The sequence below is a fragment of the Duganella rhizosphaerae genome, from assembly GCF_040364205.1.
In the GTDB taxonomy this organism is placed as follows: Bacteria; Pseudomonadota; Gammaproteobacteria; order Burkholderiales; family Burkholderiaceae_D; genus Rugamonas; species Rugamonas rhizosphaerae.
Genome location: NZ_BPWK01000005.1, coordinates 1 through 226,241, shown reverse-complemented (window position 1 = coordinate 226,241; position 226,241 = coordinate 1). Strand labels below are relative to the sequence as shown.

At 64.0% G+C, this 226,241-nt stretch carries 204 protein-coding genes, 5 tRNA genes and 1 pseudogene (1 of these 210 running past the window's edge); 128 read left to right on the top strand and 82 right to left on the bottom strand.

Annotated elements, in window-relative coordinates; translation table 11 throughout:
• A protein-coding gene (locus tag RUGAMON1_RS13370) for an enoyl-CoA hydratase-related protein (RefSeq protein ID WP_445230967.1) crosses the window boundary here: on the bottom strand, positions 1–688 show its 5' portion. It extends 605 nt beyond the left edge of the window; the window shows 688 of its 1,293 coding nt (coding positions 1–688); it begins with the start codon at positions 686–688; its stop codon lies off the left edge, out of view.
• 10 nt (positions 689–698) lie between these two features.
• Complete coding sequence (locus tag RUGAMON1_RS13365) at positions 699–1,901, bottom strand: acetyl-CoA C-acetyltransferase (protein WP_445230966.1); 1,203 nt, start codon at positions 1,899–1,901, stop codon at positions 699–701.
• Between the two features lie 109 nt (positions 1,902–2,010).
• Here RUGAMON1_RS13365 and RUGAMON1_RS13360 point away from each other — a divergent pair, with 109 nt between their 5' ends.
• The 6 genes from RUGAMON1_RS13360 to RUGAMON1_RS13335 all read left to right on the top strand — a co-directional run bounded on the left by RUGAMON1_RS13360 (position 2,011) and on the right by RUGAMON1_RS13335 (position 6,993).
• Complete coding sequence (locus tag RUGAMON1_RS13360) at positions 2,011–3,171, top strand: acyl-CoA dehydrogenase family protein (protein ID WP_445230965.1); 1,161 nt, start codon at positions 2,011–2,013, stop codon at positions 3,169–3,171.
• Positions 3,168–4,844 carry an isovaleryl-CoA dehydrogenase gene (locus RUGAMON1_RS13355; protein ID WP_445230964.1) on the top strand — a complete coding sequence of 559 codons (1,677 nt, stop codon included), beginning with the start codon at positions 3,168–3,170 and terminating at the stop codon, positions 4,842–4,844. Before RUGAMON1_RS13360 ends, RUGAMON1_RS13355 begins: the two co-directional genes overlap by 4 nt.
• A 28-nt stretch (positions 4,845–4,872) precedes the next feature.
• On the top strand, positions 4,873–5,454 hold the full coding sequence (locus tag RUGAMON1_RS13350) for a TetR/AcrR family transcriptional regulator (protein WP_116990832.1): 582 nt from the start codon (positions 4,873–4,875) through the stop codon (positions 5,452–5,454).
• Between the two features lie 38 nt (positions 5,455–5,492).
• Positions 5,493–6,143, top strand: a complete 651-nt coding sequence (gene upp / locus RUGAMON1_RS13345; RefSeq protein ID WP_445230963.1) for a uracil phosphoribosyltransferase — start codon at positions 5,493–5,495, stop codon at positions 6,141–6,143.
• A gap of 5 nt (positions 6,144–6,148) precedes the next feature.
• On the top strand, positions 6,149–6,505 hold the full coding sequence (locus RUGAMON1_RS13340; RefSeq protein ID WP_445230962.1) for an Hpt domain-containing protein: 357 nt from the start codon (positions 6,149–6,151) through the stop codon (positions 6,503–6,505).
• A 284-nt stretch (positions 6,506–6,789) separates the two neighbouring features.
• Complete coding sequence (locus RUGAMON1_RS13335; protein WP_020703630.1) at positions 6,790–6,993, top strand: cold-shock protein; 204 nt, start codon at positions 6,790–6,792, stop codon at positions 6,991–6,993.
• 98 nt (positions 6,994–7,091) lie between these two features.
• Here RUGAMON1_RS13335 and RUGAMON1_RS13330 read toward each other — a convergent pair whose 3' ends face one another.
• On the bottom strand, positions 7,092–8,003 hold the full coding sequence (locus RUGAMON1_RS13330; RefSeq protein ID WP_445230961.1) for a LysR family transcriptional regulator: 912 nt from the start codon (positions 8,001–8,003) through the stop codon (positions 7,092–7,094).
• A 200-nt stretch (positions 8,004–8,203) separates the two neighbouring features.
• Between RUGAMON1_RS13330 and aceB the strand changes: the two genes are divergently transcribed.
• Entirely contained in the window at positions 8,204–9,802 is a 1,599-nt protein-coding gene (aceB, locus tag RUGAMON1_RS13325; protein WP_445230960.1) for a malate synthase A, read from the top strand.
• A 46-nt stretch (positions 9,803–9,848) separates the two neighbouring features.
• On the opposite strand, the gene gloB is transcribed toward aceB, so the two are convergent.
• The gene (gene gloB, locus RUGAMON1_RS13320) at positions 9,849–10,655 is read right to left on the bottom strand and encodes a hydroxyacylglutathione hydrolase (protein WP_445230959.1); all 807 of its coding nucleotides are present in this window, start codon (positions 10,653–10,655) and stop codon (positions 9,849–9,851) included.
• Between the two features lie 21 nt (positions 10,656–10,676).
• On the opposite strand from gloB, the gene RUGAMON1_RS13315 reads away from it, so the two are divergent.
• The 4 genes from RUGAMON1_RS13315 to RUGAMON1_RS13300 all read left to right on the top strand — a co-directional run bounded on the left by RUGAMON1_RS13315 (position 10,677) and on the right by RUGAMON1_RS13300 (position 12,804).
• Positions 10,677–11,456 (top strand): class I SAM-dependent methyltransferase, encoded by a 780-nt coding sequence (locus tag RUGAMON1_RS13315; RefSeq protein WP_445230958.1) that lies wholly within the window; start codon positions 10,677–10,679, stop codon positions 11,454–11,456.
• Positions 11,449–11,889, top strand: coding sequence for a ribonuclease HI (rnhA, locus tag RUGAMON1_RS13310; protein ID WP_217944627.1), 441 nt, complete (start codon positions 11,449–11,451; stop codon positions 11,887–11,889). Before RUGAMON1_RS13315 ends, rnhA begins: the two co-directional genes overlap by 8 nt.
• Before the next feature lie 53 nt (positions 11,890–11,942).
• On the top strand, positions 11,943–12,659 hold the full coding sequence (dnaQ, locus tag RUGAMON1_RS13305) for a DNA polymerase III subunit epsilon (RefSeq protein ID WP_445230957.1): 717 nt from the start codon (positions 11,943–11,945) through the stop codon (positions 12,657–12,659).
• A gap of 70 nt (positions 12,660–12,729) precedes the next feature.
• Positions 12,730–12,804, top strand: a tRNA-Val gene (locus RUGAMON1_RS13300).
• 487 nt (positions 12,805–13,291) lie between these two features.
• Here RUGAMON1_RS13300 and RUGAMON1_RS13295 read toward each other — a convergent pair.
• Complete coding sequence (locus tag RUGAMON1_RS13295; protein WP_445230956.1) at positions 13,292–13,579, bottom strand: YciI family protein; 288 nt, start codon at positions 13,577–13,579, stop codon at positions 13,292–13,294.
• Positions 13,580–13,783: 204 nt separating this feature from the next.
• Between RUGAMON1_RS13295 and RUGAMON1_RS13290 the strand changes: the two genes are divergently transcribed.
• Positions 13,784–14,491 carry a hypothetical protein gene (locus tag RUGAMON1_RS13290; RefSeq protein WP_445230955.1) on the top strand — a complete coding sequence of 236 codons (708 nt, stop codon included), beginning with the start codon at positions 13,784–13,786 and terminating at the stop codon, positions 14,489–14,491.
• A gap of 74 nt (positions 14,492–14,565) precedes the next feature.
• On the opposite strand, the gene nhaD is transcribed toward RUGAMON1_RS13290, so the two are convergent.
• Together nhaD and RUGAMON1_RS13280 are read right to left on the bottom strand one after the other, a co-directional pair.
• A complete protein-coding gene (gene nhaD, locus RUGAMON1_RS13285) occupies positions 14,566–15,840 on the bottom strand; it encodes a sodium:proton antiporter NhaD (protein ID WP_445230954.1) in 1,275 nt (424 codons plus the stop codon).
• 314 nt (positions 15,841–16,154) lie between these two features.
• Positions 16,155–17,516, bottom strand: coding sequence for a chloride channel protein (locus RUGAMON1_RS13280; RefSeq protein ID WP_445230953.1), 1,362 nt, complete (start codon positions 17,514–17,516; stop codon positions 16,155–16,157).
• 128 nt (positions 17,517–17,644) lie between these two features.
• Between RUGAMON1_RS13280 and RUGAMON1_RS13275 the strand changes: the two genes are divergently transcribed.
• The 7 genes from RUGAMON1_RS13275 to RUGAMON1_RS13245 are packed head-to-tail and all read left to right on the top strand — an operon-like array spanning position 17,645 to position 22,620.
• Complete coding sequence (locus tag RUGAMON1_RS13275; protein ID WP_445230952.1) at positions 17,645–18,715, top strand: hypothetical protein; 1,071 nt, start codon at positions 17,645–17,647, stop codon at positions 18,713–18,715.
• A complete protein-coding gene (locus RUGAMON1_RS13270; RefSeq protein ID WP_445230951.1) occupies positions 18,705–19,919 on the top strand; it encodes a cation:proton antiporter domain-containing protein in 1,215 nt (404 codons plus the stop codon). Before RUGAMON1_RS13275 ends, RUGAMON1_RS13270 begins: the two co-directional genes overlap by 11 nt.
• Complete coding sequence (locus RUGAMON1_RS13265; RefSeq protein ID WP_445230950.1) at positions 19,912–21,123, top strand: YbdK family carboxylate-amine ligase; 1,212 nt, start codon at positions 19,912–19,914, stop codon at positions 21,121–21,123. The genes RUGAMON1_RS13270 and RUGAMON1_RS13265 overlap by 8 nt, the downstream gene beginning before the upstream one ends.
• The gene (locus RUGAMON1_RS13260) at positions 21,120–21,512 is read left to right on the top strand and encodes a hypothetical protein (RefSeq protein ID WP_445230949.1); all 393 of its coding nucleotides are present in this window, start codon (positions 21,120–21,122) and stop codon (positions 21,510–21,512) included. The genes RUGAMON1_RS13265 and RUGAMON1_RS13260 overlap by 4 nt, the downstream gene beginning before the upstream one ends.
• A gap of 1 nt (position 21,513) precedes the next feature.
• A complete protein-coding gene (locus RUGAMON1_RS13255) occupies positions 21,514–21,771 on the top strand; it encodes a DUF5985 family protein (protein WP_445230948.1) in 258 nt (85 codons plus the stop codon).
• Between the two features lie 7 nt (positions 21,772–21,778).
• Positions 21,779–22,048, top strand: a complete 270-nt coding sequence (locus tag RUGAMON1_RS13250; protein ID WP_445230947.1) for a DUF5985 family protein — start codon at positions 21,779–21,781, stop codon at positions 22,046–22,048.
• Positions 22,045–22,620 carry a MarR family winged helix-turn-helix transcriptional regulator gene (locus RUGAMON1_RS13245; RefSeq protein WP_445230946.1) on the top strand — a complete coding sequence of 192 codons (576 nt, stop codon included), beginning with the start codon at positions 22,045–22,047 and terminating at the stop codon, positions 22,618–22,620. Before RUGAMON1_RS13250 ends, RUGAMON1_RS13245 begins: the two co-directional genes overlap by 4 nt.
• A gap of 271 nt (positions 22,621–22,891) precedes the next feature.
• Here RUGAMON1_RS13245 and RUGAMON1_RS13240 read toward each other — a convergent pair whose 3' ends face one another.
• Positions 22,892–23,404, bottom strand: a complete 513-nt coding sequence (locus RUGAMON1_RS13240) for a DsbC family protein (protein WP_445230945.1) — start codon at positions 23,402–23,404, stop codon at positions 22,892–22,894.
• Between the two features lie 177 nt (positions 23,405–23,581).
• Between RUGAMON1_RS13240 and RUGAMON1_RS13235 the strand changes: the two genes are divergently transcribed.
• The gene (locus RUGAMON1_RS13235; RefSeq protein ID WP_445230944.1) at positions 23,582–24,481 is read left to right on the top strand and encodes a LysR family transcriptional regulator; all 900 of its coding nucleotides are present in this window, start codon (positions 23,582–23,584) and stop codon (positions 24,479–24,481) included.
• A gap of 42 nt (positions 24,482–24,523) precedes the next feature.
• Here RUGAMON1_RS13235 and RUGAMON1_RS13230 read toward each other — a convergent pair whose 3' ends face one another.
• Both RUGAMON1_RS13230 and RUGAMON1_RS13225 read right to left on the bottom strand, forming a co-directional pair.
• Entirely contained in the window at positions 24,524–24,985 is a 462-nt protein-coding gene (locus tag RUGAMON1_RS13230; RefSeq protein ID WP_445230943.1) for a YHS domain-containing (seleno)protein, read from the bottom strand.
• A 279-nt stretch (positions 24,986–25,264) separates the two neighbouring features.
• Positions 25,265–26,164, bottom strand: coding sequence for a LysR substrate-binding domain-containing protein (locus RUGAMON1_RS13225; protein ID WP_445230942.1), 900 nt, complete (start codon positions 26,162–26,164; stop codon positions 25,265–25,267).
• Between the two features lie 106 nt (positions 26,165–26,270).
• Between RUGAMON1_RS13225 and RUGAMON1_RS13220 the strand changes: the two genes are divergently transcribed.
• Positions 26,271–27,125, top strand: a complete 855-nt coding sequence (locus tag RUGAMON1_RS13220; protein ID WP_445230941.1) for an aldo/keto reductase family oxidoreductase — start codon at positions 26,271–26,273, stop codon at positions 27,123–27,125.
• Between the two features lie 84 nt (positions 27,126–27,209).
• Positions 27,210–27,596, top strand: coding sequence for a VOC family protein (locus RUGAMON1_RS13215; RefSeq protein ID WP_445230940.1), 387 nt, complete (start codon positions 27,210–27,212; stop codon positions 27,594–27,596).
• A gap of 3 nt (positions 27,597–27,599) precedes the next feature.
• Here RUGAMON1_RS13215 and RUGAMON1_RS13210 read toward each other — a convergent pair whose 3' ends face one another.
• Both RUGAMON1_RS13210 and RUGAMON1_RS13205 read right to left on the bottom strand, forming a co-directional pair.
• Complete coding sequence (locus RUGAMON1_RS13210; protein WP_445230939.1) at positions 27,600–28,427, bottom strand: helix-turn-helix transcriptional regulator; 828 nt, start codon at positions 28,425–28,427, stop codon at positions 27,600–27,602.
• Positions 28,428–28,429: 2 nt separating this feature from the next.
• Positions 28,430–29,056 carry a YbhB/YbcL family Raf kinase inhibitor-like protein gene (locus RUGAMON1_RS13205; RefSeq protein WP_445230938.1) on the bottom strand — a complete coding sequence of 209 codons (627 nt, stop codon included), beginning with the start codon at positions 29,054–29,056 and terminating at the stop codon, positions 28,430–28,432.
• Between the two features lie 252 nt (positions 29,057–29,308).
• Between RUGAMON1_RS13205 and RUGAMON1_RS13200 the strand changes: the two genes are divergently transcribed.
• Both RUGAMON1_RS13200 and RUGAMON1_RS13195 read left to right on the top strand, forming a co-directional pair.
• Complete coding sequence (locus tag RUGAMON1_RS13200; protein ID WP_445230937.1) at positions 29,309–31,528, top strand: putative bifunctional diguanylate cyclase/phosphodiesterase; 2,220 nt, start codon at positions 29,309–29,311, stop codon at positions 31,526–31,528.
• A gap of 87 nt (positions 31,529–31,615) precedes the next feature.
• A complete protein-coding gene (locus RUGAMON1_RS13195) occupies positions 31,616–32,020 on the top strand; it encodes a bacteriohemerythrin (RefSeq protein ID WP_445230936.1) in 405 nt (134 codons plus the stop codon).
• 8 nt (positions 32,021–32,028) lie between these two features.
• Here RUGAMON1_RS13195 and RUGAMON1_RS13190 read toward each other — a convergent pair whose 3' ends face one another.
• From RUGAMON1_RS13190 to RUGAMON1_RS13170, 5 genes are read right to left on the bottom strand one after another with little or no spacing between them, the layout of a single operon-like run.
• Entirely contained in the window at positions 32,029–32,493 is a 465-nt protein-coding gene (locus tag RUGAMON1_RS13190; RefSeq protein ID WP_445230935.1) for a DUF4405 domain-containing protein, read from the bottom strand.
• Positions 32,494–32,496: 3 nt separating this feature from the next.
• Entirely contained in the window at positions 32,497–33,321 is an 825-nt protein-coding gene (locus tag RUGAMON1_RS13185) for an FAD:protein FMN transferase (RefSeq protein ID WP_445230934.1), read from the bottom strand.
• Positions 33,318–33,854: an FMN-binding protein gene (locus tag RUGAMON1_RS13180; protein ID WP_445230933.1), complete on the bottom strand. Its 537-nt coding sequence runs from the start codon at positions 33,852–33,854 to the stop codon at positions 33,318–33,320. The genes RUGAMON1_RS13185 and RUGAMON1_RS13180 overlap by 4 nt, the downstream gene beginning before the upstream one ends.
• Position 33,855: 1 nt before the next feature.
• Complete coding sequence (locus RUGAMON1_RS13175; RefSeq protein ID WP_445230932.1) at positions 33,856–35,172, bottom strand: putative porin; 1,317 nt, start codon at positions 35,170–35,172, stop codon at positions 33,856–33,858.
• 16 nt (positions 35,173–35,188) lie between these two features.
• Positions 35,189–36,415 (bottom strand): cytochrome-c peroxidase, encoded by a 1,227-nt coding sequence (locus RUGAMON1_RS13170; protein ID WP_445230931.1) that lies wholly within the window; start codon positions 36,413–36,415, stop codon positions 35,189–35,191.
• A gap of 290 nt (positions 36,416–36,705) precedes the next feature.
• Here RUGAMON1_RS13170 and RUGAMON1_RS13165 point away from each other — a divergent pair, with 290 nt between their 5' ends.
• From RUGAMON1_RS13165 to RUGAMON1_RS13155, 3 genes are all read left to right on the top strand, one after another.
• A complete protein-coding gene (locus RUGAMON1_RS13165) occupies positions 36,706–38,922 on the top strand; it encodes a TonB-dependent receptor (protein ID WP_445230930.1) in 2,217 nt (738 codons plus the stop codon).
• A gap of 10 nt (positions 38,923–38,932) precedes the next feature.
• Entirely contained in the window at positions 38,933–40,015 is a 1,083-nt protein-coding gene (locus RUGAMON1_RS13160; RefSeq protein WP_445230929.1) for a metallophosphoesterase family protein, read from the top strand.
• 101 nt (positions 40,016–40,116) lie between these two features.
• Positions 40,117–40,857, top strand: a complete 741-nt coding sequence (locus RUGAMON1_RS13155) for a substrate-binding periplasmic protein (RefSeq protein ID WP_445230928.1) — start codon at positions 40,117–40,119, stop codon at positions 40,855–40,857.
• Here the strand turns inward: RUGAMON1_RS13155 and RUGAMON1_RS13150 are convergent.
• Positions 40,854–43,073, bottom strand: a complete 2,220-nt coding sequence (locus RUGAMON1_RS13150; RefSeq protein ID WP_445230927.1) for an ATP-binding protein — start codon at positions 43,071–43,073, stop codon at positions 40,854–40,856. The genes RUGAMON1_RS13155 and RUGAMON1_RS13150 overlap by 4 nt on opposite strands.
• A gap of 9 nt (positions 43,074–43,082) precedes the next feature.
• The gene (locus tag RUGAMON1_RS13145) at positions 43,083–44,234 is read right to left on the bottom strand and encodes a pyridoxal phosphate-dependent aminotransferase (RefSeq protein ID WP_445230926.1); all 1,152 of its coding nucleotides are present in this window, start codon (positions 44,232–44,234) and stop codon (positions 43,083–43,085) included.
• A gap of 134 nt (positions 44,235–44,368) precedes the next feature.
• Here RUGAMON1_RS13145 and RUGAMON1_RS13140 point away from each other — a divergent pair, with 134 nt between their 5' ends.
• Positions 44,369–45,523: a branched-chain amino acid ABC transporter substrate-binding protein gene (locus RUGAMON1_RS13140; protein WP_445230925.1), complete on the top strand. Its 1,155-nt coding sequence runs from the start codon at positions 44,369–44,371 to the stop codon at positions 45,521–45,523.
• Between the two features lie 100 nt (positions 45,524–45,623).
• On the opposite strand, the gene RUGAMON1_RS13135 is transcribed toward RUGAMON1_RS13140, so the two are convergent.
• The gene (locus tag RUGAMON1_RS13135; RefSeq protein ID WP_445230924.1) at positions 45,624–47,870 is read right to left on the bottom strand and encodes a TonB-dependent receptor domain-containing protein; all 2,247 of its coding nucleotides are present in this window, start codon (positions 47,868–47,870) and stop codon (positions 45,624–45,626) included.
• A 153-nt stretch (positions 47,871–48,023) separates the two neighbouring features.
• Between RUGAMON1_RS13135 and RUGAMON1_RS13130 the strand changes: the two genes are divergently transcribed.
• The 3 genes from RUGAMON1_RS13130 to RUGAMON1_RS13120 all read left to right on the top strand — a co-directional run bounded on the left by RUGAMON1_RS13130 (position 48,024) and on the right by RUGAMON1_RS13120 (position 51,044).
• The gene (locus tag RUGAMON1_RS13130) at positions 48,024–48,413 is read left to right on the top strand and encodes an OsmC family protein (RefSeq protein ID WP_445230923.1); all 390 of its coding nucleotides are present in this window, start codon (positions 48,024–48,026) and stop codon (positions 48,411–48,413) included.
• Positions 48,414–48,570: 157 nt separating this feature from the next.
• Positions 48,571–49,635: a choice-of-anchor J domain-containing protein gene (locus RUGAMON1_RS13125; protein WP_445230922.1), complete on the top strand. Its 1,065-nt coding sequence runs from the start codon at positions 48,571–48,573 to the stop codon at positions 49,633–49,635.
• A complete protein-coding gene (locus tag RUGAMON1_RS13120) occupies positions 49,632–51,044 on the top strand; it encodes a PA domain-containing protein (RefSeq protein WP_445230921.1) in 1,413 nt (470 codons plus the stop codon). The genes RUGAMON1_RS13125 and RUGAMON1_RS13120 overlap by 4 nt, the downstream gene beginning before the upstream one ends.
• A gap of 7 nt (positions 51,045–51,051) precedes the next feature.
• On the opposite strand, the gene RUGAMON1_RS13115 is transcribed toward RUGAMON1_RS13120, so the two are convergent.
• The 4 genes from RUGAMON1_RS13115 to RUGAMON1_RS13100 form a co-directional block, all read right to left on the bottom strand.
• Positions 51,052–52,479, bottom strand: a complete 1,428-nt coding sequence (locus tag RUGAMON1_RS13115; protein ID WP_445231122.1) for an efflux transporter outer membrane subunit — start codon at positions 52,477–52,479, stop codon at positions 51,052–51,054.
• Positions 52,480–52,481: 2 nt separating this feature from the next.
• The gene (locus RUGAMON1_RS13110; protein WP_445230920.1) at positions 52,482–53,729 is read right to left on the bottom strand and encodes an efflux RND transporter periplasmic adaptor subunit; all 1,248 of its coding nucleotides are present in this window, start codon (positions 53,727–53,729) and stop codon (positions 52,482–52,484) included.
• 1 nt (position 53,730) lies between these two features.
• Positions 53,731–56,937 (bottom strand): efflux RND transporter permease subunit, encoded by a 3,207-nt coding sequence (locus RUGAMON1_RS13105; protein ID WP_445230919.1) that lies wholly within the window; start codon positions 56,935–56,937, stop codon positions 53,731–53,733.
• Positions 56,938–57,016: 79 nt separating this feature from the next.
• On the bottom strand, positions 57,017–58,042 hold the full coding sequence (locus tag RUGAMON1_RS13100) for an AraC family transcriptional regulator (RefSeq protein WP_445230918.1): 1,026 nt from the start codon (positions 58,040–58,042) through the stop codon (positions 57,017–57,019).
• Positions 58,043–58,174: 132 nt separating this feature from the next.
• Here RUGAMON1_RS13100 and RUGAMON1_RS13095 point away from each other — a divergent pair, with 132 nt between their 5' ends.
• The 6 genes from RUGAMON1_RS13095 to glpK all read left to right on the top strand — a co-directional run bounded on the left by RUGAMON1_RS13095 (position 58,175) and on the right by glpK (position 66,763).
• Positions 58,175–59,824 carry a 3-(methylthio)propionyl-CoA ligase gene (locus tag RUGAMON1_RS13095; protein WP_445230917.1) on the top strand — a complete coding sequence of 550 codons (1,650 nt, stop codon included), beginning with the start codon at positions 58,175–58,177 and terminating at the stop codon, positions 59,822–59,824.
• An 89-nt stretch (positions 59,825–59,913) separates the two neighbouring features.
• The gene (locus tag RUGAMON1_RS13090) at positions 59,914–62,055 is read left to right on the top strand and encodes a TonB-dependent receptor (protein WP_445230916.1); all 2,142 of its coding nucleotides are present in this window, start codon (positions 59,914–59,916) and stop codon (positions 62,053–62,055) included.
• Between the two features lie 11 nt (positions 62,056–62,066).
• Positions 62,067–62,939 carry an alpha/beta fold hydrolase gene (locus tag RUGAMON1_RS13085; protein ID WP_445230915.1) on the top strand — a complete coding sequence of 291 codons (873 nt, stop codon included), beginning with the start codon at positions 62,067–62,069 and terminating at the stop codon, positions 62,937–62,939.
• Entirely contained in the window at positions 62,936–63,769 is an 834-nt protein-coding gene (locus RUGAMON1_RS13080) for an SDR family oxidoreductase (protein WP_445230914.1), read from the top strand. Before RUGAMON1_RS13085 ends, RUGAMON1_RS13080 begins: the two co-directional genes overlap by 4 nt.
• Positions 63,766–65,283, top strand: coding sequence for a glycerol-3-phosphate dehydrogenase (glpD, locus tag RUGAMON1_RS13075; RefSeq protein WP_445230913.1), 1,518 nt, complete (start codon positions 63,766–63,768; stop codon positions 65,281–65,283). The genes RUGAMON1_RS13080 and glpD overlap by 4 nt, the downstream gene beginning before the upstream one ends.
• Positions 65,276–66,763 (top strand): glycerol kinase GlpK, encoded by a 1,488-nt coding sequence (gene glpK / locus RUGAMON1_RS13070; RefSeq protein WP_445230912.1) that lies wholly within the window; start codon positions 65,276–65,278, stop codon positions 66,761–66,763. Before glpD ends, glpK begins: the two co-directional genes overlap by 8 nt.
• A gap of 5 nt (positions 66,764–66,768) precedes the next feature.
• On the opposite strand, the gene RUGAMON1_RS13065 is transcribed toward glpK, so the two are convergent.
• Entirely contained in the window at positions 66,769–67,083 is a 315-nt protein-coding gene (locus tag RUGAMON1_RS13065) for a PilZ domain-containing protein (RefSeq protein ID WP_445230911.1), read from the bottom strand.
• Between the two features lie 197 nt (positions 67,084–67,280).
• On the opposite strand from RUGAMON1_RS13065, the pseudogene RUGAMON1_RS13060 reads away from it, so the two are divergent.
• Positions 67,281–68,723 (top strand): annotated as a pseudogene (locus tag RUGAMON1_RS13060) (RecQ family ATP-dependent DNA helicase); the annotation flags it as partial.
• A gap of 22 nt (positions 68,724–68,745) precedes the next feature.
• Here the strand turns inward: RUGAMON1_RS13060 and RUGAMON1_RS13055 are convergent.
• Positions 68,746–70,149 (bottom strand): MFS transporter, encoded by a 1,404-nt coding sequence (locus RUGAMON1_RS13055; RefSeq protein WP_445230910.1) that lies wholly within the window; start codon positions 70,147–70,149, stop codon positions 68,746–68,748.
• A gap of 78 nt (positions 70,150–70,227) precedes the next feature.
• On the opposite strand from RUGAMON1_RS13055, the gene RUGAMON1_RS13050 reads away from it, so the two are divergent.
• Positions 70,228–71,085 (top strand): LysR family transcriptional regulator, encoded by an 858-nt coding sequence (locus tag RUGAMON1_RS13050; protein ID WP_445230909.1) that lies wholly within the window; start codon positions 70,228–70,230, stop codon positions 71,083–71,085.
• Here RUGAMON1_RS13050 and RUGAMON1_RS13045 read toward each other — a convergent pair.
• Positions 71,082–71,996: a LysR family transcriptional regulator gene (locus tag RUGAMON1_RS13045; RefSeq protein ID WP_445230908.1), complete on the bottom strand. Its 915-nt coding sequence runs from the start codon at positions 71,994–71,996 to the stop codon at positions 71,082–71,084. The two genes, RUGAMON1_RS13050 and RUGAMON1_RS13045, sit on opposite strands and share 4 nt — an antisense overlap.
• 132 nt (positions 71,997–72,128) lie before the next feature.
• Between RUGAMON1_RS13045 and RUGAMON1_RS13040 the strand changes: the two genes are divergently transcribed.
• Positions 72,129–72,341, top strand: a complete 213-nt coding sequence (locus tag RUGAMON1_RS13040; protein WP_445230907.1) for a 2-hydroxymuconate tautomerase family protein — start codon at positions 72,129–72,131, stop codon at positions 72,339–72,341.
• A gap of 7 nt (positions 72,342–72,348) precedes the next feature.
• Here RUGAMON1_RS13040 and RUGAMON1_RS13035 read toward each other — a convergent pair whose 3' ends face one another.
• Together RUGAMON1_RS13035 and RUGAMON1_RS13030 are read right to left on the bottom strand one after the other, a co-directional pair.
• Positions 72,349–73,014 (bottom strand): Crp/Fnr family transcriptional regulator, encoded by a 666-nt coding sequence (locus RUGAMON1_RS13035; RefSeq protein ID WP_445230906.1) that lies wholly within the window; start codon positions 73,012–73,014, stop codon positions 72,349–72,351.
• Positions 73,011–73,730: a Crp/Fnr family transcriptional regulator gene (locus RUGAMON1_RS13030; RefSeq protein ID WP_445230905.1), complete on the bottom strand. Its 720-nt coding sequence runs from the start codon at positions 73,728–73,730 to the stop codon at positions 73,011–73,013. Before RUGAMON1_RS13030 ends, RUGAMON1_RS13035 begins: the two co-directional genes overlap by 4 nt.
• 138 nt (positions 73,731–73,868) lie before the next feature.
• Here RUGAMON1_RS13030 and RUGAMON1_RS13025 point away from each other — a divergent pair, with 138 nt between their 5' ends.
• Complete coding sequence (locus RUGAMON1_RS13025; RefSeq protein WP_445230904.1) at positions 73,869–75,644, top strand: putative bifunctional diguanylate cyclase/phosphodiesterase; 1,776 nt, start codon at positions 73,869–73,871, stop codon at positions 75,642–75,644.
• Here the strand turns inward: RUGAMON1_RS13025 and hmpA are convergent.
• The 3 genes from hmpA to RUGAMON1_RS13010 all read right to left on the bottom strand — a co-directional run bounded on the left by hmpA (position 75,608) and on the right by RUGAMON1_RS13010 (position 79,603).
• Positions 75,608–76,789, bottom strand: a complete 1,182-nt coding sequence (gene hmpA, locus RUGAMON1_RS13020; RefSeq protein ID WP_445231121.1) for an NO-inducible flavohemoprotein — start codon at positions 76,787–76,789, stop codon at positions 75,608–75,610. The two genes, RUGAMON1_RS13025 and hmpA, sit on opposite strands and share 37 nt — an antisense overlap.
• A gap of 106 nt (positions 76,790–76,895) precedes the next feature.
• Complete coding sequence (locus RUGAMON1_RS13015; protein WP_445230903.1) at positions 76,896–79,166, bottom strand: TonB-dependent receptor; 2,271 nt, start codon at positions 79,164–79,166, stop codon at positions 76,896–76,898.
• Between the two features lie 80 nt (positions 79,167–79,246).
• Positions 79,247–79,603, bottom strand: coding sequence for a DUF2946 domain-containing protein (locus RUGAMON1_RS13010; protein WP_445230902.1), 357 nt, complete (start codon positions 79,601–79,603; stop codon positions 79,247–79,249).
• Positions 79,604–79,691: 88 nt separating this feature from the next.
• Here RUGAMON1_RS13010 and RUGAMON1_RS13005 point away from each other — a divergent pair, with 88 nt between their 5' ends.
• Positions 79,692–81,761, top strand: coding sequence for a TonB-dependent receptor family protein (locus tag RUGAMON1_RS13005; protein ID WP_445231120.1), 2,070 nt, complete (start codon positions 79,692–79,694; stop codon positions 81,759–81,761).
• On the opposite strand, the gene RUGAMON1_RS13000 is transcribed toward RUGAMON1_RS13005, so the two are convergent.
• The gene (locus RUGAMON1_RS13000; RefSeq protein ID WP_445230901.1) at positions 81,762–82,031 is read right to left on the bottom strand and encodes a hypothetical protein; all 270 of its coding nucleotides are present in this window, start codon (positions 82,029–82,031) and stop codon (positions 81,762–81,764) included.
• 130 nt (positions 82,032–82,161) lie between these two features.
• Here RUGAMON1_RS13000 and RUGAMON1_RS12995 point away from each other — a divergent pair, with 130 nt between their 5' ends.
• Complete coding sequence (locus RUGAMON1_RS12995) at positions 82,162–83,610, top strand: SulP family inorganic anion transporter (protein WP_445230900.1); 1,449 nt, start codon at positions 82,162–82,164, stop codon at positions 83,608–83,610.
• Here RUGAMON1_RS12995 and RUGAMON1_RS12990 read toward each other — a convergent pair.
• From RUGAMON1_RS12990 to RUGAMON1_RS12955, 8 genes are all read right to left on the bottom strand, one after another.
• Positions 83,600–84,052, bottom strand: coding sequence for a DUF29 domain-containing protein (locus RUGAMON1_RS12990; protein WP_445230899.1), 453 nt, complete (start codon positions 84,050–84,052; stop codon positions 83,600–83,602). The two genes, RUGAMON1_RS12995 and RUGAMON1_RS12990, sit on opposite strands and share 11 nt — an antisense overlap.
• Positions 84,053–84,109: 57 nt before the next feature.
• Positions 84,110–86,482, bottom strand: a complete 2,373-nt coding sequence (locus RUGAMON1_RS12985) for a hypothetical protein (protein WP_445230898.1) — start codon at positions 86,480–86,482, stop codon at positions 84,110–84,112.
• Positions 86,479–87,183: a hypothetical protein gene (locus RUGAMON1_RS12980; protein ID WP_445230897.1), complete on the bottom strand. Its 705-nt coding sequence runs from the start codon at positions 87,181–87,183 to the stop codon at positions 86,479–86,481. Before RUGAMON1_RS12980 ends, RUGAMON1_RS12985 begins: the two co-directional genes overlap by 4 nt.
• 100 nt (positions 87,184–87,283) lie before the next feature.
• Positions 87,284–88,723, bottom strand: a complete 1,440-nt coding sequence (locus tag RUGAMON1_RS12975) for a catalase (protein WP_445230896.1) — start codon at positions 88,721–88,723, stop codon at positions 87,284–87,286.
• 76 nt (positions 88,724–88,799) lie between these two features.
• Positions 88,800–90,125, bottom strand: a complete 1,326-nt coding sequence (locus RUGAMON1_RS12970; RefSeq protein WP_445230895.1) for a chloride channel protein — start codon at positions 90,123–90,125, stop codon at positions 88,800–88,802.
• A gap of 61 nt (positions 90,126–90,186) precedes the next feature.
• Complete coding sequence (locus tag RUGAMON1_RS12965) at positions 90,187–90,573, bottom strand: OmpA family protein (protein WP_445230894.1); 387 nt, start codon at positions 90,571–90,573, stop codon at positions 90,187–90,189.
• Between the two features lie 247 nt (positions 90,574–90,820).
• A complete protein-coding gene (locus RUGAMON1_RS12960; RefSeq protein WP_445230893.1) occupies positions 90,821–92,995 on the bottom strand; it encodes an ATP-dependent helicase in 2,175 nt (724 codons plus the stop codon).
• Positions 92,996–92,998: 3 nt separating this feature from the next.
• The gene (locus RUGAMON1_RS12955) at positions 92,999–94,132 is read right to left on the bottom strand and encodes a LacI family DNA-binding transcriptional regulator (RefSeq protein ID WP_445230892.1); all 1,134 of its coding nucleotides are present in this window, start codon (positions 94,130–94,132) and stop codon (positions 92,999–93,001) included.
• Between the two features lie 192 nt (positions 94,133–94,324).
• Between RUGAMON1_RS12955 and RUGAMON1_RS12950 the strand changes: the two genes are divergently transcribed.
• From RUGAMON1_RS12950 to RUGAMON1_RS12920, 7 genes are all read left to right on the top strand, one after another.
• Positions 94,325–95,575, top strand: a complete 1,251-nt coding sequence (locus tag RUGAMON1_RS12950) for an Hsp70 family protein (protein ID WP_445230891.1) — start codon at positions 94,325–94,327, stop codon at positions 95,573–95,575.
• 15 nt (positions 95,576–95,590) lie between these two features.
• On the top strand, positions 95,591–96,211 hold the full coding sequence (locus RUGAMON1_RS12945) for a 3'-5' exonuclease (protein ID WP_445230890.1): 621 nt from the start codon (positions 95,591–95,593) through the stop codon (positions 96,209–96,211).
• 55 nt (positions 96,212–96,266) lie between these two features.
• A complete protein-coding gene (locus RUGAMON1_RS12940; protein ID WP_445230889.1) occupies positions 96,267–96,617 on the top strand; it encodes a hypothetical protein in 351 nt (116 codons plus the stop codon).
• A 75-nt stretch (positions 96,618–96,692) separates the two neighbouring features.
• Positions 96,693–98,156 carry a putative porin gene (locus RUGAMON1_RS12935; protein WP_445230888.1) on the top strand — a complete coding sequence of 488 codons (1,464 nt, stop codon included), beginning with the start codon at positions 96,693–96,695 and terminating at the stop codon, positions 98,154–98,156.
• Between the two features lie 10 nt (positions 98,157–98,166).
• Positions 98,167–99,072, top strand: a complete 906-nt coding sequence (locus RUGAMON1_RS12930) for a metal ABC transporter substrate-binding protein (RefSeq protein WP_445230887.1) — start codon at positions 98,167–98,169, stop codon at positions 99,070–99,072.
• Entirely contained in the window at positions 99,069–99,851 is a 783-nt protein-coding gene (locus tag RUGAMON1_RS12925; protein WP_445230886.1) for a metal ABC transporter permease, read from the top strand. Before RUGAMON1_RS12930 ends, RUGAMON1_RS12925 begins: the two co-directional genes overlap by 4 nt.
• Positions 99,852–99,957: 106 nt before the next feature.
• Positions 99,958–101,343 (top strand): tetratricopeptide repeat protein, encoded by a 1,386-nt coding sequence (locus RUGAMON1_RS12920; protein ID WP_445230885.1) that lies wholly within the window; start codon positions 99,958–99,960, stop codon positions 101,341–101,343.
• Positions 101,344–101,348: 5 nt separating this feature from the next.
• Here the strand turns inward: RUGAMON1_RS12920 and RUGAMON1_RS12915 are convergent, their stop codons facing one another.
• Complete coding sequence (locus tag RUGAMON1_RS12915; protein ID WP_445230884.1) at positions 101,349–103,169, bottom strand: GGDEF domain-containing protein; 1,821 nt, start codon at positions 103,167–103,169, stop codon at positions 101,349–101,351.
• 166 nt (positions 103,170–103,335) lie between these two features.
• On the opposite strand from RUGAMON1_RS12915, the gene RUGAMON1_RS12910 reads away from it, so the two are divergent.
• The 6 genes from RUGAMON1_RS12910 to RUGAMON1_RS12885 all read left to right on the top strand — a co-directional run bounded on the left by RUGAMON1_RS12910 (position 103,336) and on the right by RUGAMON1_RS12885 (position 113,843).
• A complete protein-coding gene (locus RUGAMON1_RS12910) occupies positions 103,336–103,980 on the top strand; it encodes a methylamine utilization protein (protein ID WP_445230883.1) in 645 nt (214 codons plus the stop codon).
• Between the two features lie 14 nt (positions 103,981–103,994).
• Positions 103,995–106,412, top strand: a complete 2,418-nt coding sequence (locus RUGAMON1_RS12905) for a putative bifunctional diguanylate cyclase/phosphodiesterase (protein ID WP_445230882.1) — start codon at positions 103,995–103,997, stop codon at positions 106,410–106,412.
• 138 nt (positions 106,413–106,550) lie between these two features.
• Positions 106,551–107,633: a DUF5694 domain-containing protein gene (locus RUGAMON1_RS12900; RefSeq protein WP_445230881.1), complete on the top strand. Its 1,083-nt coding sequence runs from the start codon at positions 106,551–106,553 to the stop codon at positions 107,631–107,633.
• A gap of 157 nt (positions 107,634–107,790) precedes the next feature.
• On the top strand, positions 107,791–109,962 hold the full coding sequence (locus tag RUGAMON1_RS12895; RefSeq protein WP_445230880.1) for a prolyl oligopeptidase family serine peptidase: 2,172 nt from the start codon (positions 107,791–107,793) through the stop codon (positions 109,960–109,962).
• Positions 109,959–112,457, top strand: coding sequence for a zinc-dependent metalloprotease (locus RUGAMON1_RS12890; protein ID WP_445230879.1), 2,499 nt, complete (start codon positions 109,959–109,961; stop codon positions 112,455–112,457). The genes RUGAMON1_RS12895 and RUGAMON1_RS12890 overlap by 4 nt, the downstream gene beginning before the upstream one ends.
• 183 nt (positions 112,458–112,640) lie before the next feature.
• Positions 112,641–113,843 (top strand): ammonium transporter, encoded by a 1,203-nt coding sequence (locus RUGAMON1_RS12885; protein WP_445230878.1) that lies wholly within the window; start codon positions 112,641–112,643, stop codon positions 113,841–113,843.
• A gap of 92 nt (positions 113,844–113,935) precedes the next feature.
• Here RUGAMON1_RS12885 and RUGAMON1_RS12880 read toward each other — a convergent pair whose 3' ends face one another.
• Positions 113,936–114,511 (bottom strand): helix-turn-helix domain-containing protein, encoded by a 576-nt coding sequence (locus tag RUGAMON1_RS12880; protein ID WP_445230877.1) that lies wholly within the window; start codon positions 114,509–114,511, stop codon positions 113,936–113,938.
• Positions 114,512–114,682: 171 nt separating this feature from the next.
• Here RUGAMON1_RS12880 and kbl point away from each other — a divergent pair, with 171 nt between their 5' ends.
• Genes kbl through RUGAMON1_RS12865 form a run of 3 tightly spaced genes read left to right on the top strand, consistent with a single transcriptional unit; the run spans position 114,683 to position 118,332 of the window.
• Positions 114,683–115,888 carry a glycine C-acetyltransferase gene (gene kbl, locus RUGAMON1_RS12875; protein ID WP_445230876.1) on the top strand — a complete coding sequence of 402 codons (1,206 nt, stop codon included), beginning with the start codon at positions 114,683–114,685 and terminating at the stop codon, positions 115,886–115,888.
• A gap of 26 nt (positions 115,889–115,914) precedes the next feature.
• Positions 115,915–116,886, top strand: coding sequence for an NAD-dependent epimerase/dehydratase family protein (locus RUGAMON1_RS12870; protein ID WP_445230875.1), 972 nt, complete (start codon positions 115,915–115,917; stop codon positions 116,884–116,886).
• A 42-nt stretch (positions 116,887–116,928) separates the two neighbouring features.
• Positions 116,929–118,332: an L-serine ammonia-lyase gene (locus RUGAMON1_RS12865; RefSeq protein WP_445230874.1), complete on the top strand. Its 1,404-nt coding sequence runs from the start codon at positions 116,929–116,931 to the stop codon at positions 118,330–118,332.
• Here the strand turns inward: RUGAMON1_RS12865 and RUGAMON1_RS12860 are convergent, their stop codons facing one another.
• Positions 118,333–121,089, bottom strand: a complete 2,757-nt coding sequence (locus RUGAMON1_RS12860; RefSeq protein WP_445230873.1) for a bifunctional diguanylate cyclase/phosphodiesterase — start codon at positions 121,087–121,089, stop codon at positions 118,333–118,335.
• A 207-nt stretch (positions 121,090–121,296) separates the two neighbouring features.
• Here RUGAMON1_RS12860 and thrC point away from each other — a divergent pair, with 207 nt between their 5' ends.
• From thrC to moaD, 3 genes are read left to right on the top strand one after another with little or no spacing between them, the layout of a single operon-like run.
• A complete protein-coding gene (thrC, locus tag RUGAMON1_RS12855) occupies positions 121,297–122,775 on the top strand; it encodes a threonine synthase (protein ID WP_445230872.1) in 1,479 nt (492 codons plus the stop codon).
• Between the two features lie 2 nt (positions 122,776–122,777).
• Positions 122,778–123,992, top strand: a complete 1,215-nt coding sequence (locus RUGAMON1_RS12850; protein WP_445230871.1) for a molybdopterin molybdotransferase MoeA — start codon at positions 122,778–122,780, stop codon at positions 123,990–123,992.
• Entirely contained in the window at positions 123,992–124,246 is a 255-nt protein-coding gene (gene moaD / locus RUGAMON1_RS12845) for a molybdopterin converting factor subunit 1 (protein ID WP_445230870.1), read from the top strand. Before RUGAMON1_RS12850 ends, moaD begins: the two co-directional genes overlap by 1 nt.
• Before the next feature lie 23 nt (positions 124,247–124,269).
• Here moaD and RUGAMON1_RS12840 read toward each other — a convergent pair whose 3' ends face one another.
• Positions 124,270–124,518: a hypothetical protein gene (locus tag RUGAMON1_RS12840; RefSeq protein WP_445230869.1), complete on the bottom strand. Its 249-nt coding sequence runs from the start codon at positions 124,516–124,518 to the stop codon at positions 124,270–124,272.
• Positions 124,519–124,556: 38 nt separating this feature from the next.
• Here RUGAMON1_RS12840 and RUGAMON1_RS12835 point away from each other — a divergent pair, with 38 nt between their 5' ends.
• Positions 124,557–125,792: a TIGR03862 family flavoprotein gene (locus tag RUGAMON1_RS12835; RefSeq protein WP_445230868.1), complete on the top strand. Its 1,236-nt coding sequence runs from the start codon at positions 124,557–124,559 to the stop codon at positions 125,790–125,792.
• Between the two features lie 18 nt (positions 125,793–125,810).
• On the opposite strand, the gene RUGAMON1_RS12830 is transcribed toward RUGAMON1_RS12835, so the two are convergent.
• Positions 125,811–126,617 (bottom strand): head GIN domain-containing protein, encoded by an 807-nt coding sequence (locus RUGAMON1_RS12830; RefSeq protein WP_445230867.1) that lies wholly within the window; start codon positions 126,615–126,617, stop codon positions 125,811–125,813.
• A 12-nt stretch (positions 126,618–126,629) separates the two neighbouring features.
• Positions 126,630–127,424: a DUF1700 domain-containing protein gene (locus RUGAMON1_RS12825; protein ID WP_445230866.1), complete on the bottom strand. Its 795-nt coding sequence runs from the start codon at positions 127,422–127,424 to the stop codon at positions 126,630–126,632.
• Between the two features lie 35 nt (positions 127,425–127,459).
• On the opposite strand from RUGAMON1_RS12825, the gene RUGAMON1_RS12820 reads away from it, so the two are divergent.
• Positions 127,460–127,639 carry a hypothetical protein gene (locus RUGAMON1_RS12820; RefSeq protein WP_445230865.1) on the top strand — a complete coding sequence of 60 codons (180 nt, stop codon included), beginning with the start codon at positions 127,460–127,462 and terminating at the stop codon, positions 127,637–127,639.
• A 41-nt stretch (positions 127,640–127,680) separates the two neighbouring features.
• Here RUGAMON1_RS12820 and hpnE read toward each other — a convergent pair whose 3' ends face one another.
• Positions 127,681–129,093 (bottom strand): hydroxysqualene dehydroxylase HpnE, encoded by a 1,413-nt coding sequence (gene hpnE, locus RUGAMON1_RS12815; protein WP_445230864.1) that lies wholly within the window; start codon positions 129,091–129,093, stop codon positions 127,681–127,683.
• On the bottom strand, positions 129,086–129,919 hold the full coding sequence (gene hpnD / locus RUGAMON1_RS12810) for a presqualene diphosphate synthase HpnD (protein WP_445230863.1): 834 nt from the start codon (positions 129,917–129,919) through the stop codon (positions 129,086–129,088). The genes hpnE and hpnD overlap by 8 nt, the downstream gene beginning before the upstream one ends.
• Positions 129,920–130,007: 88 nt before the next feature.
• Here hpnD and RUGAMON1_RS12805 point away from each other — a divergent pair, with 88 nt between their 5' ends.
• Positions 130,008–130,412 (top strand): VOC family protein, encoded by a 405-nt coding sequence (locus RUGAMON1_RS12805; protein WP_445230862.1) that lies wholly within the window; start codon positions 130,008–130,010, stop codon positions 130,410–130,412.
• A gap of 293 nt (positions 130,413–130,705) precedes the next feature.
• Here the strand turns inward: RUGAMON1_RS12805 and hpnC are convergent, their stop codons facing one another.
• The gene (gene hpnC, locus RUGAMON1_RS12800; protein WP_445230861.1) at positions 130,706–131,548 is read right to left on the bottom strand and encodes a squalene synthase HpnC; all 843 of its coding nucleotides are present in this window, start codon (positions 131,546–131,548) and stop codon (positions 130,706–130,708) included.
• A 156-nt stretch (positions 131,549–131,704) separates the two neighbouring features.
• Between hpnC and RUGAMON1_RS12795 the strand changes: the two genes are divergently transcribed.
• From RUGAMON1_RS12795 to RUGAMON1_RS12730, 14 genes are all read left to right on the top strand, one after another.
• Positions 131,705–132,841 carry an efflux RND transporter periplasmic adaptor subunit gene (locus RUGAMON1_RS12795; protein ID WP_445230860.1) on the top strand — a complete coding sequence of 379 codons (1,137 nt, stop codon included), beginning with the start codon at positions 131,705–131,707 and terminating at the stop codon, positions 132,839–132,841.
• Positions 132,838–135,936 carry an efflux RND transporter permease subunit gene (locus RUGAMON1_RS12790; protein WP_445230859.1) on the top strand — a complete coding sequence of 1,033 codons (3,099 nt, stop codon included), beginning with the start codon at positions 132,838–132,840 and terminating at the stop codon, positions 135,934–135,936. Before RUGAMON1_RS12795 ends, RUGAMON1_RS12790 begins: the two co-directional genes overlap by 4 nt.
• A 209-nt stretch (positions 135,937–136,145) precedes the next feature.
• A tRNA-Leu gene (locus tag RUGAMON1_RS12785) sits at positions 136,146–136,232 on the top strand.
• A 32-nt stretch (positions 136,233–136,264) separates the two neighbouring features.
• Positions 136,265–137,605, top strand: a complete 1,341-nt coding sequence (tig, locus tag RUGAMON1_RS12780; protein WP_445230858.1) for a trigger factor — start codon at positions 136,265–136,267, stop codon at positions 137,603–137,605.
• Positions 137,606–137,694: 89 nt separating this feature from the next.
• Positions 137,695–138,312: an ATP-dependent Clp endopeptidase proteolytic subunit ClpP gene (clpP, locus tag RUGAMON1_RS12775; RefSeq protein WP_020703301.1), complete on the top strand. Its 618-nt coding sequence runs from the start codon at positions 137,695–137,697 to the stop codon at positions 138,310–138,312.
• Between the two features lie 173 nt (positions 138,313–138,485).
• On the top strand, positions 138,486–139,754 hold the full coding sequence (gene clpX / locus RUGAMON1_RS12770; RefSeq protein ID WP_008448338.1) for an ATP-dependent Clp protease ATP-binding subunit ClpX: 1,269 nt from the start codon (positions 138,486–138,488) through the stop codon (positions 139,752–139,754).
• Between the two features lie 283 nt (positions 139,755–140,037).
• The gene (lon, locus tag RUGAMON1_RS12765; protein ID WP_445230857.1) at positions 140,038–142,449 is read left to right on the top strand and encodes an endopeptidase La; all 2,412 of its coding nucleotides are present in this window, start codon (positions 140,038–140,040) and stop codon (positions 142,447–142,449) included.
• A gap of 213 nt (positions 142,450–142,662) precedes the next feature.
• The gene (locus tag RUGAMON1_RS12760; protein WP_020703299.1) at positions 142,663–142,935 is read left to right on the top strand and encodes an HU family DNA-binding protein; all 273 of its coding nucleotides are present in this window, start codon (positions 142,663–142,665) and stop codon (positions 142,933–142,935) included.
• A gap of 48 nt (positions 142,936–142,983) precedes the next feature.
• A tRNA-Val gene (locus RUGAMON1_RS12755) sits at positions 142,984–143,059 on the top strand.
• 50 nt (positions 143,060–143,109) lie between these two features.
• Positions 143,110–143,186 (top strand) — tRNA-Asp (locus RUGAMON1_RS12750).
• Between the two features lie 25 nt (positions 143,187–143,211).
• A tRNA-Asp gene (locus RUGAMON1_RS12745) sits at positions 143,212–143,288 on the top strand.
• A gap of 238 nt (positions 143,289–143,526) precedes the next feature.
• Positions 143,527–144,117, top strand: coding sequence for a PEP-CTERM sorting domain-containing protein (locus RUGAMON1_RS12740; RefSeq protein ID WP_445230856.1), 591 nt, complete (start codon positions 143,527–143,529; stop codon positions 144,115–144,117).
• Positions 144,118–144,308: 191 nt separating this feature from the next.
• Positions 144,309–146,219 carry a SurA N-terminal domain-containing protein gene (locus RUGAMON1_RS12735; RefSeq protein WP_445230855.1) on the top strand — a complete coding sequence of 637 codons (1,911 nt, stop codon included), beginning with the start codon at positions 144,309–144,311 and terminating at the stop codon, positions 146,217–146,219.
• 234 nt (positions 146,220–146,453) lie between these two features.
• Complete coding sequence (locus RUGAMON1_RS12730; protein WP_445230854.1) at positions 146,454–146,963, top strand: FxDxF family PEP-CTERM protein; 510 nt, start codon at positions 146,454–146,456, stop codon at positions 146,961–146,963.
• A gap of 85 nt (positions 146,964–147,048) precedes the next feature.
• On the opposite strand, the gene mnmH is transcribed toward RUGAMON1_RS12730, so the two are convergent.
• Entirely contained in the window at positions 147,049–148,119 is a 1,071-nt protein-coding gene (gene mnmH, locus RUGAMON1_RS12725; RefSeq protein WP_445230853.1) for a tRNA 2-selenouridine(34) synthase MnmH, read from the bottom strand.
• On the bottom strand, positions 148,116–148,778 hold the full coding sequence (locus tag RUGAMON1_RS12720) for an arylesterase (RefSeq protein WP_445230852.1): 663 nt from the start codon (positions 148,776–148,778) through the stop codon (positions 148,116–148,118). The genes mnmH and RUGAMON1_RS12720 overlap by 4 nt, the downstream gene beginning before the upstream one ends.
• Before the next feature lie 31 nt (positions 148,779–148,809).
• Between RUGAMON1_RS12720 and RUGAMON1_RS12715 the strand changes: the two genes are divergently transcribed.
• Both RUGAMON1_RS12715 and RUGAMON1_RS12710 read left to right on the top strand, forming a co-directional pair.
• Positions 148,810–149,529, top strand: a complete 720-nt coding sequence (locus RUGAMON1_RS12715) for an ABC transporter ATP-binding protein (RefSeq protein ID WP_445231119.1) — start codon at positions 148,810–148,812, stop codon at positions 149,527–149,529.
• 61 nt (positions 149,530–149,590) lie between these two features.
• A complete protein-coding gene (locus tag RUGAMON1_RS12710; protein WP_445230851.1) occupies positions 149,591–151,078 on the top strand; it encodes a S41 family peptidase in 1,488 nt (495 codons plus the stop codon).
• 3 nt (positions 151,079–151,081) lie between these two features.
• Here the strand turns inward: RUGAMON1_RS12710 and RUGAMON1_RS12705 are convergent, their stop codons facing one another.
• Complete coding sequence (locus RUGAMON1_RS12705) at positions 151,082–152,587, bottom strand: NAD(P)H-hydrate dehydratase (RefSeq protein WP_445230850.1); 1,506 nt, start codon at positions 152,585–152,587, stop codon at positions 151,082–151,084.
• A 97-nt stretch (positions 152,588–152,684) separates the two neighbouring features.
• On the opposite strand from RUGAMON1_RS12705, the gene RUGAMON1_RS12700 reads away from it, so the two are divergent.
• The 5 genes from RUGAMON1_RS12700 to RUGAMON1_RS12680 all read left to right on the top strand — a co-directional run bounded on the left by RUGAMON1_RS12700 (position 152,685) and on the right by RUGAMON1_RS12680 (position 157,643).
• On the top strand, positions 152,685–156,308 hold the full coding sequence (locus tag RUGAMON1_RS12700) for a hydantoinase B/oxoprolinase family protein (RefSeq protein WP_445230849.1): 3,624 nt from the start codon (positions 152,685–152,687) through the stop codon (positions 156,306–156,308).
• On the top strand, positions 156,305–156,838 hold the full coding sequence (locus RUGAMON1_RS12695) for a GNAT family N-acetyltransferase (RefSeq protein WP_445230848.1): 534 nt from the start codon (positions 156,305–156,307) through the stop codon (positions 156,836–156,838). The genes RUGAMON1_RS12700 and RUGAMON1_RS12695 overlap by 4 nt, the downstream gene beginning before the upstream one ends.
• A 63-nt stretch (positions 156,839–156,901) precedes the next feature.
• Positions 156,902–157,114, top strand: a complete 213-nt coding sequence (locus RUGAMON1_RS12690) for a helix-turn-helix domain-containing protein (protein ID WP_332852199.1) — start codon at positions 156,902–156,904, stop codon at positions 157,112–157,114.
• Positions 157,115–157,250: 136 nt separating this feature from the next.
• Positions 157,251–157,382: a hypothetical protein gene (locus RUGAMON1_RS32805; RefSeq protein WP_510167297.1), complete on the top strand. Its 132-nt coding sequence runs from the start codon at positions 157,251–157,253 to the stop codon at positions 157,380–157,382.
• 123 nt (positions 157,383–157,505) lie between these two features.
• A complete protein-coding gene (locus RUGAMON1_RS12680; protein ID WP_199538488.1) occupies positions 157,506–157,643 on the top strand; it encodes a hypothetical protein in 138 nt (45 codons plus the stop codon).
• On the opposite strand, the gene RUGAMON1_RS12675 is transcribed toward RUGAMON1_RS12680, so the two are convergent.
• Complete coding sequence (locus tag RUGAMON1_RS12675; protein ID WP_445230846.1) at positions 157,644–159,284, bottom strand: response regulator; 1,641 nt, start codon at positions 159,282–159,284, stop codon at positions 157,644–157,646.
• Positions 159,285–159,552: 268 nt separating this feature from the next.
• Between RUGAMON1_RS12675 and purL the strand changes: the two genes are divergently transcribed.
• Positions 159,553–163,638: a phosphoribosylformylglycinamidine synthase gene (purL, locus tag RUGAMON1_RS12670; protein WP_445230845.1), complete on the top strand. Its 4,086-nt coding sequence runs from the start codon at positions 159,553–159,555 to the stop codon at positions 163,636–163,638.
• A 29-nt stretch (positions 163,639–163,667) separates the two neighbouring features.
• Here the strand turns inward: purL and RUGAMON1_RS12665 are convergent, their stop codons facing one another.
• On the bottom strand, positions 163,668–164,303 hold the full coding sequence (locus RUGAMON1_RS12665) for an AF_1327 family membrane protein (RefSeq protein ID WP_445230844.1): 636 nt from the start codon (positions 164,301–164,303) through the stop codon (positions 163,668–163,670).
• Between the two features lie 55 nt (positions 164,304–164,358).
• Here RUGAMON1_RS12665 and RUGAMON1_RS12660 point away from each other — a divergent pair, with 55 nt between their 5' ends.
• Positions 164,359–165,417, top strand: coding sequence for an AraC family transcriptional regulator (locus tag RUGAMON1_RS12660; protein WP_445230843.1), 1,059 nt, complete (start codon positions 164,359–164,361; stop codon positions 165,415–165,417).
• Here RUGAMON1_RS12660 and RUGAMON1_RS12655 read toward each other — a convergent pair.
• The 7 genes from RUGAMON1_RS12655 to RUGAMON1_RS12625 all read right to left on the bottom strand — a co-directional run bounded on the left by RUGAMON1_RS12655 (position 165,370) and on the right by RUGAMON1_RS12625 (position 170,689).
• Positions 165,370–166,038 carry a DNA alkylation repair protein gene (locus RUGAMON1_RS12655; protein WP_445230842.1) on the bottom strand — a complete coding sequence of 223 codons (669 nt, stop codon included), beginning with the start codon at positions 166,036–166,038 and terminating at the stop codon, positions 165,370–165,372. The two genes, RUGAMON1_RS12660 and RUGAMON1_RS12655, sit on opposite strands and share 48 nt — an antisense overlap.
• A gap of 137 nt (positions 166,039–166,175) precedes the next feature.
• Entirely contained in the window at positions 166,176–166,952 is a 777-nt protein-coding gene (locus RUGAMON1_RS12650; RefSeq protein ID WP_116990715.1) for a peptidylprolyl isomerase, read from the bottom strand.
• A gap of 103 nt (positions 166,953–167,055) precedes the next feature.
• Positions 167,056–167,835: a peptidylprolyl isomerase gene (locus RUGAMON1_RS12645; RefSeq protein ID WP_152836495.1), complete on the bottom strand. Its 780-nt coding sequence runs from the start codon at positions 167,833–167,835 to the stop codon at positions 167,056–167,058.
• Between the two features lie 122 nt (positions 167,836–167,957).
• On the bottom strand, positions 167,958–168,242 hold the full coding sequence (locus RUGAMON1_RS12640) for a BolA family protein (protein WP_116990713.1): 285 nt from the start codon (positions 168,240–168,242) through the stop codon (positions 167,958–167,960).
• A complete protein-coding gene (locus RUGAMON1_RS12635; RefSeq protein WP_116990712.1) occupies positions 168,239–168,868 on the bottom strand; it encodes a septation protein A in 630 nt (209 codons plus the stop codon). Before RUGAMON1_RS12635 ends, RUGAMON1_RS12640 begins: the two co-directional genes overlap by 4 nt.
• 13 nt (positions 168,869–168,881) lie before the next feature.
• Complete coding sequence (gene msrB, locus RUGAMON1_RS12630) at positions 168,882–169,277, bottom strand: peptide-methionine (R)-S-oxide reductase MsrB (protein ID WP_020703277.1); 396 nt, start codon at positions 169,275–169,277, stop codon at positions 168,882–168,884.
• A gap of 14 nt (positions 169,278–169,291) precedes the next feature.
• On the bottom strand, positions 169,292–170,689 hold the full coding sequence (locus RUGAMON1_RS12625; protein ID WP_445230841.1) for a protein adenylyltransferase SelO: 1,398 nt from the start codon (positions 170,687–170,689) through the stop codon (positions 169,292–169,294).
• A 228-nt stretch (positions 170,690–170,917) separates the two neighbouring features.
• Between RUGAMON1_RS12625 and RUGAMON1_RS12620 the strand changes: the two genes are divergently transcribed.
• Positions 170,918–172,564 carry a 3-(methylthio)propionyl-CoA ligase gene (locus RUGAMON1_RS12620; RefSeq protein ID WP_445230840.1) on the top strand — a complete coding sequence of 549 codons (1,647 nt, stop codon included), beginning with the start codon at positions 170,918–170,920 and terminating at the stop codon, positions 172,562–172,564.
• On the opposite strand, the gene RUGAMON1_RS12615 is transcribed toward RUGAMON1_RS12620, so the two are convergent.
• The 7 genes from RUGAMON1_RS12615 to RUGAMON1_RS12585 all read right to left on the bottom strand — a co-directional run bounded on the left by RUGAMON1_RS12615 (position 172,543) and on the right by RUGAMON1_RS12585 (position 179,855).
• Complete coding sequence (locus RUGAMON1_RS12615) at positions 172,543–173,976, bottom strand: MDR family MFS transporter (RefSeq protein ID WP_445230839.1); 1,434 nt, start codon at positions 173,974–173,976, stop codon at positions 172,543–172,545. The genes RUGAMON1_RS12620 and RUGAMON1_RS12615 overlap by 22 nt on opposite strands.
• 2 nt (positions 173,977–173,978) lie before the next feature.
• The gene (locus RUGAMON1_RS12610) at positions 173,979–174,428 is read right to left on the bottom strand and encodes a MarR family winged helix-turn-helix transcriptional regulator (protein ID WP_445230838.1); all 450 of its coding nucleotides are present in this window, start codon (positions 174,426–174,428) and stop codon (positions 173,979–173,981) included.
• A 107-nt stretch (positions 174,429–174,535) separates the two neighbouring features.
• Positions 174,536–175,234 carry a DUF4197 domain-containing protein gene (locus RUGAMON1_RS12605; protein WP_445230837.1) on the bottom strand — a complete coding sequence of 233 codons (699 nt, stop codon included), beginning with the start codon at positions 175,232–175,234 and terminating at the stop codon, positions 174,536–174,538.
• A gap of 66 nt (positions 175,235–175,300) precedes the next feature.
• Complete coding sequence (locus RUGAMON1_RS12600) at positions 175,301–176,815, bottom strand: chemotaxis protein CheW (protein ID WP_445230836.1); 1,515 nt, start codon at positions 176,813–176,815, stop codon at positions 175,301–175,303.
• Positions 176,802–177,338: a chemotaxis protein CheD gene (locus tag RUGAMON1_RS12595; RefSeq protein WP_445230835.1), complete on the bottom strand. Its 537-nt coding sequence runs from the start codon at positions 177,336–177,338 to the stop codon at positions 176,802–176,804. Before RUGAMON1_RS12595 ends, RUGAMON1_RS12600 begins: the two co-directional genes overlap by 14 nt.
• A gap of 1 nt (position 177,339) precedes the next feature.
• Positions 177,340–178,155 (bottom strand): CheR family methyltransferase, encoded by an 816-nt coding sequence (locus RUGAMON1_RS12590; RefSeq protein WP_445230834.1) that lies wholly within the window; start codon positions 178,153–178,155, stop codon positions 177,340–177,342.
• A 2-nt stretch (positions 178,156–178,157) separates the two neighbouring features.
• The gene (locus RUGAMON1_RS12585) at positions 178,158–179,855 is read right to left on the bottom strand and encodes a methyl-accepting chemotaxis protein (protein ID WP_445230833.1); all 1,698 of its coding nucleotides are present in this window, start codon (positions 179,853–179,855) and stop codon (positions 178,158–178,160) included.
• 377 nt (positions 179,856–180,232) lie between these two features.
• Here RUGAMON1_RS12585 and RUGAMON1_RS12580 point away from each other — a divergent pair, with 377 nt between their 5' ends.
• The 3 genes from RUGAMON1_RS12580 (at position 180,233) to RUGAMON1_RS12570 (ending at position 184,172) form a co-directional block, all read left to right on the top strand.
• A complete protein-coding gene (locus RUGAMON1_RS12580) occupies positions 180,233–182,320 on the top strand; it encodes a 3-hydroxyacyl-CoA dehydrogenase NAD-binding domain-containing protein (protein WP_445230832.1) in 2,088 nt (695 codons plus the stop codon).
• Positions 182,321–182,509: 189 nt separating this feature from the next.
• Positions 182,510–183,160: a PEP-CTERM sorting domain-containing protein gene (locus tag RUGAMON1_RS12575; RefSeq protein ID WP_445230831.1), complete on the top strand. Its 651-nt coding sequence runs from the start codon at positions 182,510–182,512 to the stop codon at positions 183,158–183,160.
• A gap of 331 nt (positions 183,161–183,491) precedes the next feature.
• On the top strand, positions 183,492–184,172 hold the full coding sequence (locus RUGAMON1_RS12570) for a hypothetical protein (RefSeq protein ID WP_445230830.1): 681 nt from the start codon (positions 183,492–183,494) through the stop codon (positions 184,170–184,172).
• Between the two features lie 7 nt (positions 184,173–184,179).
• On the opposite strand, the gene RUGAMON1_RS12565 is transcribed toward RUGAMON1_RS12570, so the two are convergent.
• Both RUGAMON1_RS12565 and RUGAMON1_RS12560 read right to left on the bottom strand, forming a co-directional pair.
• Positions 184,180–185,217 (bottom strand): early set domain-containing protein, encoded by a 1,038-nt coding sequence (locus tag RUGAMON1_RS12565; protein WP_445230829.1) that lies wholly within the window; start codon positions 185,215–185,217, stop codon positions 184,180–184,182.
• A gap of 125 nt (positions 185,218–185,342) precedes the next feature.
• Positions 185,343–187,040 (bottom strand): MFS transporter, encoded by a 1,698-nt coding sequence (locus RUGAMON1_RS12560; RefSeq protein ID WP_445230828.1) that lies wholly within the window; start codon positions 187,038–187,040, stop codon positions 185,343–185,345.
• A gap of 198 nt (positions 187,041–187,238) precedes the next feature.
• Between RUGAMON1_RS12560 and RUGAMON1_RS12555 the strand changes: the two genes are divergently transcribed.
• From RUGAMON1_RS12555 to RUGAMON1_RS12530, 6 genes are read left to right on the top strand one after another with little or no spacing between them, the layout of a single operon-like run.
• Positions 187,239–188,417, top strand: a complete 1,179-nt coding sequence (locus tag RUGAMON1_RS12555; protein ID WP_445230827.1) for an acetyl-CoA C-acyltransferase — start codon at positions 187,239–187,241, stop codon at positions 188,415–188,417.
• A gap of 3 nt (positions 188,418–188,420) precedes the next feature.
• Positions 188,421–190,334: an acyl-CoA dehydrogenase gene (locus RUGAMON1_RS12550; protein ID WP_445230826.1), complete on the top strand. Its 1,914-nt coding sequence runs from the start codon at positions 188,421–188,423 to the stop codon at positions 190,332–190,334.
• A gap of 38 nt (positions 190,335–190,372) precedes the next feature.
• On the top strand, positions 190,373–190,675 hold the full coding sequence (locus RUGAMON1_RS12545) for a Dabb family protein (RefSeq protein WP_445230825.1): 303 nt from the start codon (positions 190,373–190,375) through the stop codon (positions 190,673–190,675).
• A gap of 21 nt (positions 190,676–190,696) precedes the next feature.
• On the top strand, positions 190,697–191,479 hold the full coding sequence (locus RUGAMON1_RS12540) for an SDR family oxidoreductase (RefSeq protein WP_445230824.1): 783 nt from the start codon (positions 190,697–190,699) through the stop codon (positions 191,477–191,479).
• A 2-nt stretch (positions 191,480–191,481) separates the two neighbouring features.
• Entirely contained in the window at positions 191,482–192,489 is a 1,008-nt protein-coding gene (locus tag RUGAMON1_RS12535) for an NADP-dependent oxidoreductase (RefSeq protein ID WP_445230823.1), read from the top strand.
• Positions 192,490–192,491: 2 nt separating this feature from the next.
• Complete coding sequence (locus tag RUGAMON1_RS12530) at positions 192,492–193,397, top strand: SDR family oxidoreductase (protein WP_445230822.1); 906 nt, start codon at positions 192,492–192,494, stop codon at positions 193,395–193,397.
• Between the two features lie 3 nt (positions 193,398–193,400).
• Here the strand turns inward: RUGAMON1_RS12530 and RUGAMON1_RS12525 are convergent, their stop codons facing one another.
• Complete coding sequence (locus RUGAMON1_RS12525) at positions 193,401–194,258, bottom strand: Crp/Fnr family transcriptional regulator (protein ID WP_445230821.1); 858 nt, start codon at positions 194,256–194,258, stop codon at positions 193,401–193,403.
• 350 nt (positions 194,259–194,608) lie between these two features.
• On the opposite strand from RUGAMON1_RS12525, the gene RUGAMON1_RS12520 reads away from it, so the two are divergent.
• From RUGAMON1_RS12520 to RUGAMON1_RS12495, 6 genes are all read left to right on the top strand, one after another.
• Positions 194,609–195,136, top strand: coding sequence for an FxDxF family PEP-CTERM protein (locus RUGAMON1_RS12520; protein ID WP_445230820.1), 528 nt, complete (start codon positions 194,609–194,611; stop codon positions 195,134–195,136).
• A gap of 108 nt (positions 195,137–195,244) precedes the next feature.
• The gene (locus RUGAMON1_RS12515) at positions 195,245–195,685 is read left to right on the top strand and encodes a hypothetical protein (protein ID WP_445230819.1); all 441 of its coding nucleotides are present in this window, start codon (positions 195,245–195,247) and stop codon (positions 195,683–195,685) included.
• Between the two features lie 10 nt (positions 195,686–195,695).
• The gene (locus RUGAMON1_RS12510) at positions 195,696–197,378 is read left to right on the top strand and encodes a putative bifunctional diguanylate cyclase/phosphodiesterase (RefSeq protein ID WP_445230818.1); all 1,683 of its coding nucleotides are present in this window, start codon (positions 195,696–195,698) and stop codon (positions 197,376–197,378) included.
• A gap of 103 nt (positions 197,379–197,481) precedes the next feature.
• The gene (locus RUGAMON1_RS12505; RefSeq protein ID WP_445230817.1) at positions 197,482–198,831 is read left to right on the top strand and encodes a hybrid sensor histidine kinase/response regulator; all 1,350 of its coding nucleotides are present in this window, start codon (positions 197,482–197,484) and stop codon (positions 198,829–198,831) included.
• Between the two features lie 63 nt (positions 198,832–198,894).
• Positions 198,895–199,296: a hypothetical protein gene (locus tag RUGAMON1_RS12500; protein WP_445230816.1), complete on the top strand. Its 402-nt coding sequence runs from the start codon at positions 198,895–198,897 to the stop codon at positions 199,294–199,296.
• Entirely contained in the window at positions 199,293–200,762 is a 1,470-nt protein-coding gene (locus RUGAMON1_RS12495) for an ATPase domain-containing protein (protein ID WP_445230815.1), read from the top strand. Before RUGAMON1_RS12500 ends, RUGAMON1_RS12495 begins: the two co-directional genes overlap by 4 nt.
• On the opposite strand, the gene RUGAMON1_RS12490 is transcribed toward RUGAMON1_RS12495, so the two are convergent.
• On the bottom strand, positions 200,759–201,853 hold the full coding sequence (locus RUGAMON1_RS12490) for a tartrate dehydrogenase (protein WP_445230814.1): 1,095 nt from the start codon (positions 201,851–201,853) through the stop codon (positions 200,759–200,761). The genes RUGAMON1_RS12495 and RUGAMON1_RS12490 overlap by 4 nt on opposite strands.
• Positions 201,854–201,934: 81 nt before the next feature.
• On the opposite strand from RUGAMON1_RS12490, the gene RUGAMON1_RS12485 reads away from it, so the two are divergent.
• The 13 genes from RUGAMON1_RS12485 (at position 201,935) to RUGAMON1_RS12425 (ending at position 209,996) form a co-directional block, all read left to right on the top strand.
• Positions 201,935–202,852 (top strand): LysR substrate-binding domain-containing protein, encoded by a 918-nt coding sequence (locus tag RUGAMON1_RS12485; RefSeq protein WP_445230813.1) that lies wholly within the window; start codon positions 201,935–201,937, stop codon positions 202,850–202,852.
• Positions 202,825–203,298: a GNAT family N-acetyltransferase gene (locus RUGAMON1_RS12480; protein WP_445230812.1), complete on the top strand. Its 474-nt coding sequence runs from the start codon at positions 202,825–202,827 to the stop codon at positions 203,296–203,298. Before RUGAMON1_RS12485 ends, RUGAMON1_RS12480 begins: the two co-directional genes overlap by 28 nt.
• A gap of 11 nt (positions 203,299–203,309) precedes the next feature.
• Positions 203,310–203,792 (top strand): SRPBCC family protein, encoded by a 483-nt coding sequence (locus tag RUGAMON1_RS12475; RefSeq protein WP_445230811.1) that lies wholly within the window; start codon positions 203,310–203,312, stop codon positions 203,790–203,792.
• 291 nt (positions 203,793–204,083) lie between these two features.
• The gene (locus tag RUGAMON1_RS12470; RefSeq protein ID WP_445230810.1) at positions 204,084–204,866 is read left to right on the top strand and encodes a class I SAM-dependent methyltransferase; all 783 of its coding nucleotides are present in this window, start codon (positions 204,084–204,086) and stop codon (positions 204,864–204,866) included.
• 149 nt (positions 204,867–205,015) lie between these two features.
• Positions 205,016–205,576, top strand: coding sequence for a GNAT family N-acetyltransferase (locus RUGAMON1_RS12465; protein WP_445230809.1), 561 nt, complete (start codon positions 205,016–205,018; stop codon positions 205,574–205,576).
• 191 nt (positions 205,577–205,767) lie between these two features.
• Entirely contained in the window at positions 205,768–206,040 is a 273-nt protein-coding gene (locus RUGAMON1_RS12460) for a hypothetical protein (RefSeq protein WP_445230808.1), read from the top strand.
• A 71-nt stretch (positions 206,041–206,111) separates the two neighbouring features.
• Positions 206,112–206,537, top strand: a complete 426-nt coding sequence (locus RUGAMON1_RS12455) for a hypothetical protein (protein ID WP_445230807.1) — start codon at positions 206,112–206,114, stop codon at positions 206,535–206,537.
• A 79-nt stretch (positions 206,538–206,616) separates the two neighbouring features.
• Positions 206,617–207,078, top strand: a complete 462-nt coding sequence (locus tag RUGAMON1_RS12450; protein WP_445230806.1) for a hypothetical protein — start codon at positions 206,617–206,619, stop codon at positions 207,076–207,078.
• A 365-nt stretch (positions 207,079–207,443) separates the two neighbouring features.
• Positions 207,444–207,737 carry a hypothetical protein gene (locus RUGAMON1_RS12445; RefSeq protein ID WP_445230805.1) on the top strand — a complete coding sequence of 98 codons (294 nt, stop codon included), beginning with the start codon at positions 207,444–207,446 and terminating at the stop codon, positions 207,735–207,737.
• Between the two features lie 101 nt (positions 207,738–207,838).
• Positions 207,839–208,555 carry a hypothetical protein gene (locus RUGAMON1_RS12440; protein ID WP_445230804.1) on the top strand — a complete coding sequence of 239 codons (717 nt, stop codon included), beginning with the start codon at positions 207,839–207,841 and terminating at the stop codon, positions 208,553–208,555.
• A gap of 98 nt (positions 208,556–208,653) precedes the next feature.
• Positions 208,654–209,091, top strand: coding sequence for a hypothetical protein (locus tag RUGAMON1_RS12435; protein ID WP_445230803.1), 438 nt, complete (start codon positions 208,654–208,656; stop codon positions 209,089–209,091).
• A gap of 124 nt (positions 209,092–209,215) precedes the next feature.
• On the top strand, positions 209,216–209,446 hold the full coding sequence (locus RUGAMON1_RS12430) for a hypothetical protein (protein WP_445230802.1): 231 nt from the start codon (positions 209,216–209,218) through the stop codon (positions 209,444–209,446).
• 118 nt (positions 209,447–209,564) lie between these two features.
• Complete coding sequence (locus RUGAMON1_RS12425) at positions 209,565–209,996, top strand: hypothetical protein (protein ID WP_445230801.1); 432 nt, start codon at positions 209,565–209,567, stop codon at positions 209,994–209,996.
• Positions 209,997–210,176: 180 nt separating this feature from the next.
• On the opposite strand, the gene RUGAMON1_RS12420 is transcribed toward RUGAMON1_RS12425, so the two are convergent.
• The 4 genes from RUGAMON1_RS12420 to ygfZ all read right to left on the bottom strand — a co-directional run bounded on the left by RUGAMON1_RS12420 (position 210,177) and on the right by ygfZ (position 213,090).
• A complete protein-coding gene (locus tag RUGAMON1_RS12420; protein ID WP_445230800.1) occupies positions 210,177–210,956 on the bottom strand; it encodes a transporter substrate-binding domain-containing protein in 780 nt (259 codons plus the stop codon).
• Between the two features lie 94 nt (positions 210,957–211,050).
• Positions 211,051–211,794, bottom strand: a complete 744-nt coding sequence (locus RUGAMON1_RS12415; RefSeq protein ID WP_445230799.1) for an NRDE family protein — start codon at positions 211,792–211,794, stop codon at positions 211,051–211,053.
• A complete protein-coding gene (locus RUGAMON1_RS12410) occupies positions 211,785–212,072 on the bottom strand; it encodes a DUF4936 family protein (RefSeq protein WP_445230798.1) in 288 nt (95 codons plus the stop codon). The genes RUGAMON1_RS12415 and RUGAMON1_RS12410 overlap by 10 nt, the downstream gene beginning before the upstream one ends.
• 1 nt (position 212,073) lies before the next feature.
• A complete protein-coding gene (gene ygfZ, locus RUGAMON1_RS12405) occupies positions 212,074–213,090 on the bottom strand; it encodes a CAF17-like 4Fe-4S cluster assembly/insertion protein YgfZ (RefSeq protein WP_445230797.1) in 1,017 nt (338 codons plus the stop codon).
• 155 nt (positions 213,091–213,245) lie between these two features.
• Between ygfZ and mltG the strand changes: the two genes are divergently transcribed.
• Genes mltG through RUGAMON1_RS12380 form a run of 5 tightly spaced genes read left to right on the top strand, consistent with a single transcriptional unit; the run spans position 213,246 to position 216,896 of the window.
• Entirely contained in the window at positions 213,246–214,235 is a 990-nt protein-coding gene (mltG, locus tag RUGAMON1_RS12400) for an endolytic transglycosylase MltG (RefSeq protein WP_445230796.1), read from the top strand.
• A gap of 14 nt (positions 214,236–214,249) precedes the next feature.
• Entirely contained in the window at positions 214,250–214,873 is a 624-nt protein-coding gene (gene tmk, locus RUGAMON1_RS12395) for a dTMP kinase (protein ID WP_445230795.1), read from the top strand.
• A gap of 42 nt (positions 214,874–214,915) precedes the next feature.
• Complete coding sequence (locus tag RUGAMON1_RS12390; protein WP_445230794.1) at positions 214,916–215,950, top strand: DNA polymerase III subunit delta'; 1,035 nt, start codon at positions 214,916–214,918, stop codon at positions 215,948–215,950.
• A gap of 10 nt (positions 215,951–215,960) precedes the next feature.
• Positions 215,961–216,344: a PilZ domain-containing protein gene (locus tag RUGAMON1_RS12385; protein ID WP_036622204.1), complete on the top strand. Its 384-nt coding sequence runs from the start codon at positions 215,961–215,963 to the stop codon at positions 216,342–216,344.
• A 30-nt stretch (positions 216,345–216,374) separates the two neighbouring features.
• Positions 216,375–216,896 (top strand): GNAT family N-acetyltransferase, encoded by a 522-nt coding sequence (locus tag RUGAMON1_RS12380; RefSeq protein WP_445230793.1) that lies wholly within the window; start codon positions 216,375–216,377, stop codon positions 216,894–216,896.
• Between the two features lie 3 nt (positions 216,897–216,899).
• On the opposite strand, the gene RUGAMON1_RS12375 is transcribed toward RUGAMON1_RS12380, so the two are convergent.
• Positions 216,900–217,865, bottom strand: a complete 966-nt coding sequence (locus tag RUGAMON1_RS12375) for an alpha/beta fold hydrolase (protein WP_445230792.1) — start codon at positions 217,863–217,865, stop codon at positions 216,900–216,902.
• A gap of 128 nt (positions 217,866–217,993) precedes the next feature.
• Between RUGAMON1_RS12375 and RUGAMON1_RS12370 the strand changes: the two genes are divergently transcribed.
• The 5 genes from RUGAMON1_RS12370 to RUGAMON1_RS12350 all read left to right on the top strand — a co-directional run bounded on the left by RUGAMON1_RS12370 (position 217,994) and on the right by RUGAMON1_RS12350 (position 221,152).
• Positions 217,994–218,773 (top strand): TatD family hydrolase, encoded by a 780-nt coding sequence (locus RUGAMON1_RS12370; protein WP_332852249.1) that lies wholly within the window; start codon positions 217,994–217,996, stop codon positions 218,771–218,773.
• 7 nt (positions 218,774–218,780) lie between these two features.
• Complete coding sequence (locus tag RUGAMON1_RS12365; RefSeq protein ID WP_445230791.1) at positions 218,781–219,452, top strand: ankyrin repeat domain-containing protein; 672 nt, start codon at positions 218,781–218,783, stop codon at positions 219,450–219,452.
• Positions 219,453–219,587: 135 nt separating this feature from the next.
• On the top strand, positions 219,588–220,511 hold the full coding sequence (locus tag RUGAMON1_RS12360; protein WP_445230790.1) for a class I SAM-dependent methyltransferase: 924 nt from the start codon (positions 219,588–219,590) through the stop codon (positions 220,509–220,511).
• A 60-nt stretch (positions 220,512–220,571) separates the two neighbouring features.
• Positions 220,572–220,820, top strand: coding sequence for a hypothetical protein (locus tag RUGAMON1_RS12355; RefSeq protein ID WP_217945244.1), 249 nt, complete (start codon positions 220,572–220,574; stop codon positions 220,818–220,820).
• Positions 220,821–220,951: 131 nt separating this feature from the next.
• The gene (locus tag RUGAMON1_RS12350) at positions 220,952–221,152 is read left to right on the top strand and encodes a hypothetical protein (protein WP_020703231.1); all 201 of its coding nucleotides are present in this window, start codon (positions 220,952–220,954) and stop codon (positions 221,150–221,152) included.
• A gap of 12 nt (positions 221,153–221,164) precedes the next feature.
• Here RUGAMON1_RS12350 and RUGAMON1_RS12345 read toward each other — a convergent pair whose 3' ends face one another.
• From RUGAMON1_RS12345 to RUGAMON1_RS12330, 4 genes are all read right to left on the bottom strand, one after another.
• Entirely contained in the window at positions 221,165–221,824 is a 660-nt protein-coding gene (locus tag RUGAMON1_RS12345; RefSeq protein WP_445230789.1) for a glutathione S-transferase family protein, read from the bottom strand.
• Positions 221,825–221,848: 24 nt separating this feature from the next.
• Positions 221,849–222,307 carry an SRPBCC domain-containing protein gene (locus RUGAMON1_RS12340; RefSeq protein ID WP_445230788.1) on the bottom strand — a complete coding sequence of 153 codons (459 nt, stop codon included), beginning with the start codon at positions 222,305–222,307 and terminating at the stop codon, positions 221,849–221,851.
• Positions 222,294–222,650 (bottom strand): ArsR/SmtB family transcription factor, encoded by a 357-nt coding sequence (locus RUGAMON1_RS12335; protein ID WP_445230787.1) that lies wholly within the window; start codon positions 222,648–222,650, stop codon positions 222,294–222,296. Before RUGAMON1_RS12335 ends, RUGAMON1_RS12340 begins: the two co-directional genes overlap by 14 nt.
• 65 nt (positions 222,651–222,715) lie before the next feature.
• The gene (locus RUGAMON1_RS12330) at positions 222,716–223,858 is read right to left on the bottom strand and encodes a phospholipase A (protein WP_445230786.1); all 1,143 of its coding nucleotides are present in this window, start codon (positions 223,856–223,858) and stop codon (positions 222,716–222,718) included.
• A gap of 152 nt (positions 223,859–224,010) precedes the next feature.
• Here RUGAMON1_RS12330 and fusA point away from each other — a divergent pair, with 152 nt between their 5' ends.
• Positions 224,011–226,122 carry an elongation factor G gene (gene fusA / locus RUGAMON1_RS12325; RefSeq protein ID WP_445230785.1) on the top strand — a complete coding sequence of 704 codons (2,112 nt, stop codon included), beginning with the start codon at positions 224,011–224,013 and terminating at the stop codon, positions 226,120–226,122.
• The last annotated feature ends 119 nt before the right edge of the window (positions 226,123–226,241 follow it).

The window sequence follows — 226,241 nt, the reverse complement described above, 5'->3', positions numbered from 1 at the left end:
CTTGCAGCAGGGTCTGCACCGGCGCGGAGGCGAGCGCGCCGCCCGGCAGGCGAAAGCCCTTGACGTCCCACGGCTGCACGGCCGGGGCGTCGGCCGCCATGACGCCGTGCACCAGCTCGGCGACTTCCTCTTCATCGGCGGCCACGGCGTGCAGCAGGCCGGCGCGCAGCGCCTGGTCGGCCGTCAAGGTCGCGCCTTCCAGCAGCAGCGGCATGGCGGCCTGCAAGCCGGCCAGGCGCACGCTGCGGGCGATTTCGCCGGCCACCGGCGCCACGCCCAGATGCACCTGCGGCAGGCTGAAGGTGGCGTCTTCCAGGCCGATGCGGTGATGGCAGGCCAGCGCCACGCCCAGCGCATGGCCGCTGACGGCGCCGCTCAGCGTGGCGATCACCGGGATGCCCAGGCATTCCAGCCGCCGCAGCAACGCGTTGTAGGCGCCCAGCATATGCATGCAATCGCCGGCCTGGGCCGTTGTCAGCGACATCAGGTGCTCCACTTCGTGGTCGGAGTCGCCGGCGTCGGCGTGGAAGCCGACGATGACGCCGTGCAGCTCGTTGCGCTTGGCTTCCAGCTTGTCGATCAGGGCCGCCAGCTCGCGCTGGAACAGCCGGCTCAGCGGATTGATGGCGCGCGCGGCCAGCATGACGGTGACGGCGTCGCCGTTTTGATGGGTGGTGATCATGATCATGTCGTTCCGTTCACACGCGTTCGATGATGGTGGCGATGCCCATGCCACCGCCGACGCACAAGGTAATCAGGCCGCGCTTGAGTTCGCGGGCTTCCAGTTCGTCCAGCAGGGTGCCGAGCAGCATGCAGCCGGTCGCGCCCAGCGGGTGGCCGAGCGCGATGGCGCCGCCGTTGACGTTGACCTTTTCTTCCGGCACGCCCAGCTCGGTCATGAAGCGCATGACCACCGAGGCGAAGGCTTCGTTGACTTCGAACAGGTCGATGTCGGCGATGTCCAGCCCGGCCTTCAGCAGCGCCTTGCGGGCGGCCGGGGCGGGGCCGGTCAGCATGATGGTCGGATCGGTACCGGTGACGGCGGTGGCCAGCACGCGCGCGCGCGGCTTCAGGCCGAGCCGGTTGCCGGCGGCCTTGCTGCCGATCAGCGCCAGCGCGGCGCCGTCGACGATGCCGGACGAGTTGCCGGCCGTATGAATATGGTCGACCCGCGCCAGTTGCGGATATTTGCGCAGGGCCACGCTGTCGAAGCCCATCCGGCCGGCCGCTTCGAAGGAGGGCTTGAGCCCGCTCAGCGTTTCGATGGTGGTGTTGGGCTTGATGAATTCGTCTTCGGCCAGGATCAGCACGCCGTTCTGGTCCAGCACCGGCACCACCGAGCGGAAGCGGCCGGCGGCGCGGGCGGCCGCCGCCTTTTGCTGCGAGCGCATGGCGTAGGCGTCGACCTGTTCGCGGCTGTAGCCGTCCAGCATGGCAATCAGGTCGGCGCCTATGCCTTGCGGCAGGAAGTCTGTGTTGAGGCTGGTTTCCGGGTCGAGCGCCCAGGCGCCGCCGTCCGAGCCCATGGCCACGCGCGACATCGACTCGACGCCGCCGGCCACCACCAGATCTTCCCAGCCGGAGCGCACTTTCTGCGCCGCCAGGTTGACCGCTTCCAGGCCCGAGGCGCAGAAACGGTTCAGTTGTACGCCCGCCACTTTCCAGTCCCAGCCGGCCGCCAGCGCGGCGATCTTGGCGATGTCGGCGCCCTGGTCGCCGACCGGCGTGACGCAGCCGAGCACGACGTCGTCGATCAGCGCGGTGTCGAGTTTGTGGCGCGATTGCAGCTCGCGCATCAGGCCGGACAGCAGCGTGATCGGCTTCACGCTGTGCAAACTGCCGTCTTTCTTGCCCTTGCCGCGCGGGGTGCGGATGGCCTCGTACACATAGGCTTCGGTCATGGAATCTCCTTATCTGGACGAACATCATAGAGTGCAAACGACAACAAAGCAACTGCTTGCTTCGCGTCGGTATTTGCGCTAGTCTGACCTGATAATAAGGGGACAGACCATGTTTGACAGCCACGAACATCAGGAATTACAACGCACACTGAAGCGCTTCATCGAGAGCGAAATCAATCCGCATGTGGATGAGTGGGAGGAAGCCGGCATATTTCCGGCCCACGCCCTGTTCCGGAAAATGGGCGAGCTCGGTTTGCTGGGTTTGACCAAGCCGGTCGAGTATGGCGGCCTGGGCCTCGATTATTCGTATTCGATGGCCATGGCCGAGACCTTGGGCCACGTCGATTGCGGCGCCATCCCGATGGCGATCGGCGTGCAGACTGACATGTGCACGCCGGCCCTGGCGCGTTTCGGTTCGGATGCCTTGTGCCGCGAATTCCTGGCGCCGGCCATCAGCGGCGAGATGGTGGGCTGCGTCGGCGTGTCGGAAGCGCATGCGGGATCGGACGTGGCGGCTATCAAGACCCACGCCCGCAAGGACGGCGGCGACTACATCATCAACGGCAGCAAGATGTGGATCACCAACAGCTTGCAGGCCGACTGGATGTGCGTGCTGGTCAACACCTCCGACGGCCCGGCGCACAAGAACAAGACGCTGGTGATGGTGCCGATGGATACGCCGGGCGTCTCGGTCGGCAAGAAGATCCGCAAGATCGGCATGAACGCCTCCGACACCGGCCTGATTTACTTCGACGAGGTGCGGGTGCCGCAGCGTCATGCCATCGGCGAGGAGGGGCAGGGCTTCGTCTACCAGATGTTGCAGTTCCAGGAGGAGCGGCTGTGGGCCGCCGCCAACGCGGTGCAGGCGCTGGCCAACTGCATCGACCTGACGGTGGAATGGGCGCGCGAACGGGCGATTTACGGCGGCCGGCTGCTGGACAACCAGCATGTCCATTTCAAGCTGGCGGAATTGAAGACGGAAGTGGAGAGCCTGCGCGCGCTGACCTATCGCGCCGGGCAGCTATATATTAGCGGGCAGGATGTGACGGAGCTGGCCTCGATGTGCAAGCTGAAGGCCGGGCGCCTGCTGCGCGTGGTGCCCGATGCGTGCATGCAGTTCTGGGGCGGCATGGGCTACAGCTGGGAGAACCGCGTGGCGCGCATGTTCCGCGACGGCCGGCTGATGTCGATCGCTGGCGGCGCCGATGAAGTCATGTTGGGCATCATCGCCAAGCAGATGGGCATCCTGCCCAAGAAGGAGAAGAAATGAATCCATTCGACACGCATGAAGTGCGCAACACGGTTGCGCCGCTTGAAAACATCAACCTGTATGCGGCCGATCCGGCCTTGCAGGAGGCCTTGCTGCGCGAGGGCGGCGCCGAAGCTGCCGAATCGCTGCACGCACTGGGTGCGCAGCTGGGCCGGGCCGAGGTGCTCGATCTGGCGCGTCTGGCCAATCTGCACTCGCCCAAGCTGCACAACTTCGACCGCGGCGGCAAGCGCGTGGACGAGGTGGAGTTCCATCCGGCCTGGCATAGTTTGATGACGCTGTTGATCGAGAACGGCGCTCACGCGTCGCCGTGGCTGGGCGGCCCTGGCGCGCAGGTCGCGCGGGCGGCGCGCTACATGCTGTTCGGCCAATTGGAGAACGGCTCGCAATGTCCGGTGACGATGACGTATGCATCGGTGCCGGCGCTGAAGCAGGCGCCGAAGATCGCCGCCAAGTGGCTGCCGAAAATCCTGTCGATGCAATACGATCCGCGCTCGCTGCCGGTGGAGCAAAAGCGCGGCGCCATCATCGGCATGGGCATGACGGAAAAGCAGGGCGGTTCCGACGTGCGCTCCAACACCACCCGTGCCGAGCCGGTGCTGCCGGCCGAGGCGCGCGCGATGTTCGGCGACGAGGGCGAGGATGTGTACCGCATCGTCGGCCACAAATGGTTCTTCTCGGCGCCGCAGAGCGATGCGCATCTGATCCTGGCGCAGACCGACGACGCGGGCAGCGCGGGCTTGTCGTGCTTCTTCCTGCCGCGCTACCTGCCGGACGGCAGCCGCAACCAGATCCGCGTGCAGCGCCTGAAGGACAAACTGGGCAACCGCTCGAATGCTTCTTCGGAAGTGGAGTTCACCGGCGCCTACGGCTGGTTGATCGGCAAGCCGGGGCGCGGCATCCCGACGATACTGGAAATGGGCAGCCACACCCGCCTCGATTGCGTGCTGGGTAGCGCGGGCACCATGCGCGCCGCGTTGACGCACGCGCTGCATCACGCGCGCGGACGCTCGGCATTTGGCCGTCCGCTGTCCGAGCAGCCGCTGATGCAGAACGTGCTGGCCGACCTGGCGCTGGAATCGGAAGCGGCGACCGCCTTCGGCATGCGGCTGGCGCGCTGCTTCGACCAGGGTGATGATCCGGCGCAGGCGCTGCTGGCGCGCATCCTGACGCCGGCCGGAAAATACTGGATCTGCAAACGCGGCCCGGCCTTTGGCGCGGAGGCGATGGAGGTCATCGGCGGCAGCGGCTATGTGGAGGACGGCCCGCTGGCGCGCCTGTACCGCGAACTGCCCGTCAATTCGATCTGGGAAGGCTCCGGCAACGTCATGTGCCTTGACTTGCTGCGCGCCTTCGGCAAAACTCCTGCCGCGCGCGCAGCGTTGGCGACCGAGCTGGCGCTGGCCGGCGAGTCCGATGCCGACTATGTCCGCTACACGCAAGCCTTGCTGGCCGATCTCGATCAACCGCAGTCCGACGAATTCGGCGCCCGCGTGCTGGCCGAGCGTGTCGTACTGGCGGTGCAGGCAGGCCTGCTGCTGCGGCATGCGCCGGCGTATGTGTCGGCGGCGTTTGTCGCATCGCGGCTGGCGCGCGAACCCGGCGGCGCGTTCGGACGCTTGCCGGCGGGCGTCGATTGCGCCGCGATACTGGCGCGGGCGCTGGTTGAATAAACAGGTTGAATAAATTGGATAAATAGTTATGACGAATACAGCTCCTGTCGACAACCGCCGCGCCGATCTGGTGCGCGTGGCAGCGCGTCTGTTCCGCGAGCGCGGCTTCGACGGCACCACCACGCGCGACATCGCCGATGCCGTCGGCATGCGCTCGGGCAGTCCGTTCTATCACTTCAAGAGCAAGCAGGAGATCCTCGCCGCAGTGATGGAGGAGGGCCTGGTGGCGGGGCTGCCGGCCGCCGAGCAGATCGCCGCAGGCGAACTGCCGCCGCGCGCCAAGTTCCAGGCGCTGGTGCGCGCGCATCTGGAAATCGTGCTGGGTGAGGGCCACGACTTCATCCCGGTGCTGCTGTACGACTGGCGCCGCCTGACGCCCGAGCTGCGCGAACGCGTGCAGGTGCTGCGCGACCGCTACGATCAGCTGTGGCAGGACGTGGTGAACGAACTGTCGGCCGCCGGCCTGCTGCGCAGCGACAGCGCGGTCGCCCGCCTGCTGCTGATGGGCGCCATCAACTACAGCGTGTTGTGGTACAAGCCGGGCCAGGGATCGAACCTGGACCAGATAGCGGAGGAGGCGGTCGCCATGTTTCTGGGGCCTGAGGCCTAGTATAATGGGCGGTACATACCGACTAAAAAGAGCAAACAATGAAACAAGATCCGCGCTTTCCTAACCTGTTCATCACCGACCACCCGCTGATCCAACATAAACTGAGCCACATGCGCGCCAAGGATACGTCGACCCGTACCTTCCGCGACCTGCTCAAGGAAATCACGCTGCTGATGGGTTACGAGATCACGCGCGATCTGCCGCTGACCACCCGCACCATTGAAACCCCTTTGATGACCATAGACGCACCGGTCATCGCCGGCCGCAAGCTGGCCATCGTTCCTATCCTGCGCGCCGGCATCGGCATGAGCGACGGCCTGCTGGACCTGGTGCCGTCGGCCCGCGTGGGCCACATCGGCGTGTTCCGCGACCCGGAAACCCACCAGCCGGTGGAATACCTGGTGCGCCTGCCGGACACGGTGGAACGTACCTTCATCCTGTGCGACCCGATGGTGGCGACCGGTAATTCGGCCGTGCACGCGGTGGATGTGCTGAAAAAACGCGGCGTGACCGACGAGCAGATCATCTTCCTGGCGCTGGTGGCGGCGCCGGAAGGCATCGAAGTGTTCCAGAAAGCCCATCCTGGTGTGAAGATCTACTGCGCCTCGCTGGATTCGCACCTGAACGACCACGCTTACATCGTCCCAGGTTTGGGCGATGCCGGCGACCGCATCTTCGGGACCAAGTAATCATCATGGCGATGCCCGAGGATCCAGCCTTCCGCGCCCGACTGGCGGCGTTGAGCGAGAAATTCGCCGCGACCGTGCCGGGCACGCTGGAGCAGATCACCCAGGCGCTCGCCGCCTGCCAGGCTTTCGGGGGGCAGCTGCCGCCGGATGCGCAGCTGCATCAGCTGCACGAATTGTTGCACGGCGTGGCCGGATCGGCCGGGACCTTCGGTTTTGCCATGTTCGGGCAACAGGCGCGGCGCATCGAACACATGGTGCGCGGCGTTTTGGCCGAGCACACCGGCTGGCCTGAGGTGATCCCTGAGGTGGAACAGCTGCTGAAATGGGCCGCCCGTGACGCGCAAGCAACAACTTATGAATAAGCGTGCGCTTGATCCAGCTCAAGTCGCGTACTATTAACTTGTCTAGAGTGTTACATACGCCCGGAATAACGAGCGTTGAGCGATGGAAAGTTATCTTTTAGGCTGTTTTCTACCAAAAAAAGAATTGCTTTGCATTTATTTTCGTGAAAACGTGCTTTTCTCTCGTAAATGGGTATAATGCGGGATCGTTTAGATTCAAGAGTAGTGCAGTTAGTCTGTCATTTCTTTCTTGCCTCAAACGATATCACGGGCGCAAGCCCAACTTAACTGAAATAGGAATTGTAATGGCAACTGGTATCGTAAAATGGTTCAATGATTCGAAGGGCTTCGGCTTTATCACCCCTGACGAAGGCGGCGAAGATCTGTTCGCTCACTTCTCGGCGATTCAGTCCGCAGGCTTCAAGTCGCTGCAAGAGAACCAACGTGTTTCTTTTGAAGTGACCGCTGGTCCTAAGGGCAAGCAAGCTTCGAACATTCAGCCAATCTAATACGCTGAATCTAACGAAATAAAGAAATCCTCGGTATCCGAGGATTTTTTTTCGCCCGCGTTTTCGCCCGCACGTTCATGCGGGCTGCCCAAACGGCATCATTTCCAGGATTTGCGCCAGTAGTCCGGCTGCGCATACGTGTGCCGCAGGAAATCCACGAAGGCGCGTATCCGCAGCGGCAAGTGCCGGCGCTGCGCGAACACCGCGTAAATGTCGTTGCCAGGCGCGGCGTGCTCGTTGAGCACGGTTTGTAGCTTGCCCGCTTCGATCTCATTCCCGACTTCCCACATCGAGCGCCACGCCAGGCCTTTGCCGGCCAGCGCCCAGTCGTGCAGCACCTGGCCGTCGTTGCTGCCCATGTTGCCGCCAACCTTCATCACCACGTTCTTGCCGTTGTCGCGGAAAGTCCAGCCGCGCTGGCTGCCTTCGCTGCTGATCGCCAGGCAGTTGTGCTTGGCCAGGTCGGCCAGTGTTTTCGGCTCGCCGTGGCGTTTGAGGTAGGAGGGCGCGGCCACCACCACCCGTTCGTTGTCGGCCAGCTTGACGCTGACCAGGTTGGAATCGGACAGGCTGGCGATGCGGATCGCGACGTCGATGCCTTCGCCGACGATGTCGACCACGCGGTCGCTCATGTTGAGCGTGACGCTGACGTCGCGATGCTCGGCCAGGAAGGAGGGGATCAGCGGCGCCACGTGCTGGCGTCCGAAACCGGCCGGCGCCGAGATCATCAGGTGCCCCGTGGCGTGCGCGCTACGTTCGGCGACGGCGGTTTCCGCTTCTTCCAGTTCCGCCAGGATGCGCTGGCAATCCTCCAGGAAGGCCGCGCCCTCGTTGGTCAGCGCCAGTTTGCGCGTGGTGCGTTGCAAAAGTTTCACACCCAGGCGGCTTTCCAGCGCGTCCAGGCGGCGGCCTATCATGGCGGGCGCGATGCCCTCGGCCCGCGCGGCGGCCGACAGGCTGCCCTTGGACACTACTTCTACGAAGGTTGAAATCTGTCTGAATTGACCCATGGAAAGCCTAGCCCGTCATTTGTGATAAAAACGCATAGATGATGTGATTTTTAGTCTCGTTTGCATAACTTATTAGTGAATATACTGTAAAACATATCAAGGCGTAACTGAGTCTGCACACTAAAAGAATCAACGTGCAACAAGAAGGCCAGTGCTTATAATTTGATCTTGTAGTTAATATTTTCTTTCGGAGAGACCTCATGACGCAGTCCACCATCAATCTGCCGGCAGGCATGGAAATCACGGGCGAGATCAAGCCTGGCTACGAAAACATCCTGACCACCGAGGCACTGTCGCTGGTGGTCAAGCTGACCCGCGAGTTCGAAGCTCGCCGTCAACAACTGCTGGCCGTGCGCGTCGAGCGCGCCAAGCGCCTGGACGCCGGCGAGCGTCCCGACTTCCTGGCCGAGACCGCGCACATCCGCGCCGGCGACTGGAAGATCGCGCCGATTCCGAAGGCGCTGGAATGCCGCCGCGTGGAAATCACCGGCCCGGTCGAGCGCAAGATGGTCATCAACGCCTTCAACTCGGGCGCCGACAGCTACATGACCGACTTCGAAGATTCGAACACGCCGAACTGGGACAACCAGATCACCGGCCAGATCAATATGTTCGACGCCGTGCGCCGCACCATTTCGCTGGAGCAGAACGGCAAGTCCTACAAGCTGAACGACAAGATCGCCACGCTGGTGGTGCGCCCGCGCGGCTGGCACCTGGACGAGAAGCATGTGCTGGTCGACGGCAAGCGCATCTCCGGCGGCATCTTCGACTTCGCGCTGTTCATGTTCCACAACGCCAAAGAGCAGCTGGCGCGCGGCGCCGGTCCTTACTTCTACCTGCCGAAGATGGAATCGCACCTGGAAGCGCGCGTGTGGAACGACATCTTCGTGATGACGCAAAACGAACTGGGCCTGCCGCAGGGCACGATCAAGGCCACCGTGCTGATCGAAACCATCCTGGCCGCCTTCGAGATGGATGAGATCCTGTACGAACTGCGCGAGCACAGCTCGGGCCTGAACGCCGGCCGTTGGGACTACATCTTCTCGTGCATCAAGAAGTTCAAGCTGGACAAGGATTTCTGCCTGGCCGACCGCGCCAAGGTGACGATGACCGCGCCGTTCATGCGCGCCTACGCCTTGCTGCTGTTGAAGACCTGCCACAAGCGCAACGCGCCGGCGATCGGCGGCATGGCCGCGCTGATTCCGATCAAGAACGATCCGGAGAAAAACGAAGTCGCCATGGGCGGCGTGCGCAACGACAAGGCGCGCGACGCCACCGACGGCTACGACGGCGGCTGGGTCGCCCACCCGGGCCTGGTGGAACTGGCGATGACCGAGTTCACCAAGGTGTTGGGCGACAAGCCTAACCAGATCGACAAGCAACGTCCGGACATCGACGTGAGCGCCGCGCAACTGCTGGACTTCAAGCCGGAAGCGCCGATCACCGAAGCGGGCCTGCGCTACAACATCAACGTCGGCATCCACTACCTGGGCAGCTGGCTGGCCGGTAACGGTTGCGTGCCTATCCACAACCTGATGGAAGATGCGGCCACGGCGGAAATCAGCCGTTCGCAAGTGTGGCAGTGGATCCGTTCGGACAAGGGCGTGCTGGAAGGCGGCCGCAAAGTGACCGCCGACATGGTGCGCGCGATGATCAAGGAAGAACTGGTCAAAGTGCAGCGCGATGCGCCGGGCGGCGACGGTCCGACCTACGTGCGCGCCGGTCACATTTTCGAAGAGATGTCGACCTCGACCGAGTTCGCGGAGTTCCTGACGCTGCCACTGTACGAAGAGATCTAAGAAACCGATCTAAGAAAAACCAACGGCCCGCAAGGGCCGTTTTTCATCAGAAGTCGTTTTTCCACAAGCGCAGCGCGGTGAAGGTGGCCAGCGGCGTATCGATGCGGTCCAGCCGTCCGGCCTGCACCAATTGTTCGGCGATGGCCGGTTCGCGGTAGCGCAGGAAGGGATTGGTCGCCTTTTCCACGCCTATCGTGCTCGGCACCGTCGGCAGGTTGTGCTCGCGCTTGTCGGTCTCCACTTTCACCCGTTCCTGCAAGGCCACGTTGTCCGGCTCTACCACGCGCGCGAAGCGCAGGTTCGATAGCGTATATTCGTGGGCGCAGTAGACCTTGGTATCATCTGGCAGTGCGGCCAGTTTGCCCAGTGAGCTGATCATCTGGGCCGGCGTGCCTTCGAACAGGCGGCCGCAGCCGCCGGCAAACAGCGTGTCGCCGCAGAACAGCCAGGTCGGCGCGTCGGCGGACGCTTCGCGCACGTAGGCGATGTGGCCCATGGTGTGGCCGGGTACGTCGAGCACCGACAGCCGCAGCGGCAGGCCGGGCACGTCGAACACCTTGCCTTCGCCGACCGGCAAAGTGACCGCGGCAATGGTCTCGTTGCGCGGACCATAAACGGGAACCTGATAATGCTGTAATAATTCAGGGACGCCGCCAATATGGTCAGCATGGTGATGGGTGAGTAGAATGGCGGTGAGCTTGAGCCCGTTCGCTTCGAGCGCAGCCCGAATGGGCTTGGCGTCACCGGGGTCGACGGCGACGGCGTGGACGCCGTCATGGATCAGCCACAGATAGTTGTCGTGGAACGCGGGAACCGTCAGAACGCTGAGTGCTTGAGTAGATGAATTGGTCATTGGATCGCAAAAAGGCTAGGCATGGACAAGGCAGGATCTGAGAAATCCATTATAGCGCTGGAAGGCTGGCTGCAAACGCCCGCCGGTGTGTACTTGCGTGAGTGGGAACAAACCTGTCTCGATAATTTAACAGCTGATATCTTCGGATACAACGCGGTGCAGATCGGCATGCCTCAAATCGATGCACTGGCCGCCAACCGCATGCCGTACAAGCTGCTGGTCGACCGCAAAGTGCGCGCCGTCACCGATGCCGGACAGCGACCGGTTTCGTTGACGCTCGATTGCACCGAGCTGCCGTTCGCTTCGCAATCAATTGATCTGGTGGTGCTGCCGCATGTGCTGGAATTTTCCACCGATCCGCACCAGGTGTTGCGCGAGGTCGAGCGGGTGCTGATCCCGGAAGGGCAGGTCATCATCTGCGGCTTCAACCCGGCCAGCCTGTGGGGCGCGCGCCACGTGCTGCGGCGCGTCGGCGGCACCTCCTTCCTGCCGCGCACGGAGGAGCTGATCTCTATGCCGCGCATGAAAGACTGGTTAAAATTATTGAATATGGGCGCCAGCCAGAGTCACTTCGGTTGCTATGCGCCGGCCTGCCGCACAGAAAAGTGGCTGCATCGCTACGCATTCATGGATAATGCCGGGCCGCGCTGGTGGCCGTACTTGGGCGGCGTCTATATCGTGCAGGCGATCAAGCGCGTGAAAGGCATGCATTTGATCGGTCCGGCTTGGACCAAAAAAACGGCGTCGGCCCCCGCGGTCGTGCCGGCAACAAATAAAAGGCGGGAACAGCAGGATGGATAAGGTTGAAATTTTTACGGATGGCGCGTGCAAGGGTAATCCAGGCCTCGGCGGCTGGGGCGCGTTCCTGGTGGCCGAGGGCGCCGAGAAGGAAATTTGCGGCGGCACCCGCGACACCACCAATAACCGCATGGAATTGCAGGCGGTGATCGAAGCGTTGAACGCGCTCAAGCGTCCATGCATGGTCACGCTGCACACCGACAGCCAGTATGTGCAAAAAGGTATCAGCGAATGGATACACGGCTGGAAGGCGCGCGGCTGGAAGACGGCGGCCAGGGAGCCGGTCAAGAACGAAGACCTGTGGCGCGCGCTGGACGCCGCGCAAGCCATGCACACCGTCGAATGGCGCTGGGTGCGCGGCCACAACGGCCATCCGGGCAACGAACGGGCCGACATGCTGGCCAATCGCGGCGTCGAACTGGCACGCGGCCGTTGAGCGGCGCCGGCCTGTTATACTCTTCCGTTCAGATGTAGCCACCACAGAACACTATGCGCCAAATCGTACTCGATACCGAAACCACCGGTATCAACCCCAAGCTGGGCAACCGCGTCATCGAGATCGGTTGCGTCGAGCTGAACAACCGCATGCTGACGGGGAATAACTTCCACGTCTACATCAATCCGGAACGCGAGTCGGAAGAGGGCGCGCTGAACGTCCACGGCCTGACCACGGAGTTCCTGAGCGATAAGCCGAAATTCCACCAGATCGTCGAAGATCTGCGCGCCTACATCCAGGGCGCCGAGGTCATCATTCACAACGCGCCGTTCGATCTGGGTTTCCTGAATCACGAATTCAAGCTGTTGAACCTGCCTGACTTTTCCAGCCACATCGGCGGCGTGATCGACACGCTGGTGCAGGCCAAGGAACTGCATCCGGGCAAGCGCAACTCGCTCGACGCGCTGTGCGACCGCTACGGCGTGTCGAACTCGCACCGCAAGCTGCACGGCGCGCTGCTCGATGCGGAATTGCTGGCCGACGTCTACCTGTCGATGACGCGCGGGCAAAACAGCCTGGGCATGGATGCGGAAGAGGAAGTGGTGGCCGGCGCCGAGCTGCTGGAGCCGGTGCCGCTGGCCGACATCATCTTCCTGCCGGCCTCGGACGACGAGCTGGCCGCGCATGCGGCCACCTTGGCCGGGCTAGACAAGGCCGTCAAAGGCCAGTGCATCTGGACCGCGACGGTCACTCCACCGGCCGCCGCGTAAAAGATCGATAGAATTTTCGCCTATGGCCTTCCCCTGCGGGCAGGTTGTATGCGATAATTCGCCCCGCTTCGGGAGGTTAGCTCAGGGGTAGAGCACTGCATTCACACTGCAGGGGTCGCAAGTTCGAAACTTGCACTTCCCACCAGAATTCAGTAAGAAAATCAAAGGCCTGCGTCAATCTGACGCGGGCCTTTTTTCTTGCTGGCATGAAGAGTACGGAAAAGTACGGAGATTTTTTCCTGTTTGTATTCTTCGGCAACGTGTGCGCTATCCAGTGGATTGTTCGGTTGTATTCCCAATCACCAATCACCCGCGCTTTTCGCTTCCGATCCTCCTGGCATTGAAAGATTCCTTTAATATGGCCATTCACATTAAAGCGTTCTTTATCGGGGTAGTCCGGATGAGATGGCGATTTAAATGCAGCGAACCGCCAGCAGGATGCTGATACCCGCCACAGCAGATCGAGACCGGACAAGATGACATGAAAGACGGCTGGTGCGTCATCGTGTTGGACACCGGCACCACCACGCGTATGCCGATACTCCGCGTCAGGATCAGAGTTTTATCGGACGCGCTTGTCGCGCGCGCGTGGCCATCATCTGGCGTCGGCGCCGCGAACGGCAGTGCCGATGTCAATCGGCCAAAAATGCGAGACGCTCGTCCCATTTGCCGGGTGCGATCTCAAGGATCTCGGCACTGACAATGTTTTCAACGACGAATGGGTCGGCATTGACGCGCTCCTGCAGCGCAGCCAGCGAACTGTCGACGGCGAGGATGGCGCCGCCCGCACCAGGTTTAATGCTGCCTACGAGCAGGAACTTACCGTCGTCGATGCCACGCTTGATCCATTCATTGTGCGCCAGCATGAAGTCGGACGCGCGGCTCTTGTTATCGGAAAATTTGAGAAGGACGACAAACATAGAATGCTCCGTTAGTAATGTAGCGTGGTTGATCGTAGTAAAACCATTGTAAATATATCAAATATTGGTTGAGTTTTGTACAGCGATACTCATGCAGCGCATTACGCATACTTGCCCTTTCGGGTGATCGATACGTTAGTAGTCAGCAGGCCCACGACAGTGCTCCGCTGTCGAGGAGCGGCGGTTCCTGGTTCACGGCGCTGGATGATGAGCATTCTTTTAAACGGAGGAATTCGGTACGTGTACAAGCGACTTCATTGGGTGCTTGCTCGGTTAGGGGATCTGATCGCGGGGCGCAATGAAGCCGTGCGCCTGCCCGATTTGCCGGTGTACCGTGCGGACGGCCCCATCCCGAAACAGGATCGCGTCGTCCATCCGTTCCGGGAGATCGATGGCCGCGCCGGCTACTACCTGGCGGCGAACTACCGCTACGGTGAGGTGGCCGAGCTCGCATGGTTGCGGTATGACAACCGCGCTGATCCGCTGGAAGTAAAGCACGGCCAGTATGGCTGGCGCACACGGCTCGATCACGCCAGCATGGTGCTGCGGCTGGGTTACGGCGGGGAAGCGCGGGCGCAGCTGATGCGTGGCGATACCTTGATGGGCGCGACCGCGGTCGCGCTTGATTTCCGGGCGTGGTTTGCGCTCATCAGCCGGCAGCTTGGCCCGGGAACTCTGGCGTTGCGCTATGACCGCTTCCGCACCGGTGAGCACGACATTTTGCCGGAGGACGCTAATTCGGAGCGTGGCCGTGCGCTGGCGCAAGCCTACAGCATCAATGTGTCGGATGCGGTGGCGGTGGTGGCCGAGCTGACGGCCATCGACAGCACGCGGGACGCGCGCTTGCTGTTGGGGGAAGGCCGCCGGCAGATCGAGCGCAGCCTGGCCGCCTCGGTTCGATGGCGGTTTTGAGCGGACGCCGCCGGTACCATAGCCCGCAGGCCTTGCAATGCTCGATTGCCGCATGGGAGGCGCCGTCCAGCAGCTCAATGCAGCATCCCGTACTGCACCACATAGGCGCCGGCGCCGGCAAGATAGCCGATCAGGGCGAGTCCGCTCATCTTGCGCAAGTACCAGATAAACTGGATTTTCTCCAGGCTCATCGCGGCCACGCCGGCCGCCGAACCGATGATCAGGATCGATCCGCCGGTGCCGGCGCAATAGGCGATGAAATGCCACAGGAAGTGATCGGTTGGGAACTGCGCCATGCTGTACATGCCCATCGAGGCCGCCACCAGCGGCACGTTGTCGACGATCGCGCTCAGCAAGCCCAGCATGACGACGATGACGTCCTGGCGGCCGATGACGCGGTCCAGCCATATGGCCAGCGACTGCAGGATATGAGTATGTTCGAGCGTGGCCACCGCCAGCAGGATGCCGATGAAGAACACAATGGCGCCCATGTCGATCCGCTGCAGCGCGCTGGTCAGCGACAAGGCTTCCTTGCGCTCGACATCCTTGTTCCGGTGGATCAACTCGCCCGCCAGCCACAGCAAACCGAGGCCGAACAGGATGCCCATGAAGGGCGGCAGGTGCGTCACCGTCTTGAACACCGGCACGGCCACCAGTATGCCGATACCCAGCGTCAGCATCAGCGTCTTTTCGGACGCGCTGGTCGCGTGGACGTCGCCGCCGCTTGGCACTGGGGCCGTAAAGGTGCGGCCGCGCAATACAAAAGCCGAGATCGCTAATGGCACGATCATGTTGACCAGCGACGGAATCAGCAGCGACAGCACAATGCCGGTGCTGGACACCTGACCGCCGATCCACAACATGGTGGTGGTGACGTCGCCGATCGGCGACCAGGCGCCGCCCGCGTTGGCCGCCAGCACGATCATGCCGGCGAAGTAGAGCCGGTCCTCGGCCTTGTCGAGCAGCTTCTTCGACAGCGAAATCATGACGATGGCAGTGGTCAAATTGTCGAGCACGGCGCTGAGGAAGAAGGCGACCAGGCCGACCAGCCACATCAGCGACGTCAGTCTGGTGGTCTTGATGCGTGACGTGATGACCTCGAAGCCGTGATGGGAGTCGATCACCTCGACGATGGCCATGGCGCCCATCAGGAAGAAGACGATCTGGGCGGTCGCCACCACCGTCTCGTCGAGCTTTTCCGCGACCAGCTGCGGTTCAGCGCCGCCCAAGGCGTAGATGGTCCACAGCAGGCCGGCGCCGACCAGGGCCGAGGCGGACTTGTTGACGCCGATCGGGTGCTCCAGCGCGATGGCGGCATAGGCGATGACGAAGACGACTATCAGTGACATGAGCATTTTTTATTTTCCACGGATGAAAGTGACCGGCTTGCGCTGGTCTGACAACGGGCGGCCCATCCCGGCGAATGCGGTGAATGGCTTGATATATTGGCGAGGAAGGCGAGGCGGGGCGGCCGGAATCGCTGTTCTGGAACCGGCCCGGCAACAGCAGGGGTGATGTTTGGCATGCATGGACGTGGCTTAACCGCGTGGCGGCCCGACCATCGCACATCCTGTCGCGCCGTGCGGCGCGATCACCCTTTGTTGCACTTTAGCATATATTGCGCATTCTTCCAATGCGCCCGGAGCGGGCAGCGGCCCGCCATTTAACGGTCGTCGTCGCCGCTCGCAGCCGGCGCGGCGTCGCGCGGCGCAAGAGCGCTTGCGTTGACCAGCTGCTGTTGCGCCAGCACCGTGTACAACGGCGCGCTGATCACGTGGGAGACGGTACGGGCCACCATCGCGCAGGCCATCAGGCTGAGCACCATCGCGTGGCCGTCGACCATTTCCATGACGATGATGAAGGAGGTCAGCGGCGCCTGGGTGGCGGCGGCCAGGAAGCCGACCATGCCCAGCGCGATCAAGGCCGTCGTATGCGGCGAGTGCAGCAACTGCGCGATATCGTTGCCGAGCGCGGCGCCGATCGCGAGCGAGGGCGCGAAGATCCCGGCCGGCACGCCCGACCAGGTGGTGAGCCAGGTGGCGACAAACTTCAGCAGCAGGAACAGCGCCGGCATGCTTTCCCTGCCGGCCACCATGTCGCGTGTGTGGCTGTAGCCGCTGCCGAAGGTGGCGCCGGCCGACACCACCCCGATCACCGCCACCAGCAGGCCGCACAGCGCGGCAAACAGCACCGGCCGGGCGCGCCGCAGGCGCGACAGCGCGTCGCCGGCGTGGCCGCCCAGCGACGCCTGCAGCAAGCGCGAGAACAGTCCGCCGGCCAGGCCGCTGGCCAGCGCTACCAGCGCGCCGGGCAGCAGCAGCGACAGGTCGATGCCGCTGGCGTGAATGATGCCGAAGTAGGTGGCGTTGCCGTAGACCGAGACAGCGATCAGCCCGGCCAGCACGATGGCCGACATCAGCAGGCCGCTGCTGCGCTGTTCCGGCGTGCGCGACAGTTCCTCGATGGCGAACATGACCCCGGCCAGCGGCGTGTTGAACGCCGCTGCGATGCCGGCCGCGCCGCCGGCCACCAGCAGGCCGTGGGTGCTGACCGACGAGCGCTCCGGCAGCCAGCTGCGCACCGTCAGCATGATGCCGGCGGCCACCTGCACCGACGGTCCTTCGCGCCCGAGCGACAGGCCGGCCAGCAAGCCCCAGGTGGTCAACCCGACCTTCGCCAGGCTGAGCTTGAACGAGACCAGCCGTCCGGTCGCCTGGGGCGGCGCCAGCGGGTCCAGCGCCGCCATCACCTGCGGTATCCCCGAGCCGGCGGCGGCGCTGAAGTGGCGCCGTGTGATCCAGACGATGGCGGCCGTGCACAGCGGGGTCCACAGCAGCGCCAGCCACGGTTTGACGTGGAACGCCTGCATGAACAGCGACAGCGCCTGTTCGCCCAGCCAGGTGAATCCGGTGACCGCCAGCCCGGCGGCCACGGCCGCCGCCATCACCAGCGCGCGGGTGGCCCAGATCCGCCAATTGCGAAATTCCCGGTTGAACGCCGCGGCGGTATTGTGTTTGTTTATCATGTCAGGAGGGGGGGGGCTAAAAAAAAATCCTCGCCGGTACGAGGATCAAGGCCTTTGCAGGCGCTGCTGAATACGTCGCTGAAAACTACATTTGTACAAATATACTTTGGTGCAATATAATTTGTCAAATGTACCCATCAACAATTTCAATCCGTTGTGCGCGCCGGCGGCGCGGCATCGCCGGGCTGTTGTTTTGCCTGAGCGCGACCCGCCTGTGGGCGGCGACGCCGCCCGGGGCCGGCGCCGATCTGCCGCCGGCGGTTCGATCATTTGCCACCTTGGCGCATGGCCGGCCGGTGTTCTGCGATCAACAGGACAGCGCGCCGCCCGCCGCTTGGCTGGTCATGCCGGCCCAATGCGCATGGCGGGGCAGGCTGGTCATGCACCGCTGGGTGGCGGACGCCCCCGGCGTGTCGTCCTGCCTGAGCGCGCCGGCAAATTGGTGGCACTGGCGTGCCGCCCTGGCCGGTGCGACGCCCTGGCCGATCTGGAAGGCCCGCTGGCGCCGCCAAGGCTGGGCGCCGCCAGGCGAGGATGGTGACGGTGCCCGGCGCCTGGTGTTGCTGGCCCAGGCCGGTGATGGCGGCTGGGTTGCCACCGAGTGGCGCTGGACACCGCCCGAACGCGCCGCGACGCGCGCCTGGGAGCAACAGCGCTGGCAAGACCTGCGGCGCGACGTGCTCGCGGCTAGCGACGCGCAAGAGGACGCCGTCGCCTCGCCGTTGCAGGAGCTGTGGCGGCGCCATGTGCGCGGCCGGCCGGCCGAGCGGGTCGGGCCGGCGCTGGTGTGGCAGGGCGAGCATCAATGCCTGCGCCTGCTGGAGGCGGATCAGCGCGACGATCCGGCCATGCCCCTGCCTTTCGCGCGCGAGGACAGCCGGCTGGAACAGCGGGCCGCGATCCAGGTGCAGCTGGCGCGCGCCGCACCGGGCGCGACCTGGCCGGCGCCGTTCCATTTGATGCTGCCGTCCGTGCCGCAGCAGCGCAGCGCCACCTATGCCGCGATCGCCCGGCGCGGGCAAATGCTGGTGGGCCGGCTGTGGCTGCAGGGAAAAACCGGCCAGGCGCCGCTGCGCGCGCGGTTGGAAGTGGGGTTGATGGCGCCCGCCGGCTCGGCGGCTGAGACCAGGGCAGTATCGCTGCTCGACCGCGAGATGGCGGCGCTGGCGGCGCTATGGACGGCCGATCATGAACGCTGAACTGATCCCGTGGCCGTTGTGGCTCGCTTCGCCGTTGGCGCTGCTGGGCGCGGGACTGCTGCTGGCGCAGATGCTCGGCCTGGCGCTGGAGTCGCGCGGCCTGCCGAAGTTGTACGGGGCGGTGATCGCCGGCCTGGCGCTCGGCGTGAGCGGCCTGGGCCTGATCGACACCGCCGTGGCCACGCAATTCCAGGAATTGTTCAACGCCGCCACCGCCCTGGTACTGTTCGAGTTCGGCCGCAAGATGGACCTGGCCTGGCTGTGGCGCAGCCGGCGCCAGGGCGCGAGCCTGCTGCTGGCCTGCGTGCTGCGCGGCGCAGTCGCCTGCGCGCTGCTGGTGGTGTGCGGGATTAGCTGGAGCGAGGCCGGCTTCATGGCGGCCATGTTGATCGCCTCCAGCCCGATCATTTACGCGTCGATGGTCTCCGACGCCGACGCCAGCGGCGTGACCGTGTTTGCCGGCGCCAATTTTGTCGGCCTGGGCAACGTCGTGGCGTTGCTGGTGCTGGTGCCGACGCTGGCGTGGCTGAAGTCGCGCGACGGCGGCGTACTGACCAGCTACGGCGCCGAATTGGCGCAACAGCTGGGCCGGCTGGGCGGCGGAGTCGCGATCGCGCTGCTGTGCTACGGCTTGTACGCGCTGGCGACACGCTTCAGCCGGGCGCGCGCGCGCATGCGGCCGGGCATGTTGCTGGCTGCGCTGCTGATGGACCTGGGCCTGTGTTCGGTCAGCGCCGCCAGCGCGCTGCTGTCGCTGTTGTTGATGGGGGTGTTGCTGCGCAACGCAGAAAAACGCGATAATGTTTTTCAGGCCGAGCTGCGCACCGGCCAGGACATCGGCTACGCGCTGCTGTTCATGATGTCGTCGTCGCTGGTGCAGCTGCAGCAGTTGCTGCACTGGCAGGCGCTGGGTGTGGCGCTGCTGCTGTTTGCGGCGCGCATCGCGGTGACCCGCGTCGCGCTGGCGCCGGCGCCGGCCTGGAGCCGGCCCAAGAAGAACGCCCTGGCGGTATCGATGTGCTCGCTGGTGAGTTTCGGCGCCCTGATGGTGGACAATTCGATGGTCGGCTATCCCGGCCTGAGCGAAGGCGCCAGCCAGATCATGGCGGCGTTGTTGGCGCTCAATGTGCTGGTCGCGCCGGGACTGACGTGGTTTGGACTGCGGCTCGCCGGCGAACAGCACGAGGAGGATACGCATGGCTGATCAAGCAATGGCCGACGCGCAGGCGGCGGCGGTGGCAGGGCAGGGGCCGGCCTATCTGCCGCCGTTCAGCCAATCACGCCTGGGTACGATGGGAATCGAGCTCGAGTTGATGGTGCTGGACCGCCTGACGTTCGACCTGCTGCCGGCGGCGCCGGATATTTTGCGTCTGCTGGACCGCCAGGACAAGCGCTGGATCGCCACGCCGGAAATCACCACCTCGATGCTGGAGGTGGCCAGCTCGGTGCTGGAAAACTACCAGCAGGCCGCGGCCGAACTGGAGGAAATCCGGCGCAGCGTGGAACAGGCGGCGTTCGCGGTCGGCGCCGTGATCGCCGGCGGCGGCGCCCATCCGTTCCAGCGCTGGAGCGATCAGCGCATCTATCCGAAGGACCGCTATCGCGCCTCGGCCAGGAAGTTCGGCTACCTGGCCAAGTTGTTTACCGTGTTCGGCATGCATGTCCATGTGGGCGTGCCGAGCGGCGACGAGGCGATCCGGCTGTGCGCCTGGCTCACCCAGCGCGCGCCGCTGTTCATCGCGCTGTCGGCCAATTCGCCTTGCTGGCAGGGCGAGAATTCAGGCTTTTGCAGCGCGCGCAGCAACGTGGTCGGGGCGTTTCCGATGAGCGGCACCATGCCGGCCCACATCCGCAGCTGGAGCCAGTTTGAGCGGCATTTCGACCGCCTAGCCGGCCTGGGCATCGTCGGCAGCATCAAGGACTTTTATTGGGACGTGCGGCCCAAGCCGGAATTCGGCACCATCGAGCTGCGCGTGCTGGACACGCCGCTGCATCCTTCCTACGCGGCCGCGCTGGCCTGCTACGCGCGCGCGCTGTGCATCGAGGCCTATCGCCAGCCCGGCCGCTGGCCCACCGACGACGGCCCCGAGCTGTACACCTGGAACCGCTTCAACGCCGCGCGCGACGGCATCGACGGCGTCTGGATCGATCCCGAGAGCGGGCGCTCATGCACCATCGCCGAGGTGATCAACGCCGACATGGCCCGGCTGGCGCCGAAGTCCGACGATCCCGGCTTCGGCAGCGCGCGCACCCAGATCGAGCAGTTGCTGCGCGACGGTGGCCAGGCGCGCTGGCTCACGCGGCAACTGGCCGCCGGCTACGGCATGAACGACCTGGCCCGCCACGCAAGCGAGGTGTTCAGCCAGCGGGCGGTCGATCTGCGCGATTTTTCGGGGGGCGGGCCATGACGTCGATGCCGCTGCCCGACGATCTGCGGCGTTTCATTCTGACCAGCGTGGCGTCGGTGCCACACCTGGAGGCCTTGCTGCTGCTGCGCTCCATGCCCGAGCAAGAGTGGGATAGCGCCGTCGTCGCGCAGCGGCTTTACGTGGCCGAGCGGGCGGCGCGCAAGCTGCTTGACGAGCTCTGCAAGATTGGCGCGCTGGCCAGCAGCAAGACGCACGACAGCGTCACTTATCGTTACTGGCCGCGCCGTCCCGAGCTGGCGGCCATGATCGACCGCCTGGCGCTGGCCTATGCGTCAAATCTGGTCGCCATCGCGGGGCTGATACATTCCAAAACCGATAGGCAAGCCCAGCAATTTGTGGACGCCTTCACCTGGCGAAAGGACGTTTGACATGGCGCAAACCATCTATGGACTCTGCACGCTCACCTCGCTGGCCTGCGCGTGGATGCTGCTCACCAGCTACCGGCGCAACGGGGTCCGCTTGCTGTTCTGGAGCGGCCTGTGCTTCATCGGCATGTCGGTCAACAATGTTCTGCTGGTGCTCGACAAGCTGGTGTTTCTGCAAGTGGACCTGTTGCCCCTGCGGTTGGCCAGCGCCCTGGTGGCGCTGCTGCTGCTGCTGTACGGCCTGATTTACGAGAACAAGTGAGGCAACCATGATCAATTTCCTGACCGGCGCCATTGCCATGGCCTCCTGCGTGATCGCCTTGTTCTTTTTACGTTTCTGGCGCAGTTCCGGGCAACGTTTCTTTCTGTATTTCGCCCTCTCGTTCCTGGTGGAGGCGGGGCACAGGATCTATTCGGCCTGGGATGGCGAAGCTCACGAGGATTCGCCATACCACTATCTGGTGCGGCTGCTTTCTTATGGCCTGATTCTGTGGGCCATACTGGAAAAAAACTGGCCGCAACGCGGCGCAGGCGATTGACCGCTGCTTCGGCGCGCAAGACGGCGGGGCTGGCTCTTTTCGACTATCATTCGGTCATGCAATCCAACAATCCAACCGAAAAGAAGTTTGCCGTTCAAACCGGTGCTGCCGAATCTTCATCTTCCACCAGAGTGCTGAGGCAATTTCGTGTCGTTTTCAACGCGGTCAAGACCCATTTTCGCAATGTCGAGAAGACCGCTGGTATCGGCGGCTCCCAGCTGTGGGCGCTCAGTGTGGTCCAGCAACGGCCCGGCATCAGCGTCGGCGAGCTGGCCCGCGCGCTCGACGTGCACCAGACGACGGCCAGCAATCTGCTCAAGAGCCTGGCGGCTCAGGGATTGATCGCGATGGACCGGAACGGAGCCGACCGGCGCGCCGTTACCGTCACCTTGTTGCCTGCGGGGGAAGTACGTCTCGACAGCGCCCCGGCGCCCTTTGCCGGCGTTCTGCCCGATGCGCTGGCGACTTTGGACGCCGGGACGCTGGCACGCATGGAGCACGACTTGAACATCCTCATTACGGCGCTTGAAGCAGGCACCGCTGGCGCCGACATACCGCTGGCAGACTTGTAGCGCATTCCTGCTGCTCGACGTGTTGCCGGTGAAAATTTGGAGGCGAGTACGGAGTCAACCGGAATTCAGGAGGAAAATCAAAGGCCTGCGTCAATTCTATGCGGGCCTTTTTTCTTGTTGGCATGAAGAGTACGGAAAAGTTCGGATGATTTTTCCTGTTTGTATTCTTCGCCAACGCCTGTGCTACGCAATAGATAGTTCGGTCGTATTGCCATCACTAGTGAAGGCATGCGGCACTTTCTTGTTCGTGTATCCGCACGTTCCCGTATGATCATCGCGCGGCCGCCGCCCTCAGGCGCCGTTCCAATTCTGCCGCCGAAATCGCGCCCGCGTGCACGCTGCCATCGGCAAACAAGAGCGTAGGCGTCGCCCGCACGTGCAAGTGATCGGCAAGGATGCGCAAGGAATCGACCGGCGCGCTGCAGCCAGCCACAGCGGCAGTCACTTCATGCGCCTGGAACCAGCGGGCCAGCGCGCGGGCCGGGTCGGGTGCGCACCAGATCCGGTCCGCCTTGGTCCGCGAGTCGGGGTTGAGCACACCCAGCAGGAAGGTGAAGACCACCACATCGCCGGACTGGCCCAGCGTCTGGTGCAACGCGCGGCAGTAGGGACAATATGCGTCTTCAAACACCACCACGGCGCGGCTGCCGGCACCAACCTGGGTGCGGATCGCCTGCGGCAGGGGAAGGCTTGCAAAATCATCCGCCGGGTCGATGCCCGCGGCTCGTACCGGCGACAGCAGCAGGGGCAGGCAGGCGCACAGCGCCAGGGTGTACAGTTTCATTGTCGTCTATCCTGTTGGCCCCGCCTTGGGGGAAGTGGTTTGGTCGCCGCGCGCCAGCCATTCCTGACAGCGTCGCGAGCGCCCGCGTGAACGTTTCTGCTATAGTCGGCAGCTGCCATACCGGCGGGCGCGTCCGGTGGATCCTGGATCGAAAACGATTTTTCAGAACGACATAGCATGGACCGACTCTATTTGATGACCGTTTTCGTCGCCGTCGGCGAGGAAGCAAGCTTCGCCGGCGGGGCGCGCCGGCTGGGCATATCGGCCCCCGCGGCCACGCGCGCGATTGCCGCGCTCGAAACCCGGCTCGGTGTCAAGCTGCTGAACCGGAACACGCGCTTTGTGCGGGTCACCGAAGCGGGACAACGCTATCTCGACGATGCGCGCCGCATCATCGCCGAGGCCGACGCCGCCGACGAGGCGGCGGCGGGCATCAGCGCCGAACCGCGCGGCCACCTGGCCGTCACGGCGCCGGTCCTGTTCGGGAAGATGTTCATCCTGCCCGGCATCTTGGAGTACTTGCGGCGCCATCCGGGCATGGAGGTGTCCGCCGTGTTCCTGGACCGGGTGGTCAATCTGCTCGAAGAGGGCTTCGATGCCGGGGTGCGCATCGGCGAATTGCCGGACTCCGGCATGAACGCGGTCCGGGTCGGTGAAGTGCGGCGCGTCGTCTGCGCGGCGCCGGCCTATCTGGAACAGCACGGCACGCCGCGCACGCCGGCCGAGCTGGCGCAGCACACCGTGGTCGCCGCGACCGGCGTGACGCCGGGCGTCGAATGGAAATTCGCGCTCGACGGCGCGCTGGCTGGGGTCCGGATCAAGCCGCGCCTGACGGTCAATACCAACGACGCGGCCATGGAGGCCGCACGCGACGGCTACGGCTTGACGCGCCTGATGTCCTATCAGGCGGCGGCCCTGCTTGCCTCGGGCGCGCTGGTGACCGTGCTCGACGAGTTCGAGCCGCCGCGTCTGCCCATCCATATCATCCACCGCGAGGGGCGCCACGCTTCGGCCAAGCTGCGCAGCTTCGTCGATCTGATGGTCAGCCGCCTGCGCGGCGACCCGTCGATTTATTGAGAGCGGGGGCGACAGCGCCGGCGCCCGGCGCTGTCGGCCTGCTTACAGATCGGCAGGCTTTTTGCTGGCGATGGTCTTCCAGTTCGCATCGGCGGTCTTGATGCGGCCGGGAATGTCGGCCGACCACAGGCCGCGGATCTTGCTGTCCAGGTTCAGGTACAGCTTGCCTTCGACGATGTCATACACATCCGGATCGGCCACGAACTTCTTGCCGATGGAGGCGCCGAACGCGCAGTAGCCGCCGTACTGCGGCAGGAACTTGGAAGGCGAGGCTTCGAACATCTTCTTGTTGTCGTCGCTGGCAAACAGATAGGTCACGCCGTCCACCATGGCCACGTGGTGGCCGTTGCCGCGCTGTGGTTTTTCCTGGGTGAAGTAGGAGGTCAAGTCATAGCCGGCGGCGCCGACCACGTTGTCGCGTGGCGTTTCGGCCTTGGCCGCAGTCATGCCGGCAAAGGCAAGTACAAACGCGGCAGCGCTCAGCAAGGATTTCAGAATGTTCATGTGGTACTCCTGTGGTTGGGGGAAAGACGCCAATATAAGTCCGGCGCCGCGCCAGGGGAATGCGCGTACGGCGCAATAGACTATTCCGCAGGCGACAATACTCCCCGGCTGAGCGTTGGCGGCGGCTCAGTGCAGCATCCCGTACTGCACAACGCAGGCGCGCGGATTGTTGCGCTTGGGGTCAGTTCCTGCGCTTGGGGTCAGTTCCGGCAAGGTGCCATTTGGCGGGTTTGCCGGAACTTCGGTATCAGCATTCACACCGCCAGCACTTTCCAGGCGCTACCAGCGCATGGTCGGGATAAAATCCGCAAACGCGCGCAGCGGCGCTGGCAGATAGCGCCGGCCTGGATAGTACAGCGAGGGACCGTTAAAGGCTGGCCACCAGCGCTCCAGCACCGGCTCCAACTCACCGCGCGCCATGTACGGCTTCAGCCAGTCTTCAAACAGATACACCAGGCCGCTGCCGGCCAACGCCGCATCCACCTTCAAGTCGGCGCCGGCGCCCAGATTGACGATCAACGGGCCGGCCGGCTTGATGACGACTTTCTTGCCTTTGTGCTCGAATTCCCAATCCGGCATGGCGCCGCTGGAAAAGCGCCCGCGCAAGCAGCTATGTTTCAGCAGGTCTTCCGGCCGCTTGGGCAGGCCGTGCTGCCGCAGATAGTCTGGCGACGCTGCCAGCGCAAAACGTTGCCGGCGCGGTCCAATCGGAATCGCCACCATATCCAGCTCCATGTGTTCTTCGTAGCGGACGCCGGCATCGCAGCCGGAGCGCTGCAGATCGACAAAGCTGTCATCGACGATGATCTCCAGGCAGATGTCCGGATACGCGGCGATAAACGGCGGAATGATGCGCGGCAGGATCAGTTTCGATACGCTGAGCGGCACGTTGAGCCGCAATCTGCCAGCCGGACGGTCGCGAAAACCGTTCACCACATCCAGCGCCGATTCGACCGCGCCCAGCGCCGGCATCAGTTGCTCCAGCAAGCGCTGGCCGGCGTCGGTGGTGGCCACGCTGCGGGTGGTGCGGTTCAGCAGGCGCACGCCTAGGCCGGCCTCCAGCCGTCGCACCGCTTCGCTCAGTTGTGACGCGCTATTGCCCGTCATGCGCGCGGCGCCGCGAAAGCCGCCGTGTTTGGCGACCGCGACGAAGGCGCCGATATCCTGCAGATCAGCCATCGGTTATTGTCCTGTATTCGGCACAAGTTGTGCCATTGCGAGGTATTGTCGCACAAAGTTTTCGCGCCTAGACTGTGTTCACCAACCCATCCTTCAGGAGCATATTTTGAACACCTTTCAACTCGGCGATCTGGCTGTCAACCGCATGGGCTATGGCGCCATGCAGCTTACGGGCCCGCACGTCTTTGGCCCACCCAAGAACCGCGAAGAAGCGCTGGCGGTGCTGCGGGAGCTGGTTGCGCTGGGCATCAATCACATCGACACCAGCGACTTCTACGGCCCCCATGTCACTAACCAGCTGATCCGCGAAGCGCTGCATCCTTACGCGGACGATCTGGTGATCGTCACCAAGATCGGCGCCTCGCGCGGCGCCGACGCCTCCTGGCTGCCGGCCCAATCGCCGAAGGCGCTGGAAGCAGCGGTGCATGACAACCTGCGCAACCTGGGCCTGGAACGACTGGATGTGGTGAACATGCGTCTCATGTTTGACGTCATGGGGCCGGCGGAAGGCGACATCGAAGCCCAGATCACCGCACTGGCGGAACTGCGGCAACGCGGCCTGATACGTCACATTGGCTTGAGCAATGCGACCGTGCAGCAAGTGAGGCAGGCGCGCGGCATCGCCCCGATTGTCTGTGTGCAGAATCAATACAACCTGGTCCACCGCCACGACGACGCACTGATCGACGAGCTGGCAAAAGACGGCATCGCCTATGTGCCGTTTTTCCCGCTTGGTGGATTCTCGCCGCTGCAATCGGCTATCCTGTCCGAGGTCGCCGCGCAGCTGGGCGCCACGCCCATGCAGACAGCGCTGGCCTGGCTGCTGCAACGTTCGCAGAACATCCTGCTGATTCCCGGCACCTCATCCGTCGCCCACCTGCGTCAAAATGCCGCCGCTGCCGATCTGACACTGCCGCCGGACGCCGTCCGTCAGCTGGATGGCATCATCACGCCGGCATAACTGCCGACGTCGACAAGAAGTTGACACTGTGGGAGTGATATGATTGAGGCAATAGCTGCTTGTCAATTATCCCAGGAGCCTCAAATGAAACGTGTCACCGGCATAGGCGGTGTGTTCTTCAAATCTCCCGACCCCAAGGCGCTGACCGAGTGGTATCGGGTCCATCTCGGTCTGGAGGTTAGCCAATGGGGCGGCGTGGCGTTCCGCTGGTCCGGCCCGGATAATCCCAGCGGCACCGGCACCACGGCGTGGAATGCTTTCAAGGCCGACACCGATTACTTCGCTCCCAGCACGGCCAGTTTCATGATCAACTATCGGGTCGCCGACCTGCATGGCCTGTTGGCCGCGCTGCGGGCCGAAGGCTGCCAGGTCCTGGACAAGGTCGACGAATCGGAGTACGGCAAGTTCGGCTGGGTGGTGGACCCCGACGGCAACAAGGTCGAATTGTGGGAACCGCCGGAAGGCAAGTGATCCTCAGCGCACGTGCGAGGGCGGGCAGCCGAAGCGCTCGCGGAACCGCAACGAAAAGCGCGCGTGCGCCTGGTAGCCGCAGGCTTCGGCAACCAGCGGGATGCTCCATCCGGTGGTTTGCAGCAGGCCCATGGCGTGGTGCATGCGCACCTCCAGCAGCAGGGTTTCAAAACGCAGATGCTGGGCCGCCAGGCGCCGCCTGAGGGTGGCCTCGCTCATCGCCAACGCCCGGCCGGCCTTGGCGGCGGTCCACTGCTGGCCGGGCGCGTCGCTCAGCAGGCTGGTGAGCAGATCGCCGATGTTCTGGCTGGCGGGGCGCGCAAACACGATGCCGCGTTCCGCCAGGGCCAGCAGCAAGCCGACCAGCCTGTGCATCAGCACCCGTTCGCTGACGCCCGCAGCGTCCACACTACGGATGCAGTGATCCAAACTGTCCGCCAGATCGTCATCGAGAGGCGTTGCCCGCCATGAGGCTACCGGTGCAGGGGGAAGCTGGTCCTGGTCATAGCGCTTGTAAAATTCGCGCAGCACTTCCGGTGCAATGGCGAGCAACAGCGAACGAAACCTCAACTCATCGCCGCCAGGCAGCTTGACCAGGTCCGCGCAGACGTTCTGGGCCACCGCCATCAATGCGGACGGTCCTTCCACCAGCGCTTGCGCCTCGCCGGTATCCAGGCTGAGGCTGCCCGATTTGACCAGCACGATGGTCGCCTCCATGAAGCGGAAGCGACTGGCGCGCTGCGGCTGCCGCAGGCATGGCTGCGCCAGCATGCACAGGCCGCGCCGGGCGATCGGCATGCCGGAGGGCGCGGTCCACTGGCCGTTGTCCATCGTCAGAGCAGCTTGGGATTGAGCGTGTAGGTGCCGGTGAGGGTGGCTTCGCCCAGCACATGGCCGGCGATCGCGCCGCGGATGGCCGCACCGTCCAGCGGCAGGTCTTGCGGCAGCGCCGGGATGTCGAGCGCATACAGCGTGAAGACGTAATGGTGCAGCAGGCTATCGTTCCACGGTGGGCAAGGACCGTCGTAGCCGTAGTAGTTGCCGCTCATCTGGGCGTCGCCGGCGAACCAGTTGCTGTAGTCGTTGATGCCGTGCTTCATGCCGTCCGCCGCCTCGGGCCCGGACTTGCCGCGCGGCGTGACGCCGTCGCTGTGGCTGCCGGCGGCGATGGCGCGCGTGGCGCCCGGGATGTCGAGCAGCAGCCAGTGGAAGAAGTCGACGCGCGGCAGGCTGGCCGGGACTTCACGGCCTTCCTGGTTGACGTCGTCGCCGCGGCTCGGCACGTCGGGATCGTGGCAGATCAGCACGAACGACAGGGTGCCGGCCGGCACCTCGTCCCACGCCAGTTGCGGGTTGCGATTGGTGGACAGGGTGATGTGGGTGTCCGGGGCGATGACGGCAAAGGCGAACTCGCCAGGGATGGGCTGGTGGTTGGAAAAACTGGTGCTGGTCAGTTTCATGGCTGGGAGATCTTCTATAAAAGTTGAAGGAAGTGACGAAATTATAGAGGGCTATGCACGTCCGTGAGTGACCAATCCAGTCAAATTTTGCGCTATTCCGATCAATATGACGGCTTTGGTGTGGGTTGCTCCTGGTCGTTGGCTGCCGGTGCCGTGAGCCTTTCCTCGATGCCAGAAACTTGATCTCAGTCAAATCTTTTATTGATTTGAATCAGTATTCTTGTAGAAATCAGCTCTCTGCGAGGCATTGCCATGACCCACCACCAGCCACTGCTGTATTCACCGTCCGCCGGCGGCGCGTCGTGCGACTTTTCCTGCCCCGCGACTAACGTCCAGCAAGGCCCGGCGCCACCGCAGCGCGCCGCGGCCGCCGGGGTTTGCCACAGCTTTGCCTGCGCCGTGCTGGACGCCGTGCGCGAGCAGATCGCCGTGCTGGGCGCGGACGGCACCATCCTGGCCGTCAACGGCGCGTGGCGCCAGGTCGCCGCCACGCGGAGCCGGCCGGGACGGCCGACCCTGGCCACCGACATCGGCCGCAACTACCTGACGCTGTGCCGCGAGGCCGTCGGCCTCGGGGCCGAAGGCGCGGCCGAAGCCGAGGTCGGCATCAGCGCCGTGCTGGCCGGTGAGCGCGATCAATTCCAGATGGAATACCCCTGCCATACGCCGACCGAACAGCGCTGGTTCCGCATGGCGGTGTCGCCTATGGCCTATGGCTGGCCGGGCGCGGTGGTGGCGCACGAGGACATCACCGAGCGTTATCAGGCCGAGGCCGACCTGCGCGTGGCCGCCACCGCCTTCGAATCGAACGAGGGCATGATGGTCACCGACAGCCGCGGGATCATCCTCAAGGTCAACCAGGCCTTCACCCGCATCACCGGCTATCCGATGGACGAGGCGGTGGGGCGCACACCGCGCATGCTCAGCTCCGGCCGCCACGACGCCGAATTCTACCGGGCGATGTGGGCCGAAATCGGCGAACACGGCAGCTGGTCCGGCGAAATCTGGAACCGCCGCAAGAACGGCGAGGTCTATCCCGAATACCTGAGCATCACCTCGGTGCGCGACGGCAGTGGCCGCATCTGCAACTACGTCGCGGCGCTGACCGACGTCACCCAGAGCAAGGCCGCCAGCGACGAGATCCGCAGCCTGGCGTTCTACGATCCGCTGACCGGCCTGCCCAACCGCCGCCTGCTGCTGGAGCGCTTGCGCCAGGTGCTCGACGCCAGCAAGCTGCACGACCGGTACGGCGCGCTGATGTTCATCGACCTCGACAACTTCAAGACGCTCAACGATACGCTCGGCCACAGCGTCGGCGACCTGCTGCTGCAACAGGTGGCCGAGCGCTTGCAGGAATGCCTGCGGCAAGGCGACACCGTGGCCCGCCTGGGCGGCGATGAATTCGTCGTGCTGCTGGAGGGGCTGGGCTGCAACGAGCCGGCGGCGGCGGCCCAGGCCGAGCAACTCGGCTCGAAGATCCTGGCCGGGCTGAATCGTCCGTACCTGCTGGGCAGCCATCTGTGCCACAGCACGCCGAGCATGGGCGCGACCTTGTTCCAGGGCGGCTGGCCGGCCCATCCGGAGGAATTGCTGATGCAGGCCGACATCGCCATGTACCAGGCCAAGCAGGCGGGCCGCAACGGCATGCGTTTCTTCGACCAGAAAATGCAGGACAAGATCAGCACCCGGGCCCGGCTGGAGGAGGCGTTGCGGCGGGCGATCGCTGAGCAGCGCTTCGCACTGTACTACCAACCCCAGGTCGACGAGCAGGGACAGGTGGTCGGCGCGGAAGCGCTGATACGCTGGCCCCAGGCGGACGGTAGCCTCATGTCGCCGGCCCGCTTCATTCCGGTGGCGGAAGAAGCCAGCCTGATCCTGCCGATCGGCCAGTGGGTGATGGATACGGCTTGCGCCCAGCTGCGGCAATGGCAAGACCAGCCGCACATGGCGCAGCTGGTGATGGCGGTGAATGTCAGCGCGGCGCAGATCCATCAACGGGATTTTTTCGAGCAGGTGCAAGCGCTGATTCGGCGCCACGGCGTCGACCCGTCGCGCCTGAAGCTGGAGCTGACCGAGGGCCTGCTGCTGGAGAATATCGAGCAGATCATCGTCACGATGGAGCGGCTGCGCAAGATCGGTGTGCACTTCTCGCTGGACGACTTCGGCACCGGCTACTCCTCGCTGCAATATCTGCGGCGCTTGCCGCTGAGCCAGCTGAAGATCGACCGTTCCTTCGTCAACGAGCTGGCCAGCAACAGCAACGACCAGGCCATCGTAACGACCATCATCGCCATGTCGCGCAGCCTGGGCCTGGACGTGATTGCGGAAGGCGTGGAAAGCTTCGAGCAGCGCGGCCTGCTGGAGCAGCTGGGCTGTCATCGCTACCAGGGTTTTTTGTTCAGCCAGGCAGTGCCGGCCGAGCAGTTGCAGCAATGGCTGGCCGCCCGCCAGCCGCCGCTGGGTTTAATTTGATCTGGATCATGGATTTAGTCGCTGCGCGCGCCCATAGTCTTTGTTGGCGGCGCATCGTGCGCCGGCCCGATCGACCACGAGGATACTATGGACAATACCGGTTGGACCCCGGACATGGCGCTGGGCATACCGCTGTTCGACGAAGCGCACGAGGCGCTGGCGGAACAGATCAAACTGCTGTCGCACTGCAAGGACGAGGACTTCAGCGCCGGCCTGGCGCAACTGATCGAATGCCTGGAGGATGATTTCCGCCACGAGGAAGCGCTGATGGAGGCGATCGACTACCCGGCGCTGCGCAGCCATCGCGAGCAGCACGCCCGCGTGCTGGCCACTTTGCATCAGCTGGAAGCGGGGGAAATCAAGAGCGGCCGGGCGGCTGTCGGCCTGGTGCTGCCGTGGTTCCACGCCCACCTGGCCACGGCCGACACCGCGCTCGCCATCGCACTGCAAGTGAGCGGCCTCGATCTCGCCGAAGCGGCCAAGGCAGGCTAGCGCCGCCCCTACGGGTGCTGCACGGCGCGGCGGCCGAGCAGCACGTGCAGCACGAACAGCAGGGCGGTGGCAAGGCCCACCACCCAATGCACCGACGACCACACGGGCCGGTCGCTCTCGCCCGCCAGGTAGTACAGGCCGAAGCCGCTGGCGGTCAGCGCCAGCATGGCGGCGATCATGCTCCAGCCGGTGCGCAGGTTGCGGGCGGCCTTGATCGCGCGGCGGATATGCGCGTTCATCAGGCTGCCGAGGAAGAACAGCATCACCATCGCGGCGGCGCCGTGCAGCTTCATCGACCACGGTTCGAGCGGGTTGATGGTTTCGCCGAATTGCCCGACGGGGCGGAAGAAATAGCGCGCCAGCAGCCAGGCGGCGCCGCTGAGCAGCAGGGCGGCAAAGCTGGCGTAGATGCAGCGGCGGTGCCAGCGCTCGACGCGCAGGTTGACGTGGGGACGGTGACGGTGTGTATGCATCGCTCAGATTATAAACGCTGAGGCCTGCGATGCGGCCAGCGCAGGGTGTTGCGCATCGCCGCTGGCCAGCACCACCTTGGTCAGCGCGTCGGCCACGGCGCAGCGCCGGGCGCGCACCGATACGCTGATGGAGCCCACCAGCGGCTCGCCGCTACGGCCGTCGACCAGCGCGCTGACCCGGCGGCCGTCATGCTGGCGCGCCGAGAAGTAGGCGGCCGATGTGGCCAGCGCCTCATCCCGCAGCAGCACTTGCGCGGCGGCGCGCCCCGGCGCCAGCGGATCGCGCACGGCGACCGGCCAATCGCGGCCGCCGAAGCAGCGCAGATCGCCGCCCGCGTTGACGCAGCCGCCGGCGGCGCCGGCGTGCCGCAGGGCTTCCACCGCCAGATCGACCGCGTAGCCCTTGGCGATGCCGCCCACATCCACCCAGCCGTGCGCCAGCTTGCGCACCAGCGGTTCCGGCTCGCAGCGGTAGACGGCCAGCGATGGCTGATACGCGGGGATCCCGCCATCGTTCGGGCGCGGCAGGCAGAGCCAGTCCACCAGCCGCGGCGCGCAGGCGATGTTGAACAGGCCCTGCGACAGTCCGGCCATCCGCGCCGCCAGTTGCAGCACCCGCCAGGTGTGCGGATGCAGCTCCAGCACGTCGTCCGGCGCGGCGCGGTTCAGGCGCGAGATGTCGCTGGCGGCGTCGTGAAAACTCATCAGCCGATGCACCAGCGCGACCTCGGCGAACGCCCGCGTGATCGCCTGCGCCGCCGCCTGCGGATCGCCGTCCGCCGTGATGTCGACCAGGGTGCCCAGCCAGGGCTGGGCGCGCCGCATCATTTTTTCAGCGCCACCTGGGCGACGGCGGCGATGCGCCGCACGCCGTCGGTCAGGTGGGTGCAGGAGAGGGTGGCGCCGCTGATGTTGGCGATGCCGTCGCCCACCGCCAGGCCGCCCGTTTGCGCCGACTTGCCGGTGAACTGGCGGCGCCAGGCCGGCAGGCGGATTTCGCCGCCGTGGCTTTCGCGGTAGGTCAGGATCTCGACCTGGCGCACGGTGGCGTCGGGATTGAGGCCGACCGCATACGAGATCAGCTCGAACTTGCCGATCACGTCGTCGAGCACCATGTAGCCCAGCAGCTTGTCGCCGCTGTAGGCGCCCACCACGCGCCAGTTGACCGAGCGCGCCGGCAGCCCCGCCAGCTTTTCCACCTGCTGCATCTGCGGCAGCGACAGCGCCACGTCCTGCTCGCGGAACGCGGTCGCTTCCGGGAACATCAGCTTCTGCGCCTGTTCCGCGTTCAGGTATTGCGCGGCGAAGGCCGGCGCGCCGGCGGCGCATGCCGCCAGTGGTATCCAGTGTTGGTAGCGCATATCAGTACGAGAAGCCCATGCCCAGGTTCAGGCGGTCGCGCGATTTGTCCTCCTTGAACCACTGATAGTCGGCCTTCAGCACCACGCCTTCGCCCACCTTCAGGTTGGCGCCGACGGTGCTGACTTTCTCGTCCGGCGACGCGGCCACGCCCAGGCCCTGCGGCACGGCGGCGTAGCTCTTGGCGGTGTTGAACTGCTCGTAGCGGGCGAAAGGACTGAGCGTGTAGTCGCCCACCTGCAGCAGGCGGTAGGCGGCCTGGGTATACCAGCCGGCAAAGCTCTTCGGCACCGGCGTCGGATTGCCGACCAGCGTCTCGTTGAGCGCTTCGGTGTTGCTGATCTGGCCGCGCGCGTACAACGCCGACAAGTCCCAGCGGCCCGGCGTGTAGCGGGTGTGCAGGTCGACCATGGTGATGCGGGCGTCGTTGGCGGTGAAGCCGTCGGCCTTGTGGCCGGCCTTGCCGGTGAAGACGGAGCCGCCCACCAGCAGGCCCGGCACGCCGCGCCAGTTCAACGCCGCGTGCACGCTCAGGTCGCGCGACTTGGCCTGCTGGCCTTCCTGGTGGATGGAGCCCAGCGGCGATTCGCGGCCGTCGCTGCCGGCGGCGTCCCATTTGCCCAGGTCGAAGCCGGTGGTGACGCCGGTGTCCCAGGTCAGGCCGTAGGCGGTGTCGCCGGACAGGCTCACGCCCACTTCGCGCCAGGTCGACGGGATGATCGCCGTCTCGACGAAGTTGCGCTCGACGCCGTAGTAGGCGGTCGGCTCGTGGTTGGTGTTCAGCAGGCCCATGGGAATCAGGTACAGGCCGACCTTGCTGCGCATGCCGTTGCCGAATTCGCGTTCGACATACAGCTGTTCGACCTCGCTCTCGCCCTTGTCGTCGGCCGAGACGACGGCGTGCTCCCATTCGAATTCGGCGACCATCTTGGTCTTCGGGTCGAAGCGGTGCTCGATGCCGATCACGGCGCGGCGCACGTCGGCCTGCGCGGCGCTGGCGTTCTTGCTTGGACGGTTGTAGTTGATTTCGCCGTAGGCGCCGAAGATGGTGGCCGGCGCCGACGGTACTTCAACCGCGGCCAGCGACACCGGCGCGGTAACGCGCGCGGCGGCCGGTGGCGGCGCCGAAGCCAGCGCCTGCTGGCGTTGTTCCACGGCTTCGGTCTTCTTAACGCTGGCTTTCAGTTCGGCCTTCAGCTGTTCCAGTTCGGCGGCCATCTTGTCGATGCGGGCCAAGAGTTCCGCCTCGCCCGCGGTGGCGGCGAAAGGCGCGCCGAGGAAGGCGGCGGCGAGGGCGGTGGCGATCAGGTGCTTGTTCATATTCAGGTCTCTGCGATTAAGGGTTGGTCTTGTAGCCGTCGGTCAGCGTGCCGAGGAATTTGACGACATCGTCGATCTCGCCCGGCGACAGCGATGGCGCCATGCCGGGCTGGCGGTTGTAGGGCACTTCGGTGGTGTTGACGTTCTTGCGGTACTGCGGCGGCAGGTCGTTAAACTTCTGCACCACGCCGTCGGCGCCGGTGGGGTACCACTCTTCCGGGTTGGTGTCGCGCCGCACGTAGAAGGCCACGACGTCCTTCAGGTTGTCGAAGGCGCCGTTGTGGAAGAAGGCCCGGCGCGTGGCGACGTTGCGCAAGGTCGGCACTTTGAAGGCGCCGCACAAGTCGGTGCGCGCGGCCAGGTCGGTGCGGTCAGGGCCGCACAGGCCAAGGTCGAAGTAGGCCGGATCGGCGGTCGCCGCCAGCTTGCTGTTGCGCGGCACGCCGAGATTGTCGAAGGTGAAGTCGGTGAACAGCGGCGGTGCGCCGTCGGCCCCGCGCGCGCTGGTGTGGCAGCCGATGCAATTGCCTTTGGACGGATCGTTGAACAGCGCAAGGCCGCGCAGTTCCTGGTCGGACAGCTTCACTTTACCGGCCAGGAACTGGTCGTACTTGGAATCGAAGGGGTGGAAGCTCTCGTCCTCCAACTGATATTTTTGCAGCGCGAAGGTCATGCGGCTGAAGGCCTGTTCGGCGTTGTCCAGGATCGCGGCGCCGAATTGCGCGCGGAACTGTTCGACGTACGGGGCTTTCTTCAGTTTGTCGATCACGTCCTGCTTGCTGGCATTGGCCATTTCGTGCTGCGCCAGGAAGGGGCGCTCGGCCTGTTCCGCCAGGCTTTGCGCGCGGCCGTCGCGGTCGATGCCGCCGGTTGGCGTGCCGTCCTTGGCGAAGAAGAAGGCCGGGTTCTGGTTCAGGTAGCGCAGCGACGGCGCTGCGCGGAAGCCCTGCACATCGCCGTTGGCGCCGCCCAGCTGGGCCGACAGCTGGTTGGTCGGGCCGTGGGCGTTGTCCGGGCTGTGGCAGGTGGCGCACGACTGCTTGCCGGAGGCCGACAGCGACTGGTCCTTGAAAATCAGTTCGCCCAGTTGGGCGGCCGGGCTCAGGCCTGCTTCAACGGCGGGCGGCGTCGGCGTGGGCGTCGGCGTCGGCGTGGTGGAGCCACCGCCGCCGCTGCACGCGGCCAGGCTGGCCAGCAGCAGCGCGGCCGGAAGGAGGGCGGCGCGGGAATAGTGTTTAAGCATGCGTTTGTTAGTAAATGGGAATGACAACAATTCGCATTATCCATGAAGGGTTGGTTTTATGCCAATCCGGCGAGGCGTTTGTGGTTTATTTTTCCTCCGGGATAAACAATGATTATTAATTTTATTCATGCGCAGGGTTTAATTCTGCGTTAATTTGTGCTCTGCTAGAATCGCCGCCGTGCGCTATTTGGCCTTTGTACGGGCGGCGGCGTATCAATGCGATTCATGATGTTGTCATAATTGGTTCTTAGACTTTCCGGTTTTCACACCCCCGCAAACTGGAAAGAGATATGAAGAATCCGAAGCAGCACTTGATCTTGTCGACGATGTCGGCCCACGTTCTGGCCGCGTTGGCCCTGATGTCCGGCAGCGTGCACGGGCAAACCGTGGCGCCGGCCATCGAGGATGTGCCGGTATCGAATACCGCGCTGGATTCGGAAGCGATCAAAAGCCGCGTGGTGATCACCGGCTCCAACGCCGCCAACCGCGCGCCGGTGCAGGCCTCGTTGAAGGCGACGCAGCCGCAGTCCGTCATCACCGCGACCTTCATCGAGCAGGCGGTCACGCCGCTGGCGGACTTCAACGCCGTCGCGCGCATCGCACCGAGCGTGGGCTCCGGCCTGTCCTCCAACGGCCCGGGGCTGGGCGAATCGAAGGTCACGCTGCGCGGCTTCCAGGACGGCGAGTACAACATCACCTACGACGGCATTCCCTTCGGCGACACCAACAATCCCACCCACCACTCGACCTCCTACTTCCCGGCCCGTATCATCGGCGGCATGGTGATCGAGCGCGGACCGGGCAACGCCAGCAACCTGGGACAAGCCACCTTCGGCGGTTCGATCAACCTGTTCTCGAAGGAGCTGGCCACCGAATTCCGCTTTTCGCCTTACGCCACCTACGGTTCCTGGAACACCAAGATCCTCGGCGCGGAGATCGACTCCGGCCAGCTGGAGCAGTTCGGGGATGCGCGCATGATGTTCAACGCCTCGCGCCTGACCAGCGACGGCTACCAGACCTACAGCGGCGTCAAGGAAGACAACTACCAGTTCAAGTTCCAGAAATCGCTGGGCAAGGACACCATGCTGACCGTGTTCTCGACCTATAACAAGATCCACAGCTTCGTGCCGGACAAGGCCGGCGTCACGCTGGCCCAGGTCGCGCTGTACGGTAAAAACTACTCGCTCAACAACGACAAGGCCAGCCAGAACTACTACGGCTACAACTACAACGACAAGCGCACCGACTTCGAATACATCCGCCTGCAATCGCAGCTGGACGGCGGCTGGGCGATCGACAACACGCTCTACACCTACGCCTACGACAACAACACCTTCTCCGGCCAGGACGCCAGCGGCGCCACCGCCAACGGCACCAAGTCCGGCGCGGCCGGCAACAAGAACGTCCCCGGCTACAACAAGCTCAATTCCTACCGCGTCAACGGCGACATCTTCAAGCTGACCAGGCAGCTGCAAGCGGGCCTGCTGCGCGCGGGCGTGTGGCTGGAGAACTCGGACACAGAACGCCACACCTTCGATCTGGACTGGACGTTGAACGTGCCGAACCCGAAGGAAGCGACAGCGCCGAAGGACGTCTCCTACAACCAGAACTCGTCGTGGAAGCAGTATCAGCCCTTCGTCGAATTCGAATGGGCGGTGGCGCCGCAATGGACCGTGACGCCGGGCCTCAAGTACGTCAACTTCAAGCGCTCGCTGGATGCGGTGGTCAACCAGGGCACGCGCATTCCGACCAGGGCCGACCAGACCTACAACACCACCTTGCCGTTCCTGACCGCGAACTACGCCGTCAACAGGGAATGGTCGGCCTACGCCCAGGTGGCGCGCGGCTTCCTGGTGCCGGACCTGTCGATGTTCTACGTGAATAACCCGAACCTGAGCACGCCCAAGCCGCAGACCTCCACCAACTACCAGCTGGGCACCGTGCACCAGTCGGGCAACCTGACCTTCGATGCGGACATCTACTATATCGATTTCAACAACAAGATCGCCTCCACCGGCGCCGGCAATGACCTGGTGTACTACAACCAGGGCGGCGTGATCTACAAGGGCATCGAAGGCGCGGCGACGTATTATGTCGGCAGCGGCTTCTCGCTGCACGCCAACGGTTCGGTCAACAAGGCCGAGGCCAAGGACACAGGCCTGCAAATCGCCAAGGTGCCGAAATCGACCGCCGCACTGGGCTTGCTGTACAAGGACCATGGCCTGTATGGCTCGCTGATCGCCAAGACCAACGGCAGCCAGTACGCCAAGGACGGCGAACCGGCCGCCTACCAGATCGGCGCCTACACGGTGACCGACTTCACGGCCGGCTATCGCTGGCGCATGGGCGGCGTGGTCAAGATGCTCAAGGTGCAGGTCGGCGTCAACAACGTCTTCAACAAACAGGACGCGACGTCGATCAGCGCGAACAGCAAGGGCGCGGCGTTCGACCAGTACACCTTTGTGCCAGAGCGTAGCTGGACGGTGTCGCTCAATGCCGATTTCTAAGGCGGCTCGCATGCGCATATCGACCCTGCTGTGTTGCGCGGCGCTGGTGTCAGGGCAGGGCGTCGCGCTGGCTGCGTCCGACCCGGTGGTGATGTCGTTCGCCACCGTGGGCGACTCGCGAGCCGATCCGACCAGTGCCGAAACGGCGCAGGACAAGGTCTACCTGCAAAACACCCGCGCCTTGTCGCGCATCCTGCGCGAGATCCAGGCCGCCAGGCCGAAGGCCTTGTTCTTCAACGGCGACATGATCATGGGCTACACCGCCGACAAGAGCGCGATCGCCCGCCAGTATGCCTACTGGCGCGGCATGACGGCGGGCCTGATGGAAAGCGGCACCTACGTGGTGCCGGTGACCGGCAACCATGAAATGCAGTTCAAGGAGAAGGACGCCGCCGGCAAGACCACCAAGATCGCCCGTCTTGAAAACGAGGAGCTGTGGCGCGAGAGCATGGGCGACCTGATACTGGACACCGCCCGCTGGAAGGCCGTCACCGGCATCGAGGCCAGCGCCTTCGACGCCGGCAACGCGCCGCCGGTGGGCGGGCCGGATGGCAACCGGACCAGCCAGTCGCAATTGACGTTCTCCTTCGACACCGGCGGCAGCCACTTCGCCGTCATCGACACCGACCCGGTGGGCAACGACGGCCACGGCCCGGCACACTGGCTGGCGCAGGACTTCCGCCAGGCCAGGGCGCGCGGCGCCAGGCGCTTCTTCGTGTTCGGCCACAAGCCGGCCTACACCTACTACTTCAAGCACGGCGTGGAAGCGGACGGCATGGACATCTATCCGGACAACGCCAAGGCCTTCTGGCAGGTGATGGAAGAATACGGCGGCGCCTATTTCTGCGGCCATCAGCACATCTTCAACGCGCGGCAGCCGGCGCGCGCCGACGGCGGCAAGGCGTGGCAGGTGATGGTGGGCTCCGGCGGCTCGCCGTTCAGCGCCAAGGCCGGGGACAGCCGCAATCCGCAGGACCGGGCTTACGCCTGGGCGCTGGTCAAGGTACACGCCAGCGGCAAGGTGCGTATCGAGGTGTACGGCTTCGATGAACACTACGGCAAAACCAGGCGGCTGAAAACCATCCAGTTCTGAGTGAGACCCCCGCGTCGCCGGCAATTGGTGACGACGCCGCAAGCTCGCGCTACAATGGGGCGATGCTACGTGTGCCGACCAGGGTTGTGGTACTGAGTGCGATGCTGTCCTTGCTGGCGACGGCCGGGGCCAGTATCGCCGCGACCGAAATCCGTACTGCGGCGCAGCAGGGCACCGAGCCCAAATTCCAGAGCGCCGACGCCACCGGCGCGCGCGTGGTCGGCATCTGCATCGACATCATGCGGGCTGTCGAAAAGCTCGATCCCGGCCTGAAATTCACCGGCGACCAGGTCTGGCAGCCCTTGCCGCGCATTTACTCCGCCATGGACCGCGGCGTGCAGGATGCTTCCTGCGGGCTCTCGCATTCGCCGGAACGGGACAAGAAATACGTGTTTGTCGGACCGCCGCTGTTCTCGATCCGGTACTACCTGATCGCCCGCAGCGACGACGCGGCGCTGATCGCCAATTGGGACGACCTGCGCAAGCTGGCCCCGGACAATGTGGTGCTGGCCAACCGCGGCTTCGCCGGCGTGACGGTGCTGGAGTCGGCCGGCGTGGCGCAGATCGACGCCGGCGCCGCCGACCCGAAGCTCAACTTGCAAAAGCTGCTGGCCCACCGCGGCCGCTTCTTCTTCCATCGGACGCCGGGTTTGCAGGCGGTGCTGGACCGCTCAGGCATGGCCGCCAAATTCAAGATCCTGCCGACCGTAATGGCCGTCAGCCCGTTGCATTTCGTGGTCGGCAAACAGGTCGATCCGGCGGTGGTTGAACGCCTGCGCGCGGCCTTGCAGACGCTGGAAAAAAGCGGAGAGCTGGAACGTATCGCCAGGTCGTGGGACTAGTGGACTGTAGCGGCGGACAGTTTGGCGATCAACGCCAACAGCGCTTCGACATCGACCGGCTTGACGAAATAGTGGTCGAAACCCGCCTCGCTGGCCAGGTCGCGGTCTTCGCGGCGACCGTAGCCGGTCACCGCCACCAGCGTGGCGTGGGCGGTTTGCGGCAGCTCGCGCAGGCCGCGCGCCAGCTCGTTGCCGCTGATGTCGGGCAGGCCGATATCGAGCAGGCATAGTTCCGGCGACATGCGCTGGGCGATCTCCAGCGCCTCCAGCGCGGTATGGGCGACCAGCACTTCGTGGCCGGATGCGTCGAGCAGCAGTTGCAGCGTTTGTGCGGCGTCGACATTGTCGTCCACCACCAGCACGCGCAGCCTGGCGGCGCCGGCGGCGAACCGTCCCGGCGCCGCCGGTACGTGCTGGCCAGGACCGCCAGGCAGCGAGATGGTGAAGGTGCTGCCTTGCTGCTCGCCCGGACTGTCGGCGGCGACGCTGCCGCCATGCAGTTCCACCAGCGATTTGACCAGCGCCAGGCCCAGTCCCAGCCCGCCTTGCGAACGGTCCGGATTGCGGTCGGCCTGGGCGAACAACTCGAACACGCGGGCGCGCAGTTCCGCCGCCATGCCGATGCCGGAATCGCTGACCACCAGCCGCACCACGCCGTCCCCGCCATGCACCGACAACTTGATCGTGCCGTCGACCGGGGTGTATTTGGCGGCGTTGTTGAGCACATTGACCAGCACCTGCACCAGCCGTTTGTGGTCGCCGTCGACCTGCTGCGGCACCTCGGGCAGCGACAGTTCGAAATGCTGATGCTTGTTCTTGAACAGCGGCTCCGCCTGTTCGACGGCGTCGGCCACCACGTCGGCCACGTTGAGCGGCACGCGCGTCACCGTCACCAGCCCGCGGGTCACCCGCGAAACGTCGAGCAGGTCGTCGACCAGGCGCGTCATGTGGTGCACCTGGCGGACGATGATGCTGGCCGTGCGCTCGACCGCCGCGGCGGTGGCGTGGCCGCTTTGCAGCAGCTGCGCGCCGGCGCTGATCGGCGCCAGCGGATTGCGCAGTTCGTGCGCCAGCATCGCCAGGAATTCATCCTTGCGCTGGTCGGCCAGGCGCAGCTGGCTTTCCGCCTTCAGGTGCTGCAGTTCCTTCTGCTGCAAGGCCTCGGCCATCGCGTCCAGCGCCCGCGCCAGTTCGCTGATTTCCTCGTTGCCGTAGACGATGCCGCTGCGCGCGCCCAGCGTGCCGGAGGCGATGCTGTTGGCGGTGGTGGCCAGGCGCTTGACCCGGCGCAGCACCAGCACGTCGCCGACAAACCAGGCCGCCAGCAGCGCCAGCGCCACCGTGACGGCCAGCGCCGACATGTCGAGCAACTGGTCGTGGCGGGCGGCGGCGATGATGTCGTCGGCCGGAATGCCGATGGTGACGGTGTAGTCGGACAAGCCGTTGTTGCCGACGCGGGCGAAGCGGTGCAGCCGTTCGATGCCATCCGGTCCGGTCAGCAGCACCGGCTTGCCCGGCTCTCCGGCCATGGCGGCCCGCATTTCTGGCCATACCATCTGGCCGAACCACTGGTCCGGATTGGGCTTGCGCGAAATGATCCTGCCTTCCGAGTCGGAGGTGAGCAGCAGCGATCCTGGCGGCAGCTTGATGTCGGCCACGAAGCGATCGAGCTTGGTCAGGTCCAGTGCGGCGAACACCACGGCCTTGACCTTGTCGCCTTCGCCCAACAGCGGGTAGGTGAGGTTGACGGTGTGCTTCTGGATCACGCGGCCGAACACGTAGCCGCCGGCCACGAAGCGGCGCAGGTGCACGGCGCGGCGGAAGTGCGAGCGGTCCGACAGGTTGACCGGCGTCGACGAGGGGATGGCGCTGCAGGTGACATCGCCGTTCAGCTGGATCAGGCCAAGGTTGGCGTAGTCGGGGTTCTGCTGCTGGATATTGGCCAGCAGGCGGCTGCAATGCTGCTGGTCGCCGGTCAGGTCGGGAATGCTGGCCAGGTCGCGCAGGATCTGGCGCGCGCCCTCGATCGACTGCGCTTCGTTGGCGGCGGCCAGGTTGGTCAGGCGTTGCAGGTTCTCTTCCGCCACCTGCACCGCGTGCTGGCGTTCGCGCACGCCGCTGACCAGCGTCATCACCGCGATGGGCGCGATCGCCAGCGCCACCAGCAGGATCAGGCGGCTGCGCAAGCTATTGAGTTGAAAGAGAAGAAAGGCCATGCTGGGTGCTTAACGGGCCCTGTAACGTGCGTTGCCATAGCGGATAATCGCTTGCACGCCGCGCCGCAGCGTGGCGATGTCGTCCGAAATATAACCGATGCGGATAAAGCCCGGCGCACCCAAGGCGTCGCCCGGCATCAGCGCCACCGAGTGCTGGTTCAGCAGCTGTTCGGCGAACTGTCTGGTGTCCATGGTCAGCGCCGAGACGTCGCCCCACAGATAGGGGCCGGATGCCGGGCAGTGCATGCGCATCCAGGGCAGGCCGTGCACCATGTCCAGCACCAGGTCGCGGCGCAGGCGGTATTCGTCCAGCATCGCCGTCGGCTCGCCCGATTCGAAGGCGGAGGCCAGCGCCAGCTGGATCAGCATGGGCGCGGCGGCGGTGATCGGGCCTTGCAGCGTCTCCATGGCGGTGACGATGTGGGGCGGCGCCACCGCGAAGCCGGCGCGCCAGCCCATCATCGCGTAGCTTTGCGAGGCGGAATACAGGGTGACGATGCCGATCTGCTGCCAGTCCGGCCGCGCTGCCAGGCTGGTATGGACGCCGTCGAAGATCAGCTTTTCGTAGCTCTCGTCGACGATGGCGCGGGTGCCGGTGCGTTTGAGCCAGCCGGCGATGCGTTCGACTTCGTCGGCCCGCAGCACGCCGCCGGTGGGGTTGTGCGGATTGTTGATGATCAGGATTTTGGCCGGCGGCAGGCTGTCGAGGAATTCGGCGCTGACGCTGGCCGGCAGGTCGACCAGCACCGGCTCCAGTCCCAACAGCCTGCAGGTGGTGACGTAGGCCGGCCAGTGCGGCTTGAAGATGATGACGGCGTCGCCCGGATCGGCCATCACGTACAGCGCCTGATACAAGGCCTGCTTGGCGCCGTTGGTGACGATGATTTCGCTGGCGCCGGCGGCGATGCCGTTTTCGCTGGTGACCTTGGCGGCCAGGCGGGCGCGGATGCCGGCGTCGCCGCCGACCGCGGTGTAGGCCAGGGAGGGTTGCTGCAAGCCGTCGCGCACCGCTTGCAGCACGCTTTCCGGCGCCTGGAAATGCGAGATGGCGATGGAAAAATCAATCACGTCCTCGCCGCGCGCCTTCATGGCGTCGACCCGTCCGTGCATTGCGGTGGTCGCCAGCGGCGTGGAGCGGGCGATGCGTTGTGATGTTTCCATGCAAAGTGTCTCTATGGCAAATGTTTCGATTTGTTATTTTACTTCAGATAGGGAAGTCAGTACGCACGACTGCATACATATTTGCCTGGTGGTATCCTTGTTCACTTAACCAATGAGGACGCCTCAATAATCTTATGCGATTAACAACAAAAACATGTGGCCAGGCGCTTGCGCTGGCCTTCGTTGCCAGCGGCGCCGCGCAGGCGGAAGCGATCGTCACGATCGGCCATGTGGCGGCGACTTCGGGGCCGATCGCCCATCTGGGCAAGGACAATGAAAACGGCGCCCGCATGGCGGTCGACGAGCTCAACGCCAAGGGCGTGGTCATCGGCGGGAAAAAGTACAAGATCGTGTTGCAGGCGGAAGACGACGCCGCCGATCCCAAGCAGGGCACCACCGCCGCGCAGAAGCTGGTGGACGCCAGGGTCAACGGCGTGATCGGCCACGAGACCTCGGGCACGACGATACCGGCATCGCGCATTTACCACGACGCCGGCATTCCGCAGATCTCGCCGTCGGCCACCAATCCGCAGTACACGCGCCAGCGTTACGAGACCGCGTTCCGCAACATCGCCAACGACGAGCAGCTGGGCGCCGCGCTGGCGCGCTATGCGATGCAGAACGTCAAGGCCAGGCGCATCGCCGTGATCGACGACCGCACCGCCTACGGCAAGGGCCTGGTCGATGAATTCGTCAAGAACGTCAAGCGCGCCGGCGGCGCGTCGGGGACGACCGTGGTGTCGACCCAGTTCACCACCGACAAGTCCACCGACTTCAGCGCCATCCTGACCGCCATCAAGGCGACCAAGCCGGATATGGTGTTCTTCGGCGGCATGGACGCCGTAGCCGGGCCGATGCTGCGCCAGATGAAGGCGTTGGCGATCCCGATCAAGTTCATGGGTGGCGACGGCATGTGTTCGGATTCGGTGCCGCGCCTGGCGGGCGACGCCATGAGCGACGGCCAGGTGATCTGTGCCGAGGCGGGCGGGGTCGAGCCGTCGCAGGAAAAGGGCATGGCCAATTTCCGCGTGGCCTACAAGAAGAAATTCGGCATCGACGTCGAGACCTACGCGCCTTACGCCTACGACGCGCTGATGACGATGGTCGAGGCGATGCAGAAGGCTGGTTCGCCGGAGCCGGCCAAGTATCTGCCGGCGCTGGCCGGGATCACCCACAAGGGCGTGACCGGCAACATCACCTTCGATGCGCGCGGCGACGTCAAGGACGGCGTGCTGACGATCTACACCTTCCGCAACGCCAGGCGCGAAAAAGTGGCGGTGATGAAGTAAAACAACCCGGGGTCAGATCTGACATTCGGACACGAGCTCTGCCGTAATGATGGTTACGGCAGAGTTCGTGTCCGAATGTCAGATCTGACCCCGTTGTAAATTAGCCTTCCGACGGGCCGCCGCGGCCGGGGCCGCCTGGGCCTACGCCTGGCGGCGGGCCGAAGCGCGGCTCGTTGTGCGAGTCGGCCGCCGTGGCGGCGCCGCCCAGGCGGTAGGACAGCCCCAGGTAAAACACCCGGCCGTCGAAGCGGCGGGTGCTGGTCTCGCGCAATGTCGCGCTGTTGATGACGGTCTCCATCTTGTTGGTGCTGAACAGGTCGGTGACCGTGCCCACCAGGCTCAGACGCGGTGTCACGGCCTGGCGCACGCTCAGGTTGAAGGTGTTGTTGGGCGAGCGGTAGCCTTGGCCGGACAGCGTCTTGCCCTGCATCTGCAAGGCCATCTGCACTTGCGTCGCCGCGCTAACCGCGTAGTTCAGGCGCACGCGGCCGCTCAGCGAGTTGGCGCTGCGGGTGACCAGCGCGCCGCTGTCGTCCTGCGTGGTCTGCTGGCTGCGCGCCAGGTTGCCGCTGGAGTTCAGCGTCAGCGACGGCGTCAGCTTGCCGCTGACGGTGAATTCCAAGCCGCTCGCATGACTGCCTTCGCCGTTCTGGCGCGTGGTCAGCAGCACGTTGTTGGCGATGAAGGTGCGATAGTCGACGATGGCATCGGTATCCTTGCGGTAGTAGCCGCGCAGATTGGTTTCCAGCGCGCCGACCTTGGTTTCGTAGCCCACTTCGAAGGAGTCGGTCTTGGTCGGCTTGAGCATCGGATTGCCGGACGAGACGTTGAACTCGTCGCGGTACACCACGTAGGGATTGAGGTCGTTGGCGTTCGGGCGGCGGATGCGGCGCGCGTAGGCGAAGCGCATGTTGGCCGTCTCGCTCGCCTTGTAGGTGGCGAACAAGCTCGGGATCAGGTTGGTGTAGTGCTTCCTGGCCTCGACGCCGCTGGTGATCTGGTGGACATCCAAGCCGGTGTACTCGGTGCGCAGGCCGCCCAGCACGCCCCAACTGTCGTTCAGCTTCAACTGGTAGGAGCCGTACAGCGCGACCACGGTTTCCTCCAGGTCGAAGCGGTTGCTGCGCGCCGGGTTGACCACGGCCACCGAGCTCAGCGGATCGATGTCGGTGTACAGCGTGTCGAAGTTGTTCTTGTTGGTGGCGACCTTGTAGCCCGCCTTGAGGCTGCCGCCGGCCAACGGCCGCTCGTAGTCGCCGGTGAAGTCGACGATGTGGCTGCTGTTGTCGTTGCGCTGGTGGGCGCGGCTGTCCGGCAGGTTGCCGATGGCGTAGTCGTTGGCGTAGGCGCTGTTGCTGTCGTTCTCGGAGGCCGAGACGCGCAGGTCGATCTTCAGCGTCTCGTTCGGCAGCTGGCCCTTGTGGTCGTAGCGTCCGCCCCAGCTGAAGTTCTTGGCGTCGCCCTCGCGCGCGGTGGTGCGCACGTAGTCGGTGGCGGGGAAGCCGGCGGTGGCGCCGTTGACGTAGTGGTCGATGCCGCGTTGGTCGTTGCCGCGGCCCATGTAGTTGGCGCTCGCGGTCAGCGTGTCGTTCTGGTCCAGGTTGTAGCTGACGGTGCCGTTCACGCCGCCCATGTCGTTCAGGCCGGCGCCGGACGAGCTCTGGCTGCTGTGGACGAAGGCGCCGGTGACCGGATCGAGGCGGTCGCGGCTGACCACGGCGGTGGAGTTGCGGCCGTCGTGGCGCACGTTGACGCCGCCCTGGAAGCCCCACGGTCCCTCGTTGTAGCTGCCCGACGCGGCGCTGTTGTAGCGGCCGGCGTAACCGGCGTTGGCGTTGACGTTGGCAAAGCCGCCCGGCTTGCGGTTGCGGCGCATCACCAGATTGAGGATGGGGCCGCCGCCGGCCTCGTTGCCGAACTGCGCGCCGGGATTGTTGATCACTTCGACGGACTCGATATCGTCGGCGTTCATCGCCTGCAGCGTCGGGCCGCGGTTATCGCCCTGCAGCATGGCGGACGGCTTGCCGTCAACCAGGATCTGCACATTGCTGCTGCCGCGCAGCGTGACGGTGCCGTCCGGATCGACCGCCACCGACGGCACATTGTTCAGCGCGTCGGCGGCGGTGCCGTTGCTGCTGCTGATGTCGGACTTGACGTCGTACACCTGGCGGTCGATGCGGTTGGTCGGCCGCTCGCCGGCCACCGTGACCGACGGCACCACCGGCGCCGCTTCCTTGGGCTTGGCCGCGGTGGTCGGCTTGGCGTCCGGTTTTTCAGGGGCGGGCGAGGTTTGGGCGAGGGCGGTCAGCGGCGCGGCGAGGCAGGCGGTCAGGAATATCTTGTGCATGGTGAGTCGGGCCGATGCATCGGCGCCGCGAGTTCGTCGTTGAAAGGTTGATATTTTACATTTGAACCAAAGTAAGAATGATTGCTATTTACAATACTTTACTTATGGGCGGAGGCGCGGGCTAAAATAGCGGCCTTCACACAGGAGGATCACATGGCACGCGGCACCGCACATATCGGCAAGGACAGCTATCAAACCACCATCGAGGTCAGCGGCCATACGCTGGTCGGCGATGAACCGGAGCGCAACGGCGGCCGCGACACCGGCCCGGCGCCCTACGATTTCGTGCTGGCGGGCCTGGGCGCATGCACCGCCATCACGCTGCGCATGTATTCGGACCGCAAGCAGTGGCCGCTGGACGCGGTCGATGTCGGCCTGCACCTGAGCCACGGCGACGACGGCGCCATGATGGTCAAGCGCACGTTGACCCTCACCGGCACGCTGGACGCCGAACAAAAAAACCGCATGGCCGAAATCGCCGAGAAGACGCCGGTGACGTTGACATTGAAGGCGGGGATGGTGATCGCCACCACCGTCAGCTGACCATCTGAGCGGAAAGATTTCCCCAAACTATCCGGCCTCGCGCCGGATTTTTTTTTCATGTCGCGGGAACTGCCGAGTACGGGATCGATCTAATCAAGGCAAGTTGAGCCGTACGAACGAGGTTATCCGATTCCACCTTCTCATCATGGGGATAGACATGGACTTGATTAAACGCTGGGCGGGGCTGTTCGCAGTCGCCGCTGGTTTTACCGCCTCCACCTCCGCCGCGCCGTTGTTGAGCGAAAGCTTCAACAACATCGCGACGCTGCCCGCCAATGGCTGGGTGCTGGTGAACAACAGCTCGCCGCCCGGCAGCACATCGTGGTTCCAGGGACAGCCTGCGATATTTCCCGCAGCCGCCGGTCCGGCCGATTCCTACATCGCGGCCAATCTCAATAACGCGGCCTTCGGCGGCGCGCTCAGCAACTGGCTGCTGACGCCGGAGCTGGCCTTGTCCAACGGCGAGTCGCTCAACTTCGCCTTGCGGCTGTTGGGCGAGGGCGTTCTGGATACCGTGGAAGTCTATCTCAGCACGGCCGGCGCCAGCGCCAACGTCGGCGCCAGTCCAACGTCCACCGGCGACTTTGCTCTGCTCGGTGCGTTCAGTTCCGCCGCGGACACGGGCTGGGTCGGACATTCCTTGAGCGTCGGCGGCTTGACCGCGCCGGCCAGCGGACGATTCGCCTTCCGTTACGTGGTGAACGACACCAGCCTCAATGGTGACTTTGTCGGCATCGATACGGTGGTCGTCAACGCGAGCCCGACCGCGATACCCGAACCGGGCACGATCGCGCTGACGCTGCTCGGTTTCTGCGCGATGAGCGGCGTGCTGCGCCTGCGCCGGCCGCAGCGGTGGCTGGCGTTGTCCAGCCTGTCCGTGGCTAGCCTGGCGGCGGCCCAGACCCCACCGGACAACGGCCTGATGACCTTCCCGCACGTGACCGTCGTTGCCCAGCCCGTGCAGCCGCAAGCTGCGGCCCAGGATGCCGGGTTCAAAGCCTACAAAGACCCCGTGACCGGCCAGCTGACGAGTCCGACCCCGGAGCAGGCCGCCGCACTGGACGCGGCTATACGCACCGGCCGCATCGCCGCGAAATCACGCGCCGCAGCGGCCAAGCCGATTTACCTGCCGCGCGGAGGCGTCGGCCGGGTGCTCGACGAGGCCACCATCCAATATGCGACCACGCGCAAAGAGTCGGCCGCCCAAGGAGAACAAAAATGAAGCGCGTCCTGCCTACCTTCATCGCAGCGATGACGCTGCTGGTCTCGTCGGCAAGCTGGTCCGCCGCAACCATCACCATCGTCAACGGCGACCCCGCCGGCGTCGGCTTCAACGACCCCGCGCCGGCGTCGCCGGTCGGCGGCAACACCGGCACCACGCTGGGCGCGCAACGGCTCAACGCTTTCCAGGCGGCGGCCAACACCTGGGGCGCCACGCTGACCAGCACGGTGCCGATCCGCATCCTGGCGACCTGGGAGGCGCTGCCGTGCGACGGCGGCGGCGCGGTGCTCGGTTCCGCCGGGGCGCTCGAAGTGTTCCGGGATTTCCCCGGCGCGCCGCGCGCCAACGCCTGGTTCAGCAAGGCGGAAACGAACAAGCTGGTCGGCGCCGACGTCGACCCAGCGACGGCGGACATCCGCGCCCGCTTCAACGTCAACCTGGGGCAGCCGGGCTGCCTGACCGGCTCGCCGTTCTATCTTGGCCTGGACAGCAATCATGGCGCTCAAATCGATCTGGTGACGGTGCTGGAACACGAGTTCGGCCACGGCCTCGGCTTCCAGACCTATACCGATGACGGCACCGGCGAACAACTGGACGGCGTCCCCAGCATCTGGGACTACTTCCTGCTCGACACCAGCACCGGCAAGCTGTGGAAGGACATGAGCGACGCCGAGCGCGCGGCGTCGGCCCTCAAGTCCGGCAAGCTGGTGTGGAATGGCCTCATCGTCAACCAGGCCGCGCAGACGGTGCTGCAACAGGGCGCGCCGGCGCTGACGGTGCTGGCGCCGGCCGGCGTCGCCGGCGTCGTCCAGGTCGGCACCGCCAGCTTCGGGCCGCCGCTGGCCAACCCCGGCGTGACGGGAGAGGTGATGCCGGTGGTCGACACCGCGCCGGACCGCGGCCTGGCCTGCGATCCCTTATCGCCGATCAATGCGCTGGCGGTCGGCGGCAAGATCGCGCTGATCGATCGCGGCAGCTGCACATTCGTGATCAAGGTCAAGAATGCGCAGGACGCCGGCGCCATCGGCGTCGTCATCGTCGACAACGTGGCCGGCGCGCCGCCGCCCGGCCTGGGCGGCACCGACCCGAGCATCGTGATCCCGGCCGTGCGCATCACGCTGGACGATGGCAAGCGGCTCAAGGCGGCGCTGGCGACGCGCTCGCGCAAGCACTCCGGCGTCTTTGCCAACCTCGGCGTGAACCTGGCGCTGCGCGCCGGCGCCGATGCGGCCGGCCGCGTGCTGATGTACGCGCCCAATCCCAACCAGCCGGGATCGTCGGTATCGCACTATGACACCAGCGCGTTCCCGAATCAGCTGATGGAGCCGGCCATCAACGGCGACCTGACGCATGATGTCGCACCTCCGCGCGACCTGAGCTTCCCGCTGCTGCGGGACCTGGGCTGGTAGCGGCGCTTCAGGGCGGCGGCGCCTTCCAGCCGCCGCCCAGCGCCTTGACCAGGTAGACCGAGCCGACCATCTGCTTGCCGCGTATCTGCACGGCCAGGCGCTGGTTGGCAAGCAGCGTCTGCTGGGCGGTGATGACGTCGAAATAGGTTTCGACGCCGCCGGCGTAGCGGTCGTTGGCCAGCTCCAGCACCCGCTGCGAGCTGCGCACGCTGGCATCGGACAGCGCATGGGCGCGGCCCAGCGCGGCCAGGCCGGACATGCCGTCCTCCACCTCCTGCATCGCCACCAGCACGCTCTGCCGGTAGGTGGCGACTACGCCGGTGTAGCCGGCCTGGGCGATGGCCACGGTGGCGTCGCTCTTGCCGGCGTCGAACAGGCTTTGCGTGACGGCCGCGCCGAGCGACCACACCAGGCTCGGCGCTTGCAGCAGCTTGCTCATCTGGCTGCTGTCCCAGCCGCCGCTCGATTGCAGCATCACCGACGGGAACCAGGCGGCGCGGGCGACGCCGATGTTGGCGTTGGCGGCGGCCACCGCGCGCTCGGCGGCGGCCACGTCCGGCCGCCGTTGCAGCACATCCGAGGGCAGGCCGACCGGCAGCGACGGCGGCGTCAGCGCCACCACGGCGGGCGGCAGCTTGAAGGAGGGCGCCGGGGTGCCGGTCAGCGTGGCGATGGCGTGTTCGTATTGCGCGCGCTGGCTGAGCAGCAGTTCCAGCTGCGTCTTGCTGGCGTCCAGCAGCGACTGTTGTTGCGCCAGATCGAGGCCGGTGGCCGCGCCCAGTTCATGCCGGGCTTCGATGAAATCGTAGGCCTTCTGCTGCAACACGATGCCTTGCTTGAGCACGTCGATTTCGGCATCCAGCTCGCGCAGGTTGAAATAGTCGGCGGCCAGTTCGGAGCACAGCACCAGGCGCACGTTCTCGAAGTCGGCTGCGGCCTGCCCGGCGGCGGCGCGCGCGCTTTGCACGCCGCTGCGCACGCGGCCGAACAAATCGGCCTCGTAGCTGGCCGCAAAGCCCAGCTGGTAATTATCCTGCACCACCGATTGATTGGTGCTGTTGTACGCGGCCAGCGGACGGTTGGCCGACGTCTTCTGCCGCGCCGCGCCGGCTTGCAGGCCGGCCTGCGGGAACAGTCCGGCCGAGCTGACAGTCACTTGGGACCGCGCCTGCTCCAGCCGCGCGGCGGCGCCGGCCAGGCTTTGGTTGTGCGTCAGCGTCTGTTGCGCCAGCTGGTTCAGCTGCGCATCGCCGAACACTTCCCACCAGTTGCCCTTCAATCCGGCGTCGTCCGGTGCGCCGGCGCGGAACGGGGTGGATGATTGCCACATCGCAGGCAGATCGATGGCCGGTTTTTCGTAGACCGGCGCGCCGGCGCAGCCGGCCAATAGCAGCGCGGCGGCCATCATGCCGTACGCTGCGGGTGGGCGGCGCATGCTCATTGCGACGCTTTCCCGGCCGCGCCGGCGCCGGCATCGGCCTTGGCCTGCTTGACCGACACCACATCGCCATCCGCCAGCGAATCCGCCGGATTGACCACCAGCCGCTCGGCCGTTGTCAGTCCGCTCAGCACCTCCATCTTGTTACCCAGGTCGTGCCCCAGCGTGATGGCTTGCAGCTTGACCTTGCCGTCGCCGCCCACCACCGCCACCCGCGGCCCTTCCGGCCGGAACAACAGCACGTTGGACGGCACCAGCAGCGCATTGGAACTGCCGCTGAGCGGCAAGGCCACCTGCACATAGGAGCCGGCCAGCAGCGCGTTGTCCTTGTTCGGCAGGTTGATCTCGATCTGCATGGTGCGCGTGGCCGCGTCGATGGCGCCCGCCGTGCGCACCACGGTTCCGCTGAACTTCTGGCCCGTCAGCTCGGCCTGCGTCACCGTGACATGGTCGCCGATCTTGATGCGCTGGGCGTAGGTCTGCGGTACATACACGTACACACGCAGCGGATCCACCTGCGCCAGCCGGAACAGCGCCCGGTCCGCGCCGCCGTTGCCGCCGTTGATCAAGTCGCCGACGTCCACCGAGCGGCTGGTGATCACGCCGGAAAACGGCGCGACGACGCGCTTGAACTCTTCGGTCTTCTGCAAGCGGCGCACATTGGCGTCGGCCGCCGCCAGGTTGGCCTGCGCCTGTGTGTAGGCGCTGCTGCGCTCATTGAGCTCCTGCTGCGTGACGGCGTCCTTCTTGCGCAAGGCTTCCCAGCGCTCGGCCGAGCTTTTCGCCAGTTCCAGGCTGGCCGCCGCCTGCTGGCGCGCCGCCACGGCTTGCGACAGCTGCTGGTCCACTTCCGGCGTATCGATCTCCGCCAGCACGTCGCCCTTGTTCACGCGCGCGCCGATGTCCCTGGTCCAACGCAGCACATAGCCGCTGCTGCGCGCGTAGATGGGGGATTCGATGATGCCTTGCAGCGTGCCGGGTAGCGACAGCGGCTCGCCCCCCGGCGCCGCCTTGGCGCTGGTGACGAGCACATACTGCTGGTTCAATTCGGTGGTGGCCGCCGCCAGCGCGTTCGCATGCACCGCGCGCTGCACCAGCGTGGCGGCGCCGCCCGCCAGCAGCAAGACGACGGCGACCAGGCCGGCCAGCTTGGCGCGCCTGAGGATAGGCCCGCGATGCGGATGGTGGTGCGCGCCATCCTCCGGGGTGTGATGGATGCCAAGCTTGGCGTGACGGTTTTCGGACATGTCAGGTATTCCCTTCTGCGACGGCAGGCGTGGACGGCAACCGGCGCGCGGCGCGGTGCTCCAGGTAGCGGTGGACGCCGGCAAAGACGATCGGCACGAACAGCAAAGTGGACACGGTGGCGAACAGCAGGCCGCCGATGACGGCGCGGCCCAGCGGCGCGTTCTGTTCCGCGCCTTCACCCATGCCGATCGCCATCGGCACCATGCCGATGATCATGGCCAGCGCCGTCATCAGCACTGGCCGGATGCGCGTGGCGCCGGCTTCCAGCGCGGCCGACAGCGGCGGCAGGCCGTCGTTGAGGCGCTGGCGCGCGAACGACACCATCAGGATCGAGTTCGCGGTGGCCACGCCCATCGTCATGATGGCGCCGGTCAACGCCGGCACGCTGAGCGTGGTCCCGGTCAGGAACAGCATCCAGGCGATGCCCGCCAGCGCCGCCGGCAGCGCGGTGATGATGATGAACGGGTCCACCCAGGACTGGAAGTTCACCACGATCAGCAGGTACACCAGCACGATCGCCATCAGCAGGCCGACGCCCAGGCCGACGAAGGACGAGTGCATGGTCTCGACCTGGCCGCGCAGGTCGATCTTGCTGCCGCGCGGTAGCTTGGTGCTCATCTGATCCACCAGCTTCTGGATATCCGCCGAGGTGGCGCCCAGGTCGCGGCCTTCGACGCTGACGAAGATATCGATCACCGGCGTCAGGTTGTAGTGCGAGACGATGGCCGGCTGCGTCGACGGCGACACCGTCACCAGGCTGCTCAACTGCTGGGTGGCGCCGGTGCCGTCGCCCGCCGCGCCAGGCGTGCCGGCGCCGCGTACCGGCGTGCGCAGCAGCGCATCGAGGTCGTCGATGCGGTATTGCGGCGATTGCACCGCCACGCTGTACACCACGCCGTTGCCCGGATTGAGCCAGAACGCCGGCTGCGTCACCGCGCTGCCGGACAGCGTCACCAGCAGGTTCTGCGCCACGTCGATGGGATTCAGACCCAGTTGCTTCATCTTGACGCGGTCCATGTTCAGGCCCAGCGTCGGCAGATCCATACGCTGCTGGATGTGGACATCGACCGCGCCGTGCACCTGTTTGATTTGCTTCATCAGCTGCGCGGCAAGCTGGTAGTTGCTGGCCAAATCCTTGCCGGCGATCTGGATGTCGACCGCCGCCGGCTGGCCGAAGTTGAGGATCTGCGTGACGATATCGGCCGGCTGGAAGAAGAACTCCACGCCGGGAAAGCGCCGGGGCAGTTCGCGCCGCAGCTGGTCGATATAGACCTTCGACGGGCGATGGTCCTCGTGCAGCGACATCAATATCTCCGCATCCAGCGTGCCGATGGTGCCGGCGTTGCTGTACGAGAGATTGATGCTGCTGTACGGCGTGCCGAGGTTGTCGAGGATGGTTTGCAGCTGGTCCTTCGGGATCACCTCGCGGATGACCTTCTCCACTTCGTCGGTGACGCGCGCGGTCTCCTCGATACGGGTGCCGGTCGGCATGCGCATGTGCAGGCGGATCTGGCCCGAATCCACGCTCGGGAAGAAGTCGCGGCCGATGGCGAACACCAGTCCGAGCGACAGAACGCAGAACAGCAGGAAGGCGCCGCCGAAGCGCTTGCGGTGCGTCAGCAGCGTGGAAAGGATGATGATGTAGCCGCCGCGGAAGCGCTCGAACGCGGCGTCGAAGCGCAGGTAGACCCGTTGCAGCAGGTTCGGTTTCGCGTCGGCCGGCGACGGCGCATGGTCCATCATCAGCATGACCATGGTCGGCACCAGCGTGCGCGAAAGGATGTAGGAGGCGATCATCGCGAACACCACCGCCTCGGCCAGCGGCACGAACAGGTAGCGCGCCACGCCGGTCAGGAAGAACATCGGCACGAACACGATGCAGATGCATAGCGTGGACACCAGCGCCGGCACGGCGATCTCGCCGGCGCCTTCCATGATCGCCTGGTGCAGGTCCGAGCCCTGGTGCAGGTGGCGCTCGATGTTCTCGATGGTGACGGTGGCGTCGTCCACCAGGATGCCGACCGCCAGCGCCAGGCCGCCCAGCGTCATGATGTTGATGGTCTCGCCCAGCATGTACAGCACCAGGATGGACGACAGGATGGACAGCGGGATCGACACGGCGATGATGCAGGTGCTGCGCCAGTTCCCGAGGAACAGCAGGATCATGGCGGCGGTCAGCGCGGCGGCGATGATGGCCTCGCGCACCACGCCGCTGATCGCGGCCTTGACGAACAGCGACTGGTCGAACAGCGGCGTGATCTTCAGTTCCGCCGGCAGCGACTGCATCGCCTTCGGCAGCAGGCCCTTGAGGGTGTTGACGATGTCCAGCGTCGACGAGCCGCCGTTCTTCAGCACCGACAGCAGCACGCCGCGCTCGCCGTTCTGGCGCACGATGTTCGTTTGGGGCGAGAAACCGTCACGCACGCGCGCCACTTCGGACAGGTAGGTGATGCTGCCGTTCTTGCTCAGCACCGGCAGCTGGTTCAGGCCCGCGATGGTGTCTGGCGAGCCGTTCATGCTGACGTTGAATTCGGTGCCGCCTATCTTGGCGGTGCCGGACGGCAGGATCAGGTTTTGCGCGTTGACGGCGGCCACCACGTCGGTCGGCGTCAGCCCCTTGGCTTGCAGCGCCCTGGTGTCCAGGTCCACCGACACCAGGCGCGATTTGCCGCCATAAGGGTAGGGCACGGCCGCGCCGGGGATGGTGACCAGCTGCGGACGCAGGAAGTTGACGGCGGTGTCGAACATCGCCTGCTCGGTCATCGACGGACTGGAAAGGCCAAGCTGGATCACCGGGATGCTGGAGGCGGAGTACTTGATGATCAGCGGCGGCTGCATCCCCGGCGGCAGTTGGCGCAGCTGCGCTTGCGAGATCGCCACCACCTGCGCGATCGCGGTCTGGATATTGGCTTCCGGCTGGAAGAAGATCTTGATGACCGACGATCCGGCCAGCGACTGCGACTCGATATGCTCGATGTCGTTGACCGTGGTGGTCAGGCTGCGCTCCGTCGAGTTGGCGACGCGCTGGCCCATCTCCTGCGCCGACAAACCGCCGTACTGCCAGATGACGCTGACGACCGGGATGTTAATTTCCGGGAAAATGTCGGTCGCCATCTTGGTCAGCACCAGCGGCGTGGACAACAGTATCAGCAGCGCCATCACGATGAAGGTGTAAGGGCGCCGCAAGGCGATTTGAACGATCCACATCCTGGGCTTTTCCGCGAGGTGACACAAGCGGAAAATCATAGCACGGCCGACGCGGGCCGATACTTACCAATACAGTGCGTTACAAAACGGCGGCCTGGCAGGTCAGCTGCCGCCGGTACTGCCCGGGCGAGGCGGTGAACCAGCGCTGGCACGCGCGGCAGAAGGTGCTCTGGTCGGCAAAGCCCAGCATGAAGGCGATCTGCCCCAGCACGATCTGCTCCTGTGCCAGATATTGGCGCGCCATGTCGCGCCGGGTATCGTCCAACAACTGCTGGAACGACGTCCCTTCGTCCTGCAGGCGGCGCTGCAAGGTGCGCTCGCTGATGTGCAGGGCCGCCGCCGCCGCGGCGCGCGGGGGATCGCCGTCCGGCAGGCTGCGCACGATCAGTTCGCGCACGCGTGCTGTCAGCTTGTCCTTGTCCATCTGCTGGAGGAATTCGGCGGCGTAGCGTTCATGAAGCTCGGCCAGGCGCGGATTGGAGGCCGGCAGCGGCGCGTCCAGGTCCGCCGTCGCGAACAGGATGCCGTTGCTGGGCGCATTGAAGCGCAGGGGGCCGGCGAAGGCGCGCGCGTGCGCCTGCGTGCTGCCCGGCTCCGCGTGCACCAGCTCTATGCCGATCGGGTTGATGCTGCGGCCGGCGATCCAGCGGCAGATATTCAGGATCGTAATCAGGACGAACTCACAGCGCTGGCGCGGCACCGGCACGCTGCCGCCGGTGATGGCAAGGCGCAGCCACTGGCCGCCGCGCGGATCGTCCTCCATGGTGAAGACGGCGGCGTCGCTGATGATACGGATGTAGCGCATAAAGCGCTGCAAGGCGGCGCCCATCGTCGGCGCCGTCATCATGGTATAGGCCAGCAGGTCCAGCGTGGCGGGGCGCGGGCTGTCCGGCGACTCCAGCGCGATGGCCTCGTTGCCGGATGCCGCGGTGATAAGGTTCCACAGCGTGCTCAGTTGGTCGCTGTCGATGCGCCGGTGCGGATCCTGCATGGCGGCGGTGTCGATGCCGGCGGCGGCAAAGATGCTGCGCGGGTCCATGCCTATGGTGGTGAGCAAATCCCATATGCCGTTCAGCCAAGCGCCCGACGTGGTGGGTTGATTCATGTGGTCTCCTGTTGCATATCCGCGGCTTTTGGCGCCGCTGTCTTCTTCGAACAATAAGCTGGCTTCTGCGGCAAAGACGCAAGGAGCGCTCCGGCCTACAGTGGATTCCATTATGGCAGGCATGGAGACGTGATGGTAGAAGAATGCAATAGCCCGGTACCCGGGCAGATGATGCGCCGCCCTTTGTTGATCTCGTCGCTGCTGCGGCACGCGGACCGCTATTTCGGCCAGCGCGAGATCGTCAGCCGCAACGAGGACGGCAGCCTGCACCGCTACACGTGGCGCGACTGCCACACCCGCACGCGGCGCATGGCCAACGCCTTGTCGGCGCTGGGTGTACGCATGGGGGAGCGGGTCGCCACGCTGGCCTGGAACGGCTATCGCCACCTGGAGCTGTACTACGCGGTGTCAGGTTCCGGTGCGGTGCTGCATACGGTGAATCCGCGCCTGCATCCGGAGCAGCTGGCCTGGATCATCAACGACGCCGACGACCAGCTGGTGTTCTTCGAGCGCTCCTTCCTGCCGCTGATCGCCGCCATCGCGCCGCTCTGCCCATCGGTGAAGGCCTTCATCATGCTGGGCTGCCGCGCCGACCTGCCGCCGGATACTTCGGTGATGACGTACGAGGAGTTGATCGGCGCCCACGGCGACGACTACACCTGGCCGGTGTTCGACGAGGACGCCGCCTCCAGCCTGTGCTACACCTCCGGCACCACCGGCCATCCGAAAGGCGTGCTGTATTCGCACCGCTCGACCATCCTGCATTCCTATGCGTCGGTGATGCCGGACGCGCTGAACCTGTCGGCGCGCGATTGCGTCATGCCGGTGGTGCCCATGTTTCATGTCAACGCCTGGGGCTTGCCCTATACCTGTGCGCTGGCCGGGGCCAAGCTGGTGCTGCCGGGGTGCGCGCTGGACGGTTGTTCCCTCTATCAGCTGATGGAGCAGGAGGGTGTGACCTTCTCGGCCGGCGTGCCGACCATCTGGATGGGCTTATTGGATCATGTGCGCGCCAACGGCCTGCGGTTTTCCACTTTTGCGCGCACCGTCATCGGCGGCTCGGCCTGTCCGCCGGCGATGAGCGACGCCTTCCGCGACGACTACGGCATCGAGGTGGTGCACGCCTTCGGCATGACGGAGCTGTCGCCGGTGGCCACCACCTGCACCTTGCAGGCGCAGCACCTGGCGCTGCCGCCGGCGGAACAGCGCCGCGTGCTGCAGGCGCAAGGCCATGTGCTGTTTGGCGTCGACATGAAGATCATCGACGACGACGGCGCCGAATTGCCGTGGGACGGCGAGAGCAGCGGCCACCTGATGATGCGCGGGCCGTGGGTGCTCGATTCCTATTTCAAGCAAGCCCCCGGCGGCGCCTTGCGCGACGGCTGGTTCCCGAGCGGCGACGTGGCGGTGATCGACGCCGACGGCTATATGCGCATCACCGACCGCAGCAAGGATGTCATCAAGTCCGGCGGCGAATGGATAGGTTCCATCGAACTGGAAAACATCGCCATGACCCACGATGCGGTGCGGCTGGCGGCGTGCATAGGCATCAGCCATCCGAAGTGGGATGAACGTCCCTTGCTGGTGGTGGTGCGCGAGCCTGGCGCCACGCTGGACCGCGAAACGCTGCTTGGCTACTACGAAGGAAAAATCGCCCGCTGGTGGACGCCCGACGACGTGGTGTTCGTCGATGCGCTGCCCATAGGCCCGACCGGCAAGGTGCTGAAGAACCACATCCGCGAGCAGTTCCGCGACCACCGCCTGCCCGCCAGCGGCCGATAACCCGATCAAACGCGCCCGCCAGCCCCCGTGGCGCGGACGCGTGCAGTGCAGCCGGGGGAACCAAAACAATCATAAAGAAGGAGACATGTATGCGTTATTCGAAAGAACTCTGCGGGACCGTGGCCGTGCTGGGCCTGGCCGTATCCGCACAAGCCCAACAAGCCGACGAGCAGGGCGACACCGCCCGCGTCGTCGTCACGGCGCAGAAGCGCGAGCAGCTGTTGCAGGAGGTGCCGGTGTCGGTCAGCGCCATCACTGCCGATTCCATGAAGAGCGCCAAGATCGACACCGGCACCGAGATCGCACGACAGGTGGCCAACCTGCGCGTGTCGGTGCTGGGCGACGAATCGCAGCCCAAGTTTTCGTTGCGCGGCATCTCCACGCCGGAATTCAACCTGAACGCCATTTCACCGACCGGCATCTTCTTCGACGAGGTGTATGTGGGCGCGCCGTTCCTGGGGGGCGCGCAGATCTTCGACGTTGAACGGGTCGAGGTGCTGCGTGGTCCACAGGGCACGCTGTTCGGCAAGAACACCACGGCGGGTGCGGTCAACTTCATATCGAAAAAACCCAGCTTCCGCCAGAACGGCGACCTGACGGTGGGCTACGGCAGCCACAATCTGAAGGAGGCCAAGGGCGCGCTCGAGGTGCCGCTGATCGACGACCGCCTCAGCGCGCGTTTCGCCTTCACCGCCGCCCATTCGGACGGTTATATCGAGAACGTCAACCCGGCCGGCCACGACCTGTCGAACATCGACCGCAAGGCGGCCCGCCTGACGCTGGCCTACAAGGACGGCGACGGCTGGAACGGCAGCTTGCGCCTGTTCGGCGTGAACAACAACCCGGAAGCGGTGGGCGCCGTCAACCAGGGCAGCGGGCCTGGCGGGCTCAATGCCAACGGCCGCGATCCCCGCATCAATCCCTATACCGGGCAGCCGCTGTCGTCGCGCCAGGTGGCGACCGACCGCTCCGGCGATATCGAAGTGCGCGGCAGCGGCGGCTACCTGACCGTCAACAAGAATACGGACCTCGGCACCTTTACTTCGATTACCTCCTACGTCAATGGCCGCTTCGCCAACCTGGTGGATGCCGACGGCACCATCGATCCGCTGCTGCACATCGACTTCGCCTCGAAGACGCGCGAGATCAGCCAGGATCTGCGCTTCACCACGTCCCTCGACGGCCCGTTCCAGCTGATCGCCGGCCTGTATCACCAGCGCGACGACATCGATATCGGCACCACCTACACCATCTTTGGCGGCCCGCCGGTGCTGCCCATCCTGCGCCAGAGCTACAACCAGCAGCGCCGCTCGTATGCGGCCTACCTGGACGGCACCTATGAGCTGAGCAAGATCGTGACCATGTACGGCGGCCTGCGCTACACCCGCGACGAGGGACGCCTGAACAACTTCAAGGTCGATCCGGTGGTGCCGCCACAGGCGCAACTGAACTACAACGACGGCAAGCCGACCGGCCGCATCGGCATGAGCGCGCAGCTGACCAGGGACGTCATGGTGTTCGGCCACTACGCACGCGGTTACCGCAGCAGCGCCTTCAACGGTGGCGCCCTGACCAATGTGGCGGACCTGAATGTGGCCAAGCCGGAGGACCTGAATTCCTTCGAGGCCGGCGTCAAGACCCAAATGTTCGACCGCAAGCTGACGCTGAACGCGTCGGCCTTCCTGTACAACTTCAAGAACCAGCAGTTCCTGAACGTGGTGGGCATCGGCACCCAGCAGCTGGTCAACGCCGGCTCGTCGCGCATCACCGGCGCCGAGATCGAGGCGGTCTACGCGCCGAGCCGCAGCCTGCGCCTGTCCACCGGCGTCGGTCTGCTGAACGCCAGCTACCGCGAACTGGTGCTGAACGGCGTCGACCTGTCCGGCAAGCGCATGATCGAAGCGCCGCGCTATACCGCCAACGCCGCAGGGGACTACCGCGTTCCGGCCGGCGCCTGGTCGCTCAACTTCCACGCCGACGCCACGCTGGTGGCCGAGCAGTATTTCGTCGCGGCCAACACCCAGCCGTCGCGCGTGGGACAGTCGCGCGACGTCGGCGCCCGCATTTCGCTGACCAGTCCCTCCAAAAAGTACGAGTACGCGATCTACGGCAAGAACCTGACCGACAACCAGGTCGCCACCGGCATCGTGCTCGATCCGACTTCCGCGACCCGCTTCACCACGGTGCCGTATCCTCGCCGTTACGGCATCGAAGCCTCGGTCCGATTCTAAGGGAGCGCGCAATGACGATACAGGAACAACGGCTCACGCTGACGGCCGGCGATGGCCACGCCATCGAAGTAATCTGCTGGCAGGGGCGAACCAGGCCGCGCGCCATCATCCAGATCGTGCATGGCATGGCCGAGCACTCGATGCGCTACCAGCACGTGGCCGAGGCGTTGGTGGATGCCGGCTACGTGGTCTACGCCAGCGAACATCGCGGCCACGGTAACCTGGCGCGTGAACACGGAACGCTGGGCGACTTTGGCCCGCGCGGATTCCAGGGGCTGGTGGACGACATGGTGCGGGTGACGCGCCATGCGGAGGACCGCTATCCCGGCCTGCCGATGGTGATGCTGGCGCATAGCATGGGCTCCATGGCCGCGCAGGTCTACCTGCTCGATCACGCCGGCCTGCTGGATGCGGTGGCCCTGTCCGGCACCACCGCGCTGGAGCTGCTGGACCCGCGCGTCTCCGGCTGGACGGTGGAAGCGGCCAACGCCACGGTGCCGGACGCGCAGTCGCCGGTGGATTGGCTAAGCCGCGATCCGGCGGTGCCGGCGGCCTACATCGCCGATCCGCTGTGCGCCTTCCCGTTGACGGATGCCTCGCTGTTCTCGATCTTCGATGTCGGGCTGCGCACCGCCGATCCGGCGCAGCTGGCGCGCATGCCGAAGGATCTGCCGATGTACCTGTTCACAGGCGACCGCGATCCGGTCAACGGCATGCTGGCGTGGTTCGATCCGCTGGTGGCGCGGCTGCGCGCAGCGGGCATGCGCGACGTCTCCACCCATGTCTACGGTGGCGCGCGCCATGAAGTGCTGAATGAAACCAACCGCGATGAAGTCATCGCCAATTTGCTGGCCTGGCTGGCCAGGGTGACAGGAGAACTATGAGAAACGTGTTTCAGCCCAATCTGCTGGAAGGCAAAGCGGCCTTCATCACCGGCGGCGGCAGCGGCATCAACCAGTGCATCGCCGAGCACATGGCCGGCGCCGGCGCCGCCGTGACCATCGTCGGCCGCGACCTGGCCAAGGCGCAGCGCGCCGCGGACGCCATCAATGCCGCCGGTGGCCGCGCCATCGGCCTGTCCGCCGACGTGCGCGACTACGATCAGGTCGCGGCGGCGCTGCTGGCGGCGCAGCGCGAGTTCGGGCGCCTGGATATCGTGGTCGCCGGCGCCGCCGGCAATTTTGTCGCCCCGGCGCTGGACATGTCGTCCAAGGGCTTTCGCACGGTGATCGATATCGATTTGATCGGGACCTTCAACACCGTGCACGCCGCCCATGCCCACCTGGCCAAGCCGGGCGGCCTGGTGCTGGCGATATCCGCGGTACAGTCGACCATGCCGACCGCCACGCAAAGCCACGTCTGCGCCGCCAAGGCGGGTATCGACATGCTGATGCGGACCCTGGCCGTGGAGTGGGGCGCGCAGGGCATACGCTGCGTCGGCATCGCGCCCGGGCCGGTCGGCGACACCGAAGGCATGCGGCGCCTGGCGCCGGATGGACAACGGAGCTGGGACCGGCTGCTGGACAGCATTCCTTCCGGCCGCGCCGGCGCGCGCGAGGAAATCGCGGCGCTGGCCCTGTTCCTCGCCAGCGGCGCCGCCGACTACATCAACGGCGTGGTCCTGCCGATCGACGGTGGGCAGACGGCGGTGGGAGGGCATGCATTCGGCGCCATGCTGCTTGATTCCTTGCGTCCACGGAGTACCAGCATTTGAATCCTACCGTTCTTGATTGCGATGTGCTGGTGATCGGCGGCGGCATCAATGGCGCCGGTATCGCCCGCGATGCGGCCGGACGCGGCATGTCGGTGGTGTTATGCGAGAAGGACGACCTGGCCTCGCACACCTCGTCGGCGTCCTCCAAACTGATACACGGCGGCCTGCGCTACCTGCAGTACTACGAATTCGGCCTGGTGCGAAAAGCACTGATCGAGCGCGAGGTGCTGATGCGCAGCGCGCCGCACCTGATAGCGCCGCTGCGCTTCGTGATGCCGCATGCGCCGGGCTTGCGGCCAGCGTGGATGCTGCGCGCCGGCTTGTTCCTGTACGATCATCTGGCGTCGCGCAAGCTGCTGGGCGGCTCGCAGGGCATCGACTTGCGCCGGCACACGGCGGGGGCGCCGCTCAAATCCGCGTACCGGCGCGGCTTCACCTATTTCGACGCCGCCGTTGATGATGCGCGGCTGGTGGTCGCCAACGTCATCGATGCGGCGGAGCGGGGCGCCCGCGTGCTGACCCGTACCGAATGTATCGCCCTGGCGCCGGTTGAGGGACTCTGGGTGGCGACGCTGCGCGGCGCGGACGGCCCGATCACGGGCGTGCGCGCGCGCTGCCTGGTCAACGCCGGCGGCTCGTGGGCGATGAGGTTGCGCCAACGCGCCGTCCCCGCAGCGAAGGGCGGCCTGCGGCTGGTGAAGGGCAGCCATATCGTCGTCAAGCGCCTGTTCGCGCACGATGATGCCTATATCTTCCAGCATGCGGACGGCCGCATAGTGTTCGCGATTCCCTACCAGGGCGACTACACGCTGATCGGCACCACCGACCTTGATTACGAGGGCGACATGGGCAAGGTTGAAATCAGCCCCGAGGAAGTGGCGTATCTGTGCGAGCTTGGCAGCGTCTACTTCAAGCTACCGGTGCGGCCGGCCGACGTGGTGTGGAGCTACGCCGGCGTGCGCCCGCTGGTGGACGACGGCGCCGGCGACGCCAAGGCCGTCACGCGCGACTATCAGCTGCTGCTGGACGACGATACGGCGCCTGTGCTGTCCGTCTTCGGCGGAAAAATCACCACCTACCGCAAGCTGGCCGAGGAGGCGGTCGACCGGGTTGCCGCCGTCATCGGGGCTTCGGGCAAGGCGTGGACCGCCGGGGCGTGCCTGCCCGGCGGCGACATACACGGCAAGCTTCCCGATAACCGCTCGGTGACCGGGTTTGGCCTGTTCGTGCGCGATGCGCAGCGCCGCTACGGCTGGCTGCCGGCGCGCCTGGTGACGCGCTACGCCCATGCCTACGGCAGCCGCATCCACCGTTTGCTGGAGGGGTGCGATTCGATCGCCTGCATGGGCCGGCATTTCGCGGCGGACCTGTATGAGCGTGAAGTCCGCTATCTGATCGATGCGGAATGGGCACGCGGCGCGGACGACGTGCTGTGGCGCCGCACCAAGCTAGGCCTGCGCGTCGGGCCGGCAGCTGTCGCCGCGCTCAGTGAATGGATGCTGCGCCATGCATGACTACATACTGGCCTTGGACCAGGGCACATCCAGCTCGCGCGCGGCGCTGTTCGACCGCGCGGGGCGGCCGGCCGGCATGGCGCAGCAGGAGTTCCGGCAGATATTTCCGCAGCCGGGCTGGGTCGAGCATTGTCCACGGGAGCTCTGGAAATCACAACTCACGGTGATGCGGCAGGTGCTGGCGCAGCAGGGCGTGGCGCCGACCCAAGTGGCCGCCATCGGCATCGCCAACCAGCGCGAGACCGCGCTGCTGTGGGACCGCGCCACCGGCCATCCGCTGATGAACGCCATCGTCTGGCAGGACCGGCGCACCGCCGACTATTGCGAAAGCCTGCGCCGCGACGGGCTCGAAGACTGGGTGCGCGACAAGACAGGGCTGGTCATCGACGCCTACTTTTCGGCGACCAAGCTGAAGTGGATGCTGGAGCACATACCCGGTGCGCGCCGGCGCGCGGAGCGCGGCGAGCTGGCATTCGGCACGGTCGATTCATGGCTGGCCTGGAAGCTCACCGGCGCGCACATCACGGACGCGGGCAATGCCTCGCGCACCATGTTGTTCAATCTGCACAGCGCAGCATGGGATGCGGATTTGCTGGCCCTGTTCGACATCCCGGCGGCGGTGCTGCCGCAGGTAGTGGACAGCAGCGGGGTGGTGGCGTTCACTTTGCCGGAGATACTGGGCAGCCCGGTGCCGCTGGCCGGCATCGCCGGCGACCAGCAGGCCGCCACCTTCGGCCAGGCGTGCCGCACCCGCGGCAGCGCCAAGAACACCTTCGGCACCGGCAGTTTCATGCTGATGAACGTGGGCGACACACCGGTGGTATCGCGCCACAAGCTGTTGTCGACGCTGGGCTGGACCCGGGGGAAGCAGACCAGTTATCTGCTGGAGGGCAGCGTCTTCATGGCCGGGGCCACGCTGCAATGGTTGCGCGACGGCCTGGGTATCGTTGACGACGTGGCGCAGGTGGACGCGTTGGCCGCGACCGTGCCGGACGCCGGCGGCGTCGTGCTGGTGCCGGCGTTCACCGGGCTGGGGGCGCCGCACTGGGATCCGTTCGCCCGTGGCGCCGTCCTCGGGCTGAGCCGGGGTTCGGGCAAGGCCCACATCGCACGCGCCGCGCTGGAGGGCATCGCCTGCCAGAACGTCGATGTGCTGGCCGCGATCGAGAGCGATGCCGGCCTGGCGCTGACCGAGCTGCGCGTGGACGGCGGCGGAGCGCGCAGCGATATGTTGATGCAGTTGCAAGCGGATTTGCTGGGCGTGCCCGTGGTGCGGCCGCAGAATACCGAAACTACGGCGCTGGGCGCGGCGCAGCTGGCGGGCTTGGGCGTGGGATACTGGCAGGGTATTGATGAGCTGGAGTCGCACTGGGTGGTGCAGCGTCGCTTCGAACCGGCCATGGGGAGCGACCAGCGTGAACATCAGATGGCGCAATGGCGGCGCGCGTTGCAACGGGCAGCCGCTTGGCTTGCGCCCTAGCTGTGTCAGGCTTCGGGCGCGCTGGTGAGGTATTCGAAGATCAACTCGGCCGCCTGGTCGGGGATGGCCAGGAAGCGCGCGCCGTTGCGATAGCGGCCGTGGGTTCCGATCAGGGCGCTGTGCAGCACCGTCAGCGTGACTTTGTTTTGGATGGAACTGCCGGGAAAGCAGAACGTCAGCACGTAGTTGGTGTCTGTCGGCAGCGGGTGGTCGCTGAGGAAGGCTACGCCCATGCGGGAAATGTCGATGATTTGCGTAACGGTGTTGTTTCGACCATCCATGTCGCTGATGTGGGCGTCCACCTGTAGCAAGCGGCGCACGTGTTCTCGTCTCGGGTCCATCTATTCATGCCAGCGAAAAAACGCCAGTATGACAGATTTGCACGCCCGGCGGGACCGCGCGTCCGGGCCGGAACATCCCAGTCGTTTGCGATCGAGGTGCGCTGGCGTACATACCGCCGGCACGCCGCTGGCTAAGCTGCTTGCACTGCGGTGCATACCGCTGACCGGAGAGTGAGATGGCAAGCCCTCAAACCAGGCAAAAGAAGCAGATCGCCGACGTGTTGCGCAAGGTATTTGGCATGGAGGCCCTGCGCGACGGCCAGCGTCGTGTCATCGAGAGTGTGTTGGCGGGACGCGACACGCTGGCCGTCATGCCGACCGGCAGCGGCAAGTCGCTGTGCTACCAGCTCCCGGCCTGCCTGCTCGACGGCGCGACGGTGGTGGTGTCGCCGTTGATATCGTTGATGAAGGATCAGGCCGAGAAGTTGGAGGACGGCGGCATCGCCAGCGCGGCCCAGATCAACAGCAGTCTGTCGCGCGGCGACGAAGCGGCCGCGCTGGATGCGATCCACCGCGCCGAAAAGGACGTGATCTTCTGCACGCCGGAGCGGCTGCTGACGCCGGATTTCCTGGCGCTGCTCAAGCGCAGCAACGTCTCGCTGGTGGTGGTCGACGAGGCGCACTGCATTTCGCAGTGGGGCCATGATTTCCGTCCGGCCTACCTGGAGATCGGCGCGGCGCTCGACGCGCTGGGCAATCCGCAACTGCTGGCGCTGACCGCCACCGCGACCGAGGAAGTGATCGCCGATATCCGCCGGCAGCTTGGCCGTCCGCGCCTGGAGGTGATCAACACCGGCATCTACCGGCCGAACTTGAACTACCGCGTGCGCCAGGTGACCAATCCGGAAGAGCAGTACGCGACCGCGTTGCAGCTGGCGCGCGAAAGTGCCGGCGTCGGCATCATCTATGCGGCCACCGTCAAGGCGGCCGAAGAGATGCACGAGTTGCTGCAACAGGCCGGCGAGAGCGCGACCCTCTACCACGGCAAGCTGCGCGCCGCCGAACGCAGCGAAAACCAGAACCTGTTCATGAGCGGCGAGCGCCGCGTGATGGTGGCGACCAACGCTTTCGGCATGGGCATCGACAAGCCCGACACCCGCTTCGTCATCCATCTGCAGGTGCCGGCCAATCTGGAAGCCTACTACCAGGAATCCGGCCGCGCCGGCCGCGATGGACTCGACGCCGAATGCACGCTGCTGTACTACCACGCGGACAAGCGCCTGCAACAGTACTTCCTGAGCAAGCATTATCCGTCGGCCGACGAACTGAAAGCCGTCCATGAGGCGGCGATGGCGCTGGGCCAGGCGTCGTTCACGGAGGTGGAGCTGCGGTCGCTGCTGGAGCAAACGCCCGGCGGTCAGCTGAAGATCTGCCTGAAAATGCTCAAGGATGGCAAGCTGTTGAAGCGCAACCGCAAACTGGCTTATGTGCTGGCCGGCGGTACGCCCAAGGCCGCGGAATTCGAGCGGATGGCGCAGGTCTACGTCGACAAGCATGAGCGCGACCGCCAGGGCCTGGACCAGATGGTGTCGTATGCCCAAAGCGGCTATTGCCGCTGGAAGCTGTTGCTGGATTACTTCGGCGACCGCCCGCCGGATTTCGAGCGCTGCTGCCGGTGCGACAACTGCCTGTCGCCGCCGTCTATCCAGGACAGTCCGCAACGGCTCGACGCGGCGCCGGCGCCGGCCGGCGGATACACGCAAACGCCAGCAGCGCCGCCAGCAACAGCAGTACGCTCGACACTCCCATCGCCAGCTGGATTCCGCTGAGGATGTCGCGGTTGCCCGCCACCAGCGCGCCGAAGATCGCCACGCCCACCGCGCCGCCCACCTGGCGCGCCGTGTTCAGCACCGCCGAGGCGGTGCCGGCCTGGCGCCGCTCCACGCCGGACAGGATGGACGTGGTCATCGCCGGCACGGCCAGGCCCATGCCGGCCGGGATCAGCGCCAGTCCGGGCAGCATCTGCAGGAAGGTGGCGTCGCTCGAGATGCCCCACCAGCCCAGCAGCGCGTAGCCGCTGGCGCCGATCGCGGCGCCCAGTATCATCGGCGTGCGCAGCCCGGTGCGCGGCGCCATCCAGCCGCTGACGATGTTGGACAGGATGAAGGTGGCCGTCAGCGGCAGGAACACCAGCCCCGCGTGCAGCACGCCGAAGCCGCGTACTTTTTGCAGGTAGAAGCTGAGCACGAAGATCACGCCGTAGTAGGAAAAATTCATCAGCACGCCGAACAGCACCGCGCCGGAGAAGGGCGCGCCACGGAACAGCGCCAGCGGCAGCATCGGCGACTGGCTGCGCGACTCGACGCGGATGAACAGCGCGCCCGCCACCACTGCCGCCGCCAGCCCGCCGCGCACCATCCAGTGCGACCAGCCCAGGGACTCGAATTCGATGACGGCGCCGATCAAGCCGGTCAGCGCGACGATGGCCAGCAGTTGGCCCGCCAGGTCCAGCGAGCGGTGCGGATCGCGGCCGGCCAGGGCTGGCACCACGCGGCAGGTCAGCCAGAAACCAACGACGCAGATCGGGATATTGACCCAGAAGATGCTGCGCCAGCCCGCCACCGACAGCAGCAGGCCGCCCAGCACCGGTCCGGCCGCGATCGACATGCCGCCGGAGGCGGTCCACCAGGCGATCGCCTTGGCCAGCATGGCTTTGTCGTCGGCGTAGGTGGCGTTCAGGATGGCCAGTGAACTGGGCACCAGCAGCGCGGCGCCGGCGCCTTGCAGGGCGCGGGCGATATTGAGGGCGGTGGCGCCGGGCGCCATCGCGCAGGCCAGCGAGGCAGCCGTGAACAGCGCGAAGCCGGTCAGGAAGGTGCGGCGCGAGCCGAACTTGTCGCCCAGCGCGCCGGCCGACAGCAGGAACACGGCGAAACCCAGCGTGTAGGCGTCCACCACCCATTGCAGGTCGGTCACGTCCGCCCCGAGCTCGCGGCCGATCTGCGGCAGGGCGACGTTGACGATGGTGACGTCCAGCTGGACGATGATGAAGGCGAAGCTGCAGGCGAGCAGGATGGCCAGGGAGGGGGCGCGGTCGGTTTTCATGACTGCACTATAGGATGGTTTGACTATTTCAAAAAATGAATAATAATGAAGTCACCTATCTCATTTTAAGAATCGACCATGGAACTCTCCGCCTTGCGCATCTTTAAAGCGGTCGCCGAAGAGGGCAGCGTCACGCTGGCCGCCTCGCGGCTGAACCGCGTCCAGTCCAACGTATCGGCGCGCTTGACGCAGCTGGAGGAATCGCTGGGCGTGCCGCTGTTCCATCGCTCCGGCCGCAAGCTGCAGATCACCGTCGAAGGTTCGCGCCTGCTGGCCTATGCCGATCGCCTGCTGCAATTGGCGGAGGAGGCGCAGGCCGCCATGCGGCCGGATCAGAAACCGTCCGGCCAGTTGCGTATCGGATCGATGGAGACCACGGCGGCGGCGCGCCTGCCGCAAGTACTGGCCGCCTTCAGCCGCAAGCACCCGCAGGTGGATTTGATACTGGACACCGCGCCCACCGACCAGCTGCTGGACGGAGTCCTCAAGCACAGGCTGGACGTGGCCCTGGTCGCAGGCCCCGTGCAGCACGCGGAGCTCGAGCAGCTGCCGGTGTTTGAAGAGGAGCTGGTGCTGATCACCTGCCACGGCCATCCGCCGGTGACGTCGCCGCAGGAGCTGGCGCGGCGCAACCTGCTGGTGTTCCGCACCGGCTGCACCTACCGCCGCCGGTTGGAGGCCTGGTTTGCCGAGGGCGGCGTGGCGCCGGCGCGGGTGTCGGAATTCGGCACGTTCGAAGCGATCATCGGCTGCGTGGCCGCCGGCATGGGCGTGGCGCTGATGCCGAAGGAAGTGCTCAACCAGCGCAAGCTGGCCAGGACCATACGCCAGCACACGCTGCCGCCGCACGTGGCCCAGGTCGAAACCCTGCTGGTGTGGCGCAAGGACGTGCTGCACCATCCCGCCCGCAGCGCCTTCGCGGACAGCCTGGCCTAGCGCCCCGGAAGCTTGGCCACCAGGAAGTCGACAAAGGTGCGCACCCGCAGCGACAGGTGGCGCGCGTGCGGATACAGCAGGATAAAGGGCCGTGATGTGCCGCCGTGGTGCGGCAGCAGTTCGACCAGGTCGCCGCGCGCCAGGTCCTGTTCGATGATGTAGCGGTAGGTTTGCACCAGCCCCGCGCCCGCGCGCGCCAGCGTGACGATGCCCAGCACGTCCTCCGAGCAGCACAAGCCGCCGCTGGTGGGCATGTCGATCGCCGCGCCGTCCCGCATGAACTGCCACGGAATGCGCTTGCCGGTGCTGGGGAGCTCGAACTGTATGCATTCGTGCTGGTGCAGGTCTTCCAGCTTGCGCGGCTTGCCGTGGCGCTTCAGGTAGGCGGGCGAGGCGACCAGCACCAGCTCCGCATCTTCCAGCTTGCGCGCGATGAGGTTGGAGTCGGCCGGCGCGCGGCCGCGTATCGCCAGGTCGTAGCCCTCGTCGGCGAAGTCGATATTGCGGTTGCTGACGTGGATATCCAGCGTGACCTCCGGGTACTTCCGGCGGAACTCTCCCAACAGCGGCAGCAGGCGGTAATGCGCATACGGCGTCGGCGCGCTGATGCGCAGCGCGCCGGCCGGCTTGGCCTGGCCGCCCGTGACCTGGCGCTCGGCGTCCGTCAGCAGCGACAGCGCCTGCCGGCATTGTTCGAAATAGCTGCGACCACCGTCCGTCAATCGGATCTGGCGCGTGGTGCGCACGAACAGGCGCACGCCCAGCCGCTCCTCCAGCCTGGCGATGGAGCGGCTGACGGCGGCCGGCGTCACGCTGGCCGCGGTGGCGGCTGCGGTAAAGCTGCCCAGTTCCGCCGCAAAGCAGAACAGCTCTATGCTGCCCAGCAGGATGTCGTCGAAATTGCGCTTCATGTCGGCCTCATTGATTACATTGTGTATCAATTATCTTGCATCGCGCCTCATTTATCAACGGACGAGTCGTCAGTATAGTGATCCGCATGGCGTCGCTGAACGCCGCAACCAGAAACCTGAAGGAGCATCACCATGCCATATGTGAACATCCGCGTGACCAAGGAAGGCGTAACGGCGGCCCAGAAGCTGGAGCTGATCGAGGGCGTGACCGACTTGCTGGCCCGCGTGCTGGACAAGGACCCGGCCACCACCTTCGTCATCATCGATGAAGTGGAGACCGACAACTGGGGCCTGAACCGCGAGAGCATCACCACCCGCAGGCGCCGCCCCAAGTCGGCGGTGTGACGCCGCGTCAGGCGGCGTGGGGCGCGATGGCCAGCGGCGCGCCGGCCGCCAACCGTTCCAGCGCCGGACGGGATTGCACGATAAAGCCGCGCTGACCCAGCGATATCCAGCCGTTGCGCTTGAGGGAGCTGAGCGTGCGGCTGACGGTGGCCGGGGTCAGGCCGAGGTAGTCGCTGATGTCCTGGCGCGACATCGGCAGCGGCGAGTGGGTCTCCAGCATCGGCGCTTGCGGCGCCGGCCCCGCGCGCTGCAGCAGGAACATCACGATACGCTGGCAGGCGCCGGCGCTGCGCAGGATGGCGGCGGCCAGCTGCTGGCGGTCGATCTCGCGGCTCAGCATCGCGCTGAACAGGTCGCAGCTGTATGGCTCCTCGTCCATCAACTCGGCCAGGTGCCGGTACTGCACCACGTCTACCTGGCAGTCGGTCAATGCCAGGGCGGAGGCGTGCCGGCGCTGTTCGCCTATGGTATCGACACCCAACCAGTCGCCCGGACGCGTGAAGTCGATGATGCGCTGTACGCCGTCGGCGCCGGGCTGGTATATCTTCAAGTGGCCTGCGCGGACAAAATGCAGTTCGCCGCCGGCCTCTGCGCCCATCTCGAACAGGTGCTCGCCGCGCGCCAGTTGCTTCTGGGTGCCAAGCCGGCATTGGTCCAGTTCCAGCGCGGTCATGACGCCACCATCGCCGGTTCCGCAGCGTTGCCGATCGCCATGCGGTGCAGCGCCGACAGGTCCAGCAGTTTGATGTCCCTGCGCCGCAGCTCGAACAGGGCGCGCTGCCGGAACTGCAGCAGCAGGCGGCTGACGCATTCTGCGGTCACGCCCAGGTAGCTGGCGATATCGCAGCGCGACATCGGCAGCCGGAACTGCTCGGCCACATGGCCGTATTCGACGCGGCGTTGCGACAGCGACAGCAGCAGGTCGGCCATGCGCTGCTCGGCCTGGGTGTTGCGCAGCATGAGGGCGGCGCGCTGTTCGCGGCGGATCTCGCGGCTGAGCAGGGCGTGCAGGCTGGCGCGCATCACCGGCCGGCGGCGGCCCTCGAACCCATGCCGGTTCCAGTTGATGCTGCATACTTCGCTGTCCTCCAGCGCGATGACGGTGTTGGCGTGCCGCTCGCGATCCAGCGCGTCGAGGCCGAGGAAATCCGGCGCCAGCGCGAAGCCGATGATGTGCGCCGGCTGCTGGGCGGCGGCGCGCAAAACCTTGAAGCTGCCGGAGCGGATGTTGAAAATGTGATCGCTGACCGCATCGCCGGCCTTGTACAGGGTGGCGTGGCGGGCGATGCGTATGCGCTGGCTGGCGTCCCGATTGCCGGCGGCGGCGCCGACGCACGTCATACGATGCTCGCACTCGGCGCAATTGTTGCGTTCGATGGAGTTAATCATGATTTCCTACTCTTCTTTTCTGGACGATTAGTTCATGGTAGTGACCTGCAACTGCAATTTCTTTGATCCAGATCAATTATTTTCTTGATGAGGATCAGTAACCTTCGCTTACTCCATTGTCTGTAACTAAGGTTCTCCATGTCACCTTCCCTGAGCGCGTGCGCACCGGCCCATGTGGCCGCCACCGACCCCAACGCGGCGCTGCGTCTTGCCGCCACGGTGTTTGAAGCCGCGCAGGGCATGATGGTGACCGACGCGCGCGGCCGCATCGTGCGGGTCAACCAGGCCTTCGTCCGCATCACCGGCTACAGCAGCGAGGAGGTGGTCGGACAAACCCCCAAGCTATTGAGCTCCGGGCGCCACGTGCCGGACTTCTATGCCGTGATGTGGGCCGCCATCGCGCGTGACGGGATCTGGGAAGGGGAGATATGGAACCGCCGCAAGAACGGCGAGGTCTACCCAGAGCACCTGAGCATCACCGCCGTGCGCGACGACGACGGCGAGATCACCAACTACGTCGCCGCGCTGACCGACATCACGCTCAGCAAGGCCGCCAACGACGAAATTCGCAGCCTGGCGTTCTACGACCCGCTGACACGCCTGCCCAACCGCCGCCTGCTGCTGGACCGGCTGCGGCAGGTGCTGGCCGCCAGCAGCCAGCATGACCGCTATTGCGCGCTGATGTTCATCGACCTGGATAACTTCAAGATCCTGAACGACACGCTGGGCCACAACGTCGGCGACCTGCTGCTGTCGCAGGTGGCGGAGCGCTTGCAATCGAGCCTGCGCAAAGGCGACACCGTCGCGCGCCTGGGCGGCGATGAATTCGTGGTGCTGGTGGAGGGGCTAAGCAGCGGCGCACTGGAGGCGGCAGCCGAAGTGGAGTCGCTGGGAGTCAAGATACTGGCCGCGTTGAACCGGCCTTACGAACTGGGGACGCATCACTGCCGCAGCACGCCGAGTATCGGCGCGACCCTGTTCCACAACGGCGAGCCGCCGCAGCCGCACGACCTGTTGATGCAGGCCGATATCGCCATGTATCAAGCCAAGCAGGCCGGCCGCAACGGCATGCGTTTCTTCGACCGGCGGATGCAGGACCGCATCAGTGAGCGGGCGCAAATGGAAAGCGATTTGCGGCACGCGATCGAATGCCATCAATTCGCGTTGTATTACCAGGTGCAGGTCGACCAGCACGGCAAGGCGCGCGGCGCCGAGGCGCTGATACGCTGGATCCACAGCGATGGCACGACGGTTTCGCCAGCCAGTTTCATTCCGCTGGCTGAAGAAACGGGGCTGATACTGGCGATAGGCAGCTGGGTGCTGGACGCGGCGTGTGCGCAGCTCGCGGCCTGGCAGGCGGCGCCCCCGATGGCGCACCTGGTCTTGGCGATCAACGTCAGCGCGCAGCAATTCCATCAGCCGGATTTCGGCAGGGAGGTGCGCATGGCGGTAGACCGGCATGGCATCGATCCGCGCTTGCTGAAGCTGGAATTGACCGAGGGTGTGCTGCTGGATAAGATCGAGGAAACCATCGCGTGCATGCAGGAGCTCAAGGAGATCGGTGTGCGTTTCTCGCTCGACGATTTCGGCACCGGCTACTCTTCACTGCAATACCTGAAGCGCCTGCCGTTGAGCCAACTGAAGATCGACCAGTCCTTTGTGCGCGACCTGGCCAGCGACAGCAGCGACCAGGTCATCGTGCGGACCATCATTGCGATGGCGCGCAGCCTGCAACTGGACGTGATCGCGGAGGGCGTCGAAACGCAGGCGCAGCGCGCGCTGCTGGAGGAACTGGGCTGCCGGCGCTATCAGGGCTATCTGTATAGCCGTCCGGTGCCTGAACCGCAGTTGCGCGCCTTGATCACGGGATGGCCTGGTCAGCCCAGTGCTTCGGCAGGACCGAAGAACTCGTAGTAGGTTTGCGATTGCGGCACGCCCAGCTCCAGCAGGTGCGACTTGATCGCCTTCATGAACGGCGTGGGGCCGAGGAAGTAGGCGTCGACGTCGCGCGTCTCCGGCAGCCAGGCGTTAAGCTGCTGCTGGCCGATGTAGCCGGTGGCGTGCGGCTGCGGGCCGCTGTCGTTGGCCGCTTCGTAGCAGTAGAAGCGTTGCAGCTGCGGGTGTTGCGCCGCCAGCGTGTCGATGTGGTCGCGGAAGGCGTGCACGCTGGCGTTGCGGGCCGCGTGGATGAAGTGGATGGTGCGCCCGGTGCCCAGCGCAGCCGTCAGCATCGCCAGCGTCGGCGTGATGCCGACGCCGCCGCTGATCAGCACCAGCGGCTTGTCGCTGTCGGCCAGCGTGAAGTCGCCCGACGGCGGCACCAGTTTCAAACTGTCGCCGACGTTGACGTGGTCGTGCAGGAAGTTGGACACCGCGCCACCCGGCTCACGCTTGACGCTGATGCGGTAGCTGCTGCCGTTGCTGGCGGCGGACAGCGAATACTGGCGGCGTTGTTCTGCGCCGTTCACGTCGATCAGCAAGCCGATGTACTGGCCCGGCGCATGCGCCACCACCTTGCCGCCGTCGACCGGCTGCATGACGAAGGAGGTGACTTCATCGCTTTCGGCGATCTTCGATACCACCTTGAATTCGCGCGCGCCGCTCCAGCCGCCTTCTGCCGCCTCGTTCTTCTCGTAGACGCTTTGCTCCGCGCCGGCCAGGATATCGGCCAACTGGCCGTAGGCCGCACCCCATGCATCGATGACCGCATCGGTGGCGACGTCGGCGCCCAGCACTTCGCGGATCGCCTTCAGCAGCGACGCGCCGACCATCGGATAGTGCTCGCGCTGGATTTGCAGCGACACGTGCTTGTTGACGATGGTCGATACCAGCGGGCCCAGTTGCTCCAGCCGGTCGATATTTTTCGCGTACATCAGCACCGCGTTGGCCAGCGCGCGCTGCTGGTTGCCGTCTGCCTGGTTGGCTTGGTTGAAGATCGGCTTCACCTGCGGGAAGTCGCGGAACAGCGTCAGGTAGAAATGACGGGTCAGGGCTTCGCCGCCTTGTTCCAGGATGGGGACGGTGGCGCTGATGATGGATTTTTGTTCGGTGCTGAGCATTTTGCGGTCCATGTGTGGTTTCGACGTAAAGAAGTATATCACATGAATGTTTAAATGTTGGAGCAGACGCAATCGAAAAAAACGATTGCGCCCGCGGTGGGCTGGCTTAGAGATCGAACTTCAATTCAGCCACGTAGGTCCGTTGCGGATACGGGTGGAAGTTCCAGTACTTGTAGTTGTTCAGGTTATCGATGCCGATCGCCGCGCTCCACTGGCGGTTGATGCGGTAGCGCGCGCGCACGTCGGTCGTGAAGTATTTGCTGCCGCCCATGTAGGCGAAGCCGTTGACGTCCGTGTTATCGAGCGTCGAATACTGGCTGCCGCTGTAGCGCGCGGCCAGCGTCAGCGAGAGCTGGTCGTTGACGGCGTAGCTGGCCACGCCTGTGGCGCGCCATTCCGGAATGCGCGGCTGCCACTTGCCCACGCTGGCCGGGAACTTGTCGTTGCGGGCGATCTTCGAATCGGTCCAGGTCACGCTGGAGCTCAGCGCCAGTCCGCGCACCCAGACGTCGTCCTCCGTGTAGGCCGCTTCCAGCCCTTTGGTGTTGATGCGGTCGAGGTTCTGGATGGTGCTGACCGACGATCCGGCCAGTACGTTGGTCTGCGAGTACAGCGCGTCCCTGGTGCGTTCGCCGAAAGCGGTAAGGCGCAGCAGGCCGTTGGCCAGCCTGCGCTCGGCTGTCAGTTCGGTGGTCCAGGATTTTTCCGGCTTCAGGTTTGGATCGTTGTTGATCAAGTCGCCGGCGGCGTTGATGCCGCCCTGGTAAAGCTCGGACACCGTCGGCATGCGCACGGCGCGGCCCAACGAAGCTTTCAAGACCCAGTCGTCGCTGGCCTGGAATGCCAGCGCGGCCTTTGGCGACAGGTAGTTCTCGCTGCGCTCCGGGTGCCGCGCGGTCACGCTGCGGTTGGAGGTGGCGCCGTCGTGCGCGCTCCAGCGCTCGTAGCGCATACCCAGCACCGTCTTCCAGCGCGGCGCGAACTTCCAGCTGTCTTGCGCGTACAGGCTGTTGGTTTCGGTCTTGCCGGTGAAGGCGGCATTGCGGTCGCCGGGTGCTCCGTCCATCCAGCTGCTGGCGGCGTTCTCGATGCTGGACAATTTATACGCCTCGCGCTGGTAGCCGAATTCCGCCACGTGCGCCGGGGCCGGACGCCATACGCCCTTGGCGGACAAGGTGTTCCAGCCGGTGCCGCCCTGGTTGACGATGCGGCCCGCGCCGCCCGCCAATGCGCCCGGCATTTCGACGGTGGCGGCGCGCAGCTGGTCCTTGTCGTAGTCGTACAGGCTGGCCGCCACTTCCCAGTCGAACACGCCCTTGGTGTTGGACTTGAAGGTCAGGCCGTGCATCACGTGCTGGATATTTTCGTTCGACAGGTTGAAGTCCGTCGGCGCCAGCGCGTAGCTGCGGCCGGCGATGTTGACGGCGCCGCTGTAGATCGGGCGGCCCGTAGCGTCGCGCAGATAGGTGTCCGGGCGTCCCTCGGAGTCGTTGCGCCACACGCCGAAGGTGTAGGTGGCGCGCAGCGTCGGCGAGATGTCGTAGGCCAGCTTGCCTTTGAACTGGTCCTGCACCGTGTGGTACTGGGTAGCGGTGCCGAGGATGAACCAGTCCTTGTTGTTGCGGTCCAGTCCCGCCACCGCGCCGGTGACGGCGATGCCGGCGTTGCCTGGCTTGCCGGCGCCGGGCGCCCGGGTCGGGAAGGTCAGCGGCTGGCCTTCGCTGTCGGTGCGGCTGACGTCCACAAACCACGACCAGCCGCCTTGGCGGTCGCCCAGCGAGATGCTGGCCTGCCTGCCCTGGTAACTGGTACTGGTGTTATACAGCTCGAAGGGTTGGTGCGTCAGCGTCAGCTTGGCGTGGGCTTCGAACTTGGTGGGCATGCGGGTCACGTAATCGACCACCGCGCCCACCGAGTTGCCGCCGTAGGCTGCGGAGAAGGGGCCATACAGCACATCGACCCGTTCGATCTGCTCTGGGCTGACCATGCCCCAGCGCGGCGCGAAGCTGGCGCCGTTGCCCAGGTAGTTGGACAGCAGGATGCCGTCGGCGTACACCATCGAGCGCGCGCTGTTGCCGGTGCCGGAGGCGCGGGTGGACAGCACGGCGTGATTGTAGTCGCCGATGTAGCGCTTGCGCACCAGCAGGCTGGGGAGGTATTTCAACGCATCTTCGGCGTCGGTGGCGTTGATGGTGCGTTCGATTTCGGCCTGGGTGATGCCTTCGATCGTGGTCGGGATCTGGGTCGGCAGCGACGTCGGACGGTTGCCGGTGATGGTCACGGTGCCCAGTTGATGGAAGGGCGCGTCCTGCGCGCAGGCGAAGGTGGAGAAGGCGGCAAGCAGCGCCAGCGCCAATGGGGACATGGTCGGTTTCATGGTGTTCCTGATGTTGGGATGATGACCGCCGCCCGCACACGCACGGGGGCGCGGCGGGCGGCAGCGGGTACGACAGACGATCAGGAACGTGCGGGCGGTCCGCGCGGTTTGGCGGCGCTCCAGCTATGCAGGGGCCTTGGCGCGCTGTAGAACAGCGGTGGGTAGTAGTCATGGCCGCCGATGACGGCGAAACTGGCCATGGATTGCGGCGGCAGCGCGAAACTGCCGCCGTGCGTGACGCAATACGCACAGTGCTCCATGACCTTGCTGGCCGGGGAGGGGGACTTCCTGGCGGCGTCGACCGAGCAGATCTCGGCGTAGCCATACGGCGAGGCCGGCGTCAGCGCGCGCGAAACCGTCGGCGCAAGCGCACTGAACAGGACGGCCAGCATGGCGATCCAGATGTGCAGCGTTCGACGTTTTGCCAGTTTGAACATGGCGGCAATTATAACAAATACTCTCACTTACATTTGAGAATGAGAAGTGTTATCATTTGCGTTGTTGATACATCACCGCACCTACTCCATGCCGCTGACCACCATCCCGTTCCAACGCACGCTGATCGCCGTTGCCGCCTCCTTGTTGGCGCTGTCCACCCACGCGCAGGAGGCCGCCGCGCCGATGGAGTCGATCCAGGTGGCCGGCAGCTGGCTGGGCTCGGGCTTGCAGAACAGCGTCAAGAATTTCGCCGGCGCCCGCACCGTGCTGAAGAAGGAAGACATAGCCAACAGCGGCGCCGCCGACATCGGCGACGTGATGCGGCGCATTCCGGGCGTGCAGTCCACCGACAATTCCGGCACCGCCGGCAGCGCCATCTCGCTCAACATCGGCGTGCGCGGCCTGACGGGGCGCTACTCGCCGCGTTCCACGGTGCTGCTGGACGGGATACCGCTGGCGGTGGCGCCGTACGGCCAGCCGCAGCTGTCGTTCGCGCCGGTCAGCCTGAACAATATCGAATCGATCGACGTGGTGCGCGGCGGCGGCGCGGTGCGTTATGGTCCGCAGAACGTCGGCGGCATCATCAACTTCCGCAGCCGCTCGATACCCGATACGCCGGGCGTCAGCGGCGATGCGTCGTTCCGCTACAACGACTTCAACAACGGCGGCCAGAATCGCCAGTACAGCGCCTTCGTCGGCAGCCAGCAGGAGGGTGGGCTGGGCGTGGCGGTGCTGTACTCGGGCATGGCCGGCAGCGAGTGGCGCGCCGGCAGCGATGAAAAGGTCAACGACCTGGCCGTGAAGTTCCGTTATCCGCTGAATCCGCATAGCGAGCTGAACGCCAAGCTGTCCTACTACGAAGTGAATTCGCGCACGCCGGGCGGGCTGACCGTGGCGCAGTACGACGCCGATCCGTTCCAGAACACGCGGCCCACCGACTACTGGAGCGGCGACCGACGCAGCGCCGACGTCGGCTATTTGAACACTTTGTCGGCCACGCAGGAATTCGAGGTCAAGGCGTACTACAGCGACAGCTTCCGTCAAAGCGCGTTGATCAATGCGGCCAGGACGCAGCTGACCAGGCAGCCGCGCAACTATGAAGTGCTGGGCATCGAGCCGCGCTACACGCAGCGCTTCGCCGCCGGCGGCCTGACGCACGACGTCACGGCCGGCTACCGCTACCTGCGCGAGCGGGGCGACGACAACAGCTACATCCAGACCGTGAAGACCGGCGCCAACGGTGTCATATCAACCTTTGTCAACAGCACCGACGCGCATGCCGTGTACGTCGACGACCGCATCGCCGTGGGCGCATGGCGCATCACCCCGGGGCTGCGTTACGAGCACATCAAGTCGGAGCGCAAGGACGTGAGCGCCAAGTCGGTGTTCGAGACCGACAACAACAAGGCGCTGCCGTCGCTGAACGTGGCGTATCTGGTGAACCGCGCGTTGACCGTATTCGCCAACTACACGACCTCGTTCGGGCCGGTGCAGAACACACAGCTCAACTCGCAGACGCCAACCAATCCGCTCAAGCCGGAGCTGGCCAAGACGGCGGAGCTGGGCGCGCGCTGGAAAACCGGCGCGGTGAACGCCGAAGTCACCGCCTTCAAGCTCAAGTTCGATAACCAGATCCTGCAGGTGCCGGGCACGACGCCCGCCGTGTTCCGCAACCTGGGCGCGACCAATCATGACGGCATCGAGACGGCGGCCGACTATACTTTCGGCGACGGCGGCGCGCTGGCCGGCTTGAACGTCTACGCGAACTACACCTACACCAAGGCGATCCAGGATTCGGGCGACACGGCGGGCCTGGACGTGCCGTTCTACTCGCGCAACACCGACACGCTGGGCGCGCGCTACCAGGTCGGCTCATGGTCGGCCAATCTGTCGACCACGCATCAAAGCAAGCAGTATTCGGACACGGCCAACACCGTGCCGGAAGCGGCGAACGGCAGCAACGGCATCGTGCCGGGTTTCCGTCTGTGGAATGCGCAGTTAAGCTGGAAGATGCCGGGCAAGCCGGGCTATGAAGTGATGGCCGGCATCAACAATATCGCCGACAAGCGCTACTATACGCGCAACGTCGACGGCAACGCCGGCCGCATGGTGGGTTCGCCGCGCACGGCATACCTGCAATTGCGCGCCACCTTCTGATTAGTGCAGCACTCGCGGCGGTGCGGGTTGCATGCTGAAACCCGTGTAGTCCATGCGCAATGTTGGCGACATGGCTTCGGCTTGATCCAGTTTGCGCTGGACTAACTTGTGCCAGGCACGCGCCCAGCGGGCCGCCAGCTGAGACTCCTCCGCCGAGCGCGCATACAGCGTCCTTTCCACGGCGATTTTCTGTCTTTGCAGGGCGTAGGTGGCAGATGTCAGTGTGGTCATGGTGGCGGTGACGCTGGCTAGGGTTAAATAGTATGCCATGCCATTCTGCCCGGCTCGCCGACGATTGAATGTGCGCCATTTCACCCATGACGACGAGAAATCAAATATGGACGTGTAAAATGCGCGCTCTGTTGCGGTTTTGCATCACTTATAGTTTTAAATTCTTTCCATGTGGACAACTAATCTTTCCAGGAACACGTTGGCGGGCTTGACCACGTCGTTCGCGCTTGTGCCGGAATGCATCGCTTTCGCCCTGGTTGCGCAGCTCAATCCGCTGGTCGGCCTGTATGGGGCTTTTTTCATTTGTACGATCACGGCGGTGTTCGGAGGCCGGCCCGGCATGATTTCCGGCGCGGCCGGGTCGATGGCGGTGGTGATCGTGGCGCTGGTCGCCCGGCATGGCGTGCTGTATTTTCTGGCGACGGTGGTGTTGAGCGGCCTCATCATGCTGTTGTTTGGCTTGCTGCGGCTGGGCAAGCTGGTCAGCCTGGTTCCGCATCCGGTGATGCTGGGCTTCGTCAACGGCCTGGCGATCGTGATTGCTTGGTCGCAGTTGCAGCACTTTAAGATCGGCGGGCAGTGGATGCACGGTGATGCGTTGATGTGGATGGGCGGCCTGGTGGCGCTGACCATGTTGATCGTCTATATGCTGCCGCGCCTGACCAGGGCGGTGCCGCCGGCGCTGGTTGCCATCGTCGGCGTGGGCCTGGTGGCGCAGTTGCTGCATCTGCCGGCGCGCACGCTGGGCGACATGGCGCATATCGCCGGCGGCCTGCCGGCGTGGCAGATCCCCGTCGTGCCGATGACGATGGAAACCCTGCGCATCGTGCTGCCGTATGCCGTGCTGATGGCGCTGGTCGGGCTGCTGGAAACCCTGCTGACGTTTAACCTGACCGACGAAATCACGGAAACGCGCGGCCTGCCGGATCGTGAATGCGTGGCGCTGGGCGCGGCCAACGTGGTGTCCGGCCTGTTCGGCGGCATGGGCGGATGCGCGATGATCGGCCAGACCATGATCAACCTGGGTTCCGGCGGCCGTACGCGGGTGTCCGGCACTGTGGCCGGGATAATGATTTTACTGTTTATATTGTTTCTGTCGCCGCTGATCGAACGCATTCCGCTGGCGGCGCTGGTGGGTGTGATGTTCGTGGTGGCGCAGCAGACCTTCGCCTGGGGCTCGCTGCGGGTGTTGGGCAAGGTGCCGCGCCACGACGCCTTGCTGATCGTGCTGGTCACCGCCATCACCGTGGCGACCGACCTGGCGGTAGCTGTGTTGTGCGGGATAGTGATCGCGGCGCTCAGTTTCGCCTGGCGCCACGCGCGCGACATACGCGCCGACGTCGCCCGCGACGCCGACGGCATCCGACGCTATACCCCGCATGGCACCTTGTTCTTTGCCTCGATCGCGCACTTCAATGACCTGTTCAATGTGCAGGACGATCCGTCAACGGTGGTGCTGGATTGCCGTCATCTGCGGCTGGTCGATCACTCGGCGGTGGTGGCGGTGTCCACGCTGCACGAGCGCTATGCCAAGGCGGGCAAGGTCTTGCAAGTCCGGCATCTGTCGCAGCGCTGCGAGCAACTGCTGCAGCGCGCAGGTGTCGCGGTTACGGCGTGAAATCCTGATCCAGCAGTTGCTCGATGGAATAGGGCAGGCTGGGTGGAAAGTCCTCCTCGTTCAAGCCGGTCTCCTCGGCAGCACGGCGGCGGGCGATGGGATAGCACTCAGCGGCAAACTGCGGGACTTTCTTCCGCATGCTGGGACTGGTCTTCAGCAAACGTGAGATGCGATAACGTTGCTCGATCAACGTCGACCGCCATTTGTTTTGCGGATAGTCTTTTTGAAACTGGCACTTGAGCAGATGCATGATGAGCACAGTCAGCCGGCTGTCCAGTTCGTGCTCGTATTGTTTTTTCATGCCCTCGAGCTCCTCGACCAGGTTCTCCATGTCCAGCTCGGAGAACCTGCGATCCAGCAGCAGTTGGATTTGTGCGTCTATCCACAGCGCCAGATCGTCGTCGTAGCTCGGGTGTTTGCGGGATTGGACCAGGGTTTGCATGGCGCGCCTCCAGATTCGTCAGGCTAATCCTATGCCCGTTCCCGCGTTTGATCCCACTCAATAGAAATACGGAGTCTTGCGCGCCCACTCGTTGTTCTTGTAGCGCTTGTGCAGCAGCGTGAAGGCGCTCTTCGACAGGGTCTTGGAATCGGCGTCCAGGCAGCCGCCGCGCGTCGACTGCACCGTCACGTACAGCAGCCACGGCAGTTCCGGATCGTTCGGCACGGCGGTGGCGCGCTGCATGACGAAATCGCCGAGGTAGCCGGTGGCGGTTTTCAGGCGGGACAACTGCGCCAGTTCCTGGTCGCGGGCGCCGATGTTGCCGAGGTCCGGCATCGGCGGCGAGTGTTCCGCTTCGGTGTTTTCGCCGTAGCTTGCACCCGCCTTGGCCGGCACCTTGCACCACATGTCGGCCAGGGTGTCGTCCGGCGCGCGCGCGGCGATGTCGGCGCTAGAGTAGCTGTACATCGGCGACAGGCCGTATTTCAAGGCGTTCACCAGCATCCAGGAGTGGTGCTCCGGCGTGCCTGCCAGTTTGCGGTACTTCTGCATCACCGCCGTCAGCGCCGGCGCGTTCTGTTCGACCTGCAGGGCTGCGCTCAACGCCGCCTCGTCCTGGCCCAGCAGGTCGGCGCGCATCCATGTGGAGACGGCGATCTGCACGCGCAAGGCTTTGGGCAGCTTGGTGTTCGCGGCCAGCGCCGACAGGTCGGCGGTGGACAAGCCGCTGTTGAGCCAACGGATGCCGTCGGCGGCGATGTCCACGCGGGCAGGGGCAGCGCCGGCTTCCTCGCTGGCCTTGGACAGCTCGCCGGTATCGGGATCGAGATCGCGGCTCGATGCGCGCAGCAGATAGTTGGCGGCGTCCGCCGGCGACGATGCCACCGCAAAGCGCTCTTGCAGGAACTGGTTGCGCACGCTGGTGGAGTTGTTGGTGGCCAGCGCTGGTCCGGTCAACACGCCATCGGCAATCGAGCGGGCCTTGTCGGCCTGCTTGCTCAGGCGGTAGTGGCGGGTCAGCGCGTAACGCATGGTCAGGTACTCGGGCGTGGCGGCAGGCGCTTGCAGCGCGGCCTTCTCCAGTTCCGGCGTCATCTTCTCGGACAGCAGGACGGCCGCCAGCAGCCACACGCGCGCCTGCGCCTTGTTGCCTTCCCTGGCGTAGCGGTTCCACTGTTCGACCGCGTGCGCACGCTCCACCTCGCAGCCGGGCTTGGCCTGGTACTCCTGGCATTGCTGGACGGTCTGCATCCAGTCGATAAAGCCGGCGCTGTTGCGCAGGGCGGGGCGGGCGTCGGCCTGCTCGGCGACCGGCGCTTGCAGCATATCGTTGGCCAGCACGCGCCAGTCGCCCAGATGATCGTCCAGATAGGGATTGGCGCGCGGATCGTCCAGCAGCTTGCTCAGTTCCGCGAAGCGCAGCGATGGCGTCAGCCGCACCTGCATGCTGCGCACGATGGCGCGGCTGGCTTCATGCAGCGACGACAGCTCCGGATTGGCGAGGATATGATCGGCGCCGGCCTGGATGGCGGCCAGCTTTTTCTGCGCCGCCGCCAGGCGTGCGGCAGCGGCGGCCGGACCTTCGCGCCGCGCGTCGAGCCGCTCCTGCCAGATCGCCTGCTCCGGATTCGGCCCGGGCACAAACACGGCGGCGCGCGCCTGCGAGCGCAGGCTCAGATACTCGCCCCAATGGCGCAGCGGATGCTTGTCGGTGGCGCCGATCCTGGCGAACAGGCTGCCGCTCAGCGCGTAGTTCTCGCCGTAGAAGGCGGCCGACGCCAATTGATACTGCTGCATCTGGCGCCAGTACAGCGCTTCCGTGGCCGGCAGTTCGACCGGCGGCGGAATCACGCGTTTGGTTCCGTCGAAGCGATTGCGCTGCGCTTCCGCGTCGTCGCCGCAGAACTTGAAAACCTGGCGCTGTGTCGTCACCCAGGCGTTCAGGCGGGCCGGCGTGGCGTCGCTGCGGCGCGCCAGGTCGTTCAGCGTGGCGGTGGCGAAGGTATAGCTGCCCAGCGGGCAAGTCAGATAGCCATTAGCCATGCTGTCGTCGTCGTTGGGCGCGACCGGCGCCTGCTTCAACGCGCCGTTGACGGCCGCCTGCCACGCGGCATAGACCTTCTTGCCCTCGGCCGCATCGACCCAACCGCCATTGCGGCTGCCGATGGCGCGCAGCAAGCCGCCTTGCGGATTGGGCGCCGCTTTCAAGCCGTCGGCGCCGAGCAGCACGCTGCGCCAGGCGGTGTACATGTACATCCGTTCATAGCTCGGCATCACGATGCCCAGCTCTCCGCCCTGGTAGCGGTTCAACGCGATATCGGGGCCGCTGCGGTTGACGTAGGAATCCCACGCGCCGCCGCCGCTGGCGCCGGCGTCGGCGCAGGCCAGCAGCGCCGCGGCGATGGTGAGTGGACGAAGTAGTGTGGTCATGGAGAGCTCCTTGAAAGCGGCGACAGGTCCGCGCCCGCGCGCTTCCACGCGTGGCGGTCGAACCAATAGGTTTTGCGATAGCGGGCCGCGACTTGCGGTGTGAACGGTTCTTGCGGAGAGAATCCTGCGCTGTCCGCGCGGCAGCTGGCGTGCAGCGTGGCGGGCGATTGTTCGACGATGGCGCGCATGCTGGCGCTGTCCCTGCCCATGCGGAAGAACATCGGCACCACCTCGTCGGCGGCCAGTCCGTCCAGCCAGGCCGGCGAGCGGCACCACCATGCCAGCGCGGTCACACTCAGTTTGATTTGCGGCGGCAGCGCGCCGCGCAGCTGCTTGACCAATGAACGATAGAACTCGCGCTGCGAGGGCTTGGCCTCCATGTCCAGCTGCACCCAGCCGGAGCTGCTGGCGGCCGCCGCATCGAGCAGCGCCCGCACGATCATCGCGCGGCTGGCCTCCATATCCTGCGGCGGATTGACGGTGCTGACTTCCACATGCAGCACCGGCGTGACCCGCGTGGCGCCCGGCATCGCGGGCTGGCGCATGCGCGGACGGGTGCGGGCGGTGTCGCCGGTCAGCAGGATATGGCGTTGCAGGACTGCCGCTTCGGGCGTCGACCATGCGGGCAGCAGGGCTTCATCCCACAGCCAGGCGACGGTCTGCGCGCGGGCGGCGCAGTGGCATAGCAGCAGGGCGCACATGGCCCGGCGGAGTAGAAGGGAGGGCATCGGAAAAGGGGCAAGAAAACGGGACAACCGGGTGCCCCATTTTACCGATGTTTATTGTTTCTGCAAGATTGTTTTATTTACTTTCAAGCGCGGCGATCGCCGCCGCCACGCCGGCGCCGTAGGCCGGATCGGCCTGGGTGCAGTGGTCGATGTGACGTTGCTGCACCGGCTTCGATACGCCATGGATCGCGCGCGCCGTGTTCTCGAACAGCAGCTGCTTCTTCTCGGCCGTCAGCAGGCGGAACAGATTGCCCGGTTGCGAGTAGTAGTCGGTGTCGACGCGGTGGTCCCAGTGGCCTGCCGCGCCTTCCAGCGACAGCGGCGGTTCGGCGAACTGCGGCTGCTGCTGCCATTCGCCGCGGCTGTTCGGCTCATACGAGGTGGCGGCGCCGTGATTGCCGTCGGTGCGCATGGCGCCGTCGCGGTGGAAGCTGTGGAACGGGCACTTGGGCGCGTTGACCGGAATCGCGTGATGGTTCACCCCCAGGCGGTAGCGCGCCGCGTCGCCATACGAGAACAGGCGCGATTGCAGCATCTTGTCCGGCGAGAAGCTGACGCCCGGGACCACGTTGGCCGGCGAGAAGGCCGCCTGTTCGACCTCGGCGAAATAGTTTTCGGGATTGCGGTTCAGTTCCAGCACGCCGACGTCGATCAGCGGGTAGTCCTTGTGCGGCCAGATCTTGGTCAGGTCGAACGGATTGTAGGGCACCTTGGACGCTTCGTTCTCCGGCATGATCTGCACCGCCAGTTTCCAGCGCGGGAAGTCCTTGCGTTCGATGGCGTCGAACAGGTCGCGCTGCGAGCTTTCACGGTCGCGGCCCACCACCTCGGTGGCTTCGGCGTCGCTGAAGTTGGCGATGCCCTGCTGGCAGACGAAGTGGAACTTGACCCAGAAGCGCTCGTTGGCCGGGCTGATGAAGCTGAAGGTGTGGCTGCCGAAGCCGTGCATGTTGCGGTAGCCCTTAGGGATGCCGCGGTCGCTCATGACGATGGTGATCTGGTGCAGGGCTTCGGGCAGCAGGGTCCAGAAGTCCCAGTTGTTTTCTGCGCTGCGCAGGTTGGTCTTGGGATCGCGCTTGACGGCGTGGTTCAGGTCCGGGAACTTGAGCGGATCGCGGAAGAAGAACACCGGCGTGTTGTTGCCGACCACGTCCCAGTTGCCTTGCTCGGTGTAGAACTTGACGGCGAAGCCGCGGATGTCGCGTTCCGCATCGGCGGCGCCGCGTTCGCCGGCCACGGTGGAGAAGCGCATGAAGATATCGGTCTGCTTGCCGACTTCGGAGAACAGCGCCGCGCGGGTGTACTTGCTGATGTCGTGGCTGACGGTGAAGGTGCCGAAGGCGCCCGAGCCCTTGGCGTGCATGCGGCGTTCAGGGATGACCTCGCGCGCGAAGTGGGCCAGCTTTTCCAGGTGCCACACGTCTTGCAGCAGGACCGGGCCGTGCGGGCCGGCGGTCTGGGTGTTTTGGTTGTCAACGACCGGTGCGCCGGCTGCCGTGGTCAAGTTCTTCATGAGGATCCTTCAACAGTTGTTGGGAGTGTATGGAAACTTGCAGCTTAACGAACTGCGGCGGCTCGCGCAGCCCCCATTAGGGAGAGTGCACCGGGGGCAAACGTTGTATCTGCACCTGGGCCAGGTTCGCGTACAACGGTGGACTTAAAACGTGAGAAATGGTGCGCGCCACCATCGCGCAAGCCATCAGACTGAGCACCATCGCATGACCGTCGACCATTTCCATTACGATGATAAAGGAGGTCAGCGGCGCTTGCGTGGCTGCCGCAAGGAAGCCTACCATGCCCAGCGCGATCAGCGCACTCGCCTGGGGATAGTTGAGCAGCTGCGCGACATCGTTGCCCAACGCCGCGCCGATCGCCAGCGACGGCGCGAAGATGCCGGCCGGCGCGCCGGACCAGGCCGTCAGCCAGGTGGCGATGAACTTGAAAAAGAAGAAAATCGCGGGCGAGTGGTCGGAGCCGGCCAGCATGTCGCGCGTATGGCTGTAGCCGCTGCCGAACACGGCGCCGCCGGACAGCAGGCCGATGCCCGCCACCGCCAGGCCGCAAGCGGCGGCAAACAGCACCGGCCGGCGCAGCCGCACCCGGCTGAACCAGTCCCGCGAGCTGCCGCCCAGCGAGGCCAGCAACAGGCGCGAGAACAGGCCGCCCGCCAGGCCGCTCAACAGCGTCACAAGCAAGCCGGGCAGCACCAGCGACAGGTCGATGCCCGCCGCATGAATGATGCCGAAGTAAGTGGCGTTGCCGTTGACGGAGACCGCCATCAATCCGGCCAGTACGATGGCCGCCATCAGCAGTCCGCTGCTGCGCTGTTCGGGTGTGCGCGACAGTTCTTCGATGGCGAACATGACGCCGGCCAGCGGCGTATTGAAGGCGGCGGCGATGCCGGCCGCGCCGCCGGCCACCAGCAGGCCATGGGCGCTGACGGCGCTACGCTCAGGCAGCCAGCGGCGCGCCGCCAGCATGACGCCGGCCGCCACTTGCACCGATGGACCTTCGCGACCCAGCGACAGCCCGGCCAGGAAGCCGGCCGCCGTCAGCGCTACCTTCGCCGCGCTCAGGCGCAGCGAGACAAAAAATCCCAGGTGCTCGGGGGCGACGGCCGGTTCCAGCGCGGCCATCACCTGCGGGATGCCGGAGCCGCCGGCGCCGGCCGCGTAGCGCCGCGTCAGCCAGACGATGGCGGCGGTCGCCAGCGGCGTCCACAGCAGCGGTGCCCACCAGTAGTGGCCGCACAGCGCGAGGAACTGGTCGAACGCATGCTCGGACAGCCAGGTGAAACCGACCACCACCAGACCTGCCGCAGCGGCGAACGCGACCACGAGGCTGCGTGCGCCCCAGACGCGCCAGTCGCTGAATTCCTTGCGGAAGGCCCGGCGGATATTGTGTTTGGACTGCATAGCTTAAAACCCGATGCCCAATGAAAAACGCCCGGCTTGCGGCCGGGCGTTCGAGGAGCGATTACTTGCTTGGGTAGACGATGTCTGCGCGACGGTTCTGTGCGCGGGCTGCGTCGTCGCTGCCGGTGGCTTTTTCTTTGCCGTAGCTGATGGCTTCCATCTGGCCGTCTTTCACGCCTTGTACCTTCAGGGCGGTGATCACGGCTTGAGCGCGCTTCTGGCCCAGGGCCAGGTTGTACTCGGCGCCGCCGCGTTCGTCGGTGTTGCCTTCGACTTTGACCGAGACGTTAGGATTGGCCGACAGGAATTTGCCGTGATCGGCAACCAGGGCGTTGAATTCAGGCTTGACGGTGTACTTGTCGAAGTCGAAGAACACGCTGCGGGTTTTGTAGATCGAGCTGTTTGGGTCCAGGTAGGCTGGCAGGGACACGGCGACTGGCTTGGTCACTGCTGGGGCCGGGGCTGGCGCCGGCGCCACTTTGACTGGCTCAGCTGGTGCCGGAGCAACGACTGGGGCTGGGGTGCTGCAAGCGCTCAGGACAGCCAGTGCGCAGGCTGCCAGCAGAAATTTTTGTTGTGCTTTCATGGAAATGCTCCCGAATTGGTTTTTTGGACATGCATGGGGTGTGAGGCCTGGACACCAGCCGCGACCGACATTATATAAGGGTTTCCCTCAGAAAAATTAACATACTGCATTATTTTTTTATCCAAGGCGCGAACGGGGCCAAATCCTTGCCCGCTTCGACAAACCAGGCGCGGCGCGTGATGTCGAACTGCGCGCCCAGCGCCTTGACCTGGTCCTTCTCGTGATAGGTGGCGGTCAGGTACTGGCGCGCAGGCGGCGCCGAGGCCGCCGCTGCCGGTGTGGCCTGGTTGCGGACGATGGCGGCGTCGGCGGCGGCGGCCGATTTCGGCAGGCGCATCTGCGCGATGAAGCCGCTGCGCAGCGCCGCGTCGGTGGGCGAGAGCAGCGTCAGGCGCGCGCGCGCGCGGGTGGCGCCGACGTAGAACAGGTTTTCCTCCTCGGCCTTGGGCTGCGTCGGATGCGGGAATTCGTCCGCCTGCAGGAAGGGCAGGATCACGTGGTCGAACTCCTTGCCCTTGGCGTTGGCCACGCATTCGATCAGCACCGCCTTGCGTTCGCGCTTGCGGCGCACGAAGGCTTCGCGGGCGTTGAGCGCGGCCCAGAACTGGGCCAGCGTATGGCCGGAGGCGGCCGCCGATTCCAGCAGGCCGGCCACGGATTTGTTGACCACGCCCGCCTCATATGGCCGCACGAAGATGCGGCGCGCGGTCGCCACCAGCTTGACGCGCTCGCACACTTCCGCCAGCACGGCCGCCGCCGGCGTGGCCGGATCGACGCCGGACAGCCAGGCGATGGTGTCGATGACGGCCTTCTTGGTGGCCTGGCTGGCGACGTCGCGGTAGTTCGGCTCATCGCCGTCGCGCCGCTCGTCTTCGATCAGGAACAGTTCACCCAGCAGCGCCGGGTCCTTGATGATCTGCGCCTTGAAGTTGTCCATGCGGCGCGCCGAGAAGCGCATCTCGCTGAAGGCGGTCATGGCGTCGACGATCGCGGTGCGCACCTGCTCGGTCTTGACGGCGCCGAAGTCCTTGAGCGCGATCGCCAGCAGGCCGCGCAGGAACAGGATCTCGTCGCGCTGCAGATAGCCGGCCATGGCGGGCGTGCGGTAGTCGATGTCGGCTTCGATCAGCGCGTTCTCGATGGCCATCGATTGATGGCGGTCGCGTATCAGGATGGCGCAGCCGTCGAGCGCATGGCCGTCCGCCTTCCATTGCTGGATCGCGGCGACGGCCTGCTGCGCGCAGCCGGCGCTGTCGTCGTAGTGCGCGTGGCGGATCTGCGTGTGCAGCGGCAGGCTGGACTCCACCGCCTTCTGCTTGAACTCGGCCATCGCGTAGGCCAGGTGCGGGCCATGGCGGTAGCTGTAGGTCAGCGGGTAGCGCACCAGCTTCGGATAGTTCTGGGCGAAGCGGCGGTTCAGGTATTCGTCGCTGGCGCCCAGCTTGGCGTGGATCACCTGGTCCTTGTCGCCGGCGCCGACGAAGTAGCATTGCGGCCTGGCGATCAGCGCATCGAGGATCAGGAACGCCGCTTCGTTCAGGTCGTGCAGCTCGTCGCACAGCACCAGCCGGTAGTCGGGGAAGTGCTCGGCCAGGCGCGCGCCGGCCTGCAGGTTGCTGGCCAGGTCGTAGGTGGCGTCGAACGGGCCGCGGAACACCGCGCCGGCGCCGCCGTCCAGGCGCAGCGTTTCGTATTCAACCGTGGTCAGGTAGTCGGTCAGCGGCACGCCCATCAACTCGGCGATTTCCTCGGCGCCCATGTATTCGACGTCGGCGGCCAGCGCCATGGTCGCCTTCAGTTGCAGCTGCACGTCGAGGAACTGGGCCAGCGCGATGCTGTGGGTTTGCAGGTTCAGGCCGTCCAGGCGGCCGGCGTAGCGTTCGCCGACGCGGTCGATCGCGGCCAGAGCGTAGTCCTTCAGCTGGCGCGCCTCGGCGCACTGGCGCAGGTTGTCGCCGTCGATGCGGTCCAGTTGCTGGCCGGCGAAATCCTCGAAGGTCAGCACGGCGACCCGGCTGGCCAGCGCGTGCGGCACGCCCACGTCGAGCAGGCGCTGGCGCATGACGTCGCGCGCCTCCGGCGTGAAGGTCAGCGCCAGGATCTGTTCCGGCGCCAGCTTGCGCGCCAGCGCCTCGCCGATGCGGATCGCCAGCGTGGTGGTCTTGGCGGCTCCGGCGTTGGCGTCCACCAGCACCACCTTGTGCTGCGCCAGCTGGATGGCGGTCTGCTCGGGAGTCGGGGTCAGGCCTTGCGGAGTGAAGCGGGGAGGATTTGCATCGGTCATGCACTACATTATAGCGGCCGGCACGCGGATGCCGGTGGCGGACGCCAGCGTCGCGGACGGCGCGGCCGGCTTGGGACGCAGGCGCGCGGTGGCGCCTTCGATGAACTGGGCGCTGAAGACGCGCCGTTCGACCTGGGATTCGCGGCTGTCGATGACGGTGCACAGCAGGCTGGCCGCCGCGCTGGCCATCTTGGGCATGGGCTGGCGCAGCGTGGTCAGGTTGTAGCTCAGCCAGTTGGACGGCTCGACCGCGTCGAAGCCGGCCACCGACAGCTGGCCCGGCACGTCGATGCCCAGCTCATGGCGGGCGCAGTCGAGGCAGCCGATGGCCATGACGTCGCTGCCGCAGATGATGGCGTCGGGCACGCCGCCCATCTGTACGATCAGCGCTTTCAGGCCGGCGGCGCCGCTCTTGTAGTCGTACTCGCCCGGCACCACGACCGGCGGCGGCAGGCCCAGTTCGGCCAGCCGTTCGCAGGCGCCGCGGTGGCGCTCGCTGGCGACGCTGGAATCGGCGGTGCCGCCGATGATGCCGAAACGGCGGTGGCCGGCGGCGGCCAGCCGCGAGACCAGCATGCGGCCCGCTTCCAGGTGGTCGCAGGTGACAGTGTTGACCGACTGGTCGCGCTGGGTGCGGTTGAACAGCACCAGCGGCATGTGGCGGCGTTCAAATTCGGCCAGGTGTTCGTCCGACAGGCGGGCGGCGGCGATCACGCCGTCGACCTGGAATTGCCAGACATCGGCCAGCACGCGGTCGACATCGGACTCGCGCGCCAGCGGGAACAGCAGCACGCGCTTGCCCAGCGTGGTCAGTTGCTGGCTCAGTTCGGCCAGCAGTTCCGGGTAATACAGGTTGGCCTGGTTGGTGATCAGCACCGCGACCATGTTGGAGCGGCGCGTGATCAGGCTGCGCGCGGCGGCATTGGGGATGTAGTCCAGCAGCGCGGCGGCCTTCATCACCCGCGCATGGGTGGACTTGGACACGCTGGCGCCCGGCTTGAAGCAGCGCGACACCGCCGATTGCGACACGCCGGCCACCAGCGCCACGTCATATGAGGTGACGCGGCGGGCTTCACGGGCAATGCTGGCTTTGTGTTCAGTCGCGCTGACTTCGATTGTCGGCTTGGATTTGGTCATCGTCTCGTTACGTGCGTGGTGTTGCTGGCATCTCTATTGATCAAACCAGCATAATCAAAATCTTACTCGATAGCAATAATAATCGATTTTCTTTCAAGAAATATTTGGTCGGGTGTGGTCCCGCTGCAATTTTTCCTGAAAGTCGGGGTTTTCTGATAAGATAACGCCCCTTTATTCACGTGAAGGGTCGACATGGCCATTGCTTGCGGCGTCGATTTTGGCACGTCAAATTCCACGGTGGGCTGGGTGCGTCCCGGACACCCGGTGATGTTGGGACTGGAAGACGGCAAGACTACCTTGCCGTCGGTGGTTTTCTTCAACGCCGAGGACGAAGAAGTCACCTTCGGACGTGCAGCACTGGCCGAATATCTGGCCGGCTACGAGGGGCGCCTGATGCGCTCCATGAAGAGTTTGCTCGGGACCAGTCTGATCGACGGTCAGACCGAGGTGGGCGGCCGCGCGCTGCCGTTCCGTTCGCTGCTGGCCCAATTCATCGGCGAAGTGAAGCGCCGCGCCGAGCAGTCGGCCGGGCGCCAGTTCACGTCGGCCGTGTTCGGCCGTCCCGTCCATTTCATCGACGACAGCAAGGAAAACGACCAGCTGGCCGAGGATACCCTGGCCGAGGTGGCCCGTTCCGTCGGCTTCAAGGATATCGCCTTCCAGTTCGAGCCGATCGCCGCGGCGTTCGACTACGAGTCGCAGATCACCCGCGAAGAACTGGTGCTGATCGCCGACATCGGCGGCGGTACCTCGGACTTTTCGCTGGTGCGCCTGTCGCCCGAGCGCGCCACCAGGACCGAGCGCCGCGACGATATCCTGGCCAATGGCGGCGTGCATATCGGCGGCACCGACTTCGATAAATACCTGAGCCTGTCGTCCGTGATGCCGCTGCTGGGCTATGGCAGCCGCCTGCGCAACAACAGCGAAGTGCCGTCCAGCTACTTCTTCAACCTGGCGACCTGGCACACCATCAACCAGGCCTATACCAAGAAAATGTGGACCCAGCTGTCCGACCTGCTGCGCGATTCGGCCGAGCAGGAAAAGCTGGGCCGCCTGCAAAAGCTGATCGACCAGCGCGCCGGCCACTGGCTGGCGATGAAGGCGGAGGAGGGCAAGATCGCCCTGTCCGACGCCGCCAAGGTGCAGCTGGAGCTGGACCGCCTGTCGCCGCCGGTGACCCTGGAGCTGGACCGCGCGCAGTTCGACGACGCCATCGGCCACCTGGTCGGCTCGGTCGAGAACACCGTGCTGAGCCTGCTGCGCGACGCCGGTGTGGCGCCCGCCGACGTGGATACGGTATTCTTCACCGGCGGCTCCAGCGGCGTGCGCATGCTGCGCGAGCGCATCGGCGCGCTGGTGCCGTCGGCGCGCAAGGTCGAAGGCGACCTGTTCGGTAGTATCGGCGCCGGCCTGGCGCTGGATGCCGTGCGCAAGTTCGGCTAATTTAAAAGGAACACCATGCTCGACCAACCCATCGTCATGCTCGACTTCGAGACCACCGGCCTGTCGCCCGACATGGGCGACCGCATCACCGAGGTGGCGGCGTTGCGCATCGTCGGCGGCAAGGTGGTCGAGCGTTATGTGTCGCTGATTAACTGCAATGTGCGGATACCGTCCTTCATCACCGGCCTGACCGGCATCACGCAGGCCATGGTCGACGGCGCACCGCCGGTGTCGCAGGTGGTGCCGGAGCTGCTGGACTTTATCGGCAGCGACGCGCTGTCCGCCCACAACGCCAGCTTCGACGATAAATTCCTGCGCGCCGAGGCGGCCCGGCTGGGCCTGACGCCCGGCTATCAATCGCTGGTGTGTTCGTTGAAATTGTCGCGCCGCGTGTTCCCCAAATTGTCGAGCTACAAGCTGGGCAATCTGTCCGGCGAGCTGGGCATTCGTTTCAAGAGCGCGGCCCACAGGGCCGAGTCCGACGCGGAAGTGGCGGCGGAGGTGCTGATCCACATCGGCAAGCACATCGGTACGACTTACGGCATCCCCGGCGTCGATCCGACCTTGCTGGTGGCGATCAACAAATTGGCGGCCGCCAAAGTGCACCAATTCCTCGAAAAACAAAAAGTACGCTAAAAACCGGTAGCTCGCATTACAATACCGGCACTGATGTATCGATAGTTGGTATTTTGTGAATATACGCCGCAACTTCTTTTATGTGCTGCTGTCGCTTCTGCTGGTGTTCTCCCAGCAGATGGGGTACTCGCACGCGCTGTCGCACGCTTCGGCCGCGACCGGCGTGGTGCAGGCCACCGCGCAGCAGGACGAAGACGCCAGCAGCGGTATCACCAAGCTGGGGCTGGATCACAATTGCGCGCAATGCCTGGCGTTCGCGCAGATCGCCTCCGCCGCTAACACCCATTTTCATTCCTTCCCGCTGGCTGCCAATACGTCGGTAGCCGTCACCCACGCGCCCGCGCCGCTCGATTGCCGGCGCACCGTCTGCGGCTTCCGATCGCGAGCGCCGCCCGTCCTGTCCTGATCGCACACCCTTGATCCGTCACCGCTGCCGCTTGCGCAGAGGTGCGGCTTATCGTAGCTATCTACAGGATTTGACATGTTGAAACACAAAGTGATGATGGCCGCCTTGAGCGTGGCCGTGGCGGCCCCGCAAGCCTACGCCGCAGATAAAAAAGAACAGAAGGAACTGGCCGAAATCCGCGCGGAGATCCGCCAGATGAAGCAAGCTTACGAAGCGCGCTTGCAGGCGATGGAGCAGCGCTTGCAACAGGCACAGGCGGACAACGCCGCCGCCAAGGCGCAGCTCGCGGCGATCGGTGCGGCCGCGCCGGCGCCGTCGTCGGCCCCGGCCGCCGGCGCCGCGCCTGCGGTGGCCGCCTATGTTGAAACACCGCCAGCGCCGGCGCCGACCGGCGGCGCCAATCCGGCCAGCAATCTGTTTAACCCGAACATCTCGATGATCCTGGGCGGCACGCTGCAAAACCTGAAGCAGGATCCATCCCAGTACCGTCTGCAAGGCTTCGCGCCGAGCGGCGGCGAGGTGGGTCCGGGCAAGCGCGGCTTCAACCTCGGCGAGTCCGAGCTGACCATGGCCGCCAATATCGACCCGCAGTTCGCCGGCCAGCTGACCTTCTCGCTGAGCGGCGAAAACGAAGTCAGCGTTGAAGAAGCCTTCGTGCAGACGCGCGGCCTGGAGAACGGACTGAACATCAAGGCCGGCCGCTTCCTGTCGGCTATCGGCTACCTGAACGGCCAGCACGCCCACACCTGGGACTTCGTCGATGCGCCGCTGGCGTATCAAGCCTTCCTCGGCGGCCAGTACAAGCCGGACGGCGTGCAAGCCAAGTGGCTGGCGCCGCTCGACCAGTTCCTGGAGGTCGGTGTGGAGGCCGGCAACGGCACGGCCTTCCCGGGCAACGACCGCAACAAGAACGACGCCGGCGCCGTCAGCGTGTTCGCCCATCTTGGCGACGACATCGGCAATTCGTCCAGCTACCGCGCAGGCGTGTCCTACCTGCACACCGGCGCCGAGCAGCGCGCCTACGAAGACCAGGGCCTGACCAACAGCTTCAGCGGCAAGTCCAATATGTGGATCGCCGACGCCATCTACAAATGGGCGCCGAACGGCAACCCGACCAACACCAACTTCAAGCTGCAGGGCGAGTACTTCCGCCGCAAGGAAAGCGGCACGCTGAACTACGCGGTCGAGACCGACGCGGCGGCCAGCGGCAACTACCGCAGCGTGCAGTCGGGCTGGTACCTGCAAGGCGTCTACCAGTTCATGCCGACCTGGCGCGCGGGCCTGCGCTACGACCGGCTGTCGTCCGGCTCGCAGCGGATCGGCCTGATCGACAGCGGTGCGCTGGCCTGGGCCAACCTGCCCATCCTCGAGGCGTACAATCCGTCGCGCAGCAGTTTCATGATCGACTACAGCCCGTCCGAATTCTCGCGCCTGCGCTTGCAGCTGGCGCGCGACCAGTCCCGTCCGGGTGTCACCGACAACCAGATTTTCCTTCAATACATCATGAGCCTGGGCACGCACGCTGCCCACTCGTTCTAAAGGAGCAGGCATGAAACGCACACTCAAACATCTGCTGGTTGCCGCCGCCTGCGTGGCGGCCACGTCGGCGCACGCGGCCATCAACGTGCTGGCCTGCGAGCCGGAATGGGAAGCGCTGACCAACGAACTCGGCGGCGATAAGGTCAAGGTCTCCAGCGCCACCAACGCGCTGCAGGACCCGCACCGCATCGAAGCGAGGCCGAGCCTGATCGCGCGCACGCGCAACGCCAACCTGCTGGTGTGCACCGGACTGGAATTGGAAGTGGGCTGGCTGCCGGTGCTGGTCCAGCAATCGGGCAACAGCAAGATCGCCGCCGGCCAGCCGGGCAACTTCGAGGCGGGCGCCTTCGTGCCGCGCCTCGACGTGCCGGGCAAGGTCGACCGCAGCGAAGGCGACGTGCATGCCGCCGGCAATCCGCACATCCAGCAGAACCCGCACAATATCGCGCTGGTCGCGGTGGCGCTGGCCAAGCGCCTGGCCGAGCTGGACCCGGCCAACGCCGCCTACTACCAGGCGCGCCAGAAGGACTTTGCGGCGCGCTGGGATGCGGCCATGCTCAAGTGGGAGAAGCAGGCGGCGCCGCTGAAAGGCGTGGCCGTGGTCGAGCACCACAAGAACATGGAGTACCTGATGGGCTGGCTGGGCCTGCACCAGGTCGGCACCTTGGAACCGAAGCCGGGCGTGGAACCGAGCGCGGCGCATTTGTCCGAGCTGCTGTCGCAGTTGCAGCGGGCGCCGGCCAAGATGGTGATACGCGCCGCCTACCAGGACGGCCGCGCCTCGCAATGGCTGTCCGAGCACGCCAAGATTCCGGCGGTGGTGCTGCCGTTCTCGGTCGGCGGCGACGACAAGAGCAAGGACTTGTTCGGCCTGTTCGATTCGACTGTGCAACGTTTGATGGATGCAAATAAATGAACGCTGAAGCGCTCGATCTGATGATCATCCTGCCGGCCCTGCTGGCCGGCCTGCTGGTGCTGCTGACCCACGTGCCGCTGGGCGCGCAGGTGCTCAAACGCGGCATCGTGTTTATCGATCTGGCGATCGCGCAGATTGCGGCGCTGGGCGTGATCATCGCCGGCGCCGCCGAGCTCGATCCGCAAAGCTGGGCGGTGCAGGCCGCCGCCGCCGCTGCCGCCGTGCTCGGCGCGCTGCTGCTGACGTGGACTGAAAAACGCTGGCCGGAAGTGCAGGAAGCGCAGATCGGCGTGATGTTCATCCTGGCCGCGACGGCGGGCCTGCTGCTGGTGGCCCACAATCCGCACGGAGGCGAACATTTGCAGGACTTGTTGGCGGGCCAGATCCTGTGGGTGCGCTACGAGCAGTTGCTGCTGCCGGCCGTCGGCACGGTGGTGATCTGCGGGCTGCTGTACTTCCTGCGCGAACGCTTGAGCCGGCTGGGTTTCTACCTGATCTTCGCGCTGGCCGTCACGGCGTCGGTGCAGCTGGTGGGCGTGTACCTGGTGTTCACCAGCCTGATCGTTCCCGGCCTGGCGGTGCGTCACTATGTCGGCAAGAAACGCCTGGTGCTGGCTTACCTGATCGGCGCCGCCGGCTACGCGAGCGGGCTGGTGTTGTCGACGCTCTACGATTTGCCATCGGGCGCCTTGATCGTCTGGTGCCTGACGATAATAGCCATTGCCGTCTATGCATTTGGCCCCAAGCCTGACGGCGCGCGCCGGGTATCCCATCACTAGAAACGATAACATTTCATCATCACTCGTTTGAGCGCGGTCAAACCCGCGCCGGGGCCGCGTTTTACACTTTAACCAACAATGTTGTGGTGTTGGCCAGAGGTGTACCATGAAGAATCAAAGCTCGGCGAGGGCAGGTTACGACACTTTTCTCTGGTACCGGGAGGCGGCCGAGCGCGGCAATCCTTACGCCCAGTTCAATCTGGGCCTGGTCTATAAAAAAGGGCAGGACGTGGCGCGCGACGAGGTCCGCGCCTTCTACTGGATGTCCAAGGCGGCCCAGCAAGGGCTGGCGTTCGCGCAAAATCACCTGGGCGTGATGTACTTCAACGGCCGCGGCGTCGCCCATAGCGACAAGGAAGCCGTGCGCTGGTTTCGCGCGGCCGCGCTGCAGGGCGAAGTCTCGGCCCAGCAAAATCTGGGACAGATGTACAAGAAGGGCCGCGGCGTGGCGCGCAATGACGAAACCGCCTTGTCGTGGTTCTACCGCGCCTCCGAACAGGGCGTCGCCAGCGCGCAAACTTTGCTGGGCGAGGCCTATGTGCACGGCCTGGGCGTGCGCCGCAATTATCCGCTGGCGCTGGCCTGGTTCCGCAAGGCGGCGCTGCAGAACGACGCCAGCGCCCAGCTCAATCTCGGTTTGATGTACAAGCACGGCCACGGCGTGGCGCGCAGCGACGGGCAGGCGCTGGCCTGGTTCCGGCAGGCCGCCGCGCAGGGGTGCGCCGTCGCCCAGCGGCTGGTGGGCGTGGCCTACGCCGAGGGGCAGGGCGTGGTGGCGGACCAGCTGCGCGCCTATGCCTGGCTGCTGCGGGCGGCGGAACAGGAAGACGCGGACGCGCAATTTAATCTGGGCATCATGCTGGCCAACGGCAAGGGCGTGGACCGCGACGACGAGCTGGCCTTCACCTGGTACCGCCGCGCCGCCGAGTCCGGCCATGTGCTGGCCCAGTACAACCTCGGCGGCATGTACGCGCGCGGACGCGGCGTGGCGCGCGACGAACAGCGGGCGCTGGAGTGGTACCGCATGGCGGCCGAGCAGGGCGCGCCGAACGCCCAGTTCAATGTCGGCGTGATGTATGCCAACGGCCACGGCGTGGCCAAGGACGAGGCGCGCGCGGTGGCCTGGTATCGCTGCGCGGCCGAACAGGGCGACGCCAGCGCGCAGAACAACCTGGGCGTGATGTACGCCAACGGCCTGGGCGTGGCGCGCGACGAGGAGCAGGCCGTCAGCTGGTATGGCAAGGCGGCCGAGCAGGGCCATGCATTGGCGCAGTTCAACCTGGGCGGCATGTATGGCAGCGGGCGCGGCGTGGCGCGCGACGATGAAAAATCCTGCATGTGGCTGACGCTGGCCGCCGAGGCCAGCGAACTGGCGGTCGCCAGCAACCGCAAGAAGTCCGATCTGGAACTGACGCCCCAGGCGAGGGAAGCGGCCGCCGAACAGGCGCGCCGCTGGCGGGCCGCCCATGCGACGCAGGTCCGCCCGGCCTGAACTACTCAGTTGGGCGGTTGGCGGCGGTCCACGAACAGGCTGTTGCCGTGGATCTTCTTGGCTTGCTTCTTCGATTCCGCCGCAGCGGTGGCGATCTGGTGGTGGGTGTAGTACTGGTGCGGTTCGACGCGGATCGCGCCGATCGACAAGCTCATCAGCGAGTAAAACACTTTCTTTCCCTGCCGGTCCTCGCTGATGTAGCCGCCGCGCTCGCGGTCCTCGATGCTGTAGAAATCCTGCACCTGCCGCTCGAACGCTTCCAGGATGGCGTTGCAGCGCTCTTCCCAGTCTTCGCTCTGGAACAGGATCATGAAGTCGTCGCCGCCGATGTGGCCGACGAAGTCGCGGTCGGCGTCGGTGCGTTCGCTCAGCAGGCGGCCGGTCAGCTGGATCACGTCGTCGCCGCGGCGGTAGCCGTAGACATCGTTGAACGGCTTGAAATGGTCGAGATCGAAATAGCAGACCCAGAACCGCGTGCCGCTTCCCAGCAGGCGGTCGATGTGTTCGTTGATCGGCACGTTGCCCGGCAGCTGGGTCAGCGGATTGGCGTAGCGCGCCGCGTTGATCTGCATCTGCGTGATCTCGCGCATCAGGTCGTGGCCGGTGCCCATGCCCAGGTAGCGCCCCTGGTCGGTGATGATGAAGCCGTTGAACAGCTGCTGCGCGTCGGCCTGCACCATGCGGAAGCTCAGGTCTTGCAGGCTGGTGTCCTTGTCGGCGATCAGCGCATTGCTGTCCATGAACTGTTTGCAGGACTTCTTGCCGTACAGCTCGCGCTGGTAGGGACGGGCGAAGTGCTCGATCATGTCGAAGCGGCTGACCAGGCCCAGCGGCACGCCGTCGTCCACCACCGGGATGATCAGCAGCTTGGGATGGCGCACGAAGATTTCGTACAACTCGTTGTTGTTCATGCTGGACGGCACCGAGTCGGTCTGGTGCAGCAGCTTGTAGATGCTGGCGCCGTTCTTTTCCGCGCCGCGCTGCGGATAGACCGCCACGCCGTTGCGCGCCAGCGCCTTGACCACCTCGGCCGGCGCGGCGCGGGCCGGCTGGGCGTGCGGCCGGCCCAGGTGGTAACCCTGGCCGAAGGCGACGCCAACGTCGCGCAGCACCAGCAGCTCGGCCTGGGTTTCGATGCCCTCGGCGATCACCAGCGTGTTGGACTTCTCGGCGATCTCCTGGATCGAGCGCACGAACTGCAGCTTGACCGGATCGTGGTTGATGCCCTGGATGAAATGCATGTCGATCTTGACATACTCGGGCCGCAGCTCCGACCACAGCCGCAGGCTGGAAAAGCCTTCGCCGAGGTCGTCGATGGCGATCTGGAAGCCCATGTTACGGTAGTGCAGCACCGCTTCGCGCATCAGCTCGTAGTCGTAGGTCGGCTGGTTCTCGGTCAGCTCGATGATGACGCGGTCCGGATTGATGCCGATCTGATGGATGTATTCCAGCGTCTCGCCGTGCGGCGCGTCGCGCTGCATCAGGCATTCCGGGCTGACGTTGAGGAACAGCTTGCCCGGCAGTTCCAGCTCGGCAAAGCGTTCCAGCACCACGCGCCGGCACAGGTGCTCGACCTCGACTGTCAGGCCGTTGGCGCGCGCCACCTTGAACAAATTCATCGGCGCATGCAGCGGGCTGTCGGACGGCCCCCGTATCAAGCCTTCATAGGCGATGATGTCGCCGCTCTGCATGTGTACAATCGGCTGGAACAGCGCGCTCAGCTGTCGGCGCGCCAGGATGTCGTACAGATGGGCGCGCAAGACCGCCTCCTCGTCCTCGGCCTTGGGCGGAAGATAGATGATGTTGGGGCTGAGTACGGAATTCACGGTGTGTGCTTGCCAAAAGTCGGTTTAACTGTACGATCTTAATGTGCTTTTGTGACCGGATAATGACGTGTGGAAATAATCTGCGGCATACTGTGAAAAACCGCGCCGTAGATTATTGCCCACGCGCTACAATCTAAGCTGTACAACTATCGAGACCAGGCTTCCCATGCACCGTCACGCCCTCCGCCAGACCCTGTCGACCTTGTTATTGCTGAGCACGGCAAGCGCGGGCGCCACCGGCGTCACGGTGCAGGTGCAGGACGCCGGCGGCAAGGCCCTGGCCGACACCGTGGTCTATGTCGAGCCGGAAAGCGGCGCGGCCGGCGGGCGCGCGCCGGCCACGGCGGAAATCGAGCAGAAGGGCTTGAAATTCGTACCCCTGGTGAGCGTGGTGCAGACCGGCGCCAAGATATTTTTCCCGAATAACGACAAGGTCCGGCACCACATCTATTCGTTCTCGCCGGCCCACAAGTTCGACCAGAAGCTGTACTCCGGCCAGTCGGCCTCGCCGCAGGTCTTCGACAAGGCGGGCACGGTGGTGCTCGGTTGCAATATCCATGACAAGATGCTGGCCTATGTCAAAGTGGTCGATACGCCGTATTTCGCCAAGACCGACGCCGCCGGCGCCGCCCGCATCGAGCTGCCGGCCGGCGGCAAGTACGTGGTCAAGGCCTGGCACTACAACACGGTCGGCGGCGCCACGCCGGAGCAGGTGGTGACGGTGAAGGCGGGCGAGGCGCCGGCCAGCGCCGCCTTCAAGCTGCCGATGAAACCGATCGTGGCCGACGACCCGTCGTCGACCACTCTTTAAGGGATAGGCCGAGCATGCGCATGCGCTTCCGCAGCCTGGAGAGCCGTATCGTCACACTGTTCCTGGTGTTGATCGTGGCCGTGCAGGTGATCGGCCTGCTGGTGATCCAGCGCGGCATCGACAACAATGCGCGCCTGTCGATCAGCAGTGAACTGGGCAACGGCTCCAAGGTGTTCCGCCGCCTGTTGGACCAGAACGCGCAAAACCTGCGCTTCGGCGCCCGCCTGCTGGCGCGCGACACCGCCTTCGTGGCCACCATCGGCAACAACGACGAGAACGATCGCGGCACCATCCTCTCCGCGCTGGACAACAGCGGCAAGCGTATCAAGGCCTCGCTGTCGATGCTGATCAACGCCGACCGCAAGATCAGCGTCGCCACCAACAACAGCCAGGCGGCGGCGCTGGAGAAGCAGGTCGGCGGCATGCTCGATGCCGCCGAATCTTCTGTGGGCGCCAGCGGCATCGCCATCGTCGAGCACCGGCCGTACCAGATCGTCGTCATGCCGATCCTGGCGCCGAGGACGATCGGCTGGATCGTCATGACCTTCCCGATCGACCGCCAACTGGCCGGCGACATGCGCGAAATCAGCGCGCTCGATACCGCCGTGCTGACCCGCGACGCCCAGGGCAAATGGCTGGCCGTGGGCTCGACCTTCTCCGCCCCGGTGACGCAGAGCGTGGTCGACCAACTGCAAACCTTGCCCGGCACGCCGGTCGGCCCGTTCGACCTGACGCTGTCGGCCGGCCAGTACAGCGCGCGCCTGCTGGCGATCGGCCAGGATGGCGGCCAGACCGCCAACGTCCTGCTGGCCCGCTCGATCGACGAGGCGACCGCCGAATACGGCCGCCTCGAACGCTGGCTGATCGGCCTGACGCTGGGCGGCATCATGATCTCGGCGCTGGCCATCGTATTCACCGCCAAGCGCATCGCGCAGCCGATCAGCGAGCTGGCCGTCACCGCCAGGCGCCTGGAGCAGGGCGATTACAAGGGGCAGATCGACACCAGCCGCGAAGACGAAATCGGCGCGCTGGCGCATGCCTTCGACGCCATGCGCGAGGGGATCGCCAAGCGCGAACAGGAGATCCGTCGCCTGGCCTACTGGGACACGCTGACCAACCTGCCGAACCGCGCGCAGTTCGTGCTGCTGCTGAACGATGCGCTGGCCAATGCCGCCAGGCGCGAGGAAACCGTGTTCGTGCTGATGATGGACCTGGACCGCTTCAAGCACGTCAACGACGTGATGGGCCACAGCTTCGGCGACGCCTTGCTGCGCCAGGTGGCGGGCCGCCTGCAGCTGTTGCTGGCCAATCGCCGGCAGTCGTCGGCGCAGGTGGCGCGCCTGGGCGGCGACGAATTCGCGGTGCTGCTGCCGGCATCCGACCTCGATTCCGCGCAGCGCGTGGCGGCCGAGATCCTGCAGGCGCTGGAGACGCCGCTGTCGCTGGAGGACCAGACGGTGGACATCGGCGCAGGCCTGGGCATCGCCGGCTACCCGGCGCACGGCAACGACGGCGAGGCTTTGCTGAGCATGGCCGAAGTGGCGATGTACGCCGCCAAGCAGCGCAACGACGGCGCCGTGGTGTACGACGCGGCGATGGACAAGTCCAGCGAAAAGAGCCTGTCGCTGTTGACGGAGCTGCGCAACGCCATCGAACGCAACGAGTTCCGCCTGCACGTGCAGCCGAAGATCAAGCTCGATACCGGCGAGGTGGTGGGCATGGAATCGCTGGTGCGCTGGGTGCACCCGGAGCGCGGCAACGTGTTCCCCGACGAGTTCATTCCATTCGCCGAGCAGACCGGCTTTATCCGCGTGCTGACGCGCTGGGTGATGGACAAGTCGGCGGAGCTGTGCCAGGAGCTGGCGGCCAAGGGCTATCCGCTCAAGGTGTCGGTCAACCTGTCCACCCGCGACCTGCTGGACCAGGACCTGCCGGCCAAGTTCGCCGAAACGCTGGCGCGCTACCAGCTCGCTCCCGGCTCGTTCTGCCTGGAGATCACCGAAAGCGCCATCATGGACGACCCGGTGCGCGCCCAGCACACGCTGGAGCGCCTGAGCGCCATGGGCGTCGATTTGTCGATCGACGATTTCGGCACCGGCTATTCGTCGCTGGCCTACCTCAAGCGGCTGCCGGTGAATGAGCTGAAGATCGACAAGTCCTTCGTGCTGAACATGGAGAACGACATCGGCGACACCAAGATCGTCCGCTCCACCATCGACCTTGGCCACAACATGGGCTTGCGCGTGGTGGCCGAGGGCATCGAGAGCGAGGCCGTATGGCGCCTGCTGGCCGATCTGGGTTGCGACCAGGGGCAGGGCTACTTCATGAGCCGTCCGATCCCCGGCGACCAGTTGATCGCCTGGCTGGAAAAGTGGCAGGCGCCGATCGCCCACGCGACGCCGACCTACAGCGAAGTCGATATGGGCGGCTGAATGTTCGGTGACCCGGATGCTGCCCCATCCCGGAAATTTGCATTTCGGGCGGCTAAATCTGCGGTACGTCGCATAGTCTGTTCCGTCATTCCCCAGTCTCCTTAAGCTAGCGCGATTCCATTTATTTCAGGAGGCTCCATGCAGCGTCTGCTCGCCGGTATCTTTGTTGCTGCCGTGTTTAACGGTAACGTTGGCGCCGCTGAATCGCCCGGCCCGACATTCACTCCTGCCGCATTCAAGCTGCAAAGGGGGCAGCCGAACGAGCTGCTGGTGCTTGGCACCGCCCATCTGTCGCAATTGCCGAAGTCCTTCGATCCCGCCAATCTGAGCCTACTGATGGACCGCCTCGCGAGTTGGCAACCCAAGGCCATCGCCATCGAGGCGCTGTCCGGGTCCCAGTGCGCTTTCCTGCGCAGCTACCCTGAGCGCTACGACGACACGGTCAAGTCTTATTGTTGGGACCCGGCGCCCGCCGCCAGCGCCACCGGCCTTGACGTACCCGCCGCCACCGCGCAAGTGGAGCGGACGCTGGCCGCCTGGCCGGCGACGCCGACTGCAGGCCAGCGGCGCAAGCTGGCATCGCTGTTCCTGGCGGCCGGCGAACCCGCCTCCGCAACGGTGCAATGGCTACGCCTGCCGGCCGACGAGCGGCACGCCGGCGACGGCCTGAATGACAAGTTGGTGGAGATCCTGGACAAGCTGCGTCAAAAACGCAATGAGGATTATCTGATTGCTGCCCCGCTCGCGGCACGCTGCGGGCATGAGCGGGTGTACCCGATGGATGACCATACGTCCGACGCCAACATCGCCGATGAAAAAGCCTACGGCGCGGCGATCATGAAAGCGTGGGATAACCCGTTCAATGCGACGCGCAAGCGCCAGGATGATGCATTGCGCGCCGGGTTGACGACACCTGCCGGCGTGCTGGCGATGTACCGCGCGTTCAATGCCGCCGGGGCGGCGGAGCAGGTCTTCCGCAGTGACTTCGGCGCCGCGCTGGAGGAGCCGTCGCCCCAGCATTTCGGCCGCGGCTACGTCAGCTACTGGGAAACGCGCAATTTGCGCATGGCCTCTAACATCCGCGAGGCGTCCGCCTTGCAGCCGGGCGGCCGCACCCTGGTCGTCGTCGGTGCGTCGCACAAAGGCTATCTGGAGGCATACCTGAACCAGATGCATGACGTGCGTGTCGTCAGCACGGACACTATTTTGCGCGCCGAATAAAACACGCCGATACCGCTTTCCTATCATTGCTTATTTGTCACAAATCAAGCTATGATCGACCGCGTGACGCGTTGTGGTTACTGGTGTCATTGATCCCCGGCGGCGCCGTAGCCCGGTCTGCCGCTTCCGAATATTCTTCGATTTTATGGACTTTCGCATGAAGCATTTGAAATGCGCGGCACTGGCCGCCGCCGTCCTGATGGCGCACAGCGCCTCCGCCCAAACCTGCGCCGCCTCCGGGCCGGGCGTGAACTATCCTGTCACCCGCACCGTCGACCAGACCGACGACTATCACGGCGTCAAAGTGGCGGATCCCTACCGCTGGCTGGAAGACGCCAACAGCGACGAGACCCACGCCTGGGTCGTCGCGCAGAACAAGCTGACGCAGGATTACCTGTCGCAGATTCCCGGCCGCGACGCCATCAAGACCCGCCTGACCAAGCTGTGGAACTTCGAGCGCTTCAGCGTGCCGTTCAAGGAAGGCGGCCGCTATTTCTACAGCCGTAACGATGGCCTGCAAAATCAGTCCGTGCTGTACACGATGAAGACGCTGGCCGACGTGCCGCGCATGCTGCTCGATCCGAACACGCTGGCCGCCGACGGCACCGTCGCACTGGCCGGCCTGGCGGTGAGCCCGAACGGCAAATACCTCGCCTACAGCACCGCCGCTTCCGGCTCCGACTGGAACGAGATCAAGGTACGCGACATCGACAGCGGCAAGGACATCGAGGACCACATCAAGTGGGTCAAGTTCTCCAGCACCGCATGGCTGCACGACGGTTCCGGCTTCTTCTACAGCCGCTACGACGAGCCGAAGGAAGCGACCAAGCTGGCCGACGTCAACTACTTCCAGAAGCTGTACTTCCACAAGATCGGCACGCCGCAAAGCGCGGACACGCTGGTCTACGGCCGTCCCGACCACAAGGACTGGGGCTTCGGCGGCGAAGTGACCGAAGATGGCCGCTTCCTCATCATCACCGCCTCGCAAGGCACCGAGAACAAGAACCGCGTCTACTACAAGGACCTGTCGCGCAAGGACGCCAAGGTGGTGCCGCTGCTGGAGGACTTCGACGCGTCGTATAACTTCATCGGCAACGACGGCATGGTGTTCTGGTTCCGCACCGAGCGCAATGCGCCGCGTGGCCGCATCGTCGCCATCGACACCCGCAAGCCGGGTGTGCTGAACTGGAAGCAGATCGTGCCGGAAACCGCCAACACCATGGTGTCGGCGTCGATCGTCAACAACCAGCTGCTGGTGGACTACCTGAGCGACGCCCACAGCCTGGTCAAGGTATTCGACCTGAAAGGCAAACCGCTGCACGATCTCGAGCTGCCAGGCCTGGGTTCGGCCGGCGGCTTCGGCGGCAAGCGCGGCGATGCGGAGACCTTCTATTCGTACACCAGCTTCACCACGCCGACCACCATCTACCGCTACGACCTGAAGGCCAACAAGAGCAGCGTGTACCGCCAGCCGAAAGTGGACTTCGATCCGGGCGCGTTTGAAACCCGCCAGGAATTCTTCACCAGCCGCGATGGCACCAAGGTGCCGATGTTCATCGTCTCGAAAAAAGGCCTGAAGCTCGATGGCAGCAATCCGACCTACCTGTACGGCTACGGCGGTTTCAATATCTCGCTGACGCCATCGTTCTCGGTCGCCAACCTGGCGTGGCTGGAAATGGGCGGCGTCTACGTGATGGCCAACCTGCGCGGCGGCGGCGAGTACGGCGAATCGTGGCATGCGGCCGGCACCAAGCTGCAAAAGCAGAACGTGTTCGACGACTTTATCGGCGCGGCCGAATGGCTGGTCGCAAACAAGGTGACGTCGCCGGCCAAGCTGTCCATCGGCGGCGGCAGCAACGGCGGCCTGCTGGTTGGCGCGGCGATGACGCAGCGTCCGGATTTGTTCGCGGCGGCGATCCCGCAGGTGGGCGTGCTCGATATGCTGCGCTTCCATAAATTCACCATCGGCTGGGCGTGGACGTCGGACTACGGTTCATCCGACAACGCCGACGAGTTCAAGGCGTTGGTCAAGTATTCGCCGCTGCACAATCTGAAGAAGGGCACCTGCTACCCGGCGACCATGATAACCACCGCCGACCACGACGACCGCGTGGTGCCGGCGCACAGCTTCAAGTTCGCCGCGACCGCGCAGGCCGACCAGGCCGGCGCCGCGCCCATCCTGATCCGCATCGATAGCAAGGCGGGCCACGGCGCCGGCAAGCCGACCACCAAGCAAATCGAGGAAGTGGCGGACCGCTGGGGCTTCCTGAGTCGCGCGCTGAAGATGGATGGCGCTACGGAAGCCGTCAAAGCGGCAGGCCAGCAGTGAGGGCCGCGCCAGTCGCCGGGCCGCTGCTGTGCGCCATCCTGATGCTGGGCATGGCGCCGGTGGCGCCGGCGCTGGCGGCAACCGCCGAAGGTGCGCCCGCACCTTCGGTCAAGAAGATCGCCGATGTCACGCGCGGCCTGCAATCGCAGCCGGGCTTCATCGACCTGTGGCGCGATACGGACAAGGGCAGGGTGCTGCTGTCCGTGTCGGCGCTGGACCAGCCCTTTCTGCTATTGAGCTCCTTGCCCTATGCACTGGGCTCGAACGACGTCGGCCTGGATCGCGGCCAGCCGGGCGAGATGCGCATGGTGCATTTTGAGAGACACGGCGCGCGCCTGTTCCTGGTGCAGGAAAATACCAATTTCATCGCCGCCTCGGCGGACAAGGACGAACGCGCCGCCGTCGCCGAATCGTTCGCCAGCGGCGTGCTGTGGTCGGGCGAAATTCTCGCCAGCGAAGGCGAACGTCATCTGATCGACTTCTCCAGCTTCCTGCTGGCGGACCGGCACGGCGTCGGCGCGCGGCTGACTGCCGCCAAGCAGGGCGCATATCAGGTCGATGCCGCGCGCAGCGCGGTGCTGGCGGAGCAGTCCAAAGCCTTCCCCGACAACGTCGAACTGGAAGCGCTGCTGACCTTTGCCGGCCCCGGACAAGCGGAGTACGTGCGCCAGGTCGCGGCCGACGCCAGCAGCCTGTCGCTGCGCCAGCGCATCAGCATGGTACGCCTGCCCGCGGCTGGTGCACAGGCAGGCGGCTGGCAGCCGCGCAGCTACCATCCATATTCCGGCGGCTTCGACGCCAGCTATTACGACTTCGCCACGCCGCTCGCCAGCAGCATCGACGTGCACTGGCAGGTACGGCACCGCCTTGAGAAGACCGATCCGTCGGCGGCGGTCAGCACCGTCAAGAAACCTATCGTCTACTACGTCGATCGCGGCGCGCCGGAGCCGGTGCGCTCGGCGTTGATCGCCGGCGCTTCTTGGTGGGCCAGCGCCTTCGAGAAGGCCGGCTTCAAGGACGCCTACCGCGTCGAGCTGCTGCCAGAAGGCGTGGACGCGATGGACGTCCGCTACAACGTGATCCACTGGGTGCACCGCGCCACGCGCGGTTGGTCCTACGGGAACGCTTTGGCCGATCCGCGCACCGGCCAGATCATCCGGGGCGCCGTCACGCTCGGCTCCCAGCGCGTGCGCCAGGACATCCTGATCGCCGAAAGCCTGCTCGCACCGTACGGCAAGAACGCGCCGGCCGACAAGCAGAAACTGGCCGAGGCCATGGCGCTTGCGCGCCTGCGCCAGCTGGCCGCGCATGAAGTCGGCCACACGCTGGGCTTCGCCCACAACTTCGCCGCCAGCCGCATGGGCAATGGCTCGGTGATGGACTACCCGCACCCCATCCTCAAGCTGGACGCCAAGGGCAACGTCGATATCGCCGATGCCTACGGCGTCGGCGTCGGTCCTTGGGACGACTACATCGTCAAATACATCTACGGCGATTTCGGCAGCGGCGCGCAAGAGCAGGCCGCGCTGGCCAAGCTGCGCGCCGACGCGCGCGCGGCCGGCATGCTGTACTCCAGCGACCAGGACGACCGCTCGCCCGGCTCCAGTCATCCCGATGGCCTGCTGTGGGACTTCGGTCCGGACTCGATCAAGACCTGGGACCAGCTGGGCGCCGTGCGCCAGCGCGCGCTGCAAACCTTCTCCGTCGACGTGCTGCCCGATGCGCGCCAGATCGGCGAGTTGGAGGCGCGGCTGGTGCCGGTCTACCTGCTGCAACGCTATCAGGGCGAAGCACTGGCGCGCCTGGTCGGCGGCGGCGATTTCGATTACACCAGCAGCGGCGATGTCAAGGCCGGCCTGGCCAAGGCAGGCATCAAGGCGACGCCGGCGGCCGTCCAGCGCCAGGCCCTGAACCGCCTGGCAGACAGCCTGCGCGCCGAATACCTTGCGCTGCCAGCCGGCGTACTCGATATCCTGACGCCGCCGGCGATGGGCCATGAACGCAGCCGCGAATACTTCGCCACCCGCATGGATACCGTGTTCGACGCGTTCTCGATCGCCGAAGCGGGCGCCGCGCAGACGGCCGGCTTCCTGCTCGACCCGGCCCGCATCAACCGCGTCGCCTGGCAGCACGCGCGCGATGCGCAGCAGCCGGGCGTGCAGGAAGTGCTGTCGCTGCTGCTGCAGAAGACCTGGAAGCGCGAGTCGGTGCCGGCCTCGGTGGCCGGCGGCGAGGCGGTGCAGCTGGCCGCCAACTGGGTGGTGATCGACGCCACCTTGAATCTGCTCGATGGCGGCAAGCTGCATCCGCAGGTCGACGCGGAAGTGCGCCAGTCCGCGCGCGAGCTGGCGCAATGGTTGCAGAAGAACCCCGGCAAAGGCGTCACCGCCGACAGCCGCAAGCAGGCGGCGGGGCTGATCACCGCCTACCTGGCCGATCCGCGCAGCGTCAAACTGCGCACCATGCCGGTTATCCCGCCCGGCGCACCGATCTGACCTGCCCATCCCGTGCGCACCAAAATGACGCCTTATTTCGGTGCGCACGGCCTTGGTGCATTTTCATGCACAAAATAAAAACACCTTGAAATCAAGCACTTAAAATTTGCACCAAATTGGAACGAAACTTGCTTTTATCAGTGCTCGTTGTCAATTTTTGCATTATTTTGGGGAGATATTTTGATGGGTGGATACAAAGACGGCGCCGACGCATTGTTCATATTGCTTGGCGCCATCATGATTTTGGCCATGCATGCCGGCTTTGCGTTTCTGGAACTGGGCACGGTGCGCAAGAAAAACCAGGTCAACGCGCTGGTCAAGATCCTGGTGGATTTCGCGGTATCGACGATCGCTTACTTTTTCGTTGGCTACAGCATCGCGTATGGCGTCAATTTCTTCTCCTCGGCCGAGGTGCTGGCCGCCAAGAACGGCTATGAGCTGGTCAAATTCTTCTTCCTGCTGACGTTTGCCGCCGCCATCCCGGCGATCATCTCGGGCGGGATCGCCGAACGGGCGCGCTTCCACCCGCAATTGATCGCCACCGCGCTGCTGGTCGGCCTGGTCTATCCCTTCTTCGAGGGGATCGTCTGGAACCACCGCTTCGGCGTGCAGGAATGGCTGGCGTCGGCATTCGGCGCCGAGTTCCACGACTTCGCCGGTTCGGTGGTGGTGCACGCGGTGGGCGGCTGGATCGCGCTGCCGGCAGTGCTGCTGCTGGGCGCACGCCGCGGACGCTATATGAAGAACGGCGCCATCGCCGCCCATCCGCCGTCGTCGATTCCTTTCCTGGCCCTGGGCGCGTGGATTTTAACCGTGGGCTGGTTCGGCTTCAACGTCATGAGCGCGCAGGCGCTGGACAAGATGAACGGCCTGGTCGCCGTCAACTCGCTGATGGCGATGGTCGGCGGCACGCTGGTCGCGCTGCTGATGGGGAAGAACGATCCCGGCTTTGCCTACAACGGCCCGCTGGCCGGCCTGGTGGCCGTCTGCGCGGGCTCCGACCTGATGCACCCTTTGGGCGCGCTGGCCACCGGATGCATTGCGGGCGCGGTGTTTGTCTGGATGTTCACGCTGGCGCAAAACAAATGGAAGATCGACGACGTGCTGGGTGTGTGGCCGTTGCACGGCCTGTGCGGCGCTTGGGGTGGCGTCGCGGCGGGAATCTTCGGCCAGAAGGCGCTGGGCGGCATCGGCGGCGTATCGTTGGCCGCGCAGCTGGGCGGCACCTTGCTGGGCGTGGTCATCGCGCTGGCTGGCGGCTTTGCCATCTACGGCGTGCTGAAGGCCACGCTGGGCCTGCGCCTGGACCCGGAAGAAGAGTTCCAGGGCGCCGACCTGTCGATCCACCGCATCAGCTCCACGCCGGAGCGTGAATCGAACTGGTAGAACCCGTATGCCTTCGCGATACGCATGCCGTTCCGCTTAGGGGTCTGACCCCGTATGGGGTCAGACCCCGCCTGGCGGTGCGGGGTAAGTAATCAGCGGTGTATCACCACCAGCAGCGCCTTCGCCTCGGTCTTGCCGACGTTGCGGATGATGTGCTGCTGGTCCCCCGGGTAGCGCGCCGTGCTGCCCAGCTTCAGCTTCTTCTTGTCGGGGCCGACCTCCACCTCCACCGAACCGTGCAGCAGCGTCAGGTGCTCCTGCGCGCCCGGATCATGGCCCTGTGAGGCCAGTTCGCCACCCGGCGCCAGCGTCAGTTCATACCACTCATATTTGCTGGCCAGTTCCAGCGGCCCCAGGATGCGCAGCACATAGCCGGCGTGATGGCCGGGCAGGGTGGGGATTTCGTGCGCCTCGATCACGCGGACGGTCTCCGTCTGCCGCTCGGCTGTCGCCAGCAACTCGCCGATCTGCACGCCTAGCGCATTGGCCAGCCGCCAGGTGATGGCGATGGTCGGATTCGCCTTTTCACGCTCGATCTGCGACAGCATCGACTTGGAGACGCCGGCGATGCGCGACAGATCTTCCAGTGTCAGGCCGCGGGCCAGGCGCAACCGCTGCAGGGCGGCGCCGACTTCTGGAGGTGCATTCGTCGAAACGGGTGTTTTCATTGTTTTATTCGGCAGATAGGCTAAATTTCAAGTGAATCGCTGCGCGCGCATGGCTTGCGCAGTGCACTGTCGTTCTGTAAAATTCGATATATTGAATTTGAGTTCGACATAACGGATTTCGCATAAAGCAGTGTAATTGCGGTGAAATCGTACCACACACAGGGACCCATCATGACCATTCCAGCTAAAACCACCTTCTTCAGCGGCCTGCAGCAAAACCTCGACCAGTTGGGCGAGCAGGGCCTCTACAAGCCAGAGCGCGTTCTGGCTTCGCGCCAGGGCGCGGAAGTGACGAGCGAAGATGGTCGAATGCTGATCAATATGTGCGCCAACAACTACCTGGGCCTGTCCGGCCAGGAATGGGTGGCGCAAGCCTCCATCGAGGCGACCGAGAAGTATGGTTACGGCCTGTCGTCGGTACGTTTCATCTGCGGCACCCAGACCGTGCACAAGCAGCTGGAGCAGGCGATCTCCAAGTTCCTCGGCACCGAAGACACCATCCTGTACGCTGCCGCCTTCGACGCCAACGGCGGCGTGTTCGAGCCGCTGTTCGACGAGAACGACGCCATCATCTCGGACGCGCTGAACCACGCATCGATCATCGACGGCATCCGCCTGTGCAAGGCAGCGCGCTTCCGCTACGCCCACAACGACATGGCCGACCTGGAAGCGCAGCTGCAAGCGGCCGCCGACAAGCGCCACAAAGTCATCGTCACCGACGGCGTGTTCTCGATGGACGGCACCATCGCCCAGCTGGACAAGATCTGCGACCTGGCCGACAAATACGGCGCATTGGTGATGATCGACGAGTGCCACGCCTCCGGCTTCATGGGCGCGACCGGCCGCGGCACCCACGAGCACCACAACGTCATGGGCCGCATCGACATCATCACCGGCACCCTGGGCAAGGCCCTGGGCGGCGCGATGGGCGGCTTCACCTCGGCGCGCAAGGAAGTGATCGACATGCTGCGCCAGAAATCGCGTCCTTACCTGTTCTCGAACACGCTGGCGCCGTCGATCGCCGGCGCCTCGCTGGCCGTGCTGAAAAAGCTGTCGGAATCGACCGAGCTGCGCGACCGCCTGCACGAAAACACCGCCTTCTTCCGCAAGGAGATCGAGCGTATCGGCTTCACCATCAAGCCGGGTACGCACCCCGTAGTTCCTGTCATGTTGTTCGATGCGCCAGTCGCGCAGAAATTCGCGGCACGAATGTATGAGCTGGGCGTTTTGCTCAGCGGCTTCTTCTACCCCGTGGTCCCGATGGGCCAGGCGCGTGTGCGTGTCCAACTGTCCGCGGCCCACACCCGCGAGCAGCTGGAAACCGTGCTCAAAGCATTCGAACAGGCGGGCCGTGAGCTCGGCCTGCTGAAGAACTAAACATGAAAATCGTCAGGAACAATAATATGAATACCCAAGAACGCATCCTCGTCATCGGCGCCAATGGTCAGATCGGCAGCGAGCTGGTAGAGGCGCTGGCCGCCCAGCACGGCGCGCAGAACGTCATCGCCGCCGACATCAGCCCGACCAATCTGTACAACGCGGCGCGCTACACCACGCTCAACGTGCTGGATAAGGTCGCGCTGTCGGCGCTGGTCACCGACGAGGGCATCACCCAGGTCTACCAGCTGGCGGCGATGCTGTCGGCCACCGGCGAAGCGGCGCCGCTGAAAGCCTGGACGCTGAACATGGACGGCCTGCTGAATATCCTGGAAGTGGCGCGTGAGCGCGGCGTGGTCGGCAAGCCGCTGCGCATCTTCTGGCCTTCGTCGATCGCCGCCTTCGGCCCGAACACCCCGGCCGTCAACACGCCGCAAACCACGGTGATGGATCCGACCACCATCTACGGCATCAGCAAGCTGGCTGGTGAACGCCTGTGCGAGTACTACTTCATCAAGTATGGCGTCGATGTACGTTCGATCCGCTACCCAGGCATCATCAGCTTTAAATCGCCGCCGGGCGGCGGCACCACCGACTACGCGATCGCCATTTTCCACTCGGCGCTGCGCGGCGAGCGTTATGAATGCTTCCTCGGCCCGCAGACCACGCTGCCGATGATCTACATGCCCGATGCGATCCGCGCCACCATCGAATTGATGGACGCGCCGGCGGCGCAGGTGAAGGTGCGTTCGGCCTACAACGTGGCCGGCGTATCGTTTAATCCGGAGCAGCTGGCCACAGCGATCACGCGCGCGCTGCCGGACTTCAAGATCGGCTATAAACCGGACAGCCGCCAGGCCATCGCCGACACCTGGCCCCAAAGCCTGGACGACGCCACCGCCACCGCCGACTGGGGCTGGAAAGCCCGCATCGGCGTCGATGAGATGGTCGCCGACATGCTGGCCAACGTCGATGTCCACCTGGGCAAAGCCGCGTAATCAAGAACACCATAAAACACACTATAAAAAGCGAGACAACTGATGGACATGAGCGTATTCGACCTGTTTAAAATCGGCATCGGGCCGTCGAGTTCCCACACCGTGGGACCGATGGTGGCGGCCCGCCGTTTTCTGCTCGATAGCGCTCCGCTGGACGACGTCACCGGCGTCACCGCCGAGCTGTATGGCTCGTTGGCGCTGACCGGCATCGGCCACGCCACCGACAAGGCGGTGATCCTCGGCCTGATGGGCGAAACCCCGCAGGACGTGGTGCCGACCAGCGTCGACTCGCAATTGGCGCAAGCCGAAGCGGCCGGCGAACTGCGCCTGCTCGGCACCCGCACGGTGCCGTTCAAGCGCGGCGTCAACCTGGTGTTCCACATGGCCGAATCGCTGGCCGAACACCCGAACGGCATGCGCTTCACACTGACCCGCGCCGACGGCAGCACCTTTAGCAAGGTGTACTACTCGGTGGGCGGGGGCTTTATTAAAGAGGAGGGCGAGGCCCACCAGGCCGCGCCGACGGTGGGCAGCGCGCCCGCCGCCGCGATTCCGTTCGCCTTCGACACCATGGACCAGCTGCTGGCCCATGGCGAACGCACCGGCCTGACCATCCCGCAGATGCTGCGCACGAACGAAAACGTCAAACGCACCGACGACGAAGTCAACGCCGGCATCGACAAGATCTGGCATGTCATGCGCGACTGCATCACCCATGGCCTGGAAACGCCGGGCCAGCTGCCGGGCGGCTTGAACGTCAAGCGCCGCGCCGCCAACCTGTGGAAGCAGGCCAGCGACGCCAAGGCGTCCGACAACCGCTCGAACGACCTGCCGCACGACGCGCTGCACCAGGTCAGCCTGTACGCGATGGCGGTCAACGAGGAAAACGCCGCCGGCGGCCGCGTGGTCACGGCGCCGACCAACGGCGCGGCCGGCATCATCCCGGCGGTGCTGCGCTACTACGCGGAAGACTGCAAACCGAGCGACCCGGTCACCGGCGTGCGCAATTTCATGCTGACGGCGGCCGCCATCGGCATGCTGTGCAAGCGTAACGCCTCGATCTCCGGCGCGGAAATCGGCTGCCAGGGCGAAGTGGGCGTGGCCTGCGCGATGGCGGCGGCCGGCCTGGTGGCGGCGCTGGGCGGCAGCAACGCCCAGATCGAGAACGCGGCGGAAATCGGCATCGAGCACCACTTGGGCATGACCTGCGATCCGATCGGCGGCCTGGTGCAGATTCCCTGCATCGAGCGTAACGGCATGGGCGCGGTCAAGGCGATCACCGCCGCCTCGCTGGCGCTGAAGGGCGACGGCACCCACTTCGTCAGCCTCGACGAAGTGATCGAAACCATGCGCCAGACCGGCGCCGACATGCAGGCCAAGTACAAGGAAACCTCGCTGGGCGGCCTGGCGATCCACGTGATCACCGTCAACCACGCGGCCTGCTGATCAGATATTCCTGGCGACCGATTCCAGCACCAGCTGCTGGAACGCCGCCGGCGACACCGGCTTGCTGAAGTAGTAGCCCTGCATCTCGTCGCAATGCTGGCCGCGCAGGAAGGCCTGCTGCTCGGCGGTCTCCACCCCTTCCGCGATGGTCTGCAAACCGAGGCTGCGCGCCATGTTGATGATGGCGCTGACGATGGCCCGGTCTTCGGCGTCGGTGCTGATGTCGCGCACGAAGGACTGGTCGATCTTCAGCTTGTAGACCTTGAACTTCTTCAGATGGCTCAGCGACGAGAAACCGGTGCCGAAATCGTCGATCGACATGCGCACGCCGCGCTCGTGCAGCTTGTTCATGATCGAGATCGCGCCTTGCGGGTCGTGTACCGCCACCGCTTCCGTCAGTTCCAGTTCCAGGTATTCCGGTGGCAGGCTTTCTTCTTCCAGTATCTGCGAGATGAGCTCCGGCAGTTCGCCGTTGCGGAACTGGATGGCCGACAGGTTGACCGCCATGACGATGGGCGGCAGCCCCTGGTCCAGCCAGGCCCGCGCCTGGCGCACGGCCTGGCGCAGCACCCAGGTGCCGATGGATTGAATCAAGCCGCTTTCCTCGGCGGCCGGGATGAACTCGGCCGGCGACACCACGCCTAGTTCCGGGGTGCTCCAGCGCAGCAGCGCCTCCGCGCCGACAATGCGCCGGTTCTTCAGCGATATCTGCGGCTGGTACAGCACGTGCATCTGTTCGCGCTCGAGCGCGTAGCGCAAGGCGTTGACCAGCTGCAGGTGGCGCGCGGCCCGCTGCTGCATGGCGGCGGTGAAGAAGCGCAGTCCGTGGCGGCCGCCTTGCTTGACCTGGTACATCGCGGCGTCGGCCCTCTGCAGCAGGGTTTCCAGGTCGGCGCCGTCGGCCGGGTACATGGCCACGCCGATCGACGCCGTCACCTTCAGGTCGTGCGGACCCACGCGGACCGGCTGGTCGATCAACTCCAGCAGCTTGCGCGCCACCTCGGCCGCTTCGTCCGCCCGCAGCGACTCCAGCATGAAGATAAACTCGTCGCCGCCCAGTCGCGCCACGATGTCCTGCTCGCGCAGGCTGGCGCGCAGGCGTCTGGCCAGCTCGCAAAGCAGCTCGTCGCCGGTGCTGTGCCCCAGCGAGTCGTTGATGTCCTTGAAGTGGTCCAGGTCCAGCATCATCAGCGCCACCGATTCGTGCTTGCGGCGCGCCAGCGCCAGCGCGTGGTGTGCGTGCTCCTGCAACTGCGCGCGGTTCGGCAGGCCGGTGAGCGGATCGAACTGGGCCAGGTACTGCATGCGCTCCTCGGCGTGCTTGCGGGCCGCCCGGTGCTCGAAGTTTTCCAGCGCGAACTCCATGTCCCGCTGCATTTCCAGCAGCAGCGCACGTACTTCGTCGTCGAAGGCGTGGACGGTGCTGGAGTAGGGCGAGAACATGGCCACGATGCGGCCCTTGCAGCGCAGCGGGATCGCGGCCGAGGCCGCCCAGCCGTAGCGCGCCGCCGTCTGGTGCCAGTTCGCCGTCTCCGGCGCGTTGACGAAGTCCTGGCACCAATAGGGCTCGCCGCTGCGGAAGGCCAGGCCGATCGGGCCGCGTCCCTGCGGCACGGCGGCGTCCAGCGACAATTGCAGGTTTTGCAAGTATTCCGTACCATTCCCGGCACACGCGACCGGCGTCACGCTGCCGGCTTCTTGATCTATCGCACCTATCCAGGCCATCTTCATGCCGCCGTGCGTGACCACCGCCTGGCACAGCTGCTCGAACAGTTCGCGCTCGGTGCCGCACCGCACGATGGCCTGGTTGCACAGGCTGAGCGCCGAATACAGGCGGCTGACCCGTTGTGTCCGCTCCAGCGCCGCAGTGCGTTCGCCGTCGAGCCGCGCCAGGCTTTGCTGCGTCTCCGCCAGCCAGCCCCAGACGCTGTTCTCGGCCTTGGGCGCGACCATCAGCGGCTCGCTGAATTCGCCCCGGCCCAGGCGCTCGATGCCGGTCCGCAACTGGGCGACGCTGCAACCGAGCGCGGCGTCCAGGCTTCGTTTGGCGCGCCACAGCAGTACCACCAGCAGCAGTGTGATGAGCATGAACACTACGCGGGCCAGGCGCGCCTGGTCGGCCGCCGACTGCACGCCGGTCAGCGTGCGTTGGTCGACGCTGGCGTTGACCTGGGCGATGGGCCGCATGATATCGGCCTTGGCCCGGTGGTAGGCGGCGTCATGCAGCGCGGCCACGGCGGCGGCCAGTTGCAGCGGCTCCGAAACGGTGCTGTCGCGCACGGCGATGGCTGCGCGTTCGATGCCGGTCAGCAGGTCCGAGCGCCGCTTGGCTTCGGACAGCAGCGCCATCTCGGCCGGTGTAAATTCCGCCCGGCGCATCATGTCCAGCAGCGGGATGGCGTCGCCGCGGGCGCGTGGGCGTTGATCCGATCCCGTCACCAGATCCCAGTAGACGTTTTCATAGTCGCGCGGGCGGGCCCGCAGGCCGTCTCGGATGTCGATGATTTCCTGATAATGCAGCCGGTAGCGGACATCCCCGGTGATGACATAAGTGCGGGCCATGCGCGTCAGGTCGTCGGACGACTGGCGCAGTTCGTCGACGATGGAGCGGGAGTGGTAGCGCAGCTCGTTGGCGCGGTCGACACGCAGCTCGGTCCAGACGTACAGCAGGAAAGCGAGCGTGCCCAGCAGCAGTACGCCCAGGCAGGTCCATAGGTAGCTGGCGAATCGTGGGGGATGGCGGGTGTGCTGGGGCATCGTCAGGCGCTACTGCTTGGTGCAGTCGAATCGGTGTAGTCTTTAGTATATTGCGCCGATCGTGCCCAAGGCCAGCGCGGCCGGGCGGAGGCCCGATAACCATAAAACAACGCCGATTTCACGGGAATCGACGAGCCGCACTATAATATCCGCTCGCTTTGTACCGTTCTGCCTTTTATCCGCCAGCTCAACCGGACTTTCTAATCTATGCAATACGTGTCTACCCGCGCCGCCGCATCGGCCGCCGCCTCTTCTTCCCAACAATTCTCCGACATCCTCTTGGGCGGCCTGGCCGTCGATGGCGGCCTGTTCCTGCCGGCCACCTATCCGCAAGTGACCGGCGCCGAGCTCGATGCATGGCGCCAGCTGTCCTACGCCGACCTGGCCTACGAGATCCTGAAGAAGTTCGCGACCGATATTCCCGATGCCGACCTGCGCGCGCTGACCGCCAAGACCTATACCAAGGAAGTCTACAAAAACGCCCGCAAGGGCGAAAAAGCCAGCCAGATCACACCGCTGCGCATGCTGGAAGAGGGCGAGAACGGCACCAAATTGATGTTGCAGGCGCTGTCCAACGGACCGACCCTGGCCTTCAAGGACATGGCGATGCAGTTGCTGGGCAATCTGTTCGAATACACGCTGGCCAAGCAGAACGCGCAACTGAACATCTTCGGCGCCACCTCCGGCGATACCGGCAGCGCCGCCGAATACGCGATGCGCGGCAAGAAGGGCATCCGCGTGTTCATGCTGTCGCCGCATAAGAAAATGAGCGCCTTCCAGACCGCGCAGATGTTCTCGCTGCAGGACCCGAACATCTTCAACATCGCCATCGAAGGCGTGTTCGACGACGCCCAGGACATGGTCAAGGCGGTCTCCAACGACCTGCCGTTCAAGGCCCGGCAGAAGATCGGCACCGTCAATTCAATCAACTGGGCGCGCGTGGTGGCGCAGGTGGTGTACTACTTCCGCGGCTACCTGTCGGCCACCACCTCCAACGACCAGAAGGTGTCGTTCACCGTCCCGTCGGGGAACTTCGGCAATATCTGCGCCGGCCACATCGCCCGCATGATGGGCCTGCCGATCGCCAAGCTGGTCGCCGCCACCAACGAAAACGACGTGCTCGACGAGTTCTTCCGCACCGGCGTGTACCGCGTGCGCAAGTCGGCCGAGACCTACCACACCAGCAGCCCGTCGATGGACATCTCCAAGGCGTCCAACTTCGAGCGCTTCATCTACGACCTGGTCGGCCGCGACGGCGACCGTACCCGCGCGCTGTTCCAGAAAGTGGAAACCCACGGCGGCTTCGACCTGTCCGGCAAGCCGGGCGCAGACGGCGACGAGTTCAAGCAGGTGGCCAAGTACGGCTTCAAGTCCGGCAAGTCGACCCATGAAGACCGCCTGAACACCATCCGCGACGTGGCCGACGACTACGGCATCGTCATCGACACCCACACCGCCGACGGCATCAAGGTCGCGCGCGAGAACCTGGAGCCTGGCGTGACGATGATCGTGCTGGAAACCGCGCTGGCCGCCAAGTTCAACGAGACCATCCTCGATGCGCTGGGCGAGGACGCCGAACGTCCGGAAGGCTTCGAGAACATCGAGGACCTGCCGCAGAAGTTCGTCGTCATGCCGCCGGACGTGGAGAAGATGAAGGCCTACATCGCGGCGAACACCGGCCTGTAACGATGAGCGCACACAAGCCCCTGCTGCCGGTCAGCGAAGCGCTGGCCCTGATGGCAGCCGCCGCGCGGCCGGTGGCCGATGTGGAAACCGTGCCGACCCTGTCTGCCAACGGCCGCGTGCTGGCCAAGGCGCAGGTATCCGGCATGAACGTGCCGGGCATGGACAACACGCAGATGGACGGCTATGCGGTGCGCGCCGCCGATTGCGTCAGCGGCAATGCCGCGCTGACGGTGTCGCAGCGCATACCGGCCGGCCATGTCGGCCAGCCCTTGCTGCCGGGGACCGCTGCGCGCATCTTTACCGGCGCGCTGATTCCGGAGGGCGCGGACGCCGTCGTGATGCAGGAGCAGTGCGAGCTGGCGGGCAATGTGGTCACCGTCCGCCACGCGCCGAAGTCCGGCGAATGGATACGCCGCGCCGGCGAGGACATCACCAACGGCAGCATCATCCTGCCGGCCGGCACGCGTCTGCGCAGCCAGGAGCTGGGCCTGGCCGCGTCGGTCGGCCTGGCCGAGCTGCCGGTCAAGCGCCGGCTGCACGTGGCGGTGTTCTTCACCGGCGACGAGCTGACCATGCCGGGAGAGCCGCTGGCGCCTGGCGCCATCTACAACTCCAACCGCTTCACGCTGCGCGCGCTGCTGGAAAACCTGGGCTGCGAGATCACCGATTTCGGCATCGTGCCCGACTCGCTGGACGCTACCCGGTCCGTGCTGCGCGAGTGCGCGCAGGGGCATGACCTGATCATCACTTCCGGCGGCGTTTCGGTCGGCGAGGAGGATCACATCAAGCCGGCCGTCGAGGCGGAGGGCAAGCTGAATATGTGGCAGATCGCCGTCAAGCCGGGCAAGCCGCTGGCGTTCGGCGAGGTGGGGCAGGCGTTCTTTGTGGGCTTGCCGGGCAATCCGGTGTCGAGCTTCATCACCTTCCTGATGTTTGTGCGTCCGTTCATCCTGCGCCTGCAAGGCGTGACCGAGGCGCTGGCGCCGCGCGCCTTCATGATGCGCGCCGACTTCAACTGGCCCAAGGCCGACAGGCGCAACGAGTTCCTGCGCGCGCGCATCAATGCGGCCGGCGGGCTGGAATTGTTCAATAATCAAAGTTCGGGCGTGTTGACGTCGACCGTGTGGGGCGATGGCGTGATCGATAATCCGCCCGGCCAGACCATCGCGGCCGACGACACGGTTCGATTTATACCGTTTAGCGAGTTAATGCACTGATGGCTGTTACCGTAAAATTTTTCGCCAGCGTGCGTGAGTCGCTGGGTGCGTCGTCCGAGACGCTGGAGCTGCCGGCAGGCGTGGGTACGGTCGGCGCGTTGCGCGCCCATCTGGCCGCGCGCGGCGACGCCTGGCAGCAGGCCTTGGGCAGCCCGGCCTTGCGCATGGCATGCAACCAGGTGATGTGCGGCGCCGATACGGCGCTGGCCGATGGCGCCGAGGTGGCGTTCTTTCCGCCGGTGACGGGCGGCTAAGCTAAGGCTAAGCTAAGGCTAAGCTAAGGCTTCTTGCCCTTGGCGGCGTTGCGGGCGGCGTCGAGGTCGTCGCACAAGCCGCAAGCCTGGGCGTTGCGGTAGCGGCGCCAGGCCGCGTAGGTAAAGATGCCCGCCGCGGCTAGCGCCCAGACGGCGGCGCTCAGATAGTCCTCGCGCGCGGTCGAGCCTTTGATCCATTCCACGGCGGCCAGTATCACGAACAAAGGCACGGCGGCCTGCACATAGCGTTTTATCCAAAACATCGCACCCATCTTGTCTCCTGTAACAATGCTTCTATCGGACCGAATTCATGCAGTCTAGTTTGACACCTTTTCGCGTTGCCGTCATCGGCGGCGGTCCCGCCGGCCTGATGGCCGCCCAAACCCTGGCGCAGGGCGGGGCGCAAGTCGACGTGTATGACGCGATGCCTTCGGTCGGCCGCAAATTCCTGCTGGCCGGGCGCGGCGGCATGAACATCACCCACGCCGAGCCGTATGCGGACTTCGTCACGCGCTACGGCAAGGGCGCCGCGCCGCTGCGCGCCATGCTGGACGCCTTCGGCCCGCAGGACGTGCGCGACTGGGTGCATGGCTTGGGCGTCGATACCTTCGTCGGCACCTCGGGCCGCGTGTTCCCGACCGATATGAAGGCCGCGCCGCTGCTGCGCGCATGGCTGCATCGCCTGCGTGAGAGCGGCGTGCAGTTCCACATGCGCCACCGCTGGCTGGGCTGGCGCGACGACGCGCTGGCGCTGAACACGCCCGACGGCGAGCTGCTGGTGCGTGCCGACGCGGTGGTGTTGGCGCTGGGCGGCGGCAGCTGGGCGCGATTGGGCTCGGACGGCGCCTGGATGCCTTTGCTGGCGGAGCGCGGCGTCGGCGTGGCGCCGCTGGTGGCGGCCAACTGCGGCTTCGACGTCGACTGGAGCGAGCATTTCAGCAGCCGCCATGCGGGCGAGCCGCTGACCACCGTCGCCATCGTCTCCACCGGCGCGGACGGCAAGCAATTTCGCAAGCAGGGGCAGTTCGTCGTCACCCAGGGCGGCGTCGAGGGCAGCTTGATTTACGCGCTGTCGGCCGCCTTGCGCGACCAGATCGCCGCCGACGGCAGCGCTACGATCTACCTGGACCTGCTGCCGGACCTGCCGGCGCAGCGGGTGGCGGACGAGGTGGCGCGGCCGCGCGGTGCGCGGTCGATGGCCAGTCACCTGCAAAGCCGGCTGGGCATCAAAGGCGTCAAGGCCGGCCTGCTGCGCGAGTGCTTGAGCAAGGAGCAGTACGCGGACGAGGACCAGCTGGCGCAGGTGATCAAACGCTTGCCGGTGCGCCTGCTGCGGGCCCGTCCGATCGACGAGGCGATCAGCAGCGCCGGCGGCGTGCGCTGGGATGCGCTGGAAGGGACGATGCTGAAGGCCGCGCCGGGCGTGTTCGTGGCGGGCGAGATGGTCGACTGGGAAGCGCCGACCGGCGGCTATCTGCTGACGGCCTGCCTGGCCGGCGGCCAGGCGGCGGGACGCGATGTCCTGGCCTGGCTGGACCGAGGCTAAACGCTCGACGTTAGCCGCTTATTCCCAGGTGACGTCGCCGGAACCGGTGCGGCTGACGTTGCGGTTGTCCGGATTACCCAGTACGCGGATGTCGCCGCTGCCGCGCAAGGTCAGGTCGGCCGACTGCTTGGCGAAGACATGGCTGGTGCCCGAACCCTTCAGGTTGACCGTCACCTTGTCCGAGGACAGGTGGCGCGCATCCAGGTCGCCGGAGCCGGTCAATTCCGCGGTCAGCGTCTTGCAGCTGCCGGACGAGGTGATCTGGCCCGAGCCCACCATTTCCAGTTCCACGTTCTCGCTGCTGCCCGCGTTCAGGTTCAGGTGGCCGCTGCCATGGGCCCCGGCGCTCAGTTCGCGATAGCGGCCGGTGAAGTTGACGTTGCCCGAACCGTGCAGCTGCAACTCCAGCTTGTCGCCGTTGAAGCCGGAAACCTTGGTCTCGCCGCTGCTGCGCACCACCAGCTCTTCCAGTTGCGGCAGCACCAACTCCACCTGCAAGGGATGGCGCGGGTTGAGCAGCATGCCCTTGGTGCCGATGTGCAGGTCGCGGCCATCCTGGATGGTTTCGATATTGGCCAGCGAGCGCTGTTCGCCGCGCACCTTCAGCGACGCCACCGGACCCTGGATCAGTATCAGGTCGATCGGGCCGCTCAGTTCGACGGCGGTGGCCATGGCGTCGATCTTGCGGGTTTCGCTGCCGAGGGCGCGGCCGGCCGAACTGGTCGGGCTGGTGCTGCCGTAGGCCTTCAGCATGCTGTAGCTGACGCCGATCAGGACGAAGGACAGCAGCAACAGGCTGGTACCGATTTTTAATAGTGCGCGCATGGTCATGGCTCCTTAGCGTCCGCGAAGCAGGGACACGTTCATTGCTACATACCGCTTCAAGCCGATCATGGTGTAGCGGGTGACGACGATGCTGATCAGGCACAGCCCGATCCCGCCCAGTATCAGGCCGAAGCCGATCAGCGACTGGCTGGTGCGGGCGCCGCTGTCGAAATCGGTGGTGATGCGCAGGTCGCCGGTGGCCACCGCTTCGGCGCGGTTCAGCAGGCGGCCGCTGCGGCTGAGATTCTCGTCGCCGCTGCTGCTGTCGGCGCTGTCCGGGTCCTTGCTGACCTGCACGCCCATGTTGTTGATGGCCATGCGCCAGCCCTGGATGTCTTCTTCCTCGTTCCCGTCGAAGTGCGAGTTGGTGAACTCCATCACGTGGCGCAGCGGGCCTTCCAGCGCCAGCTCGTTCTGGCCCGACAGGCCGCTGGACACCAGCGCGATGCCGCCGATGTAGAAGCCGAAGGCGCAAATGTAGACGGCGCCCAGCAGCGAGGCATACACCATCGCCGGGATCACCATGAACAGGTTGAAGATCGTCAGGCCGATGAAGGACACCACCGCGCGGGCCAGGTTGACCGGGGTTTTCTTTTGCTCGAAGGCGCTCAGGTGCACATTGGCGCGCAGCGTCATGGCGACCTTGCGCGGCTCGTCGAGCTCTTTGTAGACCTCTTCTTCGCTGCGGCCGGCCACCAGGCCGTCGATGAAGCGTTGCTCGTAGTAGGCCAGGGTCTTGGCCACCGTTTCCGGCGGCAGGCCCTGCATGGCCTGTTTGAGCGCGTCGAGGTATGCCTGCTTGTTCATGATATCAAATACCTAATGTTGCGCTGTTGTGTGCCATGGCCATCGCGCTGCTCGCCACCGGTGCGGTCTGCACGATGGATACCGTGCTGGCCGCGACGAAGGCGATCAAGGCAAGGATTTTCAAGCTGAGAGAGATGTTCATGTTGATTCCGATAGGTCTTTTGTCGATGGTGCTACTGTACGCAAGCGCTCGCCCGGATGCCATCGGCATGTGACAGGCTGCATAAATAGCGGGGCAGGCGACAAAAACGGGGGACTAGATGGTAGCCCCCTTGAGCAGCCCGGCGGCGGCGACGCCGCTGCGGACCGCCGATTCCAGCGTGGCCGGGTAGTCGCCGGCGGTGTAGTCGCCGGCGATGACCAGGCCCGGAAGTCCGCTGGCGTTGTCCGGCCGCACCAGGCCGGGCGTGCAGGCGTAGGTGGCGCGCTTCTCGGTGATGACCTTGAACCAGGTCGGCCGCCCCAATTCCGGGCGCTGGAATACCGCCGCCAGCTGGACCGCGACGGCTTCGGCCAGCAGGTCCTGGCTCTGGGCGGCGGCGCTGCCCGAGGCGCTGATGACCACCGCCAGCAAGCCGGCCTGTTTGGCGTCCAGCTGCCCGCGGTCGAACACGAACTGGCCCCATTGGTACTGTTCCGGGTCGTCCAGCAGGGCGAAGAAGGGCAGTTCCAGCCGCGTGGACGGGGCGTATTGCAGGTAGCAGGTGGTGATGGCTTCCGGCTCGAAGGCGGTCAGCTGGCTGCACAGGGCCGAGGTGTCGCAGTCGGGGATGCCGTGCAGCAGGGTGGCGGCCTGGCTGGCGCCGGTGGCCAGCACCACGCCGCTGAAATAGGTGCTCCAGTTGCCGCCGACGGCCGCGCCGCTGATATCGAGCTGCCACAAGCGGCCTTCGATCGAGCGCAGCGCCTGCACCTTGGCGCCGGTGCGCACCGAGCCGCCGTGCGTTTCGACGTAGGCCGCGGCCGCTTCGGGCAGCAGGGCGGACAGGTCGGCGCGCGGCAGCAGCATGTCCGAGGCGCTGCGCTTGGCGCCCAGGCTGTCGCGCAGCACGTTGAGGAAGACCTGCGCCGAGGCGCGTTCCGGCGGCGTGTTCAGCGCGGCCAGGCACAGCGGACGCCACATCAGCTGGATCAGGCGCGGGGTTTGATCGAAGCGTTCCAGCAGTTCGCTCACGCTGCAATCGGCGTGCAGGGTCCAGCCCATCCAGCGCGCGGTGGTGGAAAAGCGCGCCAGGCTGAGTTTATCGGCCCGGTCCAGGCCCTTGGCGCGCAGCAGCGCCAGCGCCAGGTGCAGCGGCGCCGGCAATGGCAGGCCGGGCGCGACGAAATCCATGCCGCCGCTGCCGGCCGGGTAGCGCATTTGCAGCGGCAGCGACAGCAGGGTTTTATCGCGGTCGACGCCGGTCCGCTTCATCAGCTGCAGCGTTGCGCTGTAGGCGCCCAGCAGGATGTGCTGGCCGTTGTCCAGGTGGCGATGGTCGGTCTCGATGCGGCGGGCGCGGCCGCCCAGGGTGCGGGCCGCTTCGAACAGCGTGACCTTGTAGCCGGCGCGCGCCATCTCGACGGCTGCGGCGCAACCGGCCCAGCCGCCGCCAATCACGGCCACCGAACGCGAGGTCAGCCCCGGCTCGACCTTGCCGGCGCGCTTGTCCACGCCTTCGTTAGCCACGAATGTAGGTCTTCCACGCCAGCCAGAGCTTGCGGATAGGCGTCAGCGAGATGCGCTGGGTGAGCACGTGGTAGCCGTCGGCTTCCACTTCGGTCAGCAGCGTGCGGTAGATGGCGGACATCATCAGGCCGGGGCGCTGGGCGCGGCGGTCTTCCTTCGGCAGCAGCGCGAACGCTTCGTCGTAGACCTTTTGCGCGCGGGCGGCCTGGAACGCCATCAGCTTCTCGAAATTCTCGCTGTGGCGGGCGTTGAGCAGGTCGGCGGCGGTGACGTTGAACTGTTGCAGCTCATTGACCGGCAGGTAGATGCGGCCTTTGCGCGCATCTTCGCCGACGTCGCGGATGATGTTGGTCAGCTGGAAGGCGTGGCCCAGTTTTTCCGCGTACTGCAGCGTCTCCGGCCTGGTGGCGCCGAAGATGCTGGCCGACAGGATGCCCACCACGCTGGCCACGTGCCAGCAGTATTTGCTCAGCGCCGTGTAGTCGAGGTAGCGGGTCTGGTTGAGGTCCATCTCCATGCCGTCGATGATGGCTTGCAGATGCTGCTGCTGCAAGTTGTAGGCCGCCAGATGCGGCTGCAGCGCCTGCGTCACCGGGTGGGTCTGCTGGCCCTCGTACATATTGGCGATTTCCTTGCGCCACCAGGACAGCTTGATGCGGGCGATCGATTCGTCGGTGCATTCATCGACGGTGTCATCCACTTCGCGGCAAAACGCATACAAGGCGGTGATTGCGCGGCGACGCTCCGGCGTCAGGAACAGGAAGCTGTAGTAGAAACTGGAGCCGCTCTGGGCGGTCTTTTGCTGGCAGTAGTCGTCGGGAGACATGAATAAAAAAGCAAGGATGACATCGAAGCCGCTATTCTATAGCTTAAGTGTCACAATGTGGGCTTCTGTCGCCATGGAGGTAGGACGCATGATACGTATTCGTGAAATCGATCATCTGGTGCTGCGCGTGGTCAGCCTGCAGCGCATGCTGGACTTTTACTGCGGCGCGCTGGGCTGCCCGGTCGAGCGCCGGCAGGACGAAATCGGCCTGGTGCAGCTGCGCGCCGGCAGTTCGCTGATCGACCTGGTGCCGGTGGACGGCAAGCTGGGGCGCATGGGCGGCGCGCCGCCGGGCGTCGAGGGGCGCAATATGGATCACTTCTGCCTGCGGGTGGAGCCTTTCGACGACGCGGCGATCCGCGCGCACCTGCAGGCGCATGGCGTGGCGGCCGGAAAGGTCGAATCTCGCTACGGCGCGGAAGGCGAGGGGCCGTCGATCTATCTGACGGACCCGGAGGGTAATGTGGTCGAGCTAAAAGGCCCGCCGGCCTGAGGTTTGGCCGGCGCGTCGGCGTCCAGGCGGGTCGGACAGCACCCGCACGATGACGCTGAAAGGAATATTCCTGCGCACCAAAAACTCCGACGCAAACGCCCGTCCACGGCTGTGCAGCAGGTTGACGCCCAATTCCACCACTTTCGATGTTGCCATATCCGGTCGCGAGGACCGATCTTCTGTCTGCATGATTCCACCTCTCCATTTGCCGCCAAGGTAGCATGGAGATGGGAAATTGTGCAGAGGCAACGATTTAATCGTGTGCGGCTATTTCTGCTGTTGAGTCGGCCCCCTCAGGCGGTCTTGAACACCGCCTTCATCTGCTTTTTCATGCGGACGGCGGCCCAGAAGATGCCCAGCCAATCGCGTTTGGCCAGCTTGGGGCGGTGCAGGAAGACGTCGTATTCGGCCGCCTCGATGGCATCGAGGATGCGCAGGCCGCCTTGCACCACCATGCGCAGCTCGAAACCGATGCGGCCGTCCAGGCGCAAGGCCAGCGGCGCGCCGCTCAGCATCAGCGCGCGGGCGCGGTCCACCTCAAACTTCATCATCGAGCGCCAGCGCGGCCGGGCGCTGGCGTGGTCGAGCGCGGCCGGCGAGATCGCGTAGCGGTTCAAGTCCTCCAATGGGAGGTAAATGCGCTCTTTATGGATGTCGATCGCCACATCTTGCAGGAAGTTGATCAGTTGCAGCGCCGTGCAGATGGCGTCGGAATCGCGGATGTTTTCCTCGTCGGCCTGGCCGTACAGGTGCAGCATCAGGAAGCCGACCGGATTGGCCGAGCGGGCGCAATAGTCCAGCAGCGCGTCGTAGGTCGCGTAGCGGCTCACCAGCACATCCTGCTTGAAGGCCGACAGCAGTTCGTACAGCGGTTTGAGCGGCAGCGCGTATTCGCGGATCACCTGCGCCAGCCGTTCGAACATCGGTTCATGGCCCGTGCCGCCCGCCTCGATGTGCGCCAGCGCCGCCTCGTAGGCGTTCAGCGCGGCCAGCCGCTGTTCCGGCGTGGCGTCGCCCTCGTCGGCCAGGTCGTCGGCGCTGCGGGCGAAGGCGTAGATCGCTTCCACCGCCGGCCGCAAGCGGCGTGGCAGTAAAAATGATGCAACAGGGAAATTTTCGTAGTGTTCTACCGGCATAAATTGTATTGCTAAAAAGCATAGTTAAAATTAATGACGCAAAAGTCATTTGCAAACGGATACGCTCGGCATATAATAAATTAACGGAAAGTCATTAATTTCCGAGCCGTAATAGTAGTGCCATCTACAGTCCAGAGCAAGCTAAAGGAATACACCGTGGTCGCCTTTAAAAATCAGCGTCAGATTTACCCCCTCATACTGAGCGTTTTAACCGCCGCCGTCCTGGCCGGTTGCTCCAAGCCCGCCGAGAAAACCGAAGACATCCGCCCGGTGCGCGCCATCGTGCTCGCCAGCAGCGATGTCGACGTCAACGCCGAGTTTTCCGGCGAGGTGCGCGCTCGCGTGGAATCGCGGCTGGCCTTCCGCGTCGGCGGCAAGATCGTCACCCGCAAGGTCGATGTCGGCACCCTGGTCAAGCATGGCCAGGTGCTGATGCAGCTCGATCCGCAGGATTTGCAGCTGTCGCAGGCCCAGGCGCTGGCCGGCCTGCGCGCCGCCGAGACCAACCGCGACCTGGCCAAGGCCGAACTCAAGCGCTATCAGGAACTGCGCAGCAAGAACTTCGTCAGCCAGGCCGTGCTGGACGCCAAGGATTCCACCTACAAGGCGGCGCAAGCCAATGTGGACGCCTCGCAGGCGGCTTATCGCGGCCAGTCCAACCAAGCGGGCTACGCCAGCCTGGTGTCCGATGTGGACGGCGTGGTGACAGCGGTCGACGCCGAAGTCGGCCAGGTGGTGCAGCCGGGCACGCCGGTGGTGCGCGTGGCCAAACAGGGCGAGAAGGAAATCGTCATCGGCCTGCCGGAAGACAAGGTCGAGACCTTGCGCCGCGTGCCGGACGTGCAGGTGCGCCTGTGGGCCGATCCGAAAAACGCGGTGGCCGGCAAGATCCGCGAAATTTCGCCGGTGGCCGATCCGTCCACCCGTACCTACACCGTCAAGGTCTCGATTCCGGACTCGCTGGCCGAAGCCAAGCTGGGCATGACCGCCGTGGTGCAGTTCGCCTCCAAGACGGCCACGCCGCAGATCAAGGTGCCGCTGACGGCGCTGTACTATGAAAAATCGGCCTCGTCGGTGTGGGTGGTCGAGGGCGGCGTCGTCAAGCTGGTGCCGGTGACCATCGCCGGCGCGGCCGGCAACGATATCGTGCTGGGCAGCGGCGTCAAGGTCGGCCAGACGGTGGTCACGGCCGGCGTCAACCTGCTCAAACCGGGCCAGAAGGTCAAGATCCTCGGTAACGACCTGCCGGCGACTTCGGCCCCGGCTCCGGTCGTGGCGGGGACCGCCAAATGATGGGCGGCTTCAATCTCTCACGCTGGGCGCTGGAACACATCCCGCTGACGCGCTACCTGATCGCGGTGCTGCTGATAGGCGGCATGCTCAGCTATTCCAACCTGGGCCAGGATGAAGATCCGCCGTTCACCTTCCGCGCGATGGTGGTGCGGGCCAACTGGCCGGGCGCGACCTCGCTGCAAATGGCCGAGCAGGTCACCGACAAGCTGGAGAAGAAGCTGCAGGAGACGCCGGATATCGACGAGATCAGCAGCTACTCCAAGCCGGGCGAGACCACCATCATCCTGAAGTTGCGCGAATCGGCGCCGCCCAAGGAAGTGGCGCAATCGTGGTACCAGGTGCGCAAGAAGATCGGCGACATCCGCGGCACCTTGCCGCCGGGCGTGCAGGGACCGTTCTTCAACGATGAGTTCGGCGATACCTACGGTTCCATCTTCGCGCTGTCGGGCGACGGCTTCACCTATGCCGAGATGAAGGACTACGCCGACTTCGTGCGTCAGCAGCTGCTGGGCGTGCCGCTGGTGTCCAAGGTCGAGCTGTTCGGCGTGCAGGACGAGAAGATCAACATCGAGTTCTCGCACAAGAAGTTCGCCCAGCTGGGCATACCGATCGAAGCGATCGCCAACCAGATCGCCACCCAGAACACGGTGGAGGCGACCGGCGTGCTGGTCACGCCGACCGACAACCTGCAGGTGCGCGTGACCGGCGCGCTAAAGACCGTCAAGGACCTGGAAGAGCTGGAGCTGCGCGCCAACGGCACCACCTTCCGCCTGGGCGACTTCGCGACCATCAAGCGCCTGTACCAGGATCCGCCGGGTAACAAGATGCGCTTCAACGGCAAGGAAGTGATTGGCCTGGGCGTGTCGATGGAAAAGGGCGGCAACATCATCCAGCTCGGCAAGCACATGGAGAAGACCGTCGCCGCGATGAAGGCCAAGCTGCCGGTCGGTATCGAGCTGGAGCGCGTCTCCGACCAGCCCGAAGCGGTCAAGGCCTCGGTGGGCGAGTTCGTCCACACGCTGATCGAAGCGGTGCTGATCGTGCTGGCCGTCAGCTTCGTCGCGCTGGGCTTGCATACCAAGCCCAAGCTGCGCCTGGACGTGCGTCCCGGCCTGGTGGTGGCGCTGACCATACCGCTGGTGCTGTCGGTGACCTTCCTGTGCATGCGCATGCTGGACATCGACCTGCACAAGATTTCGCTGGGGGCGCTGATCATCGCGCTGGGCCTGCTGGTGGACGACGCCATCATCGCCGTTGAAATGATGGTGCGCAAGATGGAGGAGGGCATGTCGCGCTTCGACGCCGCCACCTTCGCCTACACCTCGACCGCGATCCCGATGCTGACCGGCACCCTGATCACGGTGGCGGGCTTCCTGCCGATCGGCTTGGCCAAGTCGGCGGCCGGCGAATACACCTTCTCGCTGTTCTCGGTCAACGCGCTGGCGCTGGTGATTTCGTGGGTGGTGGCGGTGGTGTTCACGCCCTACATCGGCTACGTGCTGCTGAAGGTCAAACCGCATGCCGACGGCGGCAGCGAGCACGACCTGTTCGACACGCCGGGCTTCCGCAGGTTCCGCGCGGTGGTCAACTGGTGCGTCGAGTACCGCAAGACCACCATCGTTGCGACCTTGGTGGTGTTCGCGCTGGGCGTGTACGGCTTCAAGTTCATCGAGAAGCAGTTCTTCCCGGATTCCAGCCGTCCCGAGCTGATGGTCGAGCTGTGGACGCCGGAAGGCACGACCTTCACCGCCAACGAGGCGCAGGTGAAGAAGTTCGAAGCCTTCATCCGCAAGCAGGAAGGCGTGGTCAGCGTGACCAGCTATGTCGGCACCGGTTCGCCGCGCTTCTACCTGCCGCTGGACCAGATCTTCCCGCAGACTAACGTGTCGCAGATCGTCGTGCTGCCGAAGGACCTGAAGGCCCGCAGCGCGCTGCGCGACAAGATCGTTGACATCTTCAAGCACGATTTCCCGGAAGTGCGCGGCCGCGTCAAGCTGCTGCCGAACGGGCCGCCGGTGCCGTACCCGGTGCAGTTCCGCGTGACCGGCGGCGAAGTGGACAAGGTGCGCGCCATCGCCGACCAGGTCAAGGACATCATGCGTGGCAACCCGAACACGCTGGGCGTCAACGACAACTGGAATGAATCGATCAAGGTGCTGCGTCTCGACCTGGACCAGGACAAGATGCGCGCGCTGGGCGTGACGTCGCAGACCGTGATGCGGGCGGCGAACACCATCCTGTCCGGCACCACCATCGGCCAGTTCCGCGAGGACATCAAGCTGGTCGACATCCAGATCCGCCAGCCGATCGAGGAGCGCAACACCATCTCGATCCTGAACGATACGAATATCCCGACCGCCAGCGGCAAGTCGGTGCCGATCAGCCAGCTGGCGCGCGCGCACTTCGTGTGGGAGCCGGGCGTGGTGTGGCGGGAAGGGCGCGAATGGGCGATCACCGTGCAGTCCGACGTGGCCGACAACATCCAGGGGCCGACCGTCTCCGGCCAGATCGAGCCCAAGCTGAAGCAGCTGCGCGACAACCTGCCGGCCGGCTATGCCATCACCGTCAAGGGCGCGGCGGCCGACAGCGGCACTGCGGAAGCGTCGATCGCGGCCAACCTGCCGCTGGCGATCTTCATCATCTTCACCTTGCTGATGCTGCAACTGCACAGCTTCTCGCGGGCGCTGCTGGTGTTCCTGACCGGCCCGCTGGGCGTGGCGGGTGCGGCGATGGCGCTGCTGGTGCTGGGCCGTCCGCTGGGCTTCGTGGCCAACCTGGGCATCATCGCGCTGTTCGGCATGATCATCCGTAACTCGGTGATCCTGGTCGACCAGATCGAGCAGGACATCAAGGCCGGCCACGATCCGTGGACGGCGATCGTCGAATCGGCGGTGCGCCGTTGTCGCCCCATCATCCTGACGGCCGCCGCGGCGGCGCTGGCGATGATCCCGTTGTCGCGCTCGGTATTCTGGGGACCGATGGCGGTGGCCATCATGGGCGGTCTGATATTAGCAACAGCCTTAACCTTATTATTCCTGCCAGCCTTGTATGCGGCGTGGTTCCGCGTGAAGAAACCCGTTAAAAGCGGGGTCTGACCCCTCGGGGTCAGACCCCAAAGCGGGTCGTTGTGCGGGGTAAATGCGTAAAAATCAGCGGAATGTTGGCGACATATTAAAAATCGTCACATTTCGCTGAAAAACCCGTTAAAATACCGCGTTGAAGTTGAAAGCTCTCGCAGAGTTCAGCGGGAATAGGGCGACCGTTTTCACTTACGGGTCGCCCTTTGCTTTTGTGCAAACATGCCGCGAGGATGGCGAAATTGGTAGACGCACCAGGTTTAGGTCCTGACGCCAGCAATGGTGTGGGGGTTCGAGTCCCCCTCCTCGCACCAACTGTATTACTATTTTTTTGGACGATTTTTACATGGCAACTGCAGTCGAAACCTTAGGCAAACTCGAACGTCGTATCACGATCTCCTTCCCGCTGACCGAGGTCCGCGCTGAAGTTGAGAAGCGTCTGAAAGTGCAAGCCAAATCGGCTAAGGCACCAGGCTTCCGTCCGGGTAAAGTTCCTATGAAAATGGTCGCAGCACAATACGGTTATCAGATCGAGACCGAAGTGCTGAACGATAAAGTTGGCCGTGCCTTCAACGACGCCGCCAATTCCGCCGAACTGCGCGTAGCAGGCTACCCACGCATCGAACCTAAGGAGCAGGCGCCAGAAGGCGTGCTGGCCTTCGACGCCACCTTCGAAATCTACCCGGAAGTCGTCGTTGGCGACCTGACCACCGTGGAAATCGAAACCGTCAAGGCTGACGTGTCGGAAACCGAAATCGACAAAACCATCGAAATCCTGCGCAAACAGCGCGTGCATTTCCACACCAAGGGTGAAGCCGGCGAACACGGCGACGGCGGCGCAGCCATTGCAGCCAACGGCGACCGCGTGACCGTGGACTTCGTCGGCTCGATCGACGGCGTTGAATTCCCGGGCGGCAAAGCTGAAGACTACGCTTTCGTGCTGGGCGAAGGCCGCATGCTGCCGGAATTCGAAGCAGCCACCGTCGGCCTGAAAGTCGGCGAAGCCAAGACCTTCCCACTGGCTTTCCCAGAGGACTACCATGGTAAAGACGTTGCCGGCAAAACCGCATCGTTCACCATCACCCTGAAGAAACTGGAATGGGCGCACCTGCCGGAAGTTGACGCAGAATTCGCCAAGTCGCTGGGCGTGGCCGATGGCGACGTTGCTAAAATGCGCGAAGACATCAAAGTCAACCTGGAACGCGAAGTTGCCGGCCGTGTCAAAGCCCGCAACAAAGAAGCCGTGATGGATGCGCTGGTGAAAACCGCCACCCTGGACGTGCCACAAGCGCTGATCGCTCAAGACACCGAGCGCCTGGCCGAAATGACCCGCCAGGACATGGCGCAGCGCGGCATGAACGTCAAGGACATCCCGTTCCCACCAGAACTGTTCGCGGAAAAAGCCGAGCGTCGCGTACGCCTGGGCCTGATCCTGTCGCAACTGGTCGGCGAGAACAAGCTGCAAGCCCAGCCTGAACAGGTCAAGGCGCAAGTCGAAGACTTCGCACAGAGCTACGAAGACCCACGCGAAGTGCTGAAGTACTACTACAGCGATCGTCGTCGTCTGGCTGAAGTCGAAGCCCTTGTATTGGAAGAAAACGTCGTCAACTACGTCCTGGGCCTGTCGAAAACTTCGTCCAAGGTCGTGGCCTTCGACGAACTGATGGGAAGCAACGCACAAGCGTAATCCAGTTCTGGGCCGGATGATGTAAAGAATTGATGTAAGATTCGAATCTCCGGCCTCTAGCTGCTTCACAAGGAAATGGAATGACTGGTATGAACCGTAATCCGGCGCTGGACACTGAAATGCTCGGCCTGGTGCCGATGGTGGTCGAACAAAGCGGCCGCGGCGAACGCTCCTATGACATTTACTCGCGCCTGCTGAAGGAACGCGTAATCTTCATGGTCGGCCCCGTCAACGACCAGATGGCGAACCTGATCGTCGCCCAGTTGCTGTTCCTCGAGAGCGAAAATCCGGACAAGGATATCTCGCTGTACATCAACTCCCCAGGCGGCTCGGTGTCGGCCGGTCTGGCGATCTTCGATACGATGCAGTTCATCAAGCCTGACGTGTCGACGCTGTGCACCGGCATGGCCGCCTCGATGGGCGCCTTCCTGCTGGCGGCCGGCGCCAAGGGCAAGCGTTTCTCGCTGCCGAACTCGCGCATCATGATCCACCAGCCGTCCGGCGGCTCGCAGGGCATGGCTTCGGATATCGAAATCCAGGCCAAGGAAATCCTGTATCTGCGCCACCGTCTGAACTCGATCATGGCTGAACGCACGGGTCAAACCGTCGAGCAGATCGCCAAAGACACCGATCGTGATCGTTTCATGTCGGCGGAAGAGGCTGTAGAGTACGGTTTGATCGACAAAATGTTGTCCAACCGGGCTTGATGCTTCCTTCGCAGCATTGCTAAAAAAACGCCCGGGCGATTAATCGTTCGGGCGTTTCGTTTTTATTTCGGGTAGCATGTAGTCATGGGCGGGCTTTTCCAGACGCCAATTCAGTCGATTACCTGCTTCCTGGCAACAGCTAAGCCATTCTGTAACCCAAAGAAAACTGCCCCATGTCAGACAAAAAATCCTCCAGCGGCGAAAAATTACTGTACTGCTCGTTTTGCGGCAAGAGCCAGCACGAGGTAAAGAAACTTATCGCCGGCCCATCGGTCTTCATCTGCGACGAATGCATTGACCTGTGCAATGACATCATCCGCGATGAAACCTCGGCCATCGAGTCGGTCACGGGCGCCAAGTCGGACCTGCCGACCCCGCATGAAATCAAGGACTTGCTGGACCAGTACGTCATTGGCCAGCAAACGGCCAAGCGCATCCTGTCGGTGGCGGTGTACAACCACTACAAGCGCCTCAAGCACCTGGGCAAGAAAGACGACATCGAACTGGCCAAGAGCAACATCTTGCTGGTCGGTCCTACCGGTTCGGGCAAGACCCTGCTGGCCCAGACCCTGGCCCGCATGCTGAACGTGCCGTTCGTCATCGCCGACGCCACCACGCTGACCGAAGCCGGTTATGTGGGCGAGGACGTCGAGAATATCATCCAGAAGTTGTTGCAGAGCTGCAACTACGATGTGGAAAAAGCCCAACGCGGCATCGTCTACATCGATGAGATCGACAAGATCTCGCGCAAATCGGACAATCCGTCGATCACCCGCGACGTCTCGGGCGAGGGTGTGCAACAGGCGCTGCTGAAACTGATCGAAGGCACGATGGCGTCGGTGCCGCCACAAGGCGGCCGCAAGCATCCTAACCAGGATTTCGTGCAGATCGACACCACCAACATCATGTTCATCTGCGGCGGCGCCTTCGACGGCCTGGCCAAGGTCATTTCCAACCGTTCGGAAAAATCCGGCATCGGTTTCTCGGCCAGCGTGAAGAGCAAGAAGGAGCGCAGCGCCAGCGACGTGTTGCTGGAAGCGGAACCGGAAGATCTGATCAAGTTCGGCCTGATTCCCGAGCTGGTGGGCCGCCTGCCGGTGGTCGCCACGCTGTCGGAGCTGACCGAAGAAGCGCTGATCCAGATCCTGGTCGAGCCGAAGAACGCGCTGGTCAAGCAGTACGCCAAGCTGCTGGACATGGAAGGCGCCGAACTGGAGATCCGTCCGGCCGCGCTGCATGCCATCGCCAAGAAAGCGCTGGCCCGCAAGACCGGCGCGCGCGGCCTGCGTTCGATCCTGGAGCACGCGCTGCTCGATACGATGTACGAGCTGCCTAATGAAACCAATGTCACTAAAGTGGTTATCGATGAAAATACGATCACAAGTGGCGCTAAACCTTTATTGATCTACCAAGATCAGGCCAAAGCGTCTGGTGAGAATTAAATAACTTGTGCACACTTGCCGCACTCAGCAGAAAAATTCATTTCGCATCCGTGGGGCAAGGCGGTACAATTTAAATCAATAAAAGAATGCAGGCTTCATTCGGAAAGCCACTCGTGACAGCATCGTTTGTCACGCGTGGCTTTTTTATTTGACGCGTTTTTTTAGAACATGATTGGCTTCTTTGAAAATACTCTTTTTTAGGAGAATTATTTCTTGTAGGTCGGTCTTGTGATTCGGCGGAACAGCGCCCACATCATAATCACGCTTTCACATAAGGTACGCCATGACAACTTCCAAATTAACTGAGCAAACTCAACTGCCGTTATTGCCGCTGCGGGACGTTGTAGTTTTCCCGCATATGGTGATACCGCTGTTCGTAGGGCGCCCAAAATCGATCAAGGCGCTGGAAGCCGCTATGGAGCAGGGCAAGAGCATCATGCTTGCCGCGCAAAAAGCCGCTGCCAAGGACGAACCTTCTGCTTCCGATATCTACGAGATCGGCTGCGTGGCCAATATTCTGCAAATGCTGAAACTGCCGGACGGCACCGTCAAGGTGCTGGTCGAGGGCGCTCAGCGCGCACGCATCAACCGCATCACCGATGCGCCGACGCACTTCATCGCCGATCTGACGCCGCTCGATTCCGAGCTGGGCGACGATTCGGAGATCGAAGCGATGCGCCGCGCCATCGTTCAGCAGTTCGACCAGTACGTCAAACTGAACAAAAAGATCCCGCCTGAGATTCTCGCTTCGCTGTCGGGCATCGACGACGCCGGCCGCCTGGCCGACACCGTCGCCGCGCACCTGCCGCTGAAGCTTGAGCAGAAACAGGTGATCCTGGAGATCTTCAGCGTGGCCAAGCGCCTGGAGCACCTGCTGGGCCAGCTGGAAGGCGAACTCGATATTCTGCAAGTCGAGAAGCGCATCCGTGGCCGCGTCAAGCGCCAGATGGAAAAGTCGCAGCGCGAGTACTACCTGAACGAGCAAGTCAAAGCCATCCAGAAGGAACTGGGCGAGGGCGAGGACGGCGCCGATCTGGATGAGCTGGAGAAAAAAGTCGCGCTGGCCAAGATGCCGAAAGAGGCATTGGACAAAGCCACCGCCGAACTGAAAAAACTCAAGCTGATGTCGCCGATGTCGGCCGAAGCCACCGTCGTGCGCAACTACATCGACACGCTGGTCAGCTTGCCGTGGAAGAAAAAATCCAAGGTCAACAACGACCTGTCGAACGCCGAGAAAGTGCTGGAAGGCGATCACTACGGCCTGGACAAGGTCAAAGAACGCATTCTGGAATACCTCGCGGTGCAACAGCGCGTCGACAAGCTGAAAGCGCCTATCCTGTGCTTCGTCGGTCCTCCGGGCGTGGGTAAGACCTCGCTGGGCCAGTCCATCGCCCGCGCCACGAACCGCAAGTTCGTGCGCATGGCGCTGGGCGGCGTGCGCGACGAAGCCGAGATCCGCGGCCACCGCCGTACCTACATCGGTTCGATGCCGGGCAAGGTGCTGCAATCGCTGGCCAAGGTCGGCGTGCGCAATCCGCTGTTCCTGCTGGATGAGATCGACAAGATGGGCGCGGACTTCCGTGGCGATCCGTCGTCGGCCCTGCTGGAGGTGCTCGATCCCGAGCAGAACCACACCTTCTCCGACCACTACATCGAAGTCGATTTCGACCTGTCCGATGTGATGTTCGTGGCGACGTCGAACTCGTACAACATCCCGCCGGCGCTGCTGGACCGCATGGAAGTGATTCGCCTGTCCGGTTACACGGAAGACGAGAAGACCAGCATCGCCCAGCGCTACCTGCTGCCTAAACAGATCAAGAACAACGGTCTGAAGGAAGACGAGATTTCGGTGGCCGAGTCGGCGCTGCGCGACATCATCCGCTACTACACCCGCGAAGCCGGCGTCCGTTCGCTGGAACGCGAAGTGTCGAAGATCTGCCGCAAGGTCGTCAAGATGCTGTTGTTGAAGAAGACCGAGAAGAAGGTCGCCGTCACCAACAAGAACCTGGACAAGTTCCTGGGCGTGCGTCGCTACGACTTCGGCGTGGCCGAGAAGGAAAACCAGATCGGCCAGGTCGTGGGTCTGGCATGGACCGAAGTGGGCGGCGATCTGCTGACCATCGAAGCCGTGCAGATGCCGGGCAAGGGCGGTGTGATCCGCACCGGCACCCTGGGCGACGTGATGAAGGAGTCGATCGAGGCAGCCCGCACCGTGGTGCGCAGCCGCGCCAATCGTTTGGGCATCAAGAACGAAGTGTTCGAGAAGAGCGACATCCACATCCACGTGCCGGAAGGCGCAACGCCGAAAGACGGTCCTTCGGCCGGCGCGGCGATGACGGTGGCGATGGTGTCGGTATTCACCGGCATTCCGGTCCGCGCCGACGTGGCGATGACGGGCGAGATCACGCTGCGCGGCGAAGTACTGCCGATCGGCGGCCTGAAAGAGAAGCTGCTGGCGGCCCAGCGCGGCGGCATCAAGACCGTGCTGATCCCTGAGCAGAACGTCAAGGACCTGGCCGACATCCCGGACAATGTCAAAAACAAACTGGAAATCGTGCCGGTGCGTTGGATCGACAAAGTGCTGGAAATCGCGCTGGAACGCATGCCGGTGGCGTTGACGGAGACGGTTCCGGTGGAAGCCGTGGCCGCCGCGGCCGCCAAGGCCGACGGCCAAACGGAAGTGGTAAAACATTAACTTTTACTAGTGTTTAGTAACTGCTGATGCACAAACAGGCGCTTTTATAGCGCCTGTTTGTTATTTGACCCCATTTTTCTATGGTGCAGCGCTTGACACAGGGGCGGGCTGGCTTGTTTAATACGGCCTGAGATTTTTCTCGGCCTGGCAACGGTATTCAAATACCGTTATCTGCGGGCTAAAACGATATAACCTTTGTGACGGGGAATTGCTTTGAATAAGACTGAATTGATCGACCATATTGCTACTACCGCTGATATCTCGAAAGCGGCTGCTGCACGCGCACTCGACGCGGTGATCGACGGTGTAACCACCACCCTGCAAAAGAACGACAGCGTCACCCTGGTCGGCTTTGGTACCTTCTCCGTGAGCGAACGCGCTGCCCGTACCGGCCGCAATCCGCGCACCAAAGAAGAGATCATCATCGAAGCGGCTAAAGTTCCTAAATTTAAAGCTGGTAAAGCTTTGAAAGATGCTGTAAACTAACGGACTTCAGTGAGCAGCAAGCTGTAAAGTTGCTCACTAAGGCAAAACGGGCGGTTAGCTCAGTTGGTAGAGCGGAGCCCTTACAAGGCTTAGGTCGGGAGTTCGAGCCTCTCACCGCCCACCAGTTTTGCAGGTTGTAAAGTGTAGTAAATAAGCAGTACCCAGTGTTTTGTTGGAGCGGTAGTTCAGTTGGTTAGAATACCGGCCTGTCACGCCGGGGGTCGCGGGTTCGAGTCCCGTCCGCTCCGCCAACAAAATGCTAATGAGTTTGACCAAGGAGCGGTAGTTCAGTTGGTTAGAATACCGGCCTGTCACGCCGGGGGTCGCGGGTTCGAGTCCCGTCCGCTCCGCCAAGAACAAGATACCCCGCAGCTATTATTAGCTGCGGGGTTTTTCTTTTTTAGGCCAGTATTAATTCAATTCCCCTTTCTTGAATTTCTCCCTTTGTAATCAATATCCGCTTTGGAAACAAATATTTACTGGTGGTATCGTGCGCGGACACCTGGCTCGTCGATAGTAAGATGCACCCTTGTAGTACTGAAACTATTTTAATTTCGTTATTCGATGAATAATTTTCCAAGGGGATACACTATGGTCTTTAAGAAATTCGTTATTGCTGCAGCGTTGCTGTGCGCGTCGGCGGCCCAGGCGGCGCCGGTTTTTGCCGATAATTTTGACACCGATACGTTGGCGCTGAACGCCACCGTCTTCAATAGCGGCTGGGCTGTCGCCGGCGGCACCGTGGACGTCATCGGCGCGCCAGGCTTCTTCGATTTGCTGCCGGGCAACGGCCGCTATGTCGACCTGGATGGCTCGACCGGCCGCGCCGGTCTGCTGTTCAACTCGGTCGCACTGACCTCCGGTGTTACCTACAAGCTGTCGTTCGACCTGGCCGGCAACAACCGCGGCGCGGGCAACGACACCGTTGAAGTTGGCTTCGGTAGCGGCAGCCAGGTTTTCACCCGTTCGGCCGCCGACGGTTTCCAGACCTTCAGCCTGACCTACACCGCCAGCAGCAACGGCCTGGTGGGCTTCAGCTTCGCGGACCAGGGTCGCGACAACCAGGGCGCCTTGCTGGATAACGTGACGATCACCGCCGTGCCGGAGCCGGAAACCTACGGCATGCTGCTGGGTGGCCTGGCCCTGTTGGGCGTGGTCGCGCGCCGTCGCCGCCAGGGCTGATTGCCGGCCTTGTAACACCAAGCCCGCCTCGGCGGGCTTTTTGTTGTCCGGTGTGGCGGCGTGACTGTTTTGCCAATGATTTACTCTTGCTATAGAGGGGGGCGCGCTGTAAAATCCGCCAACCGGAATTGGCGAACGCGAGTTCGCCTTTTTTGTATGTGCAAGTTCCACTCAATCCGAATTGGCAGACCATGTTTGAATTTATTCGTACCCATCAACGTTTGATGCAGATACTCCTGGCGATCATCATCGTCCCGTCGTTTGCATTCGTCGGCATCGGCAGTTACAAGAGCTTCGGCGACGACGCCAATACGATCGCCAAAATCGACGGCAAACCCCTGAGCCAGCAAGAGTTCGACAACGCCGTGCGCAACCAGCTGGACAGCTATCGCCAGCGTCTGGGCGCGCAGTTCGACCAGAAGATGTTCGACACCCCGGAATTCAAGCAAAACATCCTCGACCAGCTGATCGCCGAGCGCGCCGTGGCTGCCGAAGTGGTGCGTTCGCACCTGAGCGTCAGCGACGCCCAGCTGCAAAAAGTCATCAAGGAGCAGTTCGGCGGCGAGGGCGCGTTCGACATGGAGCGCTACAAGACCATCCTGGCCGCGCAAGGCATGACGCCGACCATGTATGACCAGCGCATCCGTCACGACATGACCCTGCAACAACTGGGCAACGCCATCCAGGCCACCGGTTTTGCGCCGCACACCGTGGCCAAGACCTTGTCCGATATCGGCGCGCAGGAACGCGAAGTGCAGGAACTGCTGCTGCCGGTGGCCGACTTCGTGCCGCAAGTGAAGATCACCGACGAGATGGTCAAGGCGTTCTACGAGAAGAACGCCAAGTTCTTCGAAGTGCCTGAGCAGGCCAAGATCGAATACGTGGTCTTCAACAGTGCCGCCGTCATGAGCCAGATCGCCGTGACCGACGCCGAAGTGGCCGCGTATTACGCCGCCAACCAGGCCGGCTTCACGACGGCGGAAAGCCGCCGCGCCGCGCACATCCTGATCGCGCTGAAGAAGGGCGCCAGCGCCGCTGAAACCGCCGCCGCCAAGGCCAAGGCCGAGGCCATCGTGGCCGAGCTGCGCAAGGCCCCTGGCGACTTCGCCAAGGTCGCCAAGGCCAAGTCGGAAGATCCGGCATCGGGCGAGCTGGGCGGCGATCTGGACATCGTCACCAAGGGTTCGCTGCCGGCGCCGGTCGAAGCCGCCGTGCTCAAGCTGAAGCAGGGCGAGATCAGCGACCCGGTACAATCGGAATTCGGGTTCCACGTGCTGACCGTGACCGCGCTGAAGCCAGCCGTGGTCAAGCCGCTGGACGAAGTGAAGAACGATGTGGCCGAAGCGCTGAAGAAGCAGAAGGCCTCGAAGAAGTATTCGGAAATGGCGGAAGCCTTCACCAATACCGTCTACGAGCAATCGGACAGCCTGAAACCTGTCGCCGACAAGCTGGGCCTGAAGATCGAGACGGCGGCCAACGTTTCGCGCACGCCGTCGCCGATGGCCGCTACTGCGCCGTACAACAACGCCAAGTTCCTGGCCGCGCTGTTCTCCAACGAGTCGATCAGCAGCAAGCGCAACACCGAAGCCGTCGAGACCGCGCCTAGCACCCTGGTGGCCGGCCGCATCGTCGAATTCAAGCCTGCCAGCAAGCGTCCGCTGGCCGAAGTCGACGCCGCCATCCGTCAGCGCGTGTCGATGGAAGAAGCCGCAAAGCTGGCCGCCAAGAGCGGCGCCGAGAAACTGGCCGCCTTCAAGAAATCCGGCGACGCCACCGGCTTCGGCCCGGCCAAGCTGGTTTCCCGTTCCAAGCCGGAAGGCGTGAACGGCCTGGCGATGCAGGAAGTGATGAAAGCCGACACCGCCAAGCTGCCAGCCTACGTCGGCGTGGATGTGCCTGGCATGGGCTACGGCATCTACCGCATCGGCAAGGTACAGCAGCCTGCGGTGCAGGACGAGGAGCGCCGCAAGTCTGAAGCCGAGCAGATCAACAACATCGTTGCCCAGCAAGAGATGCATGACTACATCGAACTGTTGAAGCAAAAGGCCAAGGTCAAGATCCTGAAGCCGATCGTAAAAACCACAGTAGCAGAAGTGAAGTAAAGTAGTTCTCCGGGAAGCGCGGCGCGCTTCCCGGCCCCGCAGTCTCCTCTCCCTATTGGTGCGCCCGCACCGCCGCCGCAATCTCCCTCCCCGCAGTGTTCCGCCTTTGTTTTTGCAAGTTAGTTATCTTTTTGAAATAATTAATTGACATCTAAAATTCGCGGGTGTAATTTTGAGTGGCGCACCAGACTCATCAGGCGCACGTTCGGTTTCCACTTTTTTTCCGGGAAAAACATGAAACTAAAATCGCTCTTAATCGGGACTGTGCTGGCGGCCACCTCGATGACAAGTTTTGCCGCCACAGGCGATAGTCAAAATGTGAATGTCATTTTAAATGGCACCCCAGCAACTGGTTACTCCAAATTCTTCGGGGCGGACCATTCGGTGGTCGGCGACTTCACTGACGTCTTTACCTTCAGCCCGTCAGTGGGCCCCAGTTTGGTGAATGCCTGGGTGCATACCTTGAATCTGGGCGGCAATCATGACATCGATTTCTATCACGCTGATCTGAATGGCAACGCCTTGATGTTCTCGCCTAACGGCGTCAGCGAAGATGGCTGGCTCAACCCCACGTGGGTCAGTGGTCCGCTGGTCTTGACGGTGTACGGCACGTCGAAGAACGTCTCCGCCAGTTATTCGGCGACGATGAATATCGACCCGGTGCCCGAGCCGGAAACCTACGTCATGATGCTGGGTGGCCTGGCCATCCTGAGCTATATCGGACGCCGCCGGAAAACCAGCTAAGGCGATTTACGCAGGCAAGGGCGACATAAAAAAACCCCGATGGTTGGAAGCCAACCTCGGGGTTTTGTGTTGTCTGGCGACCGGTTCAGGATGGCTGGCTGGTTGCCGCCATCAGGCCCAGGGCGGCGTTGCGGAAGGCCGCAGCGTCGATGTCTTGCAGTTCCAGCGGCAGCGCCTGGGCGAACTTGACGAAGTTGCGGTCGATCGAGCGCAAGTAGGCCGGATCGTAGTGGTTGGCCAGCAGCTCTTCCACCAGCGCCGGCATGGCGCCGTCGACCGCCATGGCTTGCCAGCGCTTGATCGTCTCGCGGCCGTGCAGCGCCACCAGGTGTTCCAGCTGTTCGTTGAGCGAGGCCGGGCTGTCGGTGAAGTGCGCGTAATCCTCCATCAACAGGCGTACGCGATTCTCGCGCGACAGCGTCAGCGCGATGCAGTCCGAGGCGCGCATGGTGTCCATCAGCGCGGCCGGCACGCGCAGGTTGCCGACCTTCTTGCTTTCCGATTCGACGAACACCGGCAGCGCCGGATCGAAGCGGCGCAGCGCGTTCCAGATGGCGGTCTCGAAGGCCTTCTGGCTCGGTTGCGGCTGGCTGGGCAGGTTGCCCAGCACCGAGCCGCGATGCGCGGCCAGCTGCTCCAGGTCCAGCACCTGCGCGCCGTGCGCGTGCAGCACTTCCAGCAGGCGGCTCTTGCCGCTGCCGGTGGTGCCGCAGATGACCTTGAAGCGCAAGGCCGGCGCCTGCTCCAGCGCGGCGTTGACGTGGGCGCGGAAGGCCTTGTAGCCGCCGTCCAGCTGCGCCACCGGCCAGCCTATCTTGGCCATGATGTGCGCCATCGAACCGCTGCGGTTGCCGCCGCGCCAGCAGTAGATCAGCGGCCGCCATTCGCGCGGCTGGTCCAGCCACAGCGCCTCGATGTGGGCGGCGATATTCTTCGCCACCAGCGCGGCGCCGACCTTCTTGGCTTCGAACGAATTGACCTGCTTGTACATGGTGCCGACGCGGATGCGCTGCTCGTCGTCCAGCACCGGCGCGTTGATGGCGCCGGGCAGGTGGTCGAGCGCGAATTCGGCCGGGCTGCGGACGTCGATGATGGCGTCGAAGCGGTCCAGCTGCTGGAGCGCTTCATCGAAACCGATAATTTCTGGATACTTCATTTGGCCTTGATGCTTTTTTGTAGGACCGGCCAGATATTGGCCAGGATGGTGGGGTGGGCCGTGGCCAGCGGATGCAGGCGGTCCGGTTGGAACATCTGCGGCTGGTCGGCGACGCCGTCGAGCATGAACGGCACCAGCGGCGCCTTGATCTCTTTGCTCAGGGCGCCGTACATGGCGTAGAACTTGTCGGCGTAGTCGCGCCCGTAGTTGGGCGGCATGCGCATGCCGATCAGCACCACCTTGGCGTCGGCCCTGGCGGCGGCATCGGCCATCGCGCGCAGATTGGATTCGGCGGCGGCCACCGGCAGGCCGCGCAAGCCGTCGTTGGCGCCCAGCTCGATCACCACCAGCGCCGGCTTGTACTTTTGCAGCAGCGCCGGCAGGCGTGAGCGGCCACCGCTGGTGGTCTCGCCGCTGACGCTGGCGTTGACCACGGTGGCGTCGATCTTTTGCGCCTTGATTTTTTGTTCGGCCAGCGCGACCCAGCCGGCGCCGCGCGCCAGGCCGTATTCGGCCGACAAGCTATCGCCGAGCACCAGCACGGTTTTTGGTGCAGAATAGGCGCTCGCGGCCGCCGATGCCAGCAGCAGGGCGGCCAAAGCCCGAGCCCCCAGTTTTCCTGATAAACCGTTTCTTAAACCATTTAACACATTCAGCATGCCTGATTTCCCTAAAGCGTCTTCCAATTTCATGCCGGATGGACCGGGCTTGGCGGCCAGCGTCGCCGCCGCGCCGGCGTCCGGCGTGCAGCCGGCCATCGCCGTCAGCGGCCTGGCCAAGCGCGTGGCCGACGCCAGCGGCGAACTGACGATTTTGCACGAGGTGGATTTTACCGTGCAAAAAGCCGAGACGCTCGCCATTGTAGGCGCTTCCGGCTCCGGCAAGTCGACTTTGCTCGGCCTGCTGGCCGGGCTGGACACGCCCAGCGCCGGCAAGGTGGTGCTGGACGGCGTCGACATCTACGCGCTGGACGAGGATGGCCGCGCCGCGCTGCGCAAGGAAAAGCTGGGCTTTGTGTTCCAGTCCTTCCAGCTGCTGCCGCACCTGACGGCGCTGGAAAACGTCATGCTGCCGCTGGAGCTGCGCGGCGCCAACCACGTGCGCGAGAGCGCGGAAATGATGCTGGAGCGGGTGGGGCTGTCCAGCCGGCTGAAGCACTATCCCAAGTACCTGTCCGGCGGCGAGCAGCAGCGGGTGGCGCTGGCGCGCGCCTTCGTGACCGAACCGCCGTTGTTGTTCGCCGACGAGCCGACCGGCAGCCTGGACGCCGCCACCGGCGAAGCCGTCATCAAGCTGATGTTCGAACTGAATCGCCAGCACGGCTCGACGCTGGTGCTGGTCACGCACGACCAGGCCATGGCGGCGCGCTGCGGCCGCACCATCACCATCGCGGCGGGACGCCTGGTGTGAGTTGACGAGGGCTTGTTTATATCGTAAGTTTTAGCCTTTCTTGCAACTTGATATAAACAATATGCTCAATTTCGTCCGCCGCGCGGCCGCCGTCACACTGATCCTGGCCGGCGGCGCGTCCGCCGCCGCAATGCCGCAAACGCCGCAGCAGTGGCGACATGCTGCCATCGCCGACATCGAAGCCGCCTACCAGATCACGCTGGATAATCACCCCGGCACCTACGACCCGGCCAACCCCGCGTTCCGCGCCAATCTGGACAAGGCGCGCTCGGTCGGCTTGACGCTGGCCGCCCGGGTGCGCAACGGCGCCGGCTACCGGGCCGCGCTGCAGCGCTTCAATACGCAGATCCATGACGGCCATGCCGGCGTCGTCGTGGGCGCTGTCGACAAGCGACAGCTGCGCTGGCCGGGCTTCGTGGCGGCGTGGCGCGGCGATGGCATGCTGGTTTACCAATCGGAACCGGGCGGCCCGCCGATCGGCGCCCGCATCGACAGCTGCGATGGCCAGACCATGGCGCAGCTGGCCGAGCGCAATGTGTTCGCCTTTGAGCGCCGCATCGAAGAGCGCGGACACTGGTGGGTCTATGGCCGCGACGTGTTCATCGACAAGGGCAATCCCTTCATCAAGTTGCCGGCGCGCTGCCGCTACACGCTGGACGGCAAGCAGACCATGTCGACGCTGAGCTGGCGCCCGATCACCGAGCAAGGCACCCGCTGGCGAGCCGCCGGCTACAACGGCCCGGCGCTGCCGGTCGGCCTGAGCGAGCCGCGCGCAAAGCTGTACTGGGTGTCCATGCCGACCTTCCAGCCGGACGAGCCGCAACGCGACGCCTACCGTGCGATGACGGCCGAGGTGCGCGATCATCGGCAGCGCTATCTGGACGCGGATGCGGTGGTGATCGATCTGCGCGACAACCAGGGCGGCTCGTCGGCGTGGAGCCTGGAGTTTGCGCAGGCATTGTGGGGCGCGGACCGGGTGACCCGGCAGGTCGCTGCGCGCTCGGGGCAGGAACGCGTTTGGTGGCGTACCTCGCCCGCCAATATCGCCTATGTGACGGAGCTGGTCGGGGTGCTGCGGCAGGAGAAGCAGGACAGCGTTGCGGCCGAGGTCGGCCAGATCGCCGAGGGCATGCGGGCCGCGTCGGCGCGCGGCGAAAAATTCTATGTCGAGCAGGAGCAGGCGGCCGAGGGTGGGCAGGACGCCAGCGCCGGCAAGCTGGCCGACGACCCGCCGGCGTTCACCGCGCCGGTGTATGTCGTGGTGCCCGGCCAGTGCGCCAGCGCCTGCCTGGACGCGCTGGACTACTTCACCATGTTCCCGAACACGAAATTGATCGGCGCGCCCAGCGCCGCCGATTCGACCTACATGGAAGTGCGCGTCCAGGACCTTTATTCGGGACTGGCCAAGGTCATCATCCCGAACAAGGTGTACGTCGGGCGGGCGCGCGCGGCGGGGCAGTTCTACGCGCCGGCCATCTATGTCAACGACCTGGACTGGTCGCAGCAAGCCTTCCTGACGGCGATCGAGGCCGACCTGGCCAAGCGTTGAGCTTCAGCGGCCGTGGTGCTGGACCATGCGGTTCAGCGCCACGCGGATCGCCGGCACCAGTTCGCCGGCGGTCAGGCCGATCGGGCCGGTGCCTTCGGTGACCAGCACGTCGGCCGCCATGCCGTGCAGCCAGACCCCGGCCAGCGCGGCCTCCCACAACGGCCAGCCTTGCGCCAGCAGGCTGCCGCACAGGCCGGACAGCACGTCGCCGGTGCCGGCGCTGGCCAGCGCCGGATTGCCGGTGGTGTTGATGACGGCGTCGCCGTTCGGCGCCGCGATCACGGTGCCGGAGCCCTTCAGCACCACATTGGCGTTCAGCTTGGCCGCCAGCTTGCGGGCCGCGCCCACGCGGTCGGACTGCACCTCGGCGATGGTGGTGCCCAGCAGGCGCGCCGCCTCCAGCGGATGCGGGGTCAGCACGCAGCCGCCGGGGCGCTGCGCCAGCGCCGCCTGCAGCGCCGGTTCGGCCGCCAGCAGGTTGAGGGCGTCGGCGTCGGCCAGCAGCGCGCTGTCGCTGGCGATGGCGCGCGACAGCAGGGCGCAGGCCAGGCGCGAGGCGCCCAGGCCGGGGCCGATCACCAGCGTCGACGAGCGCATGTCGAAATCGTCGGCGAGCCGGCACATCAGTTCCGGCTGGCCGCTGTCGCACGGCAGCGGGTCTTCGACGAACAGCGCGTAGACGCGGCCGGCGCCGCTGTTCAACGCGGTGCGCGCCGCCAGCAGCGGGGCGCCGCTCATGCCGCGCGCGCCGCCGATCACCGCCACGTTGCCGTAGCTGCCCTTGTGCGAGTTGTGCACCCGCGAGCGCAAATGGCGCGAGAAGAACTTGACGTCGTTCAGGTGCAGCCGCGCCGGCGCGAAGTGGCCGATGTCGATGTCCAGGCGCGACACATCCACCAGGCCGGCGTAGTCGCGGCCGTCGCAGGTGTGCAGGCCCGGCTTGTTGCCGATGAAGGTCACGGTGTGGGTGGCGTGGATGGCCACGCCGTCCGGGCCGACGATGGCGCCGGTGTCGGCATCCAGGCCGCTGGGCAGGTCCAGCGCCAGCACCGAGCATTTGAGGCCGTTGACCGCTTCGGCCAGCTCGCGCAGCTCGCCGGCCAGCGGGCGTTGCAGGCCGAGGCCGAACAGGCCGTCGACCACCAGCGTCCAGTCGGTGCCGGCCACCGCCGCCAGGTCAAGCTCGGCAAAGCGGGCGTCGCTGGTCTGGGCGCGCTGCAACGCCACCGCGCGCTCGGTGGACGAGCCCGATTGCGGCGGAAAATGCAGGATCGTCACCTGCGCGCCGGCATAGGCCAGGTGGGCCGCCGTCTCCAGCGCGTCGCCGCCGTTGTTGCCGGGGCCGGCGAGCACCAGCACCCTGGCGTTGGCGGTGGAGAACGGCAGCAGGTCCAGCGCGGCGTTGGCGCCGGCCTGGCCGGCCCGCTGCATCAGCACACCTTCCGGCAACGCAGCGCTGGCTGCTTCTTCGATGGCGCGTATCTCCGCGCAGGAGTAGAGTGGGTTCATGGTGCAATTTTAGCATCTAATTTATGTTGTAAGGCCGCTGTCCCGCGTGCGGCCGAGCCACTACAATATACGCTTCAGTCACCGTAACGAGGCATGCATGGATTGGCAATTCTGGATAGACCGGGGTGGTACGTTTACCGACATCGTGGCGCGTCCGCCCGATGGGCGCCTGCGCACGCTCAAGCTGCTGTCCGAGAATCCCGAACAGTATGCCGACGCGGCCATCGCCGGCATCCGCCAGCTGATGGGCGTGGCCAAGGGCAAGCCGATTCCGGTGGCGCAGATCGGCGCCGTCAAGATGGGCACCACGGTCGCTACCAACGCGCTGCTCGAGCGCAAAGGCGAGCCGACCGCGCTGGCGATCACGCGCGGCTTCCGCGACGCGCTGCGCATCGCCTACCAGAACCGTCCGCGCCTGTTCGACCGCCACATCCTGCTGCCCGAGCTGCTGTACAGCCATGTGATCGAAATCGACGAACGCATGGGCGCGCATGGCGACACCGTCGCCAACCTCGACATGGAAACCGCCCGCGCCGGCCTGGCCGAAGCCTACGACATGGGCCTGCGCTCGCTGGCCATCGTCTTCATGCACGGCTACCGCTATCACGCGCACGAGGTCAAGGTGGCCGAGATGGCGCGCATGATGGGCTTTACCCAGGTCTCGGTGTCGCACGAAGTCAGCCCGATGATGAAGCTGGTGGCGCGCGGCGACACCACCGTGGTCGACGCCTACCTGTCGCCCATCCTGCGTCGCTATGTCGACCAGGTGGCGAAGGAGATGCCGGGCGTGAACCTGCAATTCATGCAGTCCAGCGGCGGCCTGACGGACGCGCGCGCCTTCCACGGCAAGGACAGCATCCTCAGCGGCCCGGCCGGCGGCATCGTCGGCATGGTCCGCGCCAGCAAGCTGGCCGGCTTCGACAAGGTGATCGGCTTCGACATGGGCGGCACCTCGACCGACGTGTCGCACTTTTCCGGCGAGTTCGAACGCGTGTTCGAAACCCAGGTGGCCGGCGTGCGCATGCGCGCGCCCATGATGAGCATCCACACGGTGGCGGCGGGCGGCGGCTCCATCCTGCACTTCGACGGCAGCCGCTATCGCGTCGGCCCGGACAGCGCGGGCGCCAATCCGGGACCGGCCAGCTACCGGCGCGGCGGCCCGCTGGCCGTCACCGACTGCAACGTCATGTTGGGCAAGATCCAGCCCAGTCACTTCCCTCAGCTGTTCGGCGCGGAAGGCCGGCAGGCGCTCGACGCCCACGCGGTGCGCGCCAAATTCGCCGAACTGGCGGCGCAGATCAAGGCCGCCACCGGCAAGCAGACTACGCCCGAGCAGGTGGCCGAGGGCTACATCGAAATCGCCGTCGGCAATATGGCCAACGCGATCAAGCAGATCTCGGTGCAGCGCGGGCACGACGTCACCGAATACACGTTGACCAGCTTTGGCGGCGCGGGCGGACAGCATGCCTGCCTGGTGGCCGACGCGCTGGGCATGACGACGGTGTTCGTGCATTCGCTGGCCGGCGTGATGTCGGCCTACGGCATGGGCCTGGCCGACCAGACCGCGATGCGCGAGGCCGCGGTGGAAAAGCGCCTGAACGTGGACGGGTTGGAGGAACTCGAGGCGCGCCTGCATGCGCTGGGCCGCCAGGCGCGCGCCGACCTGCAGCACCAAGGCGTGGAGGACGAGCGCATCGTGCTGATACGGCGCGTGCACCTGCGCTACGAGGGCACCGATTCGGCGTTGATCGTGCTGTTCGATACCGCCGACAGCATGCAGGCGCAGTTCGAAGCGGCCTACCGCAAGCGCTATTCCTTCCTGATGCCGTCCAAGGCCCTGATCGTGGAGGCGGTGTCGGTGGAGGCGATCGGCAAGTCCGACGCGCCGTCCGAATCGGTGGAGCCGGCGCCGCGCCGCGTGTCGGGCCTGATGCCGCACGCGGTGGTGCCGATGTACGCCGACGGCAAATGGCGCCAGACCAGCCTGTACCAGCGCGGCGCCACGCGCATCGGCGATATCGTCAAGGGTCCGGCCATCATCGCCGAGGCGAATGCGACCACCATCGTCGAACCGGGCTGGCAGGCGGAGGTGACGCTGCACGACCACCTGGTGCTCAAGCGCGTGGTGGCGCTGCCGGAACGGCGCGCCATCGGCACCAACGCCGACCCGGTGATGCTGGAGATCTTCAACAACCTGTTCATGTCGATCGCCGAGCAAATGGGGCTGCGCCTGCAGAACACCGCCTACTCGGTCAACATCAAGGAGCGGCTGGACTTCAGCTGCGCCATCTTCGACGCCGACGGCAACCTGATCGCCAACGCGCCGCACATGCCGGTGCACCTGGGCTCCATGGGCGAGAGCATCAAGACCGTGATGCGCGAGAACGCCGGCCAGATGCGCGCCGGCGACGTCTTCATGCTCAACGACCCATACAACGGCGGCACCCATTTGCCGGATGTGACGGTGATCTCGCCGGTGTTCGACGAGGCGGGCGCGGACATCCTGTTCTACGTCGGCTCGCGCGGCCATCATGCGGACATCGGCGGCACCACGCCGGGCTCGATGCCGCCGGATTCGCGCGTGATCGAGGAAGAGGGCGTGTTGATCAATAACTTCAAGCTGGTCGACGGGGCCACGGCGGGCGCCGCCGGCGGCCAGCTGCGCGACGCCGAGACGCGCGCCCTGCTGGCAGGCGCGCGCTACCCGGCGCGCAATCCCGACCAGAATATGGCGGACCTGCGGGCCCAGGTGGCGGCCAACCAGAAGGGCGTGGACGAGCTGCGCAAGATGGTGGCGCACTTCGGCCTGGAGGTGGTGCAGGCCTACATGGGCCACGTGCAGGACAACGCCGAGGAAGCGGTGCGGCGCGTGATCAGCGCGCTGAAGGACGGCAGCTACACGCTGCAGCTGGATAACGGCGCGCAGATCCAGGTGGCGGTGCGGGTCGACCAGGCCGGCCGCAGCGCGGAGATCGACTTCGCCGGCACCTCGCCGCAGCTTGAGAACAACTTCAACGCGCCGTCGGCGGTGTGCATGGCGGCCGTGCTGTACGTGTTCCGCACGCTGGTCAACGACGAGATTCCGCTCAACGCCGGTTGCCTGAAACCGCTGAAGGTGCTGATACCGCAGGGCTCCATGCTCAACCCGCACTATCCGGCATCGGTGGTGTCGGGGAATGTGGAGACCTCGACCTGCATCACCAACGCGTTGTACGGCGCGCTGGGCGTGATGGCGGCGGCGCAGGGTACGATGAACAATTTCACCTTCGGGAACGCGCAGTACCAGTACTACGAAACCATCAGCGGCGGCTCCGGCGCGGGGCCCGGCTTCGACGGCACCAGCGTCGTGCAGACCAATATGACCAACTCGCGCCTGACCGACCCCGAGATCCTGGAGTTCCGCTTCCCGGTGCGGCTGGAGAGCTACGCGATCCGCGAAGGCAGCGGCGGAGCGGGGCAGTGGCATGGCGGGAACGGCGGCACGCGCAAGGTGCGCTTCCTCGAAGCGATGACGGCGGCCATCCTGTCCAACAACCGCATCCACGCGCCGTTCGGCATGGCCGGCGGCGAGCCGGGGGCGCTGGGCCGCAATACCGTGGTGCGGGCGGACGGCCGCATCGAGGAGTTGCCGCACATCGGCAAGACCGACGTGCAGCCCGGCGACCTGTTCGTCATCGACACGCCTGGCGGCGGCGGCTACGGCCCGGTTGGCGGACGATGATGCCGCTGACTGCTGGCGGCTTCCTGCTGCGTCCCTTCATCGCCGCCGACGCGCCGGCCTTCGCCGCCGGCGTGCGGGAGTCGATGGACAGCGTCGGCCTGTGGATGACCTGGGCGCACGCCGAGTACACAGAGGAACAGGCGCTGTCATGGTTCGAATGGTGCGACGCCAGCCGCGCCGACGGCAGCGCGCACGAATTCGGCATCTTCCTGGCGGACGGCGCGACGCTGGTCGGCGGCGGTGGCCTGAACCAGATGAACGCGGTGAACGGCTACTGCAACCTGGGCTACTGGGTGCGCGCCTCGGCGCAAAGGCGGGGCGCCGCGGCGGCCGCGGTGGCCGCGCTGTCGCGTTACGCCTTCGAGCAGCTGAATCAATCTCGGGTGGAAATCGTCGTCGCGGCGGGCAATGAGCCCAGCGCCGCAGTGGCCCGCAAGGCCGGCGCCACGCATGAATGCCTGGCCCGCAACCGGCTCAAGCTGCGCGGGCTGTCCCTGGATGCCCACGTCTTTTCCATGATACCGGCGTAGATCCGTCAATTCAATCCGTCAATTCAAGTTGACAACCTCGGATTCGTCAACTAAAGTTGACGCATGACCGATCTCCATCACCTCAAGATACCGACCGAACCAGGCGACGCGCTGGCGGCCGTGCTGGCGCTGCGCGAGCTGGCCGACAGGGTCGAGCAAAAAGCGGTGCGCAAGGCGCTGGAGGACGGCTGGACCTGGGCCCAGATCGCGGAGGCGCTGGGCGTCTCCAAACAGGCCGCCCACAAAAAGCACGCGGCGAATCTGGCGCGCGGCTGAAGACCCCGAGGAGGAAAGACGATGTTCGCAAAGCTGAAACAGCGCTGGCAAGACATGCGCACCATAGCCGATCTGTCGAAGGATGCGGAGCGCCGCGCGTTGCAGGCGGGCCAGCAGCACCCCGGTGCCGAGCACTATGCATTGGCCGCCCTGGACCTGGCGGACGGCTCCGCGCGGCGTGTGTTCCAGCGCGTTCGGCGCCATCAACGTCGAGCCGCAGGCGCTGAGCCGCGCCGCCGAGGATGAGCTGCGCGCGATGATGGCCTGACGACGCGGCAGCCGATACCGTCGGCATCGGAAAACGGTACCAGCGATTCCCGGCTTGTCCGGCACATGGAGGCGGCGTACAGTTTTGGTTCGATGAATAGATGGAAGGGAGGACTCAGTGCGCATGCTACTCAAGCTCCTGCGCGGACGCAGCTCGGCGAACCGTGCGATCTGGTCGGCCTTCCTGCTGTGCGCCATGTATTTCGTGACGTGGTACCTGATCTCCCACCTGTCCAACTTCCCCGGCTCGCTGATTTTGTAGCTACGCCACCGTCGCGATACCGTACTTGCGCTGGGTGTGCGAATACTGCGCCTGCAGCGCCTCCAGCGAAGGATGGGCCGGATCGATCTTGCGCATGCGCTCCAGCAGGAAGGAGCATTGTTCGGCCAGCGGCACTTCCCAACCCAGATCGTCCAGCTGCTTGAGTATCGCCGACGTCGCCGCCGGCAGCAGCGACATATTGGCCGGCGCCTTGCGCAAGGCGGCGTTGAGCGTATCGACCGCCGCCCGCAGGTCGCCCTGGCTGCGCTGTTCGGACGCGTGGGCGATCAGCTCCTCCACATGATGCTTGATCTGCTCGCCCATGCCCTCGGCCAGGTCGTGGCGGCCGGCTTTTTCAAACACCTGTACCGCATCGTCCATCGAGACGCCGCTTTCGGTGTCGTTCATCAGGTTGAGCATCAGCTCGGACGCCTGCTGGTCCAGTTTGACGTTCAGGCAGCTGTGCACCAGGCCGATTTTCAGGCCGGTGGACAGGCCGCGGCTGGCGCCGATCGCGGTAACGGCGTTGGCCAACTCGGTCGCCGCGCCGGTGATATTACCGGTCATCTCCTGCAGCAGGCCGGCGGCGATGGCGCGGCAGGCCTCGACGTTGGCGCTGCTGCGCAATGAGCGCTCCATGTCGCGTATCACGCCGCTGGCCTGGTTGGCGTCGCCTTTCTTGACCAGGGTCTTGACCAGCTTGACGTGGTCTTCCGGGTCGCGGAATTCGGAGTACTTGGCCTTGGCCACCACCTGTTTGAACGCCTTCTCGGCGACGCCGACATCGCCGGCCTCAAAGGCCACCTCGCCCAGGTGCCGCAGGCGGTGCACCATATTGGGCGAGATCGCCACCGCGTCCTCGAGTATTTTCTTGGCCGATTCCTGCTGGCCCAAGGCCTCGTGCGTGCGCGCCAGCAGATCGTAGGCCGCCATGAACTTGGGATTCTGGATCAGCAGTTCCTGCAAGGTCTCCTGCGCCTCGATGTACTTCTGCTGCCCGAACTGGCAGCGCGCCATGCCCAGGTGCGCCCAGGCGACCGGGCGGTTCATCAGGATGACCTGGTACACCACCTCGGCGTCGGCCAGTTCGTCCAGCGACACCAGCAGCTCGGCGCGCAGCCGCGCAAAGTCGATCGCGTAGCGGGGATTCTTCTCTTCGGCGATGCCGCACTCGCCGATGGCCTTGCGGATGCTGCCCAGTTCAACCAGCTGATGGACCGGCAGGAAGACGTCGCGCCGTTCGACCGCCTTGCGCATGCGTTGCAGCAGCGCGTCCACGGTGAAGGGCTTGAGCACGTAGTCGGTCGGGGTCAGCTCGGCCGCGCCGATCACCTTGCTGTAGACGCCTTCGGAGGTGAGCATGATGAAGATCGTCGACGGCGAGATCAGCTTGTGCTGGCGCAGGTCCTCCAGCAGCTGCTGGCCGTCCTGGCCGTTGTTTTCGCCGCTGCCGTTGCCCAGGTCGTATTCGCACAGGATGATGTCGAATGGTTTCTTGCCAAGCTGGCGGATGGCCGTGCCGGAACTGACCGCGTAATCGATCTTGGTGATGCCGGACTGGTTAAGCATGTTGTGCAGGTTGCCGCGCATCCCCGGATTGGGGTCGACGATCAGCACCGACAATTCACTATATTCCGCCATGTTACGCATCCTAGCTAAAGTTAAATCTAGCATACTCCATGGAAAGTCAAATTGTTATGAAAACCCGGCGCCGGACCCCAGACAGTGGCCGATTACCGCCCAAAATGATGGAGAATGTTGCTTTGTCGGCACTTTTTGGCCCGAATTGGCGCTGTATAGACAGCGTGGTAAGAGGTATAATGCGCGCAAAGGAAATTCTGCATTACAAGTATCTCGTGCTCCATCTACCTTTAATCCGCAGCCACGCTGCATCAACCATCCTCCAACCATGTTGATTCTGCCGGGCTCCAACGCCCTGTCCGCATTCCGTAGCCAACGCCTGTTAACTCAACTGCAAGCCGCGCTGCCTGCCGTCGCCGCCGTCCAGGCGCGCTATGTCCACTTCGTCGATGCCGCCGAACCGCTATCGGCCGACGACACCAGCCGCCTCGGCGCGCTGCTGACCTACGGTGAGCCGGCGCATGCCGACAACACCGACGGCGCCGTCGAAGAGTTCTTCGTCATTCCGCGCTTCGGCACGATCTCGCCGTGGGCCTCCAAGGCCACCGACATCGTCCACAACTGCGGCATGGCGCACATCAAGCGCGTCGAGCGCGGCATCGCCTTCCGCATCAATCTGAAGACCGGCATCCTGGGCAGCAGCATCGGCGCCGCCAAGAAGCTGGCGGACGACGAAGTGCAGGCCGTGGCCGCATTGCTGCACGACCGCATGACCGAATCGGTGCTGCGCCATCCGGACGAAGCGGCCGGTTTGTTCCGCACGCTGGAAGCGAAGCCGCTGGAATCGGTGGACGTGATCGGCATGGGCAAGGCCGCGCTGGAAAAGGCCAACACGGACCTGGGCCTGGCGATGTCGGACGACGAGATTGACTATCTGGACGCCGCCTTCACCAAGGCCGGCCGCAATCCGACCGACGTCGAGCTGATGATGTTCGCGCAGGCGAACTCGGAGCACTGCCGCCACAAGATCTTCAACGCCGACTGGACCATCGACGGCGAGGCGCAGACCAAATCGCTGTTCGGCATGATCAAGAACACCCACCAGTTGCAGCCCAAGGGCACCATCGTCGCCTACAGCGACAACTCGTCGATCATGGAAGGCGCGGAAGTGATGCGTTTCTTCCCGCATGGCGATGCGCACCAGTACGCGCCGATGACCGAGTTGACGCACACGCTGATGAAAGTGGAAACCCACAATCACCCGACCGCGATCTCCCCATTCCCTGGCGCCTCCACCGGCGCCGGCGGCGAGATTCGCGATGAAGGCGCGACCGGCCGCGGCGCCAAGCCGAAGGCCGGCCTGACCGGCTTCACCGTGTCGAACCTGATGCTGCCGGGCGCCGTTCAAGCCTGGGAAAACGACGCCGACGTCACCGCGCCGGTGGCGGACTACCGCAACAGCGGCACGGGGTTGGGTAAGCCTTACGGCAAGCCAGACCGCATCGCTTCGGCTTTGCAGATCATGATCGAAGGCCCGCTGGGCGGCGCTGCGTTCAGCAATGAATTCGGCCGTCCGGTGCTGGGCGGTTACTTCCGTACCTACGAACAGAATATCGGCAAGCAGTTCGCCGGTGCGCACGACACCGTGTTCGGCTACCACAAGCCGATCATGATCGCCGGCGGCATTGGCAACATCTCCGGCCAGCACACGCACAAGAACGACATCCCGGTCGGCAGCCTGCTGGTGCAGCTGGGTGGCCCCGGCATGCGCATCGGCATGGGCGGCTCGGCCGCCTCGTCGATGGCCACCGGCACCAACACCGCGGACCTGGATTTCGATTCGGTCCAGCGCGGCAATCCGGAGATGGAACGCCGTGCGCAGGAAGTAATCAACGGCTGCTGGCAGCTGGGCGCCAACAATCCTATCATCTCGATCCACGACGTCGGCGCCGGCGGTTTGTCGAACGCCTTCCCGGAGATCACCAACGACGCCAAGCGCGGCGCGATCTTCGACCTGCGCAAGATCCCGCTGGAAGAAAGCGGCATGGCGCCGAAGGAAATCTGGTCCAACGAATCGCAGGAACGCTATGTGCTGGCGATCGCGCCGGACAGCCTGCCGATGTTCAAGGCGCTGTGTGAGCGTGAGCGCTGCCTGTTCGCCGTGGTCGGCACCGCGACCGAAGAACGTCAACTGAAGCTGATCGATCCGGAGCTGGGTAACGAGCCGGTCGACATGCCGATGGACGTCCTGCTGGGCAAACCGCCGAAGATGCAGCGCGACGTGCATCACGTGCAGAACGAATTCCCGGCCATCGACCTGACCGGCATCGACCTGGAGGAAGCCGCCAAGCGCGTGCTGCTGCTGCCTACCGTTGGCGACAAGTCCTTCCTGATCACCATCGGCGACCGTAGCGTGGGCGGCATGTCCGTGCGCGACCAGATGGTCGGTCCATGGCAGGTGCCGGTGGCCGATTGCGCCGTCACCGCGATGAGCTTCGAAGGCTACCTGGGCGAAGCGATGGCGATGGGCGAGCGTACGCCGCTGGCCGTCATCAACGCCGCCGCGTCGGGCCGCATGGCGGTTGCCGAGGCGATCACCAACATCGCCGCCGCGCCGATCAAGGATATCTCCGACATCAAACTGTCCGCCAACTGGATGGCCGCCTGCGGCCAGCCTGGCCAGGACGCAGCGCTGTTCGACACCGTCAAGGCAGTCGGCATGGAACTGTGCCCGGCGCTGGGCATCAGTATCCCGGTCGGCAAGGATTCGCTGTCGATGCGCACCACGTGGCGAGAAGATGGCGACGCCAAAGCTGACGGCTTTGGCACTGCCAAAGCCGTCACCTCGCCGGTGTCGTTGATCGTCTCGGCCTTCGCGCCGGTGCACGACGTGCGCAAATCGCTGACCCCGCAGATCAAGACCGATGCCGGCGACACCGCCATCATCCTGATCGACCTGGGTCGCGGCAAGAACCGTATGGGCGCGTCGGCGCTGTCGCTGGTCATGGGCCAGCTGGGCAACGAGACGCCGGACGTGGATAGCGCGGAAGACCTGAAGGGCTTCTTCACCGCGATCCAGCAACTGAACAACGACGGCAAGCTGCTGGCTTACCACGACCGTTCCGACGGCGGCCTGTATGGCACGCTGACCGAGATGGCCTTCGCCGGCCGTGCGGGCCTGTCGATCAACCTCGACATCCTGACCTTGGAACAAGGCCATGGCGCCGACCAGGGCGATGCGAAGAACTGGGCCGGCCAGATCGCCGAACGCCGCAACGAGCAAACCCTGCGCGCGCTGTTCTCCGAAGAGCTGGGCGCAGTGATCCAGGTTCGCGCCGAAGAGAAAACGCTGGTGATGGACGTGCTGCGCACCTTCAACCTGGGCGCATGCAGCCATATCATCGGCAAGCCGAACGACCGTGGCGTGATCGAGTTCACCCGCGACGCCAAGATCATCTACAACAAGCAGCGCTCGGAACTGCACCGCCTGTGGAGCGAGACCAGCTGGCGCATCGCCCGCCTGCGCGACAATCCGGCTTGCGCCGATGCCGAATACGACCGCATCCTGGACGAAACCGATCCTGGCATCACGCCGAAGATCAGCTTCGACCTGACCGAGAATGTGGCCGCGCCGTTCCTGGCGACCGGCGTGCGTCCGCGCGTTGCGATCCTGCGCGAGCAGGGCGTCAACTCGCACATCGAGACCGCCTACGTGATGCACCAGGCGGGCTTCAACGCCGTCGACGTGCACATGAGCGACCTGATTGCCGGCCGCGTCAAGCTGGATGACTTCCAGGGCATCATCGCCGTCGGCGGCTTCTCGTACGGCGACGTGCTGGGCGCCGGCGAAGGCTGGGCCAAGACCATCCTGTTCAACGCCGCGCTGGCCGAGCAGTTCGCCCGCTTCTTCGCGCGCACCGACAGCTTCGGCCTTGGCGTGTGCAACGGCTGCCAGATGATGAGCAACCTGAAGTCCATCATCCCGGGCGCGCACGCGTGGCCCAAGTTCACCACCAACAAATCGGAGAAATTCGAAGCGCGCTTCGCGATGGTGGAAGTGCTGGATTCGCCGTCGATCTTCTTCAACGGCATGGCCGGCACGCAGACCGCCATCGCCATCGCCCACGGCGAAGGCTATGCGGACTTCACGCAGACCGGCAACATCAACGAGGCCGTGGCGGCGATGCGTTTCGTCGACAACCGCGGCGCGGCCACCGAAGCCTATCCATACAACCCGAATGGTTCGCCGCAGGGCCTGACTTCGGTGACCACGGCCGACGGCCGCTTCACCGTGATGATGCCGCATGCCGAGCGCGTGTTCCGCTCGGTGCAGCAGTCGTGGCATCCTGAATCGTGGGGCGAGGATTCGCCTTGGATGCGGATGTTCCGCAATGCGCGCAAGTTCGTAGGTTAAATAGAAGGCCGGAGTGATCCGGCCTTTTTTCATATCCAGCCCAGCAGGCCGCCGAAGACCGCCAGCGCCACCGTCACGCCGCCCGCCAGCGTTGCCACCACGCCCATCTGGCGCTTCAGCGACGTCATGTCGTGGACCCAGTAGGCGACGACGAAGAACGGCAGGTAGCCGATCAGCCAGATCAGCCATGGCGCGCGCAGGTTCCATGCCGGCCATTCCCATACCAGCGCGCCGATGTGATTCAGCCAGACCTCCACGCACACGCACAACGCCGAATTGACGGCGGCCAGCAGCCAGCGGTTGTTGATGCCAGCTATCTTGAGCTGGCGGTTGGCGGGCAGCGTGCGCGCCGCGTACAGGCCCATGACCGCGAACATGAAGCTGATCTCGATGTTCAGGCCGATCAAAAACACATAGGCCGAGCCGTTCGGCGTGCTCCAGGCCGGCGCGAGGCCGGAAAAGTGGAATAGCAGGCCGTTCCAGATCTCGTTGACCCAATCCATCAGCCAGAACGCCAGGCCCGCCAGCACCACGTTCCAGCGCCTCGCGGCTGCCTGTTCGCCGTAGGCGTGGATCACCAGCAAAAGCAGCGGAATGACGTACCACTGAAAATGCGACGAGTTGCGTACCAGTTCCTGCGCCTGGGCGGCGGATGCTGCGATCATGAGTTCCTCCCGTGGTTGAAATGGAACGATGCTAGGCGGGACGGGCATTGCTGGCTTGACATTGCAGGTCAAAATTTTGACAATTCAGGCCATGAGCAAAACTCCCCGCGCCATTCCAGGTACCTACGTACGCATGCTGTTCGACTACCTCGACGGGCAAGGCCACGCTGCGGAGGCGATTCTGGCGGAGCAGGCGCCGACGACGGATGGCGGGGAGCCATCCTATTCCGTGCAGCACTGGCGGATGCTGTTGGAGCGTGCCGCCAGGCTTCTGGATGATCCGGCGATCGGCCTGCGGGTCGGGGCGACCATTACTCCCGCGCACCTGGGGCCATTGGGCTACGTTCTGCTGGCATCCAGCGGCGTTCCGGCGGCTTTGGAGCGTTACGTGCGCTATCAGCGACTGGTGCACGACGTCAGCCCGGTCGGATGGCGGCAGGATGGCAGCTCGCTGGTGCTGGAGTGGAGCGCGGAGTCGCGCAACGTGGGGCTGGTGGTCAATCAGTGCGGCATGGCGGCGCTGGTGCAGTTTGCCCGCGACATCACCGGCACCGGCGTGTCGCCGTTGGCGGTTCACTTCGTTGAGCCTCAGCCGGCCGATGTTGCGCCGTACTCGGCGTTGTTCCGCTGCCCGCTGGTATTTGGCGCCGAGACCACCAGAATCGACTATGCGGCCGGTTTGCTGGCATTGCCGCTGCGGCAGCCTGATCCGGGTTTGGTGGCCATGTTGGAGCGGCAGGTTCAAATCCGTCTGGCTGAATTACCGCAAAGAGATGACTTGGCCCAGCAGGTCCGCAGCTGTATCGCCGCCTGGCTGATTAAGGGTGAACCACTGCTGGATAATATCGCCGTTGAAATGCATATGTCAGGCCGCACGCTGCGCCGGAAGCTGGAGCAGGGCGGGTGGACATTCAGGGTTCTATTGGACGATACCCGCCTTCAAATCGCTCACGAATACTTGCGGGACAAACGCCTGGCATTGCCCGAAGTCGCCTTGTTATTAGGTTATTCCGAGCAGAGCGCCTTTAATCGCGCCTTTATGCGTTGGACCGGCGATACGCCGCGTCTATTTCGCCAAAAGATGCTTGTTGGCCTCGCGATAACTCAGCGCTGAAAGTTGTTGTTTTTCTTTTAGCGTGAATAAGCGAACTGCTTCCGGATCGTATCGTGCATAATCCCGCAATGCCCAACCTATCGCTTTTTGTATGAAGAATTCTTTTTCATGCGCAAGCGAGAGAGCGTAATTGAAAAGTCGATCCGTATCGACTTTGTCGCGCCACCCCAGCTGATGCAATAAAGCGATCCGGCGCACCCACATATTCTCGTGTTTTACGGCCTGGTCCATCCCGTCGTGGCGATAGCGCAATACCTTGCCAATGACTGTGGCCAGCGCGTCAACCGTATCCCACCATGATTTATGCTGCACCAATTCAAGCAGTCTGGGAATATGTGCTAGTTCCAATTCCTTGCTGTGCATGGCTAGCAGGTCGATCGCCACGTACTGATATTCCCTTTGCTGGAATTCCCATAGTGCGAAGGCGGTATTGAGGATATTATCCGCCCCTGTCCCTTTTAATTGCTGTAATAAGGGCTTTACAGCCAGACGGCGCTGCGGCGTTCCCACACCCAAGAAATCAAACTGGTCACGCATGTAGGCCCGCATGGCAGGGGCGCGGTCCGGTGTGGCGGCAGAGGCGAGGGCGGTGTCGAGGGCGGTGCGGAATTCGGAATTCATGCGGCAAGTATAGATGAAGCCCGGTAATCAAGCCAGAACTTGGCGCGTTCCAGCCAGATTCTGGCTTTAAAGCCTTGTGCGACCAGAATAAAAAAAGCGCCTCAATGAGGCGCTTTTTGAACAACCGAAAAACCAGATTACTGGATCTTGGCTTTCTTGGTCAGCTCGTCGCGGAAGGCGGCGATTTTACGCTGTTGCAGGGCTTCTGCCACCTGGCCTTTAACTTCTTCCAGCGAAGGCAATTTGGTGGCGCGGGATTCTTCCAGTTTGATGACATGGAAGCCGAATTCGGTTTTAACCGGAGTCTGGGTAATCTCGCCGTTTTTCAATGCAACCATCGCATCAGCGAAAGGCTTGACCAGTTTGCCTGGAGTCATCCAACCCAGATCGCCGCCGTTATTGGCCGAGCCGTCTTTCGATACTTTAGCCAATTCTTCGAATTTACCGCCGGCTTTGAGCTTGGCGATAATATCCTTGGCTTCCTGTTCGGTCGCTACCAGAATATGACGCGAGTGATATTCCTTCTCGCCCATGGCAGCCTTGTACTTGTCGTATTCAGCTTTGATTTCGGTGTCTTTAACTGGATTCTTTTTAACGTAGTCAGCCAGCATCGCATTAATGATGATGCTTTGACGGGCGTTTTCAATTGCCGCCTTGACTTCGGCCTTGGTGCCGAAACCTTGCTTATCCGCTTCCTGGATCATTACTTCGCGGCCGATCAATTCTTTCTTGACCATTTCGCGCAGCTGCGGGCTATCAGGCTGCTGGCCTTGCGAGACCACTTGCTTGACCATTTGATCTACTTTGGCGGCTGGAATAGCCTTGCCATTCACGGTCGCGACGTTTTGCGCGTATGCCGGCGCTGCAACGGCAGCGATCAGTGCTAACAACAGGTGGGCTGGCTTCAACATCATTATTAAATCCTATAAAAAAACAAGAAATCGCACTCGGGCGGTGCATTGTACCGACGCAGAATTAAAAACGGCGCCCCGCAGGGCGCCGCCTTCATCTATAACATTACTGCACTTTTGCTTTCTTGACCAGTTCTTCCTGGTAGGCTTGCAGTTTCTTCTGGGCCAGTGCTTCCGCAACTTGCGGCTTCACTTCTTCCAGGGTAGGCAGCTTGGCTGCGCGGATGTCGTCCACTTTGATCACGTGGAAGCCGTTCGGGGTTTGAACTGGCTTCTCGGTAACCTGGCCTTTTTGCAGGCCAACGAAAGCAGCCGAGAACGCAGGTGGGAAGGACGATGGTACTGCCCAATCCAGATCGCCGCCGTTTGCTGCGGAACCGGTGTCTTTCGATGCTTTTGCCAGCTCTTCGAATTTGGCGCCGCCTTTGATCTTGGCGATCACGTCGTTCGCTTCAGCTTCGGTAGCCATCATGATGTGGCGTACATGGTATTCCTTGTCGCCGTTCTGGGCCACGAAGCGGTCGTATTCCGCCTTGATGTCGGCATCCGAAACCGGGTTCTTCTTCATGTAGTCGCCGACCAGCGCGTTGACGATGATGGCCTGGCGGGCGTTTTCGATCTGCGTCTTGACCGCTGCATCTTTACCGAAACCCTGTTTTTCCGCTTCCTGCATCATCACTTCGCGGCCGATCAGGTCTTTCTTGATCAGTTCGCGCAGTTGTGGCGAATCAGGCTGCTGGCCTTGGGCGACAACTTGCTTGACCACAGCGTCCACGCGCGAGGTTGGGATGGCTTTGCCATTAACTACGGCAACGTTTTGTGCGAAAGCAGGTACGGCGGCAACGGCGAGAAGTGCAATCAGCAAACTGGCTGGCTTGAAAGTCATTATTAATTCCTGTAAGGGGAAAGTTTTAGCGAAATTGCCTGGGCAGGAGTTGGATCAACTATCAGTCTTTGTGTTCAATTATTTTGAAACCGATAGCGACCGTTCCCAGACCAAGCGCTACATCATACTTCGGACGGAGCCAATGCGGTAATGGCCAATGCATGAATTTCTTTATGCATCATATCGTGCACGGAATCATACACGAGTCGATGTCTTGTGACGAGTTTGAGCCCCTCGAATTGTAACGAAACAATTCTAACGTTGTAATGACCCCCACCCGAGGCGGCTCCGGCATGGCCGGCGTGCAGCGCCGAGTCGTCGTCCAGCGTCAGTTCCAGCGGCGCCAGGGCGGCCTGGAAGCGGCTGCGCATGCGCTCCATGCGGCTGTCTTTATCGATTCCGCTCATGCTTCATCCTTCATGTGGCGCGACAGATAGATGGTTTGACCGATGATAAATACGAACATGATCGCGGTCGAACCAAATGCTTTAAAACTGACCCACGAACTGGTGTCGCCTTTAAACAATACGAAGGCCAGATACCAGTTGAGGAAGCCCATTGCGACAAAGAAACTGATCCACGCCAGGTTCAGGCGGCTCCAGATCAGGTCCGGCAATTGGATGATTTCTTCCATCGACTTGCGCATCAGATTCTTTTTAAAGACGAACTCGCTTATCAGCAGGCCGGACGCAAAGAACCAATAGACGATGCTCAATTTCCATTTGATGAAATCCTCATCATGCAGGTAAATGGTCAGGCCGCCGAAGAATACAAACATGGTCAGCGAGAACCACAGCAGGAAGTCGACCTTGCGCCCGCGCAGCTTGATGTACGCGATCTGCGCCATCGTCGCCAGGATGCCGATCAGCGTGGCGATCACGATCGGCGCCTGGTCCGGCGTCACCGTGCCGCCGGAGACGATGCCGCTCAGGTAGGTGTTGATGAAGTGCTGGGACGCCTCGGCGTTCCATCCCGACAGCTTATAGGACGCGAAGAACAGCAGCACCGGGATCAGGTCGAACAGAAATTTCATGTTGTCTCAAACGTTATTGTGGGTCGAAGCGCAGCGAAGCCGAATTGATGCAATAGCGCAATCCGGTTGGAGGAGGGCCGTCCGGGAACACATGGCCCAGATGGGCGTCGCACACCGCGCAAATGATTTCGGTGCGCAGCATACCATGGGTGCGGTCGGTTTTTTCAATGACATTGGCGGGATCGAGCGCTTCAAAGTAGCTCGGCCAGCCGCAGCCGGAATCGAATTTGGCGTCGGAACGGAACAGGGGCGTATCGCAGCATACGCAGGTGTAGATGCCGTGTTCGTGGTGATCCCAGAACTTGCCGGTAAAAGCCCGCTCGGTGGCGGCATGCCGCGTGACTTGGTATTCCATAGGGTCCAGCATGGCGCGCCATTCGGCGTCGGATTTGGTGACTTTATTGCTCATGGCTTAGTACTCGCTTAAGAAGAACAGCTTACTTCAAGATGGCTTGCCCAATCGGGTGGCAAGGCGGCGTATTGATCGTGCTCAGGCTGTTCGTCGTATGGGCGCTGCAAAACTGACAGCAAACGCTCCACTTCAGTAAAGTCCTTATTTTGGGCTTTTTCAATGGCAACTTGAGCCAGGTAGTTACGCAGCACGTATTTGGGGTTGACCTGGTCCATCGCAAGCTTGCGCGCGGCGTCGTCGCTGGCCTCGGCTTGCAGGCGGGCGCGGTATTGCGTGGCCCAGGCATCGAAGGCCGGGCGGTCGATGAACAGGGCGCGCAGCGGCTCGTCGCCGCTGGAGTCGGTTGACTTCAAGCCGCTCAGCCGCCGGAAGAAGAGGGTGAAATCGACGCTGTTGGCCTGCATCAGCGCGAACATGGCGTCAAATAGCGTACGATCGGCATCGACATGCGGCGCCAGCAAGGTCAGGCCCAGCTTGGCATGCAGCAGTTCGTCCATTTTGGCGGCGAACTCGGGCTGGTAGACGTCCAGCGCGGCCTGGGTTTCGTCCACCTCGCCGATCAGCGGCAGCAGCGCCTGGCCCAGCGCGTAGCAATTCCAATGGCCCACCTGCGGCTGGTTGGCGTAGGAATAGCGCCCCTGCTGGTCGGTGTGGTTGCAGATGTGGTCGGAATCGAAGGCTTCCATGAAGCCGAACGGTCCGTAGTCCAGCGTCAGGCCGAGGATGGACATATTATCGGTGTTCATCACGCCGTGCATGAAGCCCACCGCCTGCCAGTGGGCGATCATATGCGCGGTGCGGCGTGTGACCTCGGCCAGGAATGCCTTGTAAGGATTGGCTTCCGCGCGCAACTCCGGATAAAAACGGTCGATGACGTAATCGGCCAGTTGTTTCAGCTCATCGTTCTTATTGCGGTAGAACCAGTGCTCGAACGAGCCGAAGCGCACGAAGCTGGGCGCCATGCGCACCACCACGGCCGAGGTTTCGACGGTCTCGCGCATCACGCCCTGGTCCGAACCGGCCACCGACAGCGCGCGCGAGGTCGGGATGCCCAGGCCGTGCATCGCTTCCGAGCACAGGAATTCGCGGATCGACGAGCGCAGCACCGCGCGGCCGTCGCCCATGCGCGAGTAGGGCGTCAGGCCGGCGCCTTTCCATTGCAGTTCCATCGGCCCTTCGGTGGTGGCGACGTCGCCGAACAACATGGCGCGGCCGTCGCCCAGCTGGCCGGCCCACACGCCGAACTGGTGGCCGGAATACACGGCTGCCAGCGGCAGCGCGCGTTCCGGCGCGGCATTGCCGGCCAGGACGTCGAGGCTGTCGGCGACCTGTTCAGGCGTGAGCCCGATCAGCGCGGCGGCCGGCGCGCTGACGGCGACCAGATAAGGCGCCGGCAGCGGGGTAGGCATCAGGCGGGTGTAAAAAGCGGGCGGCAGGGACGCGAAGGAATTGTCCAGCGGCAGTTTAGAGGCAGTAATGGCAGTTCCCGTTTCGCAGTAAGGCCCCGCAGGGCGTGAGCTTGCGATTTTACCGCAGCCAGCGACTGCTGCGGTGCAGCATCGAAATGCATTGACGGTCGGCGCACGGGCATTCCAAACTCATTCCAATTAAATCAACATTTTCGGGAGCCCGCATACATGTATCCACAGAGTCCGCTGATGGGCCAGATGATGAATCAGCCGCTGCTCGTGTCCAGCATCCTGGACTTCGCCGCGCGGCATTATGCCAACAGCGAGATCGTTTCGCAGCGGGTTGAAGGCGACCTGCACCGCTACACCTTCCGCGATTGCCAGCAGCGCGCCAAGCGACTGGCCAACGCCTTGCACGGACTGGGCGTGCGCATGGGCGACCGCGTCGCCACGCTGGCCTGGAACGGCTACCGCCATCTGGAGGCGTACTACGGCGTGTCCGGCTCGGGCGCCGTGCTGCACACGCTGAATCCGCGCCTGCATCCCGACCAGCTGGCCTACATCTGCAATCACGCCGAAGACCAGTACCTGATGTTCGACTTCTGCTTCCTGCCGCTGGTGGAAGCGTTCGCGCCGTTGTGCAAGGGCGTCAAGGGTTTCATCCTGTTCGGCGCCGCCGACCGCATGCCGGCCGAGACGAAAATTCCGAACCTGCTGTGCTACGAAGACCTGATCAACTCCCATTCGCCCGACTACGAATGGCCGCTGTTCGACGAGAATTCCGCTTGCACGCTGTGCTACACCTCCGGCACCACCGGCAATCCCAAGGGCGCGCTGTATTCGCATCGTTCGACCGTGCTGCACGCTTACGGCTCCGCCATGCCCAACGCGCTCAACGTTTCCTCGCGCGATACGGTGATGCCGGTGGTGCCGATGTTCCATGTGAACGCCTGGGGCTTGCCATACTCGGTGCCGCTGTCGGGCGCCAAGATGGTGTTTCCCGGCCCGGCGCTGGACGGCAAGTCGGTCTACGAATTGATGGAAAAGGAAAAGGTCACGTTCTCGGCCGGCGTGCCGACCGTGTGGCTGGGCCTGATCAACTACGCGATGCAGAACAAGCTGAAGTTCTCGACCTTCCGCCGCACCGTGATCGGCGGCTCGGCCTGCCCGCCGGCGATGATGAGCACGCTGATCGAAGAGTTCGACGTCGAGGTGATCCACGCCTGGGGCATGACGGAGATGTCGCCGCTGGGCACTGCCGGCGGCCTGCTGACCAAGCACCTGGGCCTGAGCAAGGAAGAGCAGCGCAAGATCCTGCAGAAGCAGGGCCATGCGATCTACGGCGTCGACATGAAGATCGCCGACGACGACGGCAAGGAACTGCCGTGGGACGGCGTCAGCTACGGACACCTGATGGTCAAGGGGCCGTGGATCATTGCGCGCTACTTCAAGGACGAAGGCGGCGACGTGCTGGAAGACGGCTGGTTCCCAACCGGCGACGTGGCCACCATCGACCCCGACGGCTTCATGCAGATCACCGACCGCAGCAAGGACGTCATCAAGTCCGGCGGCGAATGGATAGGCACCATCGACCTGGAGAACGTCGCTATGTCGCACCCGGCGGTGATGCAGGCGGCCTGCATCGGCGTCGCCCATCCGAAGTGGGATGAGCGGCCTTTGCTGGTGGTGGTGCTGCGGCCGGGGCAGGATCTCAACCGCGAGGACCTGCTGGCCCACTTCCAGGGCAAGGTCGCCAAGTGGTGGCTGCCCGACGACGTGGTGTTTGCCGAGGCGCTGCCGGTCGGCGGCACCGGCAAGATCCAGAAAAACAAGCTGCGTGAGCAGTACCGGGACTATCGCTTGCCGACTGCCTGAGGAACTTGCTGGCCCATCGGCAGCTCGGGCAGGAACATCAGCATCAGCAAGCCCAGGCCCACCAGCACCGTGCCGGTGGTGAAGATGCTGGCGATGGCGTGGCGATAGATGTCGGCCGTCGCGGCTTGTCCGTGCAGGCGCTGCGCCAGGATCGCGCCGGAACCGGTCACACCGATGAGTCCGCCAAGTGAGCGGAAGAAGGTCAGCATCGCCGTGCCGACGCCGCGCCGCGTGGCTGGCAGGGCGTTCTGCACCGCCATCGTCATATTGGGCATCACCAGGCCGAGGCCTGCGCCCAGCACGAAGATGGCCGGCTCCAGCACCAGGTAGCCCGCCGAGTGCGCGATGCCCCAGGCCAGCACCGCGAACGACAAGGTCGCCAGGCTCAGGCCCATGGTCTGCGTCGGCTTGTAGCGGCCGCCGGACCTGGCCAGTACGCGGCCGTTGAAGGACGATGCGATCACCAGGCCGACCATCATCGGCATGGTCAGCAGGCCGGAATTGGCCGGGCTGACGCCCATCACCATCTGGAACAGCAGCGGAAAGAACACGCTCGAACCCATCATGCCGACGAAGGTCAGCGCCAGCACCACGCTGGCGACGTTGAACACGCGGTTGTGGAACAGGTCGGGCGGCAGCACCGGCTCCGGCACGCGCCGCACGTGCCACAGCAAGGCCGCCGTCAACGCCAGCGCCAACAGGCTCAGGTATTTCACTTCGTCCGAATCCCACGGCCACTGCGTGCCGCCCAGGGCCAGCACCAGCAGCGCCGCCGTGACGCCGCCGGTCAGCAGCACCGAACCCAGGTAGTCGATCTTGTGTTCGCGGTGCGGGCTGGCGTGGTGCAGGGATTTCGAGATCACGTACAGCGCCAGCGCGCCCATCGGCAGGTTGACGTAGAAGATCCAGTGCCACGACAGCCAACTGGTCAGCAAGCCGCCCACCACCGGCCCGAGCACGCTGGTGACGGCGTACACGGCGGCGATGCTGCCCTGGCGCTTGCCGCGCTCGGCGGGCGGTATCAGGTCGCCGATGACGATCTGCGCCAGCGGCATGAAGCCGCCGGCGCCCATGCCCTGGATCGCGCGGAAGACGATCAGTTCGGTCATATTCTGCGCCAGCCCGCACAAGGCCGAGCCGATCAGGAAGGTGATGATGGCGGTGTACAGCAGCGGTTTGCGGCCATACTGGTCGCTCAGCTTGCCGTACAGCGGCATGGTGGCGGTGGACGCCAGCATGTAGGCCGTCACCACCCACGACAGGTGCGCCATGCCGCCGAGCTCGGAGACGATGCGCGGCAGCGCGGTCGCCACGATGCTCTGGTCCAGCGAGGCCAGGCCGATCATGATGACCAGCCCCATGTAGATGGCGCGGATTTCCCTGGCCGTCACCGGCCGATTTTCTGTATGCATGGTCATTCGCCGATCGCGTTGAGGTATTGGAGGGCGTTGCGCAGCGCCTGCGCGCCTTCGGGAGGCAGCTGCGCCAGCTTGCGGGCCATCCAGTCGAGGCGGCGGCTGCGGATGTCGTCCAGCACCGCCGCGCCTTGCGGCGTCAGCAGCAGGCCGACGCGGCGCCGGTCGTCGGGATTGGGCGTGTCGCGCCGCACCAGGCCGGCGTTTTCCAGCGCCTTGATGTGGCCGCTCATAGTGGGGCCGCGCAGTTTTTCCCTGCGCGCCAGCTCGGCCACGCCGATGCCTGGCAGCAGGTTAATGGTCGACAGCAGCAGCTTGTGCTGCAACGACAGGCCGTGCGGGTCGCTGTCGCCTTCCTGGCGGATGCGGCGGAACACGTGGTGCAGCGCGGCGCGCAGGTCGTCGGCCAGCGCGATGGCTTCCTTGGGGATGGCGGCTTCTTTGGTCATGGTATTCAATATAGGTAGGCTACCTATCTATATTACGCTGTGCAGGGCCGGACAGCAAGGCAAAAAAAAAGCCCGGCGAACCGGGCTGAGGGGGAGGAGACTTGCTGTTACTTGAGGGCGCCGAACACCTTGCCGATCAGCTTGCTGCCGGCGCCGAGCGGATCGGCGCGGATGGCTTTTTCTTCTTCGCCTATCATCGTGTACAGGCCGTCCAGCGCGCGCTGGGTCACGTAGCCTTCGACCGTGGTCTGTTCCTTGGCCAGCACGCCCAGTTTGGGCGCCATCGCCATCGCGGTGTTGTACTTGTTGGCCAGGTCGGAGCGGTCGGTGACCTTTTTCACGATCGGCAGGAACTGCACCGCCAGTTTCGGCGAGGTTTTCTCGCGGAAGAAGTCGGTGACCGAGGTGTCGCCGCCGGTCAGGATGTTCTTGGCGTCGGTGATGCTCATGGACTTGACGGCGTCCAGCAGCAGCGGCTTGGCCATCGGCACGGCCGCCTCGGCCGCGTGGTTCATCTGCACCACCAGGTCGTCGAGCTGCTGGCCCTTGCCGGTCATCTTCAGCAGCGGACGCGCCTGCTCCAGGATCTTCGGCAGCGGGATGCGCACCTTCTCATTGTTGAGGAAGCCGTTCTCCGCGCCCAGCTTGGCGACCGCCAGCGACGAGCCCTTGTCCAGCGCCGCCTTGAGTCCGCCGGCGGCGTCCTGGTTGCTCAGATCGGCCAGCGAGAGCGCACAGGCGCTGGCCGCGGCCAGCGTCAGCGGAAGCAGCAGGATGGCGGCGCGGCGGGAGATGAAGAAGGACATGGTAAAACCTCAAAAGTTGGCCAGGCCGGCGGCTGCCGGCATGCCGCTACTTTACCGCAGCGCCGCCTATGCCGCCAGCGCCGGCAGCTCGCGCGCCAGCCGTTGCAGCAGGCGGTCGCATTCGAACACGCTGAGCGTCTTGTGGCTGTCGGCTTCGCCTTCGATGTCGATCACCTCGTCCATCTCGCCGCGCGGATCGCCTTGCACGCCGGGGTTGCGCAGTATCTTGGGCGCGGCGAAACGGCGGCTGTCGCTGATGGTCATGATGTTCTCGACCGCGTCCACCATCAGGCCGTACAGGTCTTCGCCGCGCTCGACGATCAGGATCTTGGCCTGGTCGGCGTTCTCGAGCGGCGGCATGTGATACAGGCTGCGCAGGTCGATCACGCTGATCATCTGCTGGCGCAGGTTCAGCATGCCGCGCATGAAGGCCGGCATGCCGGGCGGGCGGGTGATGTCGCCGGAGAAGTCGATGATCTCGCGCACCTGCTTGATCTCCACCGCGTACGTGTTCTCCAGCGCGAAGGTGATGTAGACCTGGCGCTGGGCGCGGTGCGGATCGTGCTCGGCCTTGACGGCTTCGTCCTTCGGATACAGGTTGGCGTGGCCGGCGCGCATCTCCTTGATCTCGTTGCTGCTGAAGATCTCGCGGTGGTTGAGGAAGATGATGTCGCCCAGCTCGGGCTTGGCGATGCAGCCGCCGAACATGCCGGCGCGGGCCTTGCTCAGCAGCGGGATCGCCATCACTTCCTCGCTGTAGAAGTTGACGATGTTGTCGACCGAGTCGACCAGGAAGCCGATGGTGGCGTCGTCGATGCGGGCGATGACGATGCGCTGGTCGGGCAGGAACTCGCGCTGCGCCGGCGCCGGCGCGGCGTTCAGCAGCGTGGCGAAGTCGACCACGGCGACCTGGCTGCCGCGAAAATTGATGCGCCCCAGGCACAGCGCGCTGTTCAACACCGAGGCCTGCAATTCCGGCACGCGGATGATTTCCTGGATCGCGCGCATCTCGAAGGCGAACGACGACGCGCCGACGCGGAAGCTGACGCACTGGCGCCGCTCGCCCTGGTGGCGGCGCGCGGTCTGCTGCTGCGCGCCCTGCAGCGCCAGCACCTGCGGCACGTTTTCGATGCGCACCAGCGCGGCCGGGTCCAGCACCTGCACCAGGCGGGCGCCGTCGTCGAGCAGGATGGTGCCGGCCACGACGCCATGGACGTCGCCGTTGGCGTAGCTCAGGGTGCTGCGCTGTTCCGGCCGCACGCGCAGGATTTCTCCGGTTTCATGGAACAGTATGCCCACCAGCACGCCCTGGAAATCGAGGATGGCGATCTTGTCGCTGGCCTCGGCCGCGCGCGCCTCCGGCCGGAACACCCGGCCCAGGTTGACCACCGGGATCACCACGCCGCGCAGGGTGAACACGCCTTCGAGGAAGGCCGGCGACAGCGGCAGCACGCTGATCCTGGCCGGATAATTGACCACTTCGCGGATGCAGCTCGCCGGCAGGGCGAACTCGTCGTCCGCCAGCACGAAGGAGCCGAACAGTTCGGTGGCGGGGGCGGCGGCGCTGTTAATGGCTGGCATGGAGGCTGTCCTGTGGCGTGGCGACGATGTCGGTGACGGCAAAACTTTGGGTGGCGCAATCGATGGTCAAGGTGCGGCCGCATTTGCCGCCCAGCCGGCAATAGCTGACGTTGAGCCCGCATTCGCGCAGGTATTTGTGGGCGGCGGCGGCGTTTTGCTGGCCCACCTGCAGCCGCGGCGCCCGGCGCTGGAACATATGGGCGCCGCCGGCCACCACCACTTCGATGTCGGGATAGTCGGCCTCGGTCGCGCCCATCAGGCGCAGCAGCGAGGGCACGGCCTGGCTGACGTAGCGCGCCCCGGTTTCGCACTGGCGGTCCGGCGCCTCCGGCAGCAGGCAGTGGGCCAGGCCGCAGCGGCCGCGCTTTTTCCACAGGAAGGCGATGCCGACGCAGGACCCCAGCAGCGCCTGCAGCTGGCCGCTGTGGGCGCCGATCTCCAGCTTGCCCATGGCTACCTGCAGGCAGCCGGGCGCGGCGGGTGCGCCGAGCTGGTTGATGAAGTCGAGGGCGTTGGTTTCCATGTCACACCGTATAAATCATAGGCCGGTCGTAGCGGTAGGCCGTGTCGAGCCCGACTATCGATTCGGATTCCCCCAGGATCAGCCGGGAGTGGGGCGCCATGCTGTGGCGGGCTTGTTTCAGGACGGTCTCCTGGTGTTGCTGGTCGAAGTAGATCAGCACGTTACGCAGGAACACCAGGTCGAACTGCTTGTGCGGCTTGAGCGGCGCCAGCAGGTTGTGCTGCGCCAGTTCCACATGCTGCTTCAGCGCGTCGACCACGCGCAGGCCCTTGCCGCCGGGCTTGAAGTATTTTTTGACCCATTCCGGGTGCGACAGCAGGATGCGTTCCACCGAACGGCCGCTGTACTCGCCGGCCCGGGCCTGCGCCAGGATCTGCTGCGAGATATCGGTGGCGTGGATGCGGTAGCTGAAGCCGGGATGGGCCGCCTGGAATTCCTCGCACAGCATCGCCATCGAATACAGCTCCTCGCCGCTCGATGCGGCGGCGGACCAGACCAGCAGCCGCCGTCCCCGGTGCGCCGCCCACCACGCGGGCAGGAACTCCTGTTCGACGTAGTCCCACACCTGCGGCGTGCGGAAGAACAGCGTGTCGTTGGTGGTGACCAGGTCGATAAAGTGCGGTATCTCGCCGCGGTCCTGCTCCACCTTGTCCAGGTAGGCCTGGTAGCTGACGATCTCCAGCGCCTGCATGCGCGGGCGCAGGCGCCGTTCCAGCAAGATGCTTTTGCGTTCGGTCATGGCGATGCCGGTGTGCTTGCGCACCAGCGCGATGAGCGCGGTCAGCGTCGCCGGGGGGAGTCCCGCGCCGATGCTCACGCCTACACCACGAAGCCGGCCACGGTCTTGTTCAAGTCGCCCGCGCGCTGGTTCAAGCCTTCCGTCGAGCGGGCGATGCTGTCGCAGGCGGCGGCCGATTTCTCGGCCTCCTCGGCGATGTACTGCACGGCGGTGCTCACTTCGCGCGCCGTCAGCAATTGCTCGTTGGTGGCGCTGGAGATATCCGAGATCGCCAGCGTGGTCTTGGCCACGCCGGCGACGATCTTGTCGAAGGCGTCGCTGGCCTGGCGTGAGATCTCGCTGCCGGCCGAGACCCGCTTGACCGACTCGTTGATCAGCTTGGAAATTTCCTTGGTGGCCTGCGAGGAGCGCTCGGCCAGCTTGCGCACCTCGTCGGCGACCACCGAGAAGCCCAGGCCGTGCTCGCCGGCGCGGGCCGCTTCGATGGCGGCGTTGAAGGCCAGCATATTGGTCTGGTTGGCGATCTCGCTGATCACCTTGACGATCTCGCCGATGTCTTCCGACGAGCGGTTGATCAGGTCCATCGCCTCGATCGACTTGGCCACGGCCTTGGCGCCGGCCTGGGCTTCTTGCTGGGTGGCCTTGGCCAGCGTGTCGGCGTCGTTGGTGTTCTGGGCGATGGTGTTGATGGAATTGGTCAGGCCGTCGATGGAGGCGTTCATTTCCTCGACGGTGGCGCCCAGCGCCTGGGTGCCCACGGCCTGGCCGTTGGAGCGCTCGGCGATGGTGGTCGAGGCTTCCGCGAAGCCGTTGGCCGAGGCCACCACGTCGCTGATGACCTTGCGCAGGTCGGTGATCATCTTGCTGATGCCTTCGGCCAGGTGGTCCAGCGGTTCGTCGCCGTCGATGATGATCTTGCTGGTCAGGTCGCCGGAGGCGGCGCGGCCCACCGAGTCCAGCAGGCGCTTGATCTTGGCGCCATCCGATTCGGCCTTGGCCGCCACCGAATTCTCCAGGTTGACCTGGTCGGTGATATCGCTGGCGAACTTCACCACTTTATACGGCTTGCCATTCAGGTCCAGCACCGGATTATAAGTCGCCTGTATCCATATGGTTTTACCATTATTGCCAATTCGTTTATAGCGGCCGCTATCGAATTCGCCGCGATTCAGTTTTTGCCAGAATCGCTTATATTCCGAACTATTCGCATATTCCGTTTCGCAGAACATGCGGTGGTGTTCGCCTTTAATATCGTCCAGGACATAACCCATTGCGTTAAGGAAGTTTTCGTTGGCATTCAATACATGGCCGGTCATGTCGAATTCAATCACCGCCTGGGCCTTGGAGATGGCGGCGACCTTGCTTTCGTACTCGGCGTTCTTGATCTTGCTGTCGGTGATGACGGTGGCGAACTTGATCACCTTGTAGGCCTTGCCTTCGGCGTCGATGATCGGGTTGTAGGAGGCATTGATCCACACCTCGCGGCCTCCCTTGGCCACGCGCTTGTAGTCGCCGCAGTCGTACTCTCCGCGCCCCAGGCGGGCCCACAAGTCCTTGTATTCCGGGGTCTTTGCGTACTCCGGATCGCAGAAGATCGAGTGGTGCTTGCCCTGGACTTCCTCCAGCGTGTAGCCGACCGTTTTCAGGAAGTTGTCGTTGGCGTGCAGGATGGTGCCGTCGAGGTCGAACTCGATCAGCGCCTGCACCCGGTTCAACGCCGTATTAATAGCTTGAATATCAAGATCTTGAGATTGGATTACCTGGCTATGCGCATCCATGTGGAGTCCTGTTATATTTGGAGAGAATTAACTGGAATGAACTATTCGGGGGCACTGGGGGATTCAGCTGAACTTATTATTCATCCGAATTTGATCCAAAACAAGAACCTGTTTTAATTTTTCGATGCGCGTGTATTGAATTTTCCACGAGGAATTAACATCGGAATATCTTTCGGCGAGGATTTCGCTTATTTAAAAAGCCTTTTCTCCGCAATCAAAAGCACTGGCCGAAACGGCAAGTTTGCATGGCTGCCCACCGGGCCATCCTGTACCATGCTGTAAGGTCAACAAAAAAAATAATACGACCGTTCTTTTATGCGGTATAGTGAGTGGGCTGACGATCTTATTAAAGCTCCACTACAACATGAGGAAGAGACATGACTGCTGAATATGAAGTCCGCGGCACGGTTGCCGTCATCACGCTGAACAATCCGCCGGTCAACGGCCTGGGCCTGGCCACCCGCACGGCGGCGGTCAAGGGCATCCAGCAGGCGCTGGCGGACGATGCCGTCAAAGCCATCGTCATCACCGGCGCCGGCAAGGCCTTTTCGGGCGGCGCCGACATCAAGGAATTCAATTCGCCCAAAGCGCTGGCCGAGCCCAGCCTGCACACCCTGATCGCCACCGCCGAAGGCTCGACCAAGCCGGTGGTGGCCGCCATCCACACCGTCTGCATGGGCGGCGGGCTGGAGCTGTCGCTGGGTTGCCACTACCGCGTGGCGATGCCGGGCGCGCAGATCGCGCTGCCGGAAGTCAAACTCGGCCTGCTGCCGGGCGCCGGTGGCACGCAACGCCTGCCGCGCGTGCTGGGTCTGGAAATGGCGTTGAACATGATCGTCTCCGGCACCCCGGTGCTGTCCGACAAGCTGGCCAACACCGCGCTGTTCGACGCCGTGTTCGCCGCCGACGCCGACCTGGTCAGCTCGGCCGTGGCCTTTGCCGAAACCATCGCCGATGCACGTCCGCTGCCGAAAGTGCGCGACCGCAAAGTCGACTACCCGAACCACGAAGCCTTCCTGCAATTCTCGCGCAACACGGTCAAGGCCATGTCCGGCCCGTTCCCGGCGCCGCTGGAGTGCGTGGAAACCGTGGCCGCCTCGGTCACGATGAAATTCGAAGACGGCATGAAGTTCGAGCGCGAACGCTTCCTGCACCTGATCCAGACTACCGAATCGAAAGCGCTGCGCCACGCCTTCTTTGCCGAGCGCGTCGCCAGCAAGGTGCCGGACGTGCCGGCCGACACGCCGGTGCGCGCCATCAAGCAGGCCGCCGTGATCGGCGCCGGCACCATGGGCGGCGGCATCGCCATGAACTTCCTGAACGCCGGCATCCCGGTGGTCATGCTGGAAACCAGACAGGAAGCGCTGGACAAGGGCCTGGCGACGATCCGCAAGAACTACGAAAACACCATGAAGAAGGGCAAGCTGACGCAGGAGAAGTTCGACCAGCGCATGGCCCTGGTCAGCGGCACGCTGGCGTATGAGGACATCGGCCAGGCCGACATCGTGGTCGAAGCCGTGTTCGAGGAGATGGGCGTCAAGGAAGCCGTGTTCCGCAAGCTGGACGAAGTGATGAAGCCGGGCGCGATCCTGGCCTCCAACACCTCGACCCTGGACCTGAACCAGATCGCCGGCTTCACCAAGCGTCCGCAGGACGTGATCGGCACCCACTTCTTCAGCCCGGCCAACGTGATGAAGCTGCTGGAAATCGTGCGTGGCGCGCAGACCGGCAAGGACGTGCTGGCCACCGCGCTGGCGCTGTCGAAAAAACTCAAGAAGACCGGCGTGGTGTCGGGCGTGTGCGACGGCTTCATCGGCAACCGCATGATCGAGCAGTACAGCCGCCAGGCCGGCTTCCTGCTGGAAGAGGGCGCCTTGCCGGAGCAGGTCGACAAGGCGGTCGAGAAGTTCGGCTTCGCCATGGGCCCGTTCCGCATGGGCGACCTGGCCGGCAACGACATTGGCTGGGCCATCCGCAAGCGCCGCTATGTGGAGAAGCCGGAAATCAGCTACTCCAAGACCGCCGATCTGCTGTGCGAGATGGGGCGCTACGGCCAGAAGACCGGCGCCGGCTGGTACGACTACAAGGCGGGCGACCGCAAGGCCTATCCGAACGAGCAGGTCAACGCCATGATCGTGCAGCACTCGGCCGATATCGGCGTGGCGCGCCGCAAGATCAGCGACCAGGAGATCGTCGAGCGCCTGGTGTATTCGATGGTCAACGAAGCGGCCCACATCCTGGAAGAGGGCATCGCCCTGCGCGCCTCGGACATCGACATGGTCTACCTGACCGGCTACGGCTTCCCGCTGTTCCGCGGCGGCCCGATGTTCTATGCCGACACGGTGGGCTTGCCGAACGTGCTGGCGGCGATCAACAAGTACGCCCGGGGCCACCAGGGCAGCGCTTGGAAGCCGGCGCCGCTGCTGGTCAAGCTGGCCGAAGAGGGCAAGGGCTTTAATGGCTGACCATAGCTGAGTCACGTTGTCTGAAAAAGCTCACATGCACAAAAAATTTCCGTTGCATGTGAGCATTTCTCTCCAATTGTTGCTATACTTCCTTCAAACCAGCAGCACCATCTTCGAAGCCCTAAAAAACGGTTCGAGTCGCAGCGTGAAGTACACGTTAGAACCCAAACTTAATTTTTAGAGGCCTTCATGAAACGCACCATCATTGCCGCCGCAGTGGCATTCGCAGCAATTTCCTCCGCCCACGCAGCCAGCATAAGTGGCCTGGTCAACACCGGAGTCGGTGCGAACGGCAGTTCCGATACCAACTACAGCCTGAACGCAGCCAGCAGCGATACCGTGATCGGCAACACCGCGCCTGTGATCACGCTCGAAAACGTCTGGCCGATCAGCCCATGGCTGGCCAACGACGGCGTGTCGAAATGGATCACGCCCACCGCGTCGCAGGGCCAGAGCTTCGACGCCTACAGCGCCGGCAGCTACACCTACACGCTGTCGTTCGACCTGACCGGCTACAACGCCGGCAGCGCGGCCTTCAGCGGCCGCTTCGCCGCCGACAACGACGCCGTGGTCAAGTTGAATAATCAAGTCATCGCCAGCGGCAGCGGCTTTACCGACTGGACCGCCTTTGCCGCCGGCAGCGGTTTCCAGTCCGGCGTCAACACGATGCAATTCGTCGTCGGCAACTGGGCGCAAAACGGCGGCAATCCGACCGGCCTGCGCGTCGAGTTTTTGTCCTCCAGCGTTACCGCCGTTCCTGAACCATCGAGCTACGCCATGCTGTTGACAGGGGCTCTCCTGTTGGGTGTGGTCGCTCGCCGTCGCATACAAGTTCGATAAAATTACCGCTTTCTCGTTTAAGCGCTTCGGCCGCCTCTTCAGGCGGCCTTTTTTTGCCCGCGCCGTTGGCATGCGCAGAACGGGTCCTGTTTTTTCGGCTTTTACTAAAACACGATAACCACTACTACACTGCGCTAACTATCGATATTTCGTGCGACTCCGCGCTATTTTCGGAACTAAAAACCACTAACCGCCTCTAACGAATACAGGCGGAAAACTATAGCGGCATTTAGCGTTCGGCGCGGCATTTTTAGTAAGTGTTAGCGCGCTGTAGTACAGGTCAGTAGTGGTTAGCAGCGCTTAGTAAAACCCGATTTTAGGAACCCTCACCATGTCCAGATATAGCCTCCAATTCCCGATCCGCGTACCCGACGATGTGCTCGTCGAGCTGGGCGAATTCACCGGCAATTTCTGGTCGGATTCCTTCGCCCAGGAACCCTTCGTGATCGAGGCGATTCGCAACTACATCAAGCCCGCGTCGCCAGCCCCGCAACAACCTGCCGCGGCATCCGAGGCCGGATACCAATGGAAGCAGGTCTTTCTTCCCGAGGGCACAAGGCTGCGCGCCAGCTTCGACCGCAAGCCCTACTTCGCCACAGTGGTGGGGGCGGAAATCAAATATGAAGGGCATACGGTATCGCCATCATGCTTTGCGAACCTGCACGGCAGCGGCAACCGCAATGCCTGGAAAGCCATCTGGCTGCGCCTTCCGGGCAGCGACGAATGGCTGCTTGCCGATGTCTGCCGCTCGGCGCGGAAGGCGGCGATAGCGCGTTTGCACGGAGATGGCGCGCAGGCGGACAGCCAGCGTTCACGCGCACCTGAGCGGATGCCGCAAGATCAGGATACGCAGCCACCGGCTCGCCAAGCCGGGCCGCACCAAACCGAAATCCGCCCGTCCAGCGCAACGGCCGCGCCGCGCGGCAATGGTACTCAAGGCAAGTCCGGCTCTGCAAGAAGCGCCCGCCGCAGGAAGCGCCGTGCAGCGAAACATACTCCCGGAAATCCGTGAAGAGCCTTTATTGACGCGGGGTGACGGTGAGGACGGGCGCGTCGGGCGTGGCGACGTTGAGCGCGAAGGTGTAGATGCCGGCTTGCGGCGTGTCGAACCACAGGTCGCGGCCGGCCCAGGCCAGCGGCTGCGCCTGGTCGGCCAGCAGCTTGCCCTGCTTGTCGTCGCGGCCAAGCTCGACAGTGCGAAAATCCTGCGAGCCGACCTTGAACCGGCTCAGTCCCTTGGGCAGCGCCACGTCGGCGCTGAAGACGCCGGCCGCCACCTGCTTCAACGGCGTGGCCGTGGTCCACTTGTTCATCGTGCCGCGCAGGTACAGCGGTTCCTTGCTAAATTCGGCCACGGTGGCGGGCGCGGAGGGCTGGAACTCGATCAGCGTGTCGTCCGGCCAGCTGCTGTCGCGCAGCGGCATGGTGAAGTATTGCTGGCGCCGGCCCGGCGACATCGACTGCCGCCGCGCGCCGTGCACCAGCGTCACGCTGTCCGACGGCCACGGCGCGGGCGTGCCGTAACTGATCTTGGACGACTTGCACCAGTCGCCGCCGCCCAGCGCCACCGTGGCGAGGGCGCGCAGCGCGAAGTTGATTTCCTTTTTTGCGATCGTGATCATCACCTCGCATTCGAGGCGGATGTCGCCCAGCCTGCGCATGTCCGCCGGCACGTTGGCGCTCTTGATCTCCGGCGTGCCGCTGAAGGTGCCGCTCTTGCGGTTGAGGATGATGTCGGCGTCGCTGTCGTCCGCCGCCTGGCTGCGCGGCAGCACGAAGCCGCCGTCGGCCGCGACCGGCACGGCGATGCTGGTGTCGCCGCCGGCGATGCGCAGCGCAATGCCGTTGATGGAAGCCCCTGGCTGCTGCGGCTTGAGGATGAAGCGCAAGGTATCGGCATCCGGCGCCAGCTTGCGGCCGTGCTCGAACGCGTCCAGGCCGGCCAGCATGTTGCGATACGAGCGCAATTCCGGATTCCTGATGCCGCCGACTTCGACCGCCTGGACCTCCTCGGCCGGCGCTTCCTGCGCGCCCGCCGCAGCGAGTTGAAGGAGCATCAGGCAGGCTATCGTCAATCGGGTCATTGGGTTTCGCGTGTAGTTTTTGGCAAGCCAGACTATAACGCAAAAGACAAAAAAATAGCCGCCATCGCTGGCGGCTATTGCAGGCTAGGCGCAGCGGCTTAGTCGTTGGCGTAGATGTTGTTGTCCTTGGTTTCAGCGACGAACAGCGCGCCGATCACAGCCGTGATCAGGGCGATGATGATCGGATACCACAGGCCGTAGTAGATGTCGCCCTTGAACGCCACCAGCGCGAACGAGATGGTCGGCAGCAGACCGCCGAACCAGCCGTTACCGATGTGGTAAGGCAGGGACATCGAGGTGTAGCGGATACGGGTAGGGAACATCTCCACCAGCATGGCGGCGATCGGGCCGTACACCATGGTCACGTACAGCACCAGGATGAACAGCACCGCCACCATCATCGGCTTGTTCATTTGCGTCTCGTCAGCCTTGGCCGGGTAGCCCGCGCCCTTGATGGCGGCGCCAACTTCCTTCTTCAGCGCGGCTTCGGTTTCCTTGCTGGTCTTGTCGAAGTTCAGGCCGTCAGGCGTCATGGTGGCGTTGAAGGAGGTGATCTCCTTGTCGCCGACCTTGATCTTGGCGACGCTGCCGGCTGGGGCAGCCTGCGTGGTGTAGTTGACCGAGGCCAGCGACAACATGCCGGTCGCGATATCGCACGACGAAGGGAACTTCTTCTGGCCAGTCAGGTTGAACTGGAAGTGGCACGATTCCTGGTCGGCAACCACTACCACCGGCGAGTTTTTCAACGCGGTTTCCAACGCAGGATTGCCGTAGTGGGTCAGCGCGCCGAACAGCGGGAAGTAGGTGGCCGCAGCCAGCACGCAACCGCCCAGGATGATCCACTTGCGGCCGACCTTGTCGGACAGCATGCCGAAGAAGATGAAGAACGGGGTGGCCAGCGCCAGCGAGATGGCGGTCAGGATGTTGGCGTTGGCGCCGTCGATCTTCAGCACTTGCGTCATGAAGAACAGCGCGTAGAACTGGCCGGTGTACCACACCACCGCCTGGCCCATGGTCAGGCCGACCAGCGCCAGGATCACCACCTTCAGGTTGCGCCACTGGCCGAACGCTTCGCTCAGCGGTGCTTTCGAGGTCTTGCCTTCGGCCTTCATCTTGGCGAACGCCGGCGATTCATTCATCGACAGGCGGATCCACACCGAAATACCCAGCAGCAGCACCGACACCAGGAACGGCACGCGCCAGCCCCAGGCCGCGAACTCTTTTTCGCCGATGGCGGTCCGGGTGCCCAGGATCACCAGCAGCGACAGGAACAGGCCCAGCGTCGCCGTGGTCTGGATCCAGGCGGTGAACGAACCGCGCTTGCCGTGCGGTGCGTGCTCGGCCACGTAGGTGGCCGCGCCGCCGTATTCGCCGCCCAGCGCCAGGCCTTGCAGGATGCGCAGCGAGACCAGGATGATGGGCGCGGCGATGCCGATCGCCTCGTGCCCGGGTAGCAGGCCGACAATGAAGGTCGAGGCGCCCATGATCAGGATGGTGATCAGGAAGGTGTATTTACGGCCGATCATGTCGCCCAGGCGGCCGAACACCAGCGCGCCGAACGGGCGCACAATGAAGCCCGCCGCAAACGCCAGCAGCGCGAAAATAAAGGTGGTGGTCGGGTCGCCGATGAAGAACTGCTTGGCGATGATCGGAGCGAGCGAGCCGTACAGATAGAAATCGTACCACTCGAAAATCGTCCCCAGCGAGGACGCAAAAATCACCTTGCGTTCTTCCGGCGTGATGGCGGTGGACTTGGGCAGGTTGCGCGGATCGGCAGTGCCTGATGTTGTCGTCATTTTTGTCTCCTGTAATTTTTTGGATTTCCCCAGCCGAGATAGTTACATTTTCGTCAGCTTGAGCGCAGTGTGTACCGCGAACCTTACGCAAAGCTTGCTCCAAACTTACACGAAACTTACATAAAAAATTTGCGAACGACCGTACTAAAATATGCTATTCTGATTTCACTATAAAACACCCACTCATAGGAGACTCACATGATCGACGCCGTCATTGTTTCAACCGCCCGTACTGCTTTGGCCAAGTCGTGGAAAGGCGCGTTCAACATGACGCATGGCGCCACCCTGGGCGGCCATGCACTGCAGGCGGCGATCGGCCGCGCCGGCATCGAAGCGGGCGAGGTGGAGGACGTGCTGATCGGCTGCGCCAACCCCGAGGGCGCCACCGGCGGCAACATCGCGCGCCAGATCGCCATCCGCGGCGGCTGCCCGGTGACCACCGCCGGCATGACCATCAACCGTTTCTGCTCGTCCGGCCTGCAGACCATCGCCACCGCCGCCCAGCGCATCATCGCCGGCGAAGGCGACATCTACGCCGCCGGCGGCGTGGAATCGATCTCCTGCGTGCAGCAGGAAATGAATATGCACATGTACAAGGAAGTCTGGCTGTCGCAGCACAAGCCGGAAATCTACTGGCCGATGCTGCAGACGGCGGAGACCGTGGCCAAGCGCTACAACATCAGCCGCGAGCGCCAGGACGAGTACGGCGTGCAGAGCCAGCAGCGCGCCGCCGCGGCCCAGGCCGCCGGCCTGTTCGACGCCGAAATCGCGCCGATGACCACCACCATGGGCGTGGCCGACAAGGCCAGCGGCATGCTGCTGACCCGCGAAGTGACGATCTCGGCCGACGAGGGCATCCGCGCCGACACGACTTATGAAGCGGTCTCCAAGATTCGCAGCGCCGTGCCGGGCGGCGTCGTCAGCGCCGGCAATGCCAGCCAGTTCTCGGACGGCGCTTCGATGTCCATCGTCATGAGCGCGCAGACCGCGGCCGCCAAGGGCTTGACGCCGCTGGGCATCTTCCGCGGCTTCGCCATCGCCGGTTGCGAGCCGGACGAGATGGGCATCGGCCCGGTGTTCGCCATTCCAAAACTGCTGAAGAAGGCCGGCCTGAAGGTCGAGGACATCGGCCTGTGGGAATTGAACGAAGCCTTTGCCGTGCAGGTGCTGTACTGCGCCGACACGCTGGGCATCCCGATGGATCGCCTCAACGTGAACGGCGGCGCGATCGCCGTCGGCCACCCGTACGGCGTGTCGGGCGCGCGCCTGACCGGCCATGCGCTGCTGGAGGGCAAGCGCCGTGGCGTCAAATATGTGGTCGTCACCATGTGCATCGGTGGCGGCCAGGGAGCGGCGGGCCTGTTCGAAGTGGTGTAAGCCATGCCGTCCCTCCTGCTGTCGCGCCGCGACATCGCCTTCATGCTGTACGAATGGCTGGATGCGGAGGCGCTGACCCGGCGCGCCCGCTTCCAGGACCACAACCGCGAAACCTTCGATGCCGCCATCGATACGGCCGAGCAGCTCGCCACCGAGCTGTTCGCGCCGCACAACAAGAAGAGCGACAGCGAGGAACCGCACGCCGTGCCCGGCGAGCGCTGCCTCCGCGTCCAGATCATCCCGGAGGTGAAGACGGCGCTCGACGCCTTCTCCGCCGCCGGCCTGATGGCGGCCGGGCAGGACTTCGAGCGCGGCGGCATGCAGCTGCCGGTGGTGGTGGAAAAGGCGCTGGCCGCCTACTTCACGGCGGCCAACGTGGCCACCAGCGCCTACACCTTCCTGACCATGAGCGCCGCCAACACCCTGCTCAAGTGCGGCACGCCGGAACAGGTGCGGCGCTATGTCGATCCGATGTTCGCCGGCCGCTACTTCGGCACCATGTGCCTGTCGGAGCCGCAGGCCGGTTCCAGCCTGTCCGACATCACCAGCCGCGCCGTGCCCGATCCGCAAGCAGGCGTGGACGGCGAGCGCCAGTTCCGCCTGACCGGCAACAAGATGTGGATCTCGGCCGGCGAGCACGAGCTGTCGGACAACATCGTGCACCTGGTGCTGGCCAAGATCCCCGGCCCGGACGGCAAGCTGATCCCCGGCGTCAAAGGCATCTCGCTGTTCATCGTGCCCAAGTTCCTGGTCAACGACGATGGCGGCCCCGGCGAGCGCAACGACGTCGTGCTGGCCGGACTGAACCACAAGATGGGCAACCGCGGCACCAGCAACTGCCTGCTCAACTTCGGCGAGGGCAAGTTCCAGCCGCAAGGCAAGGGCGGCGCCGTCGGCTACCTGGTCGGCAAGCCGCACCAGGGCCTGGCCAATATGTTCCACATGATGAACGAGGCGCGCATCGGCGTCGGCCTGGGCGCCGCGGTGCTGGGCTACACCGGCTACCTGCACGCGCTGGACTACGCGCGCAATCGTCCGCAAGGCCGCCACCCGGCGCAAAAAGATCCGGCCCAGCCGCAACTGCCCATCATCGAGCACACCGATGTGCGGCGCATGCTGCTGGCCCAGAAGGCTTATGTGGAGGGCGGCCTCGGCCTGGTGCTGTACAGCGCCCGCCTGGTCGACGAGCAGCACAGCGCCGAAACGCCGGAAGCGCGCGAACATGCGGCGCGCCTGCTGGATTTCCTGACACCGATCACCAAATCCTGGCCGTCGCAATGGTGCGTGGAGGCCAACAGCCTGGCGATCCAGGTGCACGGCGGCTACGGTTACACGCGGGAATATAACGTCGAGCAGTTCTACCGCGACAACCGCCTGAACGCCATCCACGAAGGCACGCACGGCATCCACGGCCTCGACCTGCTGGGCCGCAAGGCCACCATGCAGGACGGCGCGCTGTTCAAGGCCTTCGGCGCCGAGCTGCGCAAGACGGTGCGCAAGGTGCGCGGCAGCGTCGGCGCGCCCGATGCGATTGCGGCCGGGCTGGCCGAACTGGCCGGCATCGGCAAGCAGCTGCTGGCGCACGCCGATGCGCTCGATGGCGCGTGGCAGGCAGTGGAACTCGTCACGCAAAAGCTGTATGCTGCCGGCGACCTGAACAAAACCCTGGCCAACGCCAGCCTGTACCTGGAAGCGGTGGGCCACGTGGTGGTTGCCTGGATCTGGTTGCAGCAGGCCTTGCTGGCCGCTGGCGCGCTGAACCCCGCGCTGGAAACCGGCGACGCCGATTTCTATCGCGGCAAGCTGCAAGCCTGCCGTTACTTCTTCCACTGGGAATTGCCGAAAGTCGAACAGCAGCTGGAACTGCTGGCCAGCATAGACACCACCACGCTCGACATGCGCGACGCGTGGTTCTAACCAAGCGATAACTAAAGCGATAACTGAAGCGAGACCAGATGATCAAGCACATCGTAATGTGGAAACTGAAAGACCATGCCGAAGGCGCCGACCGCGCCGCCAACGCGGCCAAAATGAAAGCGCTGCTGGACGGCTGCATGGGCCTGGTGCCCGGCCTGCTGAAGCTGGAGGCCGTCGTGGCCCAGCCCGGCCTGGACGCGACCTATGACGTGATGCTGTATTCCGAATTCACCGACAAGGCCGCGCTGGACGCATACCAGAACCATCCCGACCATGTGGCCATGAAGCCCTTCTTCGGCGCGGTGCGCGATGCGCGCCAGTGCATGGACTACGAAATCTAAAATAAATCAAGGAGACCCGCAATGCGTACAACTCAAGAATTGTTTTCCTTGGCCGGCAAGACCGCGCTGATCACCGGCGGTTCGCGCGGACTGGGCCTGCAAATGGCGCTGGCGCTGGGCGAGCAGGGCGCCAAGGTGGTGATCTCCTCGCGCAAGCAGGCCGACCTGGATGAGGCGGTGGCCTTCCTGACCGGCCACGGCATCAGCGCCCACGCCATCGCCGCCGACCTGTCGCAGGATGCGCACGCGGACGCGCTGGTGACGGCCGCGCTGGCCCACCTCGGCCATATCGACATCCTGGTCAACAACGCCGGCGCCAGCTGGGGCGCGCCGGCAGAAGACCATCCGCTCGAAGCCTGGGACAAGGTGATGAACCTGAACATCCGCAGCATCTTCGTGGTGTCGCAGCTGGTCGGCAAGCGCTCGATGATCCCGCGCGGCTACGGCCGCATCATCAACATCGCCTCGATCGCCGGCCTGGCCGGCAATCCGCCGGGCGCCATGCAGACCATCGCCTACAACACCTCGAAAGGCGCGCTGGTCAACTTCACGCGCACGCTGGCCGGCGAGTGGGGCCGCCACGGCATCACCGTCAACGCGCTGGCGCCGGGCTTCTTCCCGTCGAAGATGACCAAGGGCTTGCTGGAGAAGCTGGGACCGGACGAGATCACCAAGGACGCGCCGCTGGGCCGCCTGGGCGACGACGAGGACTTGAAGGGCGCGGCGGTGCTGTTCGCCTCCGACGCCGGCAAGCACATCACCGGCCAGATCCTGGCGGTGGACGGCGGCGTATCGGCGGTCTGACAATGACGGCTTTACCCAAGACTTACCAGCGCATCGTGCTGGCGGCGCGTCCGCGCGGCCCGGTGGCGGCGGAAAACTTCCGGCTGGAGACGGTGGACGTGCCGGAGCTGGCCGACGGCGAGGTGCTGGTCCGCAATCACTACCTGTCGCTGGATCCGTACATGCGCGGACGCATGAGCGCGGCCAAGAGCTACGCCACCTCGCAGGCGTTGGACCAGACCATGATAGGCGGCACCGTGGGCCAGGTGCTGGCGTCGCGCAACGACTATTACCGCGCCGGCGACTTCGTCGGCGGCATGCTGGGCTGGGCCGAGATGGGCGTGTCCGACGGCGTGCTGCTGCGCAAGCTCGACACCACGCGCATTCCGCTGTCGGCCTACCTGGGCGTGGTCGGCATGCCGGGCATGGCGGCGTGGTATGGCTTCCATCAAATCCTGGAAGCGGGCGCCGGCGACACGGTGGTGGTGTCGGCCGCCAGCGGCGCGGTCGGCAGCGTGGTCGGGCAACTGGCGCGGCTGCGCGGCTGCCACGTGGTCGGCATCGCCGGCGGGCCGGAGAAGTGCGAGTATGTCGTCAAGCAGCTGGGCTTTGACGCCTGTGTCGACTACAAGGCCGGCAACCTGGAGGCCGATCTGGCCGCCGCCACGCCGGACGGTGTCGATGCGATTTTTGAAAACGTCGGCGGCGCCTGTCTGGACGCGGCGCTGGCGCGCACCAATCCCTTCGCCCGCGTGGCGCTGTGCGGCCTGATCGCCGGCTTCAACGGCCAGGAAATGCCGATCAAGAATTCGCGCCTGCTGTTGCTCAACCGCGTGATGCTGCGCGGTTTCATCGTCACCGAACACATGGAATTCTGGCAGCAGGGCTTGCAGGAACTGGCCGTGCTGGTCGCGAACCATCAGATCAAATACCGCGAAACGGTAGCGGACGGCCTCGCGGCCGCGCCGCAAGCGTTCATGGGCCTGTTGCAAGGGCAAAACTTCGGCAAACAACTGGTGAAGCTTATCTAACAATGAAAACATTCAGAGACAAGGTCGTCGTCATCACCGGCGGCGCAAGTGGTTTGGGGCGCGAATTCGCCAACGTGGCGGCGCGCGAGGGCATGAAGCTGGTGCTGGCCGACGTGCAGGTCGATGCGCTGCAACGCGCGGTCGAGGAGCTGACGGCGCAGGGCGCCAGCGTGATCTCGCGCCTGTGCGACGTGCGCAAGGGTGAGCAAGTGCAGGCGCTGGCCGATGCGGCGGTGGCCGAATTCGGCGCCGTGCATCTGCTGTTCAACAACGCCGGCGTCGGTTCCGGCGGGCTGATCTGGGAGAACACCGAGGCCGACTGGGACTGGGTGATGGGCGTGAACGTGTGGGGCGTGATCCACGGCGTGCGCATCTTCACCAAGCTGATGCTGGAATCGGCCAAGAGCGATGCCGCGTTCGAAGGGCACATCGTCAACACCGCCTCGATGGCGGGCTTGCTGAATGCGCCGGCGATGGGCGTGTACAACGTCTCCAAGCATGCGGTGGTGTCGTTGTCGGAGACCTTGTACCACGATCTGCAGCTGGTCGGCGCGCCGATCGGGGCGTCGGTGCTGTGTCCGTACTTCGTGCCGACCGGGATCAGCCAGTCGCACCGCAACCGTCCCGAGGACGTGCGCATGACGCAGGGCCCGACCGCCAGCCAGCTGGCCGCGCAATCGATGACGGACAAGGCGGTATCGTCCGGCAAAGTGTCGGCGCAGGACGTGGCGGAGATCACCTTCAAGGCCATCGCCAGCGGCGACTTCTACATCTACTCGCATCCGGGCGCGCTGGCCGGCGTGCAGGAGCGCATGCAGCACATCGTCGCCGGCACCAATCCCGGCGATCCGTACGCCGCCACGCCACATGTGCGCGAAGCGCTGCGGGCCAAGATGAAGCTGGGCTGAGGCCTAGGTCGGAAAAACGAGGATGGCCTGGGCATCGCCCATTGTCGTCCCGTCCTGGTCGGGCGCCGTCCGGTTGCGACGTTCGCCCGGCCCGGTGCGCCGGTTCGCGGCGTCGGTGCGTTGCCGCCATTCGCGCGGCGGTAAGACCTGCTGGCTCGGCGACGCCATCAGCCGCGCAGTCTCCTTGCGTATCACTTCATAGCATTCGCAAACTTGTCCCTCAAGACCGGTGCGCGTCAGCACCCGTATGCGGCCGCGCCGGCAACTGATCAGTCCCTGCTCCTGCAAGCGCCGGGCCGCTTCGGTGATGCCTTCACGCCGCACGCCCAATATCGCCCCCAGCGCTTCCTGCGTGACCACCAGTTCGCTGGTATTCGAATGATCCAGTGTTTGCAGCAGCCAGCGGCACAGGCGTTGCGTGGTCGAGTGGTGGCTGTTGCAGACGGCCGTCTGCGACATCTGCGTCATCAGCGCCTGCGTATAGCGCAGCAAGCGGTCGAACAGCGGCCCCTTGTGATGAAATTCGTCCAGCAACCGGTCCGCGCGCAAGCGGTATCCGTGCCCTGCGCTGTGCACCACCGCCCGGTTGGGCATGGTCGCCCCGCCCATGAACAACGATACGCCCAGCAAACCTTCGTTGCCCACGCTGGCAATTTCCGAGGCGCCGCCGTCTTCCAGCTCATATTGAATCGAAACGATGGAGGTGGTGGGGAAGTAGATGTGCGTCAGCTGTCCCCCGCACTGATACAAGACGTCGCCTTGGGCATGGCATGCAAGTTCCAGATGCGGCGAGAGCCTGGCGAATTCCGCTTCGCTCAGCATTGCCAGTAGCCGGTTTTGACTAAACGCCGCGCTGTTCATGAATTCCCCTGATGTCATATCGATACAAAAAAATGCCTAGAGCCAAGACTGACAGCTGTCCGTCGCCCTGTCTGTGGCTTGGCATACATTCGTCGCGGAAATAGTGAGGAAAAGCCACGTTACATGGCACTTTGTATAGTTTTGTGCGGAAACCCACAGATCCACATCGTCGCCGCGGTCACGATGGTTCATCGAACAAGTTTGTCGATGGAGAAGTGTTGATGGGTGCGCAACCTCATCGATCAAATGCTGATGCGCCGCCAGGCGCCGTGTTGCCGCCTTGCCGTCCGGCGGTGTGGGACTCTTCCCGGTATCCGGGTCACATAGTGTTTATCTTGGGGATGTAAATAATGAAAACTAAGTTTGTAATGGCCAGCCTGGCCCTGCTCGCCGCCAGCGGCATGGCGTCGGCGAATGACATCAGCATCGATGCGGGCGTTTTGCCGGCGAGCCCGGCAACCCCCTATAGTCACCTGTTTGTCCACGACGCCTCCGCCTTTACGGATACCATCGACTTCGTCGTCAGCACCGGCAGCCTTGGCGCGTCGGCCAACGCGCTCAACGTCGAGTTCAAGGGCATGAATGTATTCGATATCCAGGGCCTGAGCTATTCGGTCTGGGGCGGCACGTCGGCTGCAAGCACGGCGTGGTACGGCACCTTCCCCGGCAATAACATCACCTATGACATCGGCTTGAACCTGCCTGGCGCCTACCATCTGGTGGTGACCGGCGTGGCCGATGGCTTCGCCGGCGGCGCCTATGGCGTGGCGCTGGTCTCCGGCGTGCCGGAGCCGGAGATGGTGGTCATGATGCTGGCCGGACTGGGCCTCATGGGCGTGGTGTCGCGGTATAAAAAGCCCGCAAAAAAAGCGGCTTAAGGCAGATAAAAACCGCTCTTCCGAGCGGTTTTTTTATCGTTTGGCGCATCAGCGAACCAATGTCGCCTCCGGCATGCGGGCAGGGCGGGTGTTTTCGATGGAACTATCATGACCGCTGAAAAGTACTATCCGCAAGCCGTCCTGATGTGGCTGGAGTCGAATCAACCGGTGCTGGTGTCGCGACGCTCGGTCCTGCTGTGGCGCGCGGTCCACCAGCAGTTGGCGCCGATCATGGGCGACAACGGCTTCATGGCCTTGTTCTGCCGCTGTGTCGATTTGTGCGGCGTCCGCTTTACTTGGGTGCGCAGCACGCCGGCTCGCAGTTCCGCAATGCATGCGTTCGACGCGCTGGGCGCGCAACTGGCGGCACGGAGCGCGGACGAAGGGCTGGCGGCCAGCCGCAGCCTGTTCGGCATGTTCTATGAGTTGCTGGTGCAGCTGGTGGGCGAGTCGCTGGCAGCCGGCGTGGTCGATGCCGCCTGGCGCGACCGGCTCCAGCATCAGCGCATCTTCTGCGCGCTGGCGCCGCCGCCGATCAAACCCGCATGAAAGGTTCACCATGAGTAGCGACGTCGCCGATCAATCCCGCCCCGAACGCCGCGGCGGAGCGCGGGTGGGGGCGGATGACCGGCGCAGCGCCGGCCGCCTGCAAGCGACAGCGTTGGCCGGCGGCGAGCAGCTGCTGGCGACGCGCGAGGCGCTGCTGGTGGCGCGTGAACTGAGCGCCGAGCGGCGCGACGCCGTGCTCGACCAGCAGGGCCAGGAGCTGGTGTTGCGTCAGGTGCAGATCGCCGATCGCGAACGCCATGCGCAGCGCCGCCTGCGCGCGCGCGAGCGTGAACTCACAAGGCTGCGCGCGGCCAACGCCCAACTGGTCATCGCCACGCTGGGCGCGCAGGAGCTGACCGAAGAAGTGCGCCGCGCCAAGGACCGCATGGGCTACCTGGCGCACCACGATTTCCTGACCAACCTGCCCAATCGGGTGCTGCTGATGGAGCGGCTGGCGCAGGCGATCGCCATGGCCGCGCGCCAGCACAGCCGCATGGCGGTGCTGTTCGTCGACCTCGACCGCTTCAAGCTCATCAACGATTCGCTGGGTCACGCGATCGGCGACCTGCTGTTGCAGGCGGTCGGCCAGCGCCTGCTGTCGGTGCTGCGCGCCTCCGACACCGCGTGCCGCCAGGGCGGCGACGAGTTTGTCTTGCTGCTGGCCGAGGTGGCCAACGAGCGCGCGGTGGCCGAGCTGGCCGATACGCTGTGCCGCGCCATTGCCGAGCCGTATCTGCTCGACGGCGAATCCGTCCACATCGGCGGCACGATCGGCATCAGCATGTATCCGGACGACGGCGGCGACGCCGAAACACTGATACGCAACGCCGACATGGCGATGTACCACGGCAAACATAGCGGCCGCAACCGCAGCTATTTCTATCGCCCCGAGATGAATCTGCGGGCGGTCGAACGGCAGCGCATCGAGGCCGACCTGCACCGGGCGCTGGGCCTGGGGCAGTTCACGCTGCATTATCAGCCGCGCATCAACCTGGCCAGCGGCGCCATCACGGGCGCCGAGGCCTTGCTGCGCTGGACCCACCCGGAGCACGGCGCGGTGGCGCCGTCGCGTTTCATTCCGGTGGCCGAGGATTGCGGCCTGATCGTGCCGCTCGGCGAATGGGTGTTGCGCGAGGCGTGCATGCAGGTGGCGCGCTGGAAGGGGGCCGGCCTCGATCCCGGCGTGATCGCGGTGAACATTTCGGCGCTGGAATTCCGCGATGACGGCTTCGTCGGCCGGCTGCGCACCATCCTGGCCGGCAGCGGCCTGGCGCCGGCCTGCCTGGAGCTGGAGCTCACCGAAGGGGTATTGATGCACGACGCCGGCGCCAGCGCGGCCATCCTGCACGAGCTCAAGGACATCGGCGTGCGGCTGGCGATCGACGACTTCGGCACCGGCTACTCCAGCCTCAGCTACCTGAACCGCTTCCCGATCGACGTGCTGAAGATCGACCAGTCCTTCGTGCGCGACATTCACGCCGCGCCGGGCGACGGCGTCATCGTCAGCGCCGTGATCGCCATGGGCCGCAGCCTGGGCCAGCGGGTGGTGGCCGAAGGCGTCGAGCAGGCCGAACAGCTACTCTTCCTGCGCGCCCATCACTGCGATGAAGGGCAGGGCTTTCTGCTTGGCAGGCCATTGCCCGCTGCCGGCTTCGGCGCGCTGCTGGTCCGGCATGACAAGATTCCGCCATAGTATTTCCCTGCTGGCAGGTAAAACCGGTTAAGGTGTCCGACACGACCGTCCAAAGCTCAAACGCAGCGTTGTTCCGATCGAATTTTCAAGGCGGTTCCCCATCATGGACGACAACGCGGTACCCGATCTCCCGGTCGCATTAGAAGCGGCGTCGCTGCAGGCCTTGCACGACAAGGAAGTGAGCGACTTGCGTGCGCTGATCAACCAGTTGTTGCTGCAGCTGGAGTTTCTGCGCCAGCAGCACGCCAGCGCGCAGACGCTGGAGAGCCACGTGGTGCAGCTGCGCGAGGCCAATGAGCATCTGGTGCTGGCCACCTTCAGCGCGCAGGACAAGCAGGCCAGCGCGGAGGACGCGACGCAGCGCCAGAGCAGCTTCCTGTCGATGCTGGCGCACGAACTGCGCAATCCGCTGCAGCCCATCGCCCACGCCAACGCCTTGCTCGGCAAGCTGGCCGACAGCAATCCCGAACTGGTACGCTTGCAAGCGATCATCGAGCGCCAGATCGGCCACATGTCGCGCCTGATCGAGGACTTGCTCGATGCCTCCCGCATCAGCAGCGGCAAGATCGGACTGGACAAGGCGCCGCTGCTGCTGGCCGATGTCCTGGCCGCGGCGGTGGAAGCCAGCCAGCCGCAGATCGACGCCCGCCAGCAGCAATTGAAGGTCGTGCTGCCGCCGGGCACCACGCACGTATATGGCGACTGCATGCGCCTGGCGCAGGTGTTTTCCAACCTGCTCAACAACGCGTCCAAATTTTCACCGGAGCACGAGGTCATCGTGGTGACGGCACAGGAGGTCGGCCGCATGGTGCAGGTGTCCGTGCGCGATCATGGCATGGGCATGCCGGCCGAATTGCAACCATTTATTTTCGACTTGTTCACGCAGGGCCTGCAATCGCTGGACCGCGCCCAGGGCGGACTGGGCATCGGCCTGACGCTGGTGCGCTCGCTGGTCGAGATGCACGGCGGGACGGTGCTGGCGCACAGCGGTGGAATCGGGCTGGGCAGCACGTTCAATGTGTTGCTGCCGATGAGCGTGGCTGCCGCCACGCGGCCGACGCTGCCGCTGCCGGCCCTGGCCAGCCCGCACCAGCGCCGCATCCTGCTGGTCGAAGACAATCATGACGCCAACGAAACGCTCAGCCAGTTGCTGGAATTGGGGGGCCATACGGTAGTTCAATGTTACGATGGCGCCCACGCGGTTGAGCAGGCGCTGGCGCAGCGGTTCGACGTGGTGATCTGCGACATCGGATTGCCAAGCCTCGATGGCTTCGCCGTGGCGGAAGCCATCCGCGCCGGCCCTGCGCCGCGCGCGCCGTATTTCATCGCCACGTCGGGCTATAACCAGCCGCAGGACCGGACGCGTGCGGTGCGCAGCGGCTTCGACCATTACCTGGTCAAGCCGGTGGCGATCGCGATGCTGCTGGCCCTGATCGACTTGCATGTACATTGACGCTGTTGCCGGTTTGCCGGTACGAACGATTCTTATCGCTTTACTGAATGAATATCGTCACTTATGGCGACTAACGACGAATTGCACCAGATAATAGCGCGCACTGTGACGCGCCGTGCCGACGCCGGCGCGGCGGACAGCGTGGTGCTGTGGGAACGGCTTTCCATTGAATTGATCGCCATTATCGGCCGCAACGGCTTCCATACGCTGTACGCGCGCAGCATCCACATGGTGCGTGCCCAACATCCGTGGTTGGCGGAGGACGCCGACCCGCGGTTCGAGAAACTGAGGACCAGCCTGGAACACCAGGCGCCGGCGCTCGCCGCCGAGGCAAGCATCGCCTTGCTCAATACTTTCATCGACACGCTGATCCAATTGATCGGCGAGCCCTTGACCACTGCAATCATGCGATCGGCCTGGGACCACGACACCGTGAACACCGTCGCTAAGGGAATTCAACAATGATCGATAAAGTCAAAATCCAGCGTCTGCCCACTGGCGTGCCGGGCCTGGACGAATTGCTGGGCGGAGGGATCCCGGAATATTCCTTCAATCTGCTGGCAGGCACGCCGGGCAGCGGCAAGACCACGATGGCGCACCAGATGATGTTTTCGCTGGCGGGACCGGACCGGCGCGCACTGTTCTTCACCGTGCTGGGCGAGCCGCCGCTGAAGATGCTGCGCTACCAGCAGCAGTTCCCGTTCTTCGATATCAGCAAGGTCAACCAGTCGATCAAGTTCGTCAACCTGGCGGCCGACCTGCTGGAGGGCGACTTCGACCAGGTGCTGGCGCGCATCGCCGACGAAGTACGCGATTTTTCGCCCAGCCTGGTGTTTGTCGATTCCTTCCGCTCGGTGGTGCAGTCGGCCCAGGGCATGGAGCGCGGCGCCGCCGGCCTGCAGCACTTCGTCCAGCAGCTGGGCATGCAGATGACCAGCTGGCTGGCGACCACCTTCCTGATCGGCGAATACCTGGCGCCGGAGGCCGAGTCGAGCCCGGTGTTCACGGTGGCCGACGGCATCATCTGGATGTCGCAGCTGGTGCACCGCGACGCGCTGGTGCGCAAGATCCAGGTGGTCAAGATGCGCGGCCAGGCGCAGAGCCTGGGCGTGCATACCTTCCGCATCAGCGATGACGGCGTGGAGATCTTCCCGCGCGCGGTGTTGCGGGCCGCGACCACCGAAGTCTCGATCGTCGGCAGCCAGCGACTGTCGCTGGGCGTGCCGGAACTGGACCGGATGATGGGCGGCGGCGTGCCGGCCGGCTATTCGCTGCTGCTGGTCGGACCTTCCGGTTCGGGCAAGTCGGTGCTGGCCACGCAGTTCCTGGCCGAGGGCGTGAGCAGGGGTGAGGCCGGCGTGATCGCCGCGTTTGAAAAAAGCCCGAATCAGCTGCTCAGCCATCATTTGAACGAGCTGATCGAGAATGGAAAGGTCGGCGTCATCAACACCCGCACGCTGGACCTGTCGATCGACGAGATCCTGCACGACCTGGTCGAGATGATCGAGCGCATGCAGGCCAAGCGGGTGGTGATCGACTCGCTGTCCGGCTTCGAGCTGGCGCTGGCGTCGCCGTTCCGCGACGATTTCCGCGAGTCGCTGTACCGCATGGTGGCGGTGCTGACGGCGATGGGCGTGACGGTGCTGATGACGGCCGAGCTGGAAGACCGCTACGAGATGCTGCGCTTCAGTTCCTACGGCAACGCCTTCCTGGCGGACGCCATCGTCATGCAGCGCTATGTCGAGCTGGAGGGGCAGCTGAAGCGGGTGATTTCGGTGATCAAGGTGCGCGCAAGCGACCACAGCAAGGAAATCCGCTTCTTCGACATCACCGCCGCCGGCCTGGTCGTGGGCGAGCCGGCCACACAATACGCCGGCATACTGACCGGCCGCACGGTGGCGGCCCCGGCGTCGGGAGGCGGCCCGGACTAAACCGCGCCGGCCGGACCCAGTTTCGCGGCGATGGCCAGTCCGGCGTCCGTGGTGCTGGCCGTGCCGCCCATGTCCGGCGTGCGCTGGCCGTCCACCAGCCAGGCTTCGATGGCGGCGACGATGGCGTCGTGCGCCGCGCGGTAGTTGGCGTCGCCGTTGCCGAGGAAGTCCAGCATCATCGCGCCGGACCAGATCATCGCCACTGGATTGGCGATGTTCTGGCCGTAGATGTCGGGCGCCGAGCCGTGCACCGGCTCGAACAAGGACGGCCACTGCCGGCCCGGATTCAGGTTGGCCGACGGCGCAATGCCGATGGTGCCGGTGCAGGCCGGGCCGAGGTCGGACAGGATGTCGCCGAACAGGTTGGACGCCACCACCACATCAAAGCGCTCCGGCGACAGCACGAACCGCGCGGCCAGGATGTCGATGTGGTACTGGTCCCAGCTCACGTCCGGATAGTCCCTGGCCATCGCGGCCACGCGCTCGTCCCAGTACGGCATGCTGATCGAGATGCCGTTCGATTTGGTGGCCGAGGTCAGGTGCTTGCTCGGCCGGCTCTGCGCCAGCTCGAAGGCATATTGCAGCACGCGGTCCACGCCGGTGCGGGTGAAGATCGCTTCCTGCAGCACGAATTCGCGCTCCGTCCCTTCAAACATGCGGCCGCCGACGGATGAATATTCGCCCTCGGTGTTTTCGCGCACGATGTAAAAGTCGATGTCGCCGGGCTGCTTGTTGGCCAGCGGGCAGGGCACGCCGGGCATCAGGCGCACCGGCCGCAGGTTGACGTACTGGTCGAACTGGCGGCGGAACTTCAGCAGCGAACCCCACAGCGAAATATGGTCGGGCACCAGCGCCGGCCAGCCGACCGCGCCGAAGAAGATGGCTTCGTAGCCCTTCAGCTGCTCGAACCAGTCGTCCGGCATCATCTTGCCGTGGGTGGCGTAGTAGTCGCAGCTGGCCCACTCGAAGGTGGTCCATTCGATGCCGATGTTGAAGCGGCGCGCGGCGGCTTCCACCACCCGTATGCCCTCGGGCATGACTTCCTTGCCGATGCCGTCGCCGGCGATGACTGCGATTTTGTGTGTTTTCATGGGCGTTCTCCTTGAGGTGAAGGATAGCGCGATCCGCTTCGTTTAGAATGTGTTGAAATGTGAATCCATAAAACACGAATCGTGAATAATAAAATAGAGAACGATGATCTGCGGGTGCTGGTGGCGGTGGCGCGCAAGTCCAGCTTTGCCGGCGCCGCAGAGACGCTGGGCATGTCTCCAGCGTACGTCAGCAAGCGTATCGGCATACTGGAGGACGCGCTGGGCGTGCGGCTGTTCCACCGGACCACGCGGCGGGTGGTGCTCAGCGAAGATGGCGAGCAGGTCCATGCCCGCGCGCTGACGATACTGGAAAGCCTCGACAGTCTGTTCGACGACGTCGCCGAGCGCAAGGGCGTGCCGCGCGGACTGCTGCGCGTCAGTAGCAGCTTCGGCTTCGGCCGCAACGTGGTGGCGCCGGCGATTGCCGGCCTGCTCAAGGCCCATCCGTCGCTGGAGGTCCGGCTGGAGGTGTTCGACCGGCTGGTCGATATCGTCAGCGAGGGCTTCGACCTGGATATCCGCGTCGGCGACGACATCGCACCGCACCTGATCGCGCGCCGGCTGATGGACAACCACCGCATCCTGTGCGCCGCGCCGTCGTATCTTGAGCGGCGCGGAACGCCGCGCACGCTTCAGGAATTGGCCGGCCATGACTGCCTGGCGATCAAGGAGCGCGACATGCCGTTCGGCGTGTGGCGCTTGCGCGGCGGCGCGCTGGAGGAGATCGCGGTGAAGGTGACGGGGCCGCTGTCGTCCAACCACGGCGAGATCGCGCTGCAATGGGCGGTGGCGGGCGCCGGCATCGTGCTGCGCTCGCGCTGGGATGCGCAGCCGCACCTGGAGCGCGGCGACCTGGTGCAGGTGCTGCCGCAGTACACGCAGGACGCCAACGTCTGGGCCGTGTATCCGCAACGGCTGGCCAGTTCGGCCAAGGTGCGCGTGTGCGTGGACTTCCTTGAGCGGCATCTTGCATGCGACAATCCTGCTTCCCCCAACTAGCCTGCACGCCGATGAACTACCCCGCCAAGCACGACATCCGCACCGGAGACTGGAGCGCCCTCAACGCCGACGCCAAGCTGATACGCTTTGAAGTCTTCGTCGAAGAACAGAAGGTCCCCGCCGAACTGGAAATGGACCACATGGACGCTGTCTGCCTGCACGCGGTGGCCTACGATGCAGGCGGCACGCCGGTCGGCACTGGCCGCCTGCTGCCGGACGGCCACATCGGCCGCATGGCGGTGCGCCAGGTCGCGCGCGGCTCCGGCGTCGGCGGCGCCTTGCTGCAAGTGTTGATGGCGCAGGCCCGCGCCCGTGGCGACAAGCAGGTGGTGCTGAGCGCGCAATCGCACGCCGCGCCGTTCTACGAGCGCCACGGCTTCGCCATCGACGGCGACGAATTCTTCGAGGCCGGCATCGCCCACATCAACATGCAGTACACCTTTTAAGGAGCACAGCCATGACGCACATCGTAGAGAATTTCGATCCCAAGCTGGACCTGGTATTTGAGCGCGACATCGACATCGCGCCGGAGCTGGTGTGGGCCGCCTGGACCAAGCCGGAGCATCTGGTGAACTGGTTCACGCCGTCGCCGTGGAAAACGCTGGAAGCGCATTGCGACCTGCGTCCCGGCGGCCTGTTCAGCTCCGTGATGGCCGGGCCGAACGGCGAGCGCCACGACAATCGCGGCTGCTATCTGGAAGTCGTGGAAAACCGCCGCCTAACGTGGACCGATGCGCTGGGCCCCGGCTATCGCCCGACCGGCAACGCCTTCATCACCGCCGTGGTGACGATGGAGCCGCTGCCCAACGGCGGCACCCGCTACATCGCCTGCGCCCGCCACAAGGACGAAGCCACCGTCGAAGCCCACAAGCAGATGGGCTTCCAGGAGGGCTGGGGCAAGGCCCTCGACCAGCTGGTCGCCTACATGAAGCAGCGGTAACAATAGCGCCCGCCTTCACGGCCTATTTTCTCGCTTGCGTCTTGGTGAGCCTCACTTTCGGGGGGCGATCTTTGTCTTGCCGCTGTGCCTGATCGAAGTGGCGCTGATTGCCGGACCGATCTTTTCAAAAGCCGACAAAAGGTGCTGGGGATGTGCCCAGCTTTTATCGGCAGTCTCCTCGCGAAGGCATTTGATTCGCGAAAATATTAACTTGACGACAAGTAGGGCATGGTCGATGATTGCCGGGCGGCACGGCATGACGCCGTTGCCATCGATCCTGGAGACGACACAATGAAGACATTCATCCTGGCCGCCGGCTTGCTGGCGTGCAGCTTGGCCGGCCTCACGCAGGCCGCCGATGCGGCCGCCGATGCCCAGCTGCGCACGGCCATCGCAGGCAGCCACCGGAGTAGCACCAACGTGGCGCGCGATACTTGGCGCCATCCTTACGAAACGCTCACTTTCTTCGGCATCAAGCCGACCATGACGGTGGTCGAATTGATGCCGGAAGGCGGCTGGTACACTGAAATCCTGGCGTCCTACCTGCGCCAGGACGGCAAGCTGATCAGCGCCGGCCCCATATCCAGGACCTTGCTGGAGTCCAACCCGGCGGTCTATGACAAGGTCGTGCGGGCCGCCTTCAATCCGCCAAAGGCCATCTACAACTTCGCCCCAGCAAACAGCGTCGACATGGTGCTCACCTTCCGCAACGTGCACAACTTCGTCGAGCTGGGCGACGATAAGGTCAAGGACATGTTCAAGGCGCTGTACACCAGCATGAAGCCCGGCGGCGTGCTGGGCGTGACTGACCACCGCCTGCCAGAATCCACGCCGCAAGATGCCACGGCCACGAGCGGCTACGTCCACGAGTCGTATGTAATCAAGATGGCCGAGAGCGCCGGCTTCAAGCTGGCCGGCAAATCCGAGATCAACGCCAATCCGAAGGACAAGGCCGACCACAAGGGCGGCGTGTGGGCGCTGCCTCCGACCCTGACCAACGCCGCACTTGATCGCGACAAGTACCAGGCCATCGGCGAGAGCGACCGCATGACGCTCAAGTTCGTGAAGCCATAAACGGCCGGTGCTCGCTGCGGCCAACGTAAGGCCGGGCGAGTATTTGTGAATTTTTGATGTAGTGTCGCGCGTAGTCGTGGCCGAAGCTTCACCTTGCGGCTGAATCCGGCCAACAGCGGACCTTCCAATTAGCCTAAAATTTGTCAAATATGCAACTGATACCTTTAAAATCCAACACTGGAATTTCTATCGTTCCGGTCGTTGTAGAGCATGCGGAGGCGCTGGCATTGCTGGTGCAGGAAAATGCTGAACACCTTTGTAAATATCTGCCTGCGTTATCAGGTTTGTCTTCCGTTGAAGCAGCCAGGGCTCATCTATTGGCCGCTGTCGAACAAGCTTCTACTGGTGAAATATTCGAGTGGCATATCTTCGTAAACGAAACCCTATGTGGCGCCATCCGGCTCAAAGATATTGATGAAAGGGACAGGAAGGCAAAAATCGGTTACTACATAGCGCTTAAATTTTCAGGCAGAGGGATTGTTACTTCAGCCGTGCGTGCCGTCCTCACCCACTGCTTTGGACAATTGAAGTTCAACAGAATTGAACTCCGATTCGCCGCCGGGAATGAACCTAGCCAACGAGTTGCGGAGCGATTAGGATTCGTGCGTGAAGGAATCCTGCGGCAGGAGGAGTATCTGAATGGGGTGTTTGTTGACCAACACGTGTATGGATTGTTATCTATCGACTTTACGGTGCCTGCACATAGCTGAGTTTTGCGCCAATCAGAGCCTGGTTGATGTCGCTAAAGTACCTGAATGACGGCTTTAGGGCGACGTCAGTCTAGCTGACAAAGCGTGAGCCTTACGTATGAGCAAGGTGCTATCCTGGCCGCAGTCGGCTGCGTTCGGCCAGAAGCCGCCGGTCATCAGCGGCGTTTTTATATAAATTTGTAGGAAAAGAGATGAAGCAGGTTCTGCCCCATATTGAAATCGGACTGCACAACGATGAGCATGTCGTCGTCGTTGTGGGCGATTATGAGTTGGCTGACTTCATCGAAGACTACCTGTGCGAGGAATGCGACTTACCCTACGATTACCGGACTACAGTCGAACGGCCTGGAGGAGAAATTATCACCTTACATTTCCCTGCATCGGCGTTATTGCAGGAAGTTAGAGATAGCCTTACCAAGTTGTCCTCAGACGAAATTGAGGACATCTATCGCCTCAACAACTAAGCGTGAACATGGCGCGTAACGGCTAGAAGCGGCCGCTCGTGAGCAGATGAATATTTGATTGTGGGGTTTCCATGCAGACAATTTACGATTTCACCGCTATGGACGATAGTGGGATTGCACTATTTGTTCAGAATCATCTTAAAGACTTTGGTGAGCCGAACAGCGAGGGTAAACAGGGTGAAATCTTGAAAAATATTGAGCATGGATACGTTGTTGAACGGCTCCCTCATGGCTTTGCGATAATTAACCCAGGGCTAGATGATGATGGAGACGCAACTCTAGTCTATCTGTATGCGGCAATTCCGCGCCAAGGGGTTGGGAAGACGCTGATTGAACGGGTTCGTCAGCGTTATGGAAAAACAAAACGGATAATCTTGCTTTGCTATGGCGAAGAGCGCCTGAAATATTTTACGAAAAACGGTTTTGAAGTGTTAAAAAATGATGGGGATGAAGTTTATGCTATGGGATATCCTCCTAGCGTGCCTTTCCAACCCTGAACGCGCATGGGCTGTAGTCGGCCAATAGCAGACGGTCGCCTAAATCATAAAGACGCGGTAAGTCATAAAGGAGATTCAGTTGTTTGGACTGAGGAAAAAGCAGCCACCCGAGTCCGATGTCGCGAAGTTCCTAACCCAAACTGAGCGGCTTATCGCTCTTCTCGATGCTGAGAGCGAAGAATTTTGGCGCGCACGGATTGCTAGCGCCATTTCGAAGGTTCGCAACGCAGATTGGCAGGGCTTCAACGATTTCCTATCAGGGTATGGTACTTCCGGCTCCTTCAACGAATGTTCCGTTAGGACGGGCGAATGGCAAGGCGAGAACCACATTTGGGCGCCAGAAGATAAATCGAAATACCTAGAATTTGAAGAGTTGAAGGGCTCCGCATATGGTCTTGCGCGCAGACTTTCCCGACTAACCGCGCCGTCTATCAGCGAGTCACTCGCCGAAGCATACCGCCTTGCCTCGCTCCGGACAAAAGCACTTTTGTGGCTAATGTTGCTACTATTGGTCGGGGCATTTATTGTCGGTCGCCCCTGAAACAAGCGCTAATCGGCCAGTTGCCGACGTTCGTATGGCAGGTAAATTAAGTTTTGATGAAAGTACTTAGAGGATGGGCGGTGCTATAGGTTTGGTTCTTTTAATAGGTGCGGTAATTGGAGCGCCACCTTTTTTCTTACTTTTTTATGCTATCTACGAGCAGCAAAAAGTGGTTGGTTTACTAGGAATGTGCGTTTCATTGTTGGCATTTTTTTCGTCGATCTTCGCTCTATTTTTAATTTTCCGTTAGCGGCCAAGAACGGACTCAGCATTTCGCAATTAGGACCAAAGTGGATCAATCGACACATCGAATTGCTGCGCACGACGAGCGCTTGATTTTGGCTCGGCGGTCTGGCGAGTTACTTATGTTGCTGTCGAGCCGATTGCAAGACAAAGATCGGCTAGCTGAAGCTATCAGGTCCAGTTCATTGATCATGGAAGTGGTTGAAGGAAAACTTGAACTGCCAGTCAAAGGCTTGCAATGGCTCAGAGAAGTCGAAGCGGAGATCGGTGGCATTGATTGGTATACTCCATCTCTTCTGCTTGAAATCGCTCTCGAATTCGAAACACATATAGCTGGCGCTATGCCATCGCAAGCTTATGAGAATTTAGCCAATTTGGAACTGCGAGTTCGGAAGGAACTTGGTGCCGAACGATAAATGGTACCCTCAGCAAGCGGACGGATTCGTCAACCAGGCGAACGAGTACAATCGGCCACAAGCGGGCGCCACATTGAGATTTTCGAATTCTAAGAAAAACCATGAACAAAATACTCGAAGAGCGCTACGCTGAAGTATTGGCGGATATAGACCCGAGCTTTCTGGACCATGAAGTGGCAAAAAGTCGAAAGCTGTCTACGCCATTTCTAGTTAGTGGTCCTCTAGATCCGGGGGCACGAAAAATCATGGTCATAGGTAGGGAGTTCGGTGGCGATGGCTGGCGCATCAAGTGCGGGGGCGGTCCTATGTTGTACGTTACCGAGGCCCTCAACAGGCATCGAGTATTCTATAGCAAGCAAATGGCGAAGAAGAAAATGGATAGGGGTGTCACTTTTTTCAACTTTATGCGCACATTAGGTGCGCGATTCGGGCATGAAGGGCTCATTTATTCGAACCTGCTCTGCATTGATTCTGAGGGTAAAGATCCGAGTAAGTCGGAGCACTTCTCCTCGATCAAGTTGCTTTCCAAGCGGTTGCTCGATGTGCAACTCGATTGCTTTAAGCCTGACGCAATTATCTTCGCAAACGGTGCGAGCACCGTCAGTGTCCGGCGCGAATTTTTCCCAATTAATGGAAAAGATAAGGTGTGTAAGAACCTTCGCAATTGGGAAGAATATGGCATAGCCAAGGATCATCTCTGGGAGTTCGAACTTCTTGATAAATTCCGGTGTTATAGGATTCAGCATCCAGCCACAGTTAAAGGGCGCGTCCAGGCTGAGGCGGCTCGACGTCATTTACTGGAAGTACTTGCGATCTGACCAGATGAGTCAGACTAAATCTGAGTGCCATCATCCGAGTTCGGCCATAACCAGACATACTTATGAGACTTGAAGTTCAACACCCAGCCGACCGAAATATGCTTCAGCAACTGCTCCCGTTGACGGAGACGGTGTACTACCTACACGAGTCTGGACAGCAGTACACAAGCGAACTAAATCAGATTTCTCGACTTCTCGGTCGAGTTGTGGGGAAAATGGATGTTCTCGGTGCTTTCGGCTCAATTCCTGCCAATGAATTTGCAAAGAGATTGGCGATAGATTGGGGCTCGATTCCAAAAGACTTTTCAGACTTGGAGCTCTTAGAGTTGTTTGATGCCATTTGCGCGGTCCGTGGAGGCGAGGCAACTCTGGAATACTGGATTCGGTGCTTAGCCGTCAACACTGGCGACGTCCGAGTGTCAGACCTCATTTTCTGGCCTGACCAATACTTTGGTGTCGAATATGACGGCCGAGAACTTACCTCCGCCGAAATGTTGGAAGTCGCGCTTCGTCATCGGACGAAAGCTCATATTTAATCCTGACGTGACGCCCAAATCGGCCATTACCGGCCCCTGGCGAATAGGTCCGATTTGAATTTAAATAAGAAAGTGCAGAAGAACCATGGGCGTATGGCAGGTGTTGGCAGTGGGTTGGAGCTTCATGAAAAGTGGTAAAGAACAGGACTGCGAAATCGCTGGATTTGTTCGTGCCGATGATCCCGATGATGCCTTCTCAAAAGCCTGCGCTTTAGCGAACGTGCTTGCTCCAGAGCTTTTGCAGGCAGTGGGACCTTTCCCACGTCCGGTAATCAACGCCGAAGAGATTCAAGAAGTACCTGAAACTGAAGGTCTGGATATAGATAAGGTCGAGGTATATTGGATCGAAAAGTGAGCAGACGCTCTCTCAGCTTGCAAACGGCAAAAAAAGGCCATTGCAGAAACGAAACCATGCGTTTATAAACACAACTATGCAAATAAGCTCTTTCAAAAATATCCGCTTTTGGATAACTGTGTTCTTAAGCACCGCAGCGGGGATAAGTATTGCAATTGCAGAAGATGCGGGCTTCACTCATGCAGCTACTTTATTCCAAATACTTGGATTGGTTGGTGCAATATATTTTATTACCGTGGCCTTCGTTTTGCCCTATCAGCAGCTTAAAGTGTTTACGGGTGGTTTTAGTTTCACTAATAACGGTGATCATTATGAAGTTCAGTGGTTAGATGTGATCGAAATTCATGTATGTAAGGAAAATCGCCAACTTGAATGGATAATCTCGACGAAGCAACATGGTTTTATTTGCATAATGGATGACGAGTATCTCTACCGACGCAGATTGAGAAAAGGCGCAGCTGATCACTTGCATCACTTCGACGAAGCAGCGCTCCAACAAGCTATTGAAAGCAATGCTGATGGTTCTTGGAAATGCTTTGCGATAACCTGATTTATTGTTTTATCGCGTCTTTGCCGACCGTCCGCAACGGGGCGGAAGCCGTCTGTCATCTGACGCGTTGTGCCAGCTAAGGTTTGAGTACAGACTAGCATTTCTTGCTACGCAACAAGGTAGCAGAGTGCAAACAATTTACAGCCGCCCTGGCCATAAACGCAATAGAGCGGGTGTCGGCTAGTTGCCGTATTTTTTGAGCAGGGCGCTCAGGCGGGCAGGACCGTGCGTGCCATACCATTGCCAGATGGCTTCGGCCTGTTGGCGGTTTTGCTCGTAGTAGGTTTGGTTGAGGGCCAGCCAGGCCGTGGTCGAGAACAAGGGCTTGTTGAGTCGCGTGAACTCCTTGCCGTAGCGCGCCGCCACGGTGGCGTCCATGTCGTCCTGCGACGCCAGCGACACGGCGAAGCCGTCGATGCGGTGGCGGCGCAGCTTTTCGAAATTGGTGTCGGGATTGGCGGCGCCCTGGTCTACCTCGACGCCGCGTTCGCGCAAGGCCTTGATGTGCGGCGCGCCGTGCGACAAGCCGATGATACGTCCGCGCATGACGACCGCCGGGTCGCCGTTCTTGGGCAGGCCGTCGCTGGTGCGCACGAACACTACGCTATGCAAGGCCAGGCCGCGCGCGGGGTCGGGCTTGCCACGCTTGTCGAGCGGGTAGACGATATGCGGCGACGGGCCGACCACCTCGGGAGAGAACAGCGAGGTGGCGTCGATCTTGCCGCTTTCCATGCTGAGGCGCAGGCGCGGCGGTGGCATGCGCACCATCACGGTGGTGCAGCCGGCGCTGGCGGCCGCTTCGCGGGTCAAGTCGGCGAGCGCGCCGGCGGCCGGCTTGGCTTCATCCGGGCCGACGCCCAGGTAGTAGGGCGGTACGGCCTGGTCGGTGTAGCCGAAACGCAGCGGCGCGCAGGCAGCGTCGGCTTGCCCGGCCGGCAGGGCAAGGAAAGAAACAGACAACAGCGCAGACAACAACGGCGATACACGCATAGGCGTTTGGCAAGTGATCAGCCTGCGGCGAGCCGGGGTGGCCGTGCGCCAGCAGGTCTGCTTGCTAGTGTATCAGCATCTCTTGCAAGGTCGCAGGTGCGTCGGCGTAGAGCTTGACCACGGTGGAGGTGCGGGTGCCGTAGCTCGGGCTTTCGATCCGCACCGCCGACAGCATGCGTTCCAGGTCCAGCGGCACGCCGGTTTCCGGCAGGCGCTGGTCGGGCGCGGGCGTGGTGTCGGCCAGCATTTCGAAGTAGGCGTCGTCCGGCGCTCCCAGGCACAGCAGGCTGGCGAACTGGGCTTTGGTCTTCAGCACCTTGGGCCAGGGCGCGTCCAGCAGCGCGTTCGACAGGCCGTACACGCCAGGCTCCAGCGGCTTGCCGTTGCGCGGGTCGTCGTCGCCGCGGTTGGAGAACCAGATCAGCGTGTCGCCGTCGCTCAGCACCAGGTTGAAGCCGTTGTAGGCGCCGGCGTCGGCGCGGATGGCGTCGACGTATTCCTGCGGCGTCATGTTGCCGGCCAGGTAGTCGGCCACCAGGTGGCCGCGCGAGGGCGCATCGTCGCGGTGTTCGGACGGCGCCCGGATGTTGGTGATGGCGGCAAAGCGCGAGGCCTTGCTGCCGGCCGCCGGCTGGGTGATGCCCATCCAGCTGCCGCCGGCCTGCAAGTCGCGGCCGGCGAAAATCTGAGGATGTTCCGGCCACGGGGCCGCCGGCGCGGTGGCGCGCTGGTAGAACTCATCACGGTTGGCGGCCGCCACCAGCGGTACTGCAGGGATGACCCGCCAGGCAAAAACGATCAGGCACATGTGACTAAATCCATAAACAATTCGGTGTGACGCGGTCCGGCGGTCCAGGCGGACAAACCGGCCAGTTCGACGGCCTTGTCCAGCGCGGACGCGAAGCCGGCCGGCGTGGCGGCATACACTTCCATCCACGTCTGCTTGCCGTCCTTCGCTTCCGGACGGCGCTTGAGCTGGCACGCGACGCCATGCCGCGCGCCCAGCGCCGCCTGCATCGGGACGACCGCCGCCAGCAAGGACGCCGCATCGGCATCCTTGACCTGATAGTAAATGTAGAGATCCATGCTAGAGATCGAGTGGGTCCAGCACGTAAGGCATGTCGAGGAAGGTCAGCGGTGCGCCGCCGGCCGAGCCGAGACGGACCGAGGCCGCTTCGATGGCGGCCAGCTTCATTTCGACCAGCGCGTCGATGCCGCCTTTGCCGTTGGGGGCGGCGTTGACGACCATGCCGCATGGTTGCTCGGGATCGGCGGTGGCGAACACTTCAACGCCAGCGGCCGCGGCCGCGTCGGCGATGCTGACCAGCGTGGTGCGCCGCTTGAGCTTGCCCAGATACTGGCTGCGGGCGACGATTTCCTGCCCGGGATAGCAGCCTTTCTTGAAATTGACCGCGCCCAGCAGCTCGAAGTTAATCATCTGCGGGACGAACTGTTCCTGCGTGGCCTTGGTAATCTGTGGAATGCCGGCGTGGATTTCCGACAAATGCCAGGCATCCGTGCGGCCGACCGACAGCTTGGCCGCCAGTTCGGGCGCCACCGTCTGCGCCACTTCGGCCGACATCAGCCACTGGTAGCGCGGCGCGCCAAACGCATCGGCCACGCGGATCAGCGTGCCCAGCGGATGGTCGACCTTGGTGAACGGTTGCGCCGGCAGCGGGTCGAACCAGTTCTGCAGCGCGGCTTCGGCCATGCCGCCGCCCAGGCCCAGCACCACCTGATTGGCCGGCGACTCGCTCGCGTCGCTGAGTTTGGTCTTGGCGCGCAGCACGAACATCGCCAGGCGTTTCTGCACCGGCGCCTGGATCTCGCGCGGCAGTTGCAGGAAGATGGTGCCGGCGTTACGCCACATCAGGAACGAGGCCAGCAGCCGGCCCTTGGGCGAGCAGTAGCCGGCCAGGCGCACTTCGCCCAGGCCCAGGTGCTCGACGTCGTTGGTCAGCTGGTTGTGCAGGAAACTGGCCGATTCCTCGCCGTCGAGCGCGATCAGGCCCTGGTCGCTGATGGGGGCGACAAAGCCCACGGCGAGCTGGGTGGTGGTCAGCGCCTGGGCTTGCTGAGCTAAAAGTTCATTCCAAGAAGACATAATTTCCAATAATTTGACGATTAAAGCATTATCATTACGGGCTCATTATAGTGATGTCGGACGGATCGCGTCGGATGCCGCGCAAAACGCGCACTGGCGGACTGTGCCAAGAAGTGGCAAGCTGTGCGACTTGTTCCAACCCTACGGCTTTAACAATGGCTTTTATCAAAAAAATCATCACCTTGTGCATCATGCTGGCAATCGCCGGCGGCGGCTATTTTATGTACTGGTCCCAGCACCCGATCATCGGCGACGAGATCGAAGCCATTGAATTCACCATCGCGCCCGGCAGCGGCGCCCACGCCGCCGGCCAGCAGATCGCCGAAGCGGGCGTGCCGATCGAGCCCCTGCTGTTCAACCTGCTGGCGCGCGTGACCAACAAGAGCGGCAAGCTGAAGGCCGGCGCCTACGAGCTCAAGCCCGGCACCACGCCGCTGCGCCTGATCGACCAGCTGGTGCGCGGCGAGTTCGCGCAGGAGCAGCTGACCATCATCGAAGGCTGGACCTTCCGCCAGATGCGGGCCGCCATCGCCGCCCACAAGGGCATGAAGCACGATACGGTCGCCATGTCGGACAAGGAAGTGATGCGCGCCATCGGCTCCGAGTACAAGCTGCCGGAAGGGCTGTTCTTCCCGGATACCTATCTGTTCGCCAAGGGCGCCAGCGATTTGCAGATCTACAAGCAGGCGCACGCCATGCTGCTGACCCGCCTGAACGACGCCTGGGATAAGCGCGATCCGGCGCTGCCATACAAGACGCCGTACGAGGCGCTGACCATGGCCTCCATCGTCGAAAAGGAAACCGGACAAAAGTCCGAGCGCGGCATGATCGCCGGCGTGTTCGTCAACCGCCTGAAGCTGGGCATGCTGCTGCAAACCGACCCGACCGTGATCTACGGCATGGGCAACAAGTACGACGGCAAGATCCACAAATCGGATCTGGAGACCGACACCCCTTACAATACCTATACCCGCGCCGGTTTGCCGCCGACGCCGATCGCCTTGCCCGGCGTGCAGTCGCTGGCGGCGGCGCTGGCGCCGGCCAAGACGCAGGCGCTGTATTTCGTCTCCAAGGGCAACGGCACCAGCCAGTTTTCCGATAATTTGACCGACCACAATCGGGCAGTGAACAAGTTTCAAAGATAAGTTTTAGAGAATTCATGACTCAACACCGCGGTAAATTCATTACGTTCGAAGGCATAGACGGCGCCGGAAAATCGACCCACATCGCCTTCGTCGGCGACTATCTGAAGGCGCGCGGCGTCGACCTGGTCAGCTCGCGCGAACCGGGCGGCACGCCGCTGGGCGAGAAGCTGCGCGAACTGGTGCTGCACGAAAAAATGCACCTGGAAACCGAAGCGCTGCTGATGTTCGCCAGCCGCCGCGAGCACATCGCGCAAGTGATCGAGCCGGCGCTGCATCGCGGCGCCTGGGCCATTTCCGACCGCTTCACCGACGCCAGCTTCGCCTACCAGGGCGGCGGGCGCGGCATGGACCTGGCCAAGCTGGAAGCGCTGGAGCAATGGGTGCATCCGCACCTGCAGCCGGACCTGACGCTGCTGTTCGACGTGCCGCTGGAAGTGGCGCGCGCGCGGCTGGACGCCACCCGCTCGCTGGACAAGTTCGAGCAGGAAAAGGCCGATTTCTTCGCCTCCACCCGCAACGAGTACCTGCGCCGCGCCACCCAGTTCGCCTCTCGTTTCCGGGTGATCGACTCGACCCAGTCCATTGCGGACATCCAGGTCCAGCTCGCCGCCATCCTCGATGAAATGCTTGCACTTTAAAAGTATTGCATAAGCGCTTGTTTTAAAACAGAATACCAAACAATGAGCAATTCCATATATCCGTGGCAGGAAGCGTCCTGGCAGCAGCTGCAACTGCTGCGCCAGCGCATGCCGCACGCCATCCTGTTTCATGGCGCCGCCGGGATAGGCAAGTCCGACTTCATCGAACGCTTCGCCCAGGGCTTGCTGTGCGAGGCCGTGCTGCCGGACGGCCATGCCTGCGGCCAGTGCGCGTCCTGCGGCTGGTTCTCCCAGCAAAACCACCCGGACTACCGCCGCGTGCGGCCGGAGGCGTTGGAGGATGAGCCCGCCGCCGACGGCGAAGAGGGCGACGGCGAAGCCAGGAAGACCGCCAAGTCGACCAAGGCGCCGTCCAAAGAGATCAAGATCGAGCAGATCCGCAACCTGGCGGACTTCATGAACATTTCCACCCACCGCCAGGGGCTGCGGGTGGTGGTGCTGTATCCGGCCGAGGCGCTGAACATGCCGGCCTCCAACGCGCTGCTGAAGACGCTGGAGGAGCCGCCTCCGGGCACGGTGTTCCTGCTGGCCTCCAACAGCCTGGACCGCCTGCTGCCGACCATCCTGTCGCGCTGCCGCAAGTTCGCGTTGCCGATGCCGAGCCACGCCGAAGCGCTGGCCTGGCTGAAGTCGCAAGGCGTGGCGGACGCCGACAGCTGGCTGCGCGAGCAGGGCGGCGCGCCGCTGGCGGCCATGGCGCAGGCCGAAGTCGGCAATCGTGACGATCTGGAAGTATTGCTGCAGCTGCTGGCCCACCCCAGCGTGGAAGGCGCGTTGAAAGTTGCCGATAAACTGCAAAAAGTGCCGCTGAGTGCACAAGTTTCATGGTTGCAGCGCTGGCTTTATGATGTGTTTTCCTACAAACTGGCAGGTAACATCCGGTACTATCCGCGTTACCAGAAGGAACTGGCCAGCCTGGCCGCCAAGATCCACGTCAGCCGATTGCTGGCCGCGATCAAAGGCGCCAATGAGCGCCGCGCGACGGCCGATCATCCGCTGTCGCCCAAGCTGTTCCTGGAGGATATGTTGCTCGACTACGCCGCCTGCTGCGCCTGAAAGGGATTTAATGTCTGCTGCCAGCCCTCTCGACCCGAACACCGTGCCCGCCGTGGCACGGCCGACGGTATTGTCGCTGGCCATCAAGGAGAAGGCCGCGCTGTACGCGGCCTATATGCCCTTCCTGAAGAACGGCGGCATGTTCGTGCCGACCCAGAAGCCCTACAAAATCGGCGACGAGATCTACCTGATCCTGGCGCTGATGGACGATGTCAACAAATATCCGATCGCCGGCAAAGTCGCCTGGATCACGCCGCCCGGCGCGCATAACAACAAGGCGCAGGGCATAGGCGTGCATTTCCCGGAAGACGAAAGCGGCCAGCGCGCCCGCCTGCGCATCGAAGAAATCCTCGGCGCGGCGCTGCGTTCCTCGCGCGCCACGCATACGCTTTAGTTTCAAAAATACTCCCTCACCGTTTCCGACATGACCACAGCTTTCCGCCATCGCCTCGCCACGCTCGACGACTTGCCTGCCATCGTCGCCATCTACAACACCACCATCGCCTCGCGCGAGGTCACGGCCGATACCGAGCCGGTGTCGGTGGAGTCGCGCCTGGCCTGGTTCCACGAGCATACGCCGGAGAAGCGCCCGCTGTGGATCATCGAGCAGGCCGGCGACACGTCCAGCCAGCCGGAAATCCTGGGCTGGATGTCGTATTCGAACTTCTATGGCCGTCCGGCCTACTCGGGCACGTCGGAGATTTCGATCTACCTGGCCGAGGCCTGGCGCGGCAAGGGCGTTGGCGGCTACTGCATTGCGCAGGCCATCGCCCACGCGCCGGCCATCAAGGTGCACACCTTGCTGGGCTTTATCTTCGGCCACAACAAGCCCAGCCTGGGCCTGTTCGCCAAGTTCGGGTTCGAGACCTGGGCCAACCTGCCCAAGGTGGCCAATCTGGACGGCGTCGAGCGCGACCTGATCATCCTGGGCAAGCGCGTCGGCTGACCGTTATTTGAGCGCGCGGTCCACCGCCGCGCGGATCTGGTCGCTTGCGCAGGTCACCGCCGAATGGCCGCAATCGCCTTGCAGCACCGTGGTCGTGGCGCCGATCTGGCGCGCGAACGCCAGCGCCGGCGCCGGATTGACGATCAAGTCCTGGCGCGGGTTGATGATGTGGACCCGGGCTTTGACCTTCTTGGCGGCATCGTCGCCGATATCCTGCGCCAGGAAGGCGCGCATTTGCCAGCGCATGTCGTTGGCGTCGGCCGCGTCCGGGTCGTCCTCGACCGTCTCCGCGATGAATTTATCCACTTCGGCCGGCTTGGTCTTGGCCGCGCGGTAGGCCGGTGTATCGAAATTCAGTGAAAAGATCTGGTGATACAGCGCCAGCTTGGGGTTTTGCTGGTATTCGCCGTTGGCGTATTGCGGGTCGGCCAGCATGGCCGCCTCCTCGGTGCGCCAGAACAGCAGGTCGTAGCTGGTCTGGCGCGGCGTGCCGGCGATCGGCACGGCCACGTCCATGTAGCCGGGATGGCTGACCATCCACTGGAAGGCCTGGGTCGCGCCCATCGAGTAGCCGACGATGGCGTGGACGTGCTTGAGGCCCAGCTTCTCGCTCAGCAGCCGATATTCGGACTCGACCATGTCGCGCACATTGAAGGTGGGGAAGGCCGTGCCGTGCTGCGCCGTGCTGTTGGACGGCGAGCAAGCGACGCCGTTGCCGATCGCATCGATGACGATCACGTAGTGCCCGGCGGTATTGAACAAGCCCTTGGGACCCAGCAGCGACACCGCTTCGCTACTCTTGCCGGTGTGCCACGGCAGGAAGACGACGGCGTTGGAGCGCGCCGCGTTCAGCGTGCCGACGGTGCGGTAGCCCAGCTTGCAATCCTTGATGACGGCGCCGCTTTCGAGCCGGACGTCGCCGAGGTCGGCAAACTGCTGGGGTGGCGCGTCGGCGGCGGTGGCGGCCAAGGGCAGCTCAAGGGCAAGTGCGAGGGCAAGTGCGAGGGCAAACGGAAGGCGGCTGAACATCAGGCAAGCTCCTGAAGTGAATGGGAACGCCGATTCTAGGCCAGGCGCGCTTAGGTTACAATCACGGCATGTTTATCGATTCCCATTGCCACATCAATTTCCCCGAGCTGGCTGCTCGCATGCCCGAGATCCTGGCCAAAATGGCCGACAATAAAGTCACCCATGCGCTGTGCGTGTCGGTCGACCTGCCGGATTTCCCACAAGTGCTGGCGCTGGCCCACGAGTATCCGCACATCTACGCCTCGGTTGGCGTGCACCCGGATTACGAGGACACGCCTGAACCCACCGTCGAACAGCTGGTGGAGCTGTCCAACGACCCGAAGATCATCGCCATCGGCGAGACCGGGCTGGATTACTTCCGCCTGCAAGGCGACCTGGAATGGCAGCGCGAGCGCTTCCGCACCCACATCAAAGCTTCAAGAATCACGCGCAAGCCTTTGATTATTCACACCCGCAACGCCAGCGAGGACACCATACGCATCATGCGCGAAGAGGGCGCCGGCACGGAGGCGGGCGGTGTGGCCGGCGTGATGCATTGCTTTACCGAGTCGCTGGAAGTGGCGCGCGCGGCGATCGAGATGGGTTTCTACATCTCGTTCTCCGGCATCGTGACCTTCAAGAGCGCCAAGGATTTGCAGGCGGTGGCGCTGGAAGTGCCGCTGGAACGCATCCTGATCGAGACCGATTCGCCCTACCTGGCGCCGATGCCGCATCGCGGCAAGATGAACGAGCCGGGTTTCGTGGCCCACGTCGGCGAGTACATCGCCAAGCTCAAGGGCGTGCCGGTGGAGCAGGTCGCGGAACAGACGACTGCCAATTTCTTCAAACTATTCAACGTGGTAGCGTGAACTCTTGATGCTAAATCTATCCAAACGCCGCTTGCTGCTGGCCGCCCTGGCCGCCACCCTGACGATGCCGCTGCTGGCGGCCGAGCAGACCGAGGATGAAGTCGACCTGTTCCGGGCCGCGCAGCTGGACAACGTCTCGGGCGTGAAAAAATTGCTGGAGCGCGGACTGAGCCCCAATCTGCGCGAGCCCGGCGGCGAGACCGCGCTGATCATCGCAATGCGCTACGAAGCGTACCGGGTCGCGACCTTGCTGATGGACCAGCCCACCATTGACCTGGAAGCCAAGGCGCCCAACGGCAATACCGCGCTGATGATGGCGGCCTTCCGTCAAAACAAGGCGGTCGTGCTGGACATGCTCAAGCGCGGCGCGCAGGTGAACCAGAAGGGCTGGGCCGCCTTGCACTACGCGGCAGCGGCGGGCAGCACCGACATCACCACCATCCTGCTGGAACACCACGCCTACATCGACGCCGAATCGCCATCCGGCATGACGCCGCTGATGATCGCCGCTCGCGAGGGCCAGGAAAAAGTCGTGGAATTATTGCTGGAGCAGGGCGCCGACGCGACCCTGAAAGACGGCGGCTTCCACCGGACCGCCGCCGAGTTCGCGACCCACGCGGACAAGCCATGGATCGCCAAAACCATCAATGCCCACCTGGCCGCGAAGGCCGGGCGCTAGGGGCGTGCCGAATTGACAAGGCCCGAATTGGCGGGTTTTTGGCGCTTATCTCCGGGTTTGGCCGCTCAAGATTGTTGACGATAATGGATCCAGTGCATTGCCTCCAGACACAATGCGCATCAACCAAGGATATCCATGCTGAACGAACGCGAGATTGAAAGCTGCTATCTGGGGCAATTCATTCCAGTCCACTACCATCACAACATGCTGATGGACCAAAACCGTATGCACGGCTTCAAGTCGGCCATCGACTACGCGGTCAAGCCGGGCGCCAAGGTCCTGGAGCTCGGCGGCGGCACGGGCGTGCTGTCGTGGTTCGCGGCGGCCAAGGCGGACAAGGTGTATTGCGTCGAGTTCAATCCGGACATGGTCAAGGAGGCGCGCAAGATGCTGGCGCTCAATCCCAACGGCGAAAAGGTCGAAGTGGTCCATGCCGACGCCTTCGAGTACCTGCCGCCGGAGCCGGTCGATGTCGTCATCTGCGAGATGATCCACGTCGGCATGCTGCGCGAAAAGCAGGTGGAGGTGATCGAATCGTTCAAGCGCCGTTATATCGAGCGCTTCGGCGGCCCGCTGCCGGTGTTCCTGCCGGAAGCGGTCATCATGGCGGTCCAGCCCTTGCAGCAGGAATACGACTTCGAAGGCTTTTACGCGCCCATCGTGCAATTCCAGGAAACCAATGTGATTTATCCGGGCACCGTGGAAGTGGCGCAGCCGGCCGTGTACAGCATCATCGACTTCAACCAGCCGAATGACCTGGCCTACTCCTGGCAGGGCAAGTTCGTGGTCGAGCGCAGCGGCGAGATCAACGCCATGCGCTTCGTCACCAAGAACATCTTGGCCGTGGTGTCCGAGCGCTCCACCACCATCGACTGGCTCAACCACTACATGACGCTGCCGCTGGCCAATCCGGTCAAGGCGCGCGAAGGCGACGTGCTGCAAGTGAGCTTCCAGTACCGCGCCGGCGGTTCGATTCCATCGCTGCAAGCCTCGCTGCGCGCCGAAATCCTGTACGAAGCGGCGCTGCAACCGGGCAGCTACGTGCCGGCCTACGCTTAAAAAAGCTCTTCACGCGGGTCGTTCTGAAGCGTATATTTCGTCTTTTGCAGAAAGAAATATATGGAACAGAACGACCAGCGCTACCTCATCCAGCAGAACAAGATCGCCGACGGCGACCAGAAACCACCCGTATTTGCCAAAGTCATGCGCAGCAAGGAAGGCGCGTTTGAAGGCGTTTCCTTCATCAAATCGAAGGAAAAAGCTTCGATATTGACCATCGAACAAGCCAACCAGGCGATCGAATGGGCCGCCAAGAAGAAACCCAACGCCCACGAGTACATCACCAAGATCATCTGCGTCGGTCAATAATCCCCATTCATTCCCCGTTTCGCGCGATTGATCGCGGTTTTCTGCCGTTGGTCGCATGCCAATTGCCCGCCGGGGAGCGCCGCACTACAGTGACAGCATTGACAACGCATCAACTGGATCGGGAGCATCTCATGTTCGGATTTCTGCTGTGGCTGGTTTTGCTGTTCCTGTGCTGGCCGCTGGCTTTGCTGGCGCTGGTGCTGTATCCGCTGTTCTGGCTGATCACCTTGCCGTTCCGCCTGATCGGCATCGGCGTCGAAGGCGTGTTCGAACTGCTGCGCGCCGTGGTCATGCTGCCGGCGCGCATCCTGCGCGGTTCGCCCGGACGCTGATAGTCGCCGGCGTCAGTCGCGGTCCGGCGCACCCAGTGGAAAGTAGGGACGGAACCACCGTGCCTCGTCCACCGCGCGGGCGAACGAGGGGCGTGCAAGCAAGCGCGCACGGTAAGCCCGCAGCAGCGGAAACCGTTCGGCAATCGGGAATGTCCAATCCGCGTAGAACAGCGACGGCGCTGCGGCGCAGTCGGCCATCGTGAAATCCGCACCCGCAGCCCAAGTCCTGTCCGCGAGATGGCCTTCGAGCCATGCGTACGCCGATTCCAGCTTGCCCGCCGCGTAGGCCAGCCCTTCCTCCTTCTTCGCCGCATCGCCTGTCATTGCTTCGCCCACCGCGTGTTGCACGGGGCTCATGACATGCAGGTCGAAAAAACGGTCGAGAAAACGCGTTTCCAGCGCGGCCGCCGCATCCGCGGGGAGCAGGCGCACCGGCCCGGGATGGCTGAGTTGCAGGTGTTCGATGATGATGCTGGTTTCAACGACGTTGCGCTCGCCGTCCACCAGCAGCGGGAATTTGCGCAGCGGCCAGCGCCGTTGCCACTCGGCCATGTGCTGCGGCGTATCTGGCCCAATGGAACGGAATTCGAATGGGGTCTGATTTTCGTAAAGCGCGATCAGCACTTTCTGTGTGTACGATGAAAATGGATGTCCATATAGTGCGAGTGACATATTGAGAGTCTCCAGTCGTGTGAGTCAAGCCAGGTTTTGCCTGAGATAGGCCTCCAGATTGGCCAGGTGCTGCTTGCCACCCTCGAGTGCGCCGTATTTCTCGACCACCTCGTCGCGCGATGCCTTGTCGGGGAACAGCGAACGCATGGTGATCAATGTTCCCTTGCCGGTTTCCTGCAGGGTGACGCAGGCCTCGAACCACACTCGCTCGCCGTCGCCTTGGTCGTAGACCATCCTGGACGGCGGCGTGATTTCCTTGAATACCGCGTGGTTGGGATAACGGGTGCCGTCGGGGCCCACCATCTCAAAGGTCCAGGCGCCGCCGACGCGGAAATCCATGGTCACGCCTTCGTTGCGGAAGCCATCCGGGCCCCACCACTGGTTGGTATGCTTGGTCTGGGTTATGACCTCCCAGACCAATTCGCGGGGAAACGGCATTTCCCGCTCTACGACTAATTCGCGTTCGCTTTTACTCGTTGTCATCTCTTTCTCCTCGTTCTATTTGCAATGTATGCAGGTAATCTTCCAAGCGGTCCAGGCGGGATTCCCAGACCTTGCGTTGCTCCTCGATCCAGCCGGATGCTGTTTCAAGGCTGGCTTTTTCCAGACGGCAGGGCCGCCACTGGGCATTTTTGCCGCGGCTGATCAACTTGGCTCGTTCCAGCACTTTCAGGTGTTTGGTGATGGCCGGCAAAGACATGTCGAATGGCTGGGCAAGTTCGCCCACGGTGGCCTCGCCTTGGCCCAAGCGCGTCAACATTGCGCGCCGGGCCGGGTGGGCCAACGCCGTGAAGACCGCATCCAGTTGATTTTCGTATTTAACCATATGGTTAAATTAACCTGAAAAAGCCGCCCTGTCAACGGAATATGACAGGGCGGTTAGTTGTGCGGTTAGAAGTCGACCAGGAAACCCGCGCCGAGCGATTTCTGCGAGTAGTTGTAGTCGATCAGGCTTTGGCCATAGCCGCTGAAGGCTTGCAAATAGCCCTTCAGGTTGGCCAGCACAGGGAACGACCAGCCGGCCTGCAAGGCGCCGTGGCGGGTCGAGAAATTGCGGCGCGCCATCAGCGAGAACGTGTGGCCGTCGCTGCGGTAGCTCAGGTTCAGGTCGCCATGGCCGAGGTAGTCGGTGATGTCGATGTTGTCGTTGTCCGAGCGGGCGTTGTCCAGCCGCTTCCAGAAGCGCAATTGCGCCCCCAGTTTGCCGTGCTCGGCGCCCACCTCCGCATACACCCGGTTCCAGCTGCGCGACAGCGTGGACGTTTGGCCGTTCGACTGGTGCACCATGCCCAGCGTCAGATAGCGGACGTCGAGCGCGCTGCCCAGGTTCAGGCTCAGCGGCGTGGTCAGCATCAGCTCAGGCTGGTAGTTGGTTTCGCGGAACGGGCTGGAGGCGGCGCGGTTGTAGGCCTGCCAGAAACTGTTCTGGGTATAGCCGAACCACAGATCGACCGGCGTCTTGAGCACCTGTTCGATCAGTTTCATCTTGAAGCTGAGCTGGTAGGTCAGCTCCGTATGCTGGGACTTGACGCCGGCGGGCGTGAAATCGTCAAAAGGCGCATCATTGGAGCTGGTGCTGTAATTGGCCAGCAGCAGATAGGTGTCGCGGTGCGGGCGGACGTTGAACACGCCGCGCTTGGCCGAACGGTCCAGCTCCCACCACTGCACCATGCGCGAGACGGTGTCTTCCGGCGGGATGGTGGTGATCGCGGCGACCTTGGCCGGCAACACCGGCGCCGCGGGCGGCTCGGCCGGCTGGGTGCTGGAGGGCAGCGTCAAGGCGGTGGCGAGCTTGCTGATCTTGCCGGGATCGGGCACGCCGACCGCCGCGCCGCCGGCCGCCTGCAGCGCGGGGCCGGCCTTGGCCAGGCCGTCATAGCAGGCCAGACGGGCGCTGGCGTCGCCCAGCACGGAGCAGCGTTCGACGCGCAGTTCCAGATCGGAGGCCGTCGGCAGTGTTGCGGACTGGGCTAAAGCCAGAGCCGGGGCCAGGCCCAAGGACAGAAGCAGGGCGTGTTTTGTTGGAACAGTCATGGAGAACTTTCAGTTAAACTTGCTAGTTATTCTACAGCCTATATTAATTGCCTCTAGTCATGTCGCACGGCAGGAATAGCGCAGCTCTTGAAATTTGCATTAATCGCTACACTTGAGACTTCCTGCATTCATATTGCATCAAGGAGAGAATGATGACCCGCAAGACACCCATCGAGCGTTACCGCAACATTGGCATCAGCGCCCACATCGACGCTGGCAAGACCACGACCACGGAGCGCATCCTGTTCTATACCGGCGTCAATCACAAAATCGGCGAGGTGCACAATGGCGCCGCGACGATGGACTGGATGGAGCAGGAGCAGGAACGCGGGATCACCATCACCTCCGCCGCCACCACCGCCTTCTGGAAAGGCATGGCGGGCAATTTCGCCGAGCACCGCATCAACATCATCGATACGCCCGGCCACGTCGACTTCACGATCGAGGTCGAGCGCTCCATGCGCGTGCTGGACGGCGCCGTCATGGTGTACGACGCCGTGGGCGGCGTGCAGCCGCAATCGGAGACGGTCTGGCGCCAGGCCAACAAATACGCCGTGCCGCGCATCGCCTTCATCAACAAGATGGACCGCGTCGGCGCCGACTTCTTCCGCGTGCGCGAGCAGATCGCCACGCGGCTGAAAGGCGTCGCCATTCCGATCCAGATTCCGCTGGGTGCCGAGGACAACTTCCACGGCGTGGTCGATCTGGTCAAGATGCGCGCGATTAACTGGGACGACGAGAGCCTGGGCGTCAAGTTCACCTACGAGGACATCCCCGCGCACCTGCAGGCGCTGGCGCAGGAGTGGCACGACAAGATGGTCGAGGCCGCCGCCGAAGGTTCGCCCGAGCTGCTGGAGAAATACCTGGACGGCGGCGTGCTGACCGAAGAAGAGATCAAGGCCGGACTGCGCCAGCGCACCATCCGCAACGAGATCGTGCCGATGCTGGCCGGCAGCGCCTTCAAGAACCGCGGCGTGCAGGCGATGCTGGACGCGGTGGTCGAGTATCTGCCGTCGCCGCTGGATGTGCCGGCCATCGCCGGTCATGATGAGGACGACAATCCGATCGAGCGTCATCCGAGCGATAGCGATCCGTTCTCGGCGCTGGCGTTCAAGATCATGACCGACCCGTTCGTCGGCCAGCTGACCTTCTTCCGCGTGTATTCGGGCGTGGTCAATTCCGGCGACACGGTCTACAACCCGACCAAGAGCCAGAAGGAGCGCCTGGGCCGCATCCTGCAGATGCACGCCAACGAGCGCAAGGAGATCAAGGAGGTCTACGCCGGCGACATCGCGGCGGCGGTGGGCCTGAAGGGCGTGACCACCGGCGATACCCTGAGCTCGCCGGACCACGTGATCGTGCTGGAAAAGATGATCTTCCCGGAACCGGTGATCTCGCAGGCGGTCGAGCCGAAGACCAAGGCCGACCAGGAAAAGATGGGCATCGCCCTGAACCGGCTGGCGCAGGAAGACCCGTCGTTCCGCGTGCACACCGACGAGGAATCGGGCCAGACCATCATGTCCGGCATGGGCGAGCTGCACCTGGAAATTCTGGTGGACCGCATGCGGCGCGAGTTCAGCGTCGAGGCGACGGTGGGCAAGCCGCAGGTGGCGTACCGCGAAACCATCCAGAAGATGGCCAGCGATGTTGAAGGCAAGTTCGTCAAGCAGTCCGGCGGACGCGGGCAGTACGGCCACGTGGTGCTGACGCTGGAGCCGATGGAGCCGGGCAAGGGCTATCTGTTTGTCGACGCCATCAAGGGCGGCGTGGTGCCGCGCGAGTTCATCCCTGCGGTCGACAAGGGCGTGCAGGAAACCCTGCGCAGCGGCGTGCTGGCCGGCTATCCGGTGGTCGACGTCAAGGTGACGCTGACCTTCGGCTCATACCACGACGTCGACTCGAACGAGAACGCCTTCCGCATGGCCGGTTCGATGGCCTTCAAGGACGGCATGAAGCGCGCCGATCCTGTGCTGCTGGAACCGATGATGCAGGTGGAAGTGGAAACGCCGGAAGAGTTCATGGGCAACGCCATGGGCGACCTGACGGCGCGGCGCGGCATGGTGCAGGGCATGGACGAGATCCCTGGCGGCGGAGGCAAGATCATCCGCGCGCTGGTGCCGCTGGCCGAGATGTTCGGCTACTCGACCACGCTACGTTCGCTGACACAGGGCCGGGCGACGTACACGATGGAGTTCAAGCACTACGCCGCCGTGCCGAAGCACATCCTGGATCAGATCGCCGTGTCGTCCAAGGCGCGCCACTAATCCACACCGGGGTCAGATACCGTCTTGAATGACAAGCCCTTTCGATAGGTAATTGGGATCGAAAGGCTTGTCATTGTGTATCACCCCATAAATTAAGTGGGCCAGTTTGTGCATAACCG

Excerpts from the sequence above, each read along its gene's own strand:
- RUGAMON1_RS13365 (WP_445230966.1), bottom strand. The coding sequence starts at position 1,901 with ATGACCGAAGCCTATGTGTACGAGGCCATCCGCACCCCGCGCGGCAAG.
- RUGAMON1_RS13360 (WP_445230965.1), top strand. The coding sequence starts at position 2,011 with ATGTTTGACAGCCACGAACATCAGGAATTACAACGCACACTGAAGCGC.
- RUGAMON1_RS13355 (WP_445230964.1), top strand. The coding sequence starts at position 3,168 with ATGAATCCATTCGACACGCATGAAGTGCGCAACACGGTTGCGCCGCTT.
- RUGAMON1_RS13350 (WP_116990832.1), top strand. The coding sequence starts at position 4,873 with ATGACGAATACAGCTCCTGTCGACAACCGCCGCGCCGATCTGGTGCGC.
- upp (WP_445230963.1), top strand. The coding sequence starts at position 5,493 with ATGAAACAAGATCCGCGCTTTCCTAACCTGTTCATCACCGACCACCCG.
- RUGAMON1_RS13340 (WP_445230962.1), top strand. The coding sequence starts at position 6,149 with ATGGCGATGCCCGAGGATCCAGCCTTCCGCGCCCGACTGGCGGCGTTG.
- RUGAMON1_RS13335 (WP_020703630.1), top strand. The coding sequence starts at position 6,790 with ATGGCAACTGGTATCGTAAAATGGTTCAATGATTCGAAGGGCTTCGGC.
- RUGAMON1_RS13330 (WP_445230961.1), bottom strand. The coding sequence starts at position 8,003 with ATGGGTCAATTCAGACAGATTTCAACCTTCGTAGAAGTAGTGTCCAAG.
- aceB (WP_445230960.1), top strand. The coding sequence starts at position 8,204 with ATGACGCAGTCCACCATCAATCTGCCGGCAGGCATGGAAATCACGGGC.
- gloB (WP_445230959.1), bottom strand. The coding sequence starts at position 10,655 with ATGACCAATTCATCTACTCAAGCACTCAGCGTTCTGACGGTTCCCGCG.
- RUGAMON1_RS13315 (WP_445230958.1), top strand. The coding sequence starts at position 10,677 with ATGGACAAGGCAGGATCTGAGAAATCCATTATAGCGCTGGAAGGCTGG.
- rnhA (WP_217944627.1), top strand. The coding sequence starts at position 11,449 with ATGGATAAGGTTGAAATTTTTACGGATGGCGCGTGCAAGGGTAATCCA.
- dnaQ (WP_445230957.1), top strand. The coding sequence starts at position 11,943 with ATGCGCCAAATCGTACTCGATACCGAAACCACCGGTATCAACCCCAAG.
- RUGAMON1_RS13295 (WP_445230956.1), bottom strand. The coding sequence starts at position 13,579 with ATGTTTGTCGTCCTTCTCAAATTTTCCGATAACAAGAGCCGCGCGTCC.
- RUGAMON1_RS13290 (WP_445230955.1), top strand. The coding sequence starts at position 13,784 with ATGATGAGCATTCTTTTAAACGGAGGAATTCGGTACGTGTACAAGCGA.
- nhaD (WP_445230954.1), bottom strand. The coding sequence starts at position 15,840 with ATGTCACTGATAGTCGTCTTCGTCATCGCCTATGCCGCCATCGCGCTG.
- RUGAMON1_RS13280 (WP_445230953.1), bottom strand. The coding sequence starts at position 17,516 with ATGATAAACAAACACAATACCGCCGCGGCGTTCAACCGGGAATTTCGC.
- RUGAMON1_RS13275 (WP_445230952.1), top strand. The coding sequence starts at position 17,645 with ATGTACCCATCAACAATTTCAATCCGTTGTGCGCGCCGGCGGCGCGGC.
- RUGAMON1_RS13270 (WP_445230951.1), top strand. The coding sequence starts at position 18,705 with ATGAACGCTGAACTGATCCCGTGGCCGTTGTGGCTCGCTTCGCCGTTG.
- RUGAMON1_RS13265 (WP_445230950.1), top strand. The coding sequence starts at position 19,912 with ATGGCTGATCAAGCAATGGCCGACGCGCAGGCGGCGGCGGTGGCAGGG.
- RUGAMON1_RS13260 (WP_445230949.1), top strand. The coding sequence starts at position 21,120 with ATGACGTCGATGCCGCTGCCCGACGATCTGCGGCGTTTCATTCTGACC.
- RUGAMON1_RS13255 (WP_445230948.1), top strand. The coding sequence starts at position 21,514 with ATGGCGCAAACCATCTATGGACTCTGCACGCTCACCTCGCTGGCCTGC.
- RUGAMON1_RS13250 (WP_445230947.1), top strand. The coding sequence starts at position 21,779 with ATGATCAATTTCCTGACCGGCGCCATTGCCATGGCCTCCTGCGTGATC.
- RUGAMON1_RS13240 (WP_445230945.1), bottom strand. The coding sequence starts at position 23,404 with ATGAAACTGTACACCCTGGCGCTGTGCGCCTGCCTGCCCCTGCTGCTG.
- RUGAMON1_RS13235 (WP_445230944.1), top strand. The coding sequence starts at position 23,582 with ATGGACCGACTCTATTTGATGACCGTTTTCGTCGCCGTCGGCGAGGAA.
- RUGAMON1_RS13230 (WP_445230943.1), bottom strand. The coding sequence starts at position 24,985 with ATGAACATTCTGAAATCCTTGCTGAGCGCTGCCGCGTTTGTACTTGCC.
- RUGAMON1_RS13225 (WP_445230942.1), bottom strand. The coding sequence starts at position 26,164 with ATGGCTGATCTGCAGGATATCGGCGCCTTCGTCGCGGTCGCCAAACAC.
- RUGAMON1_RS13215 (WP_445230940.1), top strand. The coding sequence starts at position 27,210 with ATGAAACGTGTCACCGGCATAGGCGGTGTGTTCTTCAAATCTCCCGAC.
- RUGAMON1_RS13210 (WP_445230939.1), bottom strand. The coding sequence starts at position 28,427 with ATGGACAACGGCCAGTGGACCGCGCCCTCCGGCATGCCGATCGCCCGG.
- RUGAMON1_RS13205 (WP_445230938.1), bottom strand. The coding sequence starts at position 29,056 with ATGAAACTGACCAGCACCAGTTTTTCCAACCACCAGCCCATCCCTGGC.
- RUGAMON1_RS13200 (WP_445230937.1), top strand. The coding sequence starts at position 29,309 with ATGACCCACCACCAGCCACTGCTGTATTCACCGTCCGCCGGCGGCGCG.
- RUGAMON1_RS13195 (WP_445230936.1), top strand. The coding sequence starts at position 31,616 with ATGGACAATACCGGTTGGACCCCGGACATGGCGCTGGGCATACCGCTG.
- RUGAMON1_RS13190 (WP_445230935.1), bottom strand. The coding sequence starts at position 32,493 with ATGCATACACACCGTCACCGTCCCCACGTCAACCTGCGCGTCGAGCGC.
- RUGAMON1_RS13185 (WP_445230934.1), bottom strand. The coding sequence starts at position 33,321 with ATGATGCGGCGCGCCCAGCCCTGGCTGGGCACCCTGGTCGACATCACG.
- RUGAMON1_RS13180 (WP_445230933.1), bottom strand. The coding sequence starts at position 33,854 with ATGCGCTACCAACACTGGATACCACTGGCGGCATGCGCCGCCGGCGCG.
- RUGAMON1_RS13175 (WP_445230932.1), bottom strand. The coding sequence starts at position 35,172 with ATGAACAAGCACCTGATCGCCACCGCCCTCGCCGCCGCCTTCCTCGGC.
- RUGAMON1_RS13170 (WP_445230931.1), bottom strand. The coding sequence starts at position 36,415 with ATGCTTAAACACTATTCCCGCGCCGCCCTCCTTCCGGCCGCGCTGCTG.
- RUGAMON1_RS13165 (WP_445230930.1), top strand. The coding sequence starts at position 36,706 with ATGAAGAATCCGAAGCAGCACTTGATCTTGTCGACGATGTCGGCCCAC.
- RUGAMON1_RS13160 (WP_445230929.1), top strand. The coding sequence starts at position 38,933 with ATGCGCATATCGACCCTGCTGTGTTGCGCGGCGCTGGTGTCAGGGCAG.
- RUGAMON1_RS13155 (WP_445230928.1), top strand. The coding sequence starts at position 40,117 with ATGCTGTCCTTGCTGGCGACGGCCGGGGCCAGTATCGCCGCGACCGAA.
- RUGAMON1_RS13150 (WP_445230927.1), bottom strand. The coding sequence starts at position 43,073 with ATGGCCTTTCTTCTCTTTCAACTCAATAGCTTGCGCAGCCGCCTGATC.
- RUGAMON1_RS13145 (WP_445230926.1), bottom strand. The coding sequence starts at position 44,234 with ATGGAAACATCACAACGCATCGCCCGCTCCACGCCGCTGGCGACCACC.
- RUGAMON1_RS13140 (WP_445230925.1), top strand. The coding sequence starts at position 44,369 with ATGCGATTAACAACAAAAACATGTGGCCAGGCGCTTGCGCTGGCCTTC.
- RUGAMON1_RS13135 (WP_445230924.1), bottom strand. The coding sequence starts at position 47,870 with ATGCACAAGATATTCCTGACCGCCTGCCTCGCCGCGCCGCTGACCGCC.
- RUGAMON1_RS13130 (WP_445230923.1), top strand. The coding sequence starts at position 48,024 with ATGGCACGCGGCACCGCACATATCGGCAAGGACAGCTATCAAACCACC.
- RUGAMON1_RS13125 (WP_445230922.1), top strand. The coding sequence starts at position 48,571 with ATGGACTTGATTAAACGCTGGGCGGGGCTGTTCGCAGTCGCCGCTGGT.
- RUGAMON1_RS13120 (WP_445230921.1), top strand. The coding sequence starts at position 49,632 with ATGAAGCGCGTCCTGCCTACCTTCATCGCAGCGATGACGCTGCTGGTC.
- RUGAMON1_RS13115 (WP_445231122.1), bottom strand. The coding sequence starts at position 52,479 with ATGCGCCGCCCACCCGCAGCGTACGGCATGATGGCCGCCGCGCTGCTA.
- RUGAMON1_RS13110 (WP_445230920.1), bottom strand. The coding sequence starts at position 53,729 with ATGTCCGAAAACCGTCACGCCAAGCTTGGCATCCATCACACCCCGGAG.
- RUGAMON1_RS13105 (WP_445230919.1), bottom strand. The coding sequence starts at position 56,937 with ATGTGGATCGTTCAAATCGCCTTGCGGCGCCCTTACACCTTCATCGTG.
- RUGAMON1_RS13100 (WP_445230918.1), bottom strand. The coding sequence starts at position 58,042 with ATGAATCAACCCACCACGTCGGGCGCTTGGCTGAACGGCATATGGGAT.
- RUGAMON1_RS13095 (WP_445230917.1), top strand. The coding sequence starts at position 58,175 with ATGGTAGAAGAATGCAATAGCCCGGTACCCGGGCAGATGATGCGCCGC.
- RUGAMON1_RS13090 (WP_445230916.1), top strand. The coding sequence starts at position 59,914 with ATGCGTTATTCGAAAGAACTCTGCGGGACCGTGGCCGTGCTGGGCCTG.
- RUGAMON1_RS13085 (WP_445230915.1), top strand. The coding sequence starts at position 62,067 with ATGACGATACAGGAACAACGGCTCACGCTGACGGCCGGCGATGGCCAC.
- RUGAMON1_RS13080 (WP_445230914.1), top strand. The coding sequence starts at position 62,936 with ATGAGAAACGTGTTTCAGCCCAATCTGCTGGAAGGCAAAGCGGCCTTC.
- glpK (WP_445230912.1), top strand. The coding sequence starts at position 65,276 with ATGCATGACTACATACTGGCCTTGGACCAGGGCACATCCAGCTCGCGC.
- RUGAMON1_RS13055 (WP_445230910.1), bottom strand. The coding sequence starts at position 70,149 with ATGAAAACCGACCGCGCCCCCTCCCTGGCCATCCTGCTCGCCTGCAGC.
- RUGAMON1_RS13050 (WP_445230909.1), top strand. The coding sequence starts at position 70,228 with ATGGAACTCTCCGCCTTGCGCATCTTTAAAGCGGTCGCCGAAGAGGGC.
- RUGAMON1_RS13045 (WP_445230908.1), bottom strand. The coding sequence starts at position 71,996 with ATGAAGCGCAATTTCGACGACATCCTGCTGGGCAGCATAGAGCTGTTC.
- RUGAMON1_RS13040 (WP_445230907.1), top strand. The coding sequence starts at position 72,129 with ATGCCATATGTGAACATCCGCGTGACCAAGGAAGGCGTAACGGCGGCC.
- RUGAMON1_RS13035 (WP_445230906.1), bottom strand. The coding sequence starts at position 73,014 with ATGACCGCGCTGGAACTGGACCAATGCCGGCTTGGCACCCAGAAGCAA.
- RUGAMON1_RS13030 (WP_445230905.1), bottom strand. The coding sequence starts at position 73,730 with ATGATTAACTCCATCGAACGCAACAATTGCGCCGAGTGCGAGCATCGT.
- RUGAMON1_RS13025 (WP_445230904.1), top strand. The coding sequence starts at position 73,869 with ATGTCACCTTCCCTGAGCGCGTGCGCACCGGCCCATGTGGCCGCCACC.
- hmpA (WP_445231121.1), bottom strand. The coding sequence starts at position 76,789 with ATGCTCAGCACCGAACAAAAATCCATCATCAGCGCCACCGTCCCCATC.
- RUGAMON1_RS13015 (WP_445230903.1), bottom strand. The coding sequence starts at position 79,166 with ATGAAACCGACCATGTCCCCATTGGCGCTGGCGCTGCTTGCCGCCTTC.
- RUGAMON1_RS13010 (WP_445230902.1), bottom strand. The coding sequence starts at position 79,603 with ATGTTCAAACTGGCAAAACGTCGAACGCTGCACATCTGGATCGCCATG.
- RUGAMON1_RS13005 (WP_445231120.1), top strand. The coding sequence starts at position 79,692 with ATGCCGCTGACCACCATCCCGTTCCAACGCACGCTGATCGCCGTTGCC.
- RUGAMON1_RS13000 (WP_445230901.1), bottom strand. The coding sequence starts at position 82,031 with ATGGCATACTATTTAACCCTAGCCAGCGTCACCGCCACCATGACCACA.
- RUGAMON1_RS12995 (WP_445230900.1), top strand. The coding sequence starts at position 82,162 with ATGTGGACAACTAATCTTTCCAGGAACACGTTGGCGGGCTTGACCACG.
- RUGAMON1_RS12990 (WP_445230899.1), bottom strand. The coding sequence starts at position 84,052 with ATGCAAACCCTGGTCCAATCCCGCAAACACCCGAGCTACGACGACGAT.
- RUGAMON1_RS12985 (WP_445230898.1), bottom strand. The coding sequence starts at position 86,482 with ATGACCACACTACTTCGTCCACTCACCATCGCCGCGGCGCTGCTGGCC.
- RUGAMON1_RS12980 (WP_445230897.1), bottom strand. The coding sequence starts at position 87,183 with ATGTGCGCCCTGCTGCTATGCCACTGCGCCGCCCGCGCGCAGACCGTC.
- RUGAMON1_RS12975 (WP_445230896.1), bottom strand. The coding sequence starts at position 88,723 with ATGAAGAACTTGACCACGGCAGCCGGCGCACCGGTCGTTGACAACCAA.
- RUGAMON1_RS12970 (WP_445230895.1), bottom strand. The coding sequence starts at position 90,125 with ATGCAGTCCAAACACAATATCCGCCGGGCCTTCCGCAAGGAATTCAGC.
- RUGAMON1_RS12960 (WP_445230893.1), bottom strand. The coding sequence starts at position 92,995 with ATGACCGATGCAAATCCTCCCCGCTTCACTCCGCAAGGCCTGACCCCG.
- RUGAMON1_RS12955 (WP_445230892.1), bottom strand. The coding sequence starts at position 94,132 with ATGACCAAATCCAAGCCGACAATCGAAGTCAGCGCGACTGAACACAAA.
- RUGAMON1_RS12950 (WP_445230891.1), top strand. The coding sequence starts at position 94,325 with ATGGCCATTGCTTGCGGCGTCGATTTTGGCACGTCAAATTCCACGGTG.
- RUGAMON1_RS12945 (WP_445230890.1), top strand. The coding sequence starts at position 95,591 with ATGCTCGACCAACCCATCGTCATGCTCGACTTCGAGACCACCGGCCTG.
- RUGAMON1_RS12935 (WP_445230888.1), top strand. The coding sequence starts at position 96,693 with ATGTTGAAACACAAAGTGATGATGGCCGCCTTGAGCGTGGCCGTGGCG.
- RUGAMON1_RS12930 (WP_445230887.1), top strand. The coding sequence starts at position 98,167 with ATGAAACGCACACTCAAACATCTGCTGGTTGCCGCCGCCTGCGTGGCG.
- RUGAMON1_RS12925 (WP_445230886.1), top strand. The coding sequence starts at position 99,069 with ATGAACGCTGAAGCGCTCGATCTGATGATCATCCTGCCGGCCCTGCTG.
- RUGAMON1_RS12920 (WP_445230885.1), top strand. The coding sequence starts at position 99,958 with ATGAAGAATCAAAGCTCGGCGAGGGCAGGTTACGACACTTTTCTCTGG.
- RUGAMON1_RS12910 (WP_445230883.1), top strand. The coding sequence starts at position 103,336 with ATGCACCGTCACGCCCTCCGCCAGACCCTGTCGACCTTGTTATTGCTG.
- RUGAMON1_RS12905 (WP_445230882.1), top strand. The coding sequence starts at position 103,995 with ATGCGCATGCGCTTCCGCAGCCTGGAGAGCCGTATCGTCACACTGTTC.
- RUGAMON1_RS12900 (WP_445230881.1), top strand. The coding sequence starts at position 106,551 with ATGCAGCGTCTGCTCGCCGGTATCTTTGTTGCTGCCGTGTTTAACGGT.
- RUGAMON1_RS12895 (WP_445230880.1), top strand. The coding sequence starts at position 107,791 with ATGAAGCATTTGAAATGCGCGGCACTGGCCGCCGCCGTCCTGATGGCG.
- RUGAMON1_RS12885 (WP_445230878.1), top strand. The coding sequence starts at position 112,641 with ATGGGTGGATACAAAGACGGCGCCGACGCATTGTTCATATTGCTTGGC.
- RUGAMON1_RS12880 (WP_445230877.1), bottom strand. The coding sequence starts at position 114,511 with ATGAAAACACCCGTTTCGACGAATGCACCTCCAGAAGTCGGCGCCGCC.
- kbl (WP_445230876.1), top strand. The coding sequence starts at position 114,683 with ATGACCATTCCAGCTAAAACCACCTTCTTCAGCGGCCTGCAGCAAAAC.
- RUGAMON1_RS12870 (WP_445230875.1), top strand. The coding sequence starts at position 115,915 with ATGAATACCCAAGAACGCATCCTCGTCATCGGCGCCAATGGTCAGATC.
- RUGAMON1_RS12865 (WP_445230874.1), top strand. The coding sequence starts at position 116,929 with ATGGACATGAGCGTATTCGACCTGTTTAAAATCGGCATCGGGCCGTCG.
- RUGAMON1_RS12860 (WP_445230873.1), bottom strand. The coding sequence starts at position 121,089 with ATGCCCCAGCACACCCGCCATCCCCCACGATTCGCCAGCTACCTATGG.
- thrC (WP_445230872.1), top strand. The coding sequence starts at position 121,297 with ATGCAATACGTGTCTACCCGCGCCGCCGCATCGGCCGCCGCCTCTTCT.
- RUGAMON1_RS12850 (WP_445230871.1), top strand. The coding sequence starts at position 122,778 with ATGAGCGCACACAAGCCCCTGCTGCCGGTCAGCGAAGCGCTGGCCCTG.
- moaD (WP_445230870.1), top strand. The coding sequence starts at position 123,992 with ATGGCTGTTACCGTAAAATTTTTCGCCAGCGTGCGTGAGTCGCTGGGT.
- RUGAMON1_RS12840 (WP_445230869.1), bottom strand. The coding sequence starts at position 124,518 with ATGGGTGCGATGTTTTGGATAAAACGCTATGTGCAGGCCGCCGTGCCT.
- RUGAMON1_RS12835 (WP_445230868.1), top strand. The coding sequence starts at position 124,557 with ATGCAGTCTAGTTTGACACCTTTTCGCGTTGCCGTCATCGGCGGCGGT.
- RUGAMON1_RS12830 (WP_445230867.1), bottom strand. The coding sequence starts at position 126,617 with ATGCGCGCACTATTAAAAATCGGTACCAGCCTGTTGCTGCTGTCCTTC.
- RUGAMON1_RS12825 (WP_445230866.1), bottom strand. The coding sequence starts at position 127,424 with ATGAACAAGCAGGCATACCTCGACGCGCTCAAACAGGCCATGCAGGGC.
- RUGAMON1_RS12820 (WP_445230865.1), top strand. The coding sequence starts at position 127,460 with ATGGCCATCGCGCTGCTCGCCACCGGTGCGGTCTGCACGATGGATACC.
- hpnD (WP_445230863.1), bottom strand. The coding sequence starts at position 129,919 with ATGTCTCCCGACGACTACTGCCAGCAAAAGACCGCCCAGAGCGGCTCC.
- RUGAMON1_RS12805 (WP_445230862.1), top strand. The coding sequence starts at position 130,008 with ATGATACGTATTCGTGAAATCGATCATCTGGTGCTGCGCGTGGTCAGC.
- hpnC (WP_445230861.1), bottom strand. The coding sequence starts at position 131,548 with ATGCCGGTAGAACACTACGAAAATTTCCCTGTTGCATCATTTTTACTG.
- RUGAMON1_RS12790 (WP_445230859.1), top strand. The coding sequence starts at position 132,838 with ATGATGGGCGGCTTCAATCTCTCACGCTGGGCGCTGGAACACATCCCG.
- tig (WP_445230858.1), top strand. The coding sequence starts at position 136,265 with ATGGCAACTGCAGTCGAAACCTTAGGCAAACTCGAACGTCGTATCACG.
- clpP (WP_020703301.1), top strand. The coding sequence starts at position 137,695 with ATGAACCGTAATCCGGCGCTGGACACTGAAATGCTCGGCCTGGTGCCG.
- clpX (WP_008448338.1), top strand. The coding sequence starts at position 138,486 with ATGTCAGACAAAAAATCCTCCAGCGGCGAAAAATTACTGTACTGCTCG.
- lon (WP_445230857.1), top strand. The coding sequence starts at position 140,038 with ATGACAACTTCCAAATTAACTGAGCAAACTCAACTGCCGTTATTGCCG.
- RUGAMON1_RS12740 (WP_445230856.1), top strand. The coding sequence starts at position 143,527 with ATGGTCTTTAAGAAATTCGTTATTGCTGCAGCGTTGCTGTGCGCGTCG.
- RUGAMON1_RS12735 (WP_445230855.1), top strand. The coding sequence starts at position 144,309 with ATGTTTGAATTTATTCGTACCCATCAACGTTTGATGCAGATACTCCTG.
- RUGAMON1_RS12730 (WP_445230854.1), top strand. The coding sequence starts at position 146,454 with ATGAAACTAAAATCGCTCTTAATCGGGACTGTGCTGGCGGCCACCTCG.
- mnmH (WP_445230853.1), bottom strand. The coding sequence starts at position 148,119 with ATGAAGTATCCAGAAATTATCGGTTTCGATGAAGCGCTCCAGCAGCTG.
- RUGAMON1_RS12720 (WP_445230852.1), bottom strand. The coding sequence starts at position 148,778 with ATGCTGAATGTGTTAAATGGTTTAAGAAACGGTTTATCAGGAAAACTG.
- RUGAMON1_RS12715 (WP_445231119.1), top strand. The coding sequence starts at position 148,810 with ATGCCGGATGGACCGGGCTTGGCGGCCAGCGTCGCCGCCGCGCCGGCG.
- RUGAMON1_RS12710 (WP_445230851.1), top strand. The coding sequence starts at position 149,591 with ATGCTCAATTTCGTCCGCCGCGCGGCCGCCGTCACACTGATCCTGGCC.
- RUGAMON1_RS12705 (WP_445230850.1), bottom strand. The coding sequence starts at position 152,587 with ATGAACCCACTCTACTCCTGCGCGGAGATACGCGCCATCGAAGAAGCA.
- RUGAMON1_RS12700 (WP_445230849.1), top strand. The coding sequence starts at position 152,685 with ATGGATTGGCAATTCTGGATAGACCGGGGTGGTACGTTTACCGACATC.
- RUGAMON1_RS12695 (WP_445230848.1), top strand. The coding sequence starts at position 156,305 with ATGATGCCGCTGACTGCTGGCGGCTTCCTGCTGCGTCCCTTCATCGCC.
- RUGAMON1_RS12690 (WP_332852199.1), top strand. The coding sequence starts at position 156,902 with ATGACCGATCTCCATCACCTCAAGATACCGACCGAACCAGGCGACGCG.
- RUGAMON1_RS32805 (WP_510167297.1), top strand. The coding sequence starts at position 157,251 with ATGCATTGGCCGCCCTGGACCTGGCGGACGGCTCCGCGCGGCGTGTGT.
- RUGAMON1_RS12680 (WP_199538488.1), top strand. The coding sequence starts at position 157,506 with ATGCTACTCAAGCTCCTGCGCGGACGCAGCTCGGCGAACCGTGCGATC.
- RUGAMON1_RS12675 (WP_445230846.1), bottom strand. The coding sequence starts at position 159,284 with ATGGCGGAATATAGTGAATTGTCGGTGCTGATCGTCGACCCCAATCCG.
- purL (WP_445230845.1), top strand. The coding sequence starts at position 159,553 with ATGTTGATTCTGCCGGGCTCCAACGCCCTGTCCGCATTCCGTAGCCAA.
- RUGAMON1_RS12665 (WP_445230844.1), bottom strand. The coding sequence starts at position 164,303 with ATGATCGCAGCATCCGCCGCCCAGGCGCAGGAACTGGTACGCAACTCG.
- RUGAMON1_RS12655 (WP_445230842.1), bottom strand. The coding sequence starts at position 166,038 with ATGAATTCCGAATTCCGCACCGCCCTCGACACCGCCCTCGCCTCTGCC.
- RUGAMON1_RS12650 (WP_116990715.1), bottom strand. The coding sequence starts at position 166,952 with ATGATGTTGAAGCCAGCCCACCTGTTGTTAGCACTGATCGCTGCCGTT.
- RUGAMON1_RS12645 (WP_152836495.1), bottom strand. The coding sequence starts at position 167,835 with ATGACTTTCAAGCCAGCCAGTTTGCTGATTGCACTTCTCGCCGTTGCC.
- RUGAMON1_RS12640 (WP_116990713.1), bottom strand. The coding sequence starts at position 168,242 with ATGAGCGGAATCGATAAAGACAGCCGCATGGAGCGCATGCGCAGCCGC.
- RUGAMON1_RS12635 (WP_116990712.1), bottom strand. The coding sequence starts at position 168,868 with ATGAAATTTCTGTTCGACCTGATCCCGGTGCTGCTGTTCTTCGCGTCC.
- msrB (WP_020703277.1), bottom strand. The coding sequence starts at position 169,277 with ATGAGCAATAAAGTCACCAAATCCGACGCCGAATGGCGCGCCATGCTG.
- RUGAMON1_RS12625 (WP_445230841.1), bottom strand. The coding sequence starts at position 170,689 with ATGCCTACCCCGCTGCCGGCGCCTTATCTGGTCGCCGTCAGCGCGCCG.
- RUGAMON1_RS12620 (WP_445230840.1), top strand. The coding sequence starts at position 170,918 with ATGTATCCACAGAGTCCGCTGATGGGCCAGATGATGAATCAGCCGCTG.
- RUGAMON1_RS12615 (WP_445230839.1), bottom strand. The coding sequence starts at position 173,976 with ATGCATACAGAAAATCGGCCGGTGACGGCCAGGGAAATCCGCGCCATC.
- RUGAMON1_RS12610 (WP_445230838.1), bottom strand. The coding sequence starts at position 174,428 with ATGACCAAAGAAGCCGCCATCCCCAAGGAAGCCATCGCGCTGGCCGAC.
- RUGAMON1_RS12605 (WP_445230837.1), bottom strand. The coding sequence starts at position 175,234 with ATGTCCTTCTTCATCTCCCGCCGCGCCGCCATCCTGCTGCTTCCGCTG.
- RUGAMON1_RS12600 (WP_445230836.1), bottom strand. The coding sequence starts at position 176,815 with ATGCCAGCCATTAACAGCGCCGCCGCCCCCGCCACCGAACTGTTCGGC.
- RUGAMON1_RS12595 (WP_445230835.1), bottom strand. The coding sequence starts at position 177,338 with ATGGAAACCAACGCCCTCGACTTCATCAACCAGCTCGGCGCACCCGCC.
- RUGAMON1_RS12585 (WP_445230833.1), bottom strand. The coding sequence starts at position 179,855 with ATGGATGCGCATAGCCAGGTAATCCAATCTCAAGATCTTGATATTCAA.
- RUGAMON1_RS12580 (WP_445230832.1), top strand. The coding sequence starts at position 180,233 with ATGACTGCTGAATATGAAGTCCGCGGCACGGTTGCCGTCATCACGCTG.
- RUGAMON1_RS12575 (WP_445230831.1), top strand. The coding sequence starts at position 182,510 with ATGAAACGCACCATCATTGCCGCCGCAGTGGCATTCGCAGCAATTTCC.
- RUGAMON1_RS12570 (WP_445230830.1), top strand. The coding sequence starts at position 183,492 with ATGTCCAGATATAGCCTCCAATTCCCGATCCGCGTACCCGACGATGTG.
- RUGAMON1_RS12565 (WP_445230829.1), bottom strand. The coding sequence starts at position 185,217 with ATGCTCCTTCAACTCGCTGCGGCGGGCGCGCAGGAAGCGCCGGCCGAG.
- RUGAMON1_RS12560 (WP_445230828.1), bottom strand. The coding sequence starts at position 187,040 with ATGACGACAACATCAGGCACTGCCGATCCGCGCAACCTGCCCAAGTCC.
- RUGAMON1_RS12555 (WP_445230827.1), top strand. The coding sequence starts at position 187,239 with ATGATCGACGCCGTCATTGTTTCAACCGCCCGTACTGCTTTGGCCAAG.
- RUGAMON1_RS12550 (WP_445230826.1), top strand. The coding sequence starts at position 188,421 with ATGCCGTCCCTCCTGCTGTCGCGCCGCGACATCGCCTTCATGCTGTAC.
- RUGAMON1_RS12545 (WP_445230825.1), top strand. The coding sequence starts at position 190,373 with ATGATCAAGCACATCGTAATGTGGAAACTGAAAGACCATGCCGAAGGC.
- RUGAMON1_RS12540 (WP_445230824.1), top strand. The coding sequence starts at position 190,697 with ATGCGTACAACTCAAGAATTGTTTTCCTTGGCCGGCAAGACCGCGCTG.
- RUGAMON1_RS12535 (WP_445230823.1), top strand. The coding sequence starts at position 191,482 with ATGACGGCTTTACCCAAGACTTACCAGCGCATCGTGCTGGCGGCGCGT.
- RUGAMON1_RS12530 (WP_445230822.1), top strand. The coding sequence starts at position 192,492 with ATGAAAACATTCAGAGACAAGGTCGTCGTCATCACCGGCGGCGCAAGT.
- RUGAMON1_RS12525 (WP_445230821.1), bottom strand. The coding sequence starts at position 194,258 with ATGAACAGCGCGGCGTTTAGTCAAAACCGGCTACTGGCAATGCTGAGC.
- RUGAMON1_RS12520 (WP_445230820.1), top strand. The coding sequence starts at position 194,609 with ATGAAAACTAAGTTTGTAATGGCCAGCCTGGCCCTGCTCGCCGCCAGC.
- RUGAMON1_RS12515 (WP_445230819.1), top strand. The coding sequence starts at position 195,245 with ATGACCGCTGAAAAGTACTATCCGCAAGCCGTCCTGATGTGGCTGGAG.
- RUGAMON1_RS12510 (WP_445230818.1), top strand. The coding sequence starts at position 195,696 with ATGAGTAGCGACGTCGCCGATCAATCCCGCCCCGAACGCCGCGGCGGA.
- RUGAMON1_RS12505 (WP_445230817.1), top strand. The coding sequence starts at position 197,482 with ATGGACGACAACGCGGTACCCGATCTCCCGGTCGCATTAGAAGCGGCG.
- RUGAMON1_RS12500 (WP_445230816.1), top strand. The coding sequence starts at position 198,895 with ATGGCGACTAACGACGAATTGCACCAGATAATAGCGCGCACTGTGACG.
- RUGAMON1_RS12495 (WP_445230815.1), top strand. The coding sequence starts at position 199,293 with ATGATCGATAAAGTCAAAATCCAGCGTCTGCCCACTGGCGTGCCGGGC.
- RUGAMON1_RS12490 (WP_445230814.1), bottom strand. The coding sequence starts at position 201,853 with ATGAAAACACACAAAATCGCAGTCATCGCCGGCGACGGCATCGGCAAG.
- RUGAMON1_RS12480 (WP_445230812.1), top strand. The coding sequence starts at position 202,825 with ATGCGACAATCCTGCTTCCCCCAACTAGCCTGCACGCCGATGAACTAC.
- RUGAMON1_RS12475 (WP_445230811.1), top strand. The coding sequence starts at position 203,310 with ATGACGCACATCGTAGAGAATTTCGATCCCAAGCTGGACCTGGTATTT.
- RUGAMON1_RS12470 (WP_445230810.1), top strand. The coding sequence starts at position 204,084 with ATGAAGACATTCATCCTGGCCGCCGGCTTGCTGGCGTGCAGCTTGGCC.
- RUGAMON1_RS12465 (WP_445230809.1), top strand. The coding sequence starts at position 205,016 with ATGCAACTGATACCTTTAAAATCCAACACTGGAATTTCTATCGTTCCG.
- RUGAMON1_RS12460 (WP_445230808.1), top strand. The coding sequence starts at position 205,768 with ATGAAGCAGGTTCTGCCCCATATTGAAATCGGACTGCACAACGATGAG.
- RUGAMON1_RS12455 (WP_445230807.1), top strand. The coding sequence starts at position 206,112 with ATGCAGACAATTTACGATTTCACCGCTATGGACGATAGTGGGATTGCA.
- RUGAMON1_RS12445 (WP_445230805.1), top strand. The coding sequence starts at position 207,444 with ATGTTGCTGTCGAGCCGATTGCAAGACAAAGATCGGCTAGCTGAAGCT.
- RUGAMON1_RS12440 (WP_445230804.1), top strand. The coding sequence starts at position 207,839 with ATGAACAAAATACTCGAAGAGCGCTACGCTGAAGTATTGGCGGATATA.
- RUGAMON1_RS12435 (WP_445230803.1), top strand. The coding sequence starts at position 208,654 with ATGCTTCAGCAACTGCTCCCGTTGACGGAGACGGTGTACTACCTACAC.
- RUGAMON1_RS12430 (WP_445230802.1), top strand. The coding sequence starts at position 209,216 with ATGAAAAGTGGTAAAGAACAGGACTGCGAAATCGCTGGATTTGTTCGT.
- RUGAMON1_RS12415 (WP_445230799.1), bottom strand. The coding sequence starts at position 211,794 with ATGTGCCTGATCGTTTTTGCCTGGCGGGTCATCCCTGCAGTACCGCTG.
- RUGAMON1_RS12410 (WP_445230798.1), bottom strand. The coding sequence starts at position 212,072 with ATGGATCTCTACATTTACTATCAGGTCAAGGATGCCGATGCGGCGTCC.
- ygfZ (WP_445230797.1), bottom strand. The coding sequence starts at position 213,090 with ATGTCTTCTTGGAATGAACTTTTAGCTCAGCAAGCCCAGGCGCTGACC.
- mltG (WP_445230796.1), top strand. The coding sequence starts at position 213,246 with ATGGCTTTTATCAAAAAAATCATCACCTTGTGCATCATGCTGGCAATC.
- tmk (WP_445230795.1), top strand. The coding sequence starts at position 214,250 with ATGACTCAACACCGCGGTAAATTCATTACGTTCGAAGGCATAGACGGC.
- RUGAMON1_RS12390 (WP_445230794.1), top strand. The coding sequence starts at position 214,916 with ATGAGCAATTCCATATATCCGTGGCAGGAAGCGTCCTGGCAGCAGCTG.
- RUGAMON1_RS12385 (WP_036622204.1), top strand. The coding sequence starts at position 215,961 with ATGTCTGCTGCCAGCCCTCTCGACCCGAACACCGTGCCCGCCGTGGCA.
- RUGAMON1_RS12380 (WP_445230793.1), top strand. The coding sequence starts at position 216,375 with ATGACCACAGCTTTCCGCCATCGCCTCGCCACGCTCGACGACTTGCCT.
- RUGAMON1_RS12370 (WP_332852249.1), top strand. The coding sequence starts at position 217,994 with ATGTTTATCGATTCCCATTGCCACATCAATTTCCCCGAGCTGGCTGCT.
- RUGAMON1_RS12365 (WP_445230791.1), top strand. The coding sequence starts at position 218,781 with ATGCTAAATCTATCCAAACGCCGCTTGCTGCTGGCCGCCCTGGCCGCC.
- RUGAMON1_RS12360 (WP_445230790.1), top strand. The coding sequence starts at position 219,588 with ATGCTGAACGAACGCGAGATTGAAAGCTGCTATCTGGGGCAATTCATT.
- RUGAMON1_RS12355 (WP_217945244.1), top strand. The coding sequence starts at position 220,572 with ATGGAACAGAACGACCAGCGCTACCTCATCCAGCAGAACAAGATCGCC.
- RUGAMON1_RS12350 (WP_020703231.1), top strand. The coding sequence starts at position 220,952 with ATGTTCGGATTTCTGCTGTGGCTGGTTTTGCTGTTCCTGTGCTGGCCG.
- RUGAMON1_RS12345 (WP_445230789.1), bottom strand. The coding sequence starts at position 221,824 with ATGTCACTCGCACTATATGGACATCCATTTTCATCGTACACACAGAAA.
- RUGAMON1_RS12340 (WP_445230788.1), bottom strand. The coding sequence starts at position 222,307 with ATGACAACGAGTAAAAGCGAACGCGAATTAGTCGTAGAGCGGGAAATG.
- RUGAMON1_RS12335 (WP_445230787.1), bottom strand. The coding sequence starts at position 222,650 with ATGGTTAAATACGAAAATCAACTGGATGCGGTCTTCACGGCGTTGGCC.
- RUGAMON1_RS12330 (WP_445230786.1), bottom strand. The coding sequence starts at position 223,858 with ATGACTGTTCCAACAAAACACGCCCTGCTTCTGTCCTTGGGCCTGGCC.
- fusA (WP_445230785.1), top strand. The coding sequence starts at position 224,011 with ATGACCCGCAAGACACCCATCGAGCGTTACCGCAACATTGGCATCAGC.